Source organism: Clostridium sp. K13 (genome assembly GCF_019734195.1).
Classification (GTDB): domain Bacteria; phylum Bacillota; class Clostridia; order Clostridiales; family Clostridiaceae; genus Clostridium.
This window is the reverse complement of record NZ_JAASHM010000002.1, coordinates 45,001-275,686: the sequence shown is the minus strand read 5'-3', so window position 1 is coordinate 275,686 and position 230,686 is coordinate 45,001. Positions and strand designations below refer to the sequence as shown.

At 28.4% G+C, this 230,686-nt stretch carries 203 protein-coding genes, 13 tRNA genes, 1 rRNA gene, 5 pseudogenes, 2 riboswitches and 1 other annotated feature (1 of these 225 cut by a window edge); of the genes and pseudogenes, 35 read left to right on the top strand and 187 right to left on the bottom strand.

The window, feature by feature from the left end:
* Window positions 1-828, top strand: the 3' portion of a protein-coding gene (locus HCG76_RS02820; protein WP_221698897.1) for a carbohydrate kinase family protein. It extends 129 nt beyond the left edge of the window; 828 of the gene's 957 nt are visible here — the last part of the coding sequence; its start codon lies beyond the left edge, outside the window; its stop codon occupies window positions 826-828.
* Between the two features lie 22 nt (window positions 829-850).
* Window positions 851-2,314 carry a sucrose phosphorylase gene (gene gtfA, locus HCG76_RS02815; protein WP_221698898.1) on the top strand — a complete coding sequence of 488 codons (1,464 nt, stop codon included), beginning with the start codon at window positions 851-853 and terminating at the stop codon, window positions 2,312-2,314.
* A gap of 59 nt (window positions 2,315-2,373) precedes the next feature.
* On the opposite strand, the gene HCG76_RS02810 is transcribed toward gtfA, so the two are convergent.
* From HCG76_RS02810 to HCG76_RS02800, 3 genes are all read right to left on the bottom strand, one after another.
* Window positions 2,374-3,354 (bottom strand): LacI family DNA-binding transcriptional regulator, encoded by a 981-nt coding sequence (locus tag HCG76_RS02810; protein ID WP_221698899.1) that lies wholly within the window; start codon window positions 3,352-3,354, stop codon window positions 2,374-2,376.
* A gap of 201 nt (window positions 3,355-3,555) precedes the next feature.
* The gene (locus HCG76_RS02805) at window positions 3,556-6,108 is read right to left on the bottom strand and encodes a glycoside hydrolase family 3 N-terminal domain-containing protein (RefSeq protein ID WP_221698900.1); all 2,553 of its coding nucleotides are present in this window, start codon (window positions 6,106-6,108) and stop codon (window positions 3,556-3,558) included.
* Between the two features lie 254 nt (window positions 6,109-6,362).
* Window positions 6,363-7,526 carry a fibronectin type III-like domain-contianing protein gene (locus HCG76_RS02800; RefSeq protein ID WP_221698901.1) on the bottom strand — a complete coding sequence of 388 codons (1,164 nt, stop codon included), beginning with the start codon at window positions 7,524-7,526 and terminating at the stop codon, window positions 6,363-6,365.
* Window positions 7,527-7,699: 173 nt separating this feature from the next.
* Here HCG76_RS02800 and HCG76_RS18940 point away from each other — a divergent pair, with 173 nt between their 5' ends.
* A complete protein-coding gene (locus HCG76_RS18940; protein WP_260458022.1) occupies window positions 7,700-8,212 on the top strand; it encodes a hypothetical protein in 513 nt (170 codons plus the stop codon).
* Window positions 8,213-8,234: 22 nt separating this feature from the next.
* On the opposite strand, the pseudogene HCG76_RS18935 reads toward HCG76_RS18940, so the two are convergent.
* The 9 genes and pseudogenes from HCG76_RS18935 to HCG76_RS02755 form a co-directional block, all read right to left on the bottom strand.
* Window positions 8,235-8,384 (bottom strand): annotated as a pseudogene (locus tag HCG76_RS18935) (RNA polymerase sigma factor); the annotation flags it as partial.
* Between the two features lie 160 nt (window positions 8,385-8,544).
* Complete coding sequence (locus HCG76_RS02790; protein WP_221698903.1) at window positions 8,545-9,720, bottom strand: aminotransferase class I/II-fold pyridoxal phosphate-dependent enzyme; 1,176 nt, start codon at window positions 9,718-9,720, stop codon at window positions 8,545-8,547.
* Window positions 9,717-10,199 carry an Lrp/AsnC family transcriptional regulator gene (locus HCG76_RS02785; protein ID WP_195467212.1) on the bottom strand — a complete coding sequence of 161 codons (483 nt, stop codon included), beginning with the start codon at window positions 10,197-10,199 and terminating at the stop codon, window positions 9,717-9,719. Before HCG76_RS02785 ends, HCG76_RS02790 begins: the two co-directional genes overlap by 4 nt.
* A gap of 86 nt (window positions 10,200-10,285) precedes the next feature.
* Window positions 10,286-10,564 (bottom strand) — a binding site (T-box leader).
* Window positions 10,565-10,668: 104 nt separating this feature from the next.
* Window positions 10,669-12,279 carry a beta-N-acetylhexosaminidase gene (locus HCG76_RS02780; RefSeq protein WP_221698904.1) on the bottom strand — a complete coding sequence of 537 codons (1,611 nt, stop codon included), beginning with the start codon at window positions 12,277-12,279 and terminating at the stop codon, window positions 10,669-10,671.
* 144 nt (window positions 12,280-12,423) lie between these two features.
* On the bottom strand, window positions 12,424-12,789 hold the full coding sequence (locus HCG76_RS02775; protein WP_221698905.1) for a fasciclin domain-containing protein: 366 nt from the start codon (window positions 12,787-12,789) through the stop codon (window positions 12,424-12,426).
* Window positions 12,790-12,952: 163 nt separating this feature from the next.
* Complete coding sequence (fliB, locus tag HCG76_RS02770) at window positions 12,953-14,200, bottom strand: flagellin lysine-N-methylase (protein ID WP_221698906.1); 1,248 nt, start codon at window positions 14,198-14,200, stop codon at window positions 12,953-12,955.
* Between the two features lie 243 nt (window positions 14,201-14,443).
* Window positions 14,444-15,133 carry a MerR family transcriptional regulator gene (locus HCG76_RS02765; protein WP_260458015.1) on the bottom strand — a complete coding sequence of 230 codons (690 nt, stop codon included), beginning with the start codon at window positions 15,131-15,133 and terminating at the stop codon, window positions 14,444-14,446.
* A gap of 101 nt (window positions 15,134-15,234) precedes the next feature.
* Window positions 15,235-15,507, bottom strand: coding sequence for a hypothetical protein (locus tag HCG76_RS02760; protein ID WP_221698907.1), 273 nt, complete (start codon window positions 15,505-15,507; stop codon window positions 15,235-15,237).
* Between the two features lie 112 nt (window positions 15,508-15,619).
* A complete protein-coding gene (locus HCG76_RS02755; RefSeq protein WP_221698908.1) occupies window positions 15,620-18,109 on the bottom strand; it encodes a CoA-disulfide reductase in 2,490 nt (829 codons plus the stop codon).
* A 216-nt stretch (window positions 18,110-18,325) separates the two neighbouring features.
* Here HCG76_RS02755 and HCG76_RS19470 point away from each other — a divergent pair, with 216 nt between their 5' ends.
* Window positions 18,326-18,514 carry a rhodanese-like domain-containing protein gene (locus HCG76_RS19470; protein WP_378104187.1) on the top strand — a complete coding sequence of 63 codons (189 nt, stop codon included), beginning with the start codon at window positions 18,326-18,328 and terminating at the stop codon, window positions 18,512-18,514.
* A 53-nt stretch (window positions 18,515-18,567) separates the two neighbouring features.
* Here the strand turns inward: HCG76_RS19470 and HCG76_RS02745 are convergent, their stop codons facing one another.
* The 11 genes and pseudogenes from HCG76_RS02745 to nhaA form a co-directional block, all read right to left on the bottom strand.
* Window positions 18,568-18,900 (bottom strand): hypothetical protein, encoded by a 333-nt coding sequence (locus tag HCG76_RS02745; RefSeq protein WP_221698910.1) that lies wholly within the window; start codon window positions 18,898-18,900, stop codon window positions 18,568-18,570.
* A 557-nt stretch (window positions 18,901-19,457) separates the two neighbouring features.
* The gene (locus HCG76_RS02740; RefSeq protein WP_221698911.1) at window positions 19,458-19,952 is read right to left on the bottom strand and encodes a hypothetical protein; all 495 of its coding nucleotides are present in this window, start codon (window positions 19,950-19,952) and stop codon (window positions 19,458-19,460) included.
* Window positions 19,953-19,980: 28 nt separating this feature from the next.
* Window positions 19,981-20,613 (bottom strand): DUF4179 domain-containing protein, encoded by a 633-nt coding sequence (locus HCG76_RS02735; RefSeq protein WP_221698912.1) that lies wholly within the window; start codon window positions 20,611-20,613, stop codon window positions 19,981-19,983.
* Window positions 20,614-20,853: 240 nt separating this feature from the next.
* Window positions 20,854-21,864 (bottom strand): putative ABC transporter permease, encoded by a 1,011-nt coding sequence (locus HCG76_RS02730; RefSeq protein WP_221698913.1) that lies wholly within the window; start codon window positions 21,862-21,864, stop codon window positions 20,854-20,856.
* A gap of 120 nt (window positions 21,865-21,984) precedes the next feature.
* Window positions 21,985-23,493: a carboxypeptidase M32 gene (locus HCG76_RS02725; protein WP_221698914.1), complete on the bottom strand. Its 1,509-nt coding sequence runs from the start codon at window positions 23,491-23,493 to the stop codon at window positions 21,985-21,987.
* A gap of 127 nt (window positions 23,494-23,620) precedes the next feature.
* Entirely contained in the window at window positions 23,621-25,249 is a 1,629-nt protein-coding gene (locus HCG76_RS02720; RefSeq protein ID WP_221698915.1) for a glycoside hydrolase family 13 protein, read from the bottom strand.
* Between the two features lie 195 nt (window positions 25,250-25,444).
* Window positions 25,445-25,741, bottom strand: coding sequence for a YdeI/OmpD-associated family protein (locus HCG76_RS19330; protein ID WP_311776375.1), 297 nt, complete (start codon window positions 25,739-25,741; stop codon window positions 25,445-25,447).
* Window positions 25,718-25,899, bottom strand: a pseudogene (locus tag HCG76_RS18925) (DUF1905 domain-containing protein); the annotation flags it as partial. The gene HCG76_RS19330 and the pseudogene HCG76_RS18925, both read right to left, overlap by 24 nt.
* A 77-nt stretch (window positions 25,900-25,976) precedes the next feature.
* The gene (locus HCG76_RS02710) at window positions 25,977-26,846 is read right to left on the bottom strand and encodes an EamA family transporter (RefSeq protein ID WP_221698916.1); all 870 of its coding nucleotides are present in this window, start codon (window positions 26,844-26,846) and stop codon (window positions 25,977-25,979) included.
* A gap of 130 nt (window positions 26,847-26,976) precedes the next feature.
* Entirely contained in the window at window positions 26,977-28,623 is a 1,647-nt protein-coding gene (locus tag HCG76_RS02705; protein WP_221698917.1) for a GH3 auxin-responsive promoter family protein, read from the bottom strand.
* 134 nt (window positions 28,624-28,757) lie between these two features.
* Window positions 28,758-29,927 (bottom strand): Na+/H+ antiporter NhaA, encoded by a 1,170-nt coding sequence (gene nhaA / locus HCG76_RS02700; RefSeq protein ID WP_221698918.1) that lies wholly within the window; start codon window positions 29,925-29,927, stop codon window positions 28,758-28,760.
* Between the two features lie 156 nt (window positions 29,928-30,083).
* Here nhaA and HCG76_RS02695 point away from each other — a divergent pair, with 156 nt between their 5' ends.
* A complete protein-coding gene (locus HCG76_RS02695; RefSeq protein WP_221698919.1) occupies window positions 30,084-30,311 on the top strand; it encodes a hypothetical protein in 228 nt (75 codons plus the stop codon).
* 65 nt (window positions 30,312-30,376) lie between these two features.
* On the opposite strand, the gene HCG76_RS02690 is transcribed toward HCG76_RS02695, so the two are convergent.
* Genes HCG76_RS02690 through HCG76_RS02680 form a run of 3 tightly spaced genes read right to left on the bottom strand, consistent with a single transcriptional unit; the run spans window position 30,377 to window position 33,992 of the window.
* Window positions 30,377-32,308, bottom strand: coding sequence for a PTS fructose transporter subunit IIABC (locus tag HCG76_RS02690; RefSeq protein ID WP_221698920.1), 1,932 nt, complete (start codon window positions 32,306-32,308; stop codon window positions 30,377-30,379).
* A 23-nt stretch (window positions 32,309-32,331) separates the two neighbouring features.
* The gene (gene pfkB, locus HCG76_RS02685) at window positions 32,332-33,237 is read right to left on the bottom strand and encodes a 1-phosphofructokinase (protein ID WP_221698921.1); all 906 of its coding nucleotides are present in this window, start codon (window positions 33,235-33,237) and stop codon (window positions 32,332-32,334) included.
* Window positions 33,237-33,992 carry a DeoR/GlpR family DNA-binding transcription regulator gene (locus HCG76_RS02680; protein WP_221698922.1) on the bottom strand — a complete coding sequence of 252 codons (756 nt, stop codon included), beginning with the start codon at window positions 33,990-33,992 and terminating at the stop codon, window positions 33,237-33,239. The genes pfkB and HCG76_RS02680 overlap by 1 nt, the downstream gene beginning before the upstream one ends.
* Before the next feature lie 290 nt (window positions 33,993-34,282).
* Here HCG76_RS02680 and HCG76_RS02675 point away from each other — a divergent pair, with 290 nt between their 5' ends.
* The gene (locus tag HCG76_RS02675) at window positions 34,283-34,714 is read left to right on the top strand and encodes a MarR family winged helix-turn-helix transcriptional regulator (RefSeq protein ID WP_221698923.1); all 432 of its coding nucleotides are present in this window, start codon (window positions 34,283-34,285) and stop codon (window positions 34,712-34,714) included.
* A 23-nt stretch (window positions 34,715-34,737) separates the two neighbouring features.
* The gene (locus HCG76_RS02670; RefSeq protein ID WP_221698924.1) at window positions 34,738-36,111 is read left to right on the top strand and encodes an MATE family efflux transporter; all 1,374 of its coding nucleotides are present in this window, start codon (window positions 34,738-34,740) and stop codon (window positions 36,109-36,111) included.
* Window positions 36,112-36,184: 73 nt separating this feature from the next.
* On the opposite strand, the gene HCG76_RS02665 is transcribed toward HCG76_RS02670, so the two are convergent.
* Window positions 36,185-36,580 carry an RrF2 family transcriptional regulator gene (locus HCG76_RS02665; protein WP_221698925.1) on the bottom strand — a complete coding sequence of 132 codons (396 nt, stop codon included), beginning with the start codon at window positions 36,578-36,580 and terminating at the stop codon, window positions 36,185-36,187.
* A 153-nt stretch (window positions 36,581-36,733) separates the two neighbouring features.
* Here HCG76_RS02665 and HCG76_RS02660 point away from each other — a divergent pair, with 153 nt between their 5' ends.
* Window positions 36,734-37,171 (top strand): globin domain-containing protein, encoded by a 438-nt coding sequence (locus HCG76_RS02660; RefSeq protein WP_221698926.1) that lies wholly within the window; start codon window positions 36,734-36,736, stop codon window positions 37,169-37,171.
* Between the two features lie 138 nt (window positions 37,172-37,309).
* Here HCG76_RS02660 and HCG76_RS02655 read toward each other — a convergent pair whose 3' ends face one another.
* The 21 genes from HCG76_RS02655 to HCG76_RS02555 all read right to left on the bottom strand — a co-directional run bounded on the left by HCG76_RS02655 (window position 37,310) and on the right by HCG76_RS02555 (window position 56,229).
* Window positions 37,310-38,509: an IS110 family transposase gene (locus tag HCG76_RS02655; protein WP_221698927.1), complete on the bottom strand. Its 1,200-nt coding sequence runs from the start codon at window positions 38,507-38,509 to the stop codon at window positions 37,310-37,312.
* Window positions 38,510-38,803: 294 nt separating this feature from the next.
* Complete coding sequence (locus HCG76_RS02650) at window positions 38,804-39,034, bottom strand: glutaredoxin family protein (RefSeq protein WP_221698928.1); 231 nt, start codon at window positions 39,032-39,034, stop codon at window positions 38,804-38,806.
* A gap of 2 nt (window positions 39,035-39,036) precedes the next feature.
* Entirely contained in the window at window positions 39,037-39,972 is a 936-nt protein-coding gene (gene trxB / locus HCG76_RS02645) for a thioredoxin-disulfide reductase (RefSeq protein WP_221698929.1), read from the bottom strand.
* 222 nt (window positions 39,973-40,194) lie between these two features.
* A complete protein-coding gene (locus HCG76_RS02640) occupies window positions 40,195-40,380 on the bottom strand; it encodes a DUF1858 domain-containing protein (protein WP_221698930.1) in 186 nt (61 codons plus the stop codon).
* A gap of 200 nt (window positions 40,381-40,580) precedes the next feature.
* Window positions 40,581-41,126: a hemerythrin domain-containing protein gene (locus HCG76_RS02635; protein WP_221698931.1), complete on the bottom strand. Its 546-nt coding sequence runs from the start codon at window positions 41,124-41,126 to the stop codon at window positions 40,581-40,583.
* Between the two features lie 14 nt (window positions 41,127-41,140).
* Window positions 41,141-41,779, bottom strand: a complete 639-nt coding sequence (locus HCG76_RS02630; protein WP_221698932.1) for a hypothetical protein — start codon at window positions 41,777-41,779, stop codon at window positions 41,141-41,143.
* A 172-nt stretch (window positions 41,780-41,951) separates the two neighbouring features.
* Window positions 41,952-42,704: an FAD-binding oxidoreductase gene (locus HCG76_RS02625; protein ID WP_221698933.1), complete on the bottom strand. Its 753-nt coding sequence runs from the start codon at window positions 42,702-42,704 to the stop codon at window positions 41,952-41,954.
* Between the two features lie 45 nt (window positions 42,705-42,749).
* Window positions 42,750-44,207 (bottom strand): NADP-dependent glyceraldehyde-3-phosphate dehydrogenase, encoded by a 1,458-nt coding sequence (locus HCG76_RS02620; protein ID WP_221698934.1) that lies wholly within the window; start codon window positions 44,205-44,207, stop codon window positions 42,750-42,752.
* A 21-nt stretch (window positions 44,208-44,228) separates the two neighbouring features.
* Window positions 44,229-44,645 (bottom strand): flavodoxin, encoded by a 417-nt coding sequence (locus HCG76_RS02615; protein WP_221698935.1) that lies wholly within the window; start codon window positions 44,643-44,645, stop codon window positions 44,229-44,231.
* Between the two features lie 384 nt (window positions 44,646-45,029).
* Window positions 45,030-45,470: a Fe-S cluster assembly scaffold protein NifU gene (gene nifU, locus HCG76_RS02610; RefSeq protein ID WP_221698936.1), complete on the bottom strand. Its 441-nt coding sequence runs from the start codon at window positions 45,468-45,470 to the stop codon at window positions 45,030-45,032.
* 93 nt (window positions 45,471-45,563) lie between these two features.
* Window positions 45,564-46,268 (bottom strand): Crp/Fnr family transcriptional regulator, encoded by a 705-nt coding sequence (locus tag HCG76_RS02605; protein ID WP_221698937.1) that lies wholly within the window; start codon window positions 46,266-46,268, stop codon window positions 45,564-45,566.
* Window positions 46,269-46,362: 94 nt separating this feature from the next.
* Window positions 46,363-46,686: a cupin domain-containing protein gene (locus tag HCG76_RS02600; RefSeq protein WP_221698938.1), complete on the bottom strand. Its 324-nt coding sequence runs from the start codon at window positions 46,684-46,686 to the stop codon at window positions 46,363-46,365.
* Between the two features lie 24 nt (window positions 46,687-46,710).
* Window positions 46,711-46,902: a ferredoxin gene (locus HCG76_RS02595; protein ID WP_221698939.1), complete on the bottom strand. Its 192-nt coding sequence runs from the start codon at window positions 46,900-46,902 to the stop codon at window positions 46,711-46,713.
* Between the two features lie 74 nt (window positions 46,903-46,976).
* Window positions 46,977-48,650 carry a hydroxylamine reductase gene (hcp, locus tag HCG76_RS02590; protein ID WP_221698940.1) on the bottom strand — a complete coding sequence of 558 codons (1,674 nt, stop codon included), beginning with the start codon at window positions 48,648-48,650 and terminating at the stop codon, window positions 46,977-46,979.
* A 137-nt stretch (window positions 48,651-48,787) separates the two neighbouring features.
* Entirely contained in the window at window positions 48,788-48,973 is a 186-nt protein-coding gene (locus HCG76_RS02585; protein WP_195986403.1) for a DUF1858 domain-containing protein, read from the bottom strand.
* A gap of 115 nt (window positions 48,974-49,088) precedes the next feature.
* The gene (locus HCG76_RS02580; RefSeq protein ID WP_221699035.1) at window positions 49,089-50,255 is read right to left on the bottom strand and encodes a cation:proton antiporter; all 1,167 of its coding nucleotides are present in this window, start codon (window positions 50,253-50,255) and stop codon (window positions 49,089-49,091) included.
* Window positions 50,256-50,463: 208 nt separating this feature from the next.
* Window positions 50,464-52,731, bottom strand: a complete 2,268-nt coding sequence (locus HCG76_RS02575) for a sensor histidine kinase (RefSeq protein WP_221698941.1) — start codon at window positions 52,729-52,731, stop codon at window positions 50,464-50,466.
* Complete coding sequence (locus HCG76_RS02570) at window positions 52,718-53,422, bottom strand: response regulator transcription factor (protein WP_221699036.1); 705 nt, start codon at window positions 53,420-53,422, stop codon at window positions 52,718-52,720. The genes HCG76_RS02575 and HCG76_RS02570 overlap by 14 nt, the downstream gene beginning before the upstream one ends.
* Before the next feature lie 238 nt (window positions 53,423-53,660).
* A complete protein-coding gene (locus HCG76_RS02565) occupies window positions 53,661-54,170 on the bottom strand; it encodes a DedA family protein (protein WP_221698942.1) in 510 nt (169 codons plus the stop codon).
* A 175-nt stretch (window positions 54,171-54,345) separates the two neighbouring features.
* Window positions 54,346-55,554, bottom strand: coding sequence for a sensor histidine kinase (locus HCG76_RS02560; protein WP_221698943.1), 1,209 nt, complete (start codon window positions 55,552-55,554; stop codon window positions 54,346-54,348).
* Window positions 55,555-56,229 (bottom strand): response regulator transcription factor, encoded by a 675-nt coding sequence (locus HCG76_RS02555; protein WP_221698944.1) that lies wholly within the window; start codon window positions 56,227-56,229, stop codon window positions 55,555-55,557.
* 164 nt (window positions 56,230-56,393) lie between these two features.
* Between HCG76_RS02555 and HCG76_RS02550 the strand changes: the two genes are divergently transcribed.
* From HCG76_RS02550 to HCG76_RS02540, 3 genes and pseudogenes are all read left to right on the top strand, one after another.
* A complete protein-coding gene (locus HCG76_RS02550) occupies window positions 56,394-57,074 on the top strand; it encodes a polyphosphate polymerase domain-containing protein (RefSeq protein ID WP_370778867.1) in 681 nt (226 codons plus the stop codon).
* 32 nt (window positions 57,075-57,106) lie between these two features.
* Window positions 57,107-57,793, top strand: a pseudogene (locus HCG76_RS02545) (DUF4956 domain-containing protein).
* Between the two features lie 18 nt (window positions 57,794-57,811).
* Window positions 57,812-59,911 (top strand): CotH kinase family protein, encoded by a 2,100-nt coding sequence (locus tag HCG76_RS02540; RefSeq protein ID WP_221698945.1) that lies wholly within the window; start codon window positions 57,812-57,814, stop codon window positions 59,909-59,911.
* Window positions 59,912-60,271: 360 nt separating this feature from the next.
* On the opposite strand, the gene HCG76_RS02535 is transcribed toward HCG76_RS02540, so the two are convergent.
* The 8 genes from HCG76_RS02535 to HCG76_RS02500 form a co-directional block, all read right to left on the bottom strand.
* Window positions 60,272-60,520, bottom strand: a complete 249-nt coding sequence (locus HCG76_RS02535; protein WP_221698946.1) for a DUF1653 domain-containing protein — start codon at window positions 60,518-60,520, stop codon at window positions 60,272-60,274.
* A gap of 126 nt (window positions 60,521-60,646) precedes the next feature.
* Entirely contained in the window at window positions 60,647-61,864 is a 1,218-nt protein-coding gene (locus tag HCG76_RS02530) for an ABC transporter permease (protein WP_221698947.1), read from the bottom strand.
* The gene (locus HCG76_RS02525; RefSeq protein ID WP_221698948.1) at window positions 61,861-63,159 is read right to left on the bottom strand and encodes an efflux RND transporter periplasmic adaptor subunit; all 1,299 of its coding nucleotides are present in this window, start codon (window positions 63,157-63,159) and stop codon (window positions 61,861-61,863) included. Before HCG76_RS02525 ends, HCG76_RS02530 begins: the two co-directional genes overlap by 4 nt.
* A 12-nt stretch (window positions 63,160-63,171) precedes the next feature.
* Window positions 63,172-64,014, bottom strand: a complete 843-nt coding sequence (locus HCG76_RS02520; RefSeq protein WP_221698949.1) for a carbohydrate ABC transporter permease — start codon at window positions 64,012-64,014, stop codon at window positions 63,172-63,174.
* A gap of 18 nt (window positions 64,015-64,032) precedes the next feature.
* Window positions 64,033-64,938 carry a carbohydrate ABC transporter permease gene (locus HCG76_RS02515; protein WP_221698950.1) on the bottom strand — a complete coding sequence of 302 codons (906 nt, stop codon included), beginning with the start codon at window positions 64,936-64,938 and terminating at the stop codon, window positions 64,033-64,035.
* Between the two features lies 1 nt (window position 64,939).
* The gene (locus HCG76_RS02510) at window positions 64,940-67,450 is read right to left on the bottom strand and encodes an ABC transporter substrate-binding protein (protein WP_221698951.1); all 2,511 of its coding nucleotides are present in this window, start codon (window positions 67,448-67,450) and stop codon (window positions 64,940-64,942) included.
* 314 nt (window positions 67,451-67,764) lie between these two features.
* Window positions 67,765-68,577: a DUF368 domain-containing protein gene (locus HCG76_RS02505; protein ID WP_221698952.1), complete on the bottom strand. Its 813-nt coding sequence runs from the start codon at window positions 68,575-68,577 to the stop codon at window positions 67,765-67,767.
* Window positions 68,578-68,686: 109 nt separating this feature from the next.
* Complete coding sequence (locus HCG76_RS02500; RefSeq protein ID WP_221698953.1) at window positions 68,687-69,493, bottom strand: cation diffusion facilitator family transporter; 807 nt, start codon at window positions 69,491-69,493, stop codon at window positions 68,687-68,689.
* A 445-nt stretch (window positions 69,494-69,938) separates the two neighbouring features.
* Here HCG76_RS02500 and HCG76_RS02495 point away from each other — a divergent pair, with 445 nt between their 5' ends.
* The 5 genes from HCG76_RS02495 to HCG76_RS02475 all read left to right on the top strand — a co-directional run bounded on the left by HCG76_RS02495 (window position 69,939) and on the right by HCG76_RS02475 (window position 73,256).
* Window positions 69,939-70,478, top strand: a complete 540-nt coding sequence (locus HCG76_RS02495; protein ID WP_221698954.1) for a chromate transporter — start codon at window positions 69,939-69,941, stop codon at window positions 70,476-70,478.
* Window positions 70,478-71,041, top strand: a complete 564-nt coding sequence (locus HCG76_RS02490; RefSeq protein ID WP_221698955.1) for a chromate transporter — start codon at window positions 70,478-70,480, stop codon at window positions 71,039-71,041. Before HCG76_RS02495 ends, HCG76_RS02490 begins: the two co-directional genes overlap by 1 nt.
* Before the next feature lie 143 nt (window positions 71,042-71,184).
* The gene (locus HCG76_RS02485; RefSeq protein WP_221698956.1) at window positions 71,185-72,111 is read left to right on the top strand and encodes a patatin-like phospholipase family protein; all 927 of its coding nucleotides are present in this window, start codon (window positions 71,185-71,187) and stop codon (window positions 72,109-72,111) included.
* Window positions 72,112-72,237: 126 nt separating this feature from the next.
* The gene (locus tag HCG76_RS02480; protein ID WP_221698957.1) at window positions 72,238-72,723 is read left to right on the top strand and encodes a permease; all 486 of its coding nucleotides are present in this window, start codon (window positions 72,238-72,240) and stop codon (window positions 72,721-72,723) included.
* Window positions 72,720-73,256, top strand: a complete 537-nt coding sequence (locus tag HCG76_RS02475; RefSeq protein ID WP_260458019.1) for a permease — start codon at window positions 72,720-72,722, stop codon at window positions 73,254-73,256. The genes HCG76_RS02480 and HCG76_RS02475 overlap by 4 nt, the downstream gene beginning before the upstream one ends.
* Window positions 73,257-73,320: 64 nt before the next feature.
* Here HCG76_RS02475 and HCG76_RS02470 read toward each other — a convergent pair whose 3' ends face one another.
* The 4 genes from HCG76_RS02470 to glnA form a co-directional block, all read right to left on the bottom strand.
* Window positions 73,321-74,520: a PAS domain-containing sensor histidine kinase gene (locus HCG76_RS02470; RefSeq protein WP_221698958.1), complete on the bottom strand. Its 1,200-nt coding sequence runs from the start codon at window positions 74,518-74,520 to the stop codon at window positions 73,321-73,323.
* A 167-nt stretch (window positions 74,521-74,687) separates the two neighbouring features.
* Complete coding sequence (locus HCG76_RS02465) at window positions 74,688-75,197, bottom strand: hypothetical protein (protein ID WP_221698959.1); 510 nt, start codon at window positions 75,195-75,197, stop codon at window positions 74,688-74,690.
* Window positions 75,198-75,387: 190 nt separating this feature from the next.
* Window positions 75,388-75,957, bottom strand: coding sequence for an ANTAR domain-containing response regulator (locus tag HCG76_RS02460; RefSeq protein WP_221698960.1), 570 nt, complete (start codon window positions 75,955-75,957; stop codon window positions 75,388-75,390).
* 87 nt (window positions 75,958-76,044) lie between these two features.
* Window positions 76,045-77,358 (bottom strand): type I glutamate--ammonia ligase, encoded by a 1,314-nt coding sequence (gene glnA, locus HCG76_RS02455; RefSeq protein WP_221698961.1) that lies wholly within the window; start codon window positions 77,356-77,358, stop codon window positions 76,045-76,047.
* 367 nt (window positions 77,359-77,725) lie between these two features.
* On the opposite strand from glnA, the gene HCG76_RS02450 reads away from it, so the two are divergent.
* Both HCG76_RS02450 and HCG76_RS02445 read left to right on the top strand, forming a co-directional pair.
* Complete coding sequence (locus tag HCG76_RS02450) at window positions 77,726-79,819, top strand: glutamine synthetase III family protein (protein ID WP_221698962.1); 2,094 nt, start codon at window positions 77,726-77,728, stop codon at window positions 79,817-79,819.
* A 210-nt stretch (window positions 79,820-80,029) separates the two neighbouring features.
* Window positions 80,030-81,724, top strand: coding sequence for an ammonium transporter (locus tag HCG76_RS02445; protein WP_221698963.1), 1,695 nt, complete (start codon window positions 80,030-80,032; stop codon window positions 81,722-81,724).
* Window positions 81,725-81,820: 96 nt separating this feature from the next.
* On the opposite strand, the pseudogene HCG76_RS19465 reads toward HCG76_RS02445, so the two are convergent.
* From HCG76_RS19465 to HCG76_RS02360, 16 genes and pseudogenes are all read right to left on the bottom strand, one after another.
* Window positions 81,821-83,067, bottom strand: a pseudogene (locus HCG76_RS19465) (uracil-xanthine permease family protein).
* A 149-nt stretch (window positions 83,068-83,216) separates the two neighbouring features.
* Window positions 83,217-83,681, bottom strand: coding sequence for a hypothetical protein (locus HCG76_RS02435; protein WP_221698964.1), 465 nt, complete (start codon window positions 83,679-83,681; stop codon window positions 83,217-83,219).
* A 116-nt stretch (window positions 83,682-83,797) separates the two neighbouring features.
* Window positions 83,798-83,873: transfer RNA gene (locus tag HCG76_RS02430), tRNA-Lys, on the bottom strand.
* A gap of 6 nt (window positions 83,874-83,879) precedes the next feature.
* Window positions 83,880-83,956, bottom strand: a tRNA-Arg gene (locus tag HCG76_RS02425).
* Between the two features lie 126 nt (window positions 83,957-84,082).
* A tRNA-Gly gene (locus tag HCG76_RS02420) sits at window positions 84,083-84,156 on the bottom strand.
* Between the two features lie 74 nt (window positions 84,157-84,230).
* Window positions 84,231-84,305: transfer RNA gene (locus HCG76_RS02415), tRNA-Glu, on the bottom strand.
* A gap of 97 nt (window positions 84,306-84,402) precedes the next feature.
* Window positions 84,403-84,990, bottom strand: a complete 588-nt coding sequence (locus HCG76_RS02410; protein WP_221698965.1) for a nucleotidyltransferase family protein — start codon at window positions 84,988-84,990, stop codon at window positions 84,403-84,405.
* Window positions 84,991-85,310: 320 nt separating this feature from the next.
* The gene (locus tag HCG76_RS02405) at window positions 85,311-87,587 is read right to left on the bottom strand and encodes a xanthine dehydrogenase family protein molybdopterin-binding subunit (protein ID WP_221698966.1); all 2,277 of its coding nucleotides are present in this window, start codon (window positions 87,585-87,587) and stop codon (window positions 85,311-85,313) included.
* 2 nt (window positions 87,588-87,589) lie between these two features.
* Entirely contained in the window at window positions 87,590-88,048 is a 459-nt protein-coding gene (locus HCG76_RS02400) for a (2Fe-2S)-binding protein (protein WP_221698967.1), read from the bottom strand.
* Complete coding sequence (locus HCG76_RS02395) at window positions 88,038-88,835, bottom strand: FAD binding domain-containing protein (RefSeq protein ID WP_221698968.1); 798 nt, start codon at window positions 88,833-88,835, stop codon at window positions 88,038-88,040. Before HCG76_RS02395 ends, HCG76_RS02400 begins: the two co-directional genes overlap by 11 nt.
* A gap of 74 nt (window positions 88,836-88,909) precedes the next feature.
* Window positions 88,910-90,226 (bottom strand): uracil-xanthine permease family protein, encoded by a 1,317-nt coding sequence (locus HCG76_RS02390; protein ID WP_221698969.1) that lies wholly within the window; start codon window positions 90,224-90,226, stop codon window positions 88,910-88,912.
* A gap of 267 nt (window positions 90,227-90,493) precedes the next feature.
* Entirely contained in the window at window positions 90,494-91,528 is a 1,035-nt protein-coding gene (locus HCG76_RS02385) for an XdhC family protein (protein ID WP_221698970.1), read from the bottom strand.
* 192 nt (window positions 91,529-91,720) lie between these two features.
* Window positions 91,721-93,871, bottom strand: coding sequence for an ornithine decarboxylase (gene speC / locus HCG76_RS02380; RefSeq protein ID WP_221698971.1), 2,151 nt, complete (start codon window positions 93,869-93,871; stop codon window positions 91,721-91,723).
* 216 nt (window positions 93,872-94,087) lie between these two features.
* Window positions 94,088-95,584 (bottom strand): AMP-binding protein, encoded by a 1,497-nt coding sequence (locus HCG76_RS02375; protein WP_311776374.1) that lies wholly within the window; start codon window positions 95,582-95,584, stop codon window positions 94,088-94,090.
* A 4-nt stretch (window positions 95,585-95,588) separates the two neighbouring features.
* On the bottom strand, window positions 95,589-96,554 hold the full coding sequence (locus tag HCG76_RS02365) for an alpha/beta hydrolase (RefSeq protein WP_221698973.1): 966 nt from the start codon (window positions 96,552-96,554) through the stop codon (window positions 95,589-95,591).
* Between the two features lie 36 nt (window positions 96,555-96,590).
* Window positions 96,591-97,001, bottom strand: coding sequence for a MerR family transcriptional regulator (locus HCG76_RS02360; RefSeq protein WP_221698974.1), 411 nt, complete (start codon window positions 96,999-97,001; stop codon window positions 96,591-96,593).
* Window positions 97,002-97,604: 603 nt separating this feature from the next.
* Here HCG76_RS02360 and HCG76_RS19460 point away from each other — a divergent pair.
* Window positions 97,605-98,288, top strand: a complete 684-nt coding sequence (locus HCG76_RS19460) for a lysoplasmalogenase (protein ID WP_221698975.1) — start codon at window positions 97,605-97,607, stop codon at window positions 98,286-98,288.
* A 206-nt stretch (window positions 98,289-98,494) separates the two neighbouring features.
* Here the strand turns inward: HCG76_RS19460 and HCG76_RS02350 are convergent.
* The 7 genes and pseudogenes from HCG76_RS02350 to HCG76_RS02320 form a co-directional block, all read right to left on the bottom strand.
* A pseudogene (locus HCG76_RS02350) lies at window positions 98,495-98,677 on the bottom strand (FtsX-like permease family protein); the annotation flags it as partial.
* Between the two features lie 249 nt (window positions 98,678-98,926).
* Window positions 98,927-99,742 (bottom strand): MerR family transcriptional regulator, encoded by an 816-nt coding sequence (locus HCG76_RS02345; protein WP_221698976.1) that lies wholly within the window; start codon window positions 99,740-99,742, stop codon window positions 98,927-98,929.
* 1 nt (window position 99,743) lies between these two features.
* Window positions 99,744-101,069: an MATE family efflux transporter gene (locus HCG76_RS02340; protein WP_221698977.1), complete on the bottom strand. Its 1,326-nt coding sequence runs from the start codon at window positions 101,067-101,069 to the stop codon at window positions 99,744-99,746.
* Between the two features lie 214 nt (window positions 101,070-101,283).
* The gene (gene rlmD / locus HCG76_RS02335; protein ID WP_221698978.1) at window positions 101,284-102,636 is read right to left on the bottom strand and encodes a 23S rRNA (uracil(1939)-C(5))-methyltransferase RlmD; all 1,353 of its coding nucleotides are present in this window, start codon (window positions 102,634-102,636) and stop codon (window positions 101,284-101,286) included.
* Between the two features lie 138 nt (window positions 102,637-102,774).
* Window positions 102,775-103,182: a hypothetical protein gene (locus tag HCG76_RS02330; protein ID WP_221698979.1), complete on the bottom strand. Its 408-nt coding sequence runs from the start codon at window positions 103,180-103,182 to the stop codon at window positions 102,775-102,777.
* Window positions 103,183-103,228: 46 nt separating this feature from the next.
* Entirely contained in the window at window positions 103,229-103,894 is a 666-nt protein-coding gene (locus HCG76_RS02325) for a hypothetical protein (protein WP_221698980.1), read from the bottom strand.
* A gap of 125 nt (window positions 103,895-104,019) precedes the next feature.
* Window positions 104,020-104,712, bottom strand: coding sequence for a helix-hairpin-helix domain-containing protein (locus HCG76_RS02320; RefSeq protein WP_221698981.1), 693 nt, complete (start codon window positions 104,710-104,712; stop codon window positions 104,020-104,022).
* A 142-nt stretch (window positions 104,713-104,854) separates the two neighbouring features.
* Here HCG76_RS02320 and HCG76_RS02315 point away from each other — a divergent pair, with 142 nt between their 5' ends.
* Window positions 104,855-106,159: a D-alanyl-D-alanine carboxypeptidase family protein gene (locus tag HCG76_RS02315; protein WP_221698982.1), complete on the top strand. Its 1,305-nt coding sequence runs from the start codon at window positions 104,855-104,857 to the stop codon at window positions 106,157-106,159.
* A gap of 77 nt (window positions 106,160-106,236) precedes the next feature.
* On the opposite strand, the gene HCG76_RS02310 is transcribed toward HCG76_RS02315, so the two are convergent.
* The 26 genes from HCG76_RS02310 to HCG76_RS02185 form a co-directional block, all read right to left on the bottom strand.
* Window positions 106,237-107,136, bottom strand: coding sequence for an RluA family pseudouridine synthase (locus tag HCG76_RS02310; RefSeq protein ID WP_221698983.1), 900 nt, complete (start codon window positions 107,134-107,136; stop codon window positions 106,237-106,239).
* A 162-nt stretch (window positions 107,137-107,298) separates the two neighbouring features.
* Entirely contained in the window at window positions 107,299-108,654 is a 1,356-nt protein-coding gene (locus tag HCG76_RS02305) for an LCP family protein (protein WP_221698984.1), read from the bottom strand.
* A 57-nt stretch (window positions 108,655-108,711) separates the two neighbouring features.
* Entirely contained in the window at window positions 108,712-109,284 is a 573-nt protein-coding gene (yqeK, locus tag HCG76_RS02300; RefSeq protein WP_221698985.1) for a bis(5'-nucleosyl)-tetraphosphatase (symmetrical) YqeK, read from the bottom strand.
* A 1-nt stretch (window position 109,285) separates the two neighbouring features.
* Window positions 109,286-109,894 carry a nicotinate-nucleotide adenylyltransferase gene (nadD, locus tag HCG76_RS02295; RefSeq protein WP_221698986.1) on the bottom strand — a complete coding sequence of 203 codons (609 nt, stop codon included), beginning with the start codon at window positions 109,892-109,894 and terminating at the stop codon, window positions 109,286-109,288.
* 2 nt (window positions 109,895-109,896) lie between these two features.
* Window positions 109,897-110,202 (bottom strand): ribosome assembly RNA-binding protein YhbY, encoded by a 306-nt coding sequence (yhbY, locus tag HCG76_RS02290; RefSeq protein ID WP_221698987.1) that lies wholly within the window; start codon window positions 110,200-110,202, stop codon window positions 109,897-109,899.
* 13 nt (window positions 110,203-110,215) lie between these two features.
* Window positions 110,216-111,502 (bottom strand): GTPase ObgE, encoded by a 1,287-nt coding sequence (gene obgE / locus HCG76_RS02285; protein ID WP_221698988.1) that lies wholly within the window; start codon window positions 111,500-111,502, stop codon window positions 110,216-110,218.
* Window positions 111,503-111,659: 157 nt separating this feature from the next.
* Window positions 111,660-111,959: a 50S ribosomal protein L27 gene (gene rpmA / locus HCG76_RS02280; RefSeq protein ID WP_042399852.1), complete on the bottom strand. Its 300-nt coding sequence runs from the start codon at window positions 111,957-111,959 to the stop codon at window positions 111,660-111,662.
* A 5-nt stretch (window positions 111,960-111,964) separates the two neighbouring features.
* Window positions 111,965-112,339, bottom strand: coding sequence for a ribosomal-processing cysteine protease Prp (locus tag HCG76_RS02275; protein WP_221698989.1), 375 nt, complete (start codon window positions 112,337-112,339; stop codon window positions 111,965-111,967).
* Window positions 112,340-112,348: 9 nt separating this feature from the next.
* Window positions 112,349-112,660: a 50S ribosomal protein L21 gene (gene rplU / locus HCG76_RS02270; protein ID WP_133014022.1), complete on the bottom strand. Its 312-nt coding sequence runs from the start codon at window positions 112,658-112,660 to the stop codon at window positions 112,349-112,351.
* Between the two features lie 131 nt (window positions 112,661-112,791).
* Window positions 112,792-114,234: a ribonuclease E/G gene (locus tag HCG76_RS02265; RefSeq protein WP_221698990.1), complete on the bottom strand. Its 1,443-nt coding sequence runs from the start codon at window positions 114,232-114,234 to the stop codon at window positions 112,792-112,794.
* Between the two features lie 12 nt (window positions 114,235-114,246).
* Complete coding sequence (locus HCG76_RS02260; RefSeq protein ID WP_221698991.1) at window positions 114,247-114,948, bottom strand: TIGR03936 family radical SAM-associated protein; 702 nt, start codon at window positions 114,946-114,948, stop codon at window positions 114,247-114,249.
* A complete protein-coding gene (locus tag HCG76_RS02255) occupies window positions 114,932-116,791 on the bottom strand; it encodes a TIGR03960 family B12-binding radical SAM protein (RefSeq protein ID WP_221698992.1) in 1,860 nt (619 codons plus the stop codon). Before HCG76_RS02255 ends, HCG76_RS02260 begins: the two co-directional genes overlap by 17 nt.
* A 195-nt stretch (window positions 116,792-116,986) precedes the next feature.
* On the bottom strand, window positions 116,987-117,850 hold the full coding sequence (locus tag HCG76_RS02250) for a site-2 protease family protein (protein WP_221698993.1): 864 nt from the start codon (window positions 117,848-117,850) through the stop codon (window positions 116,987-116,989).
* A 66-nt stretch (window positions 117,851-117,916) separates the two neighbouring features.
* The gene (locus tag HCG76_RS02245; protein ID WP_221698994.1) at window positions 117,917-118,309 is read right to left on the bottom strand and encodes a hypothetical protein; all 393 of its coding nucleotides are present in this window, start codon (window positions 118,307-118,309) and stop codon (window positions 117,917-117,919) included.
* 98 nt (window positions 118,310-118,407) lie between these two features.
* On the bottom strand, window positions 118,408-119,541 hold the full coding sequence (gene rodA / locus HCG76_RS02240) for a rod shape-determining protein RodA (RefSeq protein ID WP_221699039.1): 1,134 nt from the start codon (window positions 119,539-119,541) through the stop codon (window positions 118,408-118,410).
* Window positions 119,542-119,780: 239 nt separating this feature from the next.
* Window positions 119,781-120,050: a cell division topological specificity factor MinE gene (gene minE / locus HCG76_RS02235; RefSeq protein WP_221698995.1), complete on the bottom strand. Its 270-nt coding sequence runs from the start codon at window positions 120,048-120,050 to the stop codon at window positions 119,781-119,783.
* Window positions 120,051-120,065: 15 nt separating this feature from the next.
* Window positions 120,066-120,863 (bottom strand): septum site-determining protein MinD, encoded by a 798-nt coding sequence (minD, locus tag HCG76_RS02230; RefSeq protein ID WP_221698996.1) that lies wholly within the window; start codon window positions 120,861-120,863, stop codon window positions 120,066-120,068.
* Between the two features lie 15 nt (window positions 120,864-120,878).
* Window positions 120,879-121,526 carry a septum site-determining protein MinC gene (gene minC, locus HCG76_RS02225; protein ID WP_221698997.1) on the bottom strand — a complete coding sequence of 216 codons (648 nt, stop codon included), beginning with the start codon at window positions 121,524-121,526 and terminating at the stop codon, window positions 120,879-120,881.
* A gap of 229 nt (window positions 121,527-121,755) precedes the next feature.
* Window positions 121,756-124,698 carry a penicillin-binding transpeptidase domain-containing protein gene (locus tag HCG76_RS02220; RefSeq protein WP_221698998.1) on the bottom strand — a complete coding sequence of 981 codons (2,943 nt, stop codon included), beginning with the start codon at window positions 124,696-124,698 and terminating at the stop codon, window positions 121,756-121,758.
* Entirely contained in the window at window positions 124,695-125,186 is a 492-nt protein-coding gene (mreD, locus tag HCG76_RS02215; protein ID WP_221698999.1) for a rod shape-determining protein MreD, read from the bottom strand. Before mreD ends, HCG76_RS02220 begins: the two co-directional genes overlap by 4 nt.
* 4 nt (window positions 125,187-125,190) lie before the next feature.
* Entirely contained in the window at window positions 125,191-126,033 is an 843-nt protein-coding gene (gene mreC, locus HCG76_RS02210; RefSeq protein WP_221699000.1) for a rod shape-determining protein MreC, read from the bottom strand.
* Entirely contained in the window at window positions 126,033-127,052 is a 1,020-nt protein-coding gene (locus tag HCG76_RS02205; RefSeq protein WP_133014034.1) for a rod shape-determining protein, read from the bottom strand. Before HCG76_RS02205 ends, mreC begins: the two co-directional genes overlap by 1 nt.
* A gap of 17 nt (window positions 127,053-127,069) precedes the next feature.
* Entirely contained in the window at window positions 127,070-127,759 is a 690-nt protein-coding gene (gene radC, locus HCG76_RS02200) for a RadC family protein (RefSeq protein ID WP_221699001.1), read from the bottom strand.
* Window positions 127,760-127,796: 37 nt separating this feature from the next.
* Window positions 127,797-128,363: a Maf-like protein gene (locus HCG76_RS02195; RefSeq protein WP_221699002.1), complete on the bottom strand. Its 567-nt coding sequence runs from the start codon at window positions 128,361-128,363 to the stop codon at window positions 127,797-127,799.
* A gap of 269 nt (window positions 128,364-128,632) precedes the next feature.
* Complete coding sequence (locus tag HCG76_RS02190) at window positions 128,633-129,442, bottom strand: hypothetical protein (RefSeq protein ID WP_221699003.1); 810 nt, start codon at window positions 129,440-129,442, stop codon at window positions 128,633-128,635.
* A 352-nt stretch (window positions 129,443-129,794) separates the two neighbouring features.
* A complete protein-coding gene (locus tag HCG76_RS02185; protein WP_221699004.1) occupies window positions 129,795-131,246 on the bottom strand; it encodes an aminoacyl-histidine dipeptidase in 1,452 nt (483 codons plus the stop codon).
* 121 nt (window positions 131,247-131,367) lie between these two features.
* Between HCG76_RS02185 and pyk the strand changes: the two genes are divergently transcribed.
* A complete protein-coding gene (pyk, locus tag HCG76_RS02180; protein WP_221699005.1) occupies window positions 131,368-132,786 on the top strand; it encodes a pyruvate kinase in 1,419 nt (472 codons plus the stop codon).
* 164 nt (window positions 132,787-132,950) lie between these two features.
* On the opposite strand, the gene rpsA is transcribed toward pyk, so the two are convergent.
* From rpsA to HCG76_RS02135, 9 genes are all read right to left on the bottom strand, one after another.
* A complete protein-coding gene (rpsA, locus tag HCG76_RS02175; RefSeq protein WP_221699006.1) occupies window positions 132,951-134,093 on the bottom strand; it encodes a 30S ribosomal protein S1 in 1,143 nt (380 codons plus the stop codon).
* Between the two features lie 114 nt (window positions 134,094-134,207).
* Window positions 134,208-134,627 (bottom strand): CBS domain-containing protein, encoded by a 420-nt coding sequence (locus HCG76_RS02170; protein WP_195467314.1) that lies wholly within the window; start codon window positions 134,625-134,627, stop codon window positions 134,208-134,210.
* Window positions 134,628-134,734: 107 nt separating this feature from the next.
* Entirely contained in the window at window positions 134,735-135,640 is a 906-nt protein-coding gene (locus tag HCG76_RS02165; RefSeq protein ID WP_221699007.1) for a 3'-5' exonuclease, read from the bottom strand.
* 118 nt (window positions 135,641-135,758) lie between these two features.
* The gene (locus HCG76_RS02160) at window positions 135,759-137,555 is read right to left on the bottom strand and encodes a MutS-related protein (RefSeq protein ID WP_221699008.1); all 1,797 of its coding nucleotides are present in this window, start codon (window positions 137,553-137,555) and stop codon (window positions 135,759-135,761) included.
* 79 nt (window positions 137,556-137,634) lie between these two features.
* Window positions 137,635-140,346, bottom strand: coding sequence for an AAA family ATPase (locus HCG76_RS02155; RefSeq protein WP_221699009.1), 2,712 nt, complete (start codon window positions 140,344-140,346; stop codon window positions 137,635-137,637).
* Window positions 140,336-141,466: a metallophosphoesterase family protein gene (locus HCG76_RS02150; protein ID WP_221699010.1), complete on the bottom strand. Its 1,131-nt coding sequence runs from the start codon at window positions 141,464-141,466 to the stop codon at window positions 140,336-140,338. Before HCG76_RS02150 ends, HCG76_RS02155 begins: the two co-directional genes overlap by 11 nt.
* Before the next feature lie 267 nt (window positions 141,467-141,733).
* Complete coding sequence (locus tag HCG76_RS02145) at window positions 141,734-141,916, bottom strand: alpha/beta-type small acid-soluble spore protein (protein WP_195986300.1); 183 nt, start codon at window positions 141,914-141,916, stop codon at window positions 141,734-141,736.
* 154 nt (window positions 141,917-142,070) lie between these two features.
* Entirely contained in the window at window positions 142,071-142,325 is a 255-nt protein-coding gene (locus HCG76_RS02140) for a hypothetical protein (protein ID WP_221699011.1), read from the bottom strand.
* 65 nt (window positions 142,326-142,390) lie between these two features.
* Window positions 142,391-143,341 (bottom strand): PD-(D/E)XK nuclease family protein, encoded by a 951-nt coding sequence (locus HCG76_RS02135; protein ID WP_221699012.1) that lies wholly within the window; start codon window positions 143,339-143,341, stop codon window positions 142,391-142,393.
* Between the two features lie 144 nt (window positions 143,342-143,485).
* Between HCG76_RS02135 and HCG76_RS02130 the strand changes: the two genes are divergently transcribed.
* Window positions 143,486-144,331, top strand: coding sequence for a fused DSP-PTPase phosphatase/NAD kinase-like protein (locus HCG76_RS02130; protein WP_221699013.1), 846 nt, complete (start codon window positions 143,486-143,488; stop codon window positions 144,329-144,331).
* Window positions 144,332-144,379: 48 nt separating this feature from the next.
* Here HCG76_RS02130 and licT read toward each other — a convergent pair whose 3' ends face one another.
* The 5 genes from licT to HCG76_RS02105 all read right to left on the bottom strand — a co-directional run bounded on the left by licT (window position 144,380) and on the right by HCG76_RS02105 (window position 151,264).
* Complete coding sequence (licT, locus tag HCG76_RS02125) at window positions 144,380-145,228, bottom strand: BglG family transcription antiterminator LicT (protein ID WP_221699014.1); 849 nt, start codon at window positions 145,226-145,228, stop codon at window positions 144,380-144,382.
* 133 nt (window positions 145,229-145,361) lie between these two features.
* Entirely contained in the window at window positions 145,362-148,592 is a 3,231-nt protein-coding gene (locus HCG76_RS02120) for a ligand-binding sensor domain-containing protein (protein ID WP_221699015.1), read from the bottom strand.
* 82 nt (window positions 148,593-148,674) lie between these two features.
* A tRNA-Trp gene (locus tag HCG76_RS02115) sits at window positions 148,675-148,748 on the bottom strand.
* 78 nt (window positions 148,749-148,826) lie between these two features.
* A complete protein-coding gene (gene recQ, locus HCG76_RS02110) occupies window positions 148,827-151,028 on the bottom strand; it encodes a DNA helicase RecQ (RefSeq protein ID WP_221699016.1) in 2,202 nt (733 codons plus the stop codon).
* A 162-nt stretch (window positions 151,029-151,190) separates the two neighbouring features.
* Window positions 151,191-151,264, bottom strand: a tRNA-Trp gene (locus HCG76_RS02105).
* A 251-nt stretch (window positions 151,265-151,515) separates the two neighbouring features.
* Between HCG76_RS02105 and tsaE the strand changes: the two genes are divergently transcribed.
* From tsaE to rimI, 3 genes are read left to right on the top strand one after another with little or no spacing between them, the layout of a single operon-like run.
* Window positions 151,516-151,977 (top strand): tRNA (adenosine(37)-N6)-threonylcarbamoyltransferase complex ATPase subunit type 1 TsaE, encoded by a 462-nt coding sequence (tsaE, locus tag HCG76_RS02100; RefSeq protein WP_221699017.1) that lies wholly within the window; start codon window positions 151,516-151,518, stop codon window positions 151,975-151,977.
* Window positions 151,974-152,690: a tRNA (adenosine(37)-N6)-threonylcarbamoyltransferase complex dimerization subunit type 1 TsaB gene (gene tsaB, locus HCG76_RS02095; RefSeq protein ID WP_221699018.1), complete on the top strand. Its 717-nt coding sequence runs from the start codon at window positions 151,974-151,976 to the stop codon at window positions 152,688-152,690. The genes tsaE and tsaB overlap by 4 nt, the downstream gene beginning before the upstream one ends.
* Window positions 152,674-153,120 carry a ribosomal protein S18-alanine N-acetyltransferase gene (gene rimI / locus HCG76_RS02090; RefSeq protein WP_221699019.1) on the top strand — a complete coding sequence of 149 codons (447 nt, stop codon included), beginning with the start codon at window positions 152,674-152,676 and terminating at the stop codon, window positions 153,118-153,120. The genes tsaB and rimI overlap by 17 nt, the downstream gene beginning before the upstream one ends.
* Window positions 153,121-153,152: 32 nt before the next feature.
* On the opposite strand, the gene HCG76_RS02085 is transcribed toward rimI, so the two are convergent.
* From HCG76_RS02085 to HCG76_RS02070, 4 genes are all read right to left on the bottom strand, one after another.
* Window positions 153,153-154,922, bottom strand: coding sequence for a glycoside hydrolase family 35 protein (locus HCG76_RS02085; RefSeq protein ID WP_221699020.1), 1,770 nt, complete (start codon window positions 154,920-154,922; stop codon window positions 153,153-153,155).
* A gap of 294 nt (window positions 154,923-155,216) precedes the next feature.
* Window positions 155,217-155,801, bottom strand: coding sequence for an ECF transporter S component (locus tag HCG76_RS02080; RefSeq protein ID WP_221699021.1), 585 nt, complete (start codon window positions 155,799-155,801; stop codon window positions 155,217-155,219).
* 224 nt (window positions 155,802-156,025) lie between these two features.
* Window positions 156,026-156,139: riboswitch (FMN riboswitch) on the bottom strand.
* Window positions 156,140-156,253: 114 nt separating this feature from the next.
* The gene (locus tag HCG76_RS02075; RefSeq protein ID WP_221699022.1) at window positions 156,254-156,706 is read right to left on the bottom strand and encodes a hypothetical protein; all 453 of its coding nucleotides are present in this window, start codon (window positions 156,704-156,706) and stop codon (window positions 156,254-156,256) included.
* 658 nt (window positions 156,707-157,364) lie between these two features.
* On the bottom strand, window positions 157,365-159,527 hold the full coding sequence (locus HCG76_RS02070; RefSeq protein WP_221699023.1) for a Tex family protein: 2,163 nt from the start codon (window positions 159,525-159,527) through the stop codon (window positions 157,365-157,367).
* 141 nt (window positions 159,528-159,668) lie between these two features.
* Here HCG76_RS02070 and HCG76_RS02065 point away from each other — a divergent pair, with 141 nt between their 5' ends.
* Both HCG76_RS02065 and HCG76_RS02060 read left to right on the top strand, forming a co-directional pair.
* Window positions 159,669-160,001 carry a hypothetical protein gene (locus HCG76_RS02065; protein WP_221699024.1) on the top strand — a complete coding sequence of 111 codons (333 nt, stop codon included), beginning with the start codon at window positions 159,669-159,671 and terminating at the stop codon, window positions 159,999-160,001.
* A 184-nt stretch (window positions 160,002-160,185) separates the two neighbouring features.
* The gene (locus HCG76_RS02060; RefSeq protein ID WP_221699025.1) at window positions 160,186-161,703 is read left to right on the top strand and encodes a M28 family metallopeptidase; all 1,518 of its coding nucleotides are present in this window, start codon (window positions 160,186-160,188) and stop codon (window positions 161,701-161,703) included.
* A 23-nt stretch (window positions 161,704-161,726) separates the two neighbouring features.
* Here the strand turns inward: HCG76_RS02060 and prfB are convergent.
* The 6 genes from prfB to recD2 all read right to left on the bottom strand — a co-directional run bounded on the left by prfB (window position 161,727) and on the right by recD2 (window position 170,804).
* A protein-coding gene (gene prfB / locus HCG76_RS02055; RefSeq protein WP_221699026.1) for a peptide chain release factor 2 occupies window positions 161,727-162,828 on the bottom strand; the annotation gives its coding sequence in 2 pieces (ribosomal slippage) (window positions 161,727-162,749 and window positions 162,751-162,828; 1,101 coding nt in all).
* Between the two features lie 127 nt (window positions 162,829-162,955).
* The gene (secA, locus tag HCG76_RS02050; RefSeq protein ID WP_221699027.1) at window positions 162,956-165,469 is read right to left on the bottom strand and encodes a preprotein translocase subunit SecA; all 2,514 of its coding nucleotides are present in this window, start codon (window positions 165,467-165,469) and stop codon (window positions 162,956-162,958) included.
* 438 nt (window positions 165,470-165,907) lie between these two features.
* On the bottom strand, window positions 165,908-166,435 hold the full coding sequence (gene hpf / locus HCG76_RS02045) for a ribosome hibernation-promoting factor, HPF/YfiA family (protein WP_221699028.1): 528 nt from the start codon (window positions 166,433-166,435) through the stop codon (window positions 165,908-165,910).
* Between the two features lie 437 nt (window positions 166,436-166,872).
* The gene (locus HCG76_RS02040; protein WP_260458020.1) at window positions 166,873-167,496 is read right to left on the bottom strand and encodes a ComF family protein; all 624 of its coding nucleotides are present in this window, start codon (window positions 167,494-167,496) and stop codon (window positions 166,873-166,875) included.
* Between the two features lie 65 nt (window positions 167,497-167,561).
* Window positions 167,562-168,554: a hypothetical protein gene (locus HCG76_RS02035; protein ID WP_221699030.1), complete on the bottom strand. Its 993-nt coding sequence runs from the start codon at window positions 168,552-168,554 to the stop codon at window positions 167,562-167,564.
* 18 nt (window positions 168,555-168,572) lie between these two features.
* Window positions 168,573-170,804 (bottom strand): SF1B family DNA helicase RecD2, encoded by a 2,232-nt coding sequence (recD2, locus tag HCG76_RS02030; RefSeq protein ID WP_221699031.1) that lies wholly within the window; start codon window positions 170,802-170,804, stop codon window positions 168,573-168,575.
* A 157-nt stretch (window positions 170,805-170,961) separates the two neighbouring features.
* Between recD2 and nagA the strand changes: the two genes are divergently transcribed.
* Window positions 170,962-172,101, top strand: coding sequence for an N-acetylglucosamine-6-phosphate deacetylase (nagA, locus tag HCG76_RS02025; protein WP_221699032.1), 1,140 nt, complete (start codon window positions 170,962-170,964; stop codon window positions 172,099-172,101).
* A gap of 350 nt (window positions 172,102-172,451) precedes the next feature.
* Here nagA and metK read toward each other — a convergent pair whose 3' ends face one another.
* The 7 genes from metK to HCG76_RS01990 form a co-directional block, all read right to left on the bottom strand.
* Window positions 172,452-173,627, bottom strand: a complete 1,176-nt coding sequence (gene metK / locus HCG76_RS02020) for a methionine adenosyltransferase (RefSeq protein ID WP_221699033.1) — start codon at window positions 173,625-173,627, stop codon at window positions 172,452-172,454.
* A gap of 91 nt (window positions 173,628-173,718) precedes the next feature.
* Window positions 173,719-173,908: riboswitch (SAM riboswitch) on the bottom strand.
* 121 nt (window positions 173,909-174,029) lie between these two features.
* Window positions 174,030-174,114 (bottom strand) — tRNA-Tyr (locus HCG76_RS02015).
* Window positions 174,115-174,119: 5 nt separating this feature from the next.
* Window positions 174,120-174,194: transfer RNA gene (locus tag HCG76_RS02010), tRNA-Thr, on the bottom strand.
* Between the two features lie 5 nt (window positions 174,195-174,199).
* Window positions 174,200-174,275: transfer RNA gene (locus tag HCG76_RS02005), tRNA-Val, on the bottom strand.
* Window positions 174,276-174,303: 28 nt separating this feature from the next.
* Window positions 174,304-174,388, bottom strand: a tRNA-Tyr gene (locus HCG76_RS02000).
* A gap of 3 nt (window positions 174,389-174,391) precedes the next feature.
* Window positions 174,392-174,466, bottom strand: a tRNA-Thr gene (locus HCG76_RS01995).
* A gap of 38 nt (window positions 174,467-174,504) precedes the next feature.
* A tRNA-Tyr gene (locus HCG76_RS01990) sits at window positions 174,505-174,589 on the bottom strand.
* Between the two features lie 394 nt (window positions 174,590-174,983).
* Between HCG76_RS01990 and yyaC the strand changes: the two genes are divergently transcribed.
* A complete protein-coding gene (gene yyaC / locus HCG76_RS01985; RefSeq protein WP_221700669.1) occupies window positions 174,984-175,523 on the top strand; it encodes a spore protease YyaC in 540 nt (179 codons plus the stop codon).
* Window positions 175,524-175,572: 49 nt separating this feature from the next.
* On the opposite strand, the gene mreB is transcribed toward yyaC, so the two are convergent.
* The 24 genes from mreB to HCG76_RS01865 all read right to left on the bottom strand — a co-directional run bounded on the left by mreB (window position 175,573) and on the right by HCG76_RS01865 (window position 197,659).
* Window positions 175,573-176,607, bottom strand: coding sequence for a rod shape-determining protein MreB (mreB, locus tag HCG76_RS01980; RefSeq protein ID WP_221700670.1), 1,035 nt, complete (start codon window positions 176,605-176,607; stop codon window positions 175,573-175,575).
* Window positions 176,608-176,717: 110 nt separating this feature from the next.
* On the bottom strand, window positions 176,718-176,972 hold the full coding sequence (gene spoIIID, locus HCG76_RS01975) for a sporulation transcriptional regulator SpoIIID (RefSeq protein ID WP_195988674.1): 255 nt from the start codon (window positions 176,970-176,972) through the stop codon (window positions 176,718-176,720).
* 123 nt (window positions 176,973-177,095) lie between these two features.
* The gene (locus HCG76_RS01970) at window positions 177,096-177,929 is read right to left on the bottom strand and encodes a M23 family metallopeptidase (protein ID WP_221700671.1); all 834 of its coding nucleotides are present in this window, start codon (window positions 177,927-177,929) and stop codon (window positions 177,096-177,098) included.
* Between the two features lie 150 nt (window positions 177,930-178,079).
* Complete coding sequence (gene spoIID / locus HCG76_RS01965; protein ID WP_221700672.1) at window positions 178,080-179,135, bottom strand: stage II sporulation protein D; 1,056 nt, start codon at window positions 179,133-179,135, stop codon at window positions 178,080-178,082.
* 132 nt (window positions 179,136-179,267) lie between these two features.
* On the bottom strand, window positions 179,268-180,530 hold the full coding sequence (gene murA / locus HCG76_RS01960; protein ID WP_221700673.1) for a UDP-N-acetylglucosamine 1-carboxyvinyltransferase: 1,263 nt from the start codon (window positions 180,528-180,530) through the stop codon (window positions 179,268-179,270).
* Window positions 180,531-180,550: 20 nt separating this feature from the next.
* Window positions 180,551-181,195: a hypothetical protein gene (locus HCG76_RS01955; RefSeq protein ID WP_221700674.1), complete on the bottom strand. Its 645-nt coding sequence runs from the start codon at window positions 181,193-181,195 to the stop codon at window positions 180,551-180,553.
* Between the two features lie 220 nt (window positions 181,196-181,415).
* Window positions 181,416-181,817 (bottom strand): ATP synthase F1 subunit epsilon, encoded by a 402-nt coding sequence (atpC, locus tag HCG76_RS01950; RefSeq protein WP_221700675.1) that lies wholly within the window; start codon window positions 181,815-181,817, stop codon window positions 181,416-181,418.
* Window positions 181,818-181,829: 12 nt separating this feature from the next.
* Window positions 181,830-183,224, bottom strand: a complete 1,395-nt coding sequence (gene atpD / locus HCG76_RS01945; protein WP_221700676.1) for a F0F1 ATP synthase subunit beta — start codon at window positions 183,222-183,224, stop codon at window positions 181,830-181,832.
* A gap of 15 nt (window positions 183,225-183,239) precedes the next feature.
* Window positions 183,240-184,085: an ATP synthase F1 subunit gamma gene (gene atpG, locus HCG76_RS01940; protein WP_221700677.1), complete on the bottom strand. Its 846-nt coding sequence runs from the start codon at window positions 184,083-184,085 to the stop codon at window positions 183,240-183,242.
* A gap of 37 nt (window positions 184,086-184,122) precedes the next feature.
* Window positions 184,123-185,637: a F0F1 ATP synthase subunit alpha gene (atpA, locus tag HCG76_RS01935; RefSeq protein ID WP_221700678.1), complete on the bottom strand. Its 1,515-nt coding sequence runs from the start codon at window positions 185,635-185,637 to the stop codon at window positions 184,123-184,125.
* A gap of 10 nt (window positions 185,638-185,647) precedes the next feature.
* Complete coding sequence (locus HCG76_RS01930) at window positions 185,648-186,187, bottom strand: F0F1 ATP synthase subunit delta (protein WP_221700679.1); 540 nt, start codon at window positions 186,185-186,187, stop codon at window positions 185,648-185,650.
* Window positions 186,188-186,189: 2 nt separating this feature from the next.
* The gene (locus HCG76_RS01925; RefSeq protein ID WP_221700680.1) at window positions 186,190-186,669 is read right to left on the bottom strand and encodes a F0F1 ATP synthase subunit B; all 480 of its coding nucleotides are present in this window, start codon (window positions 186,667-186,669) and stop codon (window positions 186,190-186,192) included.
* Between the two features lie 35 nt (window positions 186,670-186,704).
* Window positions 186,705-186,938 (bottom strand): ATP synthase F0 subunit C, encoded by a 234-nt coding sequence (gene atpE / locus HCG76_RS01920; protein WP_221700681.1) that lies wholly within the window; start codon window positions 186,936-186,938, stop codon window positions 186,705-186,707.
* Window positions 186,939-186,953: 15 nt separating this feature from the next.
* A complete protein-coding gene (locus HCG76_RS01915) occupies window positions 186,954-187,637 on the bottom strand; it encodes a F0F1 ATP synthase subunit A (RefSeq protein ID WP_221700682.1) in 684 nt (227 codons plus the stop codon).
* Entirely contained in the window at window positions 187,638-188,009 is a 372-nt protein-coding gene (locus HCG76_RS01910; protein WP_221700683.1) for an ATP synthase subunit I, read from the bottom strand.
* Between the two features lie 664 nt (window positions 188,010-188,673).
* On the bottom strand, window positions 188,674-189,855 hold the full coding sequence (locus HCG76_RS01905) for an acetyl-CoA C-acetyltransferase (protein WP_221700684.1): 1,182 nt from the start codon (window positions 189,853-189,855) through the stop codon (window positions 188,674-188,676).
* Window positions 189,856-190,149: 294 nt separating this feature from the next.
* Complete coding sequence (locus tag HCG76_RS01900; protein ID WP_221700715.1) at window positions 190,150-190,650, bottom strand: deoxycytidylate deaminase; 501 nt, start codon at window positions 190,648-190,650, stop codon at window positions 190,150-190,152.
* 248 nt (window positions 190,651-190,898) lie between these two features.
* Window positions 190,899-191,528, bottom strand: coding sequence for a uracil phosphoribosyltransferase (gene upp / locus HCG76_RS01895; protein ID WP_195988689.1), 630 nt, complete (start codon window positions 191,526-191,528; stop codon window positions 190,899-190,901).
* A gap of 32 nt (window positions 191,529-191,560) precedes the next feature.
* Window positions 191,561-192,010, bottom strand: a complete 450-nt coding sequence (gene rpiB, locus HCG76_RS01890) for a ribose 5-phosphate isomerase B (protein ID WP_221700685.1) — start codon at window positions 192,008-192,010, stop codon at window positions 191,561-191,563.
* A 95-nt stretch (window positions 192,011-192,105) separates the two neighbouring features.
* Entirely contained in the window at window positions 192,106-193,155 is a 1,050-nt protein-coding gene (locus tag HCG76_RS01885) for an L-threonylcarbamoyladenylate synthase (RefSeq protein WP_221700686.1), read from the bottom strand.
* Between the two features lie 19 nt (window positions 193,156-193,174).
* A complete protein-coding gene (locus tag HCG76_RS01880) occupies window positions 193,175-193,762 on the bottom strand; it encodes a hypothetical protein (protein WP_221700687.1) in 588 nt (195 codons plus the stop codon).
* A 54-nt stretch (window positions 193,763-193,816) separates the two neighbouring features.
* A complete protein-coding gene (gene prfA, locus HCG76_RS01875; protein ID WP_221700688.1) occupies window positions 193,817-194,902 on the bottom strand; it encodes a peptide chain release factor 1 in 1,086 nt (361 codons plus the stop codon).
* A 397-nt stretch (window positions 194,903-195,299) separates the two neighbouring features.
* Window positions 195,300-197,054 (bottom strand): peptide chain release factor N(5)-glutamine methyltransferase, encoded by a 1,755-nt coding sequence (prmC, locus tag HCG76_RS01870; RefSeq protein WP_221700689.1) that lies wholly within the window; start codon window positions 197,052-197,054, stop codon window positions 195,300-195,302.
* Window positions 197,055-197,071: 17 nt separating this feature from the next.
* The gene (locus tag HCG76_RS01865; RefSeq protein ID WP_221700690.1) at window positions 197,072-197,659 is read right to left on the bottom strand and encodes a thymidine kinase; all 588 of its coding nucleotides are present in this window, start codon (window positions 197,657-197,659) and stop codon (window positions 197,072-197,074) included.
* 167 nt (window positions 197,660-197,826) lie between these two features.
* Here HCG76_RS01865 and rpmE point away from each other — a divergent pair, with 167 nt between their 5' ends.
* Entirely contained in the window at window positions 197,827-198,033 is a 207-nt protein-coding gene (gene rpmE, locus HCG76_RS01860; protein WP_005212373.1) for a 50S ribosomal protein L31, read from the top strand.
* Between the two features lie 164 nt (window positions 198,034-198,197).
* On the opposite strand, the gene rho is transcribed toward rpmE, so the two are convergent.
* The 11 genes from rho to HCG76_RS01805 all read right to left on the bottom strand — a co-directional run bounded on the left by rho (window position 198,198) and on the right by HCG76_RS01805 (window position 210,972).
* On the bottom strand, window positions 198,198-199,613 hold the full coding sequence (rho, locus tag HCG76_RS01855; RefSeq protein WP_370778868.1) for a transcription termination factor Rho: 1,416 nt from the start codon (window positions 199,611-199,613) through the stop codon (window positions 198,198-198,200).
* A gap of 269 nt (window positions 199,614-199,882) precedes the next feature.
* A complete protein-coding gene (locus tag HCG76_RS01850; RefSeq protein WP_221700692.1) occupies window positions 199,883-201,484 on the bottom strand; it encodes a CTP synthase in 1,602 nt (533 codons plus the stop codon).
* Between the two features lie 148 nt (window positions 201,485-201,632).
* A complete protein-coding gene (locus HCG76_RS01845; protein ID WP_221700693.1) occupies window positions 201,633-201,935 on the bottom strand; it encodes a hypothetical protein in 303 nt (100 codons plus the stop codon).
* A 100-nt stretch (window positions 201,936-202,035) separates the two neighbouring features.
* Window positions 202,036-202,452, bottom strand: a complete 417-nt coding sequence (locus HCG76_RS01840) for a DUF1934 domain-containing protein (RefSeq protein ID WP_221700694.1) — start codon at window positions 202,450-202,452, stop codon at window positions 202,036-202,038.
* A 9-nt stretch (window positions 202,453-202,461) separates the two neighbouring features.
* A complete protein-coding gene (locus tag HCG76_RS01835) occupies window positions 202,462-203,451 on the bottom strand; it encodes a tRNA 4-thiouridine(8) synthase ThiI (RefSeq protein WP_221700695.1) in 990 nt (329 codons plus the stop codon).
* Window positions 203,452-203,466: 15 nt separating this feature from the next.
* Window positions 203,467-204,147, bottom strand: coding sequence for a stage II sporulation protein R (gene spoIIR, locus HCG76_RS01830; protein ID WP_221700696.1), 681 nt, complete (start codon window positions 204,145-204,147; stop codon window positions 203,467-203,469).
* Window positions 204,148-204,220: 73 nt separating this feature from the next.
* Window positions 204,221-205,066, bottom strand: coding sequence for a 4-(cytidine 5'-diphospho)-2-C-methyl-D-erythritol kinase (ispE, locus tag HCG76_RS01825; RefSeq protein WP_221700697.1), 846 nt, complete (start codon window positions 205,064-205,066; stop codon window positions 204,221-204,223).
* A gap of 126 nt (window positions 205,067-205,192) precedes the next feature.
* On the bottom strand, window positions 205,193-207,808 hold the full coding sequence (gene cphA / locus HCG76_RS01820; protein ID WP_221700698.1) for a cyanophycin synthetase: 2,616 nt from the start codon (window positions 207,806-207,808) through the stop codon (window positions 205,193-205,195).
* Window positions 207,792-208,625, bottom strand: coding sequence for a cyanophycinase (locus HCG76_RS01815; RefSeq protein WP_221700699.1), 834 nt, complete (start codon window positions 208,623-208,625; stop codon window positions 207,792-207,794). Before HCG76_RS01815 ends, cphA begins: the two co-directional genes overlap by 17 nt.
* Before the next feature lie 113 nt (window positions 208,626-208,738).
* Entirely contained in the window at window positions 208,739-210,307 is a 1,569-nt protein-coding gene (locus HCG76_RS01810) for a DUF3794 and LysM peptidoglycan-binding domain-containing protein (RefSeq protein WP_221700716.1), read from the bottom strand.
* Between the two features lie 428 nt (window positions 210,308-210,735).
* Window positions 210,736-210,972 carry a Veg family protein gene (locus HCG76_RS01805; protein ID WP_133014100.1) on the bottom strand — a complete coding sequence of 79 codons (237 nt, stop codon included), beginning with the start codon at window positions 210,970-210,972 and terminating at the stop codon, window positions 210,736-210,738.
* 248 nt (window positions 210,973-211,220) lie between these two features.
* Here HCG76_RS01805 and yabG point away from each other — a divergent pair, with 248 nt between their 5' ends.
* Window positions 211,221-212,120 (top strand): sporulation peptidase YabG, encoded by a 900-nt coding sequence (gene yabG, locus HCG76_RS01800; RefSeq protein ID WP_221700700.1) that lies wholly within the window; start codon window positions 211,221-211,223, stop codon window positions 212,118-212,120.
* A gap of 38 nt (window positions 212,121-212,158) precedes the next feature.
* Here yabG and HCG76_RS01795 read toward each other — a convergent pair whose 3' ends face one another.
* Window positions 212,159-213,160, bottom strand: coding sequence for a CotS family spore coat protein (locus HCG76_RS01795; protein WP_221700701.1), 1,002 nt, complete (start codon window positions 213,158-213,160; stop codon window positions 212,159-212,161).
* Between the two features lie 104 nt (window positions 213,161-213,264).
* On the opposite strand from HCG76_RS01795, the gene HCG76_RS01790 reads away from it, so the two are divergent.
* The gene (locus HCG76_RS01790; protein WP_221700702.1) at window positions 213,265-214,383 is read left to right on the top strand and encodes a glycosyltransferase family 4 protein; all 1,119 of its coding nucleotides are present in this window, start codon (window positions 213,265-213,267) and stop codon (window positions 214,381-214,383) included.
* Between the two features lie 71 nt (window positions 214,384-214,454).
* On the opposite strand, the gene HCG76_RS01785 is transcribed toward HCG76_RS01790, so the two are convergent.
* From HCG76_RS01785 to HCG76_RS01775, 3 genes are read right to left on the bottom strand one after another with little or no spacing between them, the layout of a single operon-like run.
* A complete protein-coding gene (locus HCG76_RS01785) occupies window positions 214,455-215,489 on the bottom strand; it encodes a CotS family spore coat protein (protein ID WP_221700703.1) in 1,035 nt (344 codons plus the stop codon).
* A 13-nt stretch (window positions 215,490-215,502) separates the two neighbouring features.
* Window positions 215,503-216,243: a hypothetical protein gene (locus HCG76_RS01780; protein WP_221700704.1), complete on the bottom strand. Its 741-nt coding sequence runs from the start codon at window positions 216,241-216,243 to the stop codon at window positions 215,503-215,505.
* A gap of 13 nt (window positions 216,244-216,256) precedes the next feature.
* Window positions 216,257-217,252, bottom strand: a complete 996-nt coding sequence (locus HCG76_RS01775) for a CotS family spore coat protein (protein ID WP_221700705.1) — start codon at window positions 217,250-217,252, stop codon at window positions 216,257-216,259.
* 125 nt (window positions 217,253-217,377) lie between these two features.
* Between HCG76_RS01775 and HCG76_RS01770 the strand changes: the two genes are divergently transcribed.
* On the top strand, window positions 217,378-218,508 hold the full coding sequence (locus HCG76_RS01770) for a glycosyltransferase family 4 protein (RefSeq protein WP_221700706.1): 1,131 nt from the start codon (window positions 217,378-217,380) through the stop codon (window positions 218,506-218,508).
* A gap of 39 nt (window positions 218,509-218,547) precedes the next feature.
* Here HCG76_RS01770 and HCG76_RS01765 read toward each other — a convergent pair whose 3' ends face one another.
* From HCG76_RS01765 to tsaD, 3 genes are all read right to left on the bottom strand, one after another.
* Window positions 218,548-219,753, bottom strand: a complete 1,206-nt coding sequence (locus HCG76_RS01765; RefSeq protein WP_221700707.1) for a S1C family serine protease — start codon at window positions 219,751-219,753, stop codon at window positions 218,548-218,550.
* 116 nt (window positions 219,754-219,869) lie between these two features.
* Window positions 219,870-220,880, bottom strand: a complete 1,011-nt coding sequence (locus HCG76_RS01760) for an alpha/beta hydrolase (protein WP_221700708.1) — start codon at window positions 220,878-220,880, stop codon at window positions 219,870-219,872.
* 78 nt (window positions 220,881-220,958) lie between these two features.
* Complete coding sequence (gene tsaD, locus HCG76_RS01755; protein WP_221700709.1) at window positions 220,959-221,975, bottom strand: tRNA (adenosine(37)-N6)-threonylcarbamoyltransferase complex transferase subunit TsaD; 1,017 nt, start codon at window positions 221,973-221,975, stop codon at window positions 220,959-220,961.
* A gap of 296 nt (window positions 221,976-222,271) precedes the next feature.
* Here tsaD and HCG76_RS01750 point away from each other — a divergent pair, with 296 nt between their 5' ends.
* Together HCG76_RS01750 and HCG76_RS01745 are read left to right on the top strand one after the other, a co-directional pair.
* On the top strand, window positions 222,272-222,913 hold the full coding sequence (locus HCG76_RS01750) for a RusA family crossover junction endodeoxyribonuclease (RefSeq protein WP_221700710.1): 642 nt from the start codon (window positions 222,272-222,274) through the stop codon (window positions 222,911-222,913).
* Window positions 222,914-222,927: 14 nt separating this feature from the next.
* A complete protein-coding gene (locus tag HCG76_RS01745; RefSeq protein ID WP_221700711.1) occupies window positions 222,928-223,497 on the top strand; it encodes a GDSL-type esterase/lipase family protein in 570 nt (189 codons plus the stop codon).
* Window positions 223,498-223,636: 139 nt separating this feature from the next.
* Here the strand turns inward: HCG76_RS01745 and HCG76_RS01740 are convergent, their stop codons facing one another.
* The 5 genes from HCG76_RS01740 to HCG76_RS01720 all read right to left on the bottom strand — a co-directional run bounded on the left by HCG76_RS01740 (window position 223,637) and on the right by HCG76_RS01720 (window position 230,491).
* Window positions 223,637-224,569, bottom strand: a complete 933-nt coding sequence (locus HCG76_RS01740) for an NAD(P)/FAD-dependent oxidoreductase (protein ID WP_221700712.1) — start codon at window positions 224,567-224,569, stop codon at window positions 223,637-223,639.
* On the bottom strand, window positions 224,562-225,920 hold the full coding sequence (locus HCG76_RS01735) for a TldD/PmbA family protein (RefSeq protein ID WP_221700713.1): 1,359 nt from the start codon (window positions 225,918-225,920) through the stop codon (window positions 224,562-224,564). Before HCG76_RS01735 ends, HCG76_RS01740 begins: the two co-directional genes overlap by 8 nt.
* Before the next feature lie 10 nt (window positions 225,921-225,930).
* Window positions 225,931-227,310, bottom strand: coding sequence for a TldD/PmbA family protein (locus HCG76_RS01730; protein WP_221700714.1), 1,380 nt, complete (start codon window positions 227,308-227,310; stop codon window positions 225,931-225,933).
* Window positions 227,311-227,513: 203 nt separating this feature from the next.
* Window positions 227,514-227,588, bottom strand: a tRNA-Asn gene (locus tag HCG76_RS01725).
* Between the two features lie 49 nt (window positions 227,589-227,637).
* Window positions 227,638-230,491 (bottom strand): 23S ribosomal RNA (locus HCG76_RS01720).
* Between the last annotated feature and the right edge of the window lie 195 nt (window positions 230,492-230,686).

The window sequence follows — 230,686 nt, the reverse complement described above, 5'->3', positions numbered from 1 at the left end:
TTTTTTGGTGGTTCACCAGCAAATATAACTATGAATATTAAAAAACTTGGCGGTAATCCAGTTATAACTTCATGTGTAGGAAATGATGGATTAGGTGATTTTTTAATTAATCACCTAAAGAAAAATAATATTAATACTGAATTAATTAATAGAGTTAATAACTCAACAAGTATGGTTCTTGTAACTAAAAGTAAGGAAACTCCACTACCTATTTTCTATCGTAGTGCAGATTATAATTTAGAATATAATTCTCAAATAGATTTAATATTAAAAAATAGTAAAATAGTTCATTTTTCTTGCTGGCCTATTTCTCAATCAAAATCAAGAAAAATGATTGAAAAAGTTATTGAAGAAGCTAGAAAAAGTGATGTTATTATAGGCTTTGATCCAAACTATCATGAAATGATTTGGGAAAAAGGACATGATGGAATCCAATATATAAAAAGCCTTTTAAGCAAAGTTGATATTATAAAACCTTCTGAAGTAGATGCTGAAAGAATCTTTGGACCTGATACTCCTGAAAATCATGTGAACAAGTTTATTAAATGTGGTGCAAAACTTGTAATAATGACTTTAGGTAAAGATGGTGCAATAGTTTCAAACGGCAAAGAAACTATTAAATTTGAAACACTAGCTACTGAAGTTGTAGATACAACTGGAGCTGGTGATGCTTTCTGGGGTGGATTCTATACTGCTATTACTAGCAATTATACTTTAAAAGAATCTTTAAATATAGGATTTGCAGTTAGTGCCTTTAAACTTAAACATGTAGGTGCTATTGCAGAATTACCTTCAATAGAAGAATTAAAAGCACTTTATAATATATAGTAAATTAAGAGGAGATATAAAAATGGCAGTTAAAAACAAAGTTCAACTTATAACTTATCCTGATTCTCTTGGTGGAGATTTAAAAGCATTAGATAATGTACTTACAAAATATTTTCCTAATACCTTTCAAGGTGGTATTCATATACTTCCTCCCTTCCCTTCATCAGGAGACAGAGGATTTGCTCCACTTACTTATTTAGAAATAGAACCTCAATTTGGTACATGGGAAGATATACGTAAAATTGGTGAAAAACATGATATTCTTCTTGATTTAATGGTTAATCATATTTCTAAAAACTCAGTATTCTTCCAAGATTTCTTAAAGAATGGACAAGATTCTAAGTATGCAGATTTATTTATTACTCTAGATAAAATATGGGCTGATGGTAAACCTGTTCAAGAAGATATAAATAAAATGTTCTTACGTAGACAAGTTCCTTATTCAACATTTGATATAAAAGGTAAAGATGTTTCTGTTTGGACTACTTTTGGTAAGGAAACTCCATCTGAACAAATTGATCTTGATATTAACTCTAAATCAGTTAAAGCATTATTAAAGGAATTCTTTGAAAACTTCCATAAAAATAATGTTAAAATTGTAAGACTTGATGCTGTAGGATATGTAATAAAGAAACTTGGTACTAGCTGTTTCTTTGTTGAACCTGAAATATATGACTTCTTAGATTGGGTATCTGATTTAGCAAAATCTCTTGATATTGATTTACTTCCAGAGGTTCATGCCCATTACACTACTCAATATAAATTAGCTAAATACGGAAATTATATTTATGATTTTATTTTACCTTATACTATTTTAAGTACATTAGTTAATAAATCTAGTTCAGCACTTACTTCATACTTAAAAGATAGGCCTTCTAATCAATTTACAATGTTAGACTGTCATGATGGTATTCCTGTAAAACCTGACTTAGATGATTTAGTATCTACTAAGGATGCTAGAAAAATAGTTGATCATTGCTTAGAACATGGTGCAAACTTAAGCTTAGTTCATTCTGATGCTCATAAGAGCCCAGACGGATTTGATGTTCATCAAATAAGATGTTCTTACTATTCTGTTCTAGGTTGTAACGATGATGCTTACTTAGCTGCAAGAGCAATTCAATTCTTTGCTCCTGGTATTCCACAAGTATACTATGTTGGATTATTAGCTGGCGAAAATGACATTGAGAATGTTACTCGTACTGGAGAAGGTCGTGAAATTAATAGGCATAACTTTACTTTAGATGAAATTGATAAGGCATATAATCAAGATGTTGTTCAAAGATTACTTAAGTTAATTGACTTTAGAAATGAGTATCCTGCATTTGATGGTGAATTTACTGTTGAACCTTCAAATGATAATGAAATTATCTTAACTTGGAAAAAGGCTGATAAATACTGTACTTTAAACGTTGATTTAACTACTAGTAAGTCAACAATTAAATATATAAATGATGATGGCGATACATCATTATACCCCATTTAATATATACGAACAAAAGAAGCATTTTTCTTCCTAAAAATGCTTCTTTACTTATTTTTACTTCATTTTGTGCTATTCCTAACTACTAATTCTACAGGCACTATAATTTGCTTATCTATTTCTACATTAGTATATTTAGTATCTATTAATTCAACTGCTAATTTAGACATCTCTTTAATTGGCTGATGTATAGTTGTAATAGTTGGAGTAGTTAATTTAGATATTTCCACATCATCAAATCCAACTAATTTAATGTCTTGTGGAATTCTTATATTTAATTCATTACAAACTTGGATAACTTGTGCTGCTATTAAATCACTACTTGCAAATATTCCATCTATTTCTTTTACTTCAGCAATTGTATCTTTTATTGCTTCATAATAATCCATTTGATTATATGTATTTATATCAAACTTTTTAATATAATATTTAACACTATTTTTGATACATGTATCTATAAATGCTTTTTCTCTATTATCTGCAGGCATTTCTTCATCAATTACTCCACTAAAGTGCAATACTTTTTTACATCCACACTCTATTAAATGTTCTGTTGCAAGTTTTCCACCTTGATAATTATCACACTGTATTCCTAGTTTTCCTTCTTCAAAGTTTTTCTCTAATAAAACTACTGGTATATCTCCAGTATTAATTTTATTTGATTCAACATTTCCACTACATAAAACTATTCCAGCAACTCTATTACTTTTACACATATCTAAATATTGCTTTTCTTTTTCAGCCTTTTCCTTACTATTACATAAAATTATTTTATAATCTTTTTTTGATGCTTCATTTTCTAAATTACTTATTAATTTTGCAAAGTATGGATGTGATATATGCGGTACTATAACTCCAATTGTATTACTTTTTTGCTTTGTTAATGAACGAGCTATTTCATTAGGTTGATACCCCAATTCATCCATAGCCCCATAAACTTTATTTCTAGTTTTTTCACTAATATATCCTCTATTGTTAATAACACGTGATACAGTTGTTGGTGTAACACCTGCTAATTTTGCAACATCTACTATTGTCGCCATATCTTAATCACCTATCTTCTTTATGCATTATTTAATTATAAATAATAATTGCCTTACAGGTCAATTAAATATATTAATTTTAAAATACCTGCACTCCCAATCTCATTGCTAGATATATTATATATTTAAATTCAAAAATAAACACATTTATTAATAAAAAACTTATTAATGAATGTGTTTATTTTTTATATTTTAAACTTATTATTTTTTCTTTCTAGAAAGAAATGCTCCTGTAGTAGCCATTAATGTAGCAAATATGCTTATAGCTACAGATGAAGTACCACCAGTGTTAGGTAGTTTACCGCTATTTGGCTTAGAATTAGATCCTGGTTTACTTGGCGTAGTTGGCTTTTCTGGAGTAGTTGGTTTCTCTGGAATAGTTGGATTTTCTGGCTCAACCGGAACATCTATATTACTATCCTTAATTATATTAATTGTTGAATAACTTCCTGAAGTAGTAAACTCTCTATCTTTTCTATCAATTACTTTAACATCAGATAAAATAGTTAAGTCATTTTGAGCTTCTCCAATAGCTTTTAATGTTATTATAACATCAGTTAATGCATTTTCATTTATATCAGATAAATTTATAGTTAATAATGATCCATCAACTGAATGATTAACTACACTTAAATTTTCATTATTAGCCTTAACAGAAACTACTTCAAAGTCTGAATTATTAAAGTTAACCTTTAATGAGTAGTTATCTGATTTAAGTCCATCAATATCACTTAAAGAAAGTTTAACATCAACTTCTTCAGAAGCTTTAACTTCTCCATTATTAGTAGAAGTACTTACCCCTACTGAAGTCAAATTAGTTATACCAAATCCATAGTTATAAGCATTTTCACCAGAAATTATAGCACCAGTTTCATCAACTTGTGGAATATCAACTGGCAATGTACCTTGTGCTTCAGCTCCACCAAAGATAACTTCCATTGCTGCAGGGATATTTGGACCAAATGATTGAGTCGGAGTTAATCCTCCATCAGCTTCAGTTGGATCCATTCCCTTATATCCATAAGCAATTACTTCAGCTTTGGCATTTTTATGAGCAGCAACATCATAAGGTTTACCAACACTTACAATTACAGAATCTTTATTAAGTTCATTAGCATAATCAACTATAGCTGTTGGCCCTGCAGTAATCCAATGATTTACATTTAAATGAGAGAAGTTACCCATTTCTGATATTACTACAACATAATCAGCTTTATCTATCTTAGCCTTTAATTCATCAGTTAATAAATTACCATTTGAATAACGATGAGTATCTATTTTTACAGAATCCATTTTACCTTCAGCAATAAGTCTAGTAACTCCAAATTTCATTCCAGGAAGTTCATTATCATATGGCGCTATAAGCAGAACATTTTGTCCTTCTTTAGGATTTAAAGGTAATATATTATTTTCATTTTTTACCACAGTAATAGCTTCAGCTGAAATTTCTCTTTCTACAGCTCTATTTTCATTAGAACCAACAATAGTTTTAGCATTAGCTATCTTTTCATCAACTGTTCTGGTATCATTATTAACATTAATTATACCTCTATCTATTTTTAACTTAACTATTCTTTCAACAGAATCATCTATTTCAGATATAGTTAACTCACCACTTTCAACAGCTTCTTTAATTCCATCAACTATTGCTTGTAATTTAGAAACATCAGCACTACTTCTTAGGATTGTAGGCATTAATGCTATATCAACACCAGCTTTAATAGCCATTTTAACAGTTTCCACTTCACCAAAGTTCTTAGAAATAGCATCCATATTAAGAGCATCTGTTATTATTATTCCATTATACCCCATATCTTCTCTTAAAACTCCAGTTAATACATCATCAGATAAAGTTGATGGTATACCAATTTCTTGACCATCATTTTTAGAAATAACTGTATCCCTTTCTATTTGTGGTAATTGAACATGAGCAGTCATTATCATATCAACTCCATTTTCAATTGCCGCTTTAAAAGGTTTTAATTCTATCTCTTTAAGCTCATCATAACTTTTATCAACTACTGGTAGCCCATAATGAGAATCCGTTGCAGTATCACCATGACCTGGGAAATGTTTAGCTGCTCCTGAAACTCCTTGTTCCTGAATACCATTTATCATTTTAATTCCAAGCTTACTAACTAAATCAGCATTACTTGAGAATGATCTTAAACCTATAACTGGATTTGCAGGATTATTATTAACATCTAAAGAAGGTGAAAAGTTAACGTTAATCCCTAATGAATTTAACTCTTTTCCTATAACAGAACCTGCTCTATAAGAACTTAATTCATTTTTTGTTGCTCCTAATGCCATATTTCCAGGTAAGCTTGTACCAGTTCCAAGTCTCGTAACAATGCCTCCTTCTTGGTCAACTGTTATTAATAGTGGTAAATCATTAGATTCATCATTTGCAATAACTTGTTGTAAATCATGAGTTAATTTTGTAGTTTGTTCTGTAGTTTTAACATTTTGAGCAAACAAAATAACTCCACCTAAATCAAAGTCATCTATAATTTGTGCAACCTCTGCATTCATTGTAGTAAAGTCAGAAACTGCATCTTCTCCATCCATTTTCCATTGTCTAAAGTCAGGCATTAGCATTTGTCCAATTTTTTGTTCAATAGTCATTTCTTCTACAATTGCCTTAGCTTGTACAGTTGAATCAGCTGCATAAGTAGTTGTAACATCTCCTAATATTACTGAACTTGAAATTAAAGCTGCCATTATCATTGCCATAATTTTATTTCTCTTCATAATTAAATCTCCCCTTTTTTTAGCCATAGCTCTTAATAACGTTTACATATTTTATTTTACATCATTTCCCATACAATAATCAATATATATTTCACTTTCAATAATTTATTTTGAAATTTCATTTCATCCTCTTTATTATTTTAATATTTTCTTAATTAATCACCATAAAAATATTAAAAAAGGAAGAATTCACATTTTAACTCCCCATTTATTAATAATAATCATAAGTTAATTTTAAATAACACTTTCCATTTTTATTTACATCTTATAACTATTTTATCTATATCTAATCCATTTGCTCCAAAGTATAGCTTTATATAATGATTTAATCCCCAAATTCCACCTAACTCTCTTCTTTCTGTTATCCACTTTCCTTCTGTTCCTCTAATTGTTATAGTTTCTTTTAATACATTATCATAATATACTGATAATGGTAATTGAGCTAATTCACCTTGTCCTGATTTCATTGTTATTTCAATTACATATTCACCTAATTTATTAAATGTAAGTCCAAATACTTCTGAGCTTCCCTTCTTATTATTAAAGTTACTTCCATCAATAATTATATTATTAGTTTCTTTATCAGCTTCATAATAAACTATATCTGTACTTGAATCACCATTATCCTCAGGAACATTAATTTCTTTTACTTCATTATCACTAATACGCCCTAATTCATGAAGCATTATAGGAGATGCCATTATAAACTTTAAAATATTCTTTGCATTTCTTTGCAAGTCGCTTCTAGTTATTTCACCAAGTTCTAATTTCTCTTTAACATTATCATTTTCAGGATTATAGGTAGTCATAACCGATTTAGCTTTACCTTCTTTAACTGCAATTTCAAATCCTCTTAAATATATTTCACGAAGTGCCCTTTCTGATACTATTGAATCAACCATACGTCTTGATGCTTCTTGATTATTAGCGCAGAGATGCTTAATTGTTGGAACCTTTTCTATTGCAATTTCATAATTATCTTCTTCATTAATAACTGCCTTAATACGTTCAAATGACGTTATCGGAGCATATACTTCTTCCAACCTTTCTACTACAATAAATTCTTGATTATATTCTCCAAAAATAGTAGTATTTCTAATATCAGAACCTACATGAAATGTATATATACCTTCTTCTAAAATATAAGAAGATTTATAGCCAGTTACTCCACTATCATCATAAGAAGCAATATAATACTTAGGAATATTTACTGTTACTTTTTCACTTTCACCAGGATTAATTATATTTGTCTTTGCAAATCTTACAAGGCTTCTTGTTGGCTTCCCAAGTTTTCCTTGTGGTGCTTCTACATATACTTGTACAACTTCTTCTTTAGTTAAAAGATAACTTCCTGTCTGATTTTTACTATCTTGATCTTCCCCTGCAGTACGTCCTATTATAATTAAAGCTATATCCATCTAATTCATACTTACTCATATATATCCCCCATAAATTATCCTTATATTAATTTTTACATTATTAACTTTAATTACATTTTATTTTAAGAAATATTTTCTATTCTTTATATCACTTTTCACATATATTTATGATATAATGTAAACATTTAAATTGAATTTAGTAGTATCTAGATATGATAGACAATGAGGTTCAACAAGATTTTTGTAATGTTGTTTTTAAAAATTTAGAAATGGAAACTATACATCAACCTTATAAACAGGAGCTTAAAGAATTACATTGTATAGTAAATGGATATATAGAGTTGTTAGATGAAACCTTAGCTATTAATTATAGTAATATTACCGAAATTAGACTTTCTAAAAATTCACTTAGAAATATAATAAACTTAGGTATCGTTGTAGTTACCTTAGCTTACCGTGCTGCAATACGAGGTGGTGTTGATCCTGAAATATCCTTTTCTCTTAGTGATGCTTATATAAATAAACTAGATGAACTTGATAATATTGAAGCAGTAAATAAATTAATGTGCCAAGCACAACGTGAATATACTAAAATGTTTTATCTTCACTTTTCAATAAATCTGATTCCAAGTTATAATTACAGGATATTTCAAAGGAAACTTCATCATATGAATCACATTTATTTTTATTACTTTTATTCAAATGCTTATACCATAAACGTTTAGCTATTTGACAAAGCCATACTGATACCCTACATTCTCCCTTGAAGTTCTTTATAGTCTTCGAGGCTTGGTAAAAAGTTTCTTGAGTTAAATCTTCAGCCATATCCTTGTCTTTAGTTAAACATAATAAATATTTATAAACTGTTTTAGCATAATTAAGATATAACTCTTCCATTTGTTTCATTTCATCACCTCCACTATATATGTACTAACTTTTTAGATTTCGTTACATAAATTATAAAAATTTTATAAAAAAAATAGCTATTAAAAATAATTAAAATTTAATAGCTATCATTTTGTTAAGTTTATATCTATTATAAAGAATGTATATAGTCTTACTTATTATTTACTTCTTCATTCAAGAATTTTTCAATTCTCTTAAGTGCTTCCATTATATTTTCCATTGATGAAGCATAACATGCTCTAATAAATCCTTCACCACATTCACCAAAAGCATTTCCTGGAACTGCTAATACCTTTTCTTTTAATAAAAGTTTTTCACAGAACTCATCTGATGTCATTCCTGTAGATTTAATACATGGGAATACATAAAAAGCTCCAAGTGGTTCAAAGCAATCTAATCCAAGTTTTCTAAATCCATCAACTAGAACTCTTCTTCTTCTATTATATTCTTTAACCATCTTACTAACACTTTCATCACCATTCTTTAATGCTTCAATTGCAGCAAATTGTGCTGTTGTTGGTGAACACATTATTGCATATTGATGAATCTTCTTCATTGCATCTAAAAGAACTGGATGTCCACAGACATAACCTAATCTCCACCCTGTCATAGCATAAGATTTTGAGAAACCATTTATAACAAGTGTCTTATCCTTTATTTCTGGGAAGCTTGCTATAGATACATGTGGCTTATCATAAGATAATTCTGCATAAATTTCATCAGAAATTACTATTACATCTTTATCCTTTAAGACTGCAACAAGTGGTTCTAATTCTTCTCTAGTCATTATTGCTCCTGTTGGATTATTAGGGAATGGTATTATAACAACCTTTGTTTTTTCAGTTATTGCTTCTTCTAATTCTTGTGCTGTTAATTTAAAGTCATTTTCAGCTTTAAGATTTATTATTTTTGATGTTGCTCCAGTAAATGCTGTACATCCTTTGTATGCAACAAAGCTTGGCTCTGGAATAACTACTTCATCCCCAGGTCCTGTTAATGCTCTTAGAGCAATATCTATACCTTCACTACCACCAACAGTAACTAAAATTTCATTCTTTGGATTATATTTCAAATCAAATTTTCTATATAAATACTTTGCAATTTCTTCTCTAAGTTCTATAAATCCAGCATTAGAAGAATAATGTGTGTCTCCTTGCTCTAATGAATATATTCCAGCTTCTCTTACATTCCAAGGAGTAACAAAATCTGGTTCTCCTACTCCTAAAGATATTACACCTTCCATTTCATTTACTATATCAAAATATTTTCTTATACCTGAAGGAGGCATTTCTCTAACTTCTTTTCTTATCATATTTTCTAGCATCATATAAATATTACCTCCCTATTTGATGTTTTCTTTTCTTTAAATATAGTTCCATGATCTTTATATTTCTTTAATACAAAGTGAGTTGCTGTTCCAATAACATTATCTTGTACTGCTAATTTTTCTGATACAAACATAGCAACTTCCTTCATTGTTTTACCCTCAACTATAACAGTAAGGTCAAATCCCCCTGAAGACATTAAATAACATGCCTTAACTTGATCAAAATTATATATTCTTTCAGCTACCTTATCAAAACCTTCTCCTCTTTGAGGTGTTATCTTCACTTCAATAAGAGCTGTAACTGTTTCTTTACCTGTATTTTCCCAATTTATAAGAGTTGTATATCCGGCTATTATACTTTTTTCTTCATAATCTCTAATAGCTTCTCTAACTTCCTCTACAGTCTTTCCAGCCATTACAGCTATTTGCTCATCACTGTATCTACTATTCTCTTCTAAAATTTCTAAAATTTCTTCCATAATTAGCCCTCCTAAAAATAGTTTTTAGTATATAGGAAATTTAAAAATTTTCTATATATAAAAAAAGCCTCATCCCTCTATAAAATAGAAGGGACGAAGCTATAAAATTCCGCGGTACCACCCTAATAAGTAAATTTATTTACTCACTCAGTAAAAACAATTATATTATAAATTACATAAAAATATATAATTGTTCTATTCCTTATAACGTTAGGAAATACGGCTTTGCCTACATTAAGAAAAATCTTAGTTCTCAGCAAGCGATTCAAAGGCTGCTTCTTAAAAGTATTATTACTAAGTTTCACCAAAACCCTAGCTCTCTAAAAATAATAACTTAAAATACTCTTCCTTATCATAATCTTTATTCTTTAAATTGACTTTCCTTTTATAATATTATCCATTATAACTATTTTTAAGTCAATATCAAAATTGAAATTTATTGCCTTAAAGGAATATACATAGAAATATATTAATTCCAAATACTTGGATCCTTATAATAATTTATTCCTTCATATTCCATTCTTACACCTTGATTTTTTAATCTTACCTTATATTCATCCCAATTCCTAGCGTCCATTGAAGTCCATGCTATTTCAGCATAACCTGGCAATCTTGGATATATCATATAATCCATTTCATCTTGAGTTGCTATAGTTTCTGTCCATAAAGGTGCTTCTATTCCCAACACTAAATTTTCTGGTGCATACTCTGTTGGATCCCATTTATATGCTACATCAACAGGTATATATCCTGCCCAGTTTAATCCGTATGGAGTCTCTTCATTATATTTCATATCTAAATAAGCCTTACTAGCAATGGAAATTACCATACTCATTTGTTTTTTTATAGCTTCTTCATTTGAGTCTTTCCAATTTTGAAGTATTACATTTGAATTAATTTCTGGAGATGTATCTATTGGATCCCATCCTATTGGTTTCTTCCCATATTTCTCTGCTATTTTAGCTACTCTTCCTACAAAGTAATCATAATCTTCTTTTTTAGTATTAAGTGCTTCATCTCCACCTATTTGAATATATTTTGATGGTGATATTTCTGATACTTCCTTAAATGCATCCTCTATAAATTCATATGTCTCTTCACTATGAGCCATAAAAGAACTAAACCCAACATCAGTTCCTGTATATAATGACTTTCTTTTAGCATCAGGATTTAAAAATCCGTAAGATGCTAATGCTGCATTTGTATGTCCTGGCATATCAAACTCTGGAACTATTTCAACATATCTTTGCATTGCAAATTTTACTATGTCTTTATACTGTTCTTGAGTATAATATCCACCTGGTCCACCACCAACTTCTGTACTACCACCTATAAGTGTTAATTCAGGATACTTCTTTATTTCTAAACGCCATCCTTGATCATCACTTAAGTGTAAATGAACTCTATTTATCTTATATTGTGCTGCTAAATCTATCTGTCTCTTAATTTCATCTACAGTAAAAAAATGTCTTGCAACATCTATCATCAAACCTCTATAGCTATACTCTGGCTTATCTGTAATTACAGATGCTGGAACACTCCATTCTATATCATTAACCACCGTATCCTTTTCTATATCTGCAGGTAACATTTGTCTAAGTGTTTGAATTGCTCTTGAGATTCCTTCTGGTTTATATGCTGTAATTTTAATATTTTTTGAAGACGTATTCATAACATAGCCTTCAACTCCTAAATTTTTGTTTGAGTTAACAGTTGTTAAATAAATACTTCCATCAACAGGTTTATCACCTTTAATAATATTTAATTCAAATCCTGTTGATTTATTTAATTTTTCTCTTATAAATTCTGCAATCCACTTAATTTGCTCTGTTTCCTCATCACTATTTCCTTGTATATATATTGAACTATCTTTCGTCAATATAAATTTACCATCTTTACCTTCATAACTCATTGGCTTTGGAATAATATTAATTTTAACCACACTCCCCTCTTCATTAAAAACATCTTTTATACCATACTTATCTCTCATATATATTTTAAAACAAATACCTGATATAGTCACTATTCCCATTATTAATAATATTATTATTTTTTTATTAAGCCTAAATTTATTTTTCATATGTACACTTTCTTAAAATTTATATTCTATAAATTTTATTATTTGTTTTTGCCTTATCAATAATTCTTAATAAAATAAAAAAATAGGAATTAAAATTCCTATCCCTTTTATAAAATATTTTTAGCAAGCTCCATATTGTTATACTTATTTCTTTATATATATTGCAAAGAATCTATAAGATAATACTTTTCCTGAATAAACATGATATTCTAAAATATCTTGCAATAATTTTTTATTCTCTGGTTTTAATAAATCATTAAGTTTATCTGTTGTAAGCTTTGCAAAAGCCTCATCTGTAGGAGCAAAGACTGTAAATGGCCCTTTTCCTTTAAGCGCATCAACTAAATCTGCTGATTTTAAAGCAGTTGTTAATGTTTTAAATCTCCCGTCTGATGTAGCTATTTCTACTATATCTTTGGTTTTATTGTCTTCTATAATTTCTGAACTTCTTTTCTCATTAACATTTGCAAAACAATTTGTAGTTATTAATGAGCTAATAACTACTAGCATACATATTGTTATAAAACAGTTAACTTTTTTTCATAAGTAAATCTTTCCCTTCATATTTTCAATAAAATTCTAATTTAAAATATATTACTCATATATTATTTGTATTTACTTATAATTTTATAATATATAATTTCTATTTTTTATATATTATATATTAACTATTTCATAGAAGAGTCTTCGCAAACTCCATATTATCGTAGTCATTTCTTTTTATATAATGCAATGAATCAATTAAATAGCTTTTATGATGCTCTATTGTTTTTGAAAATACTTGTATAAATTCAACTACGTTTTCTTTGTTATAATTATTATTATTTAAATTCATCCCAACTAAGTAAAATCTAATAAAACTAACTCTTATTAAAAGCATCATATAACTATCAAATAGTGACATAACTTCATTAAAAGGAAAAGTATTATTAAAGATAAAATTAACTATATAATTTTCAAATATATAACTATATTGGCTAATAAATGATTCATTATATTCTTCAAATGCTTCCATATAAAATTCTGAATTTTTACTTATACTTTCTTCATTTTCAATTTTGAACCCATTTATCATATCTGAAGTATAATTTTTAAAGGTAATACTTTCAACCTCTTTATCTACTTTCAAAATCTTAAGCATTTTTATAAAGAAATTCATTTGTATTATATAATTAATATTACTGTTTCCTAACAATGAATTTATATCATCATTAATAAACTCTTTTGCCGCTCTTCTCATATTATAACTATTTATGAATTTAGGAATATCACTTAAATCCTTATCTATAACATCTTCAATATTACTTATAAAGTCACCTAATATATATATTCTTTCATTTAAATTAAACTTTCTATTTTGAATTATACTTATACAAAACTCTCTTACTTCTTTAAAATATTTTAAAGGTGTTTTTTTGATTTCTTTTAATTTTGTATCTATTTGTGATGAAATTATATGTTTTCCTAAGGCCTCTTCTTTACCTATAAAATTAATGCCTTCTTCTCTTAACAATATAAGTCTTGCAGCTTCTGGACATGCTACATCTAATGACATTTCATAAGTTTCATCTATTTTATTAGTTACTCTCGGGAAACATGTACATACATTAGAAAGATATTCTTCTCCAAGATTAGAATGAATTACACAATAGTTTTTTTCATCTAAAAATGGACATCTTTTATCTTTTTTTAATTTAACTATTCCATAATCAACCTCTTCACTACTACATCTTTCATTGTTTTGAATATTTTTTTGAAACATTTTCTTCATCTCTTGGTCTTGCACCTTAAAATATTTTCTAAATGTTATTTTATCTATATCTATATTCCAACCAATACAACAACTATCACTACATTCTCCACCTATACATTTAAACTCTTCAAAGTATGATGGATATACCTTTTTAACTTTCTTAGCCATTTCTTCACCTTACTCATCTTAATATTTATAAACTTATTTCTACTAAAATAAGTATAACATAAGGCAATGATATGAAATATATTATTAGCTTATGTTGTACTTGCCTCTATTATATAAATATATTACTCTCTTGTATCTACATGAAATGAAAACTTCTACTTATAATTTTATCTAAAATATTAAAAACCATCCCTATCAGTGTACATCTTATTCATATTTATATAAATATACCCATTTAAACCCTTAAGATTGTGCACAAAAAATAGGTAATAACGGTATATTTATCATCCTAGGAATTTCTAAAACTGCTACATGTTTAACTCCATTAATTGTTACTATTGGTCTCATGCCTTCTTTCAATATAACAAGATTCAATTTTTCCTTATCTGCATATTTAAATAACTCATCTGTAAATTCTCTCTCATTCGTAATTGGCTCAATGGGTTCAAAAAAAATAGTAGCACTAGGAATACATCCCCTTGCCTTTGTAATAAAGTCATAAGCAATATTAACAAATTTACATCCCTTTGCTTCATTACTACTAATTTTATCTAAATATTTTTCAATATTAATATCATATCCACCTTGGTACTCTACCTTTATCTCTTCACATATTTTTCTTGCAGCGTTTAACTCTTTAATTTTTTCTTGCATAAATTTATAATACTTATCCATACACTTATCAACAGACAAAATATTTTTTTGCATCAACTTTATATCTTCTAAGGATATATCTAATTTACGATATAATTTTATACTTTTTAATATTTCTATATCTTCATTAGAATAATCTCTATATCCATTTTCACTCCTTTTAGGAGAAATTAATCCTTCTTTCTCATAAAATCTAATATTTTTACTTGTTATTCCTGTTAACTCTTCAACTTCCTTTATTCTCATAATAACTATTTCTCTCTTTACTATTATTCTCATCTGATCTTTTACCACTATATAAATTTTACCATAATATTCGTCTTTAATAACTATAAAAAGAGATTATGATATTCATAATCTCTTTTAAAGCTTATTATTTTTTAATCTTCATATTTGTATAAATAAACCCACTTAAACCCATATGAACTAGCATAAAATGTTGGTAAAAAAGGTATATTTATAACTTTAGGAGTTTCTAAAATTGCTATATACTTTACTCCATCAATTATTACTATTGGTTCCATTCCTTCATGAACAATTGTTAAGTCATTTTTATTTAAGTTACAATAATTAATTAATTCACCTGTAAATTCTTTCTCATTAGTAATTGGATTTTTTGGTTCAAAACAGTATTGCCACTTTTTTAATTTCATAATCCCCTCCCAAATTTTATTATTTTTTTCAAAGAACTTGTTCTTTAATCATAATCTACACCTTCCACAAGGTAGAAGGTCAATAAAAATTGAGAATTTTATTTAATATTTTCTATATAAATAGATTTAATCCTGATTCATCAGCTGCACCTAAGTAAGAAGCAACTCCAGCAACTTCAACTCCATCAATCAACTCTTCCTTTTTAATGCCCATTAAGTCCATAGACATTGCACAAGCAACAACCTTAACATTCATCTTTATGGCATTTTCAATTAATTGCTCTAAAGTATCAACATTATTTTTCTTCATAATATACTTAATCATTTTAGGTCCCATTCCACCCATATTCATTTTAGAAAGTGGTAACTTTCCTGGATTACTTGGAAGCATAAAATCAAACATTTTTTCAACTACATTCTTTTTAACCTTAGGTCTATCTTTTTTCTTAAGAACATTTAATCCCCAGAATGTGAAGAACATTGTAACTTCTTTTCCCATAGAGGCAGCCCCTGTTGCAATTATAAATGAAGCAATTGCTTTATCTAAATCACCACTAAATACAACCATAGTAGAACCATTTTTATTTTCAATTTGCATTGTAGCTTCAGCTATAGTTCCTTGAGCAACTGGTCCTACCTTCCCTTTTTGAACATATGCTACAAATGCCTTTTTAGATTTATCAAACTCACTCTTTAACATAGTATTACCTGTATTTTTACTCCAAGAAGTAATATCTTTTGAAAAGCCTGGATCTGTAGCTCTTACTTCTATAATATCTCCATCATTTAAGTTTTGCATTTCTTCAAATACCCTTCTTATTGGGCCTGGACATTGAAGTCCACAAGCATCTAAAGTAACAGCAACCTTTGTTAAATCAGTATTCATATTATTCACCACTTCATTATTATTTGTAGTTTCTTTTTCTTCAACTACAGCAGCACCTTTATCTCCATTAATAGATTTAGTTAATGCATAAGTCTTATAACCACCATCAATATTTATAGTTTTATATCCAAGTTGACTTAACATTCTACAAGCAACATATCCTCTTTGCCCAACTTGACAATAAACATAAATTGTTTTATCTTTTGGAATTTCATTAATTCTTTTTCTTATTTGTCCAAGAGGAATGTTTACTGAATTTTCAATAGTTCCAAGAGAAATTTCAAATGGTTCTCTTACATCCAAAATAAACTTTCCATTTTTAACCAAGCTATTAATTTCACTCCATTGCACTATATCAACTAATCCATCAAGTATATTAGTTGCATAATATCCAACCATATTTACTGGATCCTTAGCTGATGAATATGGAGGTGCATAACACGCTTCTACATCTGGTAAATCAAAAACAGTCAAGTTTCCTTTTATAGCAGTTGCTAAAACATCAATACGCTTTTCAACTCCATCAAATCCAACTGCTTGAGCTCCAAATATTTTTCCATCCTTAGGAGAGAATATTAATTTTAAATGTATAGGGAAAGCTCCTGGATAATATCCTGCATGTGAGCCTGGATGAATATGAATTGCTTTATATTCAATATTTTTAGCTTTTAATATTTTCTCATTAAGTCCAGTAGCTGCAACTGTTAAGTCAAATACTTTAGCAACTGATGAACCTAAGGTTCCTTTATATTTAGCATCTCTACCTGCTATATTGTCAGCCACTATTCTACCTTGTCTATTAGCTGGCCAAGCTAGTGGAATCATTGTAGGATCTCCAGTAACATAATCTTTAATTTCTACAGCATCACCTAATGCATAAATACTTCCATCTGAAGTTTTCATATGATCATCAACTATTATTGCATTTCTTTTGTTAACTTTAATTCCTGCATCTTTAGCTATTTTGCTTTCTGGTGCAACCCCTATAGAAAGAACTATTAAATCTGATTTAATTTCTTTTCCACTATTTAATTTAATTTTTTTACCATTATCTAAGAAAGAATTAACTCCATCTTCTAAAATTAAATTAACACCTTTATCTCTTAAATGCTCATGAACTGCAGCTGCCATTTCAAAATCAATTGGAGCCATTACTTGATTAGCCATTTCAACTAAAGTAACATTTACTCCACGTTCAACTAGATTTTCAGCCATTTCAAGACCTATAAATCCACCACCAACTACAACGGCATTTCTTGGTTTTTTATCATCAACATATGACTTTATTTTATCTGTATCAGGAATATTTCTAAGAGTAAATAAATTATCACATTCCTTTATTCCTGGAATTGGAGGTTTAATTGGGTTTGCGCCTGGAGATAAAACTAATACATCATAACTTTCTTCGTAAGTTTCACCAGTTTTATGATTTTTAACTTCTACAGTTTTCTTATCTCTATTTATTTTAGTAACTTCACTGAAGTTTCTAATATCCATATTAAATTTATTTTCCATATCTTCAACTGTTTGAACAACAAGCTTGCTTCTCTCTGTAATTGTTCCACCTATATAATAAGGAAGTCCACAATTTGCAAATGAGATATATTCCCCTTTTTCAAACATTACTATTTTACAATTTTCATCTATTCTTCTTAATCTTGCTGCAGTAGAAGCTCCACCAGCAACACCACCAACAATTAGAACTTTTTTACTCATAATTAATAGCTCCTTTTTGCTAAAACATTATTTATTACACTATTAATATAAAACAAAAACCATATTTTTTATGTAACAAAATCACCTAAGTATTTGTAACTTTATTACTGTAAAACCTAAGCAAATAATTTAAAGTATAAAATATCAATATGTTTTATAAAATTCGAAAATTTATTTTAAAAATATCTTGTTATTAACTTCTCAAATAACAGTATATTGATTCCTTTGGATACTTTAGAAAGCACCATAGAAGATATCGTTAAAGATAAGGACTCACAGATTTTAGTATATTGCAGAAGTGGGCTCAGAAGTGCTGAAGCTTCAAAAATTATAAAATCTCTTGGTTATAACAATATATATGATTTTGGTGGCATAATAGATTGGACATACGAAATTGAAAAATAAAACCTAAAAATACTACTACGCTTTAAAATATAGTAGTATTTTCCATTTATAAACTACTTAATATTAATTACAGTTAAATCTTGCATTTCCTCTTCTATTTCCTTGTCCAGTACCATCACATTTTCCATTTCGTTTTTTATTTCTTCTGCTCTTTCACTTGTTATTACTCCATTTTCAACAGCATTATCTACTCTTTCTAACTTTACATTAAGCATTTCTTCCTTTGCCTCTTCAAAGCTTAATCCATCATTCATTAAACCTTGAACTCCTGTAGTTCTATTTTGGTTGCAATTTAGCATTGGAGCTATATCATCTGCAAAAGCAATTACTGTTCCACCTATTGTTAATACCCCTGCTAATAATAAAGTTAATACTGATTTTTTCATTTTAATTTCCCCTTTCAATATTTTCACTAAAGTTTTGTATTAGTTATCTTACTAACTAAATATTAACGATTTTATGTCACAGTTATGTCACAGCTCTCTAATATTTATTTAACAAATTACCTAATTTTATATAAAACTCTACTCCATCTTCTTTATTAATAATCCCATAAGTTCCATTATGAAGTCTTACTATTTGCTTTACTATTGCTAACCCTAAACCTACTCGCTTTTCCTTATAATTTCTTACCTTATCAATTCTAACAAAACCTTACCATATCCTAATAACTATCACTTTCCATGTTCGGTTGTTTATGTCCGATGGGAATTCTTTTTTCATGAAATAAGCTACTTCAACTTCATTTAATGCTCCTATTTTCCAAACTAATGTCGTTAAACTTCCTAAAAATTCTATATAAATATTGTATTTTAAACTTCTCTAATAAAATACCTAGATTATTTTTAATAAAAAAAGTTGAGCCATAAACTTAACACCATGCACTCAACTTTATTACTATCCTATACATTTAATAAAATCATTATAACTTTTTATACATATATTACTTTTTGAACTCTTTAAAAATACTGCTTGTCTTATCTAATATTGATACCTTTTCAATCTTATATCCCTTTTCATCAAGTACATTAAAAGCCATATAATCATTCATATCAACAGTTTCACCATCACGTTCTAGCTTATATGAAACCTCATATTCAAAATGAATATATCCATCATTTTGTGTTTCACTAGTTTTGATAATATTAATATCCGTAACACCACTTGCGTCTGATATAACAGCACTATATTTACTAAATATCCTATTAGCCATCAATAAATCAAAAGCATCCTCTGTAAGATATTCACCAAATCTTGATTTGTAATCTTCAATAAGTTGACCTGCCTCTTCAATACTTGCCATATTATTATAAGTATTATATGATACTAATTTTTTAATAAAACTTTCTACATTTTCTTCTTTTGATGAATTACTACATCCCACTAATACTCCTATTGTTACAATACATAATAATAAATATTTAATTGTTTTCCTCATTCTCACTTACCTCACATATAATATTTTTTTATCTATAATTTTTATTCTTAACATTTAAATTAATCTGACCTTCATTTATAAACTCTTCTTCATCACTACCTGCTATTAAAATTTTAGGAGTTATATTTAACTGAATCTCTTTTTCTTTTAAAGGTTCATTATTAAAATTAATATCATATTGTTGATATCCATAATATGCCCCTTCTTCAATACCTCCGGTTGCCATCGAAGCTTCTTTATTAATTATTAAAGAATCTGATTTTATATCTATATCTAATACACATGGCCAAGGTGTATTCTTATTTATTCCAACTACTTTATATACTATTAGGATTTTTTCCCCATCAAAATCTACTGTTTCAATATTCACACTATAGCATTCAGTATTAAATGTTTCTTTTACAACTAACCCATTGTCTGTATATCTTACGTTCATTTCCATTTTATTATTAAGCATTTTTATAACTGGTCCTACTAATGGAATTTCTTCAGCAATTGTAGGTGCTATAGAATTTGTACTAAATAAAATTATTATAGCTATAGCTATGGCTGATACTCTAATTATATTTTTAGATATTTTATTTTCTTCTATTAATTCTATAAACGCTTCTTTGTTGCCCCCTTTAGCCTTACTAATATTACTCTTCTTTATCCTAAACATTCATTGCCCCCCATAGTGTAATTATTAATTAGATACTCTATCATCTAAAAGGGTTCACTATAAAATAAATTTTATTGTAAAAAAGTTGAGCCATAAACTTAATTATGACTCAAACTTCTATTCTATCTATTTTTCTTAGACTGCTCTAGAATTATTCTATCTATACTTTTTCTAGATAGATAATACTTATCTGCAAGCTCATTTCTCTTTGTACCTTATAATTTCATTTTATCATCTTATTTACTTTTCTTTCAAATCTTTATCTAAATTTTTAACTTCACTCATTGCCTCTTCATAATTTTTAGCCTTGGCGTTTGGATTTCTATTCAATATATTTATAGAATTTATATAAACCTTACTTTCAGTATTGTTAATTTTCCCCTCATGTATCTTTAATTTTGATAAATACTCTGAAAACTCAGCCTTCAATTTACTTGGCTCATCTATGGCCTTAGATGATAACTCATCAAACTTATCTATATACTTTGATATCTTTTCAGCTAATACTATCATAGCTTCCTCTTTTGATTCTAGATTTCTTTTAATAATTATTTCAACAGCTTGTTTCCTTGATCTTTTCTTAGCTAATACTTTTTCTTGACTAACAACAGCCTTTTCTATTAATTTTTCTTGTATAGCCTTAACATCTTCATTAACACAAGCCTCTACTACTTCTATTCTCCTTTTTATATTAATAATGGTTTCATTTCTTTCAGTAAACCTAATTAAAAGATTTCTTAAATCCATAGCTTCATTAAATGATCGAACTTCATCAATAGTAATAAAAACAGTTATAATATATGCACTTATCTCAGATATTTCTTCTGGAATACCCCTAACCAAATTCTCTATAGGTGGATTAACAAACCTTACTAAAAGTATAGAAAATAATCCCCAAGCCAATGTTGATAATAAGCAAATATGACCATTTACATTAAAAGGTTTATCCGTATAGTCCCAATATCTAACATGAAATATTTTTTCCATCACTGCTCCAGTTATATATTCTAGTATGGTTGCTCCTATCATTCCTATAACAAATACTAATATAAGATTGTTCTCTACTGTTAATGTAGAAAGTAATACTACTATAGCTCCAGAACCATATATAGGTAAAAAAGGTCCTTTTAAAAATCCTCTATTCACCCATTTATGCTTTCCTAAAGATACATAAACAGATTCCCATATCCATCCTATAAAACAATAAAAGTAAAATAAAAGGAGCCATTGATGTATAGTATGTAAATGCATAATATATCCCCCATATTATAAATAGTTACTTTATATACTATTAACATATTTTTATATTTATTAAAAAAATGCCTCAGAGGCAAAATAATAATTTTACCTCTGAGGCTATACATATACTTATTAATACTTATATATTTCTTTATATTTATTATCTAAATATTCAATGAAATATTTTGCTTGAAGTTCTTCTCCTGTAATTTTCTTTATTAAATCACTTGGATCATAAAGATTAGCACACTCATGAACATTTTCCTTTAACCATTCATCTACTGATCCTAAATCTCCTTCTGCAATTTCATTATATATATTAGGAACATCCTTCACCATTTCATTTAATATTTGAGCTCCATAAAGATTTCCTAAAGCATAACTTGGAAAATATCCAAATGATCCATCTGACCAATGCATATCTTGAAGCACTCCCACCTTATCACTTGTAGGTTCTACCCCTAAGTATTCCTTATACTTTTCATTCCATACTCTTGGTAAATCACTAACCTGAATTTTATCATTAATAAGTAATTTTTCTATTTCATATCTTATAATTACATGAATACTATAAGTTAACTCATCTGCTTCAGTTCTTATTAATGAAGGTTGAACTTTATTTATTGTATTATAAAACTCTTCTTCACTAACACCCTCAAATTGATCTGAAAATTCTTTCTTTGCTTCTTTATATAAATATTCACAGAAAGCTCTACTTCTTCCTATTATATTTTCATAAAATCTTGATTGAGATTCATGAATAGCCATAGAAGCAGCAGTATTTAATCCTGTTCCTTCTAAAGAGTCAGGCAAGTTTTGTTCATATATTCCATGTCCACCTTCATGTATTGCAGAAAACATTGCTGATGTAAAATCATTTAAATAATAATGATTTGTTATTCTAACATCCTTATTACTCATATCTAAGGTATATGGATGCTCTGTTTCATCCATTCTTCCTGACTTAAAATTAAAGCCCATTGCCTTTAAAATTTCTATACAAAATCTTTTTTGATTTTCTTTAGGAAATTCCTTTCCTTCAAAAGCATTGCAAATTTTTATTTCACTACTATTTATCTTATTTAATATACTAACTATCCCATCTCTTAACTCATCAAAAACCTTATCTAGTTTTTCAACTGTTAATCCTGGTTCATAATCATCAAGTAAAGCATTATACTTGTTTCCTTTATAACCCTTGTATTCTATTGACTTTTTAGTAAGTTCAACTATTTTTTCTAAATCAGGTTTAAATATTTCAAAGTTATCTTCATTCTTAGCCTTTTCCCAAGTTAATTGACCTCTAGATGCAGCTAATGAAAACTCCTTTATAAATTCTTCTGGAAATATCTTTTCTTTTTCATAATTCTTTTTAAGTTCATGCAACATTCTTTTTTGAACAAAATCTAACTTCTCTTCATTCTTTTCAAAAAACTTAATAAAATCATGTACTTCTTTTGCAACAGATAAATTATGTTCTTGCATTTGCATAAAAGACATAGTTTCTGCTCTGCCTTCTGCTGCATTTTCTGGCATTCCAGTACTCATATCCCAATACATAAGACTTCCTACATTTCTATAATGCTCAATAATCTTCAGATATGCTGCAAATTCTTCTAATTTTTTTTCTAATTTATTCATTACTTTTAGCCCCCATTATTAAAAATAAGTATATATTTAATTATATACCTAATTTTTCATTAAATGAATAATTAAAATTACCTGCGAGGTCAATCCACATATTGGATTTACCCCGCAGGTACTCCCTTTATTTTACTCTAAACATTATAGCTTCGTATGGTCTTAAATTTAAGTTTTCAATTAAAGTGCTTGAATCATTATAGTTGCTTAATAATATTTCTGCATAATTAAAATCCTGTTGGAATTTAAAATTAACTTCATTACCATAGAAATTACAAACAACCAATATTTTATCTCCATTTAATGCTCTACTATAAGCAAAAATATTTTTATCATTTGGAGATAATAAAGTATAATCTCCATAAACTATAGTATCATTATGTTTTCTTATATCTATAAGCTTTCTATAATGATTAAAAATTGAATTCTCATCTTCTACGCATTGCTTTACATTTATATATTCATAGTTTTTATTAACAGCAAGCCAAGGTTTTCCTGTAGTAAACCCTGCATTTTCTGAATTATCCCATTGCATTGGTGTTCTAGCATTATCTCTTCCCTTTGCATATATAGAAGTCATTATTTCATCATGAGAATATCCTTTAGAAAGTCTATCTTTGTACATATTTAAAGATTCAATATCATTATACTCATTAATATCCTCAAATCTTACATTAGTCATTCCAATTTCTTCACCTTGATAAATATAAGGTGTTCCTTTCATACCATGAAGAAGTGTTGCCAGCATTTTTGCACTTTCAACCCTATATTCTTTATCATTTCCCCATCTTGAAACTATTCTTGGTAAATCATGATTATTCCAGAATAAGCTATTCCATCCTTGCCCTTCAAGCTCTATTTGCCATTTAGATAAAACTTTCTTTAAATCAAGTAAATCTAATTGCTTTACATCCCATTTTTCTTTTCCTTCAATTTGATCTAATCCAATATGTTCAAATTGGAATACCATACTTAATTCTTTTCTTTCAGGATTTGAATAAAGTTTTGCAACCTCTGGAGTAGCCCCCCATGTTTCACCTACTGTTAATAGGTCATTTCCTTCTAATGCAGCCTTATTCATTTCTTGTAAGTACTCATGAAGTTTTGGTCCATTCCCTGTTATCATCTTATCTGGAATCTTTCCAATAAGATCGATAACATCCATTCTAAATCCACCAATCCCTTTATCAACCCAGAAATTCATCATCTTATAAACTTCATTTCTAACTTTCTCATTTTCCCAATTTAAATCTGGTTGTTTTTTACTAAATAAGTGTAAATAATATTGTCCTGTTGTTTCATCATATTGCCATGCACTTCCACTAAATGTAGATCCTAATTCATTTGGTTCATGCCCATCAACTGGATCTCTCCATATATAATAATCTCTATATTCATTATCCTTAGATTTTTTAGCTTCTATAAACCATTTATGTTCATCAGATGTATGGTTAACAACTAAGTCCATAAGAATTTTTATTCCTCTTTCATTAGCTTCTTTTAAAAGGTTATCCATATCTTCCATTGTTCCAAATTCATCCATGATATCGCAGTAATCACTTATATCATATCCATTATCATCATTAGGAGATTTATACACTGGGCTAAGCCAAATTACATCTATCCCAAGTTCTTTAAGATAATCTAACTTTTCTCTAATTCCATTTATATCACCAATTCCATCCCCATTGCTATCATTAAAGCTTCTTGGATATATTTGATATACTACTGAGCTATGCCACCATTGTCTTTCCATATTTGTTACCTCCACATTATAAACCTTAATTTATCTTGTAATTATAATTATTTTTATATTTAATGATTTATAATGTGATTATACCTAATATACTTACTACTTTACTTGCAAAATATAGGCTTTTTTTAACACAATACTGCTATTTTCGCCTCAGGGGCGCCCCTGGGGACTTGTCCTATTATTAAAATATTTTAATTAAAGTTTTTCTTTATTTTTAAGTTTTATAATAGCCCCTTCTAACCTCTTATTTCTTGTTTCCTCTTTTTTTGCTGAGGTTATCCATGTAATATATTTTTTTTGCATTGAAAAAGACAAACTATTCCAAAACTTATTTATTTCCTTATCATCTTCAACTAAAACTTTAAAATACTCTGGTAATTCCACACTTCTTTCCTCTTCATCCTTTTCAATTGTAACTTTTATCTCATCTCCTGGATTTTTTCCTATTTTATTTCTTATTTCTTTTGTTATTCCAATAATATAACATGGCATTCCCATTCTAACTATTGAACCTCTATATTCAATTCCATCAAAGTTGCCTTTACCTTAACCCTCTTAGCACCATAAATTTTTTCTACATCTAAAGGTACCTCTATGTAAGCACCATCTTTACCTTCTACTTTTTTTATTATTGCATTAAATATTTCCATTTTTTAATCTCCTTTATTTGTCTTATGTAGCTACTTATATAGTTACGTAATTTATTTATTATATTGATATACTAATATCAATATATTTTTATTAATAAAGTTAGTGTTCCAACTACTATTAAAATCAATCCTAATACAGATTTCTTTGACAACTTTTCCTTTAAAAATATATACGCAAATAAAACTGTAAATAATATGCTAAGCTTATCTATAGGTACAACTATAGATGCTAGTCCATCTTGTAAAGCCTTATAATAACAAAGCCATGAACCACCAGTTGCAATACCAGATAAAATTATAAATATTAAACTTCTTTTATCTATCTTTTTAACGTCATTTTGCTTTTGAGTTACAAAAACTATAACCCAAGCCATAATAAGTACAACTATTGTTCTTATTGCTGTTCCTAAATTCGACTCAACATTTTCTATACCCACTTTAGCTAGTATAGATGTTAGTGATGCAAAAACAGCTGATAAAACTGCATAAACAATCCAACTCTTTCCTCTTATAATCTTATTAGATTCTTCCTTCTTTTGGATCATTAAATAAGTTCCAATACCTATACCAATCATTCCAATTATCATATTTATAGTTATATTTTCACCCAAAAAAATAAAGGCTAAAATCATAGTTAAAATTGTACTACTTTTATCAATAGGTACTACCTTATTAACATCCCCTAATTGCAATGCCTTAAAATAGCAAAGCCACGATGCTCCCGTTGCTAATCCTGATAAAATTAAAAATATAAAAGTTCTTGTGCTAATATCAGCTATAGTTCCTTGTGAACCAACTATAAATACCATTAACCATGAAAAAATTAATACAACAATAGTCCTAATAGCTGTAGCAACATGTGAATCAACATCTTTAACTCCTATCTTTGCAAGAATAGATGTAGCTCCTGCAAAAAAAGCCGACCCAAATGCATATAATATCCACATAAAAGTTTCCCTCCTTTTAATTTAAGTAATTAAAGAGGCTGCCTTAGACAACCTCCTTACTTATTTTATATTATAGAATAAATCTACTATTATAATTTATTCTATAGCTAATTCTATATTATTAATAGCCTCAATTCTTAATATTTTGATTTAATATATTTAAAATATCCTTTTTGTTAGTTATTACCCTTGGAATCTTAAGCTGACTTTTAGAAACACCTTTTGATATTAAAAATTTCTTTATATTATCAAAAGTATTTTTTCTAACAATAATAACACTTGTACATGATAGTCTATTATTCTTTCTAAATCTTCCGTAAGCTAAATTCGCCTTCTGCAACTCTAAATCCAGATTTTTTTCCAAGACTCTTACCTTACTCTTAGGCACTTCTTCATTAAATTCAAAATAAAAAACATATCTTCCCGGCGTTATTGTATTGTCCTCTAAAGTTGTATAATCAATTAAAGATAAATTAAAATTATTTATAGTCTTATTTATAGATGATTTTAAATGATCTTCTGTTGTTTTTTCAGAAACCATATTTAAAACCTGATTTTTTCTATATAAAAACTCTATCTCCGGTGAATTGTTATAATAATCTACTACCTTAATTACATCTCCTAATCTATACCTATAAAAGCCTGCGTAATTTGTAATTATAATCTCATATTTTTCACCTATTTTTAACTCATCTATACAATAAGTTTTGGGATTGTTTTTATCACTTTCCTCTATTGGAATAAACTCATAAAATACAGTATCAGGAATTACTACATATCTTATTTTACTAGCATATGGGTTAATTCCTATCATAGCTTCAGTTGCTGCATATGCTGGTGAATAAATAGGTAATGACCCTGTATAATAATTTACTTTATCATCATATATTGAAAAATTAGCTCCAGTTACCGATGCAATATAAGTTAATTTAGGCCATATTCTTGTACAAATTCCTTCAAATCCTTTAGCAAATTCCTTGTCTAACTCATCTGCTCTGCTTGCATTAGGCTTCAAATACTTGCTTAAAATTTTTCTTTTATCTTCATCTATATTTAAACTTCTATTAATACTTCCTCTTCTAATATCTCTTACAAGCATATCGCTTTTTTCTTCTAGAACCCTTAATAAATCTAAAACATTGGATATAAATACACCACTTATATAAAATAAATTTTTATCCTCAAGGCCAAACAATAAATGTAAATATAAAGCTTCATTTTTATCCTTTATTTTCATTACCTCATAAGGTGAAGTATACATCTTAGGAAGTATATTTTTTATAGCTTCCATTCCACCTGATGTTGCAGAACATATAGGCACTCCCCCCTCTGAACAACTGGTGGTCACAGTATCAGCTATCATTAGTCCTCTTTCATAACACCATCTATCTTTAAAGTTATTATAAGCAAATCTTTCAAGTAATAATGCCATATACTTACTACTAACTTCTCTAGACTTTTTAGTTACTGGTATTAGTTTTTGCTTACCTGTAGTTCCTGAAGTATGTCCAAAGTACTCAACCTCTTCTCCAACTAAAATATTTTCTTCTCCCTTAAGCATCTCATCTATATATTTTTCATAAGATAAATAATTAGTAATTGGAACTTTTTCTTTATACTCTTCTATTGATTTTATAGATTTAAAATTATATTCTTTACCATATTTACAGTCTTTACTTTTATTTAATATTTTAAATAAAACTCTTTCATTTACTTTTTTTGAATTTAAAGTATATTGATTAAAATATTTTTCTAGTACTCCTCCTGCTATAATCATACTACCATATACTGCTTTACTTATTATGCTCGTTTTAAGGCACTTCCTATATATTTTTGTCACAAATATTATATGTTGTAAAAAAATATGTGTGTATTATTAATTTAACTAAATTAATAATACACACATATTACTTATTTATTTTTATGTTCTACCTTTTCTCCTATAGATGTTAATACACTTACTATTATAATTGAAATAACAGCTGCAATTAATACTGATATTTTCGATACACTAAGCTCAACTTCTTCACCTGCAAATGCAATCTCCGATACAAATAAAGACATAGTAAATCCTATACCGGCTAAAATAGATACTTCTAATACATCATACCATGATGTATCTTGTGGTTTTTTCGTTACTCCAATTAAACTTCCTATATATCCAAACAACATTATTCCTAATGGTTTTCCAATAACTAAGCCTAGTATTATACCTATCATTAAAGGATAATCCTTTGCTAAGTTCAAATTTCCACCTAAATTTATTCCTGTATTGGCAAATGCAAATAAAGGTAATATTACATAATTAGAAAATGGCTCTAATTTATGTTGAACCTTATAACTTAAATCCTTCTCTTTATCTTTCTCATGTAATACAGGTATACTAAAAGCTAAAATTACTCCACTTAATGTAGAGTGAATTCCACTATAAAATACTGCTACCCACAAGGCAAATCCTAATATTAAATACGGATATAACTTATTTCTTTTATTAAAAAACTTAACAGAAAATAAAGCTGCTATTATAATCAAAGAAGCAATTATTCCTGAAATTCTTATATGAGATGAATAAAAAACACCTATTATTATTATAGATAATAAGTCATCTACAACAGCTAAAGTAAGTAGAAATAATTTTAATGAAAAGTTAAGTCTACTTTCTAATATTGAAAAAATACCTATTGCAAAGGCTATATCAGTAGATAATGGAATTCCTGCACCAATTTCAAATCCACTACTATAATTAAAAAGTGTAAATATTAATGCTGGAGCAACCATTCCTCCAACTGCAGCTATTACAGGAAATGAAGCTTGCTTTATACTTGATAATTTACCATATACAAGCTCTCTTTTAATTTCACATCCTACCACTAAGAAAAATATTACCATAAAAAAGTCATTAATAATCAAATGCAAATTAAATTCTTCGCCAAATTTTAAATCATATAAAATATAATTATAAAATTTATCTAATTGTGTATTTGCTAAAATTAAAGCTAATATTGTAGTTGCTAATAATAATATTCCTGGAAAGGCTTCTGAATTTATTATACTTTTTTTATTTTCTTTATTCTTTCCCATAATAATTCTCCTACTGCATACTTGTTTTTCTTTACTCTTATATTTTGTACAGTTTCATTATTTTTATCCTTTATATACTGTTATATCAACGTTTATAAACATATATTTACATTTACTAATTAATGGTATAATTAAAGCAAAAAGGGTGATTTAATTATGGAATTTTTAATTATTGTAATTTTCTTTTTAATAGCTTTTTTAATAAAGCAAAATAGCAGTAGTAGAAATAATAACTCCGCTTCATCTAATTATGAATATAGTAATACGGATTTTTTAAATAATGACAGTTATTCATTCTTTGACTCTGGTATTTCTGACTTTAATGATTGTGATTGCGAATGCGACAGTAGTTGTGATTGTGATGGTGGATGTGATGGTGATTAAATATAATAATAAAAAGTGGCAAGCTGCGCTTGCCACTAAAACTTTTCTATATTTATAAAGTATTATTATTCTACTACTTTTTTCTTTAATAATGCTAACATTATCATTCCTACTACAGAACCTATAACAACTGCACCTAAGAATCCAAATGGGTTTCCTATTACAGGTAATACGAACATTCCACCATGAGGAGCTCTTAATTGACATTGGAATAACATTGTAAGTGATCCTGCTGTTGCAGAACCTACTACACATGAAGGTATAACTCTTAACGGGTCTGCTGCTGCAAAAGGAATTGCTCCTTCTGTTATAAATGATAATCCCATAATGTAATTTGTAAGAGCTGATTGTCTTTCTCTCTTAGTAAATTTACTCTTAAAGAATGTTGATGCTAAAGCAATTGCAAGTGGTGGAACCATACCACCAGCCATTACAGCTGCCATTACTTCAAAGTTACCTGATGCAAGTGATGCTGTACCAAATACATATGCTGCTTTGTTGAAAGGACCACCCATATCAATAGCCATCATTCCTGCAACAACTATACCTAATAATATTCTACTTGTACTACCCATTGAGTTAAGGAAATTAGTTATTATTTCATTTATTCCTCCAAAGAATGGATTTACAAATATCATTATCGCACCTATTAATCCAATACCGATAACAGGGTAAAGTAATGTTGGTTTTAAACCTTCTAAAGATTGTGGTAATTTATCAAATATCTTCTTTAATCCTAATACTAAGTAACCACCTAAGAAACCAGCAAATAATGCTCCTAAGAATCCTCCACTTACAACTGAAACTGAAGAATCAAATGCACTTGCATATGTTGTACCTAAGTTAGCTAACATACCACCAACGAAACCAACTGCAAGCCCTGGTCTATCTGCAATACTCATTGAAATATATCCTGCAAGTACAGGTAACATAAATCCAAATGCAGTTTCACCTATAGTCTTTAAAAATGCTGCAAAAGATGTATTTTTACCAAAGTTAGCTGGATTAATACTATAGTTATCAAATAAGAATGCTAAAGCTATTAATATACCTCCACCTATAACAAATGGTAACATATGAGAAACACCATTCATTAAATGTTTATATATTTGTCTTCCAATGCTCTCTTTTTCATCTGATGATATACCTTCACCATCACTTCCACCTGTATGATGATAAACTGGAGCATTTCCACTTGTTGCTCTATTTAATAATTCTTCTGTTTTATGAATTCCGTTTGCAACTTTAGTTTGAATAACTTTCTTTCCTTCAAATCTAGCCATTTCAACTTTTTTATCCGCTGCAACTATTATACATTCAGCATTAGCTATTTCTTCATCAGTTAAAACATTTTTTGCTCCACCAGAACCATTTGTTTCAACCTTTATTGAAATTCCCATATCATTAGCTTTGTTTTCTAAAGCTTCAGCTGCCATAAATGTATGAGCTATACCTGTTGGACATGCTGTAACAGCTAATACTCTATATCCATTGGCTTGTGCTTTTTGTGCTTCCTCTTTATCACTTTCAGCCTTTAACTTATCATTTTCTTTAGAATCAATAAGTGATAAGAATTCATCAACACTTTTAGCATTTATTAATTGCTCCTTAAAATCAGGATCCATTAACATCATTGATAATCTTGCTAATACGTCTAAATGAAGATTATTTTCTCCCTCTGGAGCTGCTATCATAAAGAAAAGCTTTGCTGGTTGCCCATCAAGTGAATCATAATCAATTCCATTTGTAAGTATCATTGCACTAAGTCCAGCTTCTTTTACTGCACTTGTCTTAGCATGAGGAATTGCTATATTATCACCAATTCCTGTAGTACTTAAACTTTCTCTATCTAAAACTGCTTTCTTATAAGCCTCTTTATCTCTTAATCTTCCTGTAGAATCCATTAAGTCAACTAATTTATTTATTGCTTCTTCCTTTGAATTTACTGTAGGATTAAGTGCTATACCATTCTTTTTTAATAAATCAGTAATTTTCACTTTCATTTCCTCCTTGAAAACTTTTATTTTACTTGTTCTAATAATTCATAAACATAATCTTTTGTAGCTAATCCTTCTGAAAATGCTGATGCACTTCCTGTTGCCACCCCTAATTTAAATCCATCCTCAATTTTTTCTGAATTCAAATATCCAGCTATAAATCCAGCAACCATTGAATCTCCTGCTCCAACTGAGTTTTTCACTACACCTTTTGGTACATTACTTGTTGTAACTCCACCATTAGAGTCTATTAATATTGCTCCATCTCCAGCCATAGATATAATTACATTTTGTGCTCCCATATCTTTAAGCTTTTTTGCATACTCTATAATTTCTTCTTTACTATTAAGCTTTACTCCAAATAATTCTCCAAGTTCATGATGATTTGGTTTTATTAAAAATGGATTATATTTTAATACCTTAAGTAATGATTCACCAGTTGCATCAACTATAAACTTAATATTTTTCTCTTGAAGTCTTTCCATGATTCTTTCATAAACATCTGTTGGCATTGTTTTTGGAATACTACCTGCTAAAACTAATATATCTCCAACTGTTAATGTATCTAATTTTTTGTAAAGTTCTTCTAATGCATCTGATGATATATCTGGTCCACCACCATTTATTTCACTTTCTACATCAGCTTTAATTTTTACATTAATTCTAGACATACCTTCCTTTAGCTTTATAAACTCCGTATCACAGCCAAATTCTCTAACTCTTCTTTCTATTTCCTCTCCAGTAAAGCCAGCTATAAATCCAAGCGCTTTACTTTTAACTCCTAGATTATTTAATACGATTGATACATTAATTCCTTTTCCGCCAGCATAAACGAATTCATTATTACTTCTATTAACATTTCCTAGATTGAATTCATCCATTTTAACTATATAATCTAAAGCTGGATTAAATGTAATTGTATATATCATTAGCTTTCTACCTCCACTATCTCCGTTTCCTGTTTATATCTACTATTCTCTTCTAAATTAGTTGTTATTATTTTAGCTTCTTTAATATCTCCAAATGTTATTGAACTTATTTCATCAAACTTAGATTGATCACATAAAACAAACCTTTTTCTACTTCTATACAATGCCTCTTCCTTTACCATGGCCTCTTTAACATCAGGTGTTGTAAATCCTCTGTCAATATCAACTCCATTTGTTCCAAAAAAACCCTTTGTAAAATTATACTTTCTTAAACTATTTACTGTTTCAGCTCCAACTATAGCTTCTGTTGCAAGCTTCAGCTCACCACCTAATATATAAGTTGTACAATTCTTTTTAATAAGTTTTCTTGCATGAACGATTCCATTTGTAACAAATACGGCTTTTGTATTGCTTATAAAATTAATCATAAGCTCTGTAGTTGTTCCTGCATCTATATAAACAAAATCATTGTCCTCTATTAATGATGCTGCATATTGTGCAATTTTTACCTTTTCATCTATGTTCAAAGTTTGTCTATTCTCAACAATATCATCAGTTGTTTTTATATTTACGTCCTTTAATGATGTAGCTCCTCCATGAACCTTCTTCAAAAGCCCTGCTTTATGAAGTGCAGTTAAATCTCTTCTTATAGTTGATTCTGAGGTATTTAAGTATTCAACTAAATCATTTAAATAAACTACTGATTCCTTTTCTAATTTCTCTAAAATCAGCTTATGTCTTTCTTCTGATAACATTTACACCACTTCCTTGATTTCATAATACTCCTATTTTAATCATAAGTCAATCATTTTCATTCAAAAAAAATTCATTTTCATTCATATTCACTCATATTCATTCATAATTATTCTATTATAGTAATTTACTACTAATTATATTTTTATATAAAAATAGTTGCAATTCCAACTTTTTAGTTGCATTTGCAACTATTTTAGCAGTATAATGTATTTGTCAGTTCAATGCTCATTTTGCATTTTATAAAATTCAATAGTGAGTATTACTTATATTTTAGGAAGGATTTATTAAAATGAGATCTAACAATGAATATTTAGGTAAATATATTTCACTTATTCATAGACAAGCCAATGTTTTTTTCACAAAGGAATTTAGTAAATTTGGATTTGGTAGCGGACAATACATGTTTATGATTCATTTATATAAAAATGATGGAATCAGCCAGGAGGCTTTATCTGAATTAGTCAATATTGATAAAGGCACTACCGCTAAAGCAATAAAAAAGTTAGAGGAATTAGATTTTATAACTCGTTCTAAAGACTCAAATGATAAAAGAGTTAATAGAATTTATCTAACTTCTAAAGCCCTTGATATTAAAAGCGATTTTTTTTCCGTTTTAACTAAATGGGAAAATATACTTACCAATGAATTAAGTTCTGAAGAAATATCTATTGGCTTAAATATATTGAATAAGCTTTCAAAAAATGTAGAAAATAATACTTAATTATATTTAGGAGGGCAAAAAATATGAGACATCAAAATCAATTAGGTGAAGAATCTATTGGAAAACTATTATTAAACTATTCCATTCCAGCAATAATTGGTATGATGGTTAATGCTTTATATAACATTGTAGATAGAATGTTTATCGGGCGTATACCAGAGGTTGGATCTCTTGCTTTAACAGGAGTTGGAATAACTATGCCTATAATGTCTATTCTTTTAGCATTTGGTATGCTTATTGGAATTGGATCAACTGCAAATATTTCATTAAACCTTGGACGTGGTAAAAGAGATGAGGCCGAAAAATTAATTGGTAGTGCACTATCATTAAGCTTAATAGTTGGTATTGCAATTACTATCATTGGACTTTTATTCCTAAATCCAATATTAAACCTTTTTGGAGCAAGTGAAAACACTTTATTTTATGCTAAACAATATATTACTATAATTTTATGTGGATGTACTTTTAATATTCTTTCTTTCGCATTAAATAGTACTGTAAGAGCTGATGGAAATCCTAAATTAGCTTCAATAACAATGGTTATTGGATGTGGTACTAATATAGTATTAGACTATTTATTTGTTTTTGTATTAAACATGGGAATTAAAGGAGCAGCTTTTGCAACTGTTATTTCTCAAGTTCTTACATTCTTCATAATACTTTATTACTATACTAAAGGAAATTCTAACTTAAAATTAAAATTTGAAAATATGAAATTAAAGAAAAACTTAGTTATGATGACATTTGCTATTGGTATTGCTCCTTTTGCAACTCAAATTGCCAATAGTTTAGTACAAGTTGTTGCTAATAATTCTTTAAAGGCCTATGGTAATGATTTATCTATAGGAGCTATGACTATAATAGGATCAATTAACATGGTATTTATGATGCCTATCTTTGGTATTAACCAAGGTTGTCAGCCTATTATTGGGTTTAACTATGGTGCTAAAAAATACGATAGAGCTAAAAAGACCTTTGCAATTGCTACTATTGCAGCTACAGTTATTTGTACAATTGGTGGAATTTTAATTCAGGCTTTCCCTGAATTTGCAATAAGCTTATTTAATAATGATCCTGAGCTTACTGCTGTTGCTGTAAAAGGTGTTAGAATGTATTTATTAATGATGCCTATAGTAGGAATAAACATTGTTTCAACTAGTTATTTTCAATCAATAGGTAAAGCTAAAATGTCTATGTTTGTTAGTTTACTTAGACAAGTTATATTATTAATTCCATTTACTTTAATACTACCTTTATTTATAGGATTAGATGGGGTTTGGGCTGCAGGTGCTTGTGCCGATTTCTTCTCTGTTGTTATAACACTAGTTTTAATATTCAAAGAGTTTAAGTCCTTAAATATGCTACATAAAGCAGAAATAATTGAAAATATTTTATAATTATTTAGAGTAGGACTCTACTAGATATATTTTTCCTATCTAGTAGAGTCCTTACTTTAATATAGTATTTTATTTATATTATATCCTTTAATGTATATTTAGACATTTCACTTACAAATCCATTTAAAGATCTACAAATAATACTCTTAAGCTTACATTCCTCACTAATTAGAGGACATGTTCCTGTTTCATTCATACATTCAACCAAACTTAAATTTTCTTCTGTTAATAGTAAAACTTTTCCTAAATTAATCTCCTCTGGACTTGATCCTAACTTTAATCCACCATTTCTTCCCTTAGTTGATATTATATATTCTGTCTTTGCTAATTTATTAATTACCTTCTTTAAATGATGTGTTGATATATCTAATTCTTCAGCCAACTTATCTACTGTTGCATTCTCATTAGAACTTTTAGCTAAATATATTAATGCTCTAAATGCATAATCCGTAAACTTTGATAACTGCATAAACAACTCTTCCTTTCTTCTAACGTAAAAAAATTATACCATAAATTTAAATGTGTATTTTACTTGCACATTTAAATTATATATGATATATTAATGACATAGATACGGATAATAATTATTAATTAATAACTTTTATATAAAGGAGATAAATTTATGTTAGATCAAAAAACAATAGATATAATAAAGAGCACAGTTCCAGTTTTAAAGGAGCACGGATTAGAAATAACTACTACTTTCTATAAGAACATGTTTGCAAATAATCCTGAGGTAAAACCATTATTTAATATGGATAAACAAGCTTCAGGAGAACAACCAAAGGCATTAGCTATGACTATATTAGCAGCTGCACAAAATATAGATAACCTTCCAGCAATTTTACCTGTAGTAAAGAAAATTGGAGAAGTACATTGTGATCGTCAAATCACTGAAGGACATTATCCAATAGTTGGTTCAAATTTATTAGCTTCAATTAAAGAAGTTCTAGGAGATGCAGCAACTGATGAAGTTATTGAAGCTTGGGGTAAAGCTTATGAGGTTATTGCTAAAATATTTATTGATGTTGAAAAGGAAATTTACGAATCAAGAAAATAATAAAAAAGGAGTAGGTAGATTTGTTTTTTACACAAACTTGCTAATAATTTGTCAACTATTATTTTTAATTTAATATACCTAAAAAAGTGTAACCTTAATAAAGCTACTATGAAGTAGCTTTATTAAGTGGACTAGCTATTACAATGTTTTATATAAATTCATAACGCGTGTATAATAAATTCTTAAGAACTTATTAAGAGCAGCCATTTTAGCCACGTTTTTTGCTTTTCCCTCGGATTCTTTTTTTATCATAAATTCATAAACAGCATTATCTTCAGTTGGTTTTGTAACTTTTAAAGCCATCATTATTTCGTATCCGACTTTTCTTAAGCTAGAAGAACCACGTTTTGATATATGTCTTTTAGTTCCTTCAAATTGACCTGATTGATGTGGAGGTGCATCATTTCCGGCATAAGCATTCAAGGCTTTAGCACTTGTAAATTTTCTAACATCTCCAATCTCAGCAATTAGTCTTGGTGCAAGCTTATCACCAACACCTTTTAATTCCCTAACAATTTTATATTCCGGTAATGTGTACGCAATTGTTTGCATCTGTGTTAAAATAGAATTGCTAGATTCTTCAGTTTCTCTTAAAATTTTAATACAATTTCTAAGAGCAATATATGTAGAATTATTAGCAGATCTGGTTGTGATACTGTTTTGGGCCAATTCATATATTTTTAGTGCTTTAATTGCTCCATTACGGTATCCTTTCTTTTTTGACCAAGCTGAATACTCTTTTATAAACTTTTGTTCACCCTTACGTTTGATATTATCAAAGTGTTCATACTTTTCAACAAAATCATATAATATCTTGCTTGAATTTCCTGTTGTTCTAGTTAAAATTTTATTAATTCCAGGCATAATTTCATCAAGAAGATTGTTAAATTGTATCTTTGCCTTTACTCGTATTGAAACTATTTGATTATATTGTCTCGATAAAAACTTTAAATCATTATATTTTTCATCTTCACCTTCATATTTCTTAAGACTAAATCTTTTTTCAATAGCGTATTTAGCTATTCTAATAGCATCTTTTCTATCTGTTTTAGCTTTTCTAATCTCTATATCTCCATATTTTTTCATTAGATAAGCGTTAACTACACTAACATATATCCCTTCTTCATATAACTTCTTCAATACTGGATAATGATAATGACCTGTAGATTCCATAACTACGAGCACTGTATCTTCTTGATCCTTAATCCACTGAATAAGCTTATTAAGTTCATTCTGACTATGTTTAAATTCTTGTGGTTTCATAATAATTTCTCCAGTATCATCTATTGCAGATACTGTACTTTTATTTTTAGAAATATCAATTCCAACTCCTATCATTATTAATCATCTCCATATGTTATTTACAATTGGTTCCAACATCATCCTATTGATTCATATTTGTTATTTACACGGGTGTTTCTCCCAACTTGCTTAATCGAATATTGAATAGGATGTGTTGGTCAACACTTTGTGTAACGGGCGTTTTATCCCAAATCTATCTTCGTTGACCAATCAAACCTATCATAAAAAAAATAAGCATAGATGTCTATCACTAAAGTGATTTTCATCTATGCTTATATTGTACAAATCTATCTACTCTCCCCCCTAATTAGCAGAATTTCATTTTTATACCTATTTTGTATTAATTGCTTCATCAATAGCCATTTTATCAAATCCAACAATTATCTTTCCATCAATATTTATAACAGGTACCCCCATTTGCCCTGATAATTTAATCATTTCCTCTCTTCCTTCCATGTCTTCTCCAACATTAACCTCTATATACTCTATATTTTTACTTTTTAAATATTGTTTTGCCTTTACACACCATGGGCATGACTCTGTTGAATATACTTTTATCATTTTTATCTTCCTTTCTGTTCATTAATATACTTTTCAGCCATTAATGCGGCTATTGCCCCATCACTAATAGCTGTAGCTATTTGTCTAAAAGCTTTTTCTCTAACATCTCCAGCCGCATATACACCTTTAATATTAGTTTGCATATTTTCATCTGTAATAATATTTCCTGTGTTTGATAATTTTATATATTCCTTAAATAAATCAGTTTTAGGTATAGTTCCTATTGAAACAAACACACAATCCATTGCTATTTCATTAATTTCTTTAGTTTTAGTATTTTCTATTACTACAGATTCTACTCTTTCTTTACCTTTTACATGTTTTATATCTTCATTCCATAGTATTTGTATATTATTATTTTTTAAAACTTTATCTAGTACATACTTTTCCCCATTAAAATAATCATGTCTTCGAATCATAGTTACTTTTCCAAATTTGCTTAAATATAACGCCTCTTCTAACGCTGTATTTCCACCACCAATTACAGCAATTTTCTTTCCTTCGTATAAAGCTCCATCACAAACTGCACAATAATGAATTCCCCTTGCCTCAAAATTCCTTTCTTCTGGTACAGGTAACTTTTTAGGAGATGACCCTGTAGCAATAATTAATGACTTCGGTTTATATATATAACTTCCCGTCTCAATTATTTTTTCTTCATTAGTTAATTTAACAGATATAATATTATCAAACTCATCAATAACTGCTCCTAAGTCAATTGCTTGATTCTGCATTTTATCTGATAATTCATTGCCTGTTATTGATTTAAATCCTGGATAGTTTTCAACTGTATCTGTTAATCTTATTTGACCTCCAACTAAAGAATCTTCGATTAACAATAAATCTAATTTAGCTCTTGCTCCATATATAGCTGAAGTTAATCCTGCTGGCCCACCTCCAATAATAAGAAGATCTAAATATTTAATTTCCTTTCTCATTATCTACCTCCAGATATATAAATAAAATTTTCAACTCACATTTTTAATTATTTAATATGACTCTTTTTATTGAACATCTATCTTTCTTATATCTTTATAGTTCCCAAACTTATAATATATATTTAAAATTTAAAATATATACTTATTAAAAAAATAAAATTACTCTAATAAAAAACTATCAGAGTAATTTTATTTTTCTTATATATATTTTAAATTATTTAACTACATATTATTTAATTTTTCTAAAACTTTCTCTAATTCTAAACCATGTACTATACAAGCTTGCTCTAAAGATTCCATAGTTGCTGATGGGCAACCTAAACATCCCATTCCAAATGACATCAGTACCTCTGCTGCTTTTGGATTTGTATTTACAATTTCACCTACAGTCATATCTTTTGTTATCATAATTTTTACCTCCAATTTTTAATATTATTTATTAATGGTGCTTTTATAATTGTTACTAAAACTTTGCTTTCTTCCTCTGCTATAACATTATGTTCTACTCTTTCATCAAAGGGTAATTAATATTTGTCTTTTTTCTTCTATATCATTTACATTAAAGACTTGCATACTATTTACTCCCTTTATTAATTAAATTAATACTTTTAGTACTTAGTTTCTAACTCTTCTAAAATTGATATATATTTATTCCTTATTTCCTCATTATTAATTTCATAATTTTCACATTCTATATCTATAAACTTCATCACTTCATTTTTTAAGTTTCTTTCTGCAAATTTATAAATAACTCTATCTTCCTTATCTATATGTCTTGTTAATAAATGTGTATATGAAATTGCATTTGCTATAACATCTAACTTTGCTTCTTCTTCTCCAGACTTTACTCTTTCTAAAGCAGCTATTAATTCCCTAACATGTAATCTTCCTAAATCATGCTCCACAAGCATTCCTTGATTAACAGCTTTCTCTGCAGCTTCTCCTAAATGTTCTACCATTTTAACAAAAAGTATTTTTTCTTCTTTTTTATGATGATGATTATCTGCATAATTTCTAATAAAATCTATTATCTTATCAAAATCTTCATATATATTCTCTTCACCTTGCAATATTTTAAAACAACACTTTCTAACAACACTTAACATTCTCAGAATATACTTATGTTCTTCATTCATTATTTCTATAGCTTTCATATACTTTACTCCTTTTATACCTTTTTTCTAATTGATTGTAAATTTTCATCTAATTTAACATACTCATAATCACTATTCATTTCGCTAACAAAAGCTTTTATCCATTCACTTCTTAAATCATAAAATACATCAACTGATATACCTTCATTTTCCCAAATTTCTTTATGAACACATACTCTTTTTTTCCACTCTACAACTTCATTATTCGAGCTCACGACTTCATTAACTCTATCACATGGCATTCCATCTAATATATAGTCATTCATACTATTAAATATATCTTCTGCAGTTATAATACTAAACTTAACCTTTGCTTCCTTAGCAGCATTAATTCCTTGCTTATTATATATTTTTTTCATATCTAAAATAAAATCTTGGTCATTACTTAATATTTCTCTTGTCCATGCTGCCATTCTACCTTCTGCACTATGAATCTTACTTTGTAACCATCCATGAATATTACTTGTATCAATCATATCTTCTAAATTTTTATTTGGAAGCTTTTCACCATATTTTAAATTTATTTTACTTTTTAAATTATCTATATCTAATCCTTTAGTCTTTGCAAATTCTATTATTTCATCTTCTAATCCTTGAAACCATAATACTTTATTAAATAACCAATAATGTATTTTTCCTAAAAATAAACTCATTTTTCTTCTCCTCTCAACTTAAATAATACTTTTTATTTTAAACTATATTATTAATATACATTAACTTTAAATTCTTTTAAGTAACATCCGTTACAAATATAAATAATGCACATATAAAATGCACATTATTTATATATCTAATAAAATTAATTTTATCATTAATTTATTTCCCTTATTTAGTTATATCTTCACCTGCTGCAAATAACTCAAAGTTTATTTTTGATTTTTCAACTCCTAATTCCTCTAAACTCTTATAAATATTTCTCATAAATTCTATTGGACCACAGAAATAAAATTCTCCATTCATAGGTAAATTATTTGCTATCCATTCTTTATTTATTCTACCTTCAACATCAAAATCTATATTTATTTTATTTTCTTCTAATGGTCTTGTATAAATTTGTATTAATTCAATATTATTTTCATTTTTTAATTTATTTAACTCTTCTTTAAAACTATGATACTTTGAGTTTGCAGTACTATATACTAACTTAACTTGTCTATTAGTACCCTTAGCTGCATAAGCCATTGCTATCATTGGAGTTATTCCTATTCCTCCACCAATTAAAACTACTGGTTCATTTCCATCCTTTAAAACGAATTTTCCCATAGGTATTGTTGCTTGGATTTTATCTCCAACTTTAATATTTCTGCATAATTGCTTACTTAAATCTCCATTTTCTTCAATCTTAACACTTATTCTATAAAATTCTTCTTTTGAATCCATTGATAAAGTATATTGTCTCGCCCTACTATATTCATTATCACCTTTTTGAATTCTCACAGATATAAATTGTCCTGGTATAGCCTTAGGTAAACTTGTTCCATCTGCTGCTTTCAAATAAAATGATGTTACTACTTCATCTTCTTGAACTTTATCATACACTATAAAATCTTTGAATCCCTTCCAAATATTATTAGTCATACTCCATCTCTCCTTTTCATTTGCTTAAATAAATTGTTATTTTACTTATTTAACATTAATTATTGTTGCTTTAAGTCTAGTCATAGCCTCAATTGAATATTTTATACCTTGTACACCTACTCCAGAACTCTTAACCCCTAAGAATGGGAAATGATCTGGTCCCCTTTCTGTTTTATTATTTACTTGAACTGTTCCTACTTCTAATTTATCAGCTACATAAAAGGCATCATTAATATTTTCTGTAAATACAGATGATTGCAGACCATACTCTGACCTATTGGCAATTTCTATTGCTTCTTCTACATTATTAACTCTAATTATAGGTAATACAGGACCAAATGGTTCTTCCCAAGCTATTCTCATTTCTTTAGTTACATTATCAATAAGTGTTGGATAGATTAAGTTTCCTTCCCTATTACCACCTACGACTAAATTACCACCTAAATTAATAGCATCATTAATTAATCCCTCAACAAAATCTGCGCTCTTAGTATCAATTAATGGAACAACATCAGCATCTAATTCTAATGGATTCCCTACCTTTAAGTTTTTAATTTCCATCTTAATTTTTTCAACTAATTTGTCTGCTACTTCATTAACTACTAATACTCTTTTTATAGCTGTACATCTTTGTCCTGAATATGAATAAGCTCCAGATACTATATTTTTTGCAGCTAAATCTAAATCTGCATCTTTTAATACTATTGCTGCATCCTTTCCACCAAGTTCCATTAATAAAGGAATCATCTTTGACATTTGTGAAATTCTAGCCCCAACTTCTGAACTTCCAGTAAAGTTTATAAAATTTATATCTGGATGTGTAACAATATAATCTCCTATTTCACTTCCCTTACCTGTTACTGTGTTAATTACACCAGCTGGTACTCCAGCTTCATCAAATATTTTTGCTAAATATAATCCACTTAAACTTCCTTGAGTTGCTGGTTTAAATATAACTGTATTACCAGTAACTATTGCTGGTGCTATTTTCGATGCTGCTAGATTGACTGGATAATTAAATGGCGATATAGCTAGTACAACTCCTAATGGCTCCCTATTAACTAAACCAATTTTATTTTTCTTTCCACCTGGAAAATTATCTCCTTGAAGACTTTCCCCATTTATACTTTTAGCTATATCTGCAGTAAATTTTATAAAATCTACAGTTCTGATAACTTCTGATCTTGCACTTTTCTTATCCTTTGCAACTTCCATCATAAGCAGTTCTGATAAGTTATCTGCTTGCTTTTCTAAAATTTCAGCTGCTTTATATAAAATTTCTATTCTTTTATTTAAAGGTGTAAGCTTCCAAATCTTCTGAACTTCTTTGCTATTCTTTATAGCTCCTTCCACTTCATCCTTACTCATAGCTGGAACTTTTCCTAAAAAAGTATTATTTATGGGGGACTTAATTTCTATATAATTTACATCCTTATTTTCTATCCATTGTCCATTTAATAATTTTTTAAACTCCTTTTTTTCATTTCTTATCTTATTTATCATTTGTTTATCCTCCTATATTCCCTATTGTTTAGCAATAAGTTTTCCAAACTCTATAATTTCACTATTGTTATCTATTTCTTCCTCATTTACTATTAATCCATCACTAATTAATACACCACCATATGACTGCATTCTTTCTTGCCATGCTTCCATCCATTCACCAGTTCCCCATCCATATGAACCAAATAACGCTACTTTCTTTCCATCAATTTCTCCTTGTAAAGAATTTATAAATGGTTCCATTTCAGTTTCATCTAATGTCTCAACCCCGCATGCTGGACAACCTATAATAATAATTTCTTCATTCTTAATATATTCAACTGTTATATCTGAAACTTTCACTAATTTAGCACTCTTTCCTTCTAATTCAATTCCTTTTTTAATTAACTCTGCTATCTTTTCTGTATTTCCTGTTTGACTCCAATATATTATTCTCATTAAATCATCTCCTAAAATTATTCGCCGGCAGTAACTTTAGCCGAAATTTTTAAATTTATCTTATGAACTAATCATATACTCATTATTAAAAATAAAATGTGATTCAAATCAAATCTTAAAATTTTATTTTATAGTTTATGTTATCTAATACTTTTTATAAAATATAAACACTAAGAATTTGCTCAACGAGTTCCGTTTTAGAGTACAAAATAATAAAATACCAGTAAAATAGAAAACCAGTAATTTCACTTACTGGTTTTTAATATTATTTAATATGATATTTTTATTCTATTTTTTAGTCTTGCACCTCAAAACGGAGCTCGTTGAAGTTTACTTAGTATTTTCTTTATCTAAATGTTATACTCTTTATTATTTATATTTTACTTAATTAACATCTACAATATCATGTAATTTATCATGGTCAATTTCTTCAAATTCCCAATCATCTAAACTTAATCCAGCATTTTTTCTATAATCATTAATTGCCTTATGAATAGCTTCTTCTGCTAACACTGAACAATGCATCTTTACTGGTGGAAGTCCATCCAATGCTTCTGCTACTGCTTTATTAGTTAACTTCCAGGCCTCTTCTAAGGTTTTCCCCTTTATTAATTCTGTTGCCATTGAAGATGATGCTATAGCAGATCCACATCCAAATGTCATGAAACTAACATCCTTTATTATATTATCTTCAACTTTCAAATAAACCCTCATTATATCTCCACACTTTGCATTTCCTACTTCTCCAATACCATTGGCCTCAGCTATTTCTCCTACATTTCTTGGATTTTTAAAATGATCCATTACTTTTTCTGTATATATCATAGTTTTTATCTCCTTTTATAATTATTTATATGAGTTAATTATAGATATACTTAGGAAAAAACAATGTGATTCAAATCAAATTTTTATAATTTATTAAACATACTTATTTAACCCCTCTTTATTTAGTATTACTATTTTTTTAGTTCCAACTACTTTGATTAACCCTTCTTCCTCAAACCTTTTAAGTTTTCTACTTATGGTCTCCCTTGTAACACCAATATAGCTTGCCATATTCTCTCTGTTTATTGGTAAGTTTATACTTATATTATGTTTTAAATCCTCTTCACCATACCTTTTGGATAAATCTAATAATAGATATGCAATCCTAGCATCTACATCATTTGTTGCAAGGCTTTGAGCAAGATTTTCCATTTTCGCTAAACGCTCCCCCATTACCTCTAATATCTTTATAGATATCTCTGGCTTATTTAATAATATATCTTTAAATTTATCCTTACCTAAAGTGCATATTTTGCAATTTTCAATAGCTTTTGCATTAAATCCATATTCTGATTCTCTTAATAAATTTAATTCACCAAAAAAATCACCTTCCGATAAAATATGTAATATCTGTTCTTTTCCATCCTTTGTATATTTATATAGCTTTATTTTCCCTTCATTTACAAAGTACAAAGTTTCAGCCTTTCCCCCCTCTGAAAATATGATTTCATTCTTTTCAAATTCTTTATGCACTATTTTTTCAAGAACATCTATTAACTCACAAGAATTTAATACCGCAAAAATAGGTACTTTTTTAGTACAAACATCTTTTCTACAATTATCACAACAATTTCTCATATAAAGTTTTTCTCCATTCTTTAAATAAAAAATACTTAAATAATAAATTAATATCATTTAAGTATTTTTATTTGCTCATTTATTATATTTAATATTATTCTGTCAAACTTTCTGATATAGTTACTAATACTTTACTTTTAACTTTTGCAATTACATTATGCTCTACTCTTGCATCAAATGGCATGAAATCACCCTTATTTAACTCATATTTTTCACCATTTATAAATTCCATTGACACACTTCCATCATAAATTAAAATACTTGCATATCCATTATGAGTATGGTTAGGCAATCCCTTACCTACATCAAAAACAAAGCAAATAGTTTTAAATTTCTTATTCATAGCTATAATTTCTTTGCCTTCATTAATCTTATCAATATTAGCAACTTTTTTAACATCATTATTATTTAAATTCATTTTTTTCTCCTTAAAATAATATAACTATTCTTCTATATTTATAGCAGATACTGGACAACTATCTCTTGCATCAATAGCACTATTCTCTGAATCACTTGGTATATCATCAGTTATTGCAACTGATTTTCCATCATCGTCCATGCTAAATACTTCTGGACAAATAGAAGTACATAATTCACAACCTATACATAATTCCTTATCTACATTTGCTTGCATAATATATCTTTACTCCTTTTCCTATAAAATTAAAATAATATTAGATTACTTATTATTTCTAATTATATTTTCTTTTATACCTCTTGTTGCAAACAAGTTTTTAAATCATCTTCTGGTGTACTTATAGGTCTTAAATCAAAAGTATCAACTAAATATTGAAGTACATTGGGACTTAAAAATGCTGGAAGTGTTGGTCCTAAGAAAATCCCCTTTATTCCAAGTGATAATAATGCTAAAAGATCTGCTACCGCTTTTTGCTCATACCAAGATATAATTAATGATAATGGCAATCCATTAACATCAGTTCCAAATATATCTGCAAGAGCTGTTGCAATTCTTACTGCTGAATAAGCATCATTGCATTGACCAACATCTAAAAGCCTTGGTAATCCTGCTACTTCCCCAAACTCCAGTTTATTAAATCTATATTTACCACAAGCTAAAGTAAGAATTATACAATCATCAGGAACCATTTTTGCAAATTCAGTATAATAATTTCTTCCTGGCCTTGCTCCATCACAACCACCAATTAAAAAGAAGTGTCTTATCTTTCCATCCTTAACTGCATTAACTATAGTTTCTGCATTACTTAACGTTGCATGATGCCCAAATCCTACTAATATTTCATGTGGTTCTTGATCTTCCTCATATCCACCAAGTTCTAAAGCTTTATTTATAATTTCACTAAAATCTTTTTTACCATCTTTACCTTTTCCTATATGCTTTACTCCATCCCAACCAACTACACTAGTTGTGAATATTCTATCTTTATATGTTTCTCTTGGTCTCATAAGACAATTAGTAGTCATTAAAACGCAACCTGGTATGTTATCAAATTCCTTTTGTTGATCTTGCCAAGCACCACCAAAATTCCCTACTAGATGAGGATATTTTTTAAGTCCTGGATATCCATGACTTGGTATCATTTCCCCATGAGTATATATATTGATTCCCTTACCTTCTGTTTGTTCTAGCAACATTTCTAAATCTTTTAAATCATGTCCTGATACAACTATAAGTGGACCTTTTTTAATATGTACATTTACTTTATGAGGTGATGGATTGTCATAGACTGTAGTATTTGCCTCATCTAATTTTTTCATTACAGCAACACTCATATCACCAGTCCTCATAGTCCATCTTATTAACTCTTCTACTGATAAAGTATCATCAGTTGTAGCCTCTAATGCTCTTATATAAAAGTTATCAACTTGATCATCATAATATCCAAGTTCTCTTGCTTGATGTCCATAAGCAGATATTCCTTTTAATCCATAAACTATTGTTTGTCTTAATGAACGTATATCAGGATCAAGGTTTTGATCATACATTATTCCTGCTTTCTTTGCATCTTCTAGCATTTCTGACTTAGTTTCACTTAAATTATAAGTTGCATGATCCGTATCATTTTTAATTTTTCCTACTTGCTTTCTTAATTTTTCTTTTATTCTTTGAGATTCCTTTAACATTTCAATATGTGCGTCTGCATCAAAATTTACATTTGTTAGAGTTGTAAATAATGAATTTTCAACAAAACTTACTATTCCCTTATCTACATTTTCACCTTTTTCAACTATTTCCTTTGCATAACAGCTTATACCTTTTATTTGATATATAAGTAAATCTTGAAGTGCTGCTATTTCTGGAGTCTTCCCACATACCCCCATCTTAGTACATCCTTTACCTCCTGCTGTTTGTTCACATTGATAACAAAACATAGGATATTCCATGGCCATATTATTTTCCATCATTATTCCTCCTAATAATTTTTAACACTTTAATATATTTCCACTAAAATTCAAAAAATATAATTAAATAATTAAATATAAAATAAATAGCACTATGTTTTGCCTTTAGTAAACATAGTGCTATTTGCTTATTCTATTTATTTTTCATTTAATTTATTCATTACTTCTTCTAATTCTAAACCATGAATATAACAAGCTTGTTCTAATGTCTCCATAGTTGCTGAAGGGCATCCTAGGCATCCCATCCCAAATTCACTTAAAATATCTGCAGCCTTTGGATTCATTTCTAATATTTCACCAATAGTATTATCCTTATTTATCATATATTTTCTCCTTTATTTATCACTAAGATTTTATATTTTTATTATATACTAGATATTTATCTTTTTACGTAACATTTGATACAACATATCATAAAAAAATATCTCTTTAATAACATTAGCATGTATAAGCCTTCTTAAGTGCTATAGGAGTAGTAATTGCACACACTATAATCATTATAATAATTGAAGGTAAAAAATAACTATTCATAATTCCTAGTTTTATTCCCTTGTTTGCTATGACAAGCGCTACCTCTCCCCTTGCCATCATTCCTATTCCAATTTGCCTAATTTCATTTTTAGAATATCCACATAGCTTTGCTCCTAATCCACAACCTAAAACCTTAGTTATCATAGCAACTATAACCAAGATAATAGTCATAACTACAATTGAAAAACTCATTTTAGGCAATTTCATATTTATTCCTATACTTGCAAAGAATATAGGTGATAATAACATATATGAGATTATATCAAACCTTTTAGCTATATATGTTGTTTCTCTATTTCTAGATAAAACTAATCCTGCAATAAATGCACCTGTTATATCTGCCACGCCGAAAAATTCCTCTGCTGAAAATGATAATAGTAAGCATACTACAAAAGCTGCAATAACAAATCTTCTTTTATCAATATCATATTTACTTATCCATTTATCAAAAATAACATAAACTAAATATCCTATTATAAGTGCAAATATAAAAAAACTAAATATCTTTAAAAATACAATTCCCACATTTACAGATTTATCTGCTATGCTAGTTATTATAGTTAATACTAGTATCCCTAATATGTCATCTATAATAGCTGATCCTAATATAGCCGTTGCTGTCTTTTCTGATAATTTTCCAAGTTCTCTTAATGCTTCAACTGTAATACTAACTGATGTAGCCGTTAAAATAGCTCCAATAAATACATTTTGTAATATACTACTTACTGTTGTTAAACTACCATCATTAAATATATATGCAACAACAGTTCCCCCTACTAATGGTATTAAAACTCCAAATGTAGCTATTATCAATGAATCTTTCCCTGTATTTTTCAACTGAGTTATATCACTTTCCAATCCAGCTGTGAACATAATTACTATAACACCTAGTTCTGCCATCATGCTTATAAAATCTGTTTCTTGTAATATATTTAAAACTGACGGTCCTAATATTACTCCAGCAATCAATGCTCCTACTACCTGTGGCAAATTAAACTTTCTTGTTATTAATCCTAAAAGTTTTGTACTTAATAATATTAATGCAATATCTAATAAATATTTATATGACATAATATAGTCCCCCTTTGAGTATATATATTTATTTGAATCTATTATGTTATATGCATATTTATATATATATTTATTAATTAAAAGATTTATAACTCTAGTTCAATATACAGTTCTTATATATTTTTCTTATTAAATAAAAGATGAAGTATAATTAAAAATTTTTAACTATACTTCATCTTTAAGTCATAATATATATTTTAATTTTATAGGCTTACTTTATTTTATAAAAAACTATAGTTACTTTAAATAAATCTCCATCAACACTAATATTAAACTTACCACCTTGAAGTTCAACAAAACTCTTTGCTATTGCAAGCCCTAAGCCTGAACCTTCAGTGTTTCTTGATTCATCACCACGAACAAATCTTTCTGCTATTGTATCTACATTAAATGTTATTTCCTCAGCGGCCATATTTTTCATTGTTATTTTAACTTCTTCTTCACTCTCACTGATATCAACATACACTCTAGTATTAGGCATAGCATACTTTGTCATATTAATTACTAAATTCTCAAAAACTCTAAAAGTACGTTGACTATCTAAAGGTACTATTACTTTTCCTTCTGGTAGATTTTTTCTTACTGCTAAATTTGCTTCTTCAAGTTTATCTTCAAGCTCAAGTAAAGTTTGTTTCATTAAAGATACAACATCTATATTCTCAATATTTAAGTTTATATTTCCACTAGTTGCTTTGCTCATTTCAAATAAATCTTCTATTAAAACTTGTAATCTTTGAGCTTTTCTATCTAATGTTTCAATATATTGCTTACATTTTTCTTCTGAAAGATTTTCATCTTTTAAAAGATCAGCATAAGTAATTATTGCTGTTAAAGGTGTTTTTAAATCATGAGAAACATTTGATATTAAATCTGTTTTCATTCTTTGACTCTTAACCTCTTCATCTACAGCCCTTTTAAATCCCTTTTGAATTTCTTGTAAGTCCCCTTTAAACGGTTCGAATAATCCTAAATCCTCTTCTACTTTTATATCTAAATTTCCCTTTGCTATTTTACTTGTTGCTTCTCTAAGCTTACTATATTTTTCACTTATCTTATCAACATACCTTCTTATAACAAAGAATAAAACTATTGAATAAAGTATAACAACAGGAATTCCAAAGAACCAAATAGAAGTTATTAATAGTAAAATCACTGCATTTATTATTAATAATTTTATTATTAATTTATTATTCTTTTCTCTCAAATCAACTTTTGTTACCTCATTTAATGTTCTTTTTATAATTCTAATAAAGAACATTAATACTATTCCAAATATTGTTCTTGTTTTTATATATTCTATAATACCTATATTAAATATATATTTAAAAACTAATACAAAGAAGAATACTGCTGCATAACTAGCTAACCATATTATAAAATTAAATATCCATATTAATCTTTCAGGAATAATTAAATTTGGTATCATTTCTGTAAATACTAATTGTAAATCTCCATCTAAAGTAGCCTTTATAAGCTGTCCTGATAATGGGCCTAAAGCTGCAATAGTCAATCCAATAATAATTATCCAAATTTCAAAAGGAATTTTAGAAACTCCATTAAATATTAATGTATTCTTAGCTTTTTTTACTGGGAATATTAATGCTACTAATGCTATAATACCAGCTATTATAAATGCAACTCCTGCTCCTATCCCTTCATATCCCCTCATATCTGCATTTTGCATTCCCCAGCTAATATTATCATATGAATTTAATATCTCAGGCACTGCATATACGACTGTCATATTCTTAATTGGATTCATAGTTATATTATAATATCCATTTTCATAATCATTATACGATGTATTATACTCACTTCTAATCTCCATCAATTGGCTTTCAATATTTGATTTTAAATATTCTGGATTTGCTCCAATAGTTTCTCCAATATTTATATTACCATCACTATCAAAATTAATAACAGTATAAAATCTATACTTCTCTGTAGTTAATTGTGATAAATCAATATTATCATTTTCTACCTTTAAACTCTCATCTAAAGTTGTATTAGTCTTACTATTAGAAGTATTGTAATAATAATATTTTAAATTCCCTAAGTTTACACCATTTTTCCAACCTCGAAATTCACTATTAAACGTATTTATATTACTATTAAAGTCATCTTGAATATAACTATAATAATCCTCATCATAACCTTCATTTATATTCTTATCTATATTTAATAAAATATCACTTGCATTTTTATTATCTTCCTTAATGGAATCATAATATAATGCATAACTAGAATCTGCTATAACACTAGCAAATCCGTATTCATCAAAATAATTTACATTTCTACTTTTAGCCGCTTCATTTACAAATCCATAAGAGTTACACATTCCTAAAGCTGCTACGATTATTACAGCTATCATCACTAACGTAGTTACAATACCTTTACTTTTAAACTGTACTTCTTTTCCTTCATTAATATTATTATGTCTTGAATCATTCATATCATCTTGTTCCTTATTGCTTTTCAATTTTATATCCAACTCCCCATACCACCTTTAAATATTTTGGATTCTTAGGATTAATTTCAATTTTTTCTCTTATCTTTCTTACATGAACCATTATTGTATCAGTATTTATTGCCTGCTCATTCCATACTCTTTCATATATTTCATCAGCAGCAAATACTCTACCAGGATGTTTCATAAGTAATGCCAATATCTTAAATTCAATAGGTGTTAACTTAACATTTTTTTCATCTACAGTTACTTCCTTAGTATCAAAATTTAATTCTAATCCACCTACACTATAAATATTTTCTTTATCCTCTGGTTCCTTAACCATATTCATAAACTTGGAATATCTTCTAAGCTGTGAATTTACTCTAGCTAATAATTCAAGTGGTCTAAATGGTTTCGTTACATAATCATCTGCTCCAATATTAAGTCCCATTATTTTATCTACCTCTTCTGATTTTGCAGATAGCATTATTACAGGAAAATCATGATTTTCTCTAAGTCTCATAACAAAAGTTATGCCGTCCATCTTTGGCATCATTACATCAACTATTGCTAAATGAATAGTTTCCTTCTTTAATACTTCTAAACCTTCTATTCCATTATTAGCTATAAAAACATTATATCCTTGATTATTTAAATACGCTTCTATTGCAATTGCTATATCATTTTCATCTTCTACTACTAAAACATTATATGAGCTCACTTTATTCATTCCTATTTACCCCTCTTTTTTTAAATTTACGAACATGTTTATTTACTATATTATCAATAATACTACCAAAAACTAAACAACAACTTTATATAATTCTAAAGATTTTCTTAAGTGAGACTCCAAATCTTAGATTGGGTTAGTCGAACTTACTACTACGACTAAAGGGAGTTGTGGTTTCCTAAAAAATAATAGAGGTTATACTATATAACCTCTAAGTAAATCACTTTAATTATCCAATATATTTAAAAATACCCTCACCTAAAATATAACCGGCTGAAATAAAGACACCATTCCATATAAATATTCCACAAGCTGAATATATTGTATATTTAAAAAAGTTCATTTTTAAAACTCCTGCTGGTATTGCAATTATTGTTCTTGCAACAGGAATAAGTCTACTTACAAATACCCCTATATGCCCTTTACTTCTTAAGTATTCAAGCTTCTCATCTATATAAGCCTTTTGTTTAGGAAATTTCTTTGTATATTTTTCTAATAAAAAACCTCCTCCATAGAATCCTAAAAAATATAAACACCAGCTTCCTATAACTCCTGCTATTACAGATAATATTAAAACAAATGGAAAGTTCATTTCACCTCTTGATATCCACAAGCCTGAAAGTGGCATTATTATACCTGCTGGAAGTCCTGGTAAGTTTAAATATTCCAAAAATACAATTATAAATATAAACATCACACCATACTGTGACAGATAATTTAAAATACTATTAGCATCCATGTTTACTCCTCCAAATTTATCCTTTTATTCCTAAGTATAATTTTATATTATATTAAAAAAATAAAGAAGAGTTTATGTTAAATCTAAAGAAATTCTTAAGATTTAATTCTAAAAGCTAAAAGACTATCACAAAATTCTTTGTAATAGTCTAAAAAATATTATTTTAACTTTTTTACTAACTCAATGGAAGCTCTATAATAAATGATGTTTCATTTTTTACTATACTTTCTGCATGTATTTTTCCTTTGTGCTCCTCTACTATAGCCTTTGCTATAGAAAGTCCAAGACCATAACCTCCAGTACCCCTATCCCTTGAGTCATCAACTCTATAAAATCTCTCAAATATTTTTTCTAAATGCTCTTTCCTTATTCCCTCACCAGTATTTTTAATTATCAATTTTACCTTATTTTTCTCCGTGTTAAGTAATACAGATATTTTCCCATTTTTATTTGTATACTTGATAGCATTATCCATTAATATACTTATAAGCTTTTTAATTTGATCCTTTTCTCCATTTATGAAAATATTCTCTGATATATTTTCTTCTAATGTAAGACCTTTTTCAAATATTACTACCTCAAATACTAATAACGAATCACTTATAATCTTACTTAAATTAAAATTAATAATCTCTCCCTTTTTCTTATTAGCATCTAAATTAGCTAATGACAACATTTCATTAATTAAGATTGACATTCTTCCTGTCTGAGAATCTATATAATTAATCCATTTTTTTTGACTCTTTATAGTTTCCATTTCATTTTCCCTTAATAATGAAATATTAGTTTTAATAATAGTTAGTGGAGTTCTAAGTTCATGAGATGCATCCGCAATAAATTGCTTTTGCTTTTTAAATGTTTCCTCCAATGGATTTATAGCTTTATTAGTAAAATATATACTTATAAAAAATAATACAATTAAACTTACTGAACCTACTCCAATAAATATTTTTAACAAACTCCATAGCATATCTTGTTGAAATGCCCTACTCACTAATACTATCCTTCTTCCTGTACCAATATCTTGTTTTAGGTATGCAAAGCTTTCTCCATTAATATTTATTTTACTCATTGATTTATCATTATTAATAACCTTTAAAACAATATTATTTATATCTAGGTCCTCTGTATTTAATCTAGATGAAACACTAAGTATATCATTAGTATTATTCAGGTCTATTCTTATTGTCATATCCTTTCTTTCATCTTTTGGCATTGGTTTCTGTTGCGGTGCAACCATCATATTTCCCCACAACTGCATTTTCATATCCTTTTCCATACTATAAGCAGTAGTTAAATATATAGTTCCAAATATACCTATAAACACTGTTGTTAAAAGTGTCATATTAATTAATACAAACTTTCTCTTTAACTTACTAAACATTTAACTTTCCTCCAGCTTATAACCAACACCTCTTACTGTTGTTATATTAGTAGATGAATCAATATATCCTAACTTCTTTCTTAAAAATGAAATATAAACTTCTATATTATTATACTCTACATCGGAGTCATACCCCCATATTTTACTTATTAACTCATCTTTGGTAACTATTGTCTTTGGTCTTTGTATAAAACACCTTATAATCTCAAATTCTTTTAATGAAAGCTTAATACTGTTACAAGGCCCCTCTAATTCATAACTAGAAATATTTAATTTAATATCTCCAAACTCTAAAATATTATCATTAATAATTTCTCCTTGCCTTCTTGTTAATGCCCTTAATCTTGCTAATAACTCTTCTATTGCAAAAGGCTTAGGTAAGTAATCATCAGCTCCAAAATCTAACCCTTTAACCTTATCTTCAACTTCCCCCTTAGCTGTTAGTAAAATAACAGGTGTTTTTATGCCATTCTTTCTTAATCTCCTAAGGACTTCTAATCCATTAAGCTTAGGAAGCATAATATCTAATATTATTACATCATATATATCTGTTAATCCATAATCCAATCCGTCTTCACCATTATATACAGCATCAATTACATATTTATTTTTACTTAATATTTGATTAAGAGCTTCAGAAAGTTGTATCTCATCTTCTACAAGTAATAATCTCATTAACCTCACTCTCCTAACATTCTATATAACTAATTCTTTACTAAAAGTCTAACATACAAACAAACTATTTAGTTCACTTTTAAGATTATTTTAAGGTTAAAGTATTACCATTTAAATTGTAAGTTAACTTAAATTTAACATTAGTCAAATGGGAGGTGATTTTTATAACTAAACCAAGACATGAATTAAAATTTTTTATTAATGTTGCTGATTATTTTGCAATAAAAAATAGAATTAAACATATAGCTTCATTAGATTTAAATGCAGGAGTTTCCGGAACTTATCATATTCGAAGTTTATATTTTGATAATTTTAATGATAAAGCCTTACTTGAAAAAGTTAATGGTTATAGTAAACGTGAAAAATTTAGGATTAGATATTATAACGATAATTTTGATTTTATTAGGTTAGAAAAGAAAAGTAAAATCAATGGTTTATGCACTAAGTTTTCAGCTCCATTAACTAAAGAGCAATGTGAAAAAATATTAAATAATGATATTGAATGGATGCTTAACTCTGACAAATCATTAATTCAAGAATTATATTTTAAAATTAAATCTCAAATGTTAAAGCCCAAAACATTAGTTGATTATACACGTGAGGCGTATATTTATAAACCTGGAAATGTAAGAATAACTATTGATAGTAACGTTAGAAGTGGTATCTGTTCAAGAGATATGTTTAATACAAATCTTCCTACGATCAAGATTCCTGCTAACGATACTATAATTTTAGAGGTAAAATTCGATGAATTTTTACCTGACATAATAAAAGATGTAATCCAAACTAATACAAGAAAAGCAACTTCAATTTCTAAATATGCTAATAGTAGAATGTTTGGATAAATATTAAAAACTTATTTTGGAGGTAATATATAATGAATTCACAAGTTAACTTTTCAGATATTTTTAAATCGAGTTTTTTAGAAAAAACTACCAGCTTTTCAGTTACAGATACCTTAATAGCTTTAGGTTTAGCTTTAGCTATAGGATTATTTATTTTTTAAATATATAAAAAGACTTTTAAAGGTGTTATGTACTCTGAAAGCTTTGGTATATCTTTAATTGCAATGACATTAATAACTACTTTAATTATTTTAGCGATAACTTCTAATGTAATTCTTTCACTTGGTATGGTTGGTGCATTATCTATTGTAAGATTTAGATCTGCTATTAAAGAACCTCTTGATATTGCATTTTTATTCTGGTCAATATCTGCTGGTATAGTTTTAGGAGCTGGTCTTATTCCTTTAGGAATTTTAGGTTCTGTATTTATAGGAATTGTAATGCTTGTTTTTGTTAATAAGAAGAGTACTGACAATCCTTATATCCTAGTTGTAAATTGTTCTAATGATAACAGTGAAAATGCTGCTATTAAATTTATTTCTAATTCAGTAAAAAAACATGTTGTTAAATCAAAAACTGTATCAGCTGATTCTGGAATTGAATTAACTGTAGAAATAAGATTAAAAGAAATGTCAACTAAATTTGTAAATGAACTTAGTCATATATCAGGAGTAAATAACGTTGTTTTAGTTAGTTATAATGGCGAATATATGAGCTAATAAATAGGTGGTGAAAAAATGATTTCAAATAAACACTTCAATAAACTTATTGCTATATTAATGGCCATAGCTATAAGTTTTTCATTGATAATTATAGTGTTACCTAAAAGCTCATCTACTGCAACTTATATTGAACAACCTGATTACGTAACAACAATTTTTGATGATGACAAGGTTATGGATATAAATATAGAAATGGATGAAACTGCTTGGCAAGAAATGCTTGATAATGCTTCGGCCGAAGAATATACTGCTGCTAATATTACTGTTAATGGAGTTACTTACAACAATATTGCTATTAGACCTAAAGGAAATTCTAGTTTATCTCAACTTGTTATGGATGATACTACTGAAAGATATAGCTTTAAAGTAAAGTTCGATGAATATGTTGATGGGCAAACTTTGGATGGACTTAGTAAATTAGTGTTGAATAATAATATGTCTGATGCTACTTATATGAGAGAATATCTTTCATATAAATTACTTGACTCCCTTGGAGTTCCAACTCCAGCATGTTCTTATGCCAATATTACTGTTAATGGCGAAGAATGGGGATTATATCTTGCTGTTGAACCAGTTGAAGAAGAATTTATTGAAAGAAATTATGGCTCTACTGATGGTAATTTATATAAGCCTGAAAGTGATAGTGTTGCTGTTGGGGGAAATAAAGATAAATACTCTACAAATACTAAGCCTGATTTTGATCCAACACAAATTACTCAAGATTCAAATAACACAACTCCTGGAAATAGTAATAATCAAATGATGACTCCTCCTGATATGAATTCTGGGGGTAACTCTAATCAACAAATGCAAATGCCTTCTGATACTAGTAATGGTAATGGTCAAATGATGACTCCTCCTGATATAAATTCTGGAGGTAACTCTAATCAACAAATGCAAATGCCTTCTGATATTGGTGGTGGCATGATGGTCAGAGGAATGGGTGGAAACTCTAATGGTTCCGATTTAGTTTGGAATGGTAATGATATTTCTAATTACTCTGCTATTTTTGATAATGCTATCTTTAAAACTACAGATAGCGATGATTATACTAAAATATTAGATATGATTGAACATCTTGATACTATGGAAGATATTGAGTCTTATTTAAATGTAGATGAAGTATTAAGATATTTTGCTGCTAACACATTCTTAGTTAATCTTGATAGTTATGCTTCTAACATGAACAATAACTATTACTTATACGAGGATGATGGTGTAGTTAGTATCTTACCTTGGGATTATAATTTATCATTTGGAGGTTTTCAAGCTGGTTCAGCTTCAAGTGCAATAAACTTCCCTATTGATTCTCCTGTTTCAGGTACTTTAGAAGATAATCCATTAATCGCCAATCTTTTAGAAGTAGATGAATACAAAGAATTATATCATCAATATTTAAATGAAATAGTAAATAATTTTGTAAACAATGGTACTTACGAAATGTTAGTAACTAAAACTGATACTTTAATTAGTGATTATGTTAAAAATGATGCTACAGCATTTTATACTTTTGATGAATATACAGAAGCAGTTAGTAATTTATTAAATTTTGGCCTTGATAGATCAACTAGTATTTCTGCTCAACTTGATGGTTCTCAACCTTCAACAAGCACAGGTACTATTGAAACTACTGTAAACCTAACTGCAATGGGACAACAAGGTGGTGGAAATAATAAAGGTGGTATGGTTGGTATGAATATGGCATTTAATAAAGATACTGCTGAAAATTCAACTAACAATACTATGACTTCACCAGATAATAATATACATGAAAACAATAATACTTCTTCTATAGACAAGGATTTAATGATGCAAGCAATGCAAATTATTCAAACTTCAGAAGATGGAAGTATAACTGATTCAATTAAAGAACAACTATTAGCTTTAGGTTTAAACAATGATGATATTACTAAACTTGAATCTATACAAACCTCAATGCCTGGAGGTAACAGTAATACAAATAAAGAAGTTATTAATAATAATTTTGCAATGGTACCTGGTAATTCAAACTCAAGTAATTTTAGCACATTACTATTAACAGGATTATCAATTTTATTATTAATAATAAGCCTTATTTTTGTAAAATTCTCAAGTAAAAGAAAATATACTAGCTAATTAAATAAACTGCGAACTACAGTGAGAACGAAAAATGGAATATTACTTTTCCGGGAAGCGGTGAAATTTTCACTTTGAATTTATATAATTGATTCCGTAAAATTTCCTAAAGATTTTAAACTAGCTAGCGCGTCAAACAGTAAAATCTTCTTAACGCAAATTTTACTACATCAATTATTAAATTCTACAGCTTAATTTCAATGCTTCACTCCAAATTAATATTTCATTTTTTCTCTTCACTGTTTTTCTTAGTTTCCCAACTTATAGTTAATGACTCCTGCTACAAATTTATATGACAAGTCATTAACTTTAAGGGGATTCTGCTTAAATTGCATACTTAAGCTTTAGTTCGCAGTTTAGTTATTTTACGCTTTTAACTTCATATTCTTGGAATCTATATTTTTGTCCTGTTGGGTTAACCTTTCCTTCTGGTACTTCTTCAACAAACATATCATATGGTCTTACAAAAAGCCCACAATCTCCATATAAAGCTCTATATAAAACCATAGTTTCTTGAGTTTCTGAATGTTTTACAAAATCCTCAACTAAGTATAAATCACCTTTAAAATGCCTAAATATCTTTCCTTTTAAACTTGTTATATCTCTCATAATATCTTCCTCCGTAAAATAATAAGTATTTATATATTTTAATGTAGCATCTAATTAAATTCAATGTAAATAAAATAATATATCCCCTAAAAAGGATTTTATAAACTCTTTTTAGGGGATATATATTTATAAGCATATTTCATTAGTAATCTTAGTATTACTCTCTAAGACTTCATCACAAATTAAATGCTTATGATGTGACTTCATAAAATAATCTGCACATAAGTATAAAGGATAAATTAACCATAACATAGTTATGTTTACATCAAAGTTAAACTTTGTCCATATAATCAAAACTGCAATAAAAGTACATATTATTGAAATAGCATTATTAATTATAAGCTCCTTAATATCTTTAATCTTAATTACATTTAAATTAATTACAAATAATATTATTGTAAAGATTGAAAATAAGACTGATTTTAATAGATTTTCTATATTATAAATATCAATACCTGATTTTTTCATATACATAACATATTGAATCTTTTCAGAATACTGTTTCCACATTTTACTCCAGAAATCAAAATCTGACCACTTATTAGGAATCATATCTAAAGGAATAGATATTTTTATATTAGTAATCTTAAATACTATAAATATAGAAGTTATAATCATAAATAAATAAATTACTACTAATATTGGTTTCTTTCTTGATTTAATTATACTAATTATTATTTTTATTAATATTAGTATTAATGCTAATATTGGAAAAATAATTGCTATAGTTTTTGCAATAATATAATATATTCCACCATTAATAGCCATCTCTTGAATTCCAAATTGTGATTTAAACTCTTCTATTTTATTTATAGTAAGTCCTGTTCCATCAATAGTTAATCCCTTTAATGCTAAATTCGAATCTTCTGGTAACTGAAGCATCATATTTGCTTTTGTTCCTTTTAAAATCCCTCTTACTATTAAACTTTTTTCATTATATACTATGGTTCTTCCTAAACAATTACTACTTCCGAATAATTTGAATGATGTTTCTTCATCTATCAAACATCCTTCCTTATCATCCTTAAATAACATAGACCCCTTTACTAATAAATTTGATGATCCATTAATTAATAAAATATCTAAATCATTAGCTGTTCTATTTAAATCTGGATTAGTAACACTTTGAAGAGATTCTTCTCTCCATCCTACAAATGAAAGTTCCTTTTTACTTTCCCCAATACTTTCAAGTAATCCTACAGTATAATTATCATTTTCAAAATAAAAATTAATAATTTTATCTTTACTTTCTATATTATTGGCATAGCCTAATGATATTCCCCAGCACATAATTAAAGCAAAAATAAGAATAATTCTAATTATGTGCTTTAATGACCTTATCATTCATTCTCCAGGCGAACTCTATCGCCATCTTCTACTGTTTTATTACTATCTACTATTACTTTTTCACTTCTACCTATTACTCCATCACTTATAGCTGCAAACTCACCATCTTTTTTTTCAACTTTAACATCAATTTTTTTAGCTATTAATTCTTCTCCTAAAACAGTTTCCTTTTCACTAACAACTAAAATATAGTAGTTATTATTATCACCTTGTCTTAATGCGGCTATTGGTACACATGTACCATATTTTTTTGCTTTACTTGAAATTATTATTTCTCCAGAATCATCAATTTCACCTACTCCCACAGGTAATAACACTGTAACATCTAAAAGATCTGCACTTTCTTCATTTTTAGATATTGCTTCAATTGTTAAATTTTCAACAGTTCCAGCGCTTCCTAGATTTAAAGATACACTTTGTCCTTGCTTAACTAAAGTTCTATTACTTTTTTCTACTTGTCCAACGAACTTATAACCTGTATTTTTATCAGCTATTGACATTATAGCTTCTGCTGTAGTTCCTCCACTTTCAACAAATATACTAGTAACTATACCCTCTTTATCAGAAACAATCTTTCCACTTGCATCTAATAACGGTTGTAATTTAGCTAATTCTTTATTATATTCATCTATTTGAAGAGAATCTTTAGTGTCCTGAAGTGTTCTATCTAAATCAACCGTATCATTTGATTCTTTAACAGCTTGATCATACATTGATTTCTTTGATTGATAATCAGCATATAAGCTTTCTTCCATTGCTGGATCTTTTTCTTCATCACTTAAATTTGAATAATTATCTAAAGCGTGCTTTGCTGTATTCATTTCATTTAATGCAGCTTGAACACTTTGCTTTTTGGCTGCTATTGCTCTATTATAATCTTCAGTTGCTCTTGATAAAGTCTTTTGATCTTTAGATATATTTTCTTTTATTTCATTTATTTTTGCTTCTAAATCAGTAACATCTAGTTCTACTAAAGTATCTCCAACCTTAATATTAGAACCTATACTGACATTAACATAATCTACTTTTAATCCTTCAACGATAGATATTTTTTCTTCTCTATTTTTTACAACTCTTCCTTGAGCTTTTACTTCATCTACAATAGTTTTTGTTTTTGGCTTATCAACCTTAATTCTTGGAATAGTCATAGAATCTGCTGCTCTTGATAACATAGTACACATTACCATAAGAAATAAAAATGCAACTAAACATTTTACAGCTTTCTTTTGTAATGTATCTTTTCCTTTTTTAACATACTTGTAATTTATAATCTTTTTTATTTTCTCTTTCATACTCATAACTCATCATTCCTTTACTGCTGATGCTGCAATACCTTGCTCTAAGTAACTTTGCCCTGCAAAAAATACTATTATAGCTGCTATTAATGTTACAGCTGATGCTGTAAATGCTATATCAGCATTTTCTAAAGTAATATTAGGTAAATAAATAGATAATGGCCATAATGCCTTATCCTTTAAAAACGTTAATGGTTGTTCAATTAAGTTCCAATACTCTAAGAATTGTAATACTACAGCTGACATTATTCCTGGCATACCTAGTGGAATTCCTATTTTCATAAAAATTTTTATTTCACTTGCACCATCTATTCTTGCTGATTCAATTATAGATTCTGGTATATTACAAAAGAATCTATACATTATAAAAACAGAGAATGTTGAAAATATAGCTGGTAGTATTAAACTTCCATGTGTATTAAGAAGATGTAACTTATCTAATACTAAGTAACTAGATAACATTGTAACTTGGAATGGCATTAACATTAATACTATATAAATAGTAAATAAAAACCTTTTAAACTTAAAATTATATCTTGAAAATCCCCAAGCTGCTGGAATACCAAATATAAGTTGTCCTCCTACTGAGAAAAATACTATTTTTACAGAATTCCAAAACATTACAAAGAATTCTGGTGTGTCAAATAATAATTCTACATACGCTCTTATAGTCGGATAACTAGGTAACAACCCCCAAGTTACATATCCCTTAGTCTTTTCTGATAATACAGGTCCAAGATAAGTAGTTAATTCGTCAACACTCATAAATGAACCTGCTAATAAAAATATAACTGGGAAACACATAAATATAGATATTGCAACTAATATAATAAATACTATTTTTTTCTTCATTCTATAAATCACCTCACCTTAATCTTGTTTTTCCCATGCTCTTTGTAACATCATAATTAATATAAATATTATTATTGCCATAAGTACAGATGCTGCTGCCATTTTACTAAAATCTAATTCTCTAAACCAATTATTAAATAAATGTTGAAGTAAATACATACTTTTATCTGGATAATCTCCAGCAACTAAATATGCCTCTCTAAATACCTTAAAGGAATTAAGCAGCGATAAAACTGCAACTGTATATAAAGTTGGCTTTAAACAAGGTACTGTTATCTTAGTAAAGCATTGAAAATTATTTGCTCCATCAACCTTAGCAGACTCATATATCTCTTTAGATATAGAATTTAATCCAGCTAACCATAAAATAATATTATAACCTAAATTTTTCCATATATAACTAAACACTAATATCCAAAAAGCCCATCCTGTACTCATCCAATCTTGCCCTGCTATATTAAACTTATCTAGTATTGCACTTAAAGTACCTTGTTCATGGAAAACAATATTCCATATTAATACTACTGATGCTATCGGGACCGCCATAGGTATTAAAAATGCTGTTCTTAACACCTTAGATGATTCTACAAATTTATTTAACCATACAGCAATTATTAATGATAAGGATAATAATAAAGGTATACACACAAGAACAAACTTTCCAGTATTACTAGCTGCTAATTTAAAAGCAGAATTATTGAAAACTTCAGTATAATTTTGAAAACCTATAAACTCCCTAGAGATCGCACTTTGAAAAGATCTTATAAATACATCTACGAAGGGAAGCAGTGTAAATACTGCTACCCCTAATAAACTTGGTAAGACAAAATATAATCCTGTCTTTTTTGTCTTTTTCTTTATTTCAACCTTTTCAGCTTTTTTTATCTTAACTTGTTTTATTTTTTTTACTTTTACTTCTTCCATATTACTCCGATAAGTATAGATCTAAATTATCTATAACTTCATTTATAGCCTCATCTAATGAAATTCCATCTTGTGCAAATGCTTCAAATTGTTTTGCAACTTCCATTAATAATACACTATTTATTGTAGTTCCTTTATTTAAGCCCTCAATATTAGAAATTAATTTATTAACATCCTCTTCATTTGCAAGTAATACTTTAATTTCCTTTTCATTTCCAAGTTCATCTGCCCACATTGAAGTATAGCTTACATAGTGGTTAGTTGCTTCATCAAATTCTGGCTCATATCCTTCATATTGTTCCATAGAGAATTGACCTGCTAAAGTTTTCTTATTTACAGGTAATCCATTTCCATATAATTGTTTTTGAATCTTATCAGAAAGCAACTGTTTTACTATTTCTTTTGCTTCTTCTTTATTCTTTCCTTTTGCATTAACACCAATTATATTTGTTCCTGTAAATATAGATTCATCACCTCTAGTTAAAACCTTATAATCTAATTCAGGTCTGTTAAGCATTGCTGTAATTAATGAACTATATCCATCAGCTCCATCTATTCCACCATATGCTAAACTTGAAGTATCTTCAAATAAGAACATATCCGCATAAATAGAAGGATTTAAATAATATTGTAAATCATAAATTCCATACATTTCTTCATAATCTTCTTCAGTAAATTCTTCATCACTGCCTTCTTCAAAGTCTTCATCTATAGTTACGTCTGAATCTACTCCAAAATTATCATCTATATTTTCTGAATTTGCATATTTATCTTCCATAAATTTTGCATAGCTTGCCTCATTTTCTTGAAGGGCAACATACATTTCTTTAACTTTATTAAAGAAATTAGTTAAAGCTTCTTCATTTATAGTATCATCATCATTAAGCCAGTCATTTCCATATAAATAATATAATGAATATACTAAACCTTTAGCATCAAAGTAATTTGAAAATACTCTTTTTTCAGTTTGAGTTGATAATTTTTTTGTTAATTCAACTAAAGAATCTAAACCTTGTATATTAGCAATATCTTCTTTATTACCAAATAATATTGGGAATTTAAAGTTCGTTGGGAATTGATATATCTTCCCATCAACAGTGTATGCTTCTGCTATATTTTTAAATATAGTTCCATCTTCTACTAAAGGATTTATAACATCACTTATATCTTCTAATAATCCTTTTTCAATATATGATTCTGCTGATAAACCGTCTAATATTATTACATCAGGCCCATTACCTGCCATTATTTCAGTATTTAAAGTTTTAAGTGCATCTGATTGAGTTGCTCCATCACCATAAGTTAATCCAATCTCATACTTAACATAAGTATCTGGATGTTCCTTTGCATAACTAGAAACAGCTTGTCTAATTGAATAATTTTCTAATAATGAATAAATAACTAATTGATTTTCAGGAACTGATGGTATATTTTCATCATAAGCATAATTAATGATTGAAGTTCCTGATTCAGCATTAGACCAATCAGTAAATGTAGTTAAGAATTCACCATTCCCCTTTTCGACAAATGATGTTATATACATTTCACTATCACCAAAAGATGAAATTGCAGCATCTACTAATTGCTTTACCTTCTCAGTTTTCATATCATATTCATATAACCCTAAAGTAGTATAATAATATAACTTATCCTTGCTTCCTGAGTTAAGGAATGTAGGATAATAATTAGTATTTTCAGCTATAGTTTCTTTTTCTAAAGCCTCTAAATTCCCTTTTTCTTTTCCATTAGTAGTATCATATTCAATTATTGAATCAAATGAATATACAATTAATGAATCTCCAACTATGAAGAAATCATTAACCCATTCACTACCTTCATAAATATTCTTTTCTTCAAATGTTTCACCATCAAATTGAACTACTTTTTCTCCATTACTACCAGCAAGGAAAAATACATCTCCATTACTACCAGCTTTGAAGTTATTATGTCCAACCCCCATTGATTCATCATCATTATATACTGAAAGATCTAATTCTATATCAGTTACAGTTCCATCAGTATCTATAACAGCATACTTAAATTCTGGTTCTTCATAAAGTAAATCTTCTGTTACTACTTCATCTTTAGCTATTGCTCCACCTTCACCTACTGTAGAATCATCTAATATTCCATCTTCCATTTCTGGCATAGGCTCTTGAAAATAATAAGATATTAGTATTTTTCCATTACTTAAATAACTTATATTATTTGCATATGTTTCTTTTCCTTCTTCTTTAGGTAATTCTATAGAATTCTCTGTCCATGTTTTACCACCATCTTCAGAAATAAATGCAACTGGCTTCCAGTGTTCATTTGAATATGCAATCATTCCTAGTTTTCCATCTTCTAATAATGTTATTCCTTGAACATTAACTCCTTCAGGACTCTCATATCTTTCCTCAACATATCTTCCCATTGAAGACTTTCCTTCTCCCTTTGAGCATCCCACTATACTTAACATTAATGTTAATGATAAAAGTATTGAAAGCATTCTTTTAAAATTTTTTCCCATATTTACCTCCATAATATCTATAATTTATTTACATTTTATTTCATAATAACATTTTTTAGTATTTCTTTCCATAAACTTCTTTCTATTTTTTTCTTAAATACTTTTCATATGAAAAATACTTAATAATAAAATGTAAATATTGTTATACTCTAAATTATTAGACCTATTATCCTTTTAAAAAGTTCCATATTTTATAACACCCCCTATATAAATTTTATATTTCAATCCTTAATTTACTATTAATATATTATTAAATTTATCTTACAAATAAAAAAAGAAGCAAATATTTTGCTTCTTTTAAGTATCCATATTATTTAATTGGTAATTTTATTTGACTTCCCTATATAATAAATAATAGAAAAACCAAAAACAAATACTATTATTGCATACAAAATATTTATTCCATTTGGTAATCCAGGATATATTGGAATTATTGATCCTATAACAAATCCTAAAATAAGCATATAGGTTCTACTAGGATATTTATTAAGCAAATATTCTAATATTTTGCTAGTTACTATAGTTCCAATAAGTATTCCTATTAATATAGGAATTAAAAATTTTATATTTAATGTATTTATAGCGTTTAAAGTGATACTATATAATCCTAACATAAGTAACATAAAAGATGTACTAATTCCTGGTAATATTAAGGCAATTGATATTACAATACCAGCTATAAGTAAAAGAAAAATTCCCTTAATATCTCCGGCCGAAGCCATTACAGAAAGTGCTTCTGGATCTCTTGATAGAACTATTGCAATAATAAGTCCTATAATTAAATAAATAATATCTGACTTCTTACTATTTTTTTCTTTAGCCTTTATGTATAATGTTGGTAAACCACCACAAACTATTCCAATAAAAAGGAATCCCATTATAATAGGTGACTTATTTAAAAGATTTTCTATTATTTTACTAAATAGTAAAACTCCAACTATACCTCCTAATGCTAAATAAAATAAAAGTTTAAAGTTTCTTTTCCAATCATCAAAAAATCTACTCACTGCACGTATTAAATCGTCATATATTCCAAAAATTATAGCCATTGTTCCACCGCTTACTCCCGGTACTAGCATAGATATCCCTATAACTAACCCTTTTAAAAATATTAATAGACTTTTCATATTCCTCTCTCCTTAAGACTTTGATATAAATTAATTAATATGTATTATATCAAATTATATAGAAAATTTAACCAAAAAAAAAAAAAAAAGAGCCAGCTTTCGCTGACTTTTATATTGCCCATTTTTTGTTTCCTGTAAAAGATACATTCAACCACTTTTTATAATCAATATGCTTAATTGCATCATTTATTTCTTCTCTTACATTATCCATTTGATCTAATGTTTTTAGCTTACTATCCTTATTATAAACAAAGTCAATTTCAATTCTAAGTTCACGTCCAACCTTAGATACTCTTGTTATAGAATCTTCAAAATTATACTCTTCTTCAATTTCTTTAACTAATACATATATATCATCATTAATTTCATCATTTGCTTTTACACAAATTACTTCCTTAAAACTATTTATAAAGCTTTTTATAGGTATTCTAATGCATAATAATGATACCATAACTGTCATAGCTGGATCTATATATGGATTTAAGAAATTTAATCTTGTTTTTGATAAAATAATTGCTACTATAAAAGCAACCAATACAGCTGTACTTAATGCTGTATCCATAAACCATTGTGAATATTCTGCCTTTATAAGTTCTGATGATAAAGCTTTTTCCTTAGCCTTCATATAAAACGTTATAGCTCCACACCCAACAACTGATACAATTGAATAAATTAATGCCATTCCAAACTCTAAATTATTTCCACCATTCGCTATTGTCTTTACAGCTCCTATTAATGAATATAAACACATAATAGCTATTATTAATGATTTTATTGAAATAACTATTGGTTCTAAAATATGTTTACCAAAAGGAAATTTTTCAAAATCCCTCTTAGCCATATATTTATTAATATAAAGGGATAACATTGATAATATTACACTGATAAATGAATATAATCCATCGAATATAATCATATCAGAATCTATCGCTCAACCCCATGCAATACCAAATAGTGCAAAGAATAACGCACCTACTACAGATAGTTTTAATATTTTATTCTCTAGTTTCATTATTCTCACCTCTATTCTTATTTTTTTACTTTTTTAAAACTAGATACTTATATAATATACTAATAAATCTATTTTTGTAATGACTAAAATGCTGAGAAATTGCAACTAATATATGCATTTATTCATATGTAAAATTTTGAAAATAGCTTAAATGTACCTATTTTTATTTAAAATGTACTTATTTTAATATTTTTTTAACATTTTATTTTAATTTAATACTTAGTCTATATAATTAAAAGCGTTAAATCTTGTATTTTTCTTCCTAGTATATTTTTAACTATATATTATTATGAAATCAGTATATAATATCACATGGAACTTATTTTTTAATAAAGGAGATTATTTATAAATGAAGGAATTATTTGATTTATTTTGGACTTTTTGTAAGATTGGTGCTCTTACATTTGGTGGTGGTTATGCAATGCTTCCTATAATTCAAAGGGAAATAGTTGAAAATAAAAAATGGTCAACAGAAAAGGAAATTTTAGATTATTATGCTGTTGGTCAATGTACTCCTGGCGTAATCGCAGTTAATACAGCAACCTTTATTGGCTTTAAAATAAGAGGAATTATAGGTGGAATAGTTGCAACTATAGGTGTAATTTTTCCATCATTAATTATAATATTAATTATTGCTTCTTTTCTACAAAACTTTGCTGATATGGCTATAGTACAAAGTGCTTTCGCTGGAATAAGAGTGGCTGTAGTTGCTTTAATAATTACTACGGTAATTAAACTTTTAAAGTCATCTGTTAAAGATTACTTAGGAATAATAATTGCTATTATTACTTTTATTATATCTGCATTCTTAGGTTTATCTCCTGTCTATGTAGTAGTTGCTGCTGGATTAACTGGATTAATTTCTAAAACACTAGGAGGTAAAAAGTAATGATATATTTAACTTTATTTTTAGAATTCTTTAAGGTTGGATTATTCTCTGTTGGTGGGGGACTCTCTACTATCCCATTTCTATATGAACTAGCTGATAAATATAATTGGTTTGATCAAAAAATGTTGATGGATATGATTGCAGTATCTCAATCAACACCTGGTGCTATTGGTGTTAATATGGCTACTTTTGCTGGTTTCCGCGCTTCTGGCATATTAGGTGGAATAATAGCTACTCTTGGTTTAGTTACCCCTTCTGTTATAGTTATAATTATAGTTGCCCATTTCTTAAATAAATTTAAAGAAAGTAGTGTTGTTGACTCAATATTTTATGGCTTAAGACCTGCTGTTGCTGCTCTTATTGCAGCTGCTGGCTATCAAGTATTTAAAGTATCAATATTAGCATTAGATAAATTTAATATTACACATAAGTTATTAGACATAATCAATATTAAAGCTACTATTTTATTAATAATAATGATTTTTGCTATAACTAAGTTTAAAAAACATCCTATTATTTATATAGCAAGCGCTGCTATTATAGGAATCATATTTAAATTTTAAAGAGAGAGTGAATTCACACTCTCCCTTTATTTAACCTATTTAATATATATATTCTAGCAACCATCTAATATATCTTAAATCTTACCATAATTGTATTTTAAATCATATAATATATCAATTCTAATATATTAGGTGGTGAATAAATGAAGGCAGATATAGTTTGTGAAGGTGGAGGCGTAAAAGGTATTGCATTATTAGGTGCAATTTATTATCTTGAAGAACAAGGCTATACATTTGAACAATATGCTGGCACCTCTGCTGGTGCTATAGTAACTTCGTTATTGGCAGTTGGATACACAGGAAAAGACTTAAAAAATATTCTTTTTAATCTAGATTTTAAGGACTTTTATGTAAAAAATAACTTGACCCTTTTACCATTTTTAGGCCCTACGATAAGCTTATTCAAAAATAAAGGATTATTTTCTGGTAATAATATAGAAAATTACTTAAATAAATTATATAAAGCTAAAGGAAAAAGTAAGTTTAAAGATATAGCTATAAATGGTGTTAGTCCTTTAAAGGTGATTGCTTCTGATGTAACAAATAAAAAATTGCTAATTCTTCCTGACGATTTAATAAATTATAATATTGATCCATTAGATTTTAGCATTGCCAAAGCGGTTAGAATGAGTATTAGTATTCCTTTTTATTTCAATCCTGTAATTCTTAAAAACGGCAAAAATTCAAGTTTTATAGTGGATGGAGGACTTCTAAGTAATTTTCCAATATGGCTTTTTGATGTTGAAAACAATCCACGTTGGCCTACATTTGGACTAAAGCTCATTAGTAATGGAGATTTAAAAACTGTACATCCAAATAAAAGTAATTTAATAACATACTCTTGTGATGTAATAGATACAATGCTTACTAAAGATGATGAAGCATTCTTAAACAATAAGGATTCAGTTAGAACTATTAAAATAAGAACATACGATGTTGGCACTGTAGATTTTGGAATTTCTAAAGATGAGTACTTAAATTTATTTAACTCTGGCTATAATTCTGCAAAAACATTTCTTGCAAAGTGGAACTTTAGCTCCTATATATCTAGATATAGAAATCTTGTATAAACTTTAATAATCTTTTTAATAGTACTATTACTAAAAAAATAAATTTAAATAATAGTACTATTTTTTTAATTAACACCTTTTTTTACTAATCATAAAATATTATTAAATTAGTTTTAGGAGGTTTTTATGACATCAATTATTTTATATAGCTTATCCTTAATTTTATTAATAATTTCTTTTTTAAAAGATAAATCAAAAACAAAAAAAGCTATTACTTTAGGACTAAAATCACTTGAAAATATAATGCCTCAATTTCTTTGTATAATAATAACCGTTGGCATACTACTTTCATTTTTCACCACAGACACAATATCTAAAATACTAGGAAATAACTCTGGTTTTTTTGGTATTATACTTGCCGATATTATAGGCTCTATTACAATGATGCCTACTTTTGTTGCCTTTTCTCTTGGCCACACATTACTCTTAAATGGTGCTGGATATGCTCAAGTTGGAACTCTAATTTCTTCATTAACCTTGGTTGGTATTATGACCTTTACACTTGAATCTAAATATATTGGTAAAAGAGCTGCATTCTTAAGAAATTTAATTGCATTCCTATTCTCAATTTTTGTGGGAATTATTCTTGAAAGGATTATGATTATCATATGAATATTGTAATAAAAATATTTAAAAGATATAAAAACTTTTTTCTTTCTTTATTAGTACTTATAATATTATCATTTTTTAGTAAATCTATATTAACACAAACTATAAATACTTCTACATCAAGTATATTACAAATGCTTTCTGTTCTTCCACCTGTAATGATTTTATTAGGATTAATGGATGTATGGATTCCTAGAGAACAACTTATAAAATATATGGGAAATAAATCTGGAATAATTGGTATCATTTTATCTATTCTAATAGGTTCAATAGCTGCTGGACCAATGTATGCTTCCTTTCCATTTACTGCAGTATTAATAAAAAAGGGCGCAAAATTTTCTAATATAATTATTTTTATGAATGCCTGGTGTCTAACAAAAGTTTCAACATTATTATTTGAATTCTCAGCCCTAGGATATAAATTTACTTTAGCTCGATTATTAATAGATATACCTGGTGTATTAATAATGAGCTACTTTATTAATTTATTAATGCCAAAAGATTCTCTAGATGAACTTTATAATAAATATAATTAAAGCTTGAATATCCCTCTGCTTAATAAATCAGAGGGATGTTCAAACTTTAATTAATTATTTATTTTTAACTATATATATCTGAAAATTCAATACTACATTTTTCAACCTTTGATTTTGTTAAATCACTAATCTTCTTATTCCTTGTTTCAACTTGCAATATAGGCAATCTTATAGTAAATTTACTTCCTTCATTAATTTTACTCTCTACATAAATATCACCTTGATGCATTTTAACAAGGGATTTAACAAGAGATAACCCAATTCCACTACCATTAAATCTTCTAGTTAATTTATTATCAACTTGAGCATACCTCTCAAATATTGTATCAAGCTTCTTTTTAGGAATTCCTATTCCATTATCTGTTACTGATATATAAATATTATTATTATCTTTTCCTATATTAACATATATTTTACCATTTTCTTTTGTATACTTAATTGCATTAGATAATAAATTTAATATTATTCTTTCTATTTTATCTGGATCACAGGCAATCATTTCTTCTTCAACTTCAGTATCAAATATAAGTTCTATGCCTTTATTGTTTACATACTCTAAAACAGACATAGTAATATCTTCAACAACACTTATAATATTATAATTCCCTAATTGAATATCGTAGTATCCATAATCCATTTTACTAATATCAATTATATTATTAACTAACCTAAGTAGCCTATAGCAATTTTGTCTAATGGAATTCATGTATTTATTTAAATTTCCCTCATCAGTTGATATAATATTTTTAACTTCAATATTTTTATTTATAACTTGCATTGTTGCTAATATTATGTTTAGCGGTGTTTTAAATTCATGTGATATATTAGAAAAAAACTCACTTTTTATGCTTTCTAATTCTATTGCCTTTTCATAAGCAATTTTTTCTTCTATTATATTTTTTTCCTCAGTTATATCTCTAGCAGTTAAAATATATACTTCCTTCTCTTTAACAAATCTACAATTACATTCTGCCCATCTGTAATCACCATTCTTACACTTAAATCTAACTTCTAATCCCCTAACTCCATTGAATATAGCTTCACTTGATATAGCACTCAAAATAGAATTTAAATCTGCTGTGTGAACAAACATACTCCACTCATGTTCAAGTAATTCTTTTTCGCTCCACCCCAATATCTCACTGCAATATTTACTTATCTTTTGTGCCTTACCATCTTTTCCTATAATAGCCATAAAATCTACTGAAATTTCAAAAAAGTATTCTAAATCACTTTTTTCATTAACAGATATAACTGGTTCCATCCTTGTATTTCACCCCCTAAACCTATTTTTGAAATATTAAGTATTAATTCAAATTTATTCCATTATTTATATTTTACTATTTTTACCTCTTAACTTCAACCTTTTTTTTACCATTTTATGTTCATACTTTAGATTATTTTGCAATTAATTGTAGCTAAAACTTTTTTCTATATTATCTTTAAATTAAATTTTTCAGCCAATTTACTATATTCATCACATATACCCTTTTCTCTATAAAAAACAGGGAATTTTTTATTATAATTACCCCATATAGTAAATGGCTTTTTTACAAAATATATAGTAGAAAATAAAACTTCTTTGGAGGTTATTCTTGTTATAAAAGGAATACTTTCTAATGTTAAGTTGAAATAAACCCCACTCATACCATTCTCATTTTCAAATTTTCTTATAAATTCCTTATCTTCACTATTTATAAATTGTTTTAATCTTCTCTTCTCATCTTCTTCTAAATTATTATAATAAAAATCAACATATGAATTTTCTATACCATTTAACTTTACAGCTTCTTCTAAAAAACTAATCATATTTTTCTCAAAATCATACGAATTATCTGATTCTAAAGTTTTATTTTCAAATCTATTAATCCCATCTGTAATATTATTAAATCTAATTTCAACATTATTTTTAAAGTCATTTTCATTAATTTTAATTAGCACATAATCACTCCTGTATTTCAAATTAAAACTTTATTTATTTTTTTATTTCTAAACTCACTATTAAAAATGTTTTCATATAATCTATTTAAATATACGCTTTAATTATACAGGAAAAATAAAATTATAAGTATGTTTAATTTTATAAAAAAACAGCTGATAGATTAATACAAATCTCTCTGCTGTCTTTAATTTAACTTTCATATGTCCGCAGAATTCCTTCTGCAATAGTTCTTTTTGTAGCTCTCATATCCATAGCTTGTTTTTCTATATATCTATGTGCTTCTGATTCTGTCATATTTAAATATTGTATTAATATACATTTTGCTCTGTCTATCATTCTGATATCTTCAATTTTTTGTAGTAGCTTATTATTTTCTCTTTTTAATTGGCACATTTTATTATAAGTTGCATTAGCTATTTTTAATGCGCTCCAAAATATAGTTCTATTCATTGGTTTTGATATAGTAATTACACCATCTATCTCTACCTTTTCACTTATCTCATCATAAATATCAGCTTTAACAATTAAAATAGCTTGACCTATTCCAGTTGATACTATATTTCTTGCAAACTCTTCCCCAAATTCATCTACAAGCGGTGCATTTATAATACATAAATCAAAATCCCTTTCAATTAAAAGTCTTCTAGCTTCTCCACCATTTGTCGCTGTAACAATATCTCCATAGGAGTTTTGGGAGAGCACTTCAGTAAAAAAATCCATTCCTTTTCTACTGCTAGATACTATTAAAATGTTGTCCAATAAATCGCCCCCATTATTATAGTTATAAATTAGATAATCTCGGCAAAATATATATTACCTAACTAAACTATACTTCTTCTAAATATCTTATATATATTCAAAATATTTTCTTTTTATCATTTCCTTATCAGATGCATTCAAATACTCTTTAATTTCAATTTCCTTTAATTCAATATACCTTTTCAATACTTCTTCCCCAATTATATCCTTTATAAATTCACTATTTTTAGCAATGTTTATAGCCTCTTCAAGGCTTTCAGGTAATTTTTCTATATTATTTAATACTTCATCACTTGTAGTATATAAATTTTCATTCACCGCTTCTGGTAATTCTATTGAATTTTCGATTCCATAAAGACCTGCTCCTATAATTAATGAAAAAGCAATATATGGATTTATTGATGAATCTGGTGATCTTAATTCCATTCTTGTTTTTTCTCCTGTTGCTGCTGGTATTCTAATTAATTGAGATCTATTTTGATGAGACCATGATATATATTTAGGAGCTTCAAATTTTCCAAATCTTTCATAGGAATTAACTAATGGATTTAAAAATGCAGTTATTTCTTTAGCTTTGCTTAATATTCCTGCTATAAAATTCTTAGCATTTTCTTGTTCCCATTTATTATTTTCAAATATATTTGTACCATTCTTTAGCAATGATAAATTTATATGAAGCCCATTTCCACTCTCATCAGCAATTGGCTTTGGAAGAAAAGAAGCAAAAAGTCCATTTCTTGTAGCTATTGCTTTTACCACTGATTTAAATGTTATAAAATTATCAGCAGCTGTAAGGGAATCACTATACTTAAAATCTATTTCATTTTGCCCTGGCCCTTGCTCATGATGTGAACTTTCTGGCTTTATTCCCATTTCTTCTAAACACAGACATATTTCCCTTCTTATATTTTCTCCTTTATCTATTGGTGCTATATCAAAATATCCTCCTTTATCATGTGTTATCATAGTTGGTTCTCCTTCTTCATCAGTCTTAAATAAATAAAACTCACATTCAGTACCTATATAAGGTGTATATCCTTTAATTACACATTTTTTAATCATATTTCTCAATATATCTCTACTATCGCAAACAAACTTTTCTTTTTCCGGTGTTCTTATATCACAAAAAAATCTAACAACTCTTCCTTGTTGTGGTCTCCAAGGCAAAACACTCAAAGTACTTGGATCTGGAAATAATAATAAATCAGATTTAGAAACATCTGCAAAACCTTTAATTGCTGATGCATCAAATGAAACTCCTTCTTTAAAAGCTCTTTCTAATTCATTAGGCATAATAGAAATATTCTTTTGAGTTCCCAAAAGGTCACAAAAAGCTAATCTTATAAACTTAACATCATTTTCCTCAATAAATTGTAAAACTTCTTTAACGGCATATGTCATATCTCTTCCCCCTGTTAATTATAAATAATATATATTCAAACTTTATAAAAATATTTCATAATCTAAAAAAGACGCTCATCAAATAATTTTTAGATTCTTTAATTATTCATAAGAAAATTTTATCTTATGATTAATAAATATATCTAAAAAAACATTTGATGAACGTCTTTGTCCATTTGTAACATTATACAATATAAATGTTTTTTTATCAACATTAAGTATATTTTAAATAATTTTACTTTTTTTCAAAAAACTATTTACTTTTTTTAATTTTGAAGCATATAATACTTACATAAACAGCAAAGGCGCTGTGGACTATTTTAAAGTCCACAGTGCCTTTTTTTATTTTAAAGGGGGTTATTAAATTATGAAATATATACCAAATTTATTTGGAAGTTTAGTTTTTAACGATAGTATTATGAAAGCAAGATTACCTAAAGAGACTTATAAATCACTTAAAAATACCATTCAAGCAGGAAAACCACTTAATTTAGAAGTTGCTACAGTTGTTGCAAACGCAATGAAAGATTGGGCTATCGAAAAAGGTGCAACTCACTATACCCATTGGTTCCAACCTATGACTGGTGTTACTGCCGAAAAACATGATAGTTTTATTACACCTGATAAAGATGGACATATAATAATGGAGTTCTCTGGTAAAGAACTTGTGCAAGGTGAACCTGATGCTTCAAGTTTTCCATCTGGAGGTCTTAGGGCTACTTTTGAAGCTAGAGGTTATACAGCCTGGGACCCAACTTCATATGCATTTATAAAAGATGGTACTTTATGTATTCCTACTGCATTTTGCTCTTATAGTGGAGAGGCCTTAGATAAGAAAACTCCAGTTTTACGCTCAATGCAAGCTTTAAATAAACAAGCACTACGTATTTTAAGATTATTCGGAAATACTACTGTTGAAAAAGTTATTACAACTGTTGGACCTGAACAAGAATATTTCCTTGTTGATAAAGAAATGTATGAAAAAAGACCTGATTTAGTTTTCTGTGGCAGAACTTTATTTGGCGCAAGACCTCCAAAAGGTCAAGAAATGGAAGATCACTACTTCGGTACTATTAAACCAAGAGTATCAGCTTATATGAAAGAATTAGAACAAGAACTTTGGAAACTAGGTGTATTAGCAAAAACAAAGCATAATGAAGTTGCGCCAGCACAACACGAGCTTGCTCCAATATTTACTACAACAAATATTGCAACTGATCATAACCAACTTACAATGGAGCTTATGAAATCTATTGCTAATAAGCATGGATTAGCTTGCTTACTTCATGAAAAACCTTTTGCAGGTGTAAATGGCAGTGGTAAACACAATAACTGGTCACTTTCTACTGATACTGGCGCTAATCTTTTAGAACCTGGTGATACACCTTCTGAAAATGCACAATTCTTATTATTCTTATCAGCTGTTATTAAAGCTGTTGATGATTATCAAGATTTACTACGTGTATCAGTTGCAAGTGCAGGAAATGATCATAGATTAGGTGCAAATGAAGCTCCTCCAGCAATAGTTTCTATGTTCCTTGGAGATGAATTAACAGAAATTATTACAGCAATTGAAAATGGTACAAACTATATAGATAAAGGTAAGAGCCAAATGGAGATTGGCGTTCGTGTATTACCAAAATTCTCCAAAGATACAACTGATAGAAATAGAACTTCTCCTTTTGCATTTACTGGTAATAAGTTTGAATTTAGAATGTTAGGATCTACTTTCTCAATAGCAGGCCCAAATATTGTATTAAATACTATTGTTGCTGAAGAACTTAAACAATTTGCAGATATACTTGAAAAAAGCAGTAACTTTGATGAAGATTTAAATACAGTTATAAAAGATACTATTAGAGATCATAAAAGAATAATATTTAATGGTAATAATTATAGTGATGCTTGGATAGAAGAAGCTGAAAAGAGGGGCTTATTAAACTTAAAAACTACTCCTGACGCTCTTCCTTACTTCGTGCATACTAAAAATATTGAATTATTTACTAAACACCATGTATTTTCTGAAAGTGAATTATATTCAAGATATGAAATTTTAATGGAAAACTACTGTAAAACTATTCATATAGAAGCCTTAACTATGATTGATATGGTAAAGAAATATATAATTCCTTCAGTTTTAAGCTATCAAGGAGAAATATCAGAAATAGCAAATAGTAAAAAACAACTTAATCCAAATCTTAAATGCGAATTAGAAGAAAAACTGCTTTCCAAGTTATCAAGGCTTGGTAATTACCTTTACGCAAAGCTTGATACTTTAGAAACTTCTGTATTAAATGCAAAAACTCATTCTGATTTACTTGAAAGTGCAAAATATTATAGAGAATCAATATTCATCAATATGCAACATTTACGTGGAATAGTTGATGAACTTGAAACATTAATAGCTAAAGATCATTGGTCTCTTCCAACTTATGGTGAACTTTTATTCAGTGTTAACTAAATAGTATAATACACAATGGCGTGTAATTTACATTATAAAATTCTTAATGTAAATACACGTCTATTGTTTTTATAAAAATATTAAATTCAATAAAAGTTATAAGTTTTGAGGGTTATTTAGAAGTAATAACATACTGTCATTATTATATAAATAATTTAAGTACTTACTTCAAACTCCTAACTTCTAACTACTTTAAAGGGGGTTATATTTATGTATTCAGCATTAGACACAATTTGGACTCTACTAGGAGCAGCATTAGTATTTTTCATGCAAGCAGGCTTTGCAATGGTTGAAACTGGATTTACAAGAGCTAAAAATGCCGGCAATATAATAATGAAAAACCTAATGGACTTCGCTATAGGCACTGTAGTATTTTGGTTTATAGGATTTGGACTTATGTTTGCAGGTGATGGCTCACTTATAGGTAGCATTGATTTATTTATCCAAGGTGATTATAGTAGTTCAATTCCAACCTTTGCTTTCGTTATATTTCAAACTGTTTTCTGTGCCACTGCTGCTACCATTGTTTCTGGAGCTATGGCAGAAAGAACTAAATTTTCATCTTATTGTGTATACAGCTTAATAATTAGTGCATTTATTTATCCTATTTCTGGACATTGGATATGGGGTGGTGGTTTCTTATCACAAATGGGCTTCCATGACTTTGCTGGTTCTACTGCAGTTCATATGGTTGGTGGTGTTGCAGCTTTAGTTGGTGCAAAAATTCTTGGTCCCCGTATAGGAAAATATTCTAAAGATGGAACAGCCCACGCTATTCCAGGACATAGTTTAACTTTGGGTGCTTTAGGTGTATTTATTCTTTGGTTTGCTTGGTTTGGATTTAATGGTTGTTCTACTGTTTCAATGACTGGTGATGATGCAATATTATCAGCAAGTACAATTTTTATGACTACTAATATCGCTGCAGCAACTGCCGCAGTAGCAGTTTTAATACTAACTTGGATTAGATATAAAAAACCTGATGTTTCTATGACTTTAAATGGTGCATTAGCTGGTCTTGTTGCCATTACAGCAGGCTGTGATATGGTTAATTCTTTTGGAGCTTTCTTTATAGGCCTTATTGCAGGTATTGCAGTTGTATTTGCAGTAGAATTTATAGAAAAAAAATTGAAAATAGATGATCCTGTTGGTGCGATTTCTGTACATGGTGTTTGTGGTGCTCTTGGTACAATATTAACTGGATTTTTTGCAGTCAATGGTGGGTTATTATATGATGGAGGCTTTAAATTTTTAGGTACACAAATATTAGGTGTATTATGTGTTATATCTTGGGTTATATTTACTATGACTATTGTTTTCCTAACTATTAAACACACAATAGGTCTTAGAGTTTCTCCTGAAGAAGAAATTGAAGGACTTGATAAAAAGGAGCATGGTCTTGAAAGTAGTTATGCAGACTTTATGCCTGTAACATCAACATTAGCTAATATTACTTTAGCTGAAGGCTCTGCATCAACTGTACCCGATAATTCTACTTTTGATAACATAGATACAATTCCAGTTATTTACAACAACTCTAAATCTGATGCTAAATTCACTAAAGTTGTGGTATTAACTAAACAAGATAGATTTGAAAGATTAAAGTTAGCTTTAGATAAACTAGGAATTACTGGTATGACTGTAACTAGCGTTTTAGGCTACGGAATGCAAAAGGGATCTACTGATTTTTACAGAGGTGTTCCTTTAGACGTTACATTATTACCTCAATTAAAGGTAGAGATTGTTGTATGTAAAATCCCTGTAGATACATTAGTTAAAGTTATTAAAAAGGCTCTATACACTGGTAAAATTGGTGATGGTAAGATATTTATTCAAGATGTAGAAAATGTAATTAAAATACGAACTAACGAAGAAGGATATGATGCTCTTCAAGATGAAGAATAAATTAAGACCTGTATTGTATAATACAGGTCTTAATTTATTGCACATTATATATAATACTCTAATTTATATAAAAACTATTTATTACAATATAATAATTTAGCATTTTTTATTATTTATTAACTCTTTAGGAAGAACTATATTTAGTATTGTTGCAGTTACAAATCCGCCTACTATAGCTTGACTAAACATATTTTGAAACCATTGAGGTAAATATTGCATAACTTCTGGACAGTAACTTAAACCTAATCCAACTGCACATGATGCTGCTACTATAATACCTGTTCTATCTGAAATCTTTCCATCTTCAATTAAAAGATTTAATCCACTAATACTTATCATAGCAAACATTAAAATTACAGCTCCACCTAATACGCAATTAGGTATTGATGCAACTATAGCTCCAAGCTTAGGTATAAAAGCACATAATATTAAAAATATAGCACCTGTCATTAAAACAAATCTATTAACTATTTTAGTCATAGCTACAAGTCCTACATTTTGACTAAAAGATGTATTAGGCATAACACCAAAAAGAGTTGCAAATACACTTCCAAATCCATCTGCATGTACAGCTCCTTCTAACTCGTCATCAGTAATATCCCTTCCTAGCCCACCTACTGCAATTCCAGTATTATCACCTATAGTCTCAACTGTAGTTGCTAAGTATACTAATATAAAAGGTACTATTGCTTCTATATGAAAACTATATTCTATTCCATCAATCATAAAAATAGGTTTTGGAATCGAAAACCATGCTGCTTTTGATATTTCTGAAAAATCTACCATTCCCATAAGTATTGATATAATATATCCAACAATAATACCTATTAATATTGCTGATACACTTAAGAATCCTTTTGAAAATTGTTTAAGCAAAACAATAACTAAAAAAACTATTAATGCTATTGTTATATTTTTATAGAACCAAAGGTAGGATCTCCTTGCATGCCAACCCCACCACCAACGAATTGTATACCTACACCAATAAGTGAAATTCCTAATATCAATACAACAGTCCCCGTAACTGCATGTGGTAATATTTTTCTTAGTGGTTTTATTATAAATCCAAGTAAAAATTCAATTATTCCACCTATAAGTGATGCTCCCATGATAGCTCCATATCCAAATTGATTCCCTACACCTAAGCTTACTGGAATAAATCCAGAGCTAGTTCCCATAACAACCGGTAATCCAGATCCAACTTTCCAAATAGGATAAAGTTGAATCAAAGTTATAAGACCTGCTACAAACATAGCATTTTGAAGTAATGTAACCTTAATAGCCATATCCATATTCAAAACACTAGTGACAACAAGTAATGGTGCTAAATTTCCAGCATACATCGCAAGAACATGTTGCATTCCCAATGGAATTGCATCACCCAACGGCACTTTCCCTTCTAGCCTGTACATATTTTCTTTTTTATACTCAGACATATTTCTCCCACCTTTTTATAATATGCTTACTAATTTCTATTCAGTGGTTTGTAAATTTATGAATTATTTTTGTTATCATTCTCTTCTTTTTTAGATTGTACTTCTTCATTATTTAATGTATTAAAAGCTTGAAGCCTCATTGCATTAGCAATTATGCTTATCAAATATGAACTTGCAACATTTTGGTATGCTGTTATATCATTTTTTTCATCCCTATAAATATTACTTAATTCCTTCACATATGTTCTTCGTAATGCAACTATCCACAATAATATATATCCTAATAAAACTAACTTTTGACTAAATAAAAATGCTTCTTCAGAAGTCTTCCCTGTATTGTTTCTATTTTGTGCATCTAATATATCTAAATTGGTAGCATATATATAATTTGAATAACCAGCCACTAAAAAAGCAACTCCTACTTTCTCCATGTTAGCTAAACTAACTTCAAACTCTATAATATACTTATCTATTTTTTCTTTTTCATACTCATATTCTCTATCATCATCTTTACTCTTCATCTTATCTCCAAAAAAAAGCAATTCATAATATAATATGAATTTCTATTTCATTGGTCAGTATTATGATCTAAAGTTTTTTAAGCAAAAAAAAAGAAACTCTATTGAGTTTCTTTTTTTGGTGGCTTACCGGGGAATCGAACCCCGGACACCTTGATTAAAAGTCAAGTGCTCTACCGACTGAGCTAGTAAACCAAAATATGGTGCGTGTTAAGAGATTCGAACTCCTGGCCCACGCCTTAGAAGGGCGTTGCTCTATCCAGCTGAGCTAAACACGCTTATTAAAACCGTTATTAACTTCGCATTACTTCTTCAATTTCGTCACTATGCTCCTCACTTATGATATATAAGCTCTGGTGCTCATTCCTCATTTCCTTGTACTGCTCGTTCCTAACATTTTTAAATGGAGCGGGTAGTGGGAATCGAACCCACCTTTCCAGCTTGGAAGGCTGGAGTATTACCGATATACGATACCCGCATGAATGACACTCTAAATCTTCGATTTAGTTAGTGGAATTTACTCAACAGAATTGAGATTCCTTTTAGTCAAAATGGTGACCCCTAGGGGAATCGAACCCCTGTTACCACCGTGAAAGGGTGGTGTCTTGACCGCTTGACCAAGGGGCCTTGCGTATGTCTTAGTGACTACTTTTTGTATATTACAGTGTTTTCAGACAAAAGTCAACACTATTTTAAAAACTTTTTTAATTTTTCTTAAATATTTTTAATGTAAACATTTTAAACGGGATGCTTTTGTAAATTCTTCTTGTGTATCTATATCGAATAATTCAATCTCATTATCAATATTTACTACATTTAAGTCATTTAAATGCCCCTTTAGTATTCGCTTTCCACCATTATCTCCTTGTAATGATAATAATTCATTAATATATTTTTTTGAAAAGATTACTGGATTACCTTTATTATTTCCACATCCAACACAAACTATACCTTTTTCTCCATTAATAAATTTATCTAATAATATTTTTAAAGTTTTTTCTGTAATAAATGGCTGATCACATACCATAAACATATATCCATCAGCTTCTTTATCAAAATTTATTCCTAATTTTATGGAGCTTGAAATTCCTAAGCTACTGTTAGTGTTGATAACAACATTAATATTAGTATTTAATAAAGCTTCTTTTATCTCCTCATACTGAGTTACACATATTATTTTATTAACTTCTAACTTAAGAACATTATTAACTATATGCATATATATTGGCTTTTCTTTATATATTGCTAATAATTTATTTCCATTAAACCTTTTACTATTTCCAGCTGCTAATAAAATTAAGTTTATCTTCATCTCCTAAATCCCCCCTTTTGATAAATTGCAAATCAATTTAGTTAGTTAAAGGCCTTCGGCCAGTTAAAGAGTTTAATTTAGCTTTTGCTAATTAAACTCTGGTAAGTGTTTTATAAAGCAAACGTTAAAGAGTTAAGAAGGAAATTACTCCGTAATTTGTTTAAATATATATTTTAGAAACTTCACAAGAAGTTTCTTCCTTAACTAGCCGTAGTCTCTTAACGTTGTCGTAGACAACTCTTACCCTTTTGAACTAGCAAAGCGTTGTTCAAAAACTTAACTGGCCTTTAGGCCCTTAACTTTTATTTTTCTTCATAATATTATTCAAGCATTCCCATAACAATTTTCTCTGAAGTTATTGGTAATGCTCTTACATTCACCTTAGTTGCATTGTATACTGCATGTGCTAAAGCTGGAGACGGCGTATTAATAACTATTTCTCCTATTGATTTAGCTCCAAATGGTCCTGTTTGTTCATAACTTGATTCAAATTCTACTCTTATATTTCCTACATCAAGTCTTGTTGGTATTTTATATTGAAGGAATGAATCATTTCTCATTTTTCCTTTTTCAGTATAAGTAATATCCTCATATAGAGCCATCCCAATACCTTGAGCTATTCCACCTTCTGCTTGGATTCTTGCTAGATTTGGATTAACTACAGTTCCACAATCTACAACTGCAACATAATCAATTATATCAACTTTTCCAGTTAATTTATCTACTTCTATTTCCACAATTCCAACCATAAACGGAGGTGGTGAAACCTCTGAATAATGTGATTCACTTTCACTTATAGTTCTAAACCCACCAACTAAGGTATTATTAGCTATATCAATTAATGTTATTTCTTTTTCATCTTCTATTGAAAATACTTTTTCACCATCAAACTGTAAGTTTTCAACTGGACATTTTAATGCCTTTGATGCCTCTTCAATAATTCTCTTTTTCATTTTTTCACAAGTTTTTATAACTGCTCCACCTGTTATATATGTTGTACTAGATGCATAAGATCCAGTATCATATGGACTTTGATCTGTATCAACACCATGAACTATAATATTATCAACATCACATTCTAAACAATCTGCTGCCATTTGAGCTAATATTGTATCACAGCCTGTACCCATATCAGCTGCACCAATCATCAATGTATAGAACCCATCATCATTAAGCTTAATCTCAACTGCTGCTGTATCTATTGATGATATACCTGAACCTTGCATAGCCATAGCAACACCAACTGATCTTACTTTTCCATTTCCCATATCTCTACATGGATATTTATTATCCCAATCTATCATTTCCTTTGCTCTAGATAAACATCTATCTAAAGCACAGCTATTTGCAGGTTCATTATAGTATGCTGGCATTATTTCACCTTCAGCAACCATATTCATTTCTCTTAATTTAATAGGATCAATATTTAATTTATCCGCTAATTCATTTACAGCAGATTCTAATGCAAATAATCCTTGAGTAGCTCCATATCCCCTATAGGCTCCTGCTCCCATAGTATTTGAATAAACAACATCATATTCAAATTTATATGCTTTTGCTCCGTTATAAAGAGGCATTGATTTATGACCAGCCAATCCAACAGTTGTTGGTCCATGATCTCCATACGCACCCGCATTAGATAAAGTATACATATAAATAGCCTTAATTATACCTTTTTCATCAGCACCAACCTTAACCTTAATTTCCATCTCATGTCTCGGACTACCATTAGTCATACTTTCTTCACGAGTATAAACCATTTTTGCTGGCTTTCCTGTTTTCATCGTAACTATAGCTGGGAATATTTCTGCAACAACACTTTGTTTTGCTCCAAATCCCCCACCTATTCTTGGCTTAATAACTCTTATTTTAGACTTCGGTATATCTAATGCATTTGCTAATATACGTCTTACATGGAATGGAACTTGAGTTGCACTTGTTATATTTAATCTTCCATATGTATCTAATTCAGTAAATGCTCTAAAAGTCTCCATCATAGCTTGGCTATTTGCTTTAGTATGATAAGTTTGCTCTATAATATGAGCACATTTACTCAATTCTTCTTCAACATCGCCATAGATAAAATCACCTTTTGAACATATATTTCTATTTTTATCTACATTAATCCAATCATTTAATGCAATAAAATCATCTTCTGGATGAACTATAACCTCATTATCAATTGCTTCTCTAAAATCTAAAACGGCATCTAAAACTTCATATTTAACTTTTATTAAATTTAAAGCTTTATTAACTGCTTTTTCATTCTCACCTGCAACTATAGCAACTGGGTCTCCAACACATCTTAATCTTTTATCTAAAATCAATCTATCATATGGGCTTGGTTCTGGATAAGATTGTCCTGCTGTTGTAAATCTTTTTTGCGGTACATCTTTATATGTTAAAATACACTCTATTCCAGGTACCTTGCTAGCAATTGTAATATTAATATCTTCAATTAATGCATGTGCATGAGGACTTCTAAGTACTTTTACTATTAAACAGTTACTTGGAGCTATATCATCTGTGTAAACTGGCTTCCCTGTAAGTAATGACATTGCATCCTTTTTTCTTATACCTTTATTAACGTACTTCATATTTAATCCTCCTTTTTAGCTTCTAAGAAGTTTTTTATAGCTCTTAATTGGCTCATATATCCTGTACATCTACAAAGATTGCCCGCTAAATAATGCTTAATTTCATCTTCTGTAGGATTTGATAACTCTTTTTTCATAGCTAATACATTCATAACAAATCCTGGACTACAGAAACCACATTGCTCTGCTCCCTGGTCTGCCATAAATGCTCCAAATTCCTCTGCCTCTTCTTGTAACCCTTCAAGTGTTGTTACCTTTTTTCCATTTGCTTTCATTACAAGAGTACTACATGATAAGACTGGTTTTCCATCTAAGTGAACAGTACATAATCCACAATTTGCAGTTTCGCACCCTCTTTTTACACTAAAAAATCCTTTGCTCCTTACATAATCAATTAATAACATATCTGCTTCTACATTATCTTGAAAAAGTTTATTGTTTATCCATAGTTTAATTTCCATAGTTTCCTCCTGTAATTTCACTTATTGCTCTATTTATAAATACTTTTGCTAGTATTTTTCTATATTCCTTACTTCCCCTCATGTTACTATCAAATTTAATATTTTCCATAACATAATTAACTACATCATCAATTTCATTTTGTGTAGGAACTTCACTTAAAAGTTCTGCTGCATTTATGTTAATAGCCTTTTGTGGTCTAGCTCCAATTACAATATTCCATCTCTTCTCTACTCTAGAAGCTGCAACTGCTAAAGTTGGAATATCCGTAGCACTATTTCTATGTGTTAAATAAGCTGCTTTTCTATTATCTTTCTTTATTATTACCCTTACTAAAATATCATTATCATAAGGCATATCTCTGTATTCAGTTAATGGTATTATTCCACCATTAAAAAGTTCTACATATGTTTCTAATGCTAATAATGAAGTTAATATGTCAGAAAATCCAAAACGTGAGTAAATACTACCTCCTATAGTGGCGCAATTTCTAAATTGAACTCCTACAATATGTATTAATGACTTTGAAATAATTCCATCAAAATAAGAGTTTAAGTTCTTATCAGTTTCTAATTGTCTTAATGTACACATACATCCTATTTTAAAGCACTCTTCATCTTCCTCTATTTTATCTAAACCTAAGGCTGATAAATCAATGGCATTTTGAATATTTCTTCCACCCATCTTAAGCCAGCCTATTCCCCCTAAAACAACATTGTTCTTTTTTTGGTTTAATTCATATGCTTGTTCTAAGCTTTCTGCTACTACATAATTTCTAATCGTAAACAAATTATTCTCCTCCTATAAACTCAACAAAGGGGCTATATATCATTATTAGATATAAGCCCTTTTTTATAAAAATTTTATACATTTACTAGTTCACTTTTTTCTTTATCCTGTGGTAATACTAAGTTTAATACAGTTGCTATAACAAATGTCATTATTATACCATTTTGTGCAAATATATTACTAACCCAAGTTGGTAATTGCGCTAAAGCTTCTGGAACATTACCTATTCCAACCCCAATCCCTATAGCTAATGCAACTATTAATCCATTTCTACAATCTAATTTTTCTCTAAATAACGATTGTAATCCACTAACAAATATCATTGCAAACATAATAACAGCAGCTCCTCCAAGAACTGATTGTGGCATTACCGAAAGTATTGCACTTAATTTTGGAAAGAATCCTGCTAAAATTAAAAATACAGCTCCTGTCATAATTACAAATTTATTTACAACCTTAGTTACTGCAACAAGTCCAACATTTTGGCTAAATGAAGTATTTGGTGCAACTCCAAATAAAGCGGCTATAAAACTTGAAACACCATCTGCAACAACCCCTCCAGCTAACTCCTTATCTGTAGCTTCTCTTCCAAGACCACCTACTGCAATAGCAGAAATATCTCCTATTGTTTCTACTGTAGTTGCAATGTACATTATTGCCATTGAAATTATTGCATCTAATCTAAATTCAAATCCCATAACAAATGGTCTAGGTAAACTTATCCATGCTGCTTCTTTTACAGCTGTGAAATCAACCATTCCCATAACTATCGATAATATATATCCTACTATTATTCCTATTAATATTGCTGATGTTTTTATAAACCCTTTTGTGAAATTTTGTAACACTATTATTACTAAAATTACTACTGTTCCTACTATTAAATGATTTTTAGAACCAAAGTCAGCAGCTCCAGCTCCACCTGCAAAATACTTTACTCCTACAGGAAGTAATGAAAGTCCTATAGATATAACGACTAAGCTTGTTACTATAGGTGGAAATAATTTTCTTAATGGTTTAATAAAGAATCCTAAAACTATTTCTAATAAAGCACCAACTAATGAAGCTCCCATTATTGCTGAATATCCATAAGTAACTCCTATAGCTTTTTGTGTACCTATAAACCCTGAACTTGTGCCCATAACAACAGGCAGACCGCTTCCAACCTTTAAAATTGGATATAATTGAATTAAAGTTGCAACACCTGCTACAAACATTGAGTTTTGAATCAACATTGATTTAGTTTCTAATGGAATATCTAAAAGTCCACATACTATTATTAACGGTGATACATTTCCTAAAAACATAGCTAATACATGTTGAATCCCCAATGGGATAGCTTGTTTTAAAGGTACTCTTCCTTCTAATTCATAAACACTTCCAGTTTTCATTATATGCCCCCCTATAAATAGCAAAATATTTTTACGAACAATATTTTTGTTTTATTTGAAAAATGTACGTTTTTATTTACAGGATGATTTTATCATATATTTTGAATTATGTGTATATTTTTCTAGTTTTTTTTACACTTTTTTCGTTTTTTTTATTTTTTTAACTCTTTTCTTGTATAAACACAAAAATTAAAGACAAACTTCAATTGAAAAGTTTGTCTTTAACTATTTTATATCTAAACTATAATTTTAAGGTATTTTTCGTGTTTATTTTATATATTCAAAAAATACCTTTATTGTACCCCCACATGCCATACCAAGTTTTGCCGCTACTGAATTTGATAAATCATAACTTTCTATATGTGATTTTTCTTCCTTTATTAACTCTAAAGCTTTCTCATAAGCTGCATTTTCAACAACTCCGCCACCAATAGTTCCAATAAAACTACTATCATCTTTAACAAGCATTTTAGCATCAATACCTCTTGGTGATGATCCTCTTTTATCTAAAATACTTACTAATATTTTTTTTCTATCCTCATAAATAATATTATTTAATATTTCTTCATCAATAGTAGATAAATTTTTACTATTCTTTTCTTGAATAATTTGTGCCATAATACTTACTGATATTTCTGCTGGAGTTTTAGCCCCTATATTAAGCCCAATTGGAGCATTTACTTTATTTATTTCTTCTGTAGTATATCCCTTTTCTAATAACTGTCTTATTGAATTTGCCACTTTAGCCTTACTTCCTATCATACCCAAATATCTAAAGTCATTTTTTAATATCTTTTCAACACAATCCTGATCTGCTCTATGCCCTCTTGTAACAACAACAAAGTATGAATTTCTATTGAACTCTATTTTATCTAATGCATCATTAAAGTTATCACAGATTATATTATCAACATCTGGAAACCTATTCTGGTTAGCAAATTCTTCTCTATCATCAATAACAGTAACGTTAAAATCTAACATTTTTGCCATACTTGCTAATGATAATGCAATATGTCCCCCTCCACAAATTACAAGGCTAGGTTTTGATATAATATTCTCTATTATAATTTCAAGCTCCTCATTAATCCTTAATATTTTTCCACATTCATTAAAATTAATTTTTTCCACAATATTTTTGTAAAAATCTATATCATCTTCATTTTCACTTATTACTTCATTATTAACTATTAATATTTTCTTTTCAAATAGCTTGTCCTCTTTATCTCTTATAATAGTTGCTATATAAATATTCCTATTATTATTTAATTCATCTTGTACTCTCTTATAAAATCCCCTATTCATATTTTCACCTCTTGTAAATTTTGTATATAGTTATATTTTATATCAAATTTAATTTATTTCTATAAAAAACATTACATTATTTTAATACAAAAACTTTTATGGTAATTCAGCTTTTAAATTTCACAAAAAAACTCCGCTCTAAATATATAGAACGAAGTTTATCCTTAATAATTATATCTTTTTATTATAAATTTACTTATCTAAAACATATCCATAAGCTCTTACTTTATTATTCTCTTTTTCAAGGTAAACACCTTGAATTTCTGGAGCAAAGCCTGGGAATTTATTTATCCCTTCTTCTAAAATTAAGAAGTACTTTTGAGCTACAATATTCCATCTCTCACCAGGCACTACGCAAAATACTCCTGGTGGATAAGGAAGAGCTCCCTCTAATGCAATTTCTCCAACAATATCACTTAAAGGTACTAACTTAGCATTATTTCTCTTAAGCTCTATATTAGCCTCATTAGGATTCATAACATACTCTGGTAGTGAATCTCTTCTAAATAATAATTTTTGATAAGTCTTTGCATCATTTTTCTTATAGAAATCATGCATTTCTTGGCATAGTCTTCTTATTGTATAACCTTTATATCTTTCTTCATGCTTCTCATAAAGCCTTGGTAAAGCTTCACTTAATGGCGCATCATCTTTTATAAGATTTTCAAACCTAACAAGATGATCTACAAGCCCTTTCATTTTAGATGTAGTTTCTGCTGGTGTTAATAAGAATAATATTGAATTTAGATCATTTTTTTCTGGCACTACTCTATGATCCCTTAGGTAATTTGCCAGTATTGTTGCTGGTATACCAAACTCTTCATACTCACCAGTTTCTACATCTATTCCTGGAGTTGTTAACATAAATTTATTAGGATCTACAAAATATTGATTTTCTCCATAGCCTTCAAATGAATGCCACTTTTCTCCGGGATAGAACTTAAAGAATTCAATATCATTAGCTATTTCTTCTGTATCAAAATCCTGCCATGGCTTTCCCTTAACTACTGGTGGGATAAATGGCTTTAATAATTCACATCTTTCTAAAACATCTTTTCTTGCTTCAACTCCAACTTTTATACAATCAGCCCAAAGTTTTCTTCCTGCTTCTCCATCTTGCATTCTTGCATTAACATCTAAAGCTGCGAATAATGGATAGAATGGACTTGTTGAAGCATATAACATATACGCATTATTAAATCTCTTATGATCCACATAACGCTTTTGACCTTTAAGATGGCTATCCTTCTTATGAATTTGAGATGTTTGTGAAAATCCTGCTTGTTGCTTATGAATAGATTGTGTAACCAATATTCCTGGATCTTCTGGTTTTAAATCTAATAATAAGGGTGAGCAATCTCTCATCATTGGAATAAACTGTTCATATCCTACCCATGCAGAATCAAATAATATATAGTCACAAAGATGTCCTATCTTATCAACTACTTGTCTTGCATTGTATATAGTTCCATCATAAGTCCCAAGCTGAATAACAGCTAATCTAAAAGGTCTCTTTTCTTTAGCTTTTTTATCATCAACCTTAGCTGCTTCGCTTCTTAAATATTTTTCATCAAAACAATGAGCATCTATTCCACCAATAAACCCAAAAGGATTACGTGATGTTTCTAAATATACAGGTTTTCCTGCACTTGAAACTAAAGCTGAATTATATATAGACTTATGATTATTTCTATCAAATAAAACTAAATCCCCAGGGGATACTATTGCATTTATTACAACAGAATTTGATGTACTTGTTCCATTCATTACAAAATACGTCTTATCGGCATTATATACTTTTGCTGCATAAGTTTGAGCTGACATTGCTGGCCCCTCATGTATTAATAAATCTCCTAAATCAACATCTGCATTACATATATCTGATTTAAATATATTTTCACCAAAAAACTCATACATCGCTCTTCCAGCAGGATGCTTCATAAAATATTGTCCTCCCTGATGGCCTGGACAAGCAAACTGTAAATTTCCTCTTCTTGAATATTCACTTAATACATCAAAAAATGGTGGCAACATTTCTTCTTCATATTTATCAGCTGCTTTATTTACTTCCTTACTAAATATCTCTTCATTTAATTCATTTATATTTAATATCTTATGTACTTTACTTTTAATTTCATCATTAATTTCATCTGTTTCAGCTAAAACAAATATAGCTATTCCAAATCTTGTATCATATATATCATTGATACTTTCTATATCACTTTCATTAACTACAGCAGCTGCTACATCAGTATAATCAGTTGTACCAACTTCTATAGTTTCCCTATCTGTGAAAAAATAATTTCTAGTTCTTTCGGTACAAGCAATTTTTAATGATTTCATGCCTATTCCCCCTATCTTTTTAGTTTATATATTTATCTTTTACTTAATCTAAAAAATATATTTATAATATATTTTATTAATTAATATCCTAATTATATAGTTAGCATATTTCAATGTAAATGATATAAATTAATATAATTAAAAATAATGTTAAATTGTATTTTATATTTCTACTAATTAACTAAGGCTGCCTTTTAAAGACAGCCTTTAATAATATTATTTATTAACATATTCTCTTTTTATCTTCTTTGATGTAGTCTTATCAAATTCTGTTTCTCTTATTTTAAGAGTAGTAATTCTTTTATAAATAGGAGTTTCAGCATTATACCTATCAATAATACTCTTAATTTCTTCTTCAACATTTTTAATTTTCTTCTTACTTAAGTAATCATAGTTAGGGAATATTTCAGCCTTTATTCTATTACTCTCTTCACTAACAATTATTTCTTTTACCATTCTATTTATTGTTAGTTCATTTTCAATTTCTTCTGGTGATACATTTTCTCCATTGGCTAAAATTATCAAATTTTTTCTTCTTCCTGTTATATAAATATAATTGTCATCATCTATATACCCTAAATCACCAGTTTTAAGATATCCATCAATTAATGTTTCTTCTGTTTCCTTAGGCATCTTATAATATCCCATCATAACACTTGATCCTTTAACATAAATCTCTTCATCTATAATCTTTGCCTCACAATTAGATATAAGTTGTCCTACTGATTCTTTTTTTATCTTTCCAGGTAAGTTAGTACTTATTACAGGCGAACACTCTGTCATACCATAACCTTGTATTATATCTATTCCAAACTCTTTAAAACCATCAATAAATTTAGGATTTAAATATGCTCCTCCACTAAAAATTTTTTTTAGATTTCCTCCTAACGCAGCTTTTGCCACAAGTTTCTTAGGCAATATAACACTTCCATCTATAAGCTTATTATATAAACCTTCAATTACCATTGGAACAAGACACATAATCTCTGGCTTAAATAACTTCAAATTTTTAGATACTCTTATCATAGAATCATTTATACATATACATAGACCACAATATATTCCCTTTAATATATCCATCGTAAAGCAAAAAACATGATTTATAGGTAATACTGTCATTGAAACTGTTCCTGGCTTAAGCTTCATATCAACTGAAGTTACATTATCAGTAAGATTCCTATGATTAAGCATTACCCCCTTACTTTTTCCTGTAGTTACCGAAGTAAATAATATTGTACATAACTTTTCATTATCGATATCTATATAAAAATCCCCTTTATTTTCTTGCATTAGCTCATTTAAGGATAAAGCAAAATCAGGATTAGACTTTTCTGACATTGAAACTATAAACTTTATTTTAGGACATTTACTTTTTACAACTTCTGCAACATCTAATCTATTATTATCATATATTAATACTTCGGCATCAAACCTTTCTATAATATTACATACGTCATTTACTGGTAACTTATCATCTTTATCGGCTACATATTGCATCACATTTCCTTCTGAATCACTAACAAACCTAAGTCTCATTGACTCACATCTAGAATATGCTTCATATATAGATTCTTTTAAGATATTAAAATTAATATCTTCATTTATAGTTAAACTTGTTCCTATATTTAATACTTGCTTTTTAGGACAATACTTTAAAGTAAAAAAATGTAATCTTTGTGCTGCTGTTAATGGATATAATCTTTTATTATCTATTTCCTTAAAAATTAATTTTCACTTCCCTATTAGAAAAATATCTCTTTATAAAATCATCAACTTTCTTTTGATATTCTTGTGTATCCTTATAATAAGATTCAGCATGTCCAGCTCCCTTGACTATAAATAAAGCTTTTGGTGAGGCACAGTTTTCATATATTTCCTCACTCATACAGCATGGAACAAAGGTATCATTATCTCCATGAATTAATAATATTGGAGTCTTCGCTTTCTTTACCTCTTCAGCTGAATTACATTGGTCTAATCCATAACCTGCTATCTTTTTACTAATTACGCTTGCTATGTTTATAATAGGATAAGGATATATGTGATACATATTTTTTAATACATTAGTAAATATGTCTGCAGGTGAAGTAAATGCACAATCAGAAATTATTCCTTTTATATTAGTAGGAAGCTCTAATCCCGATGCCATTAGTACAGTTGCTCCGCCCATAGATGTACCATGTAATAATATCTCACAATCATCACCTAATAAATTTATGACATATTGTATCCATTTCATAAGATCATTCCTATCTAAACATCCAAACCCAATATATTTACCTTCACTAGCTCCATGTGCTCTAGCATCTATCATAAGAATATTAAAGTCCCTATCTAAATAAAATTTAGATATAGCAGTATAATCACTTGTTCCTCCCTTACTTGAATATCCATGTAAACAAATAACTATCCTTTTTGAAGATCTTTTATGAAATAATATTCCGTGTAGCTTTAAATTATCATTTGATTTTATATATACATCTTCATGTTCTTGCTTCATAAGCCACTCTTTTTTCTTCTGTATTTCAGTAATATATTTAACCCAATTTGTTCCTGACATCTTTTTAGTTCTTTCAACATCAGCCCTACTCCTTATAAGAGTTCTTTTTAATAAATATGAAGCTATTGCTGTTTCTGTTGCTGCAAAACAAACTACCCCACCAACTATTAATCTTTTTATCAATTTACACCTCTCACTTAGTGAAACTTTGGCCAAAATTTACTTATTATATATTTTTTTATTTTCAAATAAATTTGTATCATCTAATATATCCGCAACTACAGAATCATAATTTCTTAATTTTTCTGTAGCCATTTCTAGGCTACTTATCGTATCTTCAACCTTTTTCTTTATATATTCTCTATATCTACACATTAGGTCTCTTCTTTGCTCTATAGTCTCATCACCTTTTAAGTATAATTCTATATATTCCTTAATATTAGAAATTGGCATATCAATATCTCTAAGATTTATAAGCATTCTTATCCATTCTAAATCCTCATCTGTATATTTTCTTACGCCATTTTCATCCTTTTTAACAAAGGGAGTTAATCCTTCCTTGTCATAATATCTAAGAGTATATATTGAAATATTAAGTTTTTTAGATGCATCTTTTATCAAATATTCCATTTTATCCCTCCTGCAATTTCATTATAAGTGCTAGAGTGTACTCTATGTCAAATAATAGATTACGACATAATATAACTTAAACCCTTAAAACCTCTGCCTTTTCCCGGGAAATTTTTAAACTTTTTATTGGAATAATGTCATCTAAACCTTTACTTATATATTAAAATATTTTTATATTTAATATTTTTAACATAAAAAAAGAAGTGTTTTATCACTTCTTTTTATTAAAAGTTATATTTATTTATATATAATATTTCTAAAAAACTCTATTTCATCTATATCCCTAGCGCTTTCACACTTAATTTTTCTTGGAAAAGTGTCATTCCATCTTTAAAATAAGAGTATGTTACTATATCAACTACCTTCTGACTATAATTATTATTAAATTTATCTTTGTAATGTTCTCTTACTTTCTCCCATTTTCCTCCCCAAAATTAATTTCAGGCATCTTTTGTATATACATAACAATTCTTCTTGATAAATAATATTATTATAGATAGTTTGACCTATTTTCCTACTACAAATTCATTAACTAATTGTATCAATAGTATTGATACAAGCTTAATATAATAATAAATAGTAAATTTATTATTGGAGTTGCTTATGGGAATTTATATATGTTTATTATTAGGTCTTTCTTGTTTAGGAATATTAATTTATTTCACCTTAACTTCTGATTCTAATTTTAGATTAATTTCTAAATTTTTTACTAGCTTATGCTTCTTACTTATAGCTTTATTTTCTTACTTAAGTAATCCTAACAATTTAAAATATTTTCTTTTTATTTTCATTGGTTTAATATTTTCTTTCTTAGGAGATATACTTTTAGGAATCAATTATAAAAAACCACACGCTAAAAATACTTTACTAATAAGTGGTGGAATTAGCTTTGGAATTACCCATATATTATATTCATTATGCTTTATAAGTATATCTGAGCTTCACATTAGAGATTTCATTTTTGCTATATTTCTATCATTTATTTTATTATCAACCTTAAAGTGTAATAAAAAAATCAATTTTAACAAATCTTTGTTACCTGCTAGTATATATTGCTTAATAATAAGCTTCATGGTTTGCAAATCCATTTCTCTTATAACTATTACTTCATTAAATTTACCTGTAATAATACTACTAATATGCGGTGCAATTTTATTTTTATTATCTGACTATCTACTATCATTTATATTACTTTATAAAGATTGTCCTAAAATTATTAATGGCTTTAATTTGACTGCTTATTATATTGGGCAATTTCTTATAGCATTAAGTATTTTATATATTTAATAAAAAAGCTAGATAACTATCTTGTAACTGATTCTTACTTAATAGATATCAATACAAATTTTGTTATCTAGCTAATTATTTATTCATTAGATTTTAGTGCATCAATCATATTAACCTTTTTTAGTTTTATATGCATTAAAATCATAACAATAAGTGAGAAACTTATTGTTAATAAGTCTGAAAATATATAACTTTCAATTGATATATAATGAAGCATATATTATATACTTCCATGATATTTCTAAATCATTATATCCTAAAGCTTTCAGCGTACCTATCTCTAACCTATTTTCTTCTACCATTCTTGTCATTGTAGTTAAACAAATTAATATTGCTACTAAGAAGAAAAATACTAGTAGTACCGATACAATATTTCCTAAACAATTTATATAACTATTACCAATCTTTAAATTCTCATTTAATCTAAAGGCTCTTTCATCTAAAGCAATCTCTCCTGGGTTTTCAGGCATCCTTCCTTCTAAAACAACAAATTTATTTATTTGATTTTACTCATCATATTCCATAAACCTAACTAAATTATTCATATTTATAAGATTTACATCTATTGTAGGCATTTTTTTATTTATATTATAAATAGGAGTAACCACTATTATTCTAAGCGATTACTCCTATAAATATCATCTAATTTGTATCTCTAATTGAACTATAGATTTTTCTACTTCCTTTGAATTTATTCTTGATAGTATTGAAAACTCATTAAAGCATCCTATTGTTTCTATATTATTTGCCTCAATATAATCCAACATCTTCTTGTAATATTTAAAACTATTTTCATTTCTATCATCATAATACATTGTAAGATACTTACCCCTTGGTAATATAACATTCCTTGTATTTTTCTCCAACTTTTCATTATTATAAAGCATTATTGCCGTATACTCTGTTCTGTTTTCTTTTTTTATTAGTTCTAATGGAGCTTCAAATACTATTTCATAATTCATTATGCAGTTATCTTTTTCTGCATCAAGCAAAACTCTTCTTAAATTAAGTTCTAAGTCTTTTTGATTTTTTATTTCACAGTTATATTTCCTAACTACTCTTTCATTATTTTCTTTAATGAATATTTCATTTTCGCTTACTTTTTTACTTTCCTCTATTCTACCTTCTAAAAAATTAATATATGCCTTAATAGATTCCATTTCCTTAATTTTTTCATCTAATACTTTTCTCTGTTTATCAATTATTTTAATCATAGAATCAGAAGTTATCTCATCCTTTAATAATTCTTCTATTTCTTTTAATGATAATCCTATAAGCTTACATTGTTTCAATAAATCAATCTTTATAAATTGATTTATTGAATAATACCTATAATTATTTTGCTTATTAATATATGCTGGTTTAAGTAGGCCCATTTTATCATAATATCTTAATGTTTGAATTGGAACATTAGTTAATTTAGATATTTCCCCAACAGAAAAATAAGTTTCCATACTAAAAATCTCCTAAGTTAATTACATTTTCAATAGCTTTTATAGTATAAGCATTAATATTAATAGAATATCTTAATATTATAAATGTTATTAATTCTGAAACAAATAATGTGATCCATATACCATTAATACCAAATAGCTTCGATAAAATGAATAATGATATAGGAAGTAATATTAGACTTCTACTTAAGCAGAAAATATTTGAAATTCTAGGCATATTTATTGCTTTATAATAAACTGTACTTGTTAAATTAAATCCTACCATAAAATATCCAAATGTTGATAAAATTAAACCTATATATGCAATATCAACTATTCTAGAATCTGAAGTAAATATTGATATCATCCCTTTACCAAATATACAACATATAGCAATAAATACTATATTTATTATAATTACTGCTTTTATTGTTATAGAATAGAAGTCTAACATTTTCTTTGATCTTCGTGCACCATAGTTATAGCTTAATAATGGTTGAACCCCAATAGATAATCCTAGTAATACCATATAAATATTAGTTGTTATATAGTTAATTATCGCAAATGCCGATAAAGAAGTTTCTCCACCGTAATTAACTAATGCTAAATTCATAAAGAATATTATTATAGAAAAACTTACTTCTGCAAAAAAAGATGGAAAGCCTATATTTATAAACTTCTTTATTATTTTCTTTTCTAATTTAACATTTCCAAAAGTTAATATACCCTTCTTCATTATGAAGTGAGGTAGTAGTATACCTATAGTTACTAATTGTCCAAGCCCTGTTGCAATTGCTGCACCTTTTATTCCAAGACCTAATGGAAATATAAATATATAATCTAAAATTATATTAGTTATAGCTCCTGATAAAGTTGCTATCATTGCCAGCTTTGGTCTACTATCATTTCTAACAAAACTATTTAAAGCGATTCCAATTAAATTAGGAATACAAAATAAACTATAATATCTTAAATAAGTTGAAGCTAATGGAATTAAGCTATCTGTAGCTCCTAGTAGTTTTACTATATTTTTTGAAAATATTACAGCTATTAAACTTATACATATACTTAAAATTAATAAGAACTTAAATACTTGTCTAAATATCTCTACTGCCTTTTCTTTATTATTACTTCCTATATTTTTAGACACAAGATCTCCACCACCAACTGCAAACATAGTAGCAATTCCAAATAACATTATAGTAAAAGGCATAACTATATTAACTGCTGCTAAGGCAGAATCTCCAACCCCTTGTCCAACAAAAATTCCATCAATTATTGTATATAGTGATGAAACAAACATGGCTAAGGCTGAAGGAACTGCATATTTTAAAAATTCTTTTATCATGATTTTCCCTCCATATTTTGTTTCTCTAATCATAATAAAGTCTATAGTAACTATAGAGTCAATAGTTATTACTACAAAAAAAATCTAATTTCTAAATTATTTAGAAATTAGATTTTTTCTAATTTATTTCAATATAAATATTATTAATCCAGTTAGTGCTCTTAACATAAATCTAACATCATTTGAAAGAGATAAAATCTTACAAATGCCTATATTACTTAGTTAATCTAACAACCGTCTCAGCATGAGGTGTATTTGGGAACATATCTTTAACTGTACTCTTATCAACCTTATATCCATGAGCTAATAATACATCTAAGTTATCAACCATAGTCTTAGGATTACAAGAAACATAAATTATTTCTGGTGCATTAAATCTAATTACATAATCTAAAGCCTTTGGAGAAACACCACTTCTTGGTGGATCTAAGATGATTATGTCTGGTTTATCCTTAACTTTCTTAATAGTTTCAGCAACGTCACCAGCTATAAACTCACAGTTATTTAATCCATTAAGCTTAGCATTTTCCTTAGCTGCTTCAACAGCTTCTTCTATAAGCTCAAGTCCAACAACCTTTTTAGCATTAGGTGCTGCTATTTGACCAATTGTACCTGTTCCACAGTAAAGGTCAAATACAACCTTGTTTTCACCATCTCCCATAAAGTCTCTAACTAAGCTATAAAGAGATTCTGCTCCCTTAGAGTTAGTTTGGAAGAATGAAAATGGTGATATTTTAAACTTAAGTCCAAGTAAGTTTTCAACTATGTAATCTCTACCATATAATACATTAACCTTTTCTGGTATAACTGCATCAGATAAAGAATTATTTTCTGTATGTAATATAGATACTAATTCACCTTTATAGTTTTTAGATTTAAGTAATTCAGTATACTCTGTTAAATCAAAATCAACTTGAGTTGTAGTTACTAAGTTAACCATAAGTTCACCAGTATTAGTTGCTTTTCTAATAACTAAGTGTCTTAAATATCCTTCTCTTCTCATTACTCTATAGTATGGTAATCCAGTACTTCTAAAGTAATCTACTGTTGTTTTTAAAACAGTTCTAAAGTCTTCATCTACTATCATACATCTATCTACTGTTAATACTCCAAAAGACTTTCCTTTCATATGCATACCTAAAGTAAGTTCTCCACCTTTTTCTAAGTCTCCAAAAGTGAATTCCATCTTATTTCTGTATTCCCATGTATTTTCACTACCTTTAACTCCAAGGTACATTCCCATAGGTAAATCTTTTTCTTCAAAAAGCTCACAAATTTCATCACTTAATAATTCTAATTGTTTTTCATAAGTTAAATTTTGAGAACTACATCCTCCACATACTCCAAAATGAGGACATGGTGCTTCAATTTCATATCCAGCTTTTTCAATAACTTCTACAAGTTTAGCTTCTGCATATCCATCTCTATTTTTCTTAACAGTAGCCTTTACTGTTTGCCCAGGAAAAGCACCTTTTACATAGATTTTTTTCCCCTCACACTCTGATATTCCTGTTGAAGGAAACTTCATATTGTTTATTTTTAATGTTAATTGACTTCCTCTTTTCATCTTACGCTCCAATCTATAAAAATTAATTACTTATATATACTTATTTAAATTTATACTTTTATTATCGCCTATTATATTATACCTTAAAACAAAAATAAAAAACACCTCTATAAAATTATTATAAAGGTGTCTCTTAAATTATCTAAAGATGAATTTTTTCCCTAAAGTTTTTCCATGTAAAATTTCTTGTAATATTGGATAATATAATATATTACTTATTACATAAATAATACCAAATACTTCTTCTCTTAAAGCAACTCTATATCCAAATGCCCTTAAAGCTAAATCAAATACTCCAAATAGCACTAATGCTAAACCTATAACAAATATTTGATCTAAAATCCCACTTAAAATAACTTTTGTGTAATGAAGTAATTTACCATCATTTTTTATTTCTTCATCTCTTATAAATTCCTTAGCCTCTGCAGCCTCTTCTTCAGCTAAATATACCTCTGCCTCTTCTAAAGCTTCTTCTGATACAAACTCGTCATTTTTTTCAATTAAATCAGAGTTATTATCTAGCTTTTCTTCATTGTTATCTACCATTTCTACCTCCATAGAATTTATATTTATATAATTAAAGCTTTATTATTTACTTAAAGTTATATACTCTACTCTCTAATTTATAAAGTAAAAAGTCCTCTGTTATTGTTACCGTTTCTTTCAAACCATCAACATTATTAGTTATAGTTTGTATACCCTCTTCTGTACCATTTTTAATTGCATCATATATTTGTTTGTCTAATTCAGTATAATCTCTTTCATAATCACCAGTAAAAGCTTGTGAAAAAGATGCTAACGATAGATTTTCAAACTCAAATTTTCCACCCTCTAATATAGTCTTTTTATCTAACTTATACCCTAATTTCATTTCTAATTTTCCATTAGCTAAATCTGAACCATATTGTTTAAATCCAAAATATAAACTTTCTAATCTTTCTGCCTCTGGAATATCAAAATATACATAACTATCATTAACTGACTCGCCATTTTCTTCTTTTATTTCATCTTCTGTAACATCATAATCTAATGAATATCCTTTAGCAGTTGATTCAACACTTGCTAATGATTTTTTATATAATTCTTTAACTTCATCTCTAGTATAATCTTCTGACCATTTTCCTGGAAGTATATCTACATTTTCAACTGTTGTCTTATTTTCCTCTGATGTCTTTGCCTCATTGTTGTTACTTGAGCATCCTACCGCACTAATAGCTAATATTGCAACTAATGCTAAAGATATAGCTTTCTTCTTCATGTTTTTACCCCCTACATAATTACTCATTTAATATTATGTTTTCCTAAATCTTATTAATTATAACATTAATACCCTATATTTTAAAAGCATTTAATAGCATATTTATGTAAAATTCACATTACAATTTACAATTTTATACTATTTTTTATTTTTTCAAAAGTTTTTTCCCCTATTCCATCAACTTTCTTTATTTCTTCTATAGATTTAAATCCTCCATTTTCTTCTCTATATAAAATTATAGCATTTGCTTTTACATCACCTATCCCTGGAATCTCTTTAAGTTTACTTAAATCTGCATCATTTATATTTATTATTCCATCATCACTTTCCTGATTTATTTCAGCTTCTATACTCTCTACCTCTATATTTATATCATTAATATTTCTAATTACTATTAATTCATGATTTTTAATTTCTTTAGCTCGATTTATATTAGAAATATCTGCATTACTTGTTAATCCACCTGCTATTTCAATTAAATCCTTAATTATACTCCCTTCTTTTAAAGTATACACATCTGGATTATTTACTTCACCCTTGATTTCAACTACTATTGTTTTATCATAACCACTAGTTATATTATTAATAACATCAGTTTTCACTTCTTTATTATTTTCTTCACTAAAATCTAATGAATAGTCGATATTATTATTTTCATTTTCTAAGTTGATATTATCTTCATCAATAAAAATGTTTTTCATATATTCATCCTTAAAGACATTTTTACTATTATTTCTATATGTTAATAATGATATGCTTATTATTACAACTAAAGCTACTAATAAGCCTATTACTTTCTTATTTTTCAATTTATCCATTTTACTTCCTCCTTACATTTTCTTTTATAATTATTAACAAAAATTCCATATCTAAACTTTTATACAGAATTTATCTATAGAATTATTATTACTTTTTTGATAAACTTAAAATGTATAAGATGTAACTTATGGGGAGAGAAATATGAAGAAATTATTATCTAAAACGTTTGCCTTAGTATTTTTGCTAACAATCGTATTAACCACTGTAAAAGAAATAGACTCCTATGCACTACCTAATTTATATTCCGAAGGTATTTATCTTATGGATGCCACTACTGGAAAAGTGCTCTATGAAAAAAATGCTGATGTTCAATATATGCCAGCTTCAACTACTAAAATCATGACTGCAATTATTGCATTAGAAAATTGTAAACTTACAGATGAAGTAACTATAGGTGAAAACCCACCTAAAGCAGATGGATCTTCTATAGGTATTGAACAAGGTGAAGTTTATACAATAGAAGAACTACTTTACGGATTACTTTTAGAATCTGGTAACGATTGTGCTGAAGCAATTGCAGATCACATTGCAGGATCAAATGAAGCTTTTGCAAAAATTATGAATGAAAAGGCTAAAGAATTAGGAGCAACAAATACTAATTTTAAAAATCCAAGTGGTCTAACTGAAGATGGTCATTTAACTACAGCACATGACTTGGCATTAATAATGCGATATGCTTCTCAAAATCCTGATTTTGTTAGAATTGCACAAACTCCATCTTATTTTTATGCAAATCATCCTTATTCAAACGGAAGCGAAAAATGGGCAACCAATCATAATCCCTTACTAAAAGAGAATTCACCATATAAGTATCAATATGCTTACTGTGGTAAAACAGGATATACAACTGCTGCTAATCACTCTTATGCTGCAACTGCAATAAAAGATCAACAAGAAATAGTTGGTGCTTTTTTAAATGCTACAGATAAAGATGGATTATATACAAGTGTTGGACAATTATTCGACTGGGGATTTGAAAATTTTAAAACTGAAAAAATAGTATCAACTGGTGATAAGCTAGATGATTATTCTATTGATAGTTCTACTTCTATTCCTTTAGTAGCAACTAAAGATATTTATTATACTTTTAATATAGGCGAAGGAGAAGATGTAACTAAACCTAATACTTCTGTAAAATATGATAATAAAGATTTAACAACTACTTCAATTAAGAAAGGTGATATTCTATTTAACGCTTCTCTTTTAGTTAATGGAAAGAAAATCTCTGATATTGAATTAGCTAGTGATTCAGATAGAGAATATACAGCTGAAGTTATGGTTAAAAATACTGTAAATGGAATAACTTCTAGTAAATATTTCATTTCCGGAATAATTGGTATTTTCATTATAGTTATCTTAATACTAATATCAATAATTCGTAGTAAAAGACGTAAGAAGAGTTTTTTATCAAGACGCTCTTATATAAGAAATAAACATAATTTCTAGTTAACAATAAAAAATAAGAATTAAGGATTTAATAAAATTCCTTAATTCTTATTTTTTTATTAAATATTATTATAATTTTACTTTCTTAATTCTAATAATAAATTCTCTATATCTGTTGGTAATTCCGCCCTTAACTCAAGATATTTCTTTGATTTTGGAGATTTAAAATTTAATCCATATGCATGAAGTGCTTGCCTTGAAATTAGTTCTGAATCTTCTTCATACCCATATAAAGTATCTCCATAAATCGGATGTCCTAATGAAGATAAATGTACTCTAATTTGATGCGTTCTTCCTGTTTCAAGTAAACATTCTACTAAGTCTGCATTTTCTAATCTTTCTATTACCTTATAATGAGTTATACTTCTTTGTCCTCTATCATCAATAACTCTTTTTAAGTTTCCTTCAACTTCAGGTCTATAAATTGGCTTATCTATAGTACCTTCCACCTCTTCCATATGCCCATGAACTAATGTTAAGTATCTTTTCTCTATTTCATTATCCTGCATATTCTTTGATAACTCCATATGAGCATATTGATTCTTTGCTATTATGATCAATCCAGACGTATCCATATCAAGTCTACTAACTAATCTTACAATACAATCTTGATTAGTTTCTTTAAAATAATATAATAATGCATTTGCTAAAGTACCAGATTGATATCTCTTAGTTGGATGTACTACCATATTAGGTCTTTTATTTACAACTATTATTTCTGAATCCTCATAAACTATGTCTATATCTATTTTTTCAGGCTCAATATTTTGACTTTCCTTTTTATTTAAATTGATTACAATCTTATCATTTTCTTTTAAAACATAATTCATTCTTACCGGATTATTATTTACAAGTATTCTTTTATCAATTGCTGCTCCGCTTATAAGTCTAGAGGATAAACCCATCTCTTCTTTTAGGTATTCTCTTATCTTTCTACCTTCAAAGATTTTGTCTACACTTTTTTCTAATGTACTCATCTTTTCCCTCCCTAAAACACTTAAGAGCTAAGAATTAAGAATTAAGAATTGCTGTTTAAACTGTTAATTACAATTTTTCACCCTTTAATTTTAAAGTAATAATCTAACTTTAATTTAAAACTCTTAACTCTACACTCTTAACTCTTAAATAAAACTCTACTTTTATTCAAACTCTAAGTAATCTTCACCAATTATTATTACTGCATCATAATCTTGATATTTTGAATCTTTATTTTTTGAAAGATTTTTAATTCCTGTCTCATCACTTAATAATTTTTTTAATTCTTTATTATTTGATAATATGCTTGATTCCTTGCTTTTATCTGAATTTCCAACACTTATATTACTATATCCTAACTTCTCTAATTCTGTTTTTAAATTTCCTGCTAACCCATTAACTCTAGTTGCATTTAAAACCATAATAGAACTATTCTTTTTTATCTCGCTATTATCCGCTTGACTTGTAATCTTTAAAGACTCTAATAAGCTTTGATTATAAGAAGGATCTGCAATTAAGAAATCTTGTCCATATATTTTTTCATTATATCCCTGTAAAGTGTTCATAGATATTCCTGAATTACTTATCATTTTTAATCCATATTCTATCATACTTACACCTGACATATTAGTGATTACATTTTCTTTTATAGCTTTTAAAACACCTGGAATTTCAGTAACTATCATAGGATTAGTGCATTTTTCTATTAATGCAGATATAAATTTTTGTTGGTTCTTAATTCTTCCTAAATCTCCATCTACAAGACCTGTACCATCATTGTTCTTTCTCCATCTAAAGAATTCCTCAGCCTTTTTACCATCTAATAATACAGTTTCACCTTTATTAAAATGTATATGCAAATCTTGAGCATCATCATCATAATACATATCTCTATCAATATACATTTCAACTCCACCTATAGCATCAATTAAATTTCTAAATGCTGCATAATCAATCTCAACTAGATAATTAACCGTTACACCTAATAAGTTTTGAACCTGTTCGATAACTTCTTGCTCTCCACCTAAAACATAGGCAGCATTAATCTTCCAATAAGGAATAGTATTCCCGTTACCATCATGTGCATTTTCAACCTCAATTAATGTATCTCTTGGAATTGAAACTACTTTTACATTATCAGTACGTGGATTATAATTTAACAGCATCATAGTATCAGTTCTTCTTGCTGAAGCATTGGATGTATTCTCTGCATCTCCAATATCCATTCCTAATAATAATATGTTTACAGTTTCATTTGCTTTTGGCTTAACAGCTGGTATCATATTATTATTATTTAAAGACGAAATAAAAGAAAATAAATATATTCCACATAATACTATTAATATTGTTATTGTTAAAAATGCAGCCATAATAGCCCTTTTAATAACTATAGATTTTCTTTCTTTTTTTCTCAATCTCTTTTTTATTTCTAATTCTTCTCTAGGGCTTAATTCTCTATTACGCTTTTTATTAGAGACCCTTCTGCTATTATTCCCTCTGTTATCTTTTTTCCCTGACATAGTCTCGTCCCTCACCTTATATATACTAATAAAAAATTAATAACTATTAAAATTTATTTAGCTTTGTTTGTTATATACTAAATAATTTCTTGCTTTAACAGAGTTTATATCTACTGCACAACCTTTTGTTAATAAATATATAGTTGTATGAGTTAATGCCTTTAACATGCCTAAATCTAATTCCTTATAAGCAGCTTCTCTAATTTCTTCTACGCCTTCAAAATTTCTCGAGGGTTCAATTAAATCTGCCAAATATATTATTTTTTCAAGATTAGTCATATTTTCTTTGCCTGTAGTATGCCATCTCATAGCACTTAAAATTTCTTCATCTTCTATTCCAAAAAGTTTTCTAGCTATTATAGGTCCAATTATAGAGTGCCATAATTCTTGTGTATTTTCTTCATCAACTGATAAAGTAATGTTTTCATCTTTTATTACTTTTCTCAATTCTTCAATAGTCATATTTTTTGCTACATCATGACAAAGAGCTGCTATTTCAGCTTTAGCCTTATCTTCTTTATATATTTCAGCAAGCTTAATAGCAGTATTAACCACCCCTAAAGTATGCCCATACCTAGATGGCTTTAAATTATTCTTTAAATAATCCCTTATTTCATCTAATCCCCACATTTTAATCTCCCCTATATAAATTATTCTCTTTTATATACTCCATAACTTCCTTAGTCATAAAGAAATCTACTCTTTTTCCTTCTGTTATTCTTTTTCTAATCATAGAAGAAGAAATATCTAAATTTATTATATCTAATAAAACTATATTTGAATTATACTTATTTTGTAATTTTATCTTTTGCTTCTCAAGAGTTTCCTTTGTATATTCACCTCTATTAAAAGCTACAAATGTACAATTATTTAATACTAACTCTGGATTTTTCCACTTTTCTATATCCATTAATGAGTCTGCCCCAGCTATGAAGAAGACTTCAACGTCTTCTTCTTGGCCTTTTAGGTATTTTAAAGTTTCATAAGTATAACTATATCCATGCTTTTGTATTTCGTAATTACTAATTTCAAAACCTGGATATCCTTCTATAGCTCTTTCAACCATATTATATCTATATTTAGAATCTATTACAGGACTTTCCTTTTTATGTGGTGGATTTCCTGCTACCATAAATATAACCTTATCTAAATTTAGAGCTTCTTTAGCTTCATATGCAATATATAAATGTGCTAAATGTATGGGGTTGAATGTGCCACCCATCATACCATATCTTTTCATGATTATTTATTTTTTCCTTGTGGTAATTCTATTTTAGGTTTTTTTTCAGATTTCTTATATAATACAATCTTACTTCCTATAGCCTGAACTCCTTCACATCCTATAGCCTTACATATTTCATCTGAAACTTCTCTAGCTGCTAATCCGCTATTTTCTAAAACTTTTATCTTTATAAGTTCTCTAGCTTCTAAAGCTTCTTCTAATTGTCTTAAAAATGTCTCTTCAACACCATTTTTTCCTATTTGAAATATTGGTGACATTGTATTTGCAAGCCCTCTTAAGTAAGCTCTTTGTTTTCCTGTTATCATGTACCTTATCCTCCTATAATATGTACTCGAATTCGAAGTCATTTAATCTAACCATGTCTCCGTCTTGTACTCCCATCTCTCTTATTTGTTGTAATACCCCCTTATTATTAAGAACTTTATGGAAGTATCTTAATGAGTCTGCATCATGAATATTTACAGATGCAAGTAATCTATCAACAAATGTTCCTGTAACAACATATGTGTTGTATTCTTCGCCTTCTTCAACATTGATTTCATATGTGAATCTCTTTTCTTGTTCAACATATCTTTCTTCATCTGGTATTTCTAATTCCATTATTGGAATTTCTGTTAACATCTTACCAGCTTCTTTAATTACTTCTTCTACACCTGACTTAGTTGCAGCAGACATTTTAAATACTTTTTCAAATCCTAATTCATTAACCTTTTTCTTAAAGTCTTCAAATACTTCGTCATCGTAAAGCATATCAGCCTTATTTGCTACAACAATTTGTGGTCTATCCCAAAGTTTTACTGAATATTTCTTAAGCTCTTCATTTATTTTTACAAAGTCTTCAAAAGCATCTCTACCTTCAACACCTGATATATCAACAACATGTATTAATAATCTTGTTCTTTCTATATGTCTTAAGAAATCAAGTCCTAATCCAACACCTTCAGCTGCACCTTCAATTATTCCTGGAATATCAGCCATAACAAATGAATTAATTCCTTCTGCTTTTACAACTCCTAAATTTGGTTTTAATGTTGTAAAGTGATAGTTAGCTATCTTAGGCTTAGCTGCTGTAACTGATGATAATAAAGTTGATTTACCTACATTAGGGAATCCAACTAATCCAACGTCAGCAAGTAACTTTAATTCAAGCATTAACTGTCTTTCTTCTGCAGGCATACCTGGCTCTGCAAAGTGTGGTGCCTGTCTTGTTGGTGTACAGAACTTACAATTTCCTTTACCACCTTTACCACCTCTAGCAATAACATATGTATCATCTTTATGTGAAAGGTCAGCAATAACTTTATTACTTTCGAAATCTCTAATAATAGTTCCCATTGGAACTCTTATGTATAAATCTTGACCATCTTTACCATAACATTTTGAACCTTGCCCATTTCCACCTGATTCAGCTATAAATTTTTTCTTATATTTGAAATCTAAAAGTGTTGTTAATCCAGTATCAACTGTAAATATAACGCTTCCACCTTTTCCTCCATCTCCACCGTCTGGTCCTCCAAGTGGAACATACTTTTCTCTTCTGAATGTAACAGCACCGTTCCCACCAGCACCTGATCTAACTAATATCTTGGCTCTATCTATAAACATAGTTACTATCCTCCTTGTAACTTTATAAGATTAAACATAATAATCCTATTTTTTATTATTCCATAACATATATATTTTATAATAGTATATATAAAAAAGATATTTATTACAAGAATAAAAGCACCCTTACGGGTGCTTTTACCTATATAAAATATAATTATTCAGCTATTTCTTCAACGCTTACTGGGTAAACAGAAACTTTTTTCTTGTCTCTTCCCATTCTTTCGAATCTTACGATTCCGTCTTCCTTAGCAAATAAAGTGTCATCTCCACCCTTACCTACGTTTAGACCTGGGTGAATCTTAGTTCCTCTTTGTCTGTAAAGGATGTTTCCAGCTAAAACGAATTCTCCGTCTGCAGCCTTAGCACCTAATCTTTTAGATTCAGAGTCTCTACCATTCTTTGAACTACCTACCCCTTTTTTGTGGGCAAATAATTGAAGGTTCATCATTAACATACTCATTACACCTCCTCGAATTTTATTTTTATATATTTATTCCGTCTATTTTTACCAAAACTAGCTTCAAGGGACATCATTAAACTTTCTAAACTTTTTTCAAAGGTTAAAAGTAATACCTGTCCTCTATCAATCTCTTCATCTTTAAGATTATTTAAATTCAGTGATAAAAATCCGTCATTTATTTCATACTTTATTGGAAGCTTTAAAACCTCCTGCATGCCTATTACAACACTTTGAGATAAAACAGAAACACTATTACAGATCATATCATATGCATCACCTGTAGTACTTTCAATTTCTTCTCTTGATAAAGCATGACCTTCTATCTTAAATCCGAGAGATATATGTTTTTGTTTAAATATAATAATCTTAATCATAACTTAAAATTAAGCTTCGATCTTTTCGATTACTAATTTAGTGTAAGGTTGTCTGTGACCAGTCTTCTTTCTGTAGTCCTTTTTAGGCTTATACTTGAAAACTGTGATCTTCTTAGCTTTTCCTTGAGCTGCTACCTTAGCAACAACTTTAGCTCCAGCAACTACTGGTGCACCAACTGTTAAAGTTTCTCCGTTAGAAACAGCTAAAACCTCTGTTAATTCTACTGTTGATTCAACTTCAGCGTTTAATTTTTCAACGTATATTACGTCTCCTTCTTGAACTCTGTATTGCTTTCCTCCAGTTAATACTACTGCGTACATTAAAAACACCTCCTCTTAAACGGTCTCGCCAATGTAGGTACAAAGATTTAACTTTGTTTTAATAAAACCCGTTATGTGCGGTTTACAAATGACATTTTATCATATAAAACTACATTTTGTAAAGAAATTTATTATACTTTTTCAATTGTTTTTATTTTATATTTTTGGTAATTTTCTTTTTGATTATTAAAAATCAAGGGTTCAACCTTGTACCCCTCTATATCGTCAACAAAATTCAAATAAATTTCTTTCTCTAATCCATCAATATTTTTTAAAAATTTAAATAAATCGCCTTTTATATCCTCTTCATAATTTTTATCTATTTCCACATAAAAATCATTTATAGAATTTTCTTTAGAGCATTTTATAATTTCATTTCTAATAAGATTTTCAATATAAGATAATCTTAAAAGGAATCCATTACTTTTACATTTTCTACAAGGTTCTTCTAGATATTCATAAATAGATTTACCTTTTCTTTTTCTACTTATTTGTATTAAATCAAGTTCTGTAAAAGGAAAAATTTTAACGTTTCCTTTATCTGCCTCTAATGATTTTTTTAGAGCTCTAATTACAGGTGCTTTTTGATTTTCATCTCTCATATCAATGAAATCCACAACTATAATTCCACTTAAATTTCTTAACCTAATTTGTCTTCCAACTTCTTTTGCCGCTTCTAAATTAGTTTGCATTATAGTTTTATTAAAGTCTCTACCCTTTGTGTTTTTCCCACTATTTACATCTATAACATACATAGCTTCTGTTTTATCTATTACTATATATCCACCACAAGGTATATTAACTTTTTTATGTCTTAGTTTAATTATTTCTTTTTCTATGCCATTATAATCAAATAAAGTTCTTTTATCATCATATAATTTAAACTCAAAATTTTCTTTATTATTAATTAATCCTTTTATTATTTCTAAAAATTCTTCATTATCTACAATAATTTTAGTTTTTTTATTGTCTAATTCTTCGAAAAATCTTGTAATTAAACTATTAGATTTAACTTTTCCTATATTCTTAGAATACTTAAGTTTTCTCTCCATATCATCCTTTTTATTTAAAAGATGATTTAACTCTTCAGTTAACTCTTCATTAGTTGCAAATTCAGATTCTGTTCTAAATACTATTCCTATCCCTCTAATTGGTTTTATAATCGTAGTTAATCTTCTTCTTTGCTCTACATCTATAATTCTTTTAGATAAAGTTATTCCTTCATCTCCTAATGTTAAAACAATAAACTTTCCTAAAATAGTAACCTTATTGCTAACCTTAGCTCCCTTATTTCCTAAAGGTTCTTTTAAGACTTCTACTAATAGCTCTTCGCCTTTTTTTATTCCTGTTCTTTTTAACTCTTCACTATAATACATATAGGCTTCTTTATCTAATCCTATATCTAAAAATATAGAGTTAATTCCAGGAATTATATTCTTAACTCTTCCCTTATAAACTTCACCAATTTGTGGATTGATGGAGTCCTCTTCTAAAAGGCACTCCATTAATTCATCATTTTCTTTTACTGCAATTCTAGTTAAGCTTTCTCTTTTTTCAATGAAAATTTCTCTCATACTAAAACTACCCTAAATACCTTTATATAAAGGAACATACTTATTATTTTTTAATATATACATTTCTTCTCTCTTTATATTTACGAAAGAGTCTTGATTAATTTCTGATATTTTTCCTTTTAAATATGTTACTAAAAGATCTGCAGAAAGATTTTCTCTACTTCCAGTAGCAATTAATGTATTTAAAACTAATTCATCATCTTTTATCCAATATTTAAACTCTTTAACAAGTGGCTTAATATCAGTAAGTTTTTCACCTTTTTTAGTCTTCTTTACAATTTCCCATGTAGATTCATTAAGAGTCTTCATCATTTCTTCTTCTACTTTAGAAGTCCCAGTAAGCTTAATCTTAATTATATATCTAGCACCATCTAAAAGTGCCATAGCTTGTGGTAATCTCTTAACATTTTCTATTATTTCAACTGGTGTCGCATGTAAAAACTTAATTGTAGGAGGAGTACTTTCATTTAGTTTTTCTATAACCTCTCCAACTCCAAGAGCCTCAGTTAAAACTAAATCTAAATATTCTCCCTCTGAATAAACTCCAACAGAAAGTGGTTGTGCTATTGATAAAGCCATATGAGGATTAAATCCCTTTGAATATTCAACTGGTAATCCTGATCTCTTTATTATTCTTTGAATAGTTCTCATTAAATCTAAGTGTCCAATAAATTTAATATTTTCTCCTTTAGTAAATTTAATTACGTATCGCACCTTCGAAACACTTCCCTTCTTTAAAGTTTACATTTATCCCACATCCAGTACATCCTTCTAAACAGTTCTTAGTAAGTTCAGCTCTCTTAGCTTTTTCATTTTCTCTTTCAAGATATTTTCTATTAACTCCAATATCTATAAAGTCCCAAGGAAGAACTTCATCATACTCTCTATCTCTATATACGTAGAAATCAGCATCTAAATTACACTCTGCCATTGCTTCCTTCCATATATCCATATTAAAGTACTCTGACCAACCATCAAATTTAGCACCTTTTTCAAATGCTTTAATTAATACGTCACAAGTTCTTCTATCTCCTCTTGCAAATACAGCCTCCATAAATGAAGTTTCTTGCTCATGATAGTTATAAACTATACTTCTTGATTTAATTGCACCTCTAACGGCTTTAATTCTTTCATCCACTATTTCTGGTCTTGCCATTGGAGCCCATTGGAATGGTGTGAATGGCTTTGGAACTAATATTGATGTACTTACTGTAATCTTTAATCCCTTACTTCTAACGTTCTTTGGAATTTCAAAATAAACATCAGCCATTTTTTCTGCTAATTCACCAATTCCAGCTGCATCTTCTGTTGTTTCATAAGGTAATCCTAATATAAAGTATAATTTAATAGTACTCCAACCTGATTCAAAAGCACTCTTTACAGCTTCTAATATTCTTTCTTCAGTTAACCCCTTATTTATTATGTCTCTCATTCTTTGAGAACCTGCTTCTGGAGCTAAAGTTAAACCTGTTTTTCTAACCTTTTGAATTTCTTTAATTAAATCTACTGAAAAAGCATCAACTCTTATAGATGGAAGCGCTATTCCAACCTTTTTAGCTTCATGTTCTAAAACTAAACTAGATATTAGATTTTGAATATTAGAGTAATCACAAATACTCAACGAAGCTAATGATACTTCATCATATCCAGTAGCTTTAAGTGCTCTTCTTGCTTGCTCTAATAAAGTATTAGTAGTTTTTTCTCTAACCGGTCTATAAATCATACCCGCTTGACAGAATCTACATCCATTTGTACATCCTCTAGCTGTCTCTAAAACAACTCTGTCATGTACTATATCAGTATAAGGAACTATCATATCTTCTGGGAATGATACTGCATCAAAATTATTAACTATTCTCTTTTTAACCTTAGCTGGAACATCTTCATACTTTGGTTTAAACTCTTTTATAGTTCCGTCTTCATTATATGTAACATCATAAAGGCTAGGAACATATATTCCACCAATTTTTGATATTTCTCTTAAGAAGTTTTGTTTATTAAAGTTTCCTGCATCTTTATGTCTTGCATAAACTTCTAAAACATCGTTCATCATTTCTTCTCCTTCTCCAATTTCGAAGAAGTCTACAATATCATATAGTGGTTCTGGATTATATGCACATGGTCCACCAGCCATTATTATAGGATCATCATTTTTTCTTTCACTTGCTCTTATAGTTATTCCAGACATATCTAACATATTTAATATGTTTGTATAACTCATTTCATATTGAAGTGTAAAACCTAACATATCAAATTTATCTAATGGTGTCTTAGTTTCTAAAGTAAATAACTTTATATCATTTTCTCTCATTAAAGACTCCATATCTGGCCATGGAGTGAAAACTCTTTCACAATATGTATCTTTTCTTTCATTTATAGTATGATATAAAATCCTTGTTCCTAAATGAGACATCCCAACTTCATATACATCTGGGAAACAAAACGCAAATCTTATATTAACATCTTCAGGATTTTTTATAACTTGATTTAATTCTCCACCTACATATCTAGATGGCTTCTCTACTTTACATAAAATATCATCAGTTATCTTATTCATAAGCACCCTCCTTTAATTTGGCAACAAACTTTAATATAGTACTTTTAATAAATTGCGAAACAATTTATTTAGTTAAGGGCCTTAGGCCCTTAACTTTTATTTTCCTTCGCAATTTTATTCTATTATTCATAAACTAAACTTGTAACCATCATAATTATCCTTACTATTCTAGCATAATAAACATCTAAAAGTAAACTAATTGCTTAGCTCATCTCTCCTATCAAAATATTCCTCTAAAGTAATATTCCCATAAAGTTTTAATGCTTCTATAAGTTCATCTTCATGCATAATAAATAAAACCTTTAAATCATCATTTAATACATAAAAAGTATTAAATCTATTTTTATCTATTATTGACATAACGTTTGCTAAGCCTAACTTATAATATACTGATATACTTTTGTTTTCAATATAATCATTTCTTAACAACTTATTCCGCTTCATAAATATATTTCCCATTAAAATATACATAGCTGATTTTTTTTCACTTCTAGTTATTAAATAAATTATTATAGCTGCAATAACTAAACTAATATTTAAAGTTTTATTATATATAAATAAAATAAAAACAATTGCAATTAATCCTATCGCAACTATATAACTTATCTTAGAAATTATATCTGTAACCTTTTTATATAATATTTTTTCAGATAATATAATTTCTAATATTCTTGAACCATCCAAAGGGTATGCTGGTAAAATATTAAAAACCAATAAGCTCAAATTAATATTAATTATTTTGTATACTATACTATTATTAATTATTAAACCAACAAAAAAAAATATACATGCAATGGCCATATTCATACCTGGCCCAGCTAAATATATTCGTAGTTTTTCCTTCTTAGACAATTCATCAATATTTATAAACTCTGCATTTGTTCCATATATATGAATCTGAAAGTTATTAAATTTACAGCCATTTCTTTTAGCTACAACTATATGAGATATCTCATGAAGTAATATACTTATAAATGCTAAAACAATTGATTCATTTAAGCTAAGAAGTATAAAAAATAATATAATTTCAGCTAGAACACTTTTACCCCATCTATCCATTTACATCTCCTTTATAGGCTCACATTATATTAATAACCACCTTTCTACTAGGATTTTTTTATTACTTTAAAAATCAGCTTTTCCTCCATTTAAGCTTGTTTTTATGTAATTACTTATCTTGTTTACTATATCTGAAATATTAAATGCTTCAATTTCTTCATCAACTTTACTATAGGTAGTATCATTAATTACAGCTTTTACATTCTTATAAGACTCTTGTTCATTTGGAGAATACTTTAAATAAAAAGATGCCATAAGCATAAATATAACCACTACTAATTGATAAATAAATACATTAGCCATACTTGAAAAAAAGTCTTTTCTTGAATTATTTTTTTTATTGCTTCCATATACTCTATCAAATGTACTTCTATTGTAAACTGGTGATGTACTTTTCCCTAAATTTTTATTTTGTAATTCTTGATAATATCTTTGGTATTGATTATTGTAATTCCCCATTTTTCCTCCTAAAAAAAATTGCTCATTTAATTATATTTTCATGATAAAAAAAATATGCAATATATTGTATTTACAATATATTGCATATTAAAATTTAATTAAAAATTTAATTTAGTTCTTCTCATTCCTATATTAAGAACTAATCCTAAAGAAAGAATAGTTGTAGCAAGAGAACTTCCTCCATAACTTACTAATGGCAATGTTATTCCAGTGATAGGCATTAATCCTATCGTCATACCTATATTCTGCCATATTGCAAATAAAAAGTATGCTATCATTCCCGTCGCTAATATACTTCCAAATATATCCTTAGCTGTCCGTGCTATATTAATCATCCTAGATATAAGTATTCCATATAAAGTTAATAAACAAATTGCTCCAAAAGTTCCCCATTGCTGGCATACTTGGCTAAAAATAAAATCTGTTTGTATTTCAGGAACATATTGAGATGCATATCCACTTGTTCCATCATTAGCTAATGAATTAAGAGTTCCAAAAAATCCACCTGATCCAATAGCTATAAGTGATTGTCTTAAATGATATCCTGATCCTGAAGTATCTGTTTCTGGATTTCTAAATGATGTTATTCTTCTCTTTTGGTAGTCTTGTATTAATCCTGAATTCCATACCAATACAATTCCTACTATTAAAGCACCTAACCCACCTATAATTATTCTTTTATCTAGTCCACCTATAAAAAATACTCCTAAAACCATAAAAAATAATACCATCGTCATTCCCATATCTGGTTGAATTACTATAAGTCCTGCTGGTATTATCGCATAAAAAGCTAATATAAAGAAATTTTTAAAATTATTTATTTCCCCATCCATATCCTCTAGCTTTTTTCCCATCATCATAACAGTTGCAATTTTGGCCAATTCTGCTGGCTGGAATGACAATGGTCCTAATCTAATCCAACCTTGAGCTCCATTAATAGTTGATCCTATTATTAATACTAAAACCAATAATGCAATTGATGTCCAATAAAATATCGGAGTAAATGCCTTAATTATTGAGTAATCTATGGCTAATACAAAATATAACAATACTATTGATGCTATAAAAAACACCGATTGTTTTACCGGAAATAACATTCCTCCAGTAGTCGCCTTTTTGGCTAGATATATATTAATTATACCGAACATGGTTATCAGTACTATAGATATAAACATTAATTTATCTACTTTTTTTAGACTTTTTAAATTCATTTTAAATTTTGATAAAGGCATCATAATTTTACCTCCTTAAATTTATACTTACTTATTATATCCTATTTCATTCTTTTTCTCCATAAATAATTATATTACTACATATAAAATTCATAAACTCTTAAGAATTGATAATTTTCTACTGTATATTTTATTCTATCATTATCACTAAATATTTATATTAATAATATATATCAATATTCATTTTTAATAGTAATAAAACAAAAGAGACTGTTATTATTTTTAACAGTCTCTATATACTATCTATTTCTTATATTTTTTATTGGAATATTTGCAATTAATGCTGGAGAAGTCTCTCCCTCGATATCATCACTTCTATTTAATGATATCTCCACATCATTAGCATCAATCTCTATATACTTAGAAATTACTTCTAATATTTCTTTTCTTATTTTGTCTAAAGTTTCAGGAGCTAAATCACCTCTGTCATGAATAAGTATTAACTTTAACCTATCTTTAGCAACTTCTTTTGGAGTAGTTTTGTTAGAAAATACCCTTAATAAATCCATACCACTCTTAACCCCCTAGTTTTTCTTAAAAATCTTTCTTATAGCTGAAAAGAAACCTGTTGATTCAGAACCTAATTTTAATAATGGAACTTCTTCTCCTGTAATTCTTTTAGCTATATTTCTAAATGCTTGCCCTGAAAGAGCCTTTTCATCTAAAACTATAGGTTCTCCTTTATTAGTTGAAACAGTTATACTTCTATCATCAGGAACAACACCTAATAATTTCACTGATAAAGTTTCTATAATATCTGATACGTCAAGCATATCTCCTCTTTTTGTCATTTCGTAATTTAACCTATTAACTATAACAGTATGATCCTCTAAACCTTTTGCATCTAATTTTCCTATTACCCTATCAGCATCCCTAACTGATGTAATTTCAGGATTAACAACTACTACAGCCTTATCAGCTCCAACAACAGAGTTCTCAAACCCCTGTTCAATTCCTGCTGGTGAATCAATTAATACATAATCAAATTCTTCCTTAAGCTTATTAACTAAATCAAACATATCCTGTGCTCTTATATCATCCTTATCCTTTGTTTGAGCTGTTGGTAATAAACAAAGATTTGGATATCTTTTATCTTTTATTAATGCCTGCTTTAGCCTACATCTATTTTCAATTACATCTATTATTGTATAAACTATTCTATTTTCTAATCCCATTAATACATCAAGATTTCTTAATCCAGTGTCACCATCAACTACTACAACGTTCTTCCCTAATGCTGCTAACGCAGTTCCTAAATTTGCCGTTGTTGTAGTCTTTCCAACTCCACCTTTACCTGATGTAACAACTATCGAAACTCCCATTTAAATCCCTCCACTTTAGTAAATATATTTATTTGGTAAATATGGTTCTACTACTATATAACCATCTTTTATTTTTGCAACTTCTGGATAAGATGGCTTTAATCCGTCATCCGGTGATATAGTTAATATATCTGAAATTTGCATAAGCTCAGGCTGCATAAAAAATGCTGCTATTATAGACTTCTTATTTCCGCCAGTACCAGCTCGTACATTTCCTTTAATGCTTCCAAGAACTATAATATTACCTCCTGCTGAAACTTCAGCTCCACTATTAATATCTCCTATAATAATAATATTACCAGGGTAATCAATAGACTGTCCACCTCTTATTGTCTTTTTGATAAATTTAGTTTTTCCTTCATTAATTCCATTAAAAACTTTATATGAATTATTCTCTTTAACTTCATTTATATCATCAAAAATACAATCTTTTATATTTATCTTTTGAAATAACTCTTCTTTTAACTTAGCTATTTCAGAATCATCTATATGCTTAAGATTAGCTGTTATTTTCAATATTGAATTTTTATAAAAGCTCTTATTCTTTGATAAACTATTTACTAGAACTTCTAGCATATTGTCAAAGCATATAAACTTATTCATATCTATTATAACATTTACACCGTCTTTATTACCTCTTATTTGTATTCTTTCATCCTTCATTGGCCATCCTCCACCAATTAAAAACTCAATTTAATTTTAATTATACCATATAACTACAATTAAAAACATAATATACTTAAAACTATTGTAATTTTCCTACAAAATACCACTTATTTTACCATTATATTCTTTTAATTGTAAATTATTTTTTTTTACAAAGTAAACATTCTATATTTTAACTTTTAACTAAAAATAAGAGAGGTAATTAAATCTCCTCTCTTATCATACTTTATTCACCTTGTTGCGGCTGCTCCTGTTGTGTCTCCTGACCTTGTTGAACTTGCTCTTGTTGTTGTGCTTGTTCTTCTGCTTCTTGATTATTATTAGCCGGAGCTTCTACAACATACTTTTGGAAAGTATCTGATGTTGATGCATAATTAGGATTTATCGCTAATAATTGATCCTTAAAGAATGCCTCATATATCCCTTTATGGACAGCAGCACTATTAGCCCCTCTATTACCATCATAAATAGTTGAGAATATAGCTATTTGAGGGTTATCCATTGGAGCAAAACTTATATAGTTAGCATATGCTTTTCTTCCTTGGAACTCATATTGCTCCGAAGTTCCGAAGTCGGCTGTACCTGTCTTACCACAAACTGGAATAGGGAAGTTTGCAAATAATGTATAGTTAGTAGAATTAGATGGAGATGTATTAACTCTTCTCATCCCCTCCTTAATTATTTGTAATATATTTGAATCAATCGGATTACTTTCTATAACTTCTGGCTTAAATTCTTGTATAACCTCCCCAGAAGGTGATGTAACTTTATCAACTATAGAAACTTTATAACGCGTTCCTCCATTTGCTAGCGTAGCAACATAATTTGCCATTTGTAATGGAGTAAATGCATTCATACTTTGCCCTATAGCATCTTGAACTAAATTAATTGGAGATTTTATTTCTGAAGCTTGGTTTGTTACAGTAAAGTAAGCAATTGCATTTGATACCTTTTGTGCTTGATCATCAATGTTTACTTTAGTATTTTTGCTTGCTTCATAATTAGCTACATTTTCCTTATACTTATCAGATATCTCCATTATTTTTTTTACAGTTCCAAGTATACTTTTAGCATATTCATCTTGGCTTGTGATTTGTTCATCTGTTCCAACTTTAAGTAATGTTTCTTTAATATTATTTTTCAAGCTAGTTTTTAATTGCTTTAATTCATCTGAGTCAGTACTTATATCACTAATATCAAATGGTACAAAATTAAAGCCATAATATACACCCTCTTCAAGTGCTGGAACTATACTATACTTTGCATTTGTTGCAAGGCTATTTCTCCACGAAACAAAGTTATATGTTTGCCCAAAGTTTTCATATATTTGAATTCCTGTAGATGGTGTTTTTCCTTTTTCTACTCCTAATCCAAATTTCCATGCATAACGAGCTATTGAATTAAGTGCATCTATATTAGCACCATTTTTTACATATAATCTAATAGCTGTTTCATAAAAGAAATAGTTAGATGATACTTCAAGCGCTTTTCTTACATCTGTAATGCCATGTCCCGTTTTTTGGAAGTTTTCAAGTACTTGCTTACCTGTATATTCACTGCTCCAAAGCCCCACGTCATTAACTGTATCATTTTCACTTATTGCACCATCTGTTAAACCAGCAAGAGCTGTTAATGGCTTAAATGTTGATCCTGGAACAACTAATCCTTGAGTTGCATAATTAAACATAGATCTTGGATATATATCGTATCTATCTTCTCTAATTCCAGTAGTTTCATTTACCGGGAAAAGATCATCTAATGTTCCCTTTGCACCACTACTTTGAATATGTTGTGTTCCAAATGACTCTAGATTTGGATTAAAATATTCATTATACTTTTCTGTGCTCAATTCACTAGGAATAGCAAAATCATTAGGATCAAAATTCGGATAACTTGCCATAGCAATAACTCTACCGGTATTAACCTCTATTGCAACAACTGCACCTCTTGTAGCGCTTGTTAATCCTTCTGATTGTAATTTTAATATCTGATCCTTTAAGGCTTCTTGTGCCGCATATTGTACATTTTTATCTATTGTTAAATGTACATCATTACCTGGATAAGATTCTAGCTTAAATAACTCTTCTGTAGTTCTACCTTGGGAATTTACCTTTACAGTAGTTCCCCCTTTAGTTCCTTTTAATTGTTCTTCAAAAGCTGATTCTATTCCTGATACACCTATTAAGTCACTTGATGTATCATATCCTCTTAACTCATAGCTTTCTTGTTGAGAGCTACTTATTGATGATACATATCCTATAACTGATGATGCTAATGTACCATATGGGTAATATCTTACCGGCTTTAAACTAACATTTATACCTGGTAAATCATTTAGTTGTTGATATATAATAAAAGCTGTATCTCTATTTATATTACTTGCTATTGTTATATTTGAATAACCACTAAAGCTTCCCATCTTAACAGCATCTTTTACGACTATATAACGTCTTATTTGTTGTATAGAGTACTGCTTTAACAAATCATTTAATATTTCTTTACCATTTGTATCTTTATATTTTTTTGCTAATTCATTAGCTTGCTCTGTTGTATAATTTTCTGGTAATAATAATTTATATAAATCATACTTTTTAACAAGATAATAAAAAGTATCTTCTGCAGATATTTCCATAAGTGCATCATTAACTTCATTTATCTCCTCATCAGTATAATCGCCTTCTTTATTCTTAAACTTTTCTTTTTCTATATTCTCATTTAAGCCTCTATCTCTTTTGAATCTTATTTCAAGGGCTCTTCTATTAGATTCATTATCTGTTTTGAAATCAAAATATATATTACCACTCTCATCAACTTTAAGTGCTAAATCATCTTGAAAACTTTCTCCGTTATCCTCTAATATTTTAAAAACCTTATCCATAGTTTTATAAAATGCTTTTGTAGAATCTACAGTTTCCATATAAGTTAAAGTATAAGTTTGTTTATTAGTTGCTATTACGTTGCCATCACTATCATATATATTTCCCCTTGGAGCTTCTTCCGAAATAAATTTAGTAGAACTTACATCAGCTTTTTCTTTATAATCATCATATTTATATACTTGAAGATATAATAGCTTTGCAACAATGCTCCCCATAATTATAAACATAATTATATATAAAACAGAATATCTAGAATTCTCTTTGTTTTTTTTAGGTTTATTAACTATCATTTAAACCTCCATGTATTCCTCTCTAAATATTTATCCAACATTTTAAAAATGAACGTATAGAAAAGCATCATACAAATCCCATTTAAAACACATGAAATCAATGCTACTTGTATATTAATTGTTTGTGAAAATAACTTAAATATAATCACTACTCCCAAAACCTTTAATGCTGAAATAGCCAGTGCTGTTAAAACTGGAACTAATCTATTCTCCTTAAATATACTTTCTCCTATTTTTGCACATAAAAGACATAAAAGCATATTTAAAAATAAGTTTATCCCAAATCCTGAAAAGAAAAATATATCTTGCAGAAATCCACTTACTACTCCTATAAAAATAGCCTCTTCTTTTCCTCTAATAATTGAATAAGCCATCGCAAATGTAAATAATAAACTTGGGAAGGCTCCATATATAGAATAATAAGGTAATAAAGTATTATCAATAATTAATAAGACTATTAATACAATTATCAAATATAATCTCTTCATACTTCTACTCCCCAATATTAATTTCTTCTTTAGGAACTACCACAAATAATTCTTCAAGTTTATTAAAATCTACATAAGGTTTAACAATTGCTTTCTTCATAATTCCAACACTATCCACTTCTACTGAAACTACTTCTCCAATTCTAATTTCTTGTGGATACATTCCACCAAGACCTGAAGTTAAAATGACATCTCCTTCTTTTATCTCAGAATCTATTGGAATATTTGATAATATAGTTAGTTTTTTATTTTTGTTATCTGTATTCCCTTGCAATATTCCTGTTGTTTCTCTAGTACTCTCTACCATAGAAGCCACTGCAATATTTTCATTCAATATAGTTTGAATAATGGAATAATTACTTTCTGCTTTAGTAACTTTTCCAACTAACCCTACTGGAGTTATTACAACCATATCTTTTTTTATTCCATCATTGGTTCCTTTATCAATTATATAACCATTAGAAATATTTCCTCCACTATATCCAACTATATTACAACCTAAATAATTATAATTTTGATTAGCTTGAGAATAATCAAACATTTCTCTTAATCTTGTATTTTCATCTTTCATTCTATTATACTCAATTAATTGATTTTCTAATTCTGCATTTTTAGCTGCAAGTTCTTCATTCTCTTGTTTTACTTTTGAAAAATTAATAAAGAAATCAAAAGATCCCTTTAGCTTATCGTTTGCAGTATAAATTATCTTTTGTAATGGACTAATAACACTACCTACACCACTAGATATAATATTTGAATTACTTTTTAAACTGAAAATAATTATGCCTAAAAAGGCAACTGACAGTACCACTATAGTTACTGCCAGTTTATTTTTAAAAGGTTTCATTATTGACCTCTTTGAGTCTTGCTTAATTCATCAAAATTTTCTAGTGCTTTTCCTGCTCCTAAAACAACACAATCTAATGGTGTTTCAGCAATATGAACAGGCATGTTTGTTTCGTGGTTTATTAATTTATCTAGCCCTTTTAGCAAAGCTCCGCCTCCAGCTAACATTATTCCTTTTTCCATTATATCCGCTGATAATTCTGGTGGAGTTTTCTCTAATGTAGTTTTTATTGATTCTATAATTGAATATACTGGCTCTTTTAATGCTTCTCTTATTTGATCTTCTGTTATTGTAACTATCTTTGGAAGACCTGTTATCATATCTCTTCCCTTGATATCCATAGAAGCATTTTCATCATCTATTTTATATGCTGATCCTAATTCCATCTTTATTTGTTCAGCTGTTCTTTCTCCGATCATTAAGCTAAACTCTTTTTTTACATATGCAATTATTGCTTGATCTAATTCATCTCCAGCAACTCTTAATGACTTACTAGTTACTATTCCACCTAAAGAAATAATTGCTACTTCAGTAGTTCCTCCACCGATATCAACAATCATACTTCCTGTAGGCTCACCAACTGGAAGCCCTGCCCCTATAGCAGCAGCCATAGGTTCTTCCATTAAAACAACATCTCTTGCTCCGGCAAACTTTGCAGCTTCTTCAATAGCTCTTCTTTCTACTTCTGTTACTCCTGATGGATAACATACTATTATTCTTGGACTAGTAAATGCACTTTTACTTGTCACTTTCTCTATTAATTTCTTAAGCATTGTTTGTGCAACATCAAAGTCAGCTATAACTCCATCTTTAAGAGGTCTTATTGCTACTATATTTCCAGGTGTTCTACCTATCATAAGCTTTGCTTCTTGCCCAACTGCTAGAGGTTTTCTTGTATTACTATTTATTGCTACAACTGAAGGTTCGCTTAACACTATACCTTTACCTTTTACAAAAACAAGCGTGTTAGCTGTTCCTAAATCAATTCCCATATCTTTATTACTACTGAAAAATCCCATATGAATTCCCCTTTCAATTATATAATTCCTTTTTCCTTTAAACTAACATATTTATTATTACCAATTATAATATGATCTAACAATCCAATTCCCATAATATTGCCACATTCCTTTAGTCTAAGAGTTATATCAATATCCTCTTTACTCGGATTAGGATCTCCTGATGGGTGGTTATGGCAAACTATTATATTTGCACTTCCTCTTTGAACCGCCTCTTTAAAAACTTCTCGTGGATGAACTATAGATGAGTTCAATGTTCCTTTAAATACATCTTTAGTTCCTATTATAATATTCTTAGTATTTAATAGTATTAATTTAAATACTTCTTGCTTAAAATTGCTCATTTCATTAATTAATAATGTTGAAACATCTTTAGGTGATGAAATTTTTAAATTCTCTTTTTGAGATTTTAAAGTCTTAAACCTATTAAACAACTCCATCATGGCAATTATTTGACAAGCCTTTACTTTCTTAATACCTTTAATTTTACTTGCTTCTTCAAAACTTACATTTAAAAGTCCGTCTAAACCATCTAGCTCTATTAGTAATCTTTTACTTAAAGCTATGACATTTTCTCCTTTTGTACCTGTTCTTAACAATATAGCCAACAGCTCTTCGTTACTTAAACTTTCTACTCCAAACTGAAGTAATTTTTCAACTGGTCTTTCGTTTAATGGTATATCATTTACTCTTATATTTTCTGCCATAAGCACTCCTTTTAAGTAATAATATCCATCCCCCAACTTATAAAATTTCTTTTATCATTTTGTTTAGTAAGTTTAATGGCAATCCAACTACATTGTAGTAACATCCATTTATACTTTTAACAAATACTCCACCAAAGCCTTGTATTCCATAAGCTCCTGCTTTATCTAAGCATTCTCCGGTGTCTATGTACTTCCATATTTCCTCATCTGAAAGCTCTGAAAAATAAACCTCTGTATACAGACATTCACTTTTTATCACTTTTGTACTATTATTAATAACTGTAACTCCAGAATATACTCTATGCACATTATTACTTAGTGATTTAAGCATTCTAAAAGCATCATTCTTGTCTTTTGGTTTTCCAAGAACTTTATTATCTATAACAACTATAGTATCAGCTCCTATTATTATAGAATCGCTACTATAATTTAATGCTACAGACTTAGCTTTTCCTTCTGATAATATTTTAACATATTCTTCTATGTCCTCATTAACATGTACTGATTCTTCATCAAAATCACTAACTCTAACTTCAAAATCCTTTACTATCCTAGATAATAACTCTTTTCTTCGTTCTGAAGCTGATGCTAATATAAACTTCAAAATATCACATCCTACAGTCATTTATTTATTATTATTCCCAATTTAACGTTAGTCTTACACTTGACTTTAAAATTTAATTTAAAACACAATAAAAAAGAGGTAAATACTTGTCACCTATCTTTATTTCTAATATAGTTTATCACTTAATAGATATTCAAACAAGCACTTTCCTCTTTTTCTATATGAATTTTTTGTAGAATATTATATAATTTTTTCTTAATTTTCAATATATTTTTTTACATTTATTGATATTTATTCATGTATTTTTTCTATTTATTAAAGTTCAATAAAACCTTATATAAATATTGCATTTCGTTAGCTACATTTTCTTTCTTTATTTCTGTTCCTAATTCATTAATATGTTTTTTTAACTCAGCTAAAACTTCATGTTTATCTCCTTCTTTTATATCATCTAACTTGCTTATCCATTCCTTAAAATCAGTAATATCAAAAGATTTCACATCATCTTTAAATGCAGTATCTAATATTTCTAAATATCCATCATATATACCAGCAATTTGACTTTCAACAGCATTACCACTATTAAGATTAAAATCAACTTTAGCACACTCAATTCCACTAGCTGTTAATTTATCGATAACAGCTTGACCTTCTTCTGCTGTATAAATACCTGCTAATACTTTAAACTTATCTGCATCATTATATATAAAAGCTCCATACCCACTAGAAATCTTATTAAATGTTTCTTTTGCATTACCTTCTTCTGCAAAATACCCACACTGAATAGCTACAAAACTTGTATTAATATTTCCTTGAGTAACTTCAGAAGCTTGTTCATTATTATTTACTTCTTCACTTACCTCTGCATTTACTTGTGCATCTTCTTCTTCATTTACTGCTTCTGCATTAACATTTTCTGAATTATTACTCTGTGTTTGCTCATTACTACTAGTAACTTCACCAGTAGTTGCATTATTTATAGGTAAGAAATGAATTATAACATTAGCAAGAAATACTCCCACTATTATTACAAATACGCTCATACCAATAAATGATAGAATAAACTTTACAATATCATTATTTTTCTTTTTCTTGTAGTTATATCTTGTATACCTCACTTTCTCATCCTCTCCAATCCTTTAATTATTATGTTTTCGTATTACATTACAATATATTCATTAATACTCATTTATATACATAACAATTAATTTTTATCATAATTTTATTCAGGGTAAGAGATAATGATGAAGAGTAGAAATAAACTGCGAACTACAGTGAGAATGAAAAATGGAATATTAATTTTTTCTCTTCATTGTTTTTCTTAGTTCTCCGATTTATACTTAACGACTCCCGCTACAAATTTGTATGATAAGTCGTTAACTTTAGGGAGATTAAACTTAAATTGTAGACTTAACCTTTAGTTCGCAGTTTATTAAAAAAGCGAAGACCGAAGTCTTCGCTTTTTTTTTACTATTTAATTGCTTTAAGTATTGCTTTTAAATATTCATAACAATTTTTTACTGATGTAATACTCATATGTTCATCTGGAGTATGAACATCATAAAGGTTTGGTCCAAAGCTTATCATATCAAGATTACCTAACTTTTCATTAAATAATCCACATTCAACACCGGCATGAATAGCAACTATTTTTGCTTCATTTCCATAAAGATCTTTATGAACCCTTTGGCAAATTTCTCTTATCTTTGAATCAGGATTATATTCCCAACCTGGGTAATCTGATGTAGTTGTAAACTTTCCACCTAAAAGTTCAACTATAGTTTTACTTCTTAAAACTATTTCCTCCTTTAATGATGGAACAGAACTTCTTATTGCTGAATCAAATTCAACAGTATTTTCATTAGTAGTTAAAACTCCTAAATTAGTTGAGCTTTCTACTAACCCTTCTATTTCAACACTCTTTGAGTTTATTCCATTTGGATATAAATATAATAAATCTATAACTTTACTAGTACTCTCATCATTAAACTCTTTAGTTAAATTATCAGTAATTACTGATCCTTCTATTTTTAACCCAGGATCTTGAGTTCTTAACTCATTAACTATAATGTCATTCCAATTTTTTATTATATCTATAACTATATTTTCATCATTAGAATCTATAGCTATTATAGCTTCAGCTTCTCTTGGAATAGCATTATTTTTAGAACCACCATTTAAATTAACAAGGTTTAACTTAATTTCTCTTGATAATCCTTTAAGTACTCTTCCTAAAATTTTATTTGAATTCCCTCTTTCTTTAATTATATCCATACCAGAGTGACCACCCTTAAGTCCTGATATGTTTATTTTAATTAACTTTTTATTATTTAAATCTTGCTTTTCTATATTAATAGTCGCTGTACTTCTTATTCCACCAGCACAACTTACTAAAAGATATCCCTCTTCTTCATTATCTAAATTTATTAATATCTTACCATCTATATGTTCTTTACTAATAGCCATAGCTCCAGACATTCCAGTTTCTTCGTCTGTAGTTATTAATACTTCTATTGGTGGATGTGGAATATCCTTTGAAGCCAATATTGCCATAGCATAAGCAACTGCTATACCATTATCAGCACCTAATGTTGTATCTGTTGCATATATATAATCATCTATTATTCTTAACTTTAATGGATCTTTTTCAAAATCATGATCTACTCCATTATTTTTTTCACAAACCATATCCATATGTCCTTGAATAATAACAGTTGGTGCATTTTCATATCCCTTTGTTCCAGGCTTTTTTATAATAACATTTAATGCTTCATCTTGAATTGCTTCAAGCCCTAAGTCTTTACCAAAGTTTAATAAGTAATCACTTATTCCCTTTTCATTTCCTGATCCCCTTGGAATATTTGAAATTGCTTCAAAATACTCGAAAACTTCTTTAGGTTCTAAATTTTGTAAAATTTTCATTTTTAAGTCTCCTTACTGTTTAATTATGTTAAAATAATTATATATTAATTAGTACATCATATCTATATAACAGTCAAATTATAATCTACAATTTTTATTTTAATTAAAGTGAGGTGGTTTTATGCAAAAGACTAAAATGATTTTTACAATAGGACCTTCAAGTGATAATGAAGAAATATTAACTGAATTTATAAAAATCGGCATGAATGTAGCTAGATTAAACTTTTCCCATGGAACTCATGAAACTCATAAAGATAAAATAGAATTAATAAAAAAAATTAGAACTAATTTAAACACGCCAACTGCAATAATGTTAGATATTAAAGGCCCTAAAATAAGAACACATAATTTTATTAATGATGGTGTAGAATTAGAAGCTGGTCAAAACTTTACATTTATATGCGATAAAGAGATACTAGGTGATAATAAGTCTTGCTCTATTACTTACGAAGAGCTATACAAGGATGTAAACATTGGTGGTACAATTCTTGTTGATGATGGTTTATTATCTTTTGAAATAATAGATATTCAAGACAAAAACATAATATGTAGGTTATTAAATGATGGAATTATTAAAAATCACAAAGGTGTAAATGTTCCAAACGTTAGTATTAATTTACCTTCTGTAACAGAAAAAGATAAAGATGATTTAATTTTTGGCTGTAAAATGGAAGTAGATTTTATTGCTGCTTCATTTGTTAGAAAAGCATCAGATGTTTTAGAAATAAGAGATTTATTAAATTCTAATAACGGAAAAAACATTCAAATTATAGCTAAAATAGAAAGTCAGGAAGGAGTAAATAATATTGACCCAATATTAAGTGTTGCTGATGGCATAATGGTAGCTAGAGGTGATATGGGTGTTGAAATCCCTATAGAAAGAGTTCCTATTATCCAAAAAAATATAATAAAAAAATGTAATGAAGCTGGAAAAATTGTTATTACAGCCACTCAAATGCTTGATTCTATGATAAGAAATTCACTTCCTACAAGGGCTGAAGCATGTGACATATGTAATGCTATTTTTGATGGAACTGATGCAATTATGTTAAGTGGAGAAAGTGCTAGTGGACTATACCCAATAGAAGCTGCAAGAACTATGTCTAAAATAGCTAAAGAAACTGAAGCTCATTTAGATTATAATTATTTAAATCAAAGATTAAAAGAACCTGCTATGTATGACTTTGCTGAAGCTATAAGCTATTCTACTTGTAGAACATCTAATGTTTTAAATGCTAAGGCAATAGTTGCAGCAACTAATTCTGGATCAACAGCAAAACTTGTTTCAAAGTATAAACCTAAGTGTCCAATAATAGCAATAACACCTCACTCTGATGTTATGCGAGGTTTAAGTTTAAACTTTGGAGTATTACCGGTTTTATGCCAACAATTTGCTACTACAGATGATATTCTTACTGAAGCAAAAACAGTTGTTAAAAGCTTAAATATAGCTCAAGAAGGTGATGATATTATAGTAGCTGCTGGTATGCCAACAAATTATACCGGTGGAACTAATATGCTTAAGATAGAAAAAGTTTAAATAAATTGCGAACTACAGTGAGAACGAAAAATTAATGATATCACCGTAAGAAAGTATCATATAAATTCTTAGCGAAATTATATTACTTAATGTAGGTTATATCATTAATTTTCAGCATCACTACATCTAAGCTTTAGTTCGCAGTTTTATTCTTTAACTCTTACTTAAAAAAGACCTTTAAAAAGCTCTCCAAGAGTTACCCCTTCTTCTTCATCATTATATTGCATATATTCAGTTGATCTTTCAACTGCATCTTTAATGCTTAATGATATTCTCTTATTTTCCTTGTTAACATCAAGAACTTTAACTTTAACCATTTGCCCTACTTCAAGAACATCTGAAGGTTTAGCTATATGTTCATCAGTAATCTCATTTATGTGAACTAATCCTTCAACACCTGGGAATAATTCTACAAACGCTCCAAAAGCCATAAATTTAACTACTTTACCTTCAACTATATCTCCTGCTTTTATAGTATCAACATGAACCTTCCAAGGTTCTTTATCAACATCTTTTAATATTAAAGATACTCTTTCATTAGCAACATCTACATCACCTACAAATACAGTAACTTTATCTCCAACATTCACTATATCTTCAACTCTCTTAACCCTTTGCCAAGATAAATCATTAATATGAATTAATCCAGTGATTCCTCCAATATCTACAATAGCACCAGCTTTAATTATCTTCTTAACTGTACCTTCTCTTTTCTCTCCACTCTTTACATTTTTCCAAAGCTCTTTTTTCTTTACTTCATAAGCTTCTTCTTCTAATATTCTTCTAGAAGCAACAACTTTTCTGTTTCTTAAATCTAGTTCTGTTAATTTGACTTCAATTTCTTTTCCTAATAAAGTACTTAACTCTATTCTTTCTCTTGAAGCTAATGAAGCTGGAATAAACACTCTGATTGAACCATAATAAGCAACTAATCCACCTTTAACTTCTTCTTTTACTAATACTTTTATAACTTCTTGATTTTTAAAAGCATTTTTTAAATCTTCTTTTTCTGTTATTTGTAATGCTCTTAATCTAGAAAGTTGAACATATCCTTCTCCATCATTTGGCGAAATAACGTATACATCTAATGTATCACCTGGTTTAACAACTTCTAATGGAGAAACCTCTCCTACTACTAATTCTTCTCTTGTTATTACCCCATCAAAAGCATAGTTAATATTAACTGTAACTTCCTTTTCGTTAACATCTATTACTTGCCCCTTTAATATATCTCCTGAATTAATTTTCTTAACATCAAAATCCTTTAAAAGATTTTCCATTGAATTTTCATTTACTTCAACTGACATAGTACACACTCCTTTGTAAAAACATTTCATATTTAATTTTAAGGCACCAGTAAATTTTATACAAGTAAAACAAACAAAAAAGCTACTTCAAATATAAGTAGCTTAGATTATTTTCTATAATATTTTTTTATTTTTTTTGATTGCATTGTAACAATAATTTATTATGTCACTACGCTTTATTATTCCTATAAATATACCTTCATCATCAACTACTGGCACAAAATTCTGAGTCGTAGCTAATCTAATAATACTTTCAACATCTGCATTAATAGAAACACTTTTATGCTTCGTTCTTATAGCTATTTCACTTACTTTAACATTTTCAGTATTTTTAAAATTAAGATTTGCAGTATTCTTTAATTTCCATAACAAATCGCCCTCTGTTAAAGTTCCAACATACCTTCCATGCTTGTCTATTAGTGGTATTGCTGTATAACCATGATGCTCCATTCGCTCAATTACTTGTCTCATTGTAGCATCTATATATTCATAAATTACCTCATTTTTAGGAGTTAAAAGAAATGCAATATTCATATCTTCTTCCTTTCCTTTAAATCATACTTTATTTTCATTTTATCATATATAATATTTAATTGTTATATTATATTTAAATTTTAATAATTTCTTAATTAATATATATTTTAATTATAAACCTTATGCTTTAATTTATTCTCATATCTTAAATAGTCATATTCATCTATTACAGTTGCAACTTCCTTATATATTTCCTCTCCACATAAGCTCTTTCTAACAATAAGTTCATCTAAAATTCTACTATTACACTTTGTGCATGTTCCAAGAGAAATGAATCTCCATCCAACTATACTAAATGGATAAGCTATTTCTATTTTTCTTTGACATTTAGGACATATCTGATTTATTTTATCATAATTTAACTCTACACCCTCTAGAGAAGTTACCTCTAATGCTGGCATTTTATAAATATCTTCTATTATATACCTTTTTATAGCCCTTGCATTATATACATTTTTAAACACATGTGCTGTATATATAGAATCATTTAAAGCATCATGCAATGAATCTTCATTTACTTTTATTTTTAATGCTTTAAGTGCATTTTTTAAACTTAAAGATTTTCTAAATCCTAATATCTTTGTAACATATTCTTGAATATCTAAATAATTATTAATCCAACTTAAATCATTATACCCATAATAATTTGAATTTCTTATTATTTCAGCTATATCATCCTTAGCCCAAGAACAAATTATATCTCCTTCATTCACCATATTTTTCAGCTTATTAAGCCCTTCTATAAAACTAATTCCATTTTCTAAATCTTTTATATCTATTTTAGTTATGTCTAATATTTTAGGATTTATTACTGGAATAACCGATGGCTTTATAAATACTTTTAATTCTTCACATGGTTGCATATGAGCATCTAACTTAACTGCTCCTATTTCTATTATTTCATTTACTAAATCTAACTTTTTTAGATTAGGATAATCATTATATACATTTGGAATGCACTTATGTATTCCACTTAAATTATTAAACTCTAAATCTATTATTATAAAAGCCAAAATTCTCCCCCCCTTTTACTAGTTAAAAGTTAAAAGCTATTACAAATTTATTTAAACTTTTAATAGCTCCCTTTCACCTCTTAACATAAAAAATACTTCTGTAAATACTTTTAAAAGTTTAATCTTCTATATCAATACCAGCTAGCTTCATAAGATGTTTTGCATTTTGTGTTTCACTTTTACCTCTTCTAAGTACATAATCAAAATTAATTTTATTATTTTTATAATATTCCCTAAAGTTATAATTAACTAACCACCTTTTTTCTTTCTCTAAATTACATAGTTCTAGATCATGAGTAGAAACTAATCCAACACCTTGAAGTTTAACAAGCTGCTCTATTAATATTCTTGCTCCATCATGTCTATCATTTGAATTAGTACCCTTAAATATTTCATCTAATAAGAAAAATACCTTTTCTCCTGATTTTGCTGCCTCTATGACTAATTTTATTCTTAGTATCTCAGCATAAAATGATGATATATTTTCTTCTAAATTATCCTGTGTCCTCATACAAGTATAAATATTACTAATTCCACACTTAAATCCTTTTGAACAAGTTGGTAATCCTAAATAGGTTAAAATCATATTAAACCCTATTGTTCTTAAAAAAGTACTCTTTCCAGACATATTAGAGCCTGTAATTAAAGCTACTTTTTCACTACCATTAAGCTTAAAATCATTAGACTTAGCTCTTTCTCCTAATAATGGATGAGCTAATTCTTTAGCTTCAATTTCATTTATACCCGATATACTAGGATAAACCCACTCTTCATGTTCAAATGCTAAAGTCGATAAGCTTACTAATGCTTCTATTTCTCCCATTATTTCAAGCCACTTTTCTAATTTATACCCATTCTTAATTCTCCACTCTTCCAAATTGTAAAGAATAAAAATATCACTCATTAAAAATACATTTATTATAAGATAATAAGCATTTGATGTACTATCACCTATCCAACTAACTATATTTTTTAACTTTTTCATTTCATTTTTACAATTTATATTAGATCCTAATAGCTCTTTTTGTAATTCTATTAATTTTTTAGACTCGAATTTTTCATCTTGTATCAACCCTAACAAGCTACTATATTTAATTATTTCCCTCTTATTTTTTATAAATGTATCTATTACAGTACTTAATCTCTTTGTTAACAACTTAATAACTAAATAATTTATCATCAAATCTAATAATAAATATGTTATAGAAATACGTCCTATAATTGATAAAAATATAATTATTGCAGTTACAGCAATAAAAATATATGATATATATTTTGTTGTGAAGCTATTCTTTTCCTCACTTTTAACCCATTTTAATAATTCTTGAATATTTTCTTTCTTCTTATTCTCTATACTGGCTTCAAAATAAAGTTTTTCACAAAACTCCCTCTTATTAGTCAATTCTCTTATAGCATCTTGAGCCTCTTGTATTTCATATCTTGTAGGTAAATTATTTATCATCATCTTATTAGCTAATTTTTTTCTACCAAAACTAGTTTTAGTTATATTTATCCATTGAAACAAGGAACTTTTCCCAAATATATCTAAATCACTTGAAAAGTTATGATTCCTATCAATAAATTCTTTACCTATATCATTAAATTCTTTCCATGTACCATCTAATCTCTTTATTCCATTTTCATAATACTTTAACATTGTTAATAATTTCTTTTTATAATTTATTTTTTCATTATGAAAAAATGCAATTACTAAAAATATAGTTAATCCACATATAAAACTAAATCCAATACCTTCAATACTATTTTTCTTATAATAATAATACATAGATATAAAACTTATAATAACTACTATGAAACGTATAACTGAAAAAGCTAAAAGCTTCTTTTCTAACTTTTGTAATTTATCATTAACCTTATTTATATTGTTTTTATAATAATTTAACGACTTTTTCATCTACTTATTACCTCTTTAAATAAATCTATACTCTTAAGTTTAGACTATTTTTCCTATTTAATCCATATAAAATTACACTTTATAATGTTAATTTAATGTATTTATATTTTATATTACCTTTACGAACAATATTTTCTTCTCTGTTTTGACAAGTAAATATGATGCATTGTTTAAAATTTTCACTAACTAAATGCTTAATTGTTCTTTCTGTTCTTTTATCATCATATTGAACAAAAGCATCATCCAAATATATTGATATTTCTTTACTTTTAAATATCATTTCTATAAACGCTAGTCTAAGAGATAAATTTAATTGATCATTTGCTCCATTACTTAATGTTTCTGCCTGGAATATATTATTTTTATTTCTAACTTTCATCTCGTAATTGTCAGCTACCATAACATCATTATATTTTCCATCTGTAAATTTACTAAATGAATCTATTACATTTTTATTAAGTGTTGGTCCAAAACTTTTTCTTATTTCTTGATATGACTCTTCTAATACATTTAACGCAATCTTAGTTGCTTCAAACTGTTTTTCATTTTTTATTATTTTACCTTCAACAAATTTAATTTCTTCTTCTATATCTGGTATTGTTCTCTTTCCATTAAATCTATTTTTTATTTCATTCTCAACATCCTTAATTTTCTTCTCAACACTTAACAATCTTAAATTCTTTTGTTTTATAACCGAATCTATTTCTTCCTCGTTTTCATAAGAATATTTAAAATTAATATTAATTACATCAGCTAATTCTTTTTTGATTAAATCTATATTCTTTCCTTTTGTCAAAACTGAATAGGTTTCTTCTACTGATGCTAGGCTTTTATTTATTTCCTCTCTAAGCTTAAGTTTTTCTTCTAATTCATTTAAAATATCCTCAACTTCTAAAAGATCTATATTCTCAAATCCTATAATTTTTAGCTTTGCTTTTATCTTCTGCTCTCGAATTTCTAATTGTTCTATTATTCTCTCTAAACCTATCTTTAAATTTTTCATCTCAATCTCTAAAATATCTAATCCTTTATATGACTCTTCATACTTATTAACATCATTTATAAGCTTCTCTAAATTATCTACTCTTGAAATAGTTAAATATCTATTTATATCTTTATTTATGATTTCATATTCATTTATAGCTTTATCTAAATCTAATAATTTTTTCTGTAAGAGCTTATCTTTAATTTTTTCATTAATTTTAACTTCAAGTTTTCTATAATCATCATATATCTTTAATTTCTTAAATAATTCTTTATAATCATTAATTTGTAATTCTTTACAATAATAATTTAAATCATTTTCTATTTGATTTATATTCCTTTTTATAACCTCAACTTTTTTATTATGATTTTTAAAACTCTTATTAACATAAATATTAATTAATAAAATAGAAGTAGTTCCAAAAAATATTATAAGCATTATAATACTTAGTATTTTATTTTTTAAAAGAATTGCAAATATTATAGACATTATAGAAATTACTAATAAAGATAAATAAAATATATTATTTTTCCTAAGCTCCGTATTATCTTCCACCAAATATTTTAACTCTTTCAGTTTTTCTTCATAAGTATTTAATAATGTTCCAATCTCTTCTCTAAATTTACTAATTGAAACAGAATTTCCAATTATATCTTTTGCTTCTTGCTGCTTAAGATTTAAAAATTCAATTTCATTTTCTATAGACTTATTTATATCAACCTTTTCCTTTAATACTTCTCTTCTAATTTTTAGCTTTTCTAAAATATTTAATATATTTTTTGGTAATTGTTCTACATAGTCATATTTGTCTAATGGAGATTTTAATAAGTTTATTTTTTCCTCTTTTATTCTAATACGATCTTTTTCTTCTTTACTTGTATCTAATATACTTAAATATAATGCATACTCTTCTCTTAATTCATTTATAAATCCATAATTTATTTCCTCATTATTGTAAGTTAATAGCTTATTAATATATTTTTCTTTATTTTTTAGCTCTTGTTTTTTCTTAAAATATTCTGTTATTTCTTGATATTCTTTTTGAAGCTTTGTTTTTTTTAAAAACTTTTTATAAATATCTAGATTATTAATTTCATTATTTAAATTATTCTTTTCATCATTTAAATTAATTAATAATTCCTCATTCTCTAAATTATGATTTGATAAGTTATAAGCTTCATATCTTTCACTAAGTAAATTACTATACTTTTCATTTAACAAATCTAAAGTTCCATTTTTTCTTATATTAGAAATTGTCTTTTTATATTTATTTAATTTTAAAATTGCAACATCTGCTGATACTTGTCCTTCTTCCATTCCTATGGAGTTAGATATTTTATCTATTATTTCTTCTTCCTTATCTTTTCTTACTTCAACTCCTAATTGCCCAATAAATAGGGTGTTTACGAAAGTTGCTCTATTTATATTAAAAAAGTATTTTCCTGGCTCTTCCTTTGAAATATGACTTATTTCTTCTCCACCAATAGCATCTATTATATAACTAGTATCTTCTTTTTTACTTTTCCCAAAGGTTCTTCTAATTATATATTCATGGTTTCTAAATTCTACACATAATTCCCCACTAATAGTTTCGCCTGTAATTGGCATATATTTAAGCCGCTCATTTTGTTTATAATCTTTTCCCTTATAATTTGACATACCATATAACCAAATTTTTATAAATGCTTGAATAGTACTTTTTCCAGCCTCATTTTCTCCATATATTATATTTATTCCGCTATTTAAATTTATTACTTTATCTTTTAAACCACCAAATGCAATAATATTTATACTTTTAATAATCATTTAAATTCACCTCTTCTTCTAAAAGGGATTTAATTCCTATCTTTAAGGCTAGTTCTAATATTTCTTTTTCCTCATCATTTGCATTATTAATTTTATTAAACATATTTTCTATAAATTTTCCTTTTATAGAATAATCCATACTTAATTGCTCTAAATCAATACCTATACTAGTATCATTAACTATCTTAATATAATAAAACTTATCCTTTAACCTTTCCATTAATATATTTTCATTTAAAGTAAAGTGCTCTTTTATTTGCCCTTTTAATATTATTTTATAAAAATTCTTCTTAATATCTTCACTCTCTATATTTTCTAATATTTTAAATATAACCTCATCATAAGTATTAGTATTACTTATATCAATTTCCTTTATAATATATTCTCTTTTACTAGTTTTAATAAACTTTAAATCTGTTCCTCCCTTGTATACCTCTCCAATTATAATTCCTTTTTCTCCTTCTTCATCAAAACCCCTTCCTTGAGGGCATCCGCTATATGCATAACTAGTTCTTCCTTCTTTTAATATACCTGTGAATTTATGTCTATGACCTAATGCAATATAATCAATATCAGATTTATATATATCATTTATATATATAGGATTATATTCATTTTTACTATTTCCTGATACTATCTCTCCATGAATTAACATAATATTTATTTTATCTTTATCTGCATTAACTTCTCTTAATAAAGTTTTTTCTTCATAATTATTTTTAAATCCCGCGCCCCATACAATTAAATTTAATTCTTCAACTTCTTTAAACTTCATATTTCCATTAAAAATATAAACATTTTCTGGCCATTTTATTATTCTATAAAATGATTTTTCATTATATGGATCATGGTTTCCAGGTGAAATAAATACTTTAACATTTTCTATCCTTTTCATTTGATTTGATATAAAAAATAAGGTATTTTTATTTACTGTTAAATTATCAAAAACATCACCAGCAATAAGTAATACCTCTACATTTTCATTTATAGTTAAATCTATTATATTTTTAAACACCTGCAATAATTCTTCTTTACTGACTTGAGAAATTTCTTTGTTCAGCTCCTTAAAGGGCGTATCAAAATGTAAGTCTGCACAATGTAAAATTTTAACCTTATTCATAATATCACCTTCTATACGAACTTTTGTTCATATTTTAACATAAATTACCTTAATTATAAAGTCTCTCATCTTCATGTATATTTAATTATATTTTAGACTTTACAAATAGAAAAAGAGATATATTATCGTAGAAAATTCTACTTTAATATATCTCTCTTCCTTTTGAATGATAGATTAAATTTCAGGTGGTATCTCACCCATAACAGTACTCACCCTCTCGAAGTATTGTTTCCTTTAACCCGTCTGATTGTGGCCGTTAGTGGTAAATTATTTTAATCCACTTTCGTATTGTTCTACCATTCTTTTAACCATTTCACCACCTACGGAACCACATTGTCTAGATGTTAAGTTACCATTGTAATCTGTAAATGGTACTCCCATTTCTGATGCAACTTCGTTCTTGAATGCACTTAATCCTTGTTTTGCTTCTGGAACTAATGTTTTTGACATAATCGATTCCTCCTCTGGTTAGCGGTAATTTGTAAACTCAACTCAAATATTTGTTTCACATTTAAGTTGTTTCTGTTTACACTATTATATTAACCAATATAGGTTTTTATATTACAAGTAAATAATACCTATATTCTATTATTTTGGTTTATTTTTAATTGATTTCCTTATTAGAAGTTTGCTTAACCTTTCTTACTATAAAGTCTCTAGCAATAGCAATTAATATCCCTATTTGAAAAGATAAAGAAACCGATATAATTTGTAAATAATTTATCTTACTAGTTTTATAAATTAGTATTGTTTCAATAATCCAAACAATACTAGCCATTAATGAAGCTTTTTTTCCTCCAATAATAGAACAGATAATAATACTAAAAAAAATCACACCTTGAATTTGAATAAAACTCATACTTCACCTCTATACTTAAATTCAATAATTAAACTCTTTTTAAGTTCTATCCAACTTCTATTTTTTTAAACACTATCATCTTTACATAACATTCTAAATTTACAATTTGCACATTTATAAGTCTTAAATGTTTTTTGAAATTCTTCCTTTTTCTTTGCTTTATTCAGGCTTATATCATCAAGGTAATAATTTATTATTTTTAAATCATTTAAAACTTTACTTTTTATATATTCAATATCATCTAATTTAAATAATATTTCTTCTACATGTCCATCTAATAAATATTCTATTCTTCCTTTTATTCTAGAATAATGCACGCCATACTTCTCCATTACATACCAAGCATACACTAATAATTGCTCCTTATCACCATCTGATATTTTTCCTGTTTTCCAATCTACAATTACATAATAACCATCATAATCTTTATATAATAAATCTATTTTGGAATATACTTTTAATCCTTCGTAATTAATACTACTGAATATATCTTCATCATTTTCTATTATTATAGTCTCTTCTTTTAAAATTTCTTCAAAGGTTTTTGATACATAAAAATTATTTACACATTTAATTAAACGTTCCTTTAATTCATCACCAATTTGCTTTGATATTTTATCTCCATAATAATATTCCTGAAGCATTATCCCTTTAGGATATTCATCCCATTCCTTTGTATTATACTTTTGTATGCTTTCTCGTATAATATTTCTTAATTTATTTAAAGTAATTTCATTAAATCTTGTAGCATTCATAAACTTTGTTTTATCTTTTTTACATATATTTATTATCCCTTTAATTTCTCTATGAACAACATCCCCAAAGCACATCCATAAATTGCTTAACTTTTTTAATCTCCATGCTATTTTCTGTTCATCTGTACTTGTATAAATCCAACCATTATGACTTCCATAATAAGTATAATAATAATCTCTTTCACAATTTTCTAATGTTTTCATTTTAGATATAGACCATGACTTCTCTGGATATTTTCTTTCTTGGTAAGTATCACTCATTATATCTCTCCTATTAATTATTATATTGATATTTTTACCATATTAATAATAGTATAAATCATATATTAAAGAATTTAGAATAAATTTGTTTGTTACAACAAAAAATATTAATAAAACAAATAAAATGTTGGAGGTCTTTAATTTATGAAGCAATTTATTTTAAAATCATTTATCTTTATTTCCCTTGCATTTTTAAGCTTTAACTTATTATCAGCTTCTCCATTTAGTTCTATATATAATAATAATAGTCAAACCTTAGTTGTTAGGGATAGTACTTCAAAAACTGGTTTACCTGATAGATTTAGAGATATTCCTAATTTAAATTTTTCTGGTAGTGCTCAATTTACATCTGAACAAGTAGAAAATTTAAAAAATGCTATAAATAAACCTAATATATGTATTATTGATTTAAGACAAGAATCTCATGGTTTAGTTAATGATTATGCTATAAGCTTCTTTAATCCTAATAAAGATTTAAATAATGGATTCACTACAGAAGAAACAATAAAAACAGAAAATAACCTTTTATCTAAAATAAAAATTGGTGAACCTTTAAGCATTTACAGAAAAACAGGTATACTTTTTAAGGAGATGAATGTAGATTTTGTTAGTAATGAATCTTCTGCAGTTACTAAAGCTGGAATGGAATACAAACGATATGCTGTTAAAGATAATGGAGCACCTACACCTGAAATTGTAAATCAATTCGTAGAATTTATTAAATCAAAGCCTTCTGATTTACACCTTCATTTTCATTGTGATGCTGGTGAAGGCAGAACAACTACTTTTATGTCTATGTATCAAATATTAATGAACAATACTAATTTATCATTAGAACAAATAATATCTTATCAATATAATGTTGGTGGTGTTAATCTTCACGATAACAAACATCAATTTGAGTTTTTAGAGGATTTCTATAGATATGTTTCTGAAAATAAGTCTAATAATTATACAACATCTTATTCAGAATGGATAAAACAAGCTTAAAATAAATAGCCCTAAGCATATTAAGTTTAGGGCTATTACTTTATACTTTTATTTTTTTCCTCTTGCAACAGATATAACTCTTTGTATATGCATAGTTAAATATACAAATTCATCATCATTTACATGATAATCATTATGTGTAGATATATATTCACCTATCTTTCTTGCACATCCATATGCTTCTGGATAAGTTTTTGATATAATTTCTACAAAACTGGAATCGGTACTATTATGTTGATTATTATTAACAATTCTTTTTGCAAAATATTTTAGATGAGTTAATAACCTATCATAATTTAAATCATCTTCATCTAACTCTATAGCAAAATAATACTTAATAATATTTAATATATCTTTTATTATTTTAGTTGATTCCACTGATTTCATTGTAGTTTCTTTATAACTTGCATTTACAAAATGTAATGCTATAAATCCAGCTTCATCTTCTGGAAGCTTAATTTTTAATCTTTTGTTTATGTAATCAACAGCCCATAATGAAACTCTAAATTCTGTTCTATGAACTCTTCTTATTTCATTTAATAATTCATTCTTTATGGTAATTCCATTTTTAAATCTTTTTACAGCAAAAGCTATGTGATCTGCTAGGGAAACATAAATTTGTTTATCTAATTCCACATTTAATTCAACTATTGCATGAGTTATAATCTCATCTGTTAGTTCAAATATTCCATCTGGAATTTGATTAATCAGTTTCTTTATCTTATTTCCTAAATTTTCATCATCTACTATAAATGTTTTTTCTATTTTTTTGCTGTCAATTAATTGACCAGGCTTTTTATTAAATGCTATACCACTTCCCATAAGAATTACTTCTTTCTTGTTTGTAGGATCTATTGAAACAACTACATTATTATTTAAAACTTTTTCAACTATCATACCTTTGCTCCTTACCTTATGGTACTAAAAAGATAGCCTAAACTCAGATTACTCTCAATTTAGGCATAATATAATTTTAACATTATAAATATTTGCTTGTCAATTAAATGAATATCATCTATTAACATTCAAATTATGGTTGTCTTTCTGGTAATCTTATAGTAAATTCACTACCATATCCTAATTTACTATTTACTAGTAACTCTCCATTATGTAATTCAATTATTTGTTTGCTTAGACTTAAACCTATTCCGCTTCCACCAAACTCTTCTGATTTTTTATTGTATGCCTGCCCAAATCTATCAAATATAGCTTCAATATCCTTTTCATCTATTCCAATACCATTGTCTCTTATTCTTATATTAACAAAACCATCTTCTTCATTAATTATTATTTCTATTTTTCCTCCACTATTAGTAAATTTAGCTGCATTACCTAATATATTAACTATACATTTTTCAATTTCTCCAGTATCACACTCAATTATTTTTTCTTCTATTTCAGGGTCTATAATTAATTCTATTCCTTTACTTTCAATAAAATCCTTCATTGATAACGCTAGCTCTTCAACTAAATAAATAATATCATTATTAGTTATATCTAATCTATACATACCAGCTTCTATCTTAGCAGTATCTATAATATCATTTATTAATTTTAATAATCGTTTAGAGTTTCTTCTTAATGCATCCATATAGTTATTCAATTTTTCCTTATTAATATGTTCATCCTTTTTATTTAATGCTGTTATTAATTGCTCTATAGATAAAATAACATTCAATGGTGTTCTTAACTCATGGGATAAGTTTATAAAATAATTATTTTTTTTCTTTTCTTGATTGATTAACTTTTCATATAGAATTCTATTCTCTATTAATTTATTATTTAACTCTATAGTTCTTTCTTCAACAAGCCTATTTAATATATTTACTCTATTCCATCTTCTATATAATATAAATGCTATTATAAGTATATAAATAACAAATGCCGTTTTTGTCATAAATATAGGTGATTCCTTAATTATTTTTATACTACTTACCTCACTCATTTCCCCCGAAGAACTCATTGCTAAAACTAAAAATTTATAATTTCCAGCTGATAAATTATTATAGTTTACATAATTTCCATTTTCTAACTCTATCCAAGCTTCATCTATACCTTCCATCTTATAATAATATTTTATTTTAGATACATTTCTATAATCTGGTAAAAAATACTGTATTTGTATACTATTGTTATCTCTATTAATTTTAATTACATCATCAAAATTAATGCTTTCACCATCAATTTTCACCTTACTAATCTTCACAGTATTACTTATAATATTTTCTTTATAATCTTTTGGATAGAAACTATTTAATCCTCTAATTCCTCCAAAGAACATTTCTCCATCCTTAGCTTTAAAGTATGAATATCCATTAAACTCATTTCCTTGTAATCCATCACTTATACTAAAATTTATAAATCTACTCTTTTTAACATCATATTTAGATAATCCATAATTAGTACTAACCCAGGGATTATTTTCTTCATCAAATAATATTCCGTATACAAAATTATTTGCTAGTCCCATTTCTTCTGTATATTGAGTAAATTTATTTTCATTTTTACTAAATTTATTTAGTCCATAATTAGTAGCTATCCATATATTCCCTAATGAATCTCCATTAATATCTTTTATTGAGTTATGTGATATTCCGTTTTCATCACTACTTTTGTAATTTATTAATTCTCCAGTAGCTTTATTGTATCTTAATAACCCACCTTCAACACTCATTCCTATCCACATTTCACCATCATCATCTTCATATATACTTGAAACTAAATTCTCTTTAATGCCATTATCTTTAAATATATTATTTAGATTTCTCAACTCATAATCATTATTTAAAGTATATAAACCACCCCTAGAACCTATCCAAAGCAAGTTATCATTATCAATAAATATTTCTCTTATTTTACTACTATCACTGTCAAAGTCACTATCACTCTCTAAATATTTATGTATTTCTTTTTTATCTTTATCAATAATGTTTATACCATTATTCGTTCCTATAAATATCTTATTTCCATATCCATTTATAACTGTTATATCTTTAGATGTTAATAAGCTATTTAATTCCCCCTGCTTGTCTAGCCTATATACTTTATCATTTTCTTTATCTATTATGTTTATTCCTTCATCATTAGTTCCAACCCAAATATATCCATCATCATCTTTATAAACTCCCATTATCATATTACTTTTCAAAGTATTATCATTAAATGGGTCATTTTTATATGTAATAAAAATATCCTTAGGATTAAATAAACATAAACCATCATAAGTCCCTATCCATAATGTTCCTAACTTTGACTCGCATATACTTATAACTCTATCATTAACAAGAGTACTAGTATCATAAATTTTCGAATTATAAACAGTAAATTTATTTGTTTTTTCATCAAGTCTAGCTAGTCCGTTGTCTGTACAAATCCACATATCTCCATTTGAATCTCTTAAAATACTTTTTACATAGTCTGATGGAATAGAATTCTTCTCATTAGGATCATTTCTAAAAACTATACTCTCTTCACTTTTAGTATTAATTTTATTTAATCCACCACCACTTGTTGATACCCATAATATATTATTATTATCCATATACAAATCATATATTGAATTATTGCTTATTAATTTCTTTTTATCTGTACTTGTGTATTTGGTTATTTCACCTGTATCCTCATTATATTTATTTAATCCCTTATCAGTTCCAATCCAATATACATTATTACTATCTTCCACAATACTATATATTGACTGACTAGTTAAAACATTATAATTATTAGAATAAAGAACTCTAGTAAAAGTATCACTCTTTTTATCATATAAATTTAATCCATTAGCTGTAGATACCCACATTCTTTCTTTTGAATCTATAAATATTTCGCATATATTACCATTAGATATACTTCCACTTTTTCCATCGGCTAAATAGTTTTTTATTTCTCCTGTTTTTCTATCTAATCTACTTAATCCAGTAGTTGTTCCAATCCATAAGTAACCTTCGCTATCTTCTTCTATAGCAACGATAATATCTCCTGATATACTATCCTTATTGCTATTTGTCCCTTTATACTTATATACTTCAAAATTGGTACCATCATATTTATTTAAACCGTTATCAGTCCCAAACCACATATATCCATCCGAATCCTGATATATATATTCTACTGTTGTTTGAGATAACCCATTTTCAACAGTGATTCTTTTAAAATTAATACCTCCGTTATTACTTATATTACTCTCTGCAAAAACTAAATTACTATTTACTATAAATAGAATAAATATAACAAAGATACTCTTCTTAAGTTTATTAATCATCAATTTTCCCCCATAACTTTAGCCATAATTATACCATAAATTTTTATATACAAAAAAGACTTATCAAATTTTGCTAAGTCTTTGGCAGGGGTACTAGGAATCGAACCTAGCCTAATAGTTTTGGAGACTACTGTACTACCGATATACGATACCCCTTCAACAGTAATCATTCTATCATGTTAACATAATAATTGTCAACTAAAACTTTTATCTTTAAGGCTAGAATTTAGTTTATTAGGCAAGTTCATTAATTACTTTCTTTAATACTATTGCTCTTATTGCATCATAACTAATTTCCTGTGGAACTACTTCCTTGATAGACTTTAATTTATTGTATCCCACTTCATCTATAGCTTTTAAAACTATTTCTTCTTCTTCATCATTAAAAAATTCATCAAAAGGTATTTTAAAATCTACTTCATTTCCTTCGGAAATATATTGCTGAATATGTCCCATAACTGTAACTAAAGCTAATTCTCTCTCCTTAACAACCTCTTTAATAGATTTACCAGCCTTAATATAATCAACAGTTATATAATGCGATTTTACTTTTTCTTCACCATTTTTATTTTTCTCTTTTTTCTTTTTATTTTCTTCTTTATCTAAAACATCATCAAAAGATATATTGTTATTATTTTTAACCTTATTAAAGCTCCAAGTAACCTCTATATTTTTTTCTTCTATATACTCTTTTATTTTACTCATAAACTTTTCACCATATTTATTAAGTTTAGAATTTCCAACTCCGCTTATATCTAAGAATTGTTCTTTTGTTATTGGCATTCTATTGCTAAGCTCTTTCAGTGTAGCATCTCCGAATATCATGTATGGTGGTATTTTTTCCTCCCTCGAAATATCCATTCTTAATTCTTTTAATATAGTAAATAGTTCATTCTCTTCTATTTTAATCTTCTTAACTACTTGTTCTTTGACAAATACCTTTCTTTCTCCTTTAACTATTTCCATAGATAACTGATTTAATGTTAAAACAGGATATTCACCTTTGTAATTTAAAAATCCATGTGAAATTAACATATTTATAAATTCTGTTAATGTATCCTTAGTGTAGTTTTTAACTATTCCATATGTAGATAATTCATCAAATCTAAGCTCATAAACCTTTTTATTTTTGGATCCTCTTAAAACATCTACTACCATTCCTATACCAAATCTTTGATTCATTCTATAAACACAAGATATAACCTTTTGAGCATCAACACTTTTATCTACTAACTCGCCCGGTGCTTCACAATTACTACAATTATTACACTTATCATCATATGCTTCACCAAAATAATTAAGTATAAATTTTCTATAGCAATCTTGTGTATAAACTAGATTTATCATAGTCTGTAATTTAGAAAGTTCATTTTCTTTTCTCATACTGTTTTCTGTTGCCGTTTCAATAATATACTTTTGGGTTTGAACATCTCCTGGTGAAAATAACATTATACACTCACTTTCTTCACCATCTCTCCCTGCCCTACCTATTTCTTGATAATATCCTTCAATATTTTTTGGCATATTATAATGTATTACATATCTAACATTAGATTTATCTATTCCCATTCCAAAAGCATTAGTAGCAATTATTATATTGCATTTATCATATATAAAGCTTTCTTGAGCTTGTTTTCTATATTCATCACTAAGTCCAGCATGATATTTTTCTACTTGTAATCCCTTTGATGTTAATAACTCATAAAGACTATCAACTTCTTTTCTAGTTGATGCATATATTATTCCTGATTCATTCCTATTATTATTTATATAATCTAAAATATAATTTTTTTTATTTACTCCTTTTTCTATAGTAATCTTAAGATTTTTTCTATCAAACCCCGATATAAATACTTTCGGATTATTTAATTCAAGAAGTTTTATTATATCTTCTCTAACCTCACTAGTAGCTGTAGCTGTAAATGCTGTAACAATAGGTCTATTTCTTAAAATTGATATCACTCTACTTATTCTTCTATAACTACTTCTAAAATCATGCCCCCATTGTGAAACACAATGAGCTTCATCTATAGCCACCATTGAAATATTAATACTAGATATAAGCTCTAAAAATGCTTGTGATTCTAATCTTTCTGGAGCAACATATAATATTTTAATTTCATTTCGTGCCGCTTCATCTAAAATATTGTTTATTTCTACATTACTTAATGAAGAGTTAATATAAGCAGAATTAATTCCCAAGTTATTTATATTATCTACCTGATCCTTCATAAGAGAAATTAATGGTGATATAACTAGTGTTATTCCATCTAATATTAATGCTGGAACTTGGTAACAAATAGATTTACCGCCTCCTGTTGGCATGATAGTTAAAACATCATTTCCATTTAATATTTCTCTTATTATTTCTTCCTGACCATCCCTAAATGAACTGTATCCATAATATTGTTTTAATATATCTAATGCCCTATCCATAACTTCTCCTTTACCTTACAATTCTATATAATTATTTTATTTTAAAGTATTAACCTAATTATTAAACTTATTCAAACATTTGTTCTCTTTGTATAAACTCACAAATTTTTATATTATAAAAAAATATAAAAAAAACTAGCAAGATAATCTTACTAGTTTCTTTGGCAGGGGTACTAGGAATCGAACCTAGCCTAATAGTTTTGGAGACTACTGTACTACCGATATACGATACCCCTAAGTACAAACTTATTATACATTATGTTAAATATAAAATCAATATTTTTCTACTATTTTTCTATTATTCTTTTCTTTTTCGTACTTTTTGGATAAAATATAAAATAGCAAATACTATTAATAGTTAAGAGTTAAAAGTTAAGAGTTAAAAGTTAATTTTAAAACTGCTAACGCAGTTTTTTAATTATATAAAAAATATTAACTTAAACACTAAATAAAAACTACTAACTAATTATAAAGGGAGGATTTTAACATGATTTTTTCTGTTAATAGCGTGGAGGAAACTACTAACCTTGGAGTAACTCTTGGTAGACTATTAAATGCCGGTGATATAATTTGCTTGACTGGTGATTTAGGTACTGGTAAAACTCATATAACTAAGGGAATTGCTAAAGGTTTAGAAATAACTGACTATATAACAAGTCCTACTTTTACTATTGTAAATGAATATGATTCTGGTCGTTTAAAATTAAATCATTTTGATGTTTATAGAGTTTCAGATCCTGATGAAATATATGCTATAGGATTTGATGATTATATTTTTTCAGATGCTGTTTCAATTATAGAATGGGCAAATTATATAGAAGAGATACTTCCAAAAGATTTTTTACATATTTACATAGAAAAAGATTTAGAAAAAGGCGAAGATTTTAGAAAAATAACTATAACTCCATATGGAGAAAGATATAATTATATAAAGGAGTTAAAAATATGATAGTTTTAAGTGTAGATTCTTCATCTTTAGTAACTACTGTTGCTCTACTTAAAGATGAATTTATTCTTGGTGAATATACTTTAAATTTCAAAAGAGAACATTCTGTTATTTTAATGGAAAAGATAGAAACTCTTTTAAAAGACTGCGAAGTTGACATAAATGAAGTTGATGGATTCGTTGTTTCTAAAGGCCCTGGTTCATTTACGGGACTTAGAATAGGAATGGCTACTATTAAAGGAATGAGCATGGGATCTAACAAACCTTATGTTTCAATTTCAAGCTTAGATGCATTAGCTAACTCTTTATTAACTTTTGATGGCATAATTTGTCCTGTTATGGATGCTTTAAGAGAAAGTGTTTATACTGGTCTTTATAAAAATATTGATGGAAAATTAGTTAAAATACTAGATTGCACTGCTTTAGATTTAAGTGAACTTGCTGATATTTTAAATGAAAAAGGTGAAAAGGTTATATTTACAGGTGATGGGATATTTAAACATAAAGAGTTTTTAACTAAGAACGTTAATAACTGTGAGTTTGCTCCAAATCATTTAAGTATTATAAGAGCTTCTTCTCTTGGCGAACTTGGAATGGAAAAAATTAAAGCTGGTGAAATTGATGATATGAATTCTGCTCCACTTTATATTAAAAAGCCTCAAGCTGAAAGAGAGTTAGAACAAAGGTTGGCTATGAAAAATGAAAATAGATTATAGTCTTATGAATGAATCTCATATAAATGGTGTGTATGAGTTAAGTAAAGAATGCTTTGCTATCCCTTGGACTTTAGATTCAATTAATAACGAGCTAAATAATTCACTAGCAAAATATGTTATTGCACAAGATTTATCCACAAAAGAAGTTATTGGATTTGTTGGAGTGTGGATAATTGCTGGAGAAGGAGATATTACAAATATAGCTGTAAATCCCAAATATAGACAACAAGGGATTGCTTCAGAATTGTTGATAAAATTATTTGAAGTGTGTAAAACTTTTAATTGTGAAGATATCACTTTAGAAGTAAGGGCTTCTAATATTCCAGCTCAAAATCTTTATAAAAAGTTTGACTTTAAAAAAGAAGGTTTAAGAAAAGGATATTATTCAGATAATAATGAAGATGCAATTATAATGTGGAAAAGAGGATAGCAAAGCTATCCTCCAATTTTATATTTTAACATTTATTTCAAAAGTGGCTTATTACTTAGTGTTATATAATCTGAATATCTTCCCTCTGTTTCAAATATTACTATTTTATTTTCTCCACTTCTTAATAACGGTGCTGGAATATATAAATATAATGTTGGTCCTGCATCATAAAACCTTCCTAAATTAAATCCATTTATGAATGCACATCCTTTACCAAACTTATCAAGCTCTATAAAAGTATCTCCCTTTTCTTCAACATTAAAAGTAAACTCATAAAATGCTGGGGTATTTTCTTTATATCCACCATTAAAATCAATATTACTAATGTCTTTAAAATCTAAGCAATAGTGATCCCATCCATGGTGAAAATGTATATCTAACTGTACTCCACCTTTAATACCCTTCTTTTGCATGCTACTTCTTAAATTATATCCATAATTTATTCTTCCCTCATTCTCAACTAATATATCTAATCTATTATCCTTTGCCGTATCAAACTTCAAATCAAATATTTTACCTATTTTTTCTCTTGATTGAGTAATTATATGCTCTTCATTACAATATACTATAGCTCTATCATTACAATCAACTATCCTAGCTGTATTTGCAGATGTCATATCTTTTTCAATATTTGTTCTGTATAATATATATCCATAACCTTGATTTAACTTTTCCATATTAAGTGGTAAATCATTATATACTGGTTTAGCAATTCTATCTATAGTATTAAACAATGATACTTTGTTAGAAAGTTTTATTTTTCCATAATTAATAAACTTAATATTAGTTGAATTAGTATTATCCTCTATATTTTTATATTCAGAAATAACTTCCCTAAATGCATTATACTTTTCCGTTTTTTCTCCCCACTCTGTTAAAAGAGCATCATAATCATAAGATGTTATTTGTGGCTCTACTTCATCATAATAATTTGCTCCATTATAGAAGCCCCAGTTTGTACCACCATGATACATATATATATTGACACTTCCTAAATCTAATATTTCTTTCAACTCATTTGCAGCGTCTTTATAATCTCTTACTTTTAATTCTTTTCCCCATGAACTAAACCATCCAATCCAAAATTCCATACACATAAGGGGAGCTTTAATTTTCTTTTTATTCATAAATATCTCTAAATTTTTTAACTGATCTTTTGATGATGAACCAAAATTACCAGTTGGTATAACCCCTTCATCACACAATGTTCCTGCTTCTAACATAGAATCCCAAGCACCATCTGATGTAAATAAAGGAACATTACACCCATGCTTAATCATTAAATCCTTTATTGCTTTTAAATACTTTTTATCATTTCCATATGATCCATATTCATTCTCTACTTGCATCATTATTACAGGCCCACCATTTGTTATTTGTAATGGTGAAATAACCTTAAATAATTCATCATAATATTTATCAACAGCTTCTAAAAAACCGTTATAAGTACTCCTTACAATCATTGAATCATCTTTTAATAACCAATATGGAAGCCCCCCAAACTCCCATTCCGCACAAATAAATGGTGATGGCCTTAAAATAACATACAGACCTAATTCTTGTGCTATTTTTACAAACTTAGCTATATCATTTCCTTTAGAAAAATCAAATATTCCTTGCTCTGCTTCATGAACATTCCATGGAATATATGTTTCAACACAATTACATCCAAGAAAAACTAACTTTTCAAGCCTATCTCTCCAATATTCAGGAACTATTCTAAAATAATGACATGCTCCTGATATTATTTTTATTTTTTCATTATTTACATAAAACTCTTCCCTAATCTCAAATTTATTCATACCCTTATCCTCCAAAAGTTTTTCTATTTAATATAAGTTTATATAAGTACTATATTGCTTTCAAAGATTTTGTAGTGAACATATTCTAGAAAAAGTAAACTTATTCTAGAAAAAATTTATATCTTCATATAATTATTTTATTTGTTGTATAAAAATTTAATTTTAGGACAAACTATTAATATCTCCCTATTAAATAAAAGAGTAGATTACACTCCCCCTGTATCTACTCTTTTTTTGACTAAAAAAAGTTGCATTTATTTTGAATTTAAAATTCTACCTAAATGCAACTAATTTTTACGCTACTTCTTTTTTAGTATTTTCAAACTTGCTATCAACCTTAAATATCACACGTGACACCTTCTTATATAATAAGTAAGTAATTACTGATACCATTAAAGCTTTTGCTGCATTAAAAGGAACTATTCCTAAAAATACGTAATTTGCTAATGCTGCACCCTCCATTTGCATTCCGTATAATGGCAATAATATATATATATTAGCTAATATCCCTGCTATCTGCATTACTAATGCCCCACTAAACATTCCAATAATCGCAGTCTTTTTACTTTTATTTCTATGATATATATATGCTGCTGGAACTACTAACGCAAGTCCAACTATTATATTTGCAATTTCTCCTACAAATGCAGTTCCAGTTCCTTTTAATAAAAATCTTAAAATTACTTTTAAAATAACTATAATTCCTCCGGTTATTGGCCCATAAGCAAATCCTCCCATTAATGCAGGAACCTCACTTAAATCAATTTGTAACCATGGAAATGCAGGTATTATCGGAAAATCAAAATACATAAGCACTACTGAAATAGCTACCAATAAAGAAACCTTAATTGTTTTGTTTAAATTTGTTGATGAATTCATATATTTTCTCCTCCCAAAAGTTATCCTCTGGGGCAACAGTTAAATTATCAAATATAATTAATAATAGTTTGTACTATTTCTAATGTTTAATTCATACAAAAAAGCCCTGATGTTATAAATATCAGGGCATTAAAAACAAAACAAAACTATTAATTAATATAACTACTATTGCCAATAAATTAAACAATAAACTTATTATCAATAGCATATTTATATAATTTAACTTTTACCTTCTTTCATCCAGACTTTACTGTCGGCTTCGGAGTTACACCGAATCTGCAAAAATGCTCGCGGGCTATACCGCCGGTAGGGAATTCCACCCTGCCCTGAAGATATTCATTATTTATTTCATTTTCTATTATATTACTAAAATTTGTATTTTTCAATAGAATATCAATATATTATCCATTCTTTAAAATATTTATAATATTATTAATTGACTTTAATTTTATCTATTCCATTAAATATATTTCTAAATCAATGTTTATTTTATCTAAAGCTTCATCTAATGATATCTCATCCATTAAATATTCTTCTCCACTTATACCAATTCCACCTAAATTATCATTTCCTACATTTTTATTATAAATACTTAAAAGAGTTTCTTTATTAATAGGAATACCTTTATAATTATTAATTTCTTGTGACTTTTTATCAATTACATATGAAATAAAATCCTTTGCAATTTCTTTTTTATTACTCTTAGAAATTATTGAAATAATATCTTTTCCTAAAAACTTATTACTTACTGAATAAGTAGTATATTTTAAGTTTTCATCCTCTTGCATAACAGTATAAATATTAGCTAAATCATAAAAACTTGATATATAGCCAATATCCATAGAATATTCTGGTCTAAGAACTTCTATTGGACCAATATTTTTTTCTAAATAAACTTCCGACATTTGTTCAGCATATTCTAAGTAATTGTTATAGCTATCTTCGTCTATATCACTTATATCTTCTAATACCCAATTATTAATTAAATTTTCTGATGATAGATTATCTAAAAACAGCTAATTTATCTGAATAAGAATATATATAAATTTCCATACCATCTTCACTATAATATACAGCTAAGAAATTCTCATTATCTAATTGTAAAAAATGTGCTAATTCCTTTTCAGTAATATTAAATAAATAAGCATTAGCTCTATATATTCAATATTACTTAACTCTATTTTCTCTTCAACAAAACCTCTCAATGACATATTATAACTTCCAAGTACTTATTTTTCCTTACAAGATATTAAATTATTTAACTCAGGTTACATATTTATAATTACACAAATGGTTTTTTTGCAAACAAGCTCGACCCACTTTTATAAATATTTACAAAGTATATTTTTATTGTTTTTTTGTAACTTTTTACAAATCTCCTTCTACTCAAATACTCTTCATTTATTATTTAAAGTTATACACTAATATAATTTTCCAATAAAAAAAGTTAAAATTCATATAATATATAATTTTATCTTTCATAAATTAATATTGCTTTATAATAAAAAAACTTGCATTATATACATAATGCAAGCAAAATTTAATTTTAATATAAATAGTTAACTAATCAATATCCTTCATAGTTAATGAAATTCTCTTTCTCTTTGTATCAACTTCCATAATTTTAACCTTAATAACATCTCCAACCCTAACTATATCTAGAGGATGTTTAACAAATTTATTAGCCATTTGACTTTTATGAACTAACCCATCTTGATGAACACCAATATCAACAAAAGCTCCAAAGTCTGATACATTTCTTACTGTACCTAAAAGAGTCATTCCTGGAGTCAAATCTTTCAAATCAATAACTCCTGTTTTTAAAATTGGCTTTGGCATATCTTCTCTAGGGTCTCTTCCTGGTTTTTGTAACTCTTTTATAATATCCTTTAAAGTTAATTCTCCAATTTCTAGTTCTTTAACTAAGTTATTTAATCCTTTGGCTTTTACTCTTTCTTCTATGTCATTTAAATTTCTATTTTTTAAATCTTCTTTAGTATATCCTAATATAGTAATAAGCTTTCCAGCCGCATCATATGACTCTGGATGAACTGACGTATTATCTAAAGGTTCTTTACTTTCCATAACTCTTAAGAAACCTGCACATTGTTCATATGCTTTTTGTCCTAATCTCTTAACCTTTAATAACTCTTTTCTGCTCTTAAACTCACCTACTTCATCTCTATATGCAACTATATTGTTTGCTATTGAAGCATTTATCCCTGCAATGTAAGTTAAAAGAGATGGTGTTGCAGTATTTAAATCAACTCCAACTTTATTAACAGAATCTTCAACTACTCCAGATAATGATTCCTCTAATCTCTTAGGTGTAACATCATGTTGGTATTGACCTACTCCTATTGCTTTTGGATCTATCTTTACAAGCTCTGCCATAGGATCTTGAAGTCTTCTACCTATAGATATAGCCCCTCTTATAGTAACATCTAAATCTGGATATTCCTTAGCAGCTAATTCTGATGCAGAATATACTGAAGCTCCTGCTTCTGATACTATTACATAAGCTAATTCTTTGCCACTTTCACTTTTTATTTCAGTTAACATTTCTGATATAACTTCTTCTGATTCCCTAGATGCAGTACCATTTCCTAAAGAAATAACATCAACATCATATTTATATACAAGTTCCTTTAATATCTTTTTAGTTCCAGCTATATCACTTCTTGGAACTGTAGGATATACTGTAGCCTTTTCCAAGAACTTTCCTGTAGGATCTAAAACAGCAACCTTACAACCTGTTCTAAACCCTGGGTCATATCCCATAACTACCTTTCCTTTTATAGGTGGTTGCATAAGAAGTGCTTTTAAATTTTCTTTAAAAATTAATATTGCTCCTTCTTCACCCTTATTAGTTAATTCACTTCTTATTTCTCTTTCTATTGATGGATATATTAATCTCTTAAGTGAGTCTTTAATCGCTGATTTTAAATATTCATCTGTAGTTTCATTATTTTTTAATAATCTATTTTGAAGATAAGTTATTATTTTATCTTCATTTGCAACTATTTTTACAGATAAAACTTTTTCCTTTTCTCCTCTATTTATAGCCAATATTCTATGAGCAGGAATTTTATTTACATCTTCACTATATTCATAATACATTTCAAAAGGAGTTGGTTCTTCACTTGAACCTTTAGATTCTATTTTTCCTTCTCTCATTACAAGCTCTCTTATCCACTTTCTAAAGCTTGCATCATCAGATATTGCTTCTGCAACTATATCTAAAGATCCATTTATAGCCTCCTCTACAGTTAATACCTTTTTTTCTTCATCTATATATTTAGAAGCTTCTTCATTTAAATTTCCCTTAAAGCTGCCTTCTAAAATTAAATCCGCTAATGGTTTTAAACCTTTTTCTAAAGCTATTGTTGCTCTTGTTCTCTTTTTTTGCTTATAAGGTCTATAGATATCTTCAACTTCTGTTAATGTATCTGCTTTTTCTAAAGCTTTAACTATATCATCATTAATCTTACCTTGTTCATCTATTAATCTTAAAACATCTTCTTTTCTTTCCTTTAAATTTCTTAAATAAGTTAATCTTTCGAAAAACTTTCTAAGAACATAATCACTTAATCCACCTGTCTGCTCTTTTCTATATCTAGAAATGAACGGCACTGTATTGCCTTCATCTAATAATTTAATTACATTTTCTACTTGCTTTAAAGTAATTTCTAATTCTTTAACTAATCTTTGTTCTATATTTACCATAATTTCCTCCTATGAAAATTTACTCTAAAATTTAACTATAATAATTAGTATAACATAATTTTACACTATTGATATTAAGTAAAGCTAATAGTATAATTTAATTGTAAATATTTTCCAACATTGCAAAAAGGGGGCTTATTTTTGAATAAATTTATAAATAGATTTTTAAATATATTACTTATAGTTTTTATCACCCTTCTAATACTAAACCAACTTTATGTAATTGAATTTTCTGTAGATTTAAGAAATGTATTTATTTTTTTAACCCTTATAATAATTCTATTAACAGCTACCAAGGAAATCTTAACTAATAAATCAAACTTTTTTAAATTTATAAATGTAGTTACATTAGGTAGTATAATAATTGGTGGAGTATATTCAGTTTTAACTAAGCAACTTAATTTTTTAATTTATATTTGTATTTTATTTTCATTATTTCAATGCTTATACGAACTTATTCAAAACAAAGCATAAACTTTATTAAGAATAGTTCTACTACTTTAATATAATTAATAAAATTTATAACGTAAATCATCAAGTATTAATTTCCATTAACTAAATTTAAATCGTATTATTAGTTAAAATTTTTAATATTAGTTATAATGTAACTCCTCATTTAATAGTATTTAATATAATACTATTAGTGAGGTATTTTTTTATGAAGAAAAAAATTATATATTTTTCATTATTATCAATAACTTCATTTCTATTGCTTTTTACCATATATCTTAATAATACCTATTCACCATTTGATTCTAATAATGTTCGAAATAATATTTATGTTTTATCATCTGATACACTTGCCGGAAGATTGGCTGGCAGTACAGAAAACTCAATGACAGGCGATATAATAAAAAATAGGTTTAAAAGTAGTGGGTTAACTACCTTAAATAATGATAATAACTATTCACAAAACTTTAATACTATTTGCCCTGTTATAACTAACACTTCACCTTATCTTAAAATTGAATCAAATGGAGAAATTGAAGAAGAATTAAAATATGGTGTTGACTTTAAAGAAGATATGATTAACTTTAAAAATAATACATTTTATTTTTCAGCTTTAGATAAAATAAATTCATATTTAGCTTATATGGAAGTAAGTTGCGCTGATGGCAACTTTTTAATATATGTTCCTAAAGACAATAACTTTTCATTTAGAAGCTCATTTTTTAGCGATTTTGCTAAAGATGCTGTAATAATGGTTTCTAATTCTACCTTTGAAAAAATATCAAATGCTTTAAAAGAAGGGAAACAAATTTCTATTCACATCCCTTTTGAAGAAGAAGAAAAAACAATATCAAATATTGTTGGTGTAATTAAGGGTTCAAATTCTTCTTTGCCACCATTTATAATAACGGCTCATTATGATCACCTTGGAAAAGATGGATTAGGAAACACTTATTCTGGAGCATTAGATAATGCTTCTGGAGCTTCTTTTTTATTAGAACTAAGTAGAAGTCTTGCTACTTATGGAAAACCTGAAAGAGATATCATTTTTGCTGCATTAAATGCAGAGGAATTTGGTTTACTAGGCTCTAAAGCTTTTGCTGAATCTAACTTATTTAATATACAAGATTCAAAGGTAATCAATTTTGATATGATTGGAAGCGCTGATTATCCTATAAGTTTTATGCAGGGAAGTAAATTCAAAAATACAAATTCTGAATTATTAAATTCATTAAAAGAACTCTGTGACTCTAATAATGTAAGTTATGAAGTCCTTTATGAAGATTCTAGTGATCATGCTAGCTTTAATAATTTAAATATAGATGCTGTTAGCTTCTGCCATAGTGATAAAACTAGAATTCATACTCCTAGTGATACAATTGACTATATAGACACTAATGCTATAGATACTGTTTATAGTATAGTTGACCAAGAAATCAAAAACTCTTGCTATAGTATGTTTACTAGATTTATATATAGCTCAAAATCATTATTATGGATATCAATAATGTTAATTATTTTAATTTGTTGGGGTATATTTACTAAAAGTCAAATTATAACCGATAAGAAAGGTTCAAGATTTTTTGCATTAATTGCATTAATATCTGTTATAACATCTTCAATTTTCTATTATAAAGGATACAATGAAGCTATTATAACAACTCTTATCTTTGGATTCTCAATAATATTTATTTGCCTTAAAAACTTTAAATTAATATCAAAATAAAAAAAAGTGCCTAGCACTTTTTTTTATTTTGATATGCTTTTTAAATATGTAGTTATAAATTGATCAATTTCACCATTCATAACTGCATTCAAGTTAGATGTCTCCTCATTTGTTCTATGATCCTTAACCATATTATATGGATGGAATACATATGACCTTATTTGACTTCCCCATCCCATATCTTTTAATTCACCTGTTAAGTCTTCTATTTTTTCCTTATGAGCTCTTTCTTTAAGTTCTATAAGTTTTGACTTTAACATAGACATTGCTGTGTCTTTATTTGAAAACTGACTTCTTTCACTTTGACACTGAACAACAATTCCAGTAGGTATATGAGTAATTCTTATAGCTGATTCTGTTTTGTTTACATGTTGCCCACCAGCTCCGCTGGCTCTATAAGTATCTATCTTTAAATCATCCGGTCTTATATCTATATCTTGATCCTTTGTAAGCTCTGGTAATACTTCTATTGATGCAAAAGAAGTTTGTCTTTTTCCATTAGCGTTAAAGGGTGAAATTCTTACTAATCTATGAACTCCCTTTTCTGCTTTTAAATATCCATATGCAAATTCGCCTTTTACTCTTAATGTTGCACTCTTTATTCCAGCCTCATCGCCTTCAAGTATATCTAATGTATCAACTTTATAACCCTTTTTTTCACACCATCTAGTATACATTCTAAGCAGCATAAGAGTCCAATCATTAGCATCACTACCACCAACACCAGCATGTAAATTTAATATAGCATCGTTTTTATCATACTCTCCTGACAAAAGAAGTTCTATTTTATATTCATCTACTAGCTTTTCAATATCTCTAATTTCTGTAATAACTTCATTTACAGTTTCCTCATCCTCTTCTGCAAGCTCTGCTAATACTTCTACATCCTCTAATCTACTTACTAAACTTTCATATCTATCTATTTTATCTTTAATACTTTTACTTTCCTTAGTAACTTCCTCTGCTCTTTTTATATCATCCCAAAATCCCTTTTCTTGCATCTGAAGTTCAAGCTCTTGAAATCTTTTTTCTAGGCTTTCCTTGTCAAAGTGAAGCCCCCATTTCCTTTAATGTTTCTCTTAATCCACTAACTTTAGTTAGTTCTTGTTCTAACTTAATTAACAAAAAATCACCCCTTAATTCAGTGACAAGTGGCAAATGGCAAATGACAAGTTAAATATGGTGATAATTACAAAATCTACAATTAACCCCCATATTAACTTGCCACTTTTAACTTATCACTTGAAACTATCTAAGCTTCCCTACCGCAGCAGTTCTTATACTTTTTACCACTTCCGCAAGTACATAAATCATTTCTTCCTACTCTATTGTCATTTCTAACAGGCTCTTTCTTTAAGCTGTTATCATCACTTCCATGACTAGCAGATGTTTCTTGAGCTACCTTCTCTCTCTCAACAGGTCTCTCAACTCTTACATGGAATAAGAATTTAACAGTTTCAAGCTTAATTCCTTCAATCATCTCTTCAAACATTGCACTACCTTCCATTTGGTATGCTTGAATTGGATCTTGTTGCTTATATGCTCTTAATCCCATTCCTTGTTTTAAGTGATCCATATTATCTATATGAGCCATCCATTTTTGGTCAACAACTCTTAAAAGAACTACTCTTTCAATTTCTCTTAATTGTTCTTCACCAAATTCAAGTTCCTTACCTTTATAGATATTCATAACAATCTCATTTAATTTATCTTTTATTTGTTCATTAGATAAATCAGCTAACTCTTCAGATGTTATAACACCATGTGGTAAACATATTTCTTCTAAATATTTAAGTAAAGTATTGATTTCACCTTCTATATCTTGAACTTCTCCACTTAAGTGAGAATTAACAGCATCTGATATAACTTCTGTAATCATACCTTCTATTTGCTCTTTAAGGTTCTTACCTTCTAAAACTTCAGTTCTTTGTCTATAAATAACCTCTCTTTGGAGATTCATAACATCATCATATCCAAGTAGGTTCTTTCTTATATCAAAGTTGTTTCCTTCAACTTTCTTTTGAGCATTTTCTATAGCCTTAGTAACCATTTTACTTTCTATAGCTTCTGTTTCTTCTAATCCTAATTTATCAATAATACCTTGAATCTTTTCTGATCCAAATATTCTCATTAAATCATCTTCTAAAGATATGAAGAATATTGATTCACCAGCATCACCTTGACGACCTGATCTACCTCTAAGCTGATTATCAATTCTTCTTGATTCATGTCTTTCAGTACCAAGAACCTTTAATCCTCCAGCTTCTATAACACCTTCTCCTAGTTTAATATCAGTACCTCTACCTGCCATATTAGTTGCTATAGTAACCATACCTAATTCCCCTGCATGAGAAATTATTTCTGCTTCTTGAGCATGATATTTAGCATTAAGAACCTGATGCTTAATTCCTCTCTTCTTTAATAAAGAAGATATATATTCTGATCTATCAACACTAGCTGTACCAACAAGTACTGGTTGCCCCTTTTCATGCGATTTAACTACTTCTTCAACTATCGCTTTATACTTTCCAATTTCATTTTTATAAACCATATCAGATTGGTCAATTCTTTGAACTGGCTTATTAGTTGGTATTACAATAACATCTAAATTATATATTTCTCTAAATTCATTTTCTTCTGTTAATGCTGTACCAGTCATTCCTGATAACTTAGCATACATTCTAAAGTAATTTTGGAATGTTATTGTTGCTAAGGTTTTTGATTCTCTTTGAATCTTAACACCTTCTTTAGCTTCAATTGCTTGATGAAGACCATCTGAATATCTTCTACCTTCCATAAGTCTTCCTGTAAATTCATCTATTATTACTATCTCATTATCTTTAACCATGTAGTCTTTATCAGATCTCATTGTATAGTTTGCTTTTAAAGCTTGTGTAACATAATGTTGTAACTCTAGGTTTTGAGAATCAGCATAGTTTTCTATTCCAAAATACTTTTCAGCTTTAATTATACCATCTTCAGTTAATAAAACTGCATTTGCTTTTTCATCTACAGTAAAATCTTTTTCATTTATTAATGTCTTAACAAAGTTATCTGCAACATTATAGAATTTAGTAGATTTATCACCCATTCCTGAAATAATAAGTGGTGTTCTAGCCTCATCTATTAAAATAGAGTCAACCTCATCCACTATACAGAAGTTAAGAGCTCTTTGTACTCTTTCTTCCATATGAATTACCATATTATCTCTTAAGTAATCAAATCCAAACTCATTATTTGTTCCATATGTTATATCAGCTGCATAAGCTGCTCTTCTTTGATCTTGTGTTATACCATGAATTATACATCCAGTAGATAATCCTAAGAAATTATATAGCACTCCCATTTCTTCCATTTGAGTTTTTGCTAAATAATCATTTACTGTTATTACATGAACACCATTTCCAGTTAAACCATTAAGGTATGCTGGTAATGTAGCAACAAGAGTTTTCCCTTCCCCTGTTTTCATTTCAGCTATTCTACCTTGATGAAGAACCATTCCTCCTAATAATTGAACTCTAAAGTGCTTCATTCCAAGTACTCTGCTTGAAGCTTCTCTACAAACAGCAAAAGCCTCTGGTAATATACTATCTAAAGACTCTCCTTTTTGTATTCTTTCTTTAAATTCTATAGTCTTTCCTTGAAGTTCTTCATCCGTTAATTTTTGCATTGGTTCATCTAAAGCTTCTATCTTATCGGCAATTGATTGAAGCTTCTTTACTTCTCTCTCGCTATATGTTCCAAAAAGTTTTTCTAAAAATCCCATAATATATTTCCTTTCAACATTAATATTCATTAATAACATTTATGAATATAAATTTAAGTAATCTGTTTTAATATTTTTATATAGCTAATAATCTATATAAATTACCCTTTTAATATTTTCTTAATAAATTATACCATTTATAGTATTTATAATTCAACAAAAAACGTATATACATTAATATAAACTGAATTATTATTCTATATTTGACCTTTAACGACATCTAAGCCTAAGAAATCGTTATCTTAACAGAAATATGAACCTTATTAATTCCAACTTTAAATATATAGAAATATCTTAACGCTAATCATTATTTAAATTAAAATTCTATTTATATTTGTTTAATTCAGTTATTACTTATACTATATACTTAAATAATACTAAAGATTTATATATAAATAAGGAGAGCTGTCAATAACAGCTCTCCTATAATTATATTAATTAAATATAGTCTGGTTCTAAAAGGCCATAATTTCCGTCTTTTCTTTTGTATATAACATTAACATTATCTGTATCAGCATCCTTAAATACAAAGAAATTATGTTCAACAAGTTCCATTTGTAATATAGCTTCCTCTGCACTCATTGGTTTTATATTAAATTTTTTAACTTTTACTATTTCACCTTCATCATCTTCTTCAAATGCAACTTCATCAAAACTATTAAATCTTAAAGATTCATTATTTCTTCTTTGTAACTTAGTTCTTTGCTTTCTTATTTGTCTCTCTAATTTTGTTTCTACTAAATCAATAGACTTGTACATATCATCTGTTGATTCTTCACATCTTAAAATTACACCATTAAACGGTATTGTTACCTCAAAAATTTGGCTATTCTTTTGAACAGTTAATGTGGCTCTTGCCGCTACTTCTGGTGAAAAATATCTGTCTAATTTTGAAATCTTTCTTTCTACTATCTCCTTTAATGCTGGTGTCACGTCAATGTTCTTTCCTATTACTGTTACTCTCATAAGGTCAGCCCCTCTCTTTAAGTTATAATTATACTATTTAAGATTTCAATATATATTTGTTTTATATATATATTTTACCATCTTAAATATTATTCCTCAAAGACCGTTTTCTGAATTTACAGAAAATTTAAACTTATTTACTCTACATAACTCGTCCTATCTTCATTTATCTCATTATTAAAAATAAAAAAACATCAATTCATAAGAATTGATGTTTTTTTATAAAGTTAGCTGACCTGGATTTTGACCCCACACTCGCCTGCTGGAGCTTTTGCTACCCGGAATTAACCTCTCACTACTAACACTCTCAGTATCTCTACTGGCAGGACTTACCTCTATACCGCACCATGCTCATTAAAACTTTGTTTAACTTACGTGGATCGTTTTGCCTGCGACTGGCATCGACTTTCATCCACAGACCTAACTTTACATTACTATTATATATTGCTTTTAGCAATTGTCAATACTATAATTTTTTTTGCTCCTGATTTTTTTAATATATTTTTACATTCACTAATAGTAGCTCCTGTAGTAATTACATCATCAATTAATATAATATTTTTATTATTTATATAATCACTGTCATTAACTTTAAAAACGCCCTTTAGATTTTTAATTCGTTCTTCTTTACTCAATGTCTTTTGTTCTTTAGTGTTTTTTATCTTTTTAATGCAATTACTCACCGGTATATTCATATTATTACTTATAATCTTTGCAATTAACTTACACTGATTAAAACCCCTCTTTTTTTCAGCTTTTTTTGTCATAGGAACATAACAAATAACATCTGCATTTATGTTATTTTCTTTTATTATTTCCATCAAAAAGTTTGCTAATAAATAACCTGCGGTATAATTACTTTCATACTTAAACTCTAAAATTAACCTTTTTAATATACCGCCATAAAAACCATAGGATAAATTATCATTTTCAAACATTGCTCTATTAATACTTCCCTTGCAACATGGACATATTCCTATAAATCCATCATTATTACAAATTATACATTTATCCTCTAGTGGATATATTATATCTAAAATTTCATTATATACTTTCAACATATAATACAAGATTTTACCATATAACTTATAACTATTATTAATTGAATTGGAACTTTTAATCTTCCTTATGATCTTAAATATTGTTTTTCCCATAATACTTTATTAAATTCTCTAGTAATATTTTTTGCATTATCTATATCCTCTGAAATTTCTTTTGATACAAGGATTAATTCTGATTGAATCTCACTTATACTATTAATTGAACCACACATATAAACTATCTTTTTATAGGAATAGTAAATATCATCAGCAAATAATACTATTATATTTACATTGGGAATATTATTCATGTATTGACCACAATTATTAGTAATTATAAATAATGAATCACTATATCCATCCATTATTTCTTTTACAAAACTAAAATTTTGATTCTTATTATATCTAACAACCCTAATACCTAACTTCCTCAAAACTTCATAATAGTGATTATAAACTTTATTTAATTTTTCTTCAGACGGTACAACAATCAATACTATTCTTTTATTTTCCTTAAACCATTTAAAATATTCAAATAATGATAACGGAATATTTTCTTCTAATCGTATTCTTGTGCTCATTAATCGTGGTTCTATCATTGGCTCTTCTGATAACATATATGGAATTTCAATCTTTTCTCCTATAGGAAAAATAAATTCACTAGAATAAATTATAACTTTGTTACTCTTCCAATATATATTCTCTATAGCCTCTCTAACATACTCATTACTTACCTTTGAAAATAAAGTGATATCATCAAATATAACTAAATCATATAACATATCTATGTTATTTATCTCACTTATAACTATACATTGTAAATTATTTTCTATTTGTTTATCACTTATAGCTTCATCAATCAATTCACGTAAACTACTTTTCTTTTCATTTACATAATCCCTCTCTTCACTACAAAAAACATATAATATATTTTTATTTTCGTATAAAGTCTTATTTATTATATTAGAAAAAACCTCTATAGTATTAAATGGTCTTGTTTTTACAGATAACACTTTTGTTTTTTTTCCATACCACTTATTTATTTTTTTAAAAATATTACTCAATTCCTTATAATTCATAGTATCGACTCCATTTATCTATTCTTCACTTATTTTATCATCAGATACAATTTCTAAAATTCTCTCTTTCAATGATGAATATCTCTCCATACTATTTGTATTATCTACCATGTATTTTAGTGCTTTTTGATTTCCAACAACTACAACAAGTTCTTTTGCTCTTGTTATTCCAGTATATAATATATTTCTATTCATTAAAAATGCTGATCCCATAAAAGCTGGAGTAATTACTACTTTAAACTCACTCCCTTGACTTTTATGTATTGTTATAGCATATGCTAACTCTAATTCTTCAACATATACATTGTCATATACAATTCTTCTTTCATCATCAAAAATAACAGTAACTGTTCTATTCTCTTCATCAATAGCTTCTATAAATCCCATATCTCCATTAAATACACCTACACCTTCATTATCACCATATCCACCTATTCTATTCCATTTTAAAGAATAATTGTTTTTAGTTTGCATTACCTTATCTCCAACTCTAAAAATAACTTCTTTAATTTTCTTTTCTTTTTTATACTTATCTGGTGGATTTAAAATGGCTTGAAGCTCATTATTTAAATTATCTACTCCTAAAATACCCTTTCTTGTAGGTGATAGTATTTGAATATCCTTAACTTTATTCCACTTAGAATTAAATGTTGGCAATCTTCTATTCACTAAGTCTAATATAGTGCTTAGAATATCTTCATTATTTTCTCTATTATCAAAAAAGAAATCTCCACCCTTTTTATTTAAGTATGGTAGTTCTCCATTATTAATTTTATGAGCATTTAAAATTATCATGCTCTCTTTTCCTTGTCTAAAGATTTCATTTAATCTTACTACTTTAATAAATTCACTATTTATTAAATCCCTTAAAACATTTCCAGGACCTACAGATGGCAATTGATCCACATCTCCAACTATAATAACTCTAGTTCCTAATTTAATAGCCTTTAAAAGGCTATTCATTAGCATTATATCAATCATAGATGCTTCATCAATTATAATAACATCTCCCTCTAAAGGTTCTCCTTCCCCCTTTCCAAAAAATGAATTTTCATCATCACTAACACCCATTTCTAATAATCTATGTATAGTTTTAGCTTCTCTCCCAGTTGACTCCGTCATTCTTTTGGCTGCTCTTCCAGTAGGTGCTGCTAAAAGCACTTTCATCCCATTATTTTCATATATTTCTATTATACATTTAATTATAGTTGTTTTTCCAGTACCCGGACCACCAGTTATTATTTCTATTCCATTTTCAAAAGCACCAATTATTGCATCCTTTTGGGAATCCGCAAATTTAATATTATTTTTGCTCTCAAAACTAGATATTTCAAAAGAAATATCTGAATTTATAGTCTGAAAATTTTCTATACTTAAGGTAATAATTTTATTTGTAACTCCTAATTCACAAAAATAATATGGAAGTGAATATACAGCTTCAATATCATTAATTTTTTCAACTTTTATCTTTCCTTCTAAGACACTGTTATATATATTAACCTCTATTAGTTCTTTATCAACCACAAGAACCTTTTGACACTCTGCAATAAGTTTCTCTTTAGGCATATATGTATTTCCAAGACCAGAAAAATTATTTAAAACATATCTTATTCCACTTTGAACCCTAAAATCAGACTGTGGTTCAATTCCTAGACTTTTTGCTATTCTATCTGATGTTAAAAATCCAATTCCTGATATTTCATCATTCAATACATATGGATTTTTTGAAACTATATCTATAGAATCAGGCCCAAATTTTTTATAAATTTTTAAACATTGATTTATTGTAACTCCATGTTTTTGAAAAAACATTATAATATCTTTCAACTCTTTACTTTCAAGATATGATTCATATATTATATTAAATTTCTTTTCTCCTATTCCCTCAACCTCTTTTAATCTCTCAATATTATTATCTAATATATCTAATGTTTCTACGCCAAATGCCTTTACTATTTTTTTAGCAGTAACAGGCCCTATACCATGTATTATTCCTGTGCTAAGATATTTCTCTATTTCCTTAGCCGAAGTTGGTAATAGCTCTTTATACTCTTCTACACTAAATTGCCTTCCAAATTGTTTATGATTTATCCAATTTCCTTTTATCTCTATTTGTTGACCTTCTTTAATTAAAGGCATTATTCCAACAATAGTTATTACCTCTTTATTAGCTGTAACTTTTGCTACTATATATCCACTATCATCACTTTTAAATATTATTGCCTCTACTAAGCCTTCTAATATTTCCATATTATCGCTCCAAACATTTTATTTTACTCATTAATATTATATAATTATATCATAAGTAAAATTTTCATTGATTATTTTAAATAATAGATTTATATTTTACTTATTAATACTATTAACTTATTATTAATTAGTTAAACATTAAACTGGAGGTATTTAAATGTTATTACAAAATTGTAATATAGTCTTTTTAGATAGAATCGAAAAAGGCTCACTATTAATTGAAAACGATGTTATAAAGGAAATTAACCCATTAGAAACTAAGGATTTAGAATGTATTGATTGTAAAGGTTTATATGTTTCTCCTGGTTTTGTTGATGTTCATATACACGGTGCTGGTGGACATGATACAATGGATGGAACTTTTGAAGCAATTAATGAAATAGCTAAAACTATTTGCAAATATGGGACAACTTCATTTACACCAACAACAATGACTATGTCTGCTGATGATATACTAAAATCTATGAAGGCTATAAAAAAAGCAAAACTTGAAGGTACAGATGGTTCTATTGTTTTAGGAGCCCACTTAGAAGGTCCTTTTATAAGCCCAAGTGCAATAGGTGCGCAAAATCCAAATTACCTAATAGCACCTTCATTTGAAAACTTTAAATCAATGACTGGCGATGCTATAGATGCTGTTGTTTCTATTACTATGGCTCCTGAGGTTTCTGGTGCAAAAGAATTAGCTACAGAATTAACTGCTAGAGGTATCCGTTGTTCTATGGGGCATACTAAAGCAAGTTACGAAGAAGCTATTGAAGGTATAAAATGTGGTTTCTGTCACTCAACTCATTTATTTAATGCTATGACTGGATTTACTCACAGAGAACCTGGTGTAGTTGGAGCAACATTCGATTCAGATATAACTACTGAAACTATCTCTGATGGTATACATATATCATATCCATCATTAAGAGTTGCTTACAAACAAAAAGGAACAGATAAAACTTTACTTGTTACAGATGCTATGTGCGCTTGTGGAATGCCTGATGGAACTTACGCTTTAGGTGGACAGCCTGTAATAGTTAAAAATGGTGCTGCTAGACTAGAAAATGGTGCCTTAGCTGGTTCAATCTTAACTTTAAATAAAGCTGTTAAAAATATATATGACAATACAGATTACCCATTATATGAAGTTGTTAAAATGGCTTCTTATAACGGTGCTAAGTATTGTAGAGTTGACGATAGAAAAGGTCAAATCAAAGAAAACTTCGATGCTGACTTAGTTATTTTTGATGAAAATATTGATGTTAAAATGACAATAGTTGGTGGGAAGATTGTTTATAATAACCTTTAATTTAAAATAAATTTCGAAGGAAAATAAAAGTTAAGGGCCTAACGGCTAAGGTAAAGTGATTAATATAGCTCGCGCCAATTAATTATAGGTAAGGGTTTGCTAAAGCAAACGGTAAAAAGTTAAGGCGGAAATTACTTCGTAATTTCTTTAAATATATATTTTAGAAACTTCTTATGAAGTTTCCTCCTTAACTAGCCAAAAGGCTTTTACCATTGGCGTAGTCAACTTTTACCTATTTGAACTAGCGGAGCGCTGTTCAAAAAACTTAACCGGCTGAAGGCCCTTAACTAAATAAATTGCTTCGCAATTTATAAAAAAACGAGATACAAAATTGTATCTCGCTTTCCATATTATAAGTATTTCTTAATTTCTTCTACCTTATTTAATTCTTCCCATGGAAGGCTTAAATCATTTCTTCCAAAATGACCATAAGCAGCTGTTTGTCTGTATAAAGGTCTTCTTAATTCAAGGTTATTTATTATAGCTCCTGGTCTTAAATCAAATACCTTTTCAACAATATTTGTTATCTCTTGATCTGATATTTTACCTGTTCCAAAAGTTTCTACTTCAATAGAAACTGGCTTTGCAACACCTATTGCATATGCTAATTGTATTTCTAACTTATCTGCAACCCCTGCTGCAACTAAGTTTTTAGCAACCCATCTTGCTGCATATGCTGCTGATCTATCTACCTTTGTTGGATCTTTTCCTGAGAATGCACCACCACCGTGTCTTCCATATCCTCCATAAGTATCAACTATAATCTTTCTACCAGTTAATCCACTATCACCTTGTGGTCCTCCAACAACAAATCTTCCTGTTGGATTTATATAATATTTAGTTGACTCATCTAATAATTCAGCTGGAATAACAGCCTTTATTACATGTTCCATTAAATCTTCTCTTATTTGCTCTTGGCTAACATGATCATCATGTTGAGTAGAAATTACTATAGCATCAATTCTAACAACTCTGTTATCATCATATTCTACCGTTACTTGAGTCTTTCCATCTGGTCTTAAGTAAGGTAATGTTCCATTCTTTCTTACTTCTGTTAATCTTCTAGATAATCTATGCGCCATAGCAATTGGTGAAGGCATATATTCTGGTGTTTCATTAGTAGCAAAACCAAACATCATACCTTGATCCCCAGCTCCAACAGCTTCAACATCATCTTTTTCACCAGATCTAGATTCTAAAGCTTCATCAACACCCATAGCGATATCACTTGATTGTTCATCAATAGATGTTAATACAGAACATGTATCGCAATCAAATCCATACTTTGCTCTATCATATCCAATTTCTCTTATTGTATTTCTAACAACTTTAGGAATATCTACATAACAAGATGTTGATATTTCCCCCATTACTAATACCATTCCAGTTGTTACTGCTGTTTCGCAAGCAACTCTTGCCATAGGATCTTTCTCTAGTATATTGTCTAAAACTGCATCTGATATTTGGTCACATATTTTATCAGGATGCCCTTCTGTTACTGATTCTGAAGTAAATAATCTTCTCATTTTGCTTAGCTCCTTTCAACTTTTTGATATTAATTCTAAGCAATAAAAAAAGCCTCTTCAAGAAAGAAGAGACTGTAATTATCTAAGGTCTTTCTTATCTTGCAAAAATAATTTATGCAGGAATTTGCACCACGCTTCGCAAGTTATAAGTTTCAAGTTACAAGTTAAATATGTAAAAATTCCTTTGGAATTTTCACTAACTTGTTATTTGTCATTTATCACTGCTAAACAGGTTGCAGGGTTTCACAGGGCCTTTATCCCTCCACCTCTCTGGATAAGAACTAATATCAAATTTTATTTCTAACACATTTTAACAATATATTTATACTATGTCAATAGTAATTATATACATTATTTTTAATAATTTTTCAAAAAAATAAAAGCATGGTATTAACCATGCTTTGGTGGGGGAGGACGGATTCGAACCATCGAAGCGAAACGCAACAGATTTACAGTCTGCCCCCTTTGGCCACTCGGGAACTCCCCCATATTTGGAGCTTCATGTCGGAGTCGAACCAACAACCTGCTGATTACAAGTCAGCTGCTCTGCCATTGAGCCAATGAAGCTTATTTGGTGGAAACAACAGGGATCGAACCTGTGACCCTCTGCTTGTAAGGCAGATGCTCTCCCAGCTGAGCTATGCTTCCATATCTTTTTAATAAAATTAAATTTAAATGGTGGGGGAGGACGGATTCGAACCATCGAAGCGAAACGCAACAGATTTACAGTCTGCCCCCTTTGGCCACTCGGGAACTCCCCCATTTGGAGCTTCATGTCGGAGTCGAACCAACAACCTGCTGATTACAAGTCAGCTGCTCTGCCATTGAGCCAATGAAGCATATTCCAATTTAATTTTATTCTTTTTTTAGTTATTAATGGTGGGGGAGGACGGATTCGAACCATCGAAGCGAAACGCAACAGATTTACAGTCTGCCCCCTTTGGCCACTCGGGAACTCCCCCATGAACAACTTAATAACTTTGTGCCGTTCGTTTTGTTACTTCCGAACTGACAAGGATTAGTATATAATTAATGCCTAAATAAATCAACCTTCATTTTGGCCTTTTTAAGCTAATTATATTGTATTTTCTTTAATTTACTATCTTTTTCTTCATTTTAATACATTATTAACTTTTTTTATTATATGTATTATTAAAAACATTTCAAATGTTTTTCTCAATTTTAGTAACATATATTTCTCAATAAAAATATATTATAAGTGAATCACTACTTTAATATGGAAAGTTAATTTTAAATTTTTTATTATTTCATTAACATGCTTATATTATCAAATTTCTAATCATATATTTTATATATGATATTCTTTCATCTATTATAACGATAGGGGTGAATTATTTGATAAAACGAAAATTTAACTATAAATCTAATTTGGCATATTATGAAATTGCTGAATTCATGAGAAAGTATATTAATTCTAATACTATAATAGTCTGTATAGGCACTGATAAATGCGTTGGTGATTGTTTAGGTCCATTAGTTGGAACTTTCCTTGAAGAACATAATTTTCCCTTACCTGTTTACGGCACATTAAAAGACCCTATTCATGCTCTAAATCTTGATAAAAAGTTGACAGAAATAAATAAATTACATCCTAATTCATCTATAATAGGCATTGATGCATGTTTAGGTGATACAACATCAATAGGCGAAATTCATACTCGTGATTATCCAATCCATCCTGGAAAAGGTGTAGGAAAATCTCTTCCTGATGTTGGCACTGCCTCAATAATAGGAATAATTGATTCAAGCGATACAGCTGAATTCTTTACTTCTAGGAGCATACGACTTCATTTGGTATTTGAAATGGCAAAAGTTATTTCACATGGATTAATCCATGCATATTATTTAAATACTATAATTAATAAGCAAAGCTAGAAGTTAATAACTTCTAGCTTTGCTTATTATCAAAAAAATTTCATAATAATTAATTTATTAATTGTATCTCTCTACTTGAAAAATCGTTGTCCAATTTGCTAACATAATTTAGAACTTCACCAGTTCCTATAGCAACAGCTTCCACTGAATTCTCTGCTACTCTAACTGTTATACCTGTATTAGCCTCAATAAGCTTATCTAAACCATCAATTAATGCACCACCACCAGTCATTAATATTCCTTTTTCTATTATATCTGCAGATAACTCTGGTGGAGTTTTTTCTAATACCGATTTTACAGTCTCAACTATTAATGATACTGGTTCCATTAATGCTCCTCTTAATTCTTCAGTAGAAATAACTATTTCATCAGGTAAACCTGTGATTAAATTTCTGCCCTTCATTGTTGTTGTTAAATTTCTAGACCCTTGGAAGACTGATCCAATTGATACCTTTAAATCTTCAGATGTCTTCTCTCCAATTAAAATTTTATATTTATTTCTAACATATCTTGTAATTGCCTCATCAAATTTATCACCAGCTATTTTAATTGACTCCCTTATAACTATCCCACCTAATGAAATTACAGCTATATCAGTTGTTCCACCACCAATATCAACTATCATATGTCCATCTGGTTTAGTTATATCTAATCCTGCACCAATTGCAGCTGCTAATGGTTCCTCTATAAGATGTACCTTTTTTGCGCCTGAATTCATTGTAGCATCTACAACTGCCCTCTTTTCTACTTCTGTTGCCTGCGAAGGTATACACACCATTACTTTTGGTGCTATAACACGTCCCTTTCCACAAACCTTTTTTATAAATGCCTTAAGCATTTTTTCTGTTACATTATAATCTGAAATAACACCATCTCTTAACGGACGAACAGCCACTATATTTCCAGGTGTTCTTCCTATCATTTTCCTTGCCTCTTCTCCAACAGCTAAAACCTTATTATTATTTTTATTAATTGCTACAACTGAAGGTTCTTTTAATAAAATCCCTTTTCCTTTAACATATACAAGTACAGTAGCTGTACCTAAATCTATTCCTAGATCACTACCACTTCTCCAAAACCACATTTAATTCACTCCTAAATATATAATAATTTCAAAATAATTGTTTTTTCTACAAATTTATCCCTACTTTATTATATATGTAATGAATTTATCATTCAATGATTTTATAGCTATTATAATTCATTTGCCTTATATTTCATTTTTGTAGCTTTTCCACCTCTTATATGTCTTTCAGACTTATTTAGTTCTAATATTAAATGTGTTTGTTCTGCTATTGCTGGATTAATTTTAGGCAATCTCTCAGTCATATCCTTATGAATAGTACTCTTACTTACACCAAATACTTTTGCTGTTTTTCTTATTGTAGCCTTAGAGTCAATTATATATTGTGCAACTTCTAAAACTCTTTCTTCAATATAATCTTTCAAGATTCTACCTCCTTAACCTCTATTTATTATTTACTTCCTATAAAAAAAATTCATACAATTTATATAAATAATATTAAATATTTTTTAAGTATCAACCATAATATGGTTGATACTTAAAAACAATTACTTTAAATCAAAGTATGCACTAGGATCAACATCATTTCCATTTGCATCTTGTACTTGAACATTTAATACATCTCCGCAAACTTTTGATGTAAATATACCTGAAGTATTACCAACTGTTCCTATTTCAGTTCCAGCACTAACAACATCTCCTGCTGCTACTTTAACTTCTTCACTTAAGTTAGTGTATTTTGTCTTTAATCCATTTGTATGTGTAATGATAATATAAGTACCATCTGTAGTATTACTTGATACTTCTTCAACTTTTCCTTCTGCAGCTGCTTTAACAATAGTTCCTACTGCAGCATTAATGTCAATACCTCTTCTTGATGTATCTTCACTTCTTGTTTCATCTGAGTAAGTTCTAATCATCTTTCCAAATTCTCTTGAAATAGCCACATTTCCATCTATAGGTAATGATAAAACTATTTGAGTATCATTACCTGCAGAAACATCAGCTGTTTCTTCTTGTGTAGATTCTGTAACTTGATTTTCAGCAACTTCCTCTTGAGTATTATCTGCTACTTGTTCTTCTGCATCTGCAACTTCAGGCTCTGATAAAATTTCCTCACTATTATTAGCTAACTCATCATTATTTTCTACTCTTTCAGCATTTTGCTTATTAAAGTTAGAATCAGTCTCTGAAGAAGTATTATCCTCCACCTCATTTAAAGATAATTCGTTATTTACCTTATTTTCTTCTTTAGCAACAGAATTCTTTCTAATTGTAAATGCAGCTACTGTTGCAACAATACATAGACAAACAAATAATACTAAGTAAAAGCCCTCCTTTCTGAAAAAGTCCTTTACTTTATTTTTTTTATTTTGGTCCATTTCAACACCTCCTGTCTTGTATTCTTGCCCGTAAAGATAAATTAATTCACTTTAAACTGAAGTTTTATACGTCAAATTTATACAAAAAAAGACAAGAAGAATTTTTATTTAATAAAACCCTTCTTGTCTTTCACTTATTAAATTTATATATTAACTAAATTTTAAATACCCTATATTAATTCCAGTATAATAATGTTTCAAAATTTCCTCATATCCATTACCTTCTTTAGCCATAATATTAGCTCCCCATTGACTCATACCAACTCCATGCCCATACCCCTTACATTCAAATATGATTGTCTTATCCTTTATTGAATATGTAAAATTAGTTGAATTTAATCCTGCTATAGCTCTAAATTCAGCCCCATCTATCTTATCATTTCCAATAACAACTGTAACAACACCACCAGCATCACTTCTCTTACCTATCTGTAATTTCGAACTTAAATTTTCTATATTTACGCCTGAATTTGGATACTTAGCATTTATTGCTAAAGACAAATCACTTAATGTCATCTCCTTTGTACTTGTGAATTTAGGAGATGACTCTTCTCCTAAACTTTCAACTGATATAAGATATGGTATATCTCCAAATGATAAATCAGATGCCGATTCAGTATTTCCTGAGCTAGTAGAAAAAAATAAAGGATATAAAACTAGTTCTCCATTATATGTTAAGATCATTCCCTTAGTAGCCTCTACTGCAGCCTGTATCTTATTCCAATATTTTTCACCATTTTCTTCTCCCCATTTATTAATTAATTCATCCTTAGAGGAATAAACCTGACAATGCATAGAATCACATATATCCGTTCCATTATGAATTGAACAATTATTCATTTTTCTACTTGCTAAGTAAGTTCTACTTGCTATAGCTTGTGCTTTTAATGCCTCTTCTTCAAAATTCACTTGCATTTCATTAGCAACTACTCCACATATATAATCTTCGATATTTATTTCCTCCACAGTTTCCTTTAATGTTCTATAAACCCTTACTGTATCATCACCATCTATATATATTTCATTACTTATCTCTGCTAATGTTTCCTTAGTTGTGTCCTCATTTTTAATAGGTTGTTTATTATCTTTAATATTTGTAGTTTTTATAGATAACATTGGAATAATTATCATAAATAAAATTATTAATATAGTTGTATATAATATCAGTTTTATCTTACTTATACCACCACAATTTATTTTTTTCATAGCCCCTCCTATTACTCTATTACATCTATATATATGTTTTAATCTGTAAAACAATACCTCTTATTTTCAAACCATAAACTTATGCACTTTTAAAGACAAAAGAAATTAGGAGTCTTAAAAGACTCCTAAGTATTATTTATATGCCCTATATATATCTGCACCAAGTTTTTTAAATTTATCTTCTATATTAGTATATCCTCTATCTATATGATATATCTCACCTATTTCTGTTTGGCCACTAGCAACTAATCCAGCTAAAATCATAGCTGCTCCAGCTCTTAAGTCAGTAGCCTTTACTTGGCATCCAGTAAGGTTATCTACACCTTCAACAATAGCAATTCTTCCATCAATTTTAATATTAGCACCCATTCTACCTAGTTCTCCAACATGCATGAACCTATTTTCAAATACAGTTTCTGTTATTACACTTACTCCTTTAGTAACTGATAATAATGCCATCATCTGTGCTTGCATATCTGTTGGAAATCCTGGATAAGGCATTGTTTTTATATCTACTGCCCTCTTTTCACCTGTTCCATCTACTATCATTTTTTCTCCATCCACCTTACAGTAGACTCCACATTCTTTTAATTTTTCAATTGTTGGCATTAAGTGTTCTTCATTAACACCATTTATAGTTATTTTACTATTTGTTATTCCAGCTGCAACCATAAATGTTCCAGCTTCAATTCTATCAAAAATAGGTGTAAATGGTTCAGGCTGTTTTAATTCTGATACACCATGTATAGTTATTTTTCCATATCCAGCCCCCTCTATTTTTGCTCCCATACTATTTAAAAATCTTGCTAAATCCCATATTTCTGGTTCTTCAGCTGCATTTTCAATAACTGTAACTCCTGGTGCAAAAACAGAAGTCATCATTATATTTTCTGTAGCACCTACAGATGGAAAATCTAAATATATTCTATTTCCATGTAGTTTATTAATTTTAGCTTCAACATATCCATATCCTATTTCAGAATCTATTCCTAATGCCTTAAACCCTTTCAAATGAAGGTCTACTGGCCTACTTCCAATATTACATCCTCCCGGCATTGATATTTTACATCTACCAAATCTAGCTAACATAGGCCCCATTACTAAAAATGAAGCTCTCATCTTGCGTATTAATTCATTATTTGCTTCTATTTCCTTTAGTTCTAAAGTATTTATCTTTAAGTCTCCTGTTATAGGTGAAAATTTAACTTCACAATTTAATTCTCTTAATAAATTTATTAAAACTGTTACATCTTCTAACATAGGTACTTTTTTTAAAACTATTTCTGTTGGATTTAAAATAGTTGCAACTATTATAGGTAATACTGCATTTTTTGCAACACTTATATCAACTTCTCCTTGAAGTTTTTTTCCACCTCTAACTATAATTTTTTCCATATTATCCTCCATATTTATTGTTAGTATGTTACGAAAATTATCGGTGTTCCTATAATTAAATATGAACCTGTATCGTAAGTAATTTGTCCAATGTTTATATTAGTACTATCTATCATTGTTGCCTTTGCTACACTACCATTACTTATATCTAATTTTTCATTAATTTTAATTTTCAATTTATTTTCCACATCTTCAAATATATTTTTTTCTTCTGTTTCTATCTTTCCCTTTATAAATGAAAAATACCTCTCATCTATGAAATTACTATTTCTAATTTCTTGAACTAATAATTCTAAATTTTTTTGTGATAAAGTCTTATCCTTATTTATTGCTATTACTTCAACTTTTGTTAATCCATTATAATTGTAAATATTAACATTATAGTTAATATTTTTACCTTTTGCTGATATACACAATTCACTTGTTGTTACTATTAAATCATTTTTGCTTTTAAAAATTTCATTTATTCTTTTGAATTCATAATTAATATCTGCCTTTACTATATATTCTAATTTAATACCATTTTCAATAAATTCATATTCATTTAATATATATCTTTCAACATCATTAAATAAATCTTTCTTTGCTTCACACTCATACTCTTTTCCATTAATAATTAATAATAGAGAAAAGATTAAAAGAAATACAAAAAATACTTTTTTCATATTGTAATCCCCTGCCCTTCCTCTAAAATTATTGTCCAAACTATTTTTTTTATACACTATAATATATATATATTATAGATCCCTTAGAATAGTTCGCTTTCATCTTAAATTTTTATAAATATCAACTATATTCGTCTATATACAACAGAGTATTTTAAATTTAACTATATCCTTTATAATATTCAAAAAAAATAAAGAAGCCACTTATTTAGCGACTTCTTTATTTCAATTCCAATCTAGCTTTGGCTCTAGCCTCTGCTTTCTTGGCTCTTTCAATATCAATATTATTTTTTTCTTTATTATTTAATCTATCTTGAGCTCTCTTAAAAGACTTCTCTGCACGCTCTTTATCAATCTCTTCTGGAAAATTAAAAGAATCACAACAAAAGTTAATTATATTATCCTTAATATAAATAATCCCTGATGAAGTAAATACTTTTTTCTTATTTCCATCTATATTAGTATACGTAGTTACCGCTGGTATAGTAGCTATTATAGTTGGTGCATAATTTGCTAAGATTTCTATTTTACCATCATTTGCAGTTGTTGCTAAACTAACTATTTCCTCTGTTAGTATTTCACGCCCTGGAGCTACAATATTAAGTTTTATTAATTTTCCCATAAATCATATCTCCTATTTCATACTATTTGCTTTTTCTACAACTTCTTCAATTGTACCTGCAAATAAGAATGCTGATTCAGGTAAGTGATCGTATTTTCCTTGTAATATTTCTTTAAATCCTCTTACTGTTTCTTTTACAGGAACATATCTTCCTTGCATTCCTGTAAATTGTTCTGCAACTGTAAATGGTTGAGATAAGAATCTTTGAATTCTTCTTGCTCTAGCAACTACAGCTTTATCTTCATCAGACAATTCATCAACACCTAAAATTGCTATTATATCTTGTAATTCTGTATATCTTTCAAGTATATTTTTTACTTCTGTTGCAACTTCATAATGTTCTTTTCCAACTATTCTTGGATCAAGTATTCTAGAAGAAGATTCTAGAGGATCAACTGCTGGATATATACCTAATGCTGAAATGGATCTAGATAATACAGTAGTAGCATCTAAATGTGTAAATGTAGTTGCTGGTGCTGGGTCTGTTAAGTCATCCGCTGGAACATAAACAGCTTGAACTGATGTTATAGATCCATTCTTTGTAGATGTAATTCTTTCTTGAAGGGCACCCATTTCAGTTGCAAGTGTTGGTTGGTAACCAACTGCTGATGGTATTCTTCCTAATAATGCAGATACCTCTGAACCAGCTTGTGTAAATCTAAATATATTATCTATAAATAATAATACATCTTGCCCTTGATCTCTAAAGTATTCAGCCATAGTTAATCCAGTTAACGAAACTCTCATTCTTGCACCTGGTGATTCATTCATTTGACCAAATACTAGCGCTGTCTTGTTAATAACGCCTGAATCCATCATTTCATGATAAAGATCATTACCTTCTCTTGATCTTTCCCCAACTCCTGTAAATACAGAAAGTCCACCATGTTCTTTTGCAATATTATTAATTAACTCTTGAATTAAAACTGTTTTTCCTACACCAGCTCCTCCAAACAGTCCTATTTTACCACCCTTTTGATATGGTGCAATTAAGTCAATAACTTTTATTCCTGTTTCAAACATTTCAGGTTCTAAAGACTGTTCCTTGAAACTTGGTGCTGGTCTATGTATAGGATATGACTCCTCTGATTCTATTTCACCTTTATTATCTATAGGTGCTCCTAACACGTTAAATAGTCTTCCTAATACATTCTTCCCTACAGGTACTGATATTGGTTTTCCTGTATCTAACGCCTTCATACCTCTTTTCAATCCATCAGTAGATTCCATTGCTATTGCTCTAACAATATCATCTCCAACGTGTTGCTCAACTTCTACAACTAATTCTCTATCTCCCATATCAATTTTTATTTCATTATATATGTTTGGTAGAGAATCTGAATCAAACTTTATATCAACTACAGGTCCAATTACTTGAACTACTTTTCCAATTTTACTTTCAGCCATACTTCTTCCTCCTTGCTACTTTTGAGCTTCGGCTCCCCCAACAATTTCTGAAATTTCTTGTGTTATAATACCTTGTCTAATTCTATTAAACTTAATATGAAGATTTTGTAATATGTCATCTGCATTTTCAGTAGCTCCATCCATCGCTGTCATTCTAGCACTATGTTCGCTAGCTTTTGCGCTAAGCATACATGACTTAAGCTGACTTTTTAAATACATATCCATTGCATTTTTAAACACCGCATCTTCATTGGGTTCAATTATATATTGTCCTTCTTTACCAGACTTTTTATCTACAGGTAATATTTTAACACTTTTTACTTCTTGCTTAACAGGTGAAATAAACTCTGTATATACTATATTTACCTCAGAAACTTCGCCCTTTTCATATAAATATATAGCATCGTTATATATTTTATTAACATCCTTAGTAGCAGGTATATCTGGCAAATCTACATATTCAGCATATGTACTTATTCCATATCTAGAAACATATGAAATTCCTTTACTACCTACAACTACAACTTTTGCTCCGCTACTCTTTTCAACTAAACTGTTTAAATACATAGCCACATTATTATTATAACCTGCACATAACCCAGTGTCTGAAGTTAATACAATATAGAGTTTATCTCCTTCAAAGCTTTTATAATAAATTGAGTCAAAATCTTCTGGCATACTAGAGACAACTTCTTTAATAACTTCTCTACATAAATTATTATATTGTTCGTTAGCTACAAGTTCCTTTCTTGCCTTTCTGAGTTTAGAAGTGGCAACAAGTCCCATAGCTTTAGTTATTTTTCTAGTACTTTCAACTGACTTTATTCTTCTTTTTATTTCTATAAGTCCCGCTGCGCCCACTGTTTTACCTCCTAAAGAATTGCATAGCTATATAAAGCTATGCATCTTTTAAAAATTCTTTTTTAAATTCAACTATACATTTTTCAATGTTTTCTTTTAATTCCTTGCTTAATTGCTTTTCAACAATTATTTGCTTTAATATATCTCTTTGATGAGTATCCATATATTCTAAGAACTCTTCTTCAAATTTTCTAATGTCTTTAACCTTTATATCTGATAAAAAGTCATTTACAGTTGCATATAATATAACTATTTGCTTTTCAACATCCATTGGTTTGTATTGATCTTGCTTTAATATTTCTATTATTCTCTTTCCTTTTTCTAATCTTCTCTTAGAATCAGAATCTAAATCAGATCCAAATTGAGAGAACGCTGCAAGTTCTGTATATTGTGCAAGCTCTAATCTTAATGTTCCTGAAACTTGCTTCATAGCCTTAATCTGAGCATTACCACCAACTCTTGATACTGAAATACCTGCATTTACCGCTGGTCTTTGACCTGAATTGAACAAATCAGTTTCTAAGAATATTTGCCCATCTGTAATTGATATTACATTCGTTGGGATATATGCTGTTACGTCTCCAGCCAATGTTTCTATAATTGGAAGTGCTGTTAATGACCCACCTCCATTTTCTTTAGATAGCTTTGCAGCTCTTTCTAAAAGTCTTGAATGTATATAGAATACATCTCCTGGATACGCTTCTCTTCCTGGTGGTCTTCTAAGTAATAGTGACATTGTTCTATACGCTACTGCATGCTTAGATAAATCATCATATATTATAAGAACATCTTTTCCCTTATGCATGAAGTATTCGCCCATACTACATCCTGCATATGGTGCTAAATATTGAAGTGGAGCACTTTCTGATGCTGTTCCAGCAACAACTATTGAATAATCTAAAGCCCCCATTTCTTCTAATGTATTTACTATATGTGCAACTGTTGATTGTTTTTGTCCAATAGCTACATATACGCATATAACATCTTTACCTTTTTGGTTTAATATTGTATCTATTGCAATAGCTGTCTTACCAGTTTGTCTATCTCCAATGATAAGTTCTCTTTGGCCTTTTCCAATTGGAACCATAGCATCTATTGCTTTAATACCTGTTTGTAAAGGTTCATTAACTGAAGACCTATCGATTATACTTGGTGCTGGTACTTCTATAGGTCTACTTCCTGAATAATTTATAGGTCCTTTTCCATCAATTTCTTCACCAAGAGAGTTTACAACTCTACCTAAAAGTCCTTCACCAACAGGAACTTCAACTATTCTATTAGTTCTCTTAACTATATCGCCTTCTTTTATTCCTTCTTCAGAACCTAATAAAACACATCCAACATTATCTTGCTCTAAATTTAAAGCCATCCCAAATACTCCATTTGGGAACTCTAAAAGCTCACCTTGCATACAATCGTCTAATCCGTATACTCTAGCTATTCCATCACCAATTTGAATTATTGTTCCAGAATCTGAGGTTTGAATTTGATTTTCATATCTTTGTATTTCTTTTTTAATGATAGATGTTATTTCTTCTGGTTTTATATTCATGCAATCACCTCTATTCCGTAGTAAGCATTAGCTTTCTTAAATCATCTAATCTTGTTTTTACAGTACCATCTATGACATCATTACCTATTCTTACATAAATTCCGCCTAAAATTTCCGGATCAACTTCCTTTTTTAATATAACTTCTTTATTATATTTCTTTTCAAGCTTCTCTACTAAAGAATTATACTCATATTCTTCTAATGGTACTGTTGTTTTTACAATTCCTTGTATTACATTTAATCTTTCTAAATGGATTTTCTCCATTTCCTTTAATTTTTCTTTTAAGAATAAAATTCTATCCTTCTCTATTAATATTAATAAAAATGATAAAAGTTCTTCATCTATTTTACCTTTAAATATATTAATAAAAGTTTTTTTCTTTTGTTTTGTACCTATTTGTGGGTGCTTTATTACTTCAAAAAAATCTTTATTATTTTCAATTAATTCACAAATTTCTCTTAAATCACCTAGGTACTCATCAACTTTTCCCTTTTGTTCTGCCACCTCATATAGTGCCAGTGCATATCTTCGGTCTAAATATTCATACATATTTAATTACCCACCTCAGAAATAAACTCATCTATTAGTTGTCTATTTTTTTCTTCATCAATATTTTTTTCTATTACTTTTCTAGAAAGGTCTAAAGCTAAATCTATAGCTTCTTTCTTTAATGAATACTCAGCTTTTTCTTTTTCTCTTTCTATTTCAATCTTAGCTCTTTCTATAATTAAACTTGCTTCTGATTTTGCTTCTTCAACAATTTCATCATATACTTTTTCAGCCTTTTTCTTATGTCTTTCTGTAATAGCCTTACCTTCTTCTCTAGCTCTTTTTAATTCTCTTTCATTATTAATAGCAAGAGTTCTAGCTTTTTCAAGCTCTTCATCCGCACTATCTAATTTGTTCATTATTTCATGTTCTCGTGCTTCAACTATTAACTTAACTTTTTCAAAAAAGAAATATTTTAATCCAAATAATAGAATTAAAAAATTTACTACAGTTGCTAATATAACACCTAGATTAAATTCCATTACTTTTTCTACCCCCTTCTGGAGTTATTAAAATATTATGCTACTCCAACAAATATTAATAAGATTGATACTAATAATCCATAAATAGCTGTTGCTTCTGCAAAAGCAGAACCTATAACTAATGTTGTTGTAATCTTTCCTGATGCTTCTGGATTTCTAGCTACACCCTCAACTGCTTTTCCTGTAGCATTCCCAATACCAATACCTGCTCCTAATCCTACTAATACTGCAATAGCTGCTCCTAATGCTCTCATTCCTACTTCATTCATTTTAATTTCCTCCTCTTAATTATGCTCAGATACTATTTTTATATTTATCATTGTTAACATTATAAAAATTACTGCTTGAATTCCACCATCAAATATATCGAAATATAAATGTAACGGAATCGGTATAATCAGTTGTGCAAACCATGCTACTTTTTCTAAACTTTCATAAACAAGTTCTACTATAAAAGTAGCTGCTAACATATTACCAAAAAGTCTTAAAGATAATGACACTGGTAACATTACTCTTTCTAATATCGTAATAGGTAATATAAATGATACTGGTTCTAAATATCCTTTAAAATACCCCCCAATACCATTTCTTTTTATTGCATACCCTTGCACCATAACAAAAGATATTAATGCTAAGGTTAATGTAACGCTAAAGCTTTTGGTTGGAGGTGATATTCCTACTAATCCAGTTAAATTCATTACTACAATGAATACACCTAATGCTCCTACAAACGGAACTATATCTAAAAAGCTTTCTCCAACATTACTTGTTACAACATTATTTAGCATATTGTAAATCCATTCAACTATAGTTTGTTTTTTAGTAGGCCTTATTTGCATATTTCTTGTAGACCACCATGCTAATGCTAAGATTAACAAAACAATAACTAATTGCACTATTGCTTCTGGTTTTATATCAATTGCTATATTACCTAAGTAAAAAGAAAATATCGCTTTTGATGGTTCCATCTATTCACTTCCCTTCTGTACTTTTATAGTAGTTATTACTAGTATTATATAATGTATAAAAAATCCTATTAGAAAAGCTAATAAATTGCTTATCTTATTAGAAAAAACTACTGCTATAGAAACTACACTTATTATTCTTATTAAATAACTTAGTGGAAACAAAAATGCTTTATTTTTTTTAGGTTTACTCATAAATTTATTAGTAATAATAGCAGAAATAATAAAGTTTATCATTGAAACTATTAATCCAATTAACAATATAACTCCAATATTATATTGCCCTAATAATACTAATATTAAAACTAAAATAATTCCTATTATTAAATCATTTTTTGCTACAGATTTTACTATTTCATTTAAATCTTTAGCCATTTTATTCTCCTAGTAAATAACTTATTTGGGACATAGTGATTTTACCTTATTCCTATATAAAAACTAACTATCTCTATAGTTTGATATGTATTTTATGTATAAAAGAGCTCTTATATAGGAATACTATTAATTTGTTAGTATCTCGCTATCCCTATTGACAGTAGCTAATTATATACCTACTTTGAAATTAATAAAAACTCAGTTTTTAGTTATTTTTTACAATTTATCGTTAAAATCGCTCGTTTTTAGATAATATTGCTGAAATACTCAACCAAAATCCCATTTTTGCGACTTTTAGTTTTTTTTTGCAATTTTCTTTTTATTCTTGCATTTATTTAAATTTTCATAATATTCACTCTTCTTTGCATTATTTTTTTTGATAACGTTTCAGAATTTTATTATGTCATTTTTTTTAAATTATATTATTATTTTTTAGATTTTTAGAGCTTTTTTTATCACTTTGAAAGCATTATTGCCAATATATTGTATATTTTTTTTACTATTTTTGAATAATTTTTTTACACTTTATTCATTATTTTTTTCAAATTTATTATTTTTTATTTTAATAGTTATCATAAGAATTTCCTATATAGAGTTAAATTATAAAAGGAGCCTCTAAAAAGCTCCTTTTTTCTATAGTTTTTGTTTTCTTTATTAAAGAAAATTAAACTCTTTCAACAACTAAAGCTGTTCCCATTCCTCCACCAATACATAAAGTAGCTAATCCTTTTTTAGCATCTCTCTTTTCCATTTCATGAAGTAATGTAACTAATATTCTAGCTCCTGAAGCACCTACTGGATGTCCAAGTGCAATAGCTCCACCATTTACATTAACTTTTTCCATATCAAAGTTTAAATCTTTAGCTACGGCTAAACTTTGAGCTGCAAATGCTTCATTTGCCTCTATTAAATCCATATCTTCAACTGTTAATCCAGCTACTTCTAATGCTTTTTTTGTTGCATGGAAAGGTCCATATCCCATTATTGATGGTTCTAATCCCTTACTTCCATAAGAAAGTATCTTAGCCATTGGCTTTAATCCTAATTGCTCTGCTTTTTCTGCACTCATAACTACAAATGCTGCTGCTCCATCATTAATTCCTGATGCATTAGCTGCAGTTACAGTACCATCTTTAATAAATGCAGGTCTTAACTTAGCCATTCCTTCAATAGTCGCTCCGAATCTTGGGAATTCATCTTGATCAAATACTTTTGGTTCTCCTTTTCTTTGAGGAATAACCACTGGTACTATTTCATCTACAAATTTACCTTCTTTAATTGCTCTTTCTGCTTTTAATTGAGAACTTAATGCAAACTCATCTTGCATTTCTCTTGTTAAATTCCATTCTTTTGCTATGTTTTCAGCTGTAACACCCATATGATAATCATTAAATGCATCCCATAAAGCATCCTTTATCATTGTATCAACAACTTTTCCATCGCCCATTCTTTGGCCCCATCTAGTTCCTGGAATAGTATATGGTGCAGCTGACATATTTTCCATACCTCCAGCAACAACTACATCACAGTCACCTGCTTTAATCATTTGAGCTGCTAAAGCAACACATCTTAAACCTGATCCACAAACCTTATTTATTGTCATTGCAGGAACTTCTACTGGTAATCCAGCTTTTACAGCTGATTGTCTAGCTACATTTTGTCCTTGTCCTGCTTGAATAACATTTCCCATAACTACTTCTTCAACTAACTCTGGTTTAATTCCAGCTCTATTTACAGCTTCTTTAATTACTATTGACCCTAATTCTGCTGCTGGAACATCCTTTAATGCTCCTCCAAATGAACCTATTGCAGTTCTTACTGCACTAACTATTACTACTTCTCTCATAAAAATTCCTCCCATTACTTTCCCAATAAACTCATAATAGTGTTAATTGTTTAAATTGTTAAACAATTAACACTATTATTATACCACTCTACTTTTTCCAATATCAACTAATTTTAAAAATATTTTACCTTTTGTTATATTTTTTTATTTTTTACCTTATTTTGTTTTTATTTATACTTATAGCTTTTCATATGACACTAAATATATATGTATATTAAATAAAATATATCTTATTTTAAAATTAATTTATGCATTTTCCATATCCTAATGTTATTCTTTTATCAAATATAAAACTTAAATATCATTAACATCTAATGATAATTCTATTTTTCCATGAGTTGGTTCTAACTGTTTTAATTTCACGTCAGCACATTTAAACATAAGCTTCGATGCTTTTACGGAATCTGTATCCGCATATTTATCACTTAAATATATAACCTCACTTATTCCAGATTGTATAATTGCTTTTGCACATTCATTACAAGGAAAAAGTGCAACATATATTTTACATCCAGATAAATCTTTTCCTTTAGCATTTAAAATTGAATTTAATTCCGCATGAACTACAAATGGGTACTTTGTATTTAAAGTGTCTCCTTCCTTATCCCATGGAAATTCATCATCTGAACATCCCTTTGGAAGCCCATTATAACCTATACTTTCAATTATGTTATTCTTGTTTACTATACATGCTCCAACCTGCGTACTTGGGTCCTTACTTCTCTTTCCTGATAATAATGCTACAGACATAAAATAATCATCCCAAGATAAATATCCTTCTCTTTTTCCCAAAATATTCAGCCTCCCTACTATAATATTATTTTTATAATACACTACTATTGTGTCAATTATAATACAATTGAAATAAATTGCGAAGGAAAATAAAAGTTAAGAGCCGAAAGGCTTTTACCGTTGGCGTAGTCACCTTTTACCTTTTTGAACTAGCGAAGCGCCGTTAAAAAAACTTACCTGGCCGAAGGCCCTTAACTATAAATTGCTTCACAATTTATTTAAAAAGCGAAGACCGAGGTCTTCGCTTTTTATTATTTAGTTCCGAAAAGTCTATCTCCAGCATCTCCAAGACCTGGTACAATATATCCTTTTTCATTTAATTTTTCATCTATAGAAGCAACATATATATCTACATCTGGATGTTGCTCTTGAACTAATTTAATTCCTTCTGGAGAAGAAATTAAACACATTAATCTTATTTTTTTAGCTCCTCTTTGTTTTAATAAAGTTATTGCATCAGCTGCTGATCCACCAGTCGCTAACATTGGATCAACTACAATTACATCTCTTTCTGCTATATCTTGTGGAAGTTTACAGAAATATTCTACTGGTTGAAGAGTTTCTTCATCTCTATATAATCCTATATGTCCAACCTTAGCTGCTGGAATTAAGTTTAATATTCCATCTACCATTCCAAGTCCAGCTCTTAATATTGGTACTATAGCCATCTTTTTACCAGCTAACATTTGACATTTAGTTGTGCATATTGGAGTTTCTACTTCAACTTCTTCAGTTTCTAAGTCCCTAGTTACTTCGTATGCCATTAGCATAGATACTTCTTCTACTAACTCTCTAAAATATTTTGAACCTGTATCTTTACTTCTTATGTATGCTAACTTATGTGATATTAAAGGATGTTTCATTTCTGTTACTTTACTCATACTCTTGTTCCTCCCAATAAAACCTTAATATATTATTTAGAATATTTTTTTTCAATTTCAGTTATTTTATTAATTCTTCTTGCGTGTCTATCGCCTTCAAACTCTGCTCCTAAGAATGCCTTAACTATATCTATAGCTAATCCTTTACCAACAACTCTTTCTCCCATAGTTAGTATGTTAGCATCATTATGTTCTCTAGTTGCATGTGCACTAAATGTATCTGAGCAAAGTGCTGCTCTTATTCCTGGAACCTTATTTGCTGCTATTCCTATACCAATTCCTGTACCACAAATTAATATACCAAAATCAAATTCTTTAGCTACTACAGCTTCAGCAACAGGCAAAGCTATATCAGCATAATCACATGATTCTTCAGTATAAGTTCCAAAATCTTTAAATTCAATATTTTGCCCTTGTAAATACTTAGCAATCTCATCTTTTAAATTTAATCCACCGTGGTCACAACCTAACGCAATCTTCATAAAAATCAACCTTTCTATTATTTAATATACAATAATTATTTATTGTAATTTCATATTTATAAAAAAAGAAGAATAGGTTCCCCCATCCTCCTTATTTACACATCTATAATATCATATCCAGCAGCTTTACTTAATCTATTCATTATTGCAACTCCAACGCCTTTTTCTTCAAAGCCCTGACATAAAATATATTGTACACCTAAGTCATCACATTTTCTTAAAGCTTCAAAAAGGTTTTTAGCAATTTGATTTAAATCTTTTTCACTTCCTAAAGATATTATATTACCTTTATCAAATCTATTTAAATTTTCATCTGTAGTTAATACAGCCACCTCGCTATTTTTTTCTATATAATTTTCTAACATTTCTCTAATAATTTCAATAGTTTTTTCATTTTTACCTCTAATTATTTTCAAATGCGCTTTTGGAGCATAATGCCTATACTTCATCCCTGGTGCCTTTGGCTTTAAATCAGCACTTGGTTTTGACTTTAAAGCTTTATCTATATCAATATTAGAATCTATTTCCCTAAGCATTTCTAATGTTATTCCGCCCGGTCTTAATATAAGTGGTGGATTAACCGTACAATCAATTATAGTAGATTCAACTCCAATATCACTACTTTCTCCACCGATTATATAATCAACTCTTCCATCTAAATCATCTATACATCTTTCTACTTCAGTTGGACTTGGTCTTCCTGATATATTAGCAGATGGTGCAGCAATTGGTCTATCTGAAAGCTCTATAAGCTTAAGTGCAATTTCTGAATTTGGCATTCGTATTCCTATTGTATCAAGATCAGCACTAGTCATATTTGGTATAATATCTTTTTTTTCTAAAATTATAGTTAATGGACCTGGCCAAAATTTATTAATTAATTCTTGAGCAACTTTTGGAACTTTTTTTACTAAATTAGAAATATCCTTAGAACAAACATGTACAATTAACGGATTATCTTGTGGTCTGCCTTTAGCTATAAATATTTTCTTTACAGCCTCTTCCTCTAAAGCATTTGCACCTAACCCATATACCGTTTCTGTTGGAAAGGCTACAATTCCACCACTTTTTATTACCCTAGCAGCCTCTTCTATAAATTTAATATCTTTATTAATATCTTTAATTATAGCAACCTTAGTTTCCATAAGGACTTACCTTCTTTCCTTAAATTTCTTTTTGTCCCCTTGCTATCTTTATATTTTCTATAGCTGATGTTGTATATGTAGCATTGACACAATTTCTATATATGCTATCTAATAATATATACTTATTCAATTCACCATTTTTAATAACTTTAAAATAATAAATTGAATTTGAATTTATTCTTTTTAACCTTATATATTCATCCGCAACTTCTTTATATGTTTTTAAAAATCCTTTATTTATAGGCTTCATTTTTTTATTTTTAATCTTTCCCTTTGTAACAATTATAATTTCCATATTTTCATTATTTTTGTTAGTATGTACAATTGCTACTTTATCACATTGAATATATATATATGGTAAAAATAATCCTGTACTAAACTTTAATCTATTATTACCACAAACAAATTTTAATGTACAACTATTTATTTTTCCCATAATGGCTATAAAAATAAGAAACTCTATAAAAAATAAAAATACTATTATTATAAAAGTATTAACATATGATAAGTAAGTTATAATTGGAAGGAATATTGCTAAAAAAAACATAGAAATAATAAATATCTTATTGCTTCTTTTTTGTTTCTTTAAAGCCTTATCAATTTTCATATCATCACCTATTTTAAAAGCCTTACATTAAACAATGCAAGGCTTTTAAACTTACTATATTGAATCAGTGTTACCCATTGCTTGCATTTTTTCTGCTTGGTCTGCAGTAATTAATGCATTTATAACCTCTTCAATATCTCCATTCATAAAACTATCTAATTTATATAATGTTAATCCAATTCTATGATCTGTTACTCTTCCTTGAGGATAATTATAAGTTCTTATTCTTTCACTTCTATCCCCTGTACCAACTTGGCTCTTTCTATCTTCTGCAATTCCTGCAAGTCTTTCAGCTTCTGCTACTTCAAATAGTCTAGCTCTTAATACTTTCATAGCCTTTTCTTTATTCTTAAGCTGTGACTTTTCATCTTGACATGCAACAACTGTGCCTGTTGGTATATGTGTGATTCTAACAGCTGAATCTGTTGTATTAACGCATTGTCCTCCGTTACCTGAAGATCTATAAACATCAATTCTTAAGTCTTTATCATTGATTTCTATTTCAACATCATCAACTTCCGGTAAAACTGCAACAGTAGCTGTAGAAGTATGTATTCTACCTGAACTTTCTGTATCTGGTACTCTTTGTACTCTATGTACTCCACTTTCGTACTTAAGTTTTGAATAAGCTCCATTACCTTTAATCATGAATACAACTTCTTTAAATCCACCAAGATCATTTTCATTTGAACTCATCATTTCAACTGCCCATCTTTGTGATTCTGCATATCTTGTATACATTCTGAAAAGATTTGCTGCAAATAATGCTGCTTCATCTCCACCAGCTCCACCTCTGATTTCAACAAATACGTTCTTATCATCATTAGGATCCTTTGGTAATAATAAAATTTGAATTTTCTTTTCTAATTCTTCTTCTTGATCTTTAAGACTTGAAATCTCTTCAGATAACATTTCTTTCATTTCTTTATCTGTTTCTTCTTCTAACATTTCTTTGTTAGCTTCTAAATCTTCAACTACCTTTTTATATTCTCTATATGCTGTTACTATTATTTCTAAGTCAGCATGCTCCTTACATAGCTTTCTCCATTCTTTTTGGTTAGCCATTATTGAAGGATCAGATATTTTAACTGATAGTTCTTCGTATTTATTTTCCGTAAATGCTAATTTATCTAATAACATACTATCACTCCGTACTATATTTTTTCATATTGAAATATTATAACATAATGCCTATATATTTATCAACCTAAAATCAAACTCATAATATTAATAAATTGCGAAGCAATTTATTTAGTTAAGGGCCTTCAGCTGGTTAAGTTTTTTGAACAGCGCTCCCTAGTTCAAAAAGGTAAAAGTTGGCTACGCCAACGTTAAAAGCCTTTTGGCTAGTTAAGGAGGAAACTTCATAATAAGTTTCTAAAATATATATTTAAAGAAATTACGAAGTAATTTCCTCCTTAACTTTTTAACGTTTGCGTTAGCAAACCCTTACCTATGGTTAATGAGCGTAAGCTATATTAACAAATTTAACTTGGCCGCTAGGCCCTTAATTTTTATTTTCCTTCGCACTATATTTCTAAAGTTCTCCAACGACTACTCTATCGTGTCCTGCTAAGTCCTTAACAACTCTTACATTTTTATAGCCCTTTTCAATCATTAAATCACTAACCTCTTTTCCTTGATCATGACCAATCTCAAAGGCTAATACACCATTTTCTTTTAATATCTTATCACTATCATCAACTATTTTTTTATAAAAATAAAGTCCATCATCTCCACCACTTAAAGCTGTATGAGGTTCATATTTTTTTACATCATCCATTAAGGTATCTATAACTTCTTCCTTTATATATGGTGGATTAGAAACTAATACATCATACTTCTTTTCTTGATTTATAACTTCATTTAATAAATCACTTTTTATAAATGTTGCTCTAGAAGCTAAATGGTGCTTTGTTATGTTTCTCTTAGTTACCTTTTCTGGAACATCATAGTAATCAATTAAATCTACCTTAGTATTTTCTCTTAAATGTGCTATAGATATACCTATTGCTCCACTTCCACAACATAAATCACAAATATTATACTCTTTATCATTGTCTATAATTTTAAGAGTTTCTTCTACTAATATTTCTGTATCACCTCTTGGAATAAGCACACCTTCTTCAACATGAAAATCTAACCCCATAAATTCAGCGATTTTCAATATATATTTAATAGGCATTTTTTCTTTTCTTTTATTTATTAATCTATAAAATTCTCTTTCTTTAAACTTACTAACTTCCTCTTCTTTATTCATAATTAAGTAAAGTTTATCTTTTCCAAGAACTTTTCCTAATAATAATTGAGTATCTAAAATATAAGTTTCTATATCAGCTTCTTTTAATATTTTATTTCCATCTATTAATAATTCCCCAATAGTCTTCTTATATTCAATTCCTTCTGCTGCCATTAAAGATTTTATAGCAACCTCTAATTGTTCATCATCAGGTTCTTTAGTAGTTAGCTCTTGTAACTTTAAACCTGGATATGCAATAACTTTTCCCAATTTACTTTCAGTCCTTCCAAGCCATTTTATTAATTCATAAGTAATTCCAGCTACTATTGGCATTAATACTATTCTTAATATAAGTCTTTGCCAAAATCCACCCCAACCAGTTAAAGTAAATAAAGCAATACTAACAAACATAGTTAAAAACAAGAAATTTGTTCCACATCTTGGATGTAATCTTCCAAATTTTCTTACATTCTCAACTGTTAATTTTTCTTCAGCCTCATAACAAAATATAGTTTTATGTTCTGCTCCATGATATTGAAATACCCTATATATATCATCTAACTTACTAATTAAGTACATATACGATATTAATATTGCGATTCTTATAGCTGCTTCTATTAAATTTAATACTACTGGAGATAATCCAACATTCTTAAATACTGATGCAATAGCAGTAGGTATACCTAGAAATAATCCTGCAGCAACTAAAAGTGATATCATCATTGTTATTGTAACAAGTAAATCATTAGCACCCTTATCACCTAATTTCTTTTTAAGCCAAATATCAAATTTTGATTCTTCCTCATCTTCTTCAAAAAAACTAGCTGAATAATTTAATGTTTTAATTCCAACTATTAATGAATCTACTAGTATAGCAGCTCCTCTAATAATAGGAATATTTAAAAACTTATACTTCTTTGTTATTGGTTTTGTCTTTTTTACTTTAACTTCTATTTTTCCACTTGGAGTTCTTACTGCAGTTGCTAATCCTTTAGATCCACGCATCATAACTCCCTCAATTATGGCTTGACCCCCAACATCACATTTTCTCATATCATCACTCTTTCACTTTATTTTTCATTTTTAAATTTAAAATAACAATGTCCACATAAAGATTCATATTCTACATTGTCTACATTATCTATAGCAACCTGTTGGCCTTCAAAAACAAATTTACCATTTATTTTTCTTCCATTTAAAACTGCCTTTCTTCCACATTTACATATAGTTTTTAATTCTTCTATACTATGAGCTAATAATAATAATCTTGTGCTTCCCTCAAAACCTTGCATTCTAAAGTCTGTTCTAAGACCATAACAAATTACAGGTATATCTAAACAAACAGCTATTTCAAAAAGCTCATCTATTTGGTGTGATTTTAAGAATTGTACTTCATCTACCAATATACAATCTATTTTATATTTAACTTCTTGCCATTGTTTAACTTCTTCATATACATTTTGCTCGTCATTAATTAATAAATCAACCTTACGTTCAACACCTAATCTAGATACTAGCTTATCTCCACCCTTTTTATCTGTAGATGGCTTAATTAATAAAACCTTCATTCCACGTTCTTCATAATTATGTGCAACCTGCATAAGATTTGTTGATTTTCCTGAATTCATTGCACCATATCTAAAATATAATTTACTCATAACGTCTCTCCTTCTAATTTTGGTCTATTTCGATTATAGCATTTTAATATATACTTAATAAAGATGTTTTTATTTCCTTGTTATATTGACTGTATTTATTGCGTATGTTATAATTTTTTTGGTCATTGATTAATTCAATGAATGTATTTTTGAAAGAGGTGAATCAAATGAAACAAGGCATACATCCAGAATACCATCACGATGCTGTGGTTAAGTGCGCATGTGGAAACACTTTCACAACTGGTTCAGTTAAAGAAGAGTTAAAAGTTGATATATGTGCTAAATGCCACCCATTCTTCACTGGTAAGCAAAAAATCGTTGATATCGGCGGTAGAGTTGACAAGTTCAATAAGAAGTTCGGTCTTAACAAATAAGATTAAGTTAGAATTTATGAGAAAGAATTATATTCTTTCTCATTTTTTCTTTTATAGAATTTTAAATAGAAAGAGGCTACTTTCTTTAATATGAATTTAATCAAAAATACTCTAAAATTTTTTGATTAAATCTTATTAAAAGTACGCCTCTTTAAATATTAATTTTACTTTTTAAATGTATCATTTTTCGGAAAAACTTGAATGAATTCCTTATTATTTTTAGTTTTAGATAACATATTTATTAAATTCTCTGTAATATTTTCAATATTACCATCTCTATACATGACCTTTCTAATAGCAAAGGCTACTTCTTTTTCTTCTTCTGATAATAATAAATCTTCTTTTCTAGTTCCAGATTTATAAATATCAATTGCAGGGAATATTCTTCTTTCTTGAAGTCTTCTATCTAAATGAACTTCCATGTTACCAGTTCCCTTAAACTCTTCAAAAATCATATCATCCATTCTTGATCCAGTTTCAACTAATGCAGTTGCAAGAATTGTTAAGCTTCCGCCTTCTTCTATATTTCTTGCTGCTCCAAAAAACTTTTTTGGCATTATTAAAGCACCAGGATCTAATCCCCCCGATAAAGTTCTACCTGTAGGAGTTATTGTTAAGTTATATGCTCTAGATAATCTAGTTATACTATCTAATAATATAACAACATCTTTCCCTTGCTCTACCATTCTCTTAGCTCTTTCTAATACCATTTGAGCTACCTTTGCATGGTTTTGTGGCTCTTCATCAAATGTTGAATAAATAACATCTCCATTTATAGATCTTTTCATATCAGTAACTTCTTCTGGTCTTTCATCTATTAATAGAACTATAAGCTTAACATCAGGATGGTTTTTAGTAATATTTTGTGCAACCTTTTTTAGTAAAGTTGTTTTACCAGCTTTTGGTGGTGCAACGATAATTCCTCTCTGTCCTTTTCCTATAGGACAAATAATATCCATTAATCTAGATGATAAATCTTTTTCATTACTAGTTTCTAGATGTAATCTTTCATTAGGATATATAGGAGTTAACGTTTCAAAATTCTTTCTTCCTATAGCCTTTTCCGGATTATCACCATTTACTTTTTCTACAAATAATAACGCCTTGAACTTTTCTCCATCCTTAGCTTCTCTAACCTTACCTTGAACCTCATCACCTGTTCTTAAATTAAATCTTCTTATTTGTGATGGTGATACATATATATCATTTTCTCCAGTTAAATAATTATTGCATCTTAAGAATCCAAAATTATTATTTTCTTGAACCTCTAATACCCCTTTAGAAGAACCTGATTCATTTATCATAACCTTTAGTCTTTCTTTTTTCTCTTCTTTCTCTTCTTTCTCTTCCTCTGTCATAGAGTAATTGTCTCTATTTTCATGATTATTAGAATAATTATTAGTAACATTTACTTGTTCTTTTGCTTTTGGAGCTATTTTCTCCCTTAAGATTACTCCATTCTTCTCTATAGTATTAGGCGTAACCTTTACTAATTCATCAATTATTTCATTTTTTTTCATTTTACTTATGTTTTTTATTCCAAGTTCTTTAGCTTTATTTTTTAAATCAACTAAAGTCATCTCAGCGTATGTCTCTCTGGTCAAATTGACACCTCCAATAGTTTTTCTTAATTTGGGATAATAATAGATTAAACCTAAGGTTTGATATATTTGAAATGAAATATAATATTACTAAAATAAAATATGCATTAATAGTATATACTTAAATTTATATATAATTATGAACTAATAAACTTTAAAATTCAATAGAAAATTATATTATAAGCTTATCCAATATCAATAATTTTATAACATATAAAAAAATGTGAAGACGAAAGCCTTCACATTTTTTATTTTTCTCTAATTGTTGCCTTAATAAAATGTTTAAATAATGGATGTGGATTATTTGGTCTTGATTTTAACTCTGGATGGAATTGTGCTGCTACAAACCATGGATGATCTTCAACTTCTACGATTTCAACTAATCTTCCATCAGGGCTTGTACCTGTAATTTTCATTCCAGCTTCAGTTATTTGTCTTCTATATTCATTATTAAATTCATATCTATGTCTATGTCTTTCATATATAAGTTCATCTGAGTAACATTCATATGCTTTTGAAGTTTTATCTAATTTACATGGATATAATCCTAATCTCATTGTTCCACCTAAATCTTCAACATCCTTTTGTTCTGGCATAAGATCTATTACTGGATATGCTGTATCTGGATTAATTTCAGAACTATTAGCATCTTCATATCCTAATGAATTTCTTGCAAATTCAATTACTGCTGTTTGCATACCTAAACAAATCCCTAAGAAAGGCACCTTATTTTCTCTTGCATATTTAATAGCCTCTATTTTACCTTCAACACCTCTATCACCAAATCCACCAGGTACTAATATTCCATTAACATCACTTAACATTTCATGTGCATTTTCCGATGTTACATCCATTGCATTTACCCATTTTATTTCTACATTTGTTCCATTAGCTAGTCCACCATGACTTAATGCTTCAACTACAGATATATAAGCATCATGTAATTCAACATATTTTCCTACTAAAGCTATTTTAACACTACCTTCTAAATTCTTTAATCTAGAAACCATATCAATCCATTCTGTGTTATCAATATCTCTACAACCTAATTCTAATTTTTCTACTACTAATCTATCTAATCCTTCCTGATGAAGCATTAATGGTACTTCATATAAATGATCTGCATCTAAATTTTGTATTACGCATTTACCTTCTATATTGCAGAATAATCCTATTTTAGATTTTAAATCATCTGATATTTCTCTTTCTGATCTACAAACTATAATATCTGGTTGAATACCAATACTTCTTAACTCCTTAACAGAATGTTGGGTAGGTTTAGTTTTTAATTCACCTGATTTTCCTAAGAAAGGTAATAATGTAACATGTATAAAACATACATTTTCTCTACCAACATCATATTTTATTTGTCTTATAGCTTCAAGAAATGGTAGTGATTCAATATCACCAACAGTTCCTCCTATTTCAGTAATTACAACATCAACATCTGTTTCTTTGGCTACTCTATGAACTCTTTCTTTTATTGCATTAGTAATATGAGGTATAACTTGAACTGTTCCTCCTAGATATTCTCCCCTTCTCTCCTTAGAGATAACAGACCAATAAACTTTACCAGATGTAATATTACTATTTTTAGTTAAATTTTCATCGATAAATCTTTCGTAATGTCCTAAATCTAAATCTGTTTCTGCTCCATCATCAGTTACAAAAACTTCTCCATGTTGATATGGACTCATTGTCCCTGGATCTACATTTAAGTATGGATCAAATTTTTGTATAGAAACTTTTAATCCTCTATTTTTTAATAATCTTCCTAACGATGCTGCTGTTATTCCTTTTCCTAATCCTGATACAACTCCACCTGTTACAAAAACATATTTAGTGTTCATTTTTAACCCCCATATATAAATTAATTTTATTTTTCTATTGACTATTGATTTTTGTAGTGATATAATTTAAATTACCTCTCTTATTGCCAAAAGAGAAATAATCATAGATATTATAGTATCACATTAGTTTAAATTAAGCTAGTGTTTTTTATGCATTTTTAAAATTTTCTTTTATTTTATCTTCTAATTCAAAGTATTCATCTCTAAATTTCTTATTTATTAATATCTTTTCTTCGGCTTTTTTCATTCTATAACATAGCATTCTATTACTTACAATTCCTAACTTTTCTTCAATTACTTCTTCATTTAAACATCTAAATTTTTTCATAAGTAATAGAGTTAAATATAACTTATCCTTTTTTTTCAATCCCTTTTTAAATTCTTCATAGTTTATTCCGTAATACTTACATAAAATTAATATTACGATTTCATAATTATTTATATTTCCCACTCCTCTTTTATGTTATTTTCTGTAAGTATTTCCTTTATGTGTGTTTTTTATTCATAAAAAAAAGCTTCTATGAATTTTTAATTTCATAAAAGCTTAAAATTTAGTTTACCTTAATTTTTATATTTAATTCTGTAGTTATTCCTTCTTGTCCATCAAGTCCTAATGTATATCTTGAATAAATATCTCCACCATTTTCATCGATGTTTATATTTAATTTTTCAGTATCAACATTTAAATCTAATACCCCATATGGAGTGTTATACAAAGAAACAGCCATAGACCCCTCTTTGAATTCCATATTTGTAGTTGTAGATCCAACTCTTTCTAATACCATAATATTATCTTGTATATTTAAAGTAGTAGTTGTACCGTCCATTCCTGATATTTCCGATTCTTCATATATTGCCTTAAATCCAGATTCATTAATAATAAACTTACCTGGAGTTACCACTTCAATCACTTCATTAGGATCTAAATTTGATGTACTTTTTACAGATATAATCGCTCTTTTTTCCATTTTATCCCCCTATTTTATAGAAATCATATATTGTTCTAATTCTTTATCACTTATAGGTTCTACCACTATATGATTTTCTAAAGTTTGTCCATATATACCATATTTAACATTTAAACTTGCTTCTTCTCTACCTTTACTATATCTAGCTGCCATTCTAGCTGCTAAATGTATATCTTTCTCAGTTCCTTTACCTTCTAATAATACAAGTGCTCCTGAAAAATTAGTTGTATGGAAAGAATAATACTCTTTATGTATAAGTGATTTTATAGCTTCGCCTTCCTCTTGAGTTCTTGCAACTATTATTTTATTATTATCTTCTGTTCTAAAATGTCTTCCGTATCTTAAGAGACTTAATTCATCCTCTTCAACTTCATCTTTGAAAGTTAAAAGATCTTTTAATCTTAATGCATAATTTGGTTCTGTTAACTTACAACCTCCAGCTGGTGATGGATATTCAGTTATTCCCCATTTTGAAGCTAATTCCATTTGAGGCTTTCTACTTCTTCCTGTTATGTTTAATAACTTCTCTCTATCAACCATTCCACTTAGTTCCATCTCTGTTGGATCCATATTTTTAGCACATAAAGGTCTTAAAATTTTATTAGCAAATCCTGATTCTTTTTTTACTATATTTAAAGCCTGTCTATTTTGAGACATAGGTCTTTGATTTAGTACTTCACCAGTAATAATAAAATCTGCATTATGTTCTTCTAATAATTTTCCTGCATAATTCATCATCATAGCATGACAATCTATGCACGGATTCATATTTTTTCCTCTACCATGCTTAGGATTCTTTACTAATTCTAAATGTTCTGGTGAAAAATCTACTACCAACAATGGTATATCTATTTGCTTTGTCATTTTTATAGCACTTTCCTCACTAAAGAAATATGACCTAAAACAAATTCCTAATACTTCTATACCTTGTTCTTTTATTAATTTTGCAGCTAAAATACTATCTAGCCCTCCTGAAATCATAGCTAACGCTTTTGCCATATTGTTTTCCTCCTATTAATCAAGAATGTCTTTTATAACTTCTACTATTTTAAATTTAAACTTAATACCATTATTAACATTACTTGATTCATTATTTTTTTGTTGATCTTCATTTGTTATATTACTATTTTTAGGTTCTATATTTTCAATTTCATCTTTTAACTCACTAGAATCTACTTCATTTTTACTTTCATCAACAAAGCATAGTGATGGAAACATAACACACCACCAATTTTGGCCTTTTCCCTCTCCAATTATAACTCTAAATGCCTCATAATTTCCTTGTGGAAATACATAATCTCCATATACCTTATCTGGAAAGTTTTCATAAGATAACATTGTATTTACTTCATAAGTATAGTTATTTTCTTCAATAACCTCTTTTGCAATTTCATTAACATAATTAATATTTTGCTTTAATACATTCTCTGCCTCATCTAGTGATGTTATGCCATTCAACTTTTCACTAAGAGCTTCCACTACCTTATCTCTTACTTTTAATTTTAGATTCTGATCTTCTTCTGTATCACTGTTTGCTATAACATGAAACCTTATAAGCTTGTCCTTTATATCATTATAATTTAATTCTGTTAACTCTAAACTACTTTCTTTAGTAATATTTTCAATACTTTGACAACCATTTAAAAATAAAACTATTAAAACCATAGGTATTATAAAATAAATATACTTTTTCATAAACATAACCCCTTCCTAGTTTTAAGTATTGACATTATAAAGGGGTTTATTCATTTATATTTAATTTTTATTTTTAAATAGTTCTAGTTAAAAATACTTCTCTATGATTTTCTTTCATTTTTTCATAACATTTTTGAGCCTTTAACATATCATCAAAGAAGGCAAATACACTTGGTCCACTTCCACTCATCATACTTCCTACTGCACCACATCTATTCATATCTTCTTTTATTTTAATTAATATATTATGCTTTCTTAATGTAACATTTTCTAGTAAATTTTTCATATTATTTGATACATAATACAAATCATCATTTTTAATAGCTTCTATTAAACTTTCTGTTTTAGGATGTATCCTAACTCTATCTAAACTAAAAGCTTTATATACTTCTTTGGTTGAAACTCCAAATCCAGGCTTTACTAAAACTAATATTTTATCCTTAAAAGGTGATAAAGTTGTTATTTTTTCTCCAATACCTTCACATAGGGCTGTTCCCCCATTAATACAATACGGAATATCTGCTCCTAGTTTTAATCCCATATCCATTAATTCTTCATCAGATGCATTTATTTCAAAAATCTTATTCATAAGTTTTAAAACAGCAGCCGCATCAGTGCTTCCCCCAGCTAACCCAGCTGATACAGGAATATTTTTTACAATATCAATATGTACTCCATCTTTAATATCATATTTTTCTTTAAACAACATTGCTGCTTTATACGCTAAATTTCTTGAATCCGTTGGAACATAACTTTTATTGCAACTTAATGTTATACCTTCTTTTTGTTTTACTATAGATATCTCATCATATAAATCTATATTTTGCATTATCATTCTTAATAAATGATAACCATCACATTCTCTTTTTCCTACTATATCTAAAGAAATATTAATTTTTGCATAGGCCTTTATTTTCATATATTCAAATCCTTTCAATGGAAAGTGCATATTTCTAAATTAAAGTTCAGAGTATAAACCCTGAACTTTATAAATAATATTATATATATTATTTTTCTTCTAGTAAATATGTCATTGTTGTATTCTTTAATTTGAATTAACAACATTCCCTAAATTTTCATCATTCTCTTGATTGGATTTTATTAAATTTACTAATGGACTTAATTCTTCAAAAAATACAATTATAGTATCTCCTCTTACTGATTCGTCTAGTGCTAATTGTAAAGCCTCAACTTCATCCAACACTATCTTTACATTAGCATTTTCTTTTGACAGTAATATTCCTTCTCTAATTAAACTAGGAACTTCTCCTACCTCTCTTCCTCTTCTATCCTTATCTTCTTTAATTATTATTTTATCAAGATATTCAGCACTTATTTTCCCAATTTCTTTTGCTACATAATTACTTCTATCTCCTGGAACTCCTATTACACCGGTAATATTCCCAATACTTATATGCTTTAATGTTGGAAGCACACTTTTATATCCTTCTATATTATGACCATAATCTAATATAACTTTTATACCATTGTAATCAAAAACATTAAATCTACCTAAATTATCATTAGAGTTAAAGTTCTCTAATCCTATTCTTATCATACTATAATCAATTTCCATAGCAACTAATGCTGCACAAGCAGCCATTGCATTTTCAATATTAAATTCTAATGTACCATTCAATGTTATTGGAATATCTTTAACACTTATTATTTTATACTCTATTCCTCTATTATTTACACAGATATAATCATCTTTTCTATATACTGAAATACCTTTTTTATTTATATTTTCTCTAACTAGGTCATTATCACAATCAGAAGAGTAATAAATAATATTTGAACTTATTCTATTTATAATTTCTTTACTCCACTTATCATCAGCATTAATTACTACATTTCCATCTTTCTTTACTGCTTCTGCAACTAATGACTTTACCTTACAAAGCTCTTCCATTGTATTTATATTATCTACTCCTAAATGATCATCTGTAATATTAGTTATTACTGCAACATCTGCTAAATCATAAGCTAATCCTTTTCTTATAATTCCTCCCCTTGCTGTTTCTAATACAGCAATATCTACTTCCTTATTGTATAATATACACTTAGCACTCTCAAATCCTGTGTCATCTCCATTATCAATACACTTTCCATCGATATATATACCATCAGTACTTGTCATTCCAACGCAATATCCCATTCTAGATAAAGTACTATTTATTATTCTAGTTGTTGTTGTTTTACCATTTGTTCCTGTAATAGCTATAACCGGTATATTTTGAGGATTATTATTATACATCATACTAATAATATTACTTCCAATATTCCTACTGACTCCTTCTGCTGGATATGAATGCATCCTCAATCCTGGTGCTGCATTAACTTCAAGTATTGCGCCCTCTTCCATTAATGATTTACTAATATCATTTGTACAAATATCTACACCACATATATCTAATCCTATAGTTTTAGCTGCCCTTTCGCATATTTCCTTATTTTCTTCAGAAATAAAATCTGTGTAATCTATAGCTATTCCACCAGTAGATAGATTTGAATTTTTTCTTAAAAATAATTTTTCTTTATTTTTTAATATTGAATCTAAATTATAATTGTTATTGCTTAAATTTCTTAATAATTCATCATCAACCTTAACCTTAGTTAATGGTTTTTCATGATCTTCTCCCCTTAGCTCATCATTATTTAGTTCATCAATAAGCTCTTTTATACTTTTTTCTCCATTTCCAATTATAAATGGTGGAATTCGTTTTGAAACTGCTACAACCTTATATCCAACTACACAAACTCTGTAATCATCACCTTCATAATACTTTTCTATTATTATATCCTTAAACTTATCCTTTAATTTTTGATAGTGATTTAATAATTCCTTTTCACTACATATTTTTAATATTACTCCTCGTCCTTTACTTCCAAACTCTGGTTTTAAAACAACAGGATATCCTATTTCATCCGCAGTTCTTAACAAATCAATAACATTATTAACCTTTTCACCTTTTGAAACAGGCAAATTTTGAATTTCTAATAATTCCTTTGTTAATAACTTATCACATGAAATATCAGCTGATACACAACTTGTAACATTAGTAATTGCTGACTCTATTATTCTTCCTTGCTTTCCATAACCAATTTGGTAAAAGCCACTATTTCCAATTTTAAGTACTGGTAATCCAACATTCTTAGCTGCATTACAAATTTCTAAAGCACTTGGTCCTATAAGCTCTTCATTCAGTATAGCTTTTATTATGTCTACTCTATTATTAAAACTAATACTTTTGTTTTCTATAAGTGCATTTATAATATCCACTGCTAATTTTGCAACTTCAACTCCTACCCTTGGATACTCGTATTGATATACAACTATATACCTATCGCCTTCAATTTCTCTAGCTTTTCCATAGGCTACATCTATTCCTAAAATATTTTGTATAGCAATAATTATATGCTCACAAATATGAGCTAAATAAGTTCCTTCATTTAGCCTCTTTACAAATCCACCCTCCTCATCAATTCCACATCTATGAGTATAAAGAATTGGAAGTATTTCTACTAATTTATTATTAAAGTCTTTTATATCTTTGCTAGGTATTTCGGAATATCCTTCTAAATCAACATCTAATTTTATGCACTTTTTATGTGAATAAATATTTCTTCCAGCATAAACAGTACTATTTATGATTCTCATAAAAATTCTTATCCTCCTCAAACGGTACCTTATCTATTAAATTAAATCTATTGCCTTCTTTTAACACATGAAGTTTTACATTAAACATGCTCAATACCTCTTCGCTATATTGCTCTGACACATTACTATAATCAATGGAACTTCCATCAATAAAATATACCGCTCCAGACCCAATCACTTCTGCTGTTCCTTTATCACTTACCACTATTGCTGTATCTTCGTCTATTCCAATACCCAATACTTCTGGATTTTGAGCTATAGCAGTTAATAATCTTCCTATCCTTCCCCTTTGAGCAAAATGTTGATCAATTATTATATTATTTACTAATCCTAATCCAGGTGACATCTTTAAAGTACATTTATGTGGTGACTCATCATCTTCTCCTTGAACTATCATGGTATCGCTCATAACAGATGCTCCTGCTGATGTTCCTGCAATTAGTCCGCCATTATCACAAAGCTCTTTTATGGCATTATATATTGGGGTTCCCCCTATCATACTAGTAATTCTTAATTGATCTCCACCAGTAAAAAACAATAAATTTGCAGTATTTATTAACTTAATATTTTCCTTATTAAACGCATCATCACGTGTACTAATATCAAGCTTAGCTATATTTTTAATACCTAATTTAGTAAATACCTCTTTATAGTTTTGATAACTTTGTTCTGGATATTGTGTTGCTATAGTTGCTATTATTAATCTTTCTTTTTCAGGGTCTATATATTTTGCTACTCTTCTTAATATATCTTTATCACCCTTTTTATCTTCAGCTCCTCCAATTATTATTAGATTACCACTTACTTTTTCGCTCAATTTATCACCTCAAATCACATATTTTTTATTTTATCCAATACATTAAAATATATTCACAAATAATAAAAGGCTACTGTACATCTCGTACAATAGCCTTTTAACCCTAATAATATTTAAAATTTACATTTTCCTGGTATTATTATTTTTTTCCCTTGAGTTAATGATTCTGCACCCTCTAATTCATTAATTTCTATTAATGAATCCATTGTAGTATTATATTTTTTAGCTAAATCCCAAAGTGTATCTCCTATATTAACGACATATATTGTAACTGAAGCCTTTTTACACTCTTTTTCTTCTTCACCTTCAACAATATCAACTATCCACTCTTTATTAACCTTATAACATACTTTTACTAAAACAGATAATGTTGCTCGTACTCCGATTGTGTTAGCTTCAATAGTCGCATCTAAATTTTCTAAATGAACCTTACATAAAGCAACCATATCTGGTTTTGTTCCTTTTAAGTCAATTACTGAAGTAAATGGAATTTCCCCATTACACATATCTATTTTACAATCATCATCAGTTGTTTTGTATAGTACTGAAACTTTTATTACGCCCTCAACCTTTACTTTATCTTCTTCTACTGTCTTATCTGTTATAACAGGACATCCTGTAGCACATATTATACATCCTATTTTATCATTTTCATCCTTAGGATATAAATTATCCTTTATTATTAATTCTGATGTAACTATTCCACCAACTAAGCCAATTTCATACTTCTTTTTAGTTAGCTCTATTGATTTACTTGGAGAATATGCATCTTTAATTACATCAATAACATCTTTAGATATTACCTTAATGCTTCCCTTAATCATAAATTCAACATTAATAACTCTATTTTCACCTAAATCATCTGCTGTTATTATGCTATCTGCATTCACTATATCTATTTGATTTGATGTCATCATTTCACTATTTACACCAATAGCCTCTTCTTCCTTTGACAAATAGATATCATCTTGTAGTAAGAATACATCATTTTCATCCTTACCCTTACATAAGACTTCAATTTTACAATAACATCCAAAGTATATTTTTCCATCACCAAGTTTAACCTCTTTCTTGTGTAAATTCATGCTGCATTTTAATATCTCATCAATTTCCGGTTTATCCATTGTTACCTTAATCATAGATTTTCCCATTAGTTCAATATCTTTTTCACATTTTATTTGATTTATCTCTTCACTTTTTCTTTTAACTTGTATATCATCTCTACCATCAATTTCTTTAACAAATTCAAATTCTTCAATTTTATAAAGTTGCCACCTAGTTGTTCTTATACCATCAATAGCAATCTTACGTTCATTCATAATACTAGCTTGAATATGTTCTATTACACACTCGACTTCACAAATCACTTTATGTTCTTCATTATTAAGATCAAGATAGTCTGCAAACTTTTCTGATAAACAAACAGAGTTTATACTAGTTACTTTACTTTCGTCCTCTGATAAGTACATAACAGAATAATTAATTTGACCTTCTATCATTATCTTATCTGCTAATGTTTCTTTATTAGTAATAGTCGCTTTTGCTTCTATTCCTAATATTTGATACACATCTGGATGAGAGTCTTTTATTAAATATTCACCCTTTAGTACATTATTGGTGGAACTTTCTCTTAGTAATTGTTCATTTTGAATACTTTCTTTAATAACATCTATCTGAGACATCATATCCCCCCCTATAGTTTAACTACTATAATTTATATTCTCTAAATATATATTTATTCTAATCTGCATCAACTGTTTACAAATTTTTATATAATATATTCAACAAAATTTTTATAATACCCTTATTTATTCCATTTAATTACATTATTTTGTCGAATTTTTGCTTCTTTTAAAAAAATTTTATTTTTTTTTAAATAAATTGTTGACTTTATTATAAATATGTCATATTATAAAGATGGTTATTGACCATATAACCTCTCATAAATTCTCAATACCCTTTTATACCATAGTTGAAAGATGGATACCCGCCATCTTTCTTTTTTTTATTTCTTTATAAATATATATTATTAAAAGTTAAATTTTAGAAATAACTTTTAAATATTTTTAAATAAAATAAATAAGAGCTTCGAAAATTTCGAAGCTCTTATTTATACTGCATAATATAATAATACAGTTTTAGTTAAAACATCTGAATAACTATAAGTTACTGTTCTTTGGGTGTCACTTTCCAATCTTACAACAAAAATACTAGGATGAACACTTTCAATTACTCCATCATTTACAAGTATCTTCTTTCTTCCACCATTTGCTTTTAGTGTTACCTTTTCGCCTACATGGTTTTCTATATCTTTTCGTATGTTGGCTAAGGTTCTATTCTTTTCCACATGACCACCATCTTTCTATTTATATTATAAAGCTTTTTAGCATTTTTGTCAATTAAATCCAAATATTTTATCACTTTCCAGTAGTATTGTCAATGTAAACTTTTTCTTTTTTTTAAACCATTTATAGCATCTATTAATTATTATTGCATTTTTTATTATTTTTTATTCATTTATAATATCTATATTGGGGCAAAGCTTAATAAAAAAACATACTATAAACTGTAATAATGTAATTATTAGGAGAAAAAATGGTAATAGGTGATACTGTAGTTAGAAAATCATACGATAAAGATATAACTTTTAAAATAATAGATATAAAAGAAGTAGATGGCAAACTAGTATATATTCTTAAGGGAATTAGCATTAGAATAATAGCTGATTCTCCTGAAACTGATTTAGAACCAGTTGATGTTGACTTTGTTGGTGAAAAAGAAAAAATATTAAATAGCCGTGTTAATGATGCTATAAAAAAAGCTGTTAATACTCGTTCTGAAAACTCTTCTAAAAACAACTGTAAAAATGGGCCAATTTTATTGTCTCGAGGAAGTAAAAGTCAAAAAAATACTCCAAATAAAGACTTAATGTTTGGCCGCCCTGGAAAAATACTTCACATTGATGGTGATAGAGATTATTTAGAAACATGTTTAAAAGTATATAAACAACTTTCATTAGATGCTGTTGGTCGTGCTATATCTGAAAGAGAGCAAGCTGGTCATGTTGTAGATTTAGTTAAGGAAATTAAACCTGATATAGTAGTATTAACAGGACATGATAGCGTTTTAAAAGAAAGTAATGATTACTTAGACTTAAATAACTATAGAAATTCAAAATACTATATAGATGCTGTTAAAGCTCTTAGAAATTATAATTCAAGCTATGATGAGTTAGTTATTTTTGCTGGAGCTTGTCAATCATGCTATGAATGTTTATTAGATGCAGGCGCTAACTTTGCTAGTTCTCCAAGTCGTGTTTTAATCCATTGTCTTGATCCTGTATTCGTATGTGAAAAAATTGCTTATACAACTATTGATTCAGTTGTATCAATAACTAATATTGTTGAAAATACTATAACAGGTATAAAAGGTATTGGTGGATTACAAACTCGCGGTAAGTATAGAGAAGGTTATCCGAAATCTCCATTTATATAAATTAATATAATTTAAAAGTCGGCTTAAAAAGCCGACTTTTAAATTGTATTATATTCATTTTTAAACTCATCTAAAAACTTAAGATATTCATCCTTTTCATTTATTATACTTTCTAATTTACTATCAAAAGTATTTTGTCCCCAGTTAACCTCATTATAGTAATATCTATTAGCTAATCTCCAATATCTTTGTGGGAACTGCAAATAGGCATATAATACATTATATTCACATTCTTCTAACCTAGAAACCTCATTATAAGCCTCTATTATAGCTTTAGCAAATTCCATATTCCATTTATTTCGCTTCAATACTTTTATCATAAAGTTTGATATATCAAATGTTCTTATTTCTCTTTTACAATAATCAAAATCTATTACACTAACAGAATTGTCTTTTCCTAGTATAATATTATGATAAGTATAATCATGGTGACAGAAGCCTTTCTCAATTTCAGCCTTTTCACATAATTTATCATATTCTGATGTTCTTAATGTATTTAAAGCCTTTTTTCCTATTTCCTTATAGAACTCCATTGATTTTAAATATAATAAATCAAAATCACTTTTTCTATTCTTTTTTCTTATCATATCTCTCATTTTATCAAGGGATTTTATTCTTTTCTCCATAAGACTTGGCCATCTTCCTAAATCACTCTTTAATTTAGAGTTTTCTGGTGGATCATACCCCTTAGATGCTTCATGTAACTTAGCTAATGTTGCTGCAGCTATTTTTACTTCATCTATGTTATGAAAATCACACTCTCTCCCTTCTAACCATTCAGATAGAGTATATAAATCTTCATTTACTAACGCATATGGTTCACCATCTATGTTTAAAAAATATCTGTCTACAGTATTAAAACCATTATTTATTAAATGTTCCTTAGCACCATAAACAAACAAAAGTTTTTGTGGCCCATAATTTATCTTTTTAAGACATCTCTCACCTTTATTAGTTTTTAAATAATAGATACCCTTATTAGCTTTTATTATATCTATTTTTATTTGAAACTGTCTTTCTATTTCAAATTCTCTCATCATATTCCTCACCCCCTCTATATTTATATGTGTATACCATCTCTTTTATTAACATTTTTTATTTATTATAATATAATAAATTATAACTATTTTGAAAGGATTAAATCATGAAGATTGGTATTGATGGAAGAGCCGCAAAATGGTATAGGGGAACTGGCATAGGAACCTACACTTATCAATTAATTACTAACTTAAGTAAATATGATAATTCAAATCAGTATCTTACTTTCATTCCTGAAGATTCTGATTTAAAGCTTGAAGATAACTTTTCTATAGAATACACAATAGACTCATCTAACAATAACTTTTGGGATAATATAAAAGTTCCTAATTTATTAGATAACTTTAATATGGAGCTATATCACGTTCCTCAAAATGGTGTAGGCCTTTCAGACAACATTAATTGTCGTAAGACCATTACCTTACATGATATAATTCCACTAAGAATGCCTGAAACTGTAAGTAATAGATATTTAAAAATATTTAATGAGGAAATACCACAAATACTAAATAATTGCGATGGAATAATTACTGTTTCTGAGTTTTCTAAATTAGATATAGCTAATGAATTTAATTTTCCTCTTGAAAAAATATTTGTTACTCCTTTAGCCGCTGAAGATATTTATAGACCTATAAATCGATCCTATTGTAAAAATGTAATTAAAGATAAATATCGTATCAATAATAATTTTATATTATATGTTGGTGGATATAGTCCTAGAAAAAATATTATTGGTATTATGGAAGCATTTTCTCTATTAAGAAACACCATTAAAAAAGACTTAAAAATTGTAATTACCGGTAAAAAGGGACTTTCATATGAGAGATATAAAAATCGAGCTATAGAATTAGGTATTACTGACTCTGTTATTTTTACTGATTTTATTCCATTAGAAGATTTACCTTTATTTTATAATGCTTGTGAATTTTTAATTTATCCATCATTTTACGAAGGGTTTGGTCTTCCACCGCTAGAAGCAATGGCTTGTGGCACACCTGTAATTGCATCTAATGTTACATCAGTTCCAGAAGTATGTCAGAACTCAGCAATTTTAGTTAATCCACATGATGTTGATGAACTATCATATTCAATGGAAAGAGTATTAACAGATAGCTTTTTAAAACTAACAATGATTGAACGTGGTTTAAGTACTAGTAATAAATATTCTTGGAAAAATACTGCCTTAAATACTATAGATGCTTATAAAAATATAATTGACTTTTAAATTTTACTATATTAAAAATTATTTTTATCTAAATTTAATAAGGGTTATGCATATGCATAACCCTTATTATTTTATTCTAAATTTTCATTTATATTTCTTAACAAATCACTTCTAAAAGTATCAATTTCAATTTTATCCTTTAACCTACTTAAAAATACTTCATAATCCCAAGACTTCTGTTTCAAATAGTAATCCTTAGAAATATTAATAAAATCTCTTGGATAGTTTAGCATTGCATAAATTACTTCCTTCTCTTCATCTAAAACTTCAGATACACTACTATAATCCTTTATTATTTTACTAATTACTTCTTTATCATAAAGATAATTCTTAATTACTTTTATTATAAGATTATATATATCCATAGATCTAATATCAATTTTACAATAATCAAAATCTATCATATTAACTTCATCTTCATCAATTATAAAATTATGATGTGCTAAATCTAAATGACATAAAATCATATTTTTTTCATCTGCATAAAGTTCATTATAAGAACTATTAGTTAATAGATTTATACTTTTATTTAAATCATTTTTTGCTTTTGATACATTATCTAAAAATAATATATCAAATTCATTTTTATAACTAAACTTACCTATGACCCTTTCTGCTTCTGTAATAAAGCATAAATCATTCAAAAATTCATATATTAAGTTTTTAGATTTATTTAATCTTATATCTTCATTTGTAAAATTATTAATTATATTCTTCGATGCATTATGAAAATTTGCTAAAGCTTTAGTACACCATTCTACTTCAATTGGATTTGTAAAGGTTGCTTCTCGTCCCTCTATCATATCTAATAATACATATGACTTCCCTTTCCACTCTGTAATTATATCTCCATTAGAGTTTGTACAATATTGAAGTATATATCTATCATTTTCCTTAATTATATTTAAAGCTTTATCTATAAATTTTATCCTATCTTGTGATGAACTAATTATTTTTAATATCTTCTTTCCCTTATCTGTAAATAAAATAAATACTTTTCTTAATGGAATAATATCATAAACCTTTACGCCTAGTTTATAAAAAAACTCCTCGCTTAAATCATAGCTACATAATATCCTTTTATCTATATATCTAAACTTATTCATTTTGTTCCTCCATTCATAAAAGTTCAATACCATCTATCTTTTGAGCAATACCAATCTCCTTTATCCATTCTTCATCACTAAATCTTTCTCTATCTTCTTTTAACTTCAGTAGTTCTTTAATTGATTCTAAAGGATAATTAGCTAATATAGTCATATAATTTATACTAGCACTATTTAAATTTGCTTTATATGCAAAATCATTTATTAAATTAATAATGTCTCCTTTATAACCCCTTTTCCTTAACCTTTTTATATAATTATAACAATCATGCTCAATCATATTATAAGAAATATATCTTGTAGTTCTTATACTTATGGCTAAACCATCTTTCTTTAGATTTCCTTCATCTACTCTTCCTAGGCATATATCATAATTATTCATACTCCTTATTATTATTTTTAAGTACGCTTCTTCATCTAATGTATTTAATGATTTATTAGCTCTATTTAAAATTTTATTTCCCTCTTCAATAATAAAAAAATCAAAATCACTTTTATTATATTTTTCTTCAAATGATTTCACCATTTTTAATATTTTTTTTCTTTGAACCATAAATGACTCCATTTCCCTACCTATTGAACTTTCAATTCTAGGAATTATATTTATTTTCTTTCCTTTTAAAATTTTTTGTACTTCAATTATCAGAGATATCTGCTTGTCTGTATCCCAAACATATTTTTTCTTCATTCCTTTAGGAAAATTCTCTTCTCCAACAATTATTCCATTACTATTTAAAAACTCTATTATATCCAAACAGCATCGCTCCTTAATTGAAATACTCTTCTAAAAATTCTTCTCTATATTCAATGTCTTCTAAATATTTTTTTATCTTTTCTATAAAAAATTCCTCTCCCCAAGGTTGTTGTTCCCAATAATATTGAATCCCAACTTGCCAAAATACTTGTGGAAATCTAATAAATTCCTTTATTAATTTTAATTCCTCATCATAAACATTATTACTTTTGCAATAATTATTTAAAATTAAATTAGCTTTTTCTTTACTCCATTTACCACCTTTCATTGATCTAATCAATAATGAAGATAAATCATGTAAATGAGTATCTAAAATACAGTAGTCAAAATCTATTACATTAAATTCTCCATTCTCATCAACTAAAATATTATGATGTGCAAAGTCATGATGACAAAATCCGCTCTTCATTACTTCCTTATCCATCAGTTCAATATAATTGCTTTCTTGCAATGACTTAACCACCATTTTTCCTCTTTCTATTTCACTTTCTAAATTATCTAAATATATATAATCAAATTTAGATTTATATGCTTTTTGATATATTCTGTTTTTAAAATCTAACATTTCATTACATCGTGTTTCAAAAACTTTTATCCATGAATACCAGCCTATTCTTGGATTCATACTTCTATTTAAAGTAAATCCAGTACTGCATGTATGAAGCTCACCTAATTTTTTAGCTACTAAACCCAATTCTATGGGATTATTATAATTACTAACTCTAGATGGAATCCATTCTGTTAAATACGCATACTGATTTTCAATCTGTATATAATCACCATTATTTTTATTTTTTAATATAATGGGAATTTTACTAAAGCTCCTTTTTTGTAAATGCTTAATTGCAGATAAAATAAAATAGAAATGTCCAAAATCATATTTAATTATTTTTATTGCATAGGTTGAATTATCACTTTCTAATTTATAGCTATTTTTAACTTTTTCAAGTGATTTTACATTTATTGAATAATTAGATTCTATAGATTTTTTTAGATTTTCTGTATCCATAGCAAACTCCTAAAGTTTTATTCTATTTATTATATGAAATTACATATTTCATTGTGTTTACTATCACATAAATTACTTATTTATAATATTTATAATATTATAGGTTTTTTAGGAGGCGTTATACTTTGAAAGTTTCAATAGATGCTAGAGGAATTAATTTATACAAGGGATCTGGTATAGGTACCTATACTGAAAATCTTCTTATAGAACTTCTTAATATAGATAATAAAAATAATTATTCTATTTTTTGGGCTGGAGATAATTATGAAAATTATAAAAAATATAATTCCAAAATAATTTTTACGTCAAAAAAACATGGTGGGTTTTATGAAAATTATTATTATCCAAATTACATTAAAGAAAATAACATAGATTTACATCATATACCTCAAAACGGTATTGGATTAAATGAACTATATACATCTTCAGCTATAGTAACTATTCACGATCTAATTCCTTATATTTTACCTGAGACTGTCGGTAGAGGATATCTTGAAAGATTTTTAAGGGATATGCCTTTTATAGTTAATAACTCTAAGGCAATATTAACAGTTTCTGAATACTCTAAAAATGATATAATAAAGTTTTTCCCTTCAGTAAATCCAGATAAAATATTTGTTACTCCCCTAGCTGCCAATAAAAATTACAAACCATTAAACAAATTTAACTGTATCGATTACCTTAAAAATAAATATAGTATTGATTATCCTTTTATATTATATATAGGTGGATTTAGTACAAGAAAAAATGTAAAAGAACTTATCATTGCTTTTAGTAAAATTCAAAAATCATTAAAAAAGGACTATAAATTAGTTTTATGTGGCTCTATACGAGATGAGGGAATTAAACTTCAAGAACTATGCAAAGAGCTTTTAATAGATGATAAAATTATATTTACAGGTTTTATACCTGATGATGATTTACCTATATTTTATAACGCTGCTGAACTTTTTGTTTATCCATCATTATATGAGGGCTTTGGTCTACCACCTCTTGAAGCTATGAGTTGTTCTACTCCTGTAATTACATCTAACTTGACCTCAATTCCGGAAGTAACCAATAATTGTGCTGTTTTAATAAATCCTTTATATAACGATGAACTTTCTTTATCAATTATTGATTTATTAAATTCAGATTCATTATTACAAGAGTATGGCCAAAAAGGATATAATAATAGCTTAAAATTCACTTGGAAAAACACAGCAATTTCCACCTTAAAAGCCTATGAAAGTGTCTTTCAAAGTAAAGAAAATTAAAAAATAGAGACTATGAAAAATTCATAGTCTCTATATTATTTAATTTGTTGTATTTGAAGTTAGTGTTATAGTAGTATTTTGAGTTTTTCCATCTCTTATAAACTCAATATTAATACTATCTCCCTCTTCTTTAGAATTTTTAACCGCTTGTAATTCATCAAAAGTTTTAACTCTATTTCCATCAGCCTTAACTATTAAATCTCCAGCTTTTAATCCTGCTTTTTCTGCTGGTGAAAACTCATTAACTTCAACGATGTAAAGTCCTTCTTCCATATTTAATTGCTTAGCCATGCTCTCATCTATAGCTCTTATTGATACACCTAAGTTTAATATCGGCTTAGATAATGATTCAATTTTATCTTTTACATCATTAATAGGAATTGCAAATCCAATACCTTCAGCGCCGTCACTTGCCTTTAATGTATTAATACCAATAACTTGCCCTTTTGTATTAATTAATGGTCCACCACTATTCCCTGAATTAATAGCTGTATCTGTTTGTATTAAATTAGTGCTAACTCCCGTTTGTGTCTCAACACTTCTATTTAATGCACTTACTATACCTTTAGTTAATGTAGATGATAATTCCTTAGATAACGGATTTCCAATAGCTAATACTTCTTCACCTGGTTGTAATGCATCAGAATCCCCTAACTCAACAACTCCAGGAACTTCTATATCATCATTAATTTTTATCATAGCTACGTCTTGATCTGCATCATAGTTTACTACAGATGCCTTTACTTCTCTGTTATCACTTAATGTTACAGTTACTTCCTTAGCTCCATCTATAACATGATAATTTGTTAAAATATATCCATCATTATTTATTATGAATCCTGATCCCATACCTTCCGTTTCTTGTTGGAACCAGCCATTTACACTTTGTATTGATTTAGTTGATACCATAACTACTGCTGGAGCCACTTTCTTATATATATCTGCTGCTGATAATGCCATATTATCAGTAGCAAATGAAACTGGATCTACCGTTACAGTATTACCTGAATTATTATTTCTATTTCCATCTGTTATAAAATAAGTAACTCCTGAACCAATTACCCCACCACATAAAGAACATATAAGTGCAAGGGCTATATACTTAGCAATTCCATTTCCATTCCTATTTTTCTTCTTCTTTTTTTTATCTTTATTTGGCTCTTCATTAAAAGTATGTTTTACTTCTCCCTCTTCACTTACTTCTGTTTCGCTATAAGCTGCATCATAAATATTCTCATTATCCATATATACTAACTCCTTTTTCGTTTTTATTTATTTCATACTTATAATATAACCACTCAATGTGTCAAATATATGACAATAAAAAAAAACAGGCACCATTTTTTGATGCCTACTCATTATTATTTTTTTTGTTCAGCTATATCCTGTAACCTTTTAACAGTTTGTCTTATAGCATTTAAAACATTCTCCTTATCATTTAAAGCTAAAAAATCTTTATCAGATTTAGTTACATATACAGTTGTTAAATCCTCACTACCTAATTTCTTTAAAGGATCATCTTGATTTTTAGTAAGTAAATAATACGGAATATCACTAAACATTCCTTCAGTCTGACTATTACTTTGCCCATTAAGAACGTTATTCAACTCATGGTATACTGCCGTTGTATAGTTTGATTTAGTTCTTAAAGTTAAAAATTCATCTAAATTACTTTCTAAAAGTCCTGATTCATAGTCCTTCAAATTTACATCTAAATCCAGCTTGTCCAGTAGCATTGTAAGTCCACACTTTGATCCAATTCTTTCAAGTCCTCTTCTAAACTTAGTTATAAATTGACTATTTTGATATTCTTTTGTATGAACTTCCTGTTCATTAATCGGATCAATCATGATGGCTGCTGCAACAGAATCCTTAAATTGTTCTGCAAAACTTGTTAGTACAAGAGAGCCATATCCTTCTCCAACAATTATATAAGGTCCTGATAAGCCTGCTTTTCTTAATAATATTTTCAAATCTCTAGCTTGTTCCTTAGGTGTTCTTCCTGAAGATATATCACTATATCCGTATCCCTGTCTATTGTAAACGAAAGTTTTTACATTATCATTTTTCTTTAGTTCTTCTACAATAGGAGTCCACTCCTCTAAAGTAGCTCCCATATCACCATCAAAGATAATAGTGTAGCTACCTTCCCCTTCTATTCTATAATCTAGCCTTAGATCATCTACTGTAGTATAATTTACCCTTTTTCTTAATCTTTCGCCATCAATAAAGTCAACTACATTTTGAGTAACAACTCCAATAACTATTATAATAACAATTATCCCAAATATTATTTTAAATTTGTCTTTAGGACTTCTTTGCTTTTTCATACTTACTGTGCGTACTCCATTTGAATACGGTAAAAACTTCATTTTATTTCTCTCCCCATACTTTCTTATATACAATAAATATTTTTATACTTAAGATTTTGAAATTATATCTATTTAGTTTTAATTATTTAGCTTTAAATTAGGCTTTGCATTTAAGTTTAAATCACTAATTTTTTCATTAATAAAATTGAAATAAGCTGCACTTCCAATCATAGCTGCATTATCAGTACATAAAATTGGAGCTGGGAATAATACTTCTATCCCTCTTTTAGAAGCTTCTTTAATAAGAGTTTCTCTTAAGCTTGAATTAGATGCTACTCCACCTGCTATTGCAATTGTCTTAACATTTTTCTTTTTACAAGTTAATAAAACATTTTCTTTCAATACATCTATAACTGCATATTGGAATGAAGCTGCAACATCAGCATTATTCACTTCAATATTTTGCATTTTACACTTATTTAAATAATTAAGAACCGCCGATTTTACACCACTAAATGAAAAATCTAAAGTTTCCTCATGAAAATTAGCCTTTGGGAATGCTATAGCTTTAGGATTTCCTTCCTTTGCTAACTTATCTATTTTAGGACCACCTGGATATCCAAGTCCTAACGCTCTTGCAACCTTATCATAAGCTTCTCCCGCTGCGTCATCCCTAGTTTGACCAATTACCTCATACTCACCATAATTTTTAACATGTACTATAAAAGTATGCCCTCCAGATACTACTAATGATACGAATGGTGGCTTTAATTCTTTATGTTGTATATAATTTGCACAAATATGTCCTTCAATATGATTTACTCCTATTAAAGGTTTCTTAGTTGCAAATGCTAATCCCTTTGCAAACTGTAATCCAACTAGTAAAGCTCCTACTAACCCTGGACCATATGTAACACCTATAGCATCAATTTTATCTAAAGTAATATTTGCCTCTTCAAGAGCTTCTTCTACTACTCCATTAATAGCTTCAATATGCATTCTTGAAGCTACTTCAGGCACTACTCCTCCATACTTTTTATGTGTATCTATTTGAGAAGCAATTACATTAGATAATACCTCTCTTCCATTAACAACAACTGCTGCTGAAGTCTCATCACAACTTGATTCTATTGCTAAAATATACTTATCTTCCATTTATTTTACCTCTTCTTTTTACTATATAACACCAAACTGTATTATAACGTAATCATAAAACATAATCAAATTATTACTTGTTAATATAAATTTGCTAATGTATAGTTTAACTATACTAAAATTCTTATTTAGATTATATACTTTTAAAAATTATTATTCACTATTTTTTATTTCATTTTATGGATTTTTAAGGATTTCTTAATAATTATGTATTAATTTAATCCTTACCATAATAATTATTAACATTATTGTTAAATATTATGTCGTTTTATTTTTATTTTTTAGGGAGAAAATATATGAAACCTTATGCAAAAGTAATAGTTTTAGGATCACCTATAACTAAGTCAAATTTTAAATTACATAATAAAGATGGAAAAGCCATATTACCTTACAATACAGGAAAATCACATGATAAGTATGCATTATACGAGGAAGAAATAGCCTATCATGCCAGAAGTCAAAACCCTGATATAGTATTTCATGAATCTCTTATTGCTGTATTAAAGGTTTATTATAAAAGTGAAAAAAGACATCCAGATACAGCTAATATAACTAAAAGCATATTTGATGGTATTGAAAAAAGCGGTCTAATTGTAAATGATGCACAAATTCGAAGAATAATAGTAGAAGAATTTTATGATAAAGAAAATCCAAGATTCGAACTAGAGCTGTTTGGTGAAAGTGAATTCTCAGTTTCATATTCTATTAATGAAAGAGAAATTAAAAACGAAAAAAGACTTTATTCATCATTACATAAATCTATAAATTCTCCTGTAAAATCATCAAAAACAAAAGTTTTAAAAGAAAAATCTGATAATACAGTATCTTCAATAAATAAATGCTCTATTTGCAATAATATTTTAAAAGATAATAATTATATAAAGGCAGATAAGGGCAAAACTCTTATTTGTAAAACTTGCTTTAATAAATTATTTTAAGGAGATTTTAAATTATGAGTAATAAATATGTATTCTTAGGGGATAGCTTAATATATGGATATGGCGTTAAACCTAAAGATAATTGGGTTAATAAACTTAAAACAACTTACAACTTAAATGTATCTAATAAAGGAATTAATGGTAGTACATCAACTGATATGCTAGTTAGATTTCAAAGAGATGTTCTTGATTCATTACCTAACACTTTATTTTTAATGGCAGGAACAAATGATTTACTTTCTAATAGAAATGTATCTTCTATTATTGATAATATTGAATTAATGATTAAAGATGCATTATCAAATAATATTAAAGTATTAATAGGTATTCCACCTAATATTATTCCTGAAATGGCTAATACTCTTTTTATGAGATGTGATACTTATGATTATTGTAAAGAAAATTTAGCTTTACTAAGAAAAGAAATTTTAAATCTTTGTACTAAATATTCATTAAAATACATAGACTTTTATTCAGCAACAGAAGATACTAAAGGAATCTCAAACCTATATCTTGATGGAATACACTTTAATCCATTAGGACAAGACCTATTATTTGAAACAGCTAAACACACTTTTATTTAAGGTAAGAGTGAAGAGTGAAGGTTGAAACTGCTATGGCAGTTTCTTAAAATATATATTTTTTAATTCGGCTTAGCTGAATTATTTCCTTAACTTTTCACTCTTACTTCTTCACTCTTCACTAAATAAATTGCTTCGCAATTTATTTCAAGTATTCTGCTACTTGTTTTCCAACCTTAAATCCATTTTCTCCACTATTAAAAAGTAAATCTATTCCACCTTCCATAGTACCTGTTATAAATACACCTTCCACAGAAGTATGATTATTTTCACTACGAACTATATCTCCATCCATTATTATGCTCATTTTTTTCATGAAGTCATTATCTGGTAAGTATCCTACAGATAATATTAATGAGTCGCATTCAATAGAAGTTATTTCTTCAGTTTCAACATTATTAATTCTAGCTAAATTTACTCTTTCTTCACCTTCAATTTCAATTACTTCACTTGTATAAATTATAGGAATATTAAATCCGTTAATAATATCTAGTTCATCTCTATTAAAACTCTTTCTTTCAGTAACTATGCCTTTTACATTAGCACCTTCAATTACTAACCTTCTTGCTAAAATAAGAGTCCAAATATTATCTCCTATAATTATAATCTCTTTTCCTGGTAAGTATCCGCTGTAATTAACTAATCTATGTGCTGAACCTGTAGTAAATACTCCTGTAAATTTATTAATAGGTATCATAATATTACCTGTATATTTTTCCCTACATCCTGCAGCTAAGACTATAGATTTAGCGGATATTTCTTGTATTCCTTCTAATGGATTAACATAGGTTATAACCTTATCCCTATTTATTTCTAAAACTCTAGTATTTATTTTATATTCTCCACCTAGTTCTTTATAATCTTTTATCAAGATACTACCAAGCTCTGGACCAGTAACAACATTATTTAAATAATATTCCCCAAATCCATTATCTATAAATAAATTTAAATTCCCACCTAATAAATCCTCTTTTTCTAAAATTAAAACATTTTTAACTCCAGATTTAAGAGCAGAAACTCCAGCTGAAAGTCCTGAAGCTCCTGATCCAATTATAACTAAGTCATATTTATTCATTATCTGACCCCTCTCCAGCAATGGAAAGTTCCTTTATTAAAATACTTGGACTACCAACACTACTCATAGGGAATTTTAAGTCATTTCCTATTTCTTCAACATCCTTTAATAAAGCAAAGAAATTTCCAGCTACTGTTATTTGTTCTACAGGTTTAGTTTTAGTTCCATTTTCTATATAAAATCCTTTTGCTGCTAAAGAAAAATCTCCAGTTATTGAGTTTGCTCCTGAATGTAAACCTGCAAAATCAGTAATTATCAACCCTTTATTTATTTTTTTGATAATTTCTTCTAATGAATTTGTTCCAGGTTCTATATAAAAGTTTGTTGGTGATACTGAAATAGGTGAAGCATATGAAGATTTAAATCCATTTCCTGTAGATTTAACCCCAGCTTTATTAGAAGTCTTTAAATTATGAAGTAAGCTTTCTAACTTTCCATCTTTTATTAAATATGTTTTAGTTGTAGCTACTCCTTCATCATCAAATCCAACTGATGCTAATCCATTCTCTAAGTGTGGATTATCTACTAAGTTAACTATATCCGCTGCAATAACTTCTCCTTCTTTTCCTTTTAAAAGGCTTAATCCTTTTTGAACTGCATCACCACTAAATACACCTGAAAACGTAGAAATAAGAGATACCATTGCATCATTATTTATTATTACTTTATAATTACCTGATGGTATTGATTTCCCTCCTATTTTACTTAAAGCTTCATCTACTCCCATTTTAGCAATTTCATATGGATTAACCTCATCTAATGATTTTGCAACAACATATCCAAAGCCATCATACATATTATCCCCATCTTTAACAATTGGAACAACATATGATGTTAATATATTTGATTTATTGTGTAAATTTAATCCCTTAGAATTTATTATTCCATATTTTCCAGAACTATAAGATACTGCACATCCACTAAAGCTTTCTACTTTATCACAGTATTTCTTCGCCTCTGATTCCATATCTAAAGCAATCTTTATTAATTTATCAGCTGAAATATTCTCTAAAGCTTTATAATAGGTATTAATATTCTTATACTCTTTATCTCCATCATAAATAAATTGAACATCATTATTTTCAATTGCTAAAACATTTTCTTTAGCTTTTTTTACAAGCATTTCTATAGCATCTTCATCTAATATTTCCGTATAAGAATATCCTATTTTATCTCCTAGCTTACCTCTAAAAGATAAACCAGCCGAATTATTAACGTTATATTTTTCTACTTCACTCTTATATACACTTATACTTAAACTTTCTCTATCAACATAATAAACTTCATATTCTGAAAATCCAGCTTCCTTTGCCTTCTTGAATAAACTCTTTACGAATAAATCTAATTCCATATTACCCCTCCTATCTTCCACCTACAGTTATTTCTTTTACTCTAATCATTGGTTGCCCTACATTAGTGGCAATACTTCCTGATGATGATCCACACATTCCTTGACCTTGTGTCATATTATTTCCAACCATATCTATATCCATTAATATTTCGCTACCTTTTCCTATTAAACTAGCTCCTCTAACAGGTTCTTGAATAACTCCATCTTTTACTAAATACCCTTCTGAAACAGCAAAATTAAATTCACCAGTAACTGGATTAACAGAACCTCCTCCCATTTTCTTAGCATATAATCCATTACTAATAGATTTAATTATATCTTCTGGATTATCATTTCCATTAGCTATATAAGTATTAGTCATTCTGGATGTTGGTGCAAACTTATAGCTTTGTCTTCTTCCGCTTCCTGTTGGCGCCATTCCCATTCTACGACCATTCAATTTATCAATCATATAAGATTTTAATATTCCATTTTCTATAAGAACATTTTTTTGTGTCTTATTTCCTTCATCATCTATATTTAATGAGCCCCAAGCATTAGGAATAGTACCATCATCAATAGCTGTAACTTTAGTTGATGCTATTTGCTCTCCTAACTTTCCTGTAAATACTGAATTTCCTTTTGCAACAGCTGTTGCTTCTAACGAATGTCCACACGCTTCATGGAATATAACACCACCAAATCCATTATCAATGGCTACTGTCATTCTACCCGCTGGACAATTCTTTGCATGTAACATTGTATATGCTTGTTTTGCAGCTTCTCTTCCGTAATATTCTGGATCTATTTCTTTAAACATTTCAAATCCCATATGTCTACCAGGACCTTCAAATCCTGTTTGATTTTCACCATTAATAGAAGCTATAGCATTTACAGTAAGCCTTGTTCTAACTCTCTTATCTCCAGTATATAACCCTTCTGTATTAGCAATTAATATATTTTGCTCTTTATCAACATAGCCTACACCTACTTGAACTATTTCATTATGATAATTCTTTGCAGCGTCATAAGCTACTTTCATAACCCCTATTTTTTTATTAATTTCAATAGATGATGGAGCAAGTATTATTGGATTAAAGTTAATAGTATCTCTTTCATTAAGAACTATCATTTTTTCCTCCTTTAACTCACCTAATGCAAGTGCTGCTTTATGTGCTACATTCAAAAGAGAAGTTAGACTATTATTATTTGTATAAGCATATACACTTTTTAATCCCTTAAATATTCTAATACCAATTCCATAGGTTCTACCTCCTACAGAATTTTCTACTTTTCCATTTAATATACTAATTGAATTATTTAAAGTATCTTCTTCAAATATTTCTGCAAAATCCCCTCCAGTTATTAAACATCTCCCCAGCACTTTTTCTGCTATTTCACGAGATAACATAAATTCTTCCTCCTTTTCATGTCTAGAATAAATTTACCTAGACTACTTTTTATTATATTTTATTATATATCATATCTTCTATTATTTACTATAAATTTATATTTGACTAATTAATAATTATAAAAAAATAAAGTCAGCCTAAGCTGACTTTATAAATTTTATTTATAAAACTAAAAAAGCTAGAATTAACTTCTAGCTTTACTTGGCTCCGCGAAGAGGACTCGAACCTCCAGCCTATCGGTTAACAGCCGAGTGCTCCACCATTGAGCTATCGCGGATTATTAGAGAATTTGTTCTCTGAAAATTGCATATGAATTATTTTTATAATTGGTCAAGCCCTCGACCTATTAGTATCAGTCAGCTACATACGTTACCGCACTTACACCTCTGACCTATCAACCTTGTGTTCTTCAAGGGGTCTTACTAGCTTATGCTATGGGAAATCTCATCTTGAGGGAGGCTTCACGCTTAGATGCTTTCAGCGTTTATCCCTTCCCGACTTAGCTACCCAGCCATGCTCCTGGCGGAACAACTGGTGCACCAGAGGTCAGTCCATCCCGGTCCTCTCGTACTAAGGACAGCTCCTCTCAAATTTCCTACGCCCGCGACGGATAGGGACCGAACTGTCTCACGACGTTCTGAACCCAGCTCGCGTGCCGCTTTAATGGGCGAACAGCCCAACCCTTGGGACCTACTACAGCCCCAGGATGCGACGAGCCGACATCGAGGTGCCAAACCTCCCCGTCGATGTGGACTCTTGGGGGAGATCAGCCTGTTATCCCCGAGGTAGCTTTTATCCGTTGAGCGATGGCCCTCCCACGAGGTACCACCGGATCACTAAGCCCGACTTTCGTCCCTGCTCGACTTGTAGGTCTCGCAGTCAGGCTCCCTTATGCCTTTGCACTCTACGAACGATTTCCGACCGTTCTGAGGGAACCTTTGGGCGCCTCCGTTACTTTTTAGGAGGCGACCGCCCCAGTCAAACTGCCCACCTAACAATGTCCAGTCACCAGATTCATGGCGTCCTGTTAGAACCCCAGTACTGTCAGGGTGGTATCCCAAGGTTGACTCCACTAAGGCTGACGCCCTAGTTTCCCAGTCTCCCACCTATCCTGTACAGACAATACCGGAATTCAATGCTAAGCTGCAGTAAAGCTCTACGGGGTCTTTCCGTCCAATCGCGGGTAGCGAGCATCTTCACTCGCACTACAACTTCGCCGGATTTGCAGTTGAGACAGTGCCCAAGTCATTACGCCATTCGTGCGGGTCAGAACTTACCTGACAAGGAATTTCGCTACCTTAGGACCGTTATAGTTACGGCCGCCGTTTACTGGGGCTTAAGTTCACACCTTCGCTTGCGCTAAGTGTTCCCCTTAACCTTCCAGCACCGGGCAGGCGTCAGCCCCTATACATCAGCTTGCGCTTTAGCAGAGACCTGTGTTTTTGCTAAACAGTTGCTTGGGCCTATTCTCTGCGGCCTGCTCTCGCAGGCACCCCTTCTCGCGAACTTACGGGGTCAATTTGCCTAGTTCCTTAACTGCAATTCTTCCGCCGGCCTTAGGATTCTCTCCTCATCTACCTGTGTCGGTTTGCGGTACGGGCACTACTTCTCTCTCTAGATGCTTTTCTTGGAAGCATGGAATCATGTACTTCGGCCTATATGGCCTTCCCCATCACGCCTCAGAATTGTTACAGCGGATTTGCCTACCGTAACTCCCTAAACGCTTAGACTAGCATTTCCAATCGCTAGCACACACTATCCTTCTCCGTCACACCCTCGATAATAACGATGGTAGTGGTATCGGAATATCAACCGATTGTCCATCGCCTACGCCTTTCGGCCTCGGCTTAGGTCCCGACTAACCCTCAGCGGACGAGCCTTCCTGAGGAAACCTTAGATATTCGGCCTGTAGGATTCTCACCTACATCTCGCTACTAATGCCAACATTCTCACTCGTAATCAGTCCACCGCTCCTTACGGTACGACTTCAGCCCGATTACGACGCTCCCCTACCGCTTGCTAATGCAAGCCCGTAGCTTCGGTGGTAAGTTTGAGCCCCGGACATTTTCGGCGCAGGATCTCTCGACTAGTGAGCTATTACGCACTCTTTAAATGAGTGGCTGCTTCTAAGCCAACATCCTAGTTGTCTTAGAAATCCCACATCCTTTTCCACTTAACTTACACTTTGGGACCTTAGCTGACGATCTGGGCTGTTTCCCTTTTGACCACGGATCTTATCATTCGTAGTCTGACTGCCGGACTTAATGTATGTGGCATTCGGAGTTTGATAAGGTTCGGTAAGCGCTATGCCCCCTAGCCCATTCAGTGCTCTACCTCCACTACACATATCCGACGCTAGCCCTAAAGCTATTTCGGGGAGAACCAGCTATCTCCGAGTTCGATTGGAATTTCTCCGCTATCCACAGCTCATCCCATGCTTTTTCAACAGCAACGTGGTTCGGTCCTCCACGAAGTTTTACCCTCGCTTCAACCTGGCCATGGATAGGTCACCCGGTTTCGGGTCTACGGCATGCAACTAGTCGCCCTATTAAGACTCGGTTTCCCTTCGGCTCCGTACCTTAAGTACTTAACCTTGCTACATACCGTAACTCGTTGGCTCGTTCTACAAAAAGCACGTCATCACCCTCATATGGGGCTTTGACCGGTTGTAGGCACACGGTTTCAGGTTCTATTTCACTCCCCTCCCGGGGTTCTTTTCACCTTTCCCTCACGGTACTGCTTCACTATCGGTCATCAGGTAGTATTTAGCCTTGGGAGGTGGTCCTCCCTGNATCTTAACTTTCACCTACAGGACTATTACCTCCTACGGTCTAACTTTCCAGTTATGTTCGGTTAGTTACGACTTCTCGTTAATGCTCTGTCCGCAACCCCAAAGATAAATCTTTGGTTTGGGCTCTTTCCCTTTCGCTCGCCGCTACTAAGGAAATCGATTTTTCTTTCTCTTCCTCTAGGTACTTAGATGTTTCAGTTCCCTAGGTTTACCCTCGTATAGCTATGTATTCACTATACGATACATGGGGTTTCCCATGTGTGTTCCCACATTCGGAAATCTCCGGATCACTGGCTATGTGCGCCTACCCGAAGCTTATCGCAGCTTATCACGTCCTTCATCGGCTCCTGATGCCAAGGCATTCACCATGCGCCCTTTGTAGCTTGACCTTTGTTCGTTTATTATGCCTTATTACTGCGTCAACTTCGAAATCTACTTGTTCACGTACCTAAAGTACTGTTCACTACGTATATTTCTCGTTTCCTTGTACTAAGTCATACTAAACTTCACAATCATCTTCTTTTTCAAAGTTTTGCATTTAATATCACAAAGAATATTTCTTGGCTTACTTCTCAATATGTTTT

Bases quoted from the DNA above. Each gene is read 5' to 3' on its own strand.
- HCG76_RS02555 (WP_221698944.1), bottom strand. From the start codon at position 56,229: ATGAGATTATTACTTGTAGAAGATGAGATACAACTTTCTGAAGCTCTT.
- HCG76_RS02070 (WP_221699023.1), bottom strand. From the start codon at position 159,527: ATGGTAAATATAGAACAAAGATTAGTTAAAGAATTAGAAATTACTTTA.
- HCG76_RS02605 (WP_221698937.1), bottom strand. From the start codon at position 46,268: ATGAGAAATTGTTGTGATAATTGTAGAAAAGATGTTTGTACTAAAAAA.
- HCG76_RS01885 (WP_221700686.1), bottom strand. From the start codon at position 193,155: ATGGAAACTAAGGTTGCTATAATTAAAGATATTAATAAAGATATTAAA.
- HCG76_RS01835 (WP_221700695.1), bottom strand. From the start codon at position 203,451: ATGGCAAAAGCGTTAGCTATGATTTCAGGAGGGCTAGATAGTATTTTA.
- HCG76_RS02540 (WP_221698945.1), top strand. From the start codon at position 57,812: ATGATTTCAAATAAACACTTCAATAAACTTATTGCTATATTAATGGCC.
- mreD (WP_221698999.1), bottom strand. From the start codon at position 125,186: ATGAAGAGATTATATTTGATAATTGTATTAATAGTCTTATTAATTATT.
- HCG76_RS01765 (WP_221700707.1), bottom strand. From the start codon at position 219,753: ATGGATAATGAGAATATTTATGATGCAGCTTATAGCGAAACAGAAGTA.
- recQ (WP_221699016.1), bottom strand. From the start codon at position 151,028: ATGGATAGGGCATTAGATATATTAAAACAATATTATGGATACAGTTCA.
- HCG76_RS02330 (WP_221698979.1), bottom strand. From the start codon at position 103,182: ATGGTAGATAACAATGAAGAAAAGCTAGATAATAACTCTGATTTAATT.
- HCG76_RS02135 (WP_221699012.1), bottom strand. From the start codon at position 143,341: ATGAGTGATACTTACCAAGAAAGAAAATATCCAGAGAAGTCATGGTCT.
- HCG76_RS02400 (WP_221698967.1), bottom strand. From the start codon at position 88,048: ATGGAAATTAAACTATGGATAAACAATAAACTTTTTCAAGATAATGTA.
- HCG76_RS02435 (WP_221698964.1), bottom strand. From the start codon at position 83,681: ATGAAGAGTAAAGATGATGATAGAGAATATGAGTATGAAAAAGAAAAA.
- HCG76_RS02145 (WP_195986300.1), bottom strand. From the start codon at position 141,916: ATGTCAAAAACATTAGTTCCAGAAGCAAAACAAGGATTAAGTGCATTC.
- HCG76_RS02595 (WP_221698939.1), bottom strand. From the start codon at position 46,902: ATGCAAGCAAATGTAGATAAGGAATTATGTATAGGTTGTGAATTATGT.
- atpE (WP_221700681.1), bottom strand. From the start codon at position 186,938: ATGAATGAAGTAGGAATGAGAGCATTAGGAGCAGCTATTGCAGTATTA.
- HCG76_RS01760 (WP_221700708.1), bottom strand. From the start codon at position 220,880: ATGAAGTTTTTACCGTATTCAAATGGAGTACGCACAGTAAGTATGAAA.
- nhaA (WP_221698918.1), bottom strand. From the start codon at position 29,927: ATGGGAAAGAATAAAGAAAATAAAAAAAGTATAATAAATTCAGAAGCC.
- yhbY (WP_221698987.1), bottom strand. From the start codon at position 110,202: ATGATAACAGGAAAACAAAGAGCTTACTTAAGAGGGCTTGCAAATACA.
- HCG76_RS02660 (WP_221698926.1), top strand. From the start codon at position 36,734: ATGTTAGATCAAAAAACAATAGATATAATAAAGAGCACAGTTCCAGTT.
- HCG76_RS02600 (WP_221698938.1), bottom strand. From the start codon at position 46,686: ATGAATTTAAATAATAATGATGTTAAAAAAGTTGCTAATATTGATAAG.
- HCG76_RS02255 (WP_221698992.1), bottom strand. From the start codon at position 116,791: ATGAATAAGATAACTGATGATATTTTATGTAAAGTAGAGAAGCCATCT.
- HCG76_RS02500 (WP_221698953.1), bottom strand. From the start codon at position 69,493: ATGATTATATTCGATGGATTATATTCATTTATCAGTGTAATATTATCA.
- HCG76_RS01795 (WP_221700701.1), bottom strand. From the start codon at position 213,160: ATGATGAGAGAATTTGAAATAGAAAGACAGTTTCAAATAAAAATAGAT.
- secA (WP_221699027.1), bottom strand. From the start codon at position 165,469: ATGGGATTTTTAGAAAAACTTTTTGGAACATATAGCGAGAGAGAAGTA.
- HCG76_RS02745 (WP_221698910.1), bottom strand. From the start codon at position 18,900: ATGAAAAAATCAGTATTAACTTTATTATTAGCAGGGGTATTAACAATA.
- recD2 (WP_221699031.1), bottom strand. From the start codon at position 170,804: ATGGAAATATTAGAAGGCTTAGTAGAGGCAATAATATTTAAAAGTGAT.
- HCG76_RS02800 (WP_221698901.1), bottom strand. From the start codon at position 7,526: ATGGATATAGCTTTAATTATAATAGGACGTACTGCAGGGGAAGATCAA.
- prmC (WP_221700689.1), bottom strand. From the start codon at position 197,054: ATGAGAAAATGTGATGTTGGGGGTCAAGCCATAATTGAGGGAGTTATG.
- atpA (WP_221700678.1), bottom strand. From the start codon at position 185,637: ATGAATATAAAACCAGAAGAAATAACATCTATCATTAAAAAAGAAATA.
- HCG76_RS02780 (WP_221698904.1), bottom strand. From the start codon at position 12,279: ATGAAAAATAAATTTAGGCTTAATAAAAAAATAATAATATTATTAATA.
- speC (WP_221698971.1), bottom strand. From the start codon at position 93,871: ATGAAATCATTAAAAATTGCTTGTACCGAAAGAACTAGAAATTATTTT.
- HCG76_RS02345 (WP_221698976.1), bottom strand. From the start codon at position 99,742: ATGGAAACTTATTTTTCTGTTGGGGAAATATCTAAATTAACTAATGTT.
- licT (WP_221699014.1), bottom strand. From the start codon at position 145,228: ATGATAGTTGAAAAAGTTTTAAATAATAATGTAGTTGTTTCAATAGAT.
- HCG76_RS01850 (WP_221700692.1), bottom strand. From the start codon at position 201,484: ATGAACACTAAATATGTTTTTGTAACAGGTGGAGTTGTATCAGGATTA.
- tsaE (WP_221699017.1), top strand. From the start codon at position 151,516: ATGATTTTTTCTGTTAATAGCGTGGAGGAAACTACTAACCTTGGAGTA.
- rlmD (WP_221698978.1), bottom strand. From the start codon at position 102,636: ATGAAAAGAGGAAGTCAATTAACATTAAAAATAAACAATATGAAGTTT.
- HCG76_RS02275 (WP_221698989.1), bottom strand. From the start codon at position 112,339: ATGATTAAGATTATTATATTTAAACAAAAACATATATCTCTCGGATTT.
- HCG76_RS02245 (WP_221698994.1), bottom strand. From the start codon at position 118,309: ATGGGGAATTACAATAATCAATACCAAAGATATTATCAAGAATTACAA.
- HCG76_RS02565 (WP_221698942.1), bottom strand. From the start codon at position 54,170: ATGGATGCTAATAGTATTTTAAATTATCTGTCACAGTATGGTGTGATG.
- HCG76_RS02405 (WP_221698966.1), bottom strand. From the start codon at position 87,587: ATGAAGTACGTTAATAAAGGTATAAGAAAAAAGGATGCAATGTCATTA.
- HCG76_RS01925 (WP_221700680.1), bottom strand. From the start codon at position 186,669: ATGGAATTTAATCTAGGTGTTATATTAGCAACTGTAGTAAATTTTTTA.
- HCG76_RS01785 (WP_221700703.1), bottom strand. From the start codon at position 215,489: ATGAATAAGTTTAGATATATAGATAAAAGGATATTATGTAGCTATGAT.
- fliB (WP_221698906.1), bottom strand. From the start codon at position 14,200: ATGGCTAAGAAAGTTAAAAAGGTATATCCATCATACTTTGAAGAGTTT.
- HCG76_RS02790 (WP_221698903.1), bottom strand. From the start codon at position 9,720: ATGATGCTAGAAAATATGATAAGAAAAGAAGTTAGAGAAATGCCTCCT.
- HCG76_RS02640 (WP_221698930.1), bottom strand. From the start codon at position 40,380: ATGATAACAAAAGATATGACTGTAGGTGAAATTGTAAATACAAATCCA.
- HCG76_RS01775 (WP_221700705.1), bottom strand. From the start codon at position 217,252: ATGGATACAGAAAATCTAAAAAAATCTATAGAATCTAATTATTCAATA.
- HCG76_RS02390 (WP_221698969.1), bottom strand. From the start codon at position 90,226: ATGAAAACTGGAAGTGTTTATGAATTAGAAGGAAGAGTACCTTTAAAA.
- rpmE (WP_005212373.1), top strand. From the start codon at position 197,827: ATGAAACAAGGCATACATCCAGAATACCATCACGATGCTGTGGTTAAG.
- HCG76_RS02530 (WP_221698947.1), bottom strand. From the start codon at position 61,864: ATGATAAGGTCATTAAAGCACATAATTAGAATTATTCTTATTTTTGCT.
- rho (WP_370778868.1), bottom strand. From the start codon at position 199,613: ATGACTTTAGTTGATTTAAAAAATAAAGCTAAAGAACTTGGAATAAAA.
- HCG76_RS01745 (WP_221700711.1), top strand. From the start codon at position 222,928: ATGAGTAATAAATATGTATTCTTAGGGGATAGCTTAATATATGGATAT.
- HCG76_RS02720 (WP_221698915.1), bottom strand. From the start codon at position 25,249: ATGGAAAGACAATGGTGGCATAGCTCAGTAGTATATCAAATATATCCA.
- HCG76_RS01750 (WP_221700710.1), top strand. From the start codon at position 222,272: ATGAAACCTTATGCAAAAGTAATAGTTTTAGGATCACCTATAACTAAG.
- HCG76_RS02040 (WP_260458020.1), bottom strand. From the start codon at position 167,496: ATGTTGAAAGTATATAATGAAATTTTAGATATAATATATCCACTAGAG.
- HCG76_RS01865 (WP_221700690.1), bottom strand. From the start codon at position 197,659: ATGAGTAAATTATATTTTAGATATGGTGCAATGAATTCAGGAAAATCA.
- HCG76_RS02625 (WP_221698933.1), bottom strand. From the start codon at position 42,704: ATGACTAATAATATTTGGAAGGGATTCAAAGATTTTATAGTGTATGAT.
- HCG76_RS01910 (WP_221700683.1), bottom strand. From the start codon at position 188,009: ATGGCTAAAGATTTAAATGAAATAGTAAAATCTGTAGCAAAAAATGAT.
- HCG76_RS02710 (WP_221698916.1), bottom strand. From the start codon at position 26,846: ATGTGGATATTATATGCATTTGGGTCGGCTTTTTTTGCAGGAGCTACA.
- HCG76_RS02120 (WP_221699015.1), bottom strand. From the start codon at position 148,592: ATGATTAATAAACTTAAGAAGAGTATCTTTGTTATATTTATTCTATTT.
- HCG76_RS01790 (WP_221700702.1), top strand. From the start codon at position 213,265: ATGAAGATTGGTATTGATGGAAGAGCCGCAAAATGGTATAGGGGAACT.
- ispE (WP_221700697.1), bottom strand. From the start codon at position 205,066: ATGAAAATAAAGGCCTATGCAAAAATTAATATTTCTTTAGATATAGTA.
- prfA (WP_221700688.1), bottom strand. From the start codon at position 194,902: ATGTTATTAGATAAATTAGCATTTACGGAAAATAAATACGAAGAACTA.
- HCG76_RS02250 (WP_221698993.1), bottom strand. From the start codon at position 117,850: ATGGATAGATGGGGTAAAAGTGTTCTAGCTGAAATTATATTATTTTTT.
- HCG76_RS02725 (WP_221698914.1), bottom strand. From the start codon at position 23,493: ATGAATAAATTAGAAAAAAAATTAGAAGAATTTGCAGCATATCTGAAG.
- radC (WP_221699001.1), bottom strand. From the start codon at position 127,759: ATGGCAGAAAATATAAGAGTAAATGATATACCATTAAACGAAAGACCA.
- HCG76_RS02755 (WP_221698908.1), bottom strand. From the start codon at position 18,109: ATGAGTAAAAAAGTTCTAATTGTTGGTGGTGTTGCTGGTGGAGCTTCT.
- HCG76_RS01905 (WP_221700684.1), bottom strand. From the start codon at position 189,855: ATGAGAGAAGTAGTAATAGTTAGTGCAGTAAGAACTGCAATAGGTTCA.
- HCG76_RS02035 (WP_221699030.1), bottom strand. From the start codon at position 168,554: ATGAATTATAAGGAATTGAGTAATATTTTTAAAAAAATAAATAAGTGG.
- rpiB (WP_221700685.1), bottom strand. From the start codon at position 192,010: ATGAAGATTGCGTTAGGTTGTGACCACGGTGGATTAAATTTAAAAGAT.
- yqeK (WP_221698985.1), bottom strand. From the start codon at position 109,284: ATGTGGGGATTAGATGAAATAAGGGATTATTTAAAGAATAATTTAAAG.
- HCG76_RS02310 (WP_221698983.1), bottom strand. From the start codon at position 107,136: ATGAGTACATTAGAAAAAAGTGTAGACAAAATCTTTGAAGGTAGAAAG.
- HCG76_RS02525 (WP_221698948.1), bottom strand. From the start codon at position 63,159: ATGAAAGAGAAAATAAAAAAGATTATAAATTACAAGTATGTTAAAAAA.
- HCG76_RS02695 (WP_221698919.1), top strand. From the start codon at position 30,084: ATGGAATTTTTAATTATTGTAATTTTCTTTTTAATAGCTTTTTTAATA.
- spoIIR (WP_221700696.1), bottom strand. From the start codon at position 204,147: ATGAAAAAGTATATTTATTTTATAATACCTATGGTTTTAATAGTTTTA.
- HCG76_RS01730 (WP_221700714.1), bottom strand. From the start codon at position 227,310: ATGTTATCTCGTGAAATAGCAGAAAAAGTGCTGGGGAGATGTTTAATA.
- cphA (WP_221700698.1), bottom strand. From the start codon at position 207,808: ATGAGAATCATAAATAGTACTGTTTATGCTGGAAGAAATATTTATTCA.
- tsaD (WP_221700709.1), bottom strand. From the start codon at position 221,975: ATGGAAGATAAGTATATTTTAGCAATAGAATCAAGTTGTGATGAGACT.
- atpC (WP_221700675.1), bottom strand. From the start codon at position 181,817: ATGGGAAAATTAATAAAACTTAATATTGTAGCTCCAGGGCGTGAAATA.
- yabG (WP_221700700.1), top strand. From the start codon at position 211,221: ATGGTAATAGGTGATACTGTAGTTAGAAAATCATACGATAAAGATATA.
- HCG76_RS02315 (WP_221698982.1), top strand. From the start codon at position 104,855: ATGAAGAAATTATTATCTAAAACGTTTGCCTTAGTATTTTTGCTAACA.
- HCG76_RS01930 (WP_221700679.1), bottom strand. From the start codon at position 186,187: ATGTATGAATATTTAGACCGAAGATATGCACTGGCACTATATGAGGTG.
- minE (WP_221698995.1), bottom strand. From the start codon at position 120,050: ATGGATTTATTAAGGGTATTTTCTAACAAAACTACTCCAAAAGAAGTT.
- HCG76_RS01840 (WP_221700694.1), bottom strand. From the start codon at position 202,452: ATGGAAAAAAGAGCGATTATATCTGTAAAAAGTACATCAAATTTAGAT.
- HCG76_RS02760 (WP_221698907.1), bottom strand. From the start codon at position 15,507: ATGAAATTAAAAAAGTGGCAATACTGTTTTGAACCAAAAAATCCAATT.
- HCG76_RS02630 (WP_221698932.1), bottom strand. From the start codon at position 41,779: ATGAGTTTATTTTTAGGAAAAATACATTATTGGTTATTTAATAAAGTA.
- HCG76_RS02320 (WP_221698981.1), bottom strand. From the start codon at position 104,712: ATGGATAAATTGAAAAATAAGAAAGTAATAGGCTTATTAGTAGCTTTA.
- HCG76_RS02450 (WP_221698962.1), top strand. From the start codon at position 77,726: ATGAAATATATACCAAATTTATTTGGAAGTTTAGTTTTTAACGATAGT.
- HCG76_RS02360 (WP_221698974.1), bottom strand. From the start codon at position 97,001: ATGGAATATTTGATAAAAGATGCATCTAAAAAACTTAATATTTCAATA.
- pfkB (WP_221698921.1), bottom strand. From the start codon at position 33,237: ATGATATATACAATTACATTTAATCCAGCTTTAGATTATATAGTTAAA.
- HCG76_RS02410 (WP_221698965.1), bottom strand. From the start codon at position 84,990: ATGAAGATAAACTTAATTTTATTAGCAGCTGGAAATAGTAAAAGGTTT.
- HCG76_RS02140 (WP_221699011.1), bottom strand. From the start codon at position 142,325: ATGAGTTTTATTCAAATTCAAGGTGTGATTTTTTTTAGTATTATTATC.
- HCG76_RS02655 (WP_221698927.1), bottom strand. From the start codon at position 38,509: ATGATAGGAGTTGGAATTGATATTTCTAAAAATAAAAGTACAGTATCT.
- HCG76_RS02170 (WP_195467314.1), bottom strand. From the start codon at position 134,627: ATGAATATTGCATTTCTTTTAACTCCTAAAAATGAGGTAATTTATGAA.
- HCG76_RS02730 (WP_221698913.1), bottom strand. From the start codon at position 21,864: ATGCATTTACATACTATACATCAATGGCTCCTTTTATTTTACTTTTAT.
- HCG76_RS01810 (WP_221700716.1), bottom strand. From the start codon at position 210,307: ATGTCTCAGATAGATGTTATTAAAGAAAGTATTCAAAATGAACAATTA.
- minC (WP_221698997.1), bottom strand. From the start codon at position 121,526: ATGAAGGATGAAAGAATACAAATAAGAGGTAATAAAGACGGTGTAAAT.
- HCG76_RS02160 (WP_221699008.1), bottom strand. From the start codon at position 137,555: ATGAAAAAGTCGTTAAATTATTATAAAAACAATATAAATAAGGTTAAT.
- HCG76_RS01735 (WP_221700713.1), bottom strand. From the start codon at position 225,920: ATGGAATTAGATTTATTCGTAAAGAGTTTATTCAAGAAGGCAAAGGAA.
- HCG76_RS02670 (WP_221698924.1), top strand. From the start codon at position 34,738: ATGAGACATCAAAATCAATTAGGTGAAGAATCTATTGGAAAACTATTA.
- HCG76_RS02265 (WP_221698990.1), bottom strand. From the start codon at position 114,234: ATGAGAGAAATTTTCATTGAAAAAAGAGAAAGCTTAACTAGAATTGCA.
- HCG76_RS02520 (WP_221698949.1), bottom strand. From the start codon at position 64,014: ATGAAGAAAAAAATAGTATTTATTATATTAGTTGCAATATCTATATTT.
- HCG76_RS02185 (WP_221699004.1), bottom strand. From the start codon at position 131,246: ATGAAAATTTTACAAAATTTAGAACCTAAAGAAGTTTTCGAGTATTTT.
- HCG76_RS02810 (WP_221698899.1), bottom strand. From the start codon at position 3,354: ATGGCGACAATAGTAGATGTTGCAAAATTAGCAGGTGTTACACCAACA.
- rimI (WP_221699019.1), top strand. From the start codon at position 152,674: ATGAAAATAGATTATAGTCTTATGAATGAATCTCATATAAATGGTGTG.
- pyk (WP_221699005.1), top strand. From the start codon at position 131,368: ATGCAAAAGACTAAAATGATTTTTACAATAGGACCTTCAAGTGATAAT.
- HCG76_RS02675 (WP_221698923.1), top strand. From the start codon at position 34,283: ATGAGATCTAACAATGAATATTTAGGTAAATATATTTCACTTATTCAT.
- rplU (WP_133014022.1), bottom strand. From the start codon at position 112,660: ATGTACGCAGTAGTATTAACTGGAGGAAAGCAATACAGAGTTCAAGAA.
- HCG76_RS19330 (WP_311776375.1), bottom strand. From the start codon at position 25,741: ATGCCATGTTATATTATTGGAATAACAAAAGAAATAAGAAATAAAATA.
- HCG76_RS02130 (WP_221699013.1), top strand. From the start codon at position 143,486: ATGAAGCAATTTATTTTAAAATCATTTATCTTTATTTCCCTTGCATTT.
- HCG76_RS01955 (WP_221700674.1), bottom strand. From the start codon at position 181,195: ATGAAAAAAGTATTTTTTGTATTTCTTTTAATCTTTTCTCTATTATTA.
- obgE (WP_221698988.1), bottom strand. From the start codon at position 111,502: ATGTTTATAGATAGAGCCAAGATATTAGTTAGATCAGGTGCTGGTGGG.
- HCG76_RS02635 (WP_221698931.1), bottom strand. From the start codon at position 41,126: ATGAAAGCTATAGAAATAATGAATGAAGAACATAAGTATATTCTGAGA.
- minD (WP_221698996.1), bottom strand. From the start codon at position 120,863: ATGGGAGTTTCGATAGTTGTTACATCAGGTAAAGGTGGAGTTGGAAAG.
- HCG76_RS02205 (WP_133014034.1), bottom strand. From the start codon at position 127,052: ATGGGATTTTTCAGTAGTAATAAAGATATGGGAATTGATTTAGGAACA.
- HCG76_RS02615 (WP_221698935.1), bottom strand. From the start codon at position 44,645: ATGAGAATAATATATTGGAGTCAAACAGGAAATACAGAAAAGATAGCA.
- HCG76_RS02220 (WP_221698998.1), bottom strand. From the start codon at position 124,698: ATGATAGTTAATAAACCTAAAAAAAACAAAGAGAATTCTAGATATTCT.
- nagA (WP_221699032.1), top strand. From the start codon at position 170,962: ATGTTATTACAAAATTGTAATATAGTCTTTTTAGATAGAATCGAAAAA.
- HCG76_RS02480 (WP_221698957.1), top strand. From the start codon at position 72,238: ATGACATCAATTATTTTATATAGCTTATCCTTAATTTTATTAATAATT.
- gtfA (WP_221698898.1), top strand. From the start codon at position 851: ATGGCAGTTAAAAACAAAGTTCAACTTATAACTTATCCTGATTCTCTT.
- hpf (WP_221699028.1), bottom strand. From the start codon at position 166,435: ATGAGAGTAACAGTAATAGGAAAGAACATTGACGTGACACCAGCATTA.
- glnA (WP_221698961.1), bottom strand. From the start codon at position 77,358: ATGACATATGCCGTTAAAGAAGTTTTACAATTTATTGAGGAAAATGAT.
- nifU (WP_221698936.1), bottom strand. From the start codon at position 45,470: ATGATATATACAGAAAAAGTAATGGATCATTTTAAAAATCCAAGAAAT.
- HCG76_RS02705 (WP_221698917.1), bottom strand. From the start codon at position 28,623: ATGATTATAGCAGGAGGAGTACTAGAAAAATATTTTAATCAATATACT.
- HCG76_RS02740 (WP_221698911.1), bottom strand. From the start codon at position 19,952: ATGAGGAAAACAATTAAATATTTATTATTATGTATTGTAACAATAGGA.
- HCG76_RS02515 (WP_221698950.1), bottom strand. From the start codon at position 64,938: ATGGAAGAAGTAAAAGTAAAAAAAATAAAACAAGTTAAGATAAAAAAA.
- HCG76_RS02495 (WP_221698954.1), top strand. From the start codon at position 69,939: ATGAAGGAATTATTTGATTTATTTTGGACTTTTTGTAAGATTGGTGCT.
- HCG76_RS19460 (WP_221698975.1), top strand. From the start codon at position 97,605: ATGGGAATTTATATATGTTTATTATTAGGTCTTTCTTGTTTAGGAATA.
- rodA (WP_221699039.1), bottom strand. From the start codon at position 119,541: ATGCCTTTATCAAAATTTAAAATGAATTTAAAAAGTCTAAAAAAAGTA.
- trxB (WP_221698929.1), bottom strand. From the start codon at position 39,972: ATGAGAAAGGAAATTAAATATTTAGATCTTCTTATTATTGGAGGTGGG.
- HCG76_RS02150 (WP_221699010.1), bottom strand. From the start codon at position 141,466: ATGAATAAGGTTAAAATTTTACATTGTGCAGACTTACATTTTGATACG.
- HCG76_RS01915 (WP_221700682.1), bottom strand. From the start codon at position 187,637: ATGGAACCATCAAAAGCGATATTTTCTTTTTACTTAGGTAATATAGCA.
- HCG76_RS02340 (WP_221698977.1), bottom strand. From the start codon at position 101,069: ATGATAAAAGAATTTTTAAAATATGCAGTTCCTTCAGCCTTAGCCATG.
- HCG76_RS02785 (WP_195467212.1), bottom strand. From the start codon at position 10,199: ATGGAAGAAATTTTAGAAATTTTAGAAGAGAATAGTAGATACAGTGAT.
- hcp (WP_221698940.1), bottom strand. From the start codon at position 48,650: ATGGAAAATAATATGGCCATGGAATATCCTATGTTTTGTTATCAATGT.
- nadD (WP_221698986.1), bottom strand. From the start codon at position 109,894: ATGAAAAGATATGGTATGATGGGTGGCACATTCAACCCCATACATTTA.
- HCG76_RS02325 (WP_221698980.1), bottom strand. From the start codon at position 103,894: ATGAAGAAGAAAGCTATATCTTTAGCATTAGTTGCAATATTAGCTATT.
- HCG76_RS02470 (WP_221698958.1), bottom strand. From the start codon at position 74,520: ATGGAACCAGTTATATCTGTTAATGAAAAAAGTGATTTAGAATACTTT.
- HCG76_RS02620 (WP_221698934.1), bottom strand. From the start codon at position 44,207: ATGATAAATAAGATAAGAAATGAAAAAAAGGAGTTTAAAAAATTATTA.
- HCG76_RS02665 (WP_221698925.1), bottom strand. From the start codon at position 36,580: ATGCAGTTATCAAAGTTTACGGATTATGCATTTAGAGCATTAATATAT.
- HCG76_RS02060 (WP_221699025.1), top strand. From the start codon at position 160,186: ATGAAGAAAAAAATTATATATTTTTCATTATTATCAATAACTTCATTT.
- HCG76_RS02535 (WP_221698946.1), bottom strand. From the start codon at position 60,520: ATGAGAGATATAACAAGTTTAAAAGGAAAGATATTTAGGCATTTTAAA.
- HCG76_RS02735 (WP_221698912.1), bottom strand. From the start codon at position 20,613: ATGTTTAGGATAAAGAAGAGTAATATTAGTAAGGCTAAAGGGGGCAAC.
- HCG76_RS01880 (WP_221700687.1), bottom strand. From the start codon at position 193,762: ATGAAAATTGATAAGGCTTTAAAGAAACAAAAAAGAAGCAATAAGATA.
- HCG76_RS01740 (WP_221700712.1), bottom strand. From the start codon at position 224,569: ATGAATAAATATGACTTAGTTATAATTGGATCAGGAGCTTCAGGACTT.
- metK (WP_221699033.1), bottom strand. From the start codon at position 173,627: ATGAGAAGATTATTTACTTCAGAATCAGTAACAGAAGGGCATCCTGAT.
- HCG76_RS02475 (WP_260458019.1), top strand. From the start codon at position 72,720: ATGAATATTGTAATAAAAATATTTAAAAGATATAAAAACTTTTTTCTT.
- HCG76_RS02510 (WP_221698951.1), bottom strand. From the start codon at position 67,450: ATGGGAAAAAATTTTAAAAGAATGCTTTCAATACTTTTATCATTAACA.
- HCG76_RS02490 (WP_221698955.1), top strand. From the start codon at position 70,478: ATGATATATTTAACTTTATTTTTAGAATTCTTTAAGGTTGGATTATTC.
- HCG76_RS02080 (WP_221699021.1), bottom strand. From the start codon at position 155,801: ATGAATTCATCAACAAATTTAAACAAAACAATTAAGGTTTCTTTATTG.
- rpsA (WP_221699006.1), bottom strand. From the start codon at position 134,093: ATGTCAGTTGAAGTAAATGAAAATTCAATGGAAAATCTTTTAAAGGAT.
- HCG76_RS02485 (WP_221698956.1), top strand. From the start codon at position 71,185: ATGAAGGCAGATATAGTTTGTGAAGGTGGAGGCGTAAAAGGTATTGCA.
- rpmA (WP_042399852.1), bottom strand. From the start codon at position 111,959: ATGTTAATGATGAACCTTCAATTATTTGCCCACAAAAAAGGGGTAGGT.
- HCG76_RS02765 (WP_260458015.1), bottom strand. From the start codon at position 15,133: ATGAGAATAATAGTAAAGAGAGAAATAGTTATTATGAGAATAAAGGAA.
- HCG76_RS02775 (WP_221698905.1), bottom strand. From the start codon at position 12,789: ATGCTAGTAGTTATTAGCTCATTAATAACTACAAATTGTTTTGCAAAT.
- mreC (WP_221699000.1), bottom strand. From the start codon at position 126,033: ATGAAACCTTTTAAAAATAAACTGGCAGTAACTATAGTGGTACTGTCA.
- HCG76_RS02585 (WP_195986403.1), bottom strand. From the start codon at position 48,973: ATGATAAATAAGGATAATACTATTGGTGAAATATTAGAAATGAATCCA.
- HCG76_RS02805 (WP_221698900.1), bottom strand. From the start codon at position 6,108: ATGAAGAGAAATAAAATTATGGCAATGATAATGGCAGCTTTAATTTCA.
- HCG76_RS02560 (WP_221698943.1), bottom strand. From the start codon at position 55,554: ATGTTTAGTAAGTTAAAGAGAAAGTTTGTATTAATTAATATGACACTT.
- HCG76_RS02155 (WP_221699009.1), bottom strand. From the start codon at position 140,346: ATGATTATTAAAAGTATAAATATTATTGCATTTGGTGGTTTAAAAGAT.
- HCG76_RS02650 (WP_221698928.1), bottom strand. From the start codon at position 39,034: ATGATAAAAGTATATTCAACAGAGTCATGCCCATGGTGTGTAAAGGCA.
- upp (WP_195988689.1), bottom strand. From the start codon at position 191,528: ATGAGTAAAGTAACAGAAATGAAACATCCTTTAATATCACATAAGTTA.
- HCG76_RS02505 (WP_221698952.1), bottom strand. From the start codon at position 68,577: ATGAAAAGTCTATTAATATTTTTAAAAGGGTTAGTTATAGGGATATCT.
- HCG76_RS02680 (WP_221698922.1), bottom strand. From the start codon at position 33,992: ATGTTATCAGAAGAAAGACATAAGCTGATTTTAGAGAAATTAGAAAAG.
- spoIID (WP_221700672.1), bottom strand. From the start codon at position 179,135: ATGAAAAAAATAAATTGTGGTGGTATAAGTAAGATAAAACTGATATTA.
- HCG76_RS02305 (WP_221698984.1), bottom strand. From the start codon at position 108,654: ATGTCAGGGAAAAAAGATAACAGAGGGAATAATAGCAGAAGGGTCTCT.
- HCG76_RS01970 (WP_221700671.1), bottom strand. From the start codon at position 177,929: ATGGACCAAAATAAAAAAAATAAAGTAAAGGACTTTTTCAGAAAGGAG.
- HCG76_RS02445 (WP_221698963.1), top strand. From the start codon at position 80,030: ATGTATTCAGCATTAGACACAATTTGGACTCTACTAGGAGCAGCATTA.
- tsaB (WP_221699018.1), top strand. From the start codon at position 151,974: ATGATAGTTTTAAGTGTAGATTCTTCATCTTTAGTAACTACTGTTGCT.
- HCG76_RS18940 (WP_260458022.1), top strand. From the start codon at position 7,700: ATGATAGACAATGAGGTTCAACAAGATTTTTGTAATGTTGTTTTTAAA.
- HCG76_RS02385 (WP_221698970.1), bottom strand. From the start codon at position 91,528: ATGAATAGGGGATTTTATAAGAGAGTACAAGATGAATTAAATAATAAT.
- murA (WP_221700673.1), bottom strand. From the start codon at position 180,530: ATGGAAAAAATTATAGTTAGAGGTGGAAAAAAACTTCAAGGAGAAGTT.
- mreB (WP_221700670.1), bottom strand. From the start codon at position 176,607: ATGTGGTTTTGGAGAAGTGGTAGTGATCTAGGAATAGATTTAGGTACA.
- HCG76_RS02085 (WP_221699020.1), bottom strand. From the start codon at position 154,922: ATGAATAAATTTGAGATTAGGGAAGAGTTTTATGTAAATAATGAAAAA.
- atpD (WP_221700676.1), bottom strand. From the start codon at position 183,224: ATGGCTGAAAGTAAAATTGGAAAAGTAGTTCAAGTAATTGGACCTGTA.
- HCG76_RS02075 (WP_221699022.1), bottom strand. From the start codon at position 156,706: ATGTCGGAAGTTTATTTAGAAAAAAATATTGGTCCAATAGAAGTTCTT.